At 62.8% G+C, this 227585-nt stretch carries 211 protein-coding genes, 3 tRNA genes and 1 riboswitch (2 of these 215 running past the window's edge); of the genes, 117 read left to right on the plus strand and 97 right to left on the minus strand.

The window, feature by feature from the left end; genetic code table 11:
* The 4 genes from tsaD to E0H22_RS01065 form a co-directional block, all read left to right on the plus strand.
* A protein-coding gene (gene tsaD / locus E0H22_RS01050) for a tRNA (adenosine(37)-N6)-threonylcarbamoyltransferase complex transferase subunit TsaD (protein WP_233026589.1) crosses the window boundary here: on the plus strand, positions 1 to 958 show its 3' portion. 116 nt of this gene lie to the left of the window's left edge; only the last 958 of its 1074 coding nucleotides appear in the window; the start codon falls outside the window, past its left edge; the stop codon is at positions 956 to 958.
* A 201-nt stretch (positions 959 to 1159) separates the two neighbouring features.
* Positions 1160 to 2140, plus strand: coding sequence for an NAD(P)H-dependent glycerol-3-phosphate dehydrogenase (locus E0H22_RS01055; RefSeq protein ID WP_233023934.1), 981 nt, complete (start codon positions 1160 to 1162; stop codon positions 2138 to 2140).
* Between the two features lie 3 nt (positions 2141 to 2143).
* Positions 2144 to 2560 (plus strand): EVE domain-containing protein, encoded by a 417-nt coding sequence (locus E0H22_RS01060; protein ID WP_233023935.1) that lies wholly within the window; start codon positions 2144 to 2146, stop codon positions 2558 to 2560.
* Positions 2527 to 3234 (plus strand): class I SAM-dependent methyltransferase, encoded by a 708-nt coding sequence (locus tag E0H22_RS01065; RefSeq protein WP_233023936.1) that lies wholly within the window; start codon positions 2527 to 2529, stop codon positions 3232 to 3234. The genes E0H22_RS01060 and E0H22_RS01065 overlap by 34 nt, the downstream gene beginning before the upstream one ends.
* 132 nt (positions 3235 to 3366) lie before the next feature.
* Here the strand turns inward: E0H22_RS01065 and E0H22_RS01070 are convergent, their stop codons facing one another.
* Positions 3367 to 4515: a DNA topoisomerase IB gene (locus E0H22_RS01070; RefSeq protein WP_233023937.1), complete on the minus strand. Its 1149-nt coding sequence runs from the start codon at positions 4513 to 4515 to the stop codon at positions 3367 to 3369.
* Positions 4516 to 4738: 223 nt separating this feature from the next.
* Here E0H22_RS01070 and acs point away from each other — a divergent pair, with 223 nt between their 5' ends.
* From acs to E0H22_RS01085, 3 genes are all read left to right on the plus strand, one after another.
* Positions 4739 to 6685 carry an acetate--CoA ligase gene (gene acs / locus E0H22_RS01075; RefSeq protein WP_233023938.1) on the plus strand — a complete coding sequence of 649 codons (1947 nt, stop codon included), beginning with the start codon at positions 4739 to 4741 and terminating at the stop codon, positions 6683 to 6685.
* Positions 6686 to 6841: 156 nt separating this feature from the next.
* Entirely contained in the window at positions 6842 to 7966 is a 1125-nt protein-coding gene (locus E0H22_RS01080; protein ID WP_233023939.1) for a Kelch repeat-containing protein, read from the plus strand.
* Between the two features lie 402 nt (positions 7967 to 8368).
* On the plus strand, positions 8369 to 8896 hold the full coding sequence (locus E0H22_RS01085) for a L,D-transpeptidase (protein WP_233023940.1): 528 nt from the start codon (positions 8369 to 8371) through the stop codon (positions 8894 to 8896).
* Between the two features lie 49 nt (positions 8897 to 8945).
* Here E0H22_RS01085 and E0H22_RS01090 read toward each other — a convergent pair whose 3' ends face one another.
* The gene (locus tag E0H22_RS01090) at positions 8946 to 9503 is read right to left on the minus strand and encodes a thermonuclease family protein (protein ID WP_233023941.1); all 558 of its coding nucleotides are present in this window, start codon (positions 9501 to 9503) and stop codon (positions 8946 to 8948) included.
* 84 nt (positions 9504 to 9587) lie between these two features.
* The gene (locus tag E0H22_RS01095) at positions 9588 to 9803 is read right to left on the minus strand and encodes a DUF1674 domain-containing protein (protein WP_233023942.1); all 216 of its coding nucleotides are present in this window, start codon (positions 9801 to 9803) and stop codon (positions 9588 to 9590) included.
* 243 nt (positions 9804 to 10046) lie between these two features.
* Between E0H22_RS01095 and E0H22_RS01100 the strand changes: the two genes are divergently transcribed.
* From E0H22_RS01100 to purH, 3 genes are all read left to right on the plus strand, one after another.
* Positions 10047 to 11387: an RsmB/NOP family class I SAM-dependent RNA methyltransferase gene (locus tag E0H22_RS01100; RefSeq protein ID WP_233023943.1), complete on the plus strand. Its 1341-nt coding sequence runs from the start codon at positions 10047 to 10049 to the stop codon at positions 11385 to 11387.
* Positions 11388 to 11530: 143 nt separating this feature from the next.
* On the plus strand, positions 11531 to 13282 hold the full coding sequence (locus E0H22_RS01105; protein WP_233023944.1) for a heparinase II/III family protein: 1752 nt from the start codon (positions 11531 to 11533) through the stop codon (positions 13280 to 13282).
* A 232-nt stretch (positions 13283 to 13514) separates the two neighbouring features.
* Positions 13515 to 15107 carry a bifunctional phosphoribosylaminoimidazolecarboxamide formyltransferase/IMP cyclohydrolase gene (gene purH, locus E0H22_RS01110; RefSeq protein WP_233023945.1) on the plus strand — a complete coding sequence of 531 codons (1593 nt, stop codon included), beginning with the start codon at positions 13515 to 13517 and terminating at the stop codon, positions 15105 to 15107.
* Positions 15108 to 15232: 125 nt separating this feature from the next.
* Here the strand turns inward: purH and E0H22_RS01115 are convergent, their stop codons facing one another.
* Positions 15233 to 16621 carry an MFS transporter gene (locus E0H22_RS01115; RefSeq protein ID WP_233023946.1) on the minus strand — a complete coding sequence of 463 codons (1389 nt, stop codon included), beginning with the start codon at positions 16619 to 16621 and terminating at the stop codon, positions 15233 to 15235.
* A 105-nt stretch (positions 16622 to 16726) separates the two neighbouring features.
* Between E0H22_RS01115 and ggt the strand changes: the two genes are divergently transcribed.
* Both ggt and E0H22_RS01125 read left to right on the plus strand, forming a co-directional pair.
* A complete protein-coding gene (gene ggt / locus E0H22_RS01120) occupies positions 16727 to 18472 on the plus strand; it encodes a gamma-glutamyltransferase (protein WP_233023947.1) in 1746 nt (581 codons plus the stop codon).
* A 203-nt stretch (positions 18473 to 18675) separates the two neighbouring features.
* Positions 18676 to 19836, plus strand: a complete 1161-nt coding sequence (locus E0H22_RS01125; protein WP_233026591.1) for an ABC transporter substrate-binding protein — start codon at positions 18676 to 18678, stop codon at positions 19834 to 19836.
* A gap of 151 nt (positions 19837 to 19987) precedes the next feature.
* Here E0H22_RS01125 and E0H22_RS01130 read toward each other — a convergent pair whose 3' ends face one another.
* A complete protein-coding gene (locus E0H22_RS01130; RefSeq protein WP_233023948.1) occupies positions 19988 to 20653 on the minus strand; it encodes a glutathione S-transferase family protein in 666 nt (221 codons plus the stop codon).
* Between the two features lie 122 nt (positions 20654 to 20775).
* On the opposite strand from E0H22_RS01130, the gene E0H22_RS01135 reads away from it, so the two are divergent.
* From E0H22_RS01135 to panE, 5 genes are all read left to right on the plus strand, one after another.
* Entirely contained in the window at positions 20776 to 21348 is a 573-nt protein-coding gene (locus E0H22_RS01135) for a DUF2239 family protein (protein WP_233023949.1), read from the plus strand.
* A gap of 59 nt (positions 21349 to 21407) precedes the next feature.
* Positions 21408 to 22757 (plus strand): MATE family efflux transporter, encoded by a 1350-nt coding sequence (locus E0H22_RS01140; protein WP_233023950.1) that lies wholly within the window; start codon positions 21408 to 21410, stop codon positions 22755 to 22757.
* A gap of 120 nt (positions 22758 to 22877) precedes the next feature.
* Complete coding sequence (locus E0H22_RS01145; protein WP_233023951.1) at positions 22878 to 23480, plus strand: 2-hydroxychromene-2-carboxylate isomerase; 603 nt, start codon at positions 22878 to 22880, stop codon at positions 23478 to 23480.
* On the plus strand, positions 23477 to 24214 hold the full coding sequence (locus E0H22_RS01150) for an SDR family oxidoreductase (protein WP_233023952.1): 738 nt from the start codon (positions 23477 to 23479) through the stop codon (positions 24212 to 24214). Before E0H22_RS01145 ends, E0H22_RS01150 begins: the two co-directional genes overlap by 4 nt.
* Before the next feature lie 130 nt (positions 24215 to 24344).
* Positions 24345 to 25265, plus strand: a complete 921-nt coding sequence (gene panE / locus E0H22_RS01155) for a 2-dehydropantoate 2-reductase (protein WP_233023953.1) — start codon at positions 24345 to 24347, stop codon at positions 25263 to 25265.
* A gap of 235 nt (positions 25266 to 25500) precedes the next feature.
* Here panE and E0H22_RS01160 read toward each other — a convergent pair whose 3' ends face one another.
* From E0H22_RS01160 to E0H22_RS01175, 4 genes are all read right to left on the minus strand, one after another.
* On the minus strand, positions 25501 to 26082 hold the full coding sequence (locus E0H22_RS01160; RefSeq protein ID WP_233023954.1) for a c-type cytochrome: 582 nt from the start codon (positions 26080 to 26082) through the stop codon (positions 25501 to 25503).
* 181 nt (positions 26083 to 26263) lie between these two features.
* Positions 26264 to 27535: a PQQ-dependent sugar dehydrogenase gene (locus E0H22_RS01165; protein ID WP_233023955.1), complete on the minus strand. Its 1272-nt coding sequence runs from the start codon at positions 27533 to 27535 to the stop codon at positions 26264 to 26266.
* Positions 27536 to 27886: 351 nt separating this feature from the next.
* Complete coding sequence (locus E0H22_RS01170; protein WP_233023956.1) at positions 27887 to 28342, minus strand: hypothetical protein; 456 nt, start codon at positions 28340 to 28342, stop codon at positions 27887 to 27889.
* 144 nt (positions 28343 to 28486) lie between these two features.
* Positions 28487 to 28561 (minus strand) — tRNA-Gly (locus E0H22_RS01175).
* Positions 28562 to 28856: 295 nt separating this feature from the next.
* On the opposite strand from E0H22_RS01175, the gene trxA (E0H22_RS01180) reads away from it, so the two are divergent.
* Genes trxA (E0H22_RS01180) through E0H22_RS01190 form a run of 3 tightly spaced genes read left to right on the plus strand, consistent with a single transcriptional unit; the run spans position 28857 to position 30707 of the window.
* The gene (trxA, locus tag E0H22_RS01180; RefSeq protein WP_430715198.1) at positions 28857 to 29795 is read left to right on the plus strand and encodes a thioredoxin; all 939 of its coding nucleotides are present in this window, start codon (positions 28857 to 28859) and stop codon (positions 29793 to 29795) included.
* A 29-nt stretch (positions 29796 to 29824) separates the two neighbouring features.
* Positions 29825 to 30499 (plus strand): LON peptidase substrate-binding domain-containing protein, encoded by a 675-nt coding sequence (locus tag E0H22_RS01185; protein WP_233023957.1) that lies wholly within the window; start codon positions 29825 to 29827, stop codon positions 30497 to 30499.
* A 13-nt stretch (positions 30500 to 30512) separates the two neighbouring features.
* The gene (locus tag E0H22_RS01190) at positions 30513 to 30707 is read left to right on the plus strand and encodes a Trm112 family protein (protein ID WP_233023958.1); all 195 of its coding nucleotides are present in this window, start codon (positions 30513 to 30515) and stop codon (positions 30705 to 30707) included.
* A gap of 396 nt (positions 30708 to 31103) precedes the next feature.
* Here E0H22_RS01190 and E0H22_RS01195 read toward each other — a convergent pair whose 3' ends face one another.
* On the minus strand, positions 31104 to 32324 hold the full coding sequence (locus E0H22_RS01195; protein WP_233023959.1) for a ubiquinone biosynthesis hydroxylase: 1221 nt from the start codon (positions 32322 to 32324) through the stop codon (positions 31104 to 31106).
* A gap of 151 nt (positions 32325 to 32475) precedes the next feature.
* On the opposite strand from E0H22_RS01195, the gene tesB reads away from it, so the two are divergent.
* The 9 genes from tesB to E0H22_RS01240 all read left to right on the plus strand — a co-directional run bounded on the left by tesB (position 32476) and on the right by E0H22_RS01240 (position 42807).
* Positions 32476 to 33351, plus strand: coding sequence for an acyl-CoA thioesterase II (gene tesB / locus E0H22_RS01200; protein WP_233023960.1), 876 nt, complete (start codon positions 32476 to 32478; stop codon positions 33349 to 33351).
* 99 nt (positions 33352 to 33450) lie between these two features.
* Complete coding sequence (locus E0H22_RS01205) at positions 33451 to 33747, plus strand: YciI family protein (protein WP_233023961.1); 297 nt, start codon at positions 33451 to 33453, stop codon at positions 33745 to 33747.
* Positions 33748 to 33931: 184 nt separating this feature from the next.
* A complete protein-coding gene (locus tag E0H22_RS01210) occupies positions 33932 to 34270 on the plus strand; it encodes a P-II family nitrogen regulator (protein WP_233023962.1) in 339 nt (112 codons plus the stop codon).
* A gap of 429 nt (positions 34271 to 34699) precedes the next feature.
* A complete protein-coding gene (locus tag E0H22_RS01215; RefSeq protein WP_233023963.1) occupies positions 34700 to 35038 on the plus strand; it encodes a P-II family nitrogen regulator in 339 nt (112 codons plus the stop codon).
* Positions 35039 to 35119: 81 nt separating this feature from the next.
* A complete protein-coding gene (locus tag E0H22_RS01220; RefSeq protein WP_233023964.1) occupies positions 35120 to 36559 on the plus strand; it encodes an ammonium transporter in 1440 nt (479 codons plus the stop codon).
* A 241-nt stretch (positions 36560 to 36800) separates the two neighbouring features.
* A complete protein-coding gene (locus tag E0H22_RS01225; protein WP_233023965.1) occupies positions 36801 to 38024 on the plus strand; it encodes an aminotransferase class I/II-fold pyridoxal phosphate-dependent enzyme in 1224 nt (407 codons plus the stop codon).
* 21 nt (positions 38025 to 38045) lie between these two features.
* Positions 38046 to 40520: a DNA translocase FtsK gene (locus tag E0H22_RS01230; RefSeq protein WP_233023966.1), complete on the plus strand. Its 2475-nt coding sequence runs from the start codon at positions 38046 to 38048 to the stop codon at positions 40518 to 40520.
* Positions 40521 to 40698: 178 nt separating this feature from the next.
* Positions 40699 to 41550 (plus strand): outer membrane lipoprotein carrier protein LolA, encoded by an 852-nt coding sequence (locus E0H22_RS01235; protein ID WP_430715199.1) that lies wholly within the window; start codon positions 40699 to 40701, stop codon positions 41548 to 41550.
* 441 nt (positions 41551 to 41991) lie between these two features.
* Positions 41992 to 42807, plus strand: a complete 816-nt coding sequence (locus E0H22_RS01240) for an exodeoxyribonuclease III (RefSeq protein ID WP_233023967.1) — start codon at positions 41992 to 41994, stop codon at positions 42805 to 42807.
* Between the two features lie 191 nt (positions 42808 to 42998).
* On the opposite strand, the gene E0H22_RS01245 is transcribed toward E0H22_RS01240, so the two are convergent.
* Positions 42999 to 43445, minus strand: a complete 447-nt coding sequence (locus E0H22_RS01245; RefSeq protein WP_233023968.1) for a cyclic nucleotide-binding domain-containing protein — start codon at positions 43443 to 43445, stop codon at positions 42999 to 43001.
* 75 nt (positions 43446 to 43520) lie between these two features.
* Entirely contained in the window at positions 43521 to 44207 is a 687-nt protein-coding gene (locus tag E0H22_RS01250) for a response regulator transcription factor (protein WP_233023969.1), read from the minus strand.
* A gap of 185 nt (positions 44208 to 44392) precedes the next feature.
* On the opposite strand from E0H22_RS01250, the gene E0H22_RS01255 reads away from it, so the two are divergent.
* Positions 44393 to 44962, plus strand: coding sequence for a L,D-transpeptidase family protein (locus tag E0H22_RS01255; RefSeq protein WP_233023970.1), 570 nt, complete (start codon positions 44393 to 44395; stop codon positions 44960 to 44962).
* Positions 44963 to 45116: 154 nt separating this feature from the next.
* On the opposite strand, the gene E0H22_RS01260 is transcribed toward E0H22_RS01255, so the two are convergent.
* Entirely contained in the window at positions 45117 to 45791 is a 675-nt protein-coding gene (locus tag E0H22_RS01260) for a YggS family pyridoxal phosphate-dependent enzyme (RefSeq protein ID WP_233026596.1), read from the minus strand.
* A gap of 130 nt (positions 45792 to 45921) precedes the next feature.
* Here E0H22_RS01260 and E0H22_RS01265 point away from each other — a divergent pair, with 130 nt between their 5' ends.
* From E0H22_RS01265 to holA, 4 genes are all read left to right on the plus strand, one after another.
* The gene (locus tag E0H22_RS01265; protein ID WP_233023971.1) at positions 45922 to 47619 is read left to right on the plus strand and encodes a diguanylate cyclase domain-containing protein; all 1698 of its coding nucleotides are present in this window, start codon (positions 45922 to 45924) and stop codon (positions 47617 to 47619) included.
* 113 nt (positions 47620 to 47732) lie between these two features.
* A complete protein-coding gene (gene leuS / locus E0H22_RS01270) occupies positions 47733 to 50342 on the plus strand; it encodes a leucine--tRNA ligase (protein ID WP_233023972.1) in 2610 nt (869 codons plus the stop codon).
* Positions 50329 to 50883, plus strand: coding sequence for an LPS assembly lipoprotein LptE (gene lptE / locus E0H22_RS01275; RefSeq protein ID WP_233023973.1), 555 nt, complete (start codon positions 50329 to 50331; stop codon positions 50881 to 50883). The genes leuS and lptE overlap by 14 nt, the downstream gene beginning before the upstream one ends.
* 161 nt (positions 50884 to 51044) lie before the next feature.
* Complete coding sequence (gene holA, locus E0H22_RS01280; protein WP_233026597.1) at positions 51045 to 52073, plus strand: DNA polymerase III subunit delta; 1029 nt, start codon at positions 51045 to 51047, stop codon at positions 52071 to 52073.
* A 144-nt stretch (positions 52074 to 52217) separates the two neighbouring features.
* On the opposite strand, the gene E0H22_RS01285 is transcribed toward holA, so the two are convergent.
* The 3 genes from E0H22_RS01285 to rsmG all read right to left on the minus strand — a co-directional run bounded on the left by E0H22_RS01285 (position 52218) and on the right by rsmG (position 54831).
* On the minus strand, positions 52218 to 53105 hold the full coding sequence (locus E0H22_RS01285; protein ID WP_233026598.1) for a ParB/RepB/Spo0J family partition protein: 888 nt from the start codon (positions 53103 to 53105) through the stop codon (positions 52218 to 52220).
* Positions 53106 to 53266: 161 nt separating this feature from the next.
* On the minus strand, positions 53267 to 54133 hold the full coding sequence (locus E0H22_RS01290; protein ID WP_233023974.1) for a ParA family protein: 867 nt from the start codon (positions 54131 to 54133) through the stop codon (positions 53267 to 53269).
* Positions 54130 to 54831, minus strand: coding sequence for a 16S rRNA (guanine(527)-N(7))-methyltransferase RsmG (gene rsmG, locus E0H22_RS01295; RefSeq protein WP_233023975.1), 702 nt, complete (start codon positions 54829 to 54831; stop codon positions 54130 to 54132). The genes E0H22_RS01290 and rsmG overlap by 4 nt, the downstream gene beginning before the upstream one ends.
* On the opposite strand from rsmG, the gene E0H22_RS01300 reads away from it, so the two are divergent.
* A complete protein-coding gene (locus tag E0H22_RS01300) occupies positions 54830 to 55468 on the plus strand; it encodes a DUF4269 domain-containing protein (protein WP_233023976.1) in 639 nt (212 codons plus the stop codon). The two genes, rsmG and E0H22_RS01300, sit on opposite strands and share 2 nt — an antisense overlap.
* Here E0H22_RS01300 and E0H22_RS01305 read toward each other — a convergent pair.
* The 5 genes from E0H22_RS01305 to hemJ all read right to left on the minus strand — a co-directional run bounded on the left by E0H22_RS01305 (position 55458) and on the right by hemJ (position 61797).
* A complete protein-coding gene (locus tag E0H22_RS01305) occupies positions 55458 to 55919 on the minus strand; it encodes a GNAT family N-acetyltransferase (protein ID WP_233023977.1) in 462 nt (153 codons plus the stop codon). The two genes, E0H22_RS01300 and E0H22_RS01305, sit on opposite strands and share 11 nt — an antisense overlap.
* Before the next feature lie 23 nt (positions 55920 to 55942).
* Complete coding sequence (gene mnmG / locus E0H22_RS01310) at positions 55943 to 57817, minus strand: tRNA uridine-5-carboxymethylaminomethyl(34) synthesis enzyme MnmG (RefSeq protein WP_233023978.1); 1875 nt, start codon at positions 57815 to 57817, stop codon at positions 55943 to 55945.
* 352 nt (positions 57818 to 58169) lie between these two features.
* On the minus strand, positions 58170 to 59495 hold the full coding sequence (gene mnmE / locus E0H22_RS01315) for a tRNA uridine-5-carboxymethylaminomethyl(34) synthesis GTPase MnmE (RefSeq protein ID WP_233023979.1): 1326 nt from the start codon (positions 59493 to 59495) through the stop codon (positions 58170 to 58172).
* Positions 59496 to 59752: 257 nt separating this feature from the next.
* Positions 59753 to 61018, minus strand: coding sequence for a transcription termination factor Rho (rho, locus tag E0H22_RS01320; RefSeq protein ID WP_233023980.1), 1266 nt, complete (start codon positions 61016 to 61018; stop codon positions 59753 to 59755).
* A 356-nt stretch (positions 61019 to 61374) separates the two neighbouring features.
* On the minus strand, positions 61375 to 61797 hold the full coding sequence (hemJ, locus tag E0H22_RS01325; RefSeq protein ID WP_233023981.1) for a protoporphyrinogen oxidase HemJ: 423 nt from the start codon (positions 61795 to 61797) through the stop codon (positions 61375 to 61377).
* Between the two features lie 467 nt (positions 61798 to 62264).
* On the opposite strand from hemJ, the gene E0H22_RS01330 reads away from it, so the two are divergent.
* The 4 genes from E0H22_RS01330 to dnaQ all read left to right on the plus strand — a co-directional run bounded on the left by E0H22_RS01330 (position 62265) and on the right by dnaQ (position 65140).
* Entirely contained in the window at positions 62265 to 63104 is an 840-nt protein-coding gene (locus tag E0H22_RS01330; RefSeq protein WP_233026599.1) for a pyruvate, water dikinase regulatory protein, read from the plus strand.
* Complete coding sequence (locus E0H22_RS01335) at positions 63101 to 63709, plus strand: Maf family protein (RefSeq protein WP_233023982.1); 609 nt, start codon at positions 63101 to 63103, stop codon at positions 63707 to 63709. Before E0H22_RS01330 ends, E0H22_RS01335 begins: the two co-directional genes overlap by 4 nt.
* An 82-nt stretch (positions 63710 to 63791) precedes the next feature.
* Positions 63792 to 64391, plus strand: a complete 600-nt coding sequence (coaE, locus tag E0H22_RS01340; protein ID WP_233023983.1) for a dephospho-CoA kinase — start codon at positions 63792 to 63794, stop codon at positions 64389 to 64391.
* Positions 64392 to 64426: 35 nt separating this feature from the next.
* Complete coding sequence (gene dnaQ / locus E0H22_RS01345) at positions 64427 to 65140, plus strand: DNA polymerase III subunit epsilon (protein ID WP_233023984.1); 714 nt, start codon at positions 64427 to 64429, stop codon at positions 65138 to 65140.
* Positions 65141 to 65249: 109 nt separating this feature from the next.
* On the opposite strand, the gene secB is transcribed toward dnaQ, so the two are convergent.
* Positions 65250 to 65726 (minus strand): protein-export chaperone SecB, encoded by a 477-nt coding sequence (gene secB, locus E0H22_RS01350; protein WP_233023985.1) that lies wholly within the window; start codon positions 65724 to 65726, stop codon positions 65250 to 65252.
* Positions 65727 to 66153: 427 nt separating this feature from the next.
* On the opposite strand from secB, the gene E0H22_RS01355 reads away from it, so the two are divergent.
* Genes E0H22_RS01355 through E0H22_RS01365 form a run of 3 tightly spaced genes read left to right on the plus strand, consistent with a single transcriptional unit; the run spans position 66154 to position 69105 of the window.
* Positions 66154 to 66849 (plus strand): Tim44/TimA family putative adaptor protein, encoded by a 696-nt coding sequence (locus E0H22_RS01355; protein ID WP_233023986.1) that lies wholly within the window; start codon positions 66154 to 66156, stop codon positions 66847 to 66849.
* 34 nt (positions 66850 to 66883) lie between these two features.
* Positions 66884 to 68518 (plus strand): murein transglycosylase A, encoded by a 1635-nt coding sequence (gene mltA / locus E0H22_RS01360; RefSeq protein ID WP_233023987.1) that lies wholly within the window; start codon positions 66884 to 66886, stop codon positions 68516 to 68518.
* A complete protein-coding gene (locus tag E0H22_RS01365; protein WP_233023988.1) occupies positions 68515 to 69105 on the plus strand; it encodes a Smr/MutS family protein in 591 nt (196 codons plus the stop codon). Before mltA ends, E0H22_RS01365 begins: the two co-directional genes overlap by 4 nt.
* Positions 69106 to 69216: 111 nt before the next feature.
* On the opposite strand, the gene hslU is transcribed toward E0H22_RS01365, so the two are convergent.
* Together hslU and hslV are read right to left on the minus strand one after the other, a co-directional pair.
* The gene (hslU, locus tag E0H22_RS01370) at positions 69217 to 70518 is read right to left on the minus strand and encodes an ATP-dependent protease ATPase subunit HslU (protein WP_233023989.1); all 1302 of its coding nucleotides are present in this window, start codon (positions 70516 to 70518) and stop codon (positions 69217 to 69219) included.
* The gene (gene hslV / locus E0H22_RS01375; protein WP_233023990.1) at positions 70515 to 71090 is read right to left on the minus strand and encodes an ATP-dependent protease subunit HslV; all 576 of its coding nucleotides are present in this window, start codon (positions 71088 to 71090) and stop codon (positions 70515 to 70517) included. Before hslV ends, hslU begins: the two co-directional genes overlap by 4 nt.
* A 204-nt stretch (positions 71091 to 71294) precedes the next feature.
* Here hslV and hisB point away from each other — a divergent pair, with 204 nt between their 5' ends.
* From hisB to coaA, 7 genes are read left to right on the plus strand one after another with little or no spacing between them, the layout of a single operon-like run.
* Positions 71295 to 71888, plus strand: coding sequence for an imidazoleglycerol-phosphate dehydratase HisB (gene hisB / locus E0H22_RS01380; protein WP_233023991.1), 594 nt, complete (start codon positions 71295 to 71297; stop codon positions 71886 to 71888).
* 41 nt (positions 71889 to 71929) lie between these two features.
* Positions 71930 to 72442: a DUF2628 domain-containing protein gene (locus tag E0H22_RS01385; RefSeq protein WP_233023992.1), complete on the plus strand. Its 513-nt coding sequence runs from the start codon at positions 71930 to 71932 to the stop codon at positions 72440 to 72442.
* Positions 72439 to 73089 (plus strand): imidazole glycerol phosphate synthase subunit HisH, encoded by a 651-nt coding sequence (gene hisH / locus E0H22_RS01390; RefSeq protein WP_233023993.1) that lies wholly within the window; start codon positions 72439 to 72441, stop codon positions 73087 to 73089. The genes E0H22_RS01385 and hisH overlap by 4 nt, the downstream gene beginning before the upstream one ends.
* Positions 73086 to 73817 carry a 1-(5-phosphoribosyl)-5-[(5-phosphoribosylamino)methylideneamino]imidazole-4-carboxamide isomerase gene (hisA, locus tag E0H22_RS01395; protein ID WP_233023994.1) on the plus strand — a complete coding sequence of 244 codons (732 nt, stop codon included), beginning with the start codon at positions 73086 to 73088 and terminating at the stop codon, positions 73815 to 73817. Before hisH ends, hisA begins: the two co-directional genes overlap by 4 nt.
* Before the next feature lie 10 nt (positions 73818 to 73827).
* Complete coding sequence (gene hisF / locus E0H22_RS01400) at positions 73828 to 74589, plus strand: imidazole glycerol phosphate synthase subunit HisF (protein ID WP_233023995.1); 762 nt, start codon at positions 73828 to 73830, stop codon at positions 74587 to 74589.
* A 12-nt stretch (positions 74590 to 74601) separates the two neighbouring features.
* Entirely contained in the window at positions 74602 to 74925 is a 324-nt protein-coding gene (locus E0H22_RS01405) for a phosphoribosyl-ATP diphosphatase (RefSeq protein ID WP_233023996.1), read from the plus strand.
* Between the two features lie 54 nt (positions 74926 to 74979).
* The gene (gene coaA / locus E0H22_RS01410) at positions 74980 to 75936 is read left to right on the plus strand and encodes a type I pantothenate kinase (protein ID WP_233023997.1); all 957 of its coding nucleotides are present in this window, start codon (positions 74980 to 74982) and stop codon (positions 75934 to 75936) included.
* A 139-nt stretch (positions 75937 to 76075) separates the two neighbouring features.
* Here the strand turns inward: coaA and olsB are convergent, their stop codons facing one another.
* The 7 genes from olsB to rsmI form a co-directional block, all read right to left on the minus strand.
* Entirely contained in the window at positions 76076 to 77035 is a 960-nt protein-coding gene (olsB, locus tag E0H22_RS01415; RefSeq protein WP_430715200.1) for a l-ornithine N(alpha)-acyltransferase, read from the minus strand.
* 272 nt (positions 77036 to 77307) lie between these two features.
* Complete coding sequence (locus tag E0H22_RS01420; protein WP_233026600.1) at positions 77308 to 79509, minus strand: PAS domain-containing hybrid sensor histidine kinase/response regulator; 2202 nt, start codon at positions 79507 to 79509, stop codon at positions 77308 to 77310.
* Positions 79510 to 79661: 152 nt separating this feature from the next.
* A complete protein-coding gene (locus E0H22_RS01425; protein WP_233026601.1) occupies positions 79662 to 80132 on the minus strand; it encodes a hypothetical protein in 471 nt (156 codons plus the stop codon).
* A 101-nt stretch (positions 80133 to 80233) separates the two neighbouring features.
* Entirely contained in the window at positions 80234 to 81769 is a 1536-nt protein-coding gene (locus E0H22_RS01430) for a YifB family Mg chelatase-like AAA ATPase (RefSeq protein ID WP_233023999.1), read from the minus strand.
* A 112-nt stretch (positions 81770 to 81881) separates the two neighbouring features.
* Positions 81882 to 82823 (minus strand): glutathione synthase, encoded by a 942-nt coding sequence (gene gshB, locus E0H22_RS01435; protein ID WP_233024000.1) that lies wholly within the window; start codon positions 82821 to 82823, stop codon positions 81882 to 81884.
* A 22-nt stretch (positions 82824 to 82845) separates the two neighbouring features.
* A complete protein-coding gene (locus E0H22_RS01440; protein ID WP_233024001.1) occupies positions 82846 to 83256 on the minus strand; it encodes a YraN family protein in 411 nt (136 codons plus the stop codon).
* Positions 83249 to 84175 carry a 16S rRNA (cytidine(1402)-2'-O)-methyltransferase gene (gene rsmI, locus E0H22_RS01445; RefSeq protein ID WP_233024002.1) on the minus strand — a complete coding sequence of 309 codons (927 nt, stop codon included), beginning with the start codon at positions 84173 to 84175 and terminating at the stop codon, positions 83249 to 83251. The genes E0H22_RS01440 and rsmI overlap by 8 nt, the downstream gene beginning before the upstream one ends.
* Before the next feature lie 199 nt (positions 84176 to 84374).
* On the opposite strand from rsmI, the gene E0H22_RS01450 reads away from it, so the two are divergent.
* The gene (locus E0H22_RS01450) at positions 84375 to 85595 is read left to right on the plus strand and encodes a penicillin-binding protein activator (RefSeq protein ID WP_233024003.1); all 1221 of its coding nucleotides are present in this window, start codon (positions 84375 to 84377) and stop codon (positions 85593 to 85595) included.
* Positions 85596 to 85598: 3 nt separating this feature from the next.
* Here the strand turns inward: E0H22_RS01450 and hemW are convergent, their stop codons facing one another.
* The 3 genes from hemW to rph form a co-directional block, all read right to left on the minus strand.
* A complete protein-coding gene (hemW, locus tag E0H22_RS01455; protein ID WP_233024004.1) occupies positions 85599 to 86759 on the minus strand; it encodes a radical SAM family heme chaperone HemW in 1161 nt (386 codons plus the stop codon).
* Positions 86746 to 87387: an RdgB/HAM1 family non-canonical purine NTP pyrophosphatase gene (rdgB, locus tag E0H22_RS01460; protein WP_233024005.1), complete on the minus strand. Its 642-nt coding sequence runs from the start codon at positions 87385 to 87387 to the stop codon at positions 86746 to 86748. Before rdgB ends, hemW begins: the two co-directional genes overlap by 14 nt.
* A 70-nt stretch (positions 87388 to 87457) precedes the next feature.
* Positions 87458 to 88183 carry a ribonuclease PH gene (gene rph / locus E0H22_RS01465; protein ID WP_233024006.1) on the minus strand — a complete coding sequence of 242 codons (726 nt, stop codon included), beginning with the start codon at positions 88181 to 88183 and terminating at the stop codon, positions 87458 to 87460.
* A 154-nt stretch (positions 88184 to 88337) separates the two neighbouring features.
* Between rph and hrcA the strand changes: the two genes are divergently transcribed.
* Positions 88338 to 89426 carry a heat-inducible transcriptional repressor HrcA gene (gene hrcA, locus E0H22_RS01470; RefSeq protein ID WP_233024007.1) on the plus strand — a complete coding sequence of 363 codons (1089 nt, stop codon included), beginning with the start codon at positions 88338 to 88340 and terminating at the stop codon, positions 89424 to 89426.
* A gap of 102 nt (positions 89427 to 89528) precedes the next feature.
* Entirely contained in the window at positions 89529 to 90140 is a 612-nt protein-coding gene (gene grpE / locus E0H22_RS01475) for a nucleotide exchange factor GrpE (protein ID WP_233024008.1), read from the plus strand.
* 193 nt (positions 90141 to 90333) lie between these two features.
* On the opposite strand, the gene E0H22_RS01480 is transcribed toward grpE, so the two are convergent.
* Both E0H22_RS01480 and E0H22_RS01485 read right to left on the minus strand, forming a co-directional pair.
* Positions 90334 to 91218, minus strand: coding sequence for a methylated-DNA--[protein]-cysteine S-methyltransferase (locus tag E0H22_RS01480; RefSeq protein WP_430715201.1), 885 nt, complete (start codon positions 91216 to 91218; stop codon positions 90334 to 90336).
* An 81-nt stretch (positions 91219 to 91299) separates the two neighbouring features.
* Entirely contained in the window at positions 91300 to 91836 is a 537-nt protein-coding gene (locus tag E0H22_RS01485; protein WP_233024010.1) for a DUF2244 domain-containing protein, read from the minus strand.
* A gap of 22 nt (positions 91837 to 91858) precedes the next feature.
* On the opposite strand from E0H22_RS01485, the gene nth reads away from it, so the two are divergent.
* Positions 91859 to 92659 (plus strand): endonuclease III, encoded by an 801-nt coding sequence (nth, locus tag E0H22_RS01490; RefSeq protein ID WP_233026602.1) that lies wholly within the window; start codon positions 91859 to 91861, stop codon positions 92657 to 92659.
* Positions 92660 to 92666: 7 nt separating this feature from the next.
* On the opposite strand, the gene E0H22_RS01495 is transcribed toward nth, so the two are convergent.
* Positions 92667 to 93416 carry a sulfate transporter family protein gene (locus tag E0H22_RS01495; RefSeq protein WP_233024011.1) on the minus strand — a complete coding sequence of 250 codons (750 nt, stop codon included), beginning with the start codon at positions 93414 to 93416 and terminating at the stop codon, positions 92667 to 92669.
* A gap of 140 nt (positions 93417 to 93556) precedes the next feature.
* On the opposite strand from E0H22_RS01495, the gene E0H22_RS01500 reads away from it, so the two are divergent.
* The 3 genes from E0H22_RS01500 to E0H22_RS01510 all read left to right on the plus strand — a co-directional run bounded on the left by E0H22_RS01500 (position 93557) and on the right by E0H22_RS01510 (position 96885).
* On the plus strand, positions 93557 to 94939 hold the full coding sequence (locus E0H22_RS01500; RefSeq protein WP_233024012.1) for an ABC transporter substrate-binding protein: 1383 nt from the start codon (positions 93557 to 93559) through the stop codon (positions 94937 to 94939).
* A 282-nt stretch (positions 94940 to 95221) separates the two neighbouring features.
* Positions 95222 to 96007 carry a carbohydrate ABC transporter permease gene (locus E0H22_RS01505; RefSeq protein WP_430715256.1) on the plus strand — a complete coding sequence of 262 codons (786 nt, stop codon included), beginning with the start codon at positions 95222 to 95224 and terminating at the stop codon, positions 96005 to 96007.
* 26 nt (positions 96008 to 96033) lie between these two features.
* Complete coding sequence (locus E0H22_RS01510) at positions 96034 to 96885, plus strand: carbohydrate ABC transporter permease (protein WP_233026604.1); 852 nt, start codon at positions 96034 to 96036, stop codon at positions 96883 to 96885.
* 6 nt (positions 96886 to 96891) lie between these two features.
* Here the strand turns inward: E0H22_RS01510 and E0H22_RS01515 are convergent, their stop codons facing one another.
* A complete protein-coding gene (locus tag E0H22_RS01515; RefSeq protein WP_233024014.1) occupies positions 96892 to 97800 on the minus strand; it encodes a YiiX/YebB-like N1pC/P60 family cysteine hydrolase in 909 nt (302 codons plus the stop codon).
* Positions 97801 to 97994: 194 nt separating this feature from the next.
* Between E0H22_RS01515 and E0H22_RS01520 the strand changes: the two genes are divergently transcribed.
* Positions 97995 to 99419 (plus strand): flavin monoamine oxidase family protein, encoded by a 1425-nt coding sequence (locus tag E0H22_RS01520; RefSeq protein WP_233024015.1) that lies wholly within the window; start codon positions 97995 to 97997, stop codon positions 99417 to 99419.
* A 31-nt stretch (positions 99420 to 99450) separates the two neighbouring features.
* On the opposite strand, the gene E0H22_RS01525 is transcribed toward E0H22_RS01520, so the two are convergent.
* The 5 genes from E0H22_RS01525 to rpmI all read right to left on the minus strand — a co-directional run bounded on the left by E0H22_RS01525 (position 99451) and on the right by rpmI (position 104507).
* Positions 99451 to 100218 (minus strand): sulfite exporter TauE/SafE family protein, encoded by a 768-nt coding sequence (locus E0H22_RS01525; protein WP_233024016.1) that lies wholly within the window; start codon positions 100216 to 100218, stop codon positions 99451 to 99453.
* Entirely contained in the window at positions 100215 to 102620 is a 2406-nt protein-coding gene (gene pheT, locus E0H22_RS01530) for a phenylalanine--tRNA ligase subunit beta (RefSeq protein ID WP_233024017.1), read from the minus strand. Before pheT ends, E0H22_RS01525 begins: the two co-directional genes overlap by 4 nt.
* Complete coding sequence (gene pheS, locus E0H22_RS01535) at positions 102617 to 103699, minus strand: phenylalanine--tRNA ligase subunit alpha (RefSeq protein WP_233024018.1); 1083 nt, start codon at positions 103697 to 103699, stop codon at positions 102617 to 102619. Before pheS ends, pheT begins: the two co-directional genes overlap by 4 nt.
* 179 nt (positions 103700 to 103878) lie before the next feature.
* Positions 103879 to 104238: a 50S ribosomal protein L20 gene (gene rplT, locus E0H22_RS01540; protein ID WP_211911125.1), complete on the minus strand. Its 360-nt coding sequence runs from the start codon at positions 104236 to 104238 to the stop codon at positions 103879 to 103881.
* A 68-nt stretch (positions 104239 to 104306) separates the two neighbouring features.
* Positions 104307 to 104507 carry a 50S ribosomal protein L35 gene (gene rpmI, locus E0H22_RS01545; protein WP_002717744.1) on the minus strand — a complete coding sequence of 67 codons (201 nt, stop codon included), beginning with the start codon at positions 104505 to 104507 and terminating at the stop codon, positions 104307 to 104309.
* Between the two features lie 297 nt (positions 104508 to 104804).
* On the opposite strand from rpmI, the gene E0H22_RS01550 reads away from it, so the two are divergent.
* Entirely contained in the window at positions 104805 to 104951 is a 147-nt protein-coding gene (locus E0H22_RS01550; protein ID WP_233024019.1) for a hypothetical protein, read from the plus strand.
* A gap of 173 nt (positions 104952 to 105124) precedes the next feature.
* On the opposite strand, the gene infC is transcribed toward E0H22_RS01550, so the two are convergent.
* On the minus strand, positions 105125 to 105664 hold the full coding sequence (gene infC, locus E0H22_RS01555; RefSeq protein ID WP_233026606.1) for a translation initiation factor IF-3: 540 nt from the start codon (positions 105662 to 105664) through the stop codon (positions 105125 to 105127).
* Between the two features lie 277 nt (positions 105665 to 105941).
* Here infC and E0H22_RS01560 point away from each other — a divergent pair, with 277 nt between their 5' ends.
* Positions 105942 to 106721 carry an alpha/beta hydrolase gene (locus E0H22_RS01560; RefSeq protein ID WP_233024020.1) on the plus strand — a complete coding sequence of 260 codons (780 nt, stop codon included), beginning with the start codon at positions 105942 to 105944 and terminating at the stop codon, positions 106719 to 106721.
* A gap of 38 nt (positions 106722 to 106759) precedes the next feature.
* Here the strand turns inward: E0H22_RS01560 and queG are convergent, their stop codons facing one another.
* Together queG and E0H22_RS01570 are read right to left on the minus strand one after the other, a co-directional pair.
* Complete coding sequence (gene queG, locus E0H22_RS01565; RefSeq protein WP_233024021.1) at positions 106760 to 107884, minus strand: tRNA epoxyqueuosine(34) reductase QueG; 1125 nt, start codon at positions 107882 to 107884, stop codon at positions 106760 to 106762.
* Between the two features lie 151 nt (positions 107885 to 108035).
* Positions 108036 to 108728, minus strand: coding sequence for a glutathione S-transferase family protein (locus E0H22_RS01570; protein WP_233024022.1), 693 nt, complete (start codon positions 108726 to 108728; stop codon positions 108036 to 108038).
* 196 nt (positions 108729 to 108924) lie between these two features.
* Between E0H22_RS01570 and E0H22_RS01575 the strand changes: the two genes are divergently transcribed.
* Both E0H22_RS01575 and E0H22_RS01580 read left to right on the plus strand, forming a co-directional pair.
* Positions 108925 to 109734, plus strand: a complete 810-nt coding sequence (locus E0H22_RS01575) for an undecaprenyl-diphosphate phosphatase (RefSeq protein WP_233024023.1) — start codon at positions 108925 to 108927, stop codon at positions 109732 to 109734.
* A 68-nt stretch (positions 109735 to 109802) separates the two neighbouring features.
* A complete protein-coding gene (locus tag E0H22_RS01580) occupies positions 109803 to 111314 on the plus strand; it encodes a hypothetical protein (protein ID WP_233024024.1) in 1512 nt (503 codons plus the stop codon).
* Here the strand turns inward: E0H22_RS01580 and pncA are convergent.
* Together pncA and E0H22_RS01590 are read right to left on the minus strand one after the other, a co-directional pair.
* On the minus strand, positions 111303 to 112019 hold the full coding sequence (gene pncA / locus E0H22_RS01585) for a bifunctional nicotinamidase/pyrazinamidase (RefSeq protein WP_430715202.1): 717 nt from the start codon (positions 112017 to 112019) through the stop codon (positions 111303 to 111305). The genes E0H22_RS01580 and pncA overlap by 12 nt on opposite strands.
* A 63-nt stretch (positions 112020 to 112082) precedes the next feature.
* Positions 112083 to 113021, minus strand: a complete 939-nt coding sequence (locus tag E0H22_RS01590; protein ID WP_233024025.1) for a hypothetical protein — start codon at positions 113019 to 113021, stop codon at positions 112083 to 112085.
* Between the two features lie 363 nt (positions 113022 to 113384).
* Here E0H22_RS01590 and dnaK point away from each other — a divergent pair, with 363 nt between their 5' ends.
* The 8 genes from dnaK (at position 113385) to E0H22_RS01630 (ending at position 120738) form a co-directional block, all read left to right on the plus strand.
* Positions 113385 to 115283, plus strand: coding sequence for a molecular chaperone DnaK (gene dnaK / locus E0H22_RS01595; RefSeq protein WP_233024026.1), 1899 nt, complete (start codon positions 113385 to 113387; stop codon positions 115281 to 115283).
* Positions 115284 to 115443: 160 nt separating this feature from the next.
* Positions 115444 to 116583 (plus strand): molecular chaperone DnaJ, encoded by a 1140-nt coding sequence (gene dnaJ, locus E0H22_RS01600; protein ID WP_233024027.1) that lies wholly within the window; start codon positions 115444 to 115446, stop codon positions 116581 to 116583.
* Between the two features lie 93 nt (positions 116584 to 116676).
* The gene (locus E0H22_RS01605) at positions 116677 to 117279 is read left to right on the plus strand and encodes a class I SAM-dependent methyltransferase (protein ID WP_233024028.1); all 603 of its coding nucleotides are present in this window, start codon (positions 116677 to 116679) and stop codon (positions 117277 to 117279) included.
* Positions 117280 to 117327: 48 nt separating this feature from the next.
* A complete protein-coding gene (locus E0H22_RS01610) occupies positions 117328 to 117906 on the plus strand; it encodes an NADPH-dependent FMN reductase (RefSeq protein WP_233024029.1) in 579 nt (192 codons plus the stop codon).
* 7 nt (positions 117907 to 117913) lie between these two features.
* Complete coding sequence (pyrF, locus tag E0H22_RS01615) at positions 117914 to 118627, plus strand: orotidine-5'-phosphate decarboxylase (RefSeq protein ID WP_233024030.1); 714 nt, start codon at positions 117914 to 117916, stop codon at positions 118625 to 118627.
* Between the two features lie 120 nt (positions 118628 to 118747).
* Entirely contained in the window at positions 118748 to 119056 is a 309-nt protein-coding gene (locus tag E0H22_RS01620) for a DUF1330 domain-containing protein (RefSeq protein ID WP_233024031.1), read from the plus strand.
* Between the two features lie 167 nt (positions 119057 to 119223).
* The gene (gene dapB, locus E0H22_RS01625) at positions 119224 to 120039 is read left to right on the plus strand and encodes a 4-hydroxy-tetrahydrodipicolinate reductase (RefSeq protein WP_233024032.1); all 816 of its coding nucleotides are present in this window, start codon (positions 119224 to 119226) and stop codon (positions 120037 to 120039) included.
* A 78-nt stretch (positions 120040 to 120117) separates the two neighbouring features.
* Positions 120118 to 120738 carry a 2,3-bisphosphoglycerate-dependent phosphoglycerate mutase gene (locus E0H22_RS01630; RefSeq protein ID WP_233024033.1) on the plus strand — a complete coding sequence of 207 codons (621 nt, stop codon included), beginning with the start codon at positions 120118 to 120120 and terminating at the stop codon, positions 120736 to 120738.
* A 110-nt stretch (positions 120739 to 120848) separates the two neighbouring features.
* Here the strand turns inward: E0H22_RS01630 and E0H22_RS01635 are convergent, their stop codons facing one another.
* Positions 120849 to 121817, minus strand: a complete 969-nt coding sequence (locus tag E0H22_RS01635; RefSeq protein WP_233024034.1) for a complex I NDUFA9 subunit family protein — start codon at positions 121815 to 121817, stop codon at positions 120849 to 120851.
* 162 nt (positions 121818 to 121979) lie between these two features.
* On the opposite strand from E0H22_RS01635, the gene E0H22_RS01640 reads away from it, so the two are divergent.
* The 7 genes from E0H22_RS01640 to E0H22_RS01670 all read left to right on the plus strand — a co-directional run bounded on the left by E0H22_RS01640 (position 121980) and on the right by E0H22_RS01670 (position 130477).
* Positions 121980 to 122066 (plus strand) — tRNA-Leu (locus tag E0H22_RS01640).
* 392 nt (positions 122067 to 122458) lie between these two features.
* Entirely contained in the window at positions 122459 to 122548 is a 90-nt protein-coding gene (locus E0H22_RS01645; RefSeq protein WP_233024035.1) for a K(+)-transporting ATPase subunit F, read from the plus strand.
* Between the two features lie 25 nt (positions 122549 to 122573).
* Positions 122574 to 124277: a potassium-transporting ATPase subunit KdpA gene (gene kdpA, locus E0H22_RS01650; protein WP_233024036.1), complete on the plus strand. Its 1704-nt coding sequence runs from the start codon at positions 122574 to 122576 to the stop codon at positions 124275 to 124277.
* A gap of 14 nt (positions 124278 to 124291) precedes the next feature.
* Entirely contained in the window at positions 124292 to 126412 is a 2121-nt protein-coding gene (gene kdpB, locus E0H22_RS01655) for a potassium-transporting ATPase subunit KdpB (protein ID WP_233024037.1), read from the plus strand.
* An 11-nt stretch (positions 126413 to 126423) separates the two neighbouring features.
* Positions 126424 to 127029: a K(+)-transporting ATPase subunit C gene (locus E0H22_RS01660; RefSeq protein WP_233024038.1), complete on the plus strand. Its 606-nt coding sequence runs from the start codon at positions 126424 to 126426 to the stop codon at positions 127027 to 127029.
* 41 nt (positions 127030 to 127070) lie between these two features.
* Entirely contained in the window at positions 127071 to 129791 is a 2721-nt protein-coding gene (locus tag E0H22_RS01665) for a sensor histidine kinase (protein WP_233024039.1), read from the plus strand.
* Positions 129788 to 130477: a response regulator transcription factor gene (locus E0H22_RS01670; protein WP_233024040.1), complete on the plus strand. Its 690-nt coding sequence runs from the start codon at positions 129788 to 129790 to the stop codon at positions 130475 to 130477. Before E0H22_RS01665 ends, E0H22_RS01670 begins: the two co-directional genes overlap by 4 nt.
* Positions 130478 to 130607: 130 nt before the next feature.
* Here E0H22_RS01670 and E0H22_RS01675 read toward each other — a convergent pair whose 3' ends face one another.
* A complete protein-coding gene (locus E0H22_RS01675; RefSeq protein ID WP_233024041.1) occupies positions 130608 to 131174 on the minus strand; it encodes a MarR family winged helix-turn-helix transcriptional regulator in 567 nt (188 codons plus the stop codon).
* Positions 131175 to 131334: 160 nt separating this feature from the next.
* On the opposite strand from E0H22_RS01675, the gene E0H22_RS01680 reads away from it, so the two are divergent.
* The 3 genes from E0H22_RS01680 to E0H22_RS01690 are packed head-to-tail and all read left to right on the plus strand — an operon-like array spanning position 131335 to position 133792.
* Entirely contained in the window at positions 131335 to 131865 is a 531-nt protein-coding gene (locus E0H22_RS01680) for a flavin reductase family protein (protein WP_233024042.1), read from the plus strand.
* A 23-nt stretch (positions 131866 to 131888) separates the two neighbouring features.
* Complete coding sequence (locus E0H22_RS01685; protein ID WP_233024043.1) at positions 131889 to 133388, plus strand: 4-hydroxyphenylacetate 3-hydroxylase family protein; 1500 nt, start codon at positions 131889 to 131891, stop codon at positions 133386 to 133388.
* 23 nt (positions 133389 to 133411) lie between these two features.
* Complete coding sequence (locus E0H22_RS01690; protein ID WP_233024044.1) at positions 133412 to 133792, plus strand: cupin; 381 nt, start codon at positions 133412 to 133414, stop codon at positions 133790 to 133792.
* A gap of 28 nt (positions 133793 to 133820) precedes the next feature.
* Here the strand turns inward: E0H22_RS01690 and E0H22_RS01695 are convergent, their stop codons facing one another.
* A complete protein-coding gene (locus E0H22_RS01695) occupies positions 133821 to 134678 on the minus strand; it encodes an NYN domain-containing protein (RefSeq protein WP_233024045.1) in 858 nt (285 codons plus the stop codon).
* Positions 134679 to 134796: 118 nt separating this feature from the next.
* On the opposite strand from E0H22_RS01695, the gene E0H22_RS01700 reads away from it, so the two are divergent.
* From E0H22_RS01700 to ptsN, 7 genes are all read left to right on the plus strand, one after another.
* Positions 134797 to 135411, plus strand: a complete 615-nt coding sequence (locus E0H22_RS01700; protein WP_233024046.1) for a ribonuclease D — start codon at positions 134797 to 134799, stop codon at positions 135409 to 135411.
* A 164-nt stretch (positions 135412 to 135575) separates the two neighbouring features.
* A complete protein-coding gene (lptC, locus tag E0H22_RS01705; RefSeq protein WP_233024047.1) occupies positions 135576 to 136331 on the plus strand; it encodes an LPS export ABC transporter periplasmic protein LptC in 756 nt (251 codons plus the stop codon).
* A gap of 8 nt (positions 136332 to 136339) precedes the next feature.
* Positions 136340 to 137014, plus strand: coding sequence for an LptA/OstA family protein (locus E0H22_RS01710; RefSeq protein ID WP_430715203.1), 675 nt, complete (start codon positions 136340 to 136342; stop codon positions 137012 to 137014).
* 125 nt (positions 137015 to 137139) lie between these two features.
* Positions 137140 to 138144, plus strand: coding sequence for an LPS export ABC transporter ATP-binding protein (lptB, locus tag E0H22_RS01715; protein WP_233024048.1), 1005 nt, complete (start codon positions 137140 to 137142; stop codon positions 138142 to 138144).
* Between the two features lie 171 nt (positions 138145 to 138315).
* Entirely contained in the window at positions 138316 to 139974 is a 1659-nt protein-coding gene (rpoN, locus tag E0H22_RS01720) for an RNA polymerase factor sigma-54 (RefSeq protein WP_233024049.1), read from the plus strand.
* A 61-nt stretch (positions 139975 to 140035) separates the two neighbouring features.
* Entirely contained in the window at positions 140036 to 140641 is a 606-nt protein-coding gene (gene hpf, locus E0H22_RS01725; RefSeq protein ID WP_233024050.1) for a ribosome hibernation-promoting factor, HPF/YfiA family, read from the plus strand.
* A 226-nt stretch (positions 140642 to 140867) separates the two neighbouring features.
* Positions 140868 to 141329 (plus strand): PTS IIA-like nitrogen regulatory protein PtsN, encoded by a 462-nt coding sequence (gene ptsN, locus E0H22_RS01730; protein WP_233024051.1) that lies wholly within the window; start codon positions 140868 to 140870, stop codon positions 141327 to 141329.
* A 158-nt stretch (positions 141330 to 141487) separates the two neighbouring features.
* On the opposite strand, the gene E0H22_RS01735 is transcribed toward ptsN, so the two are convergent.
* The 10 genes from E0H22_RS01735 to E0H22_RS01780 form a co-directional block, all read right to left on the minus strand.
* Positions 141488 to 141994: a hypothetical protein gene (locus E0H22_RS01735; RefSeq protein WP_233024052.1), complete on the minus strand. Its 507-nt coding sequence runs from the start codon at positions 141992 to 141994 to the stop codon at positions 141488 to 141490.
* A gap of 32 nt (positions 141995 to 142026) precedes the next feature.
* Positions 142027 to 142974, minus strand: a complete 948-nt coding sequence (locus tag E0H22_RS01740) for a hypothetical protein (RefSeq protein ID WP_233024053.1) — start codon at positions 142972 to 142974, stop codon at positions 142027 to 142029.
* 44 nt (positions 142975 to 143018) lie between these two features.
* A complete protein-coding gene (locus E0H22_RS01745; RefSeq protein WP_233024054.1) occupies positions 143019 to 143288 on the minus strand; it encodes a BQ00720 family protein in 270 nt (89 codons plus the stop codon).
* A 55-nt stretch (positions 143289 to 143343) separates the two neighbouring features.
* Complete coding sequence (locus E0H22_RS01750; protein ID WP_233024055.1) at positions 143344 to 143769, minus strand: Hsp20 family protein; 426 nt, start codon at positions 143767 to 143769, stop codon at positions 143344 to 143346.
* Between the two features lie 158 nt (positions 143770 to 143927).
* The gene (locus E0H22_RS01755; protein ID WP_233024056.1) at positions 143928 to 145007 is read right to left on the minus strand and encodes a sn-glycerol-3-phosphate import ATP-binding protein UgpC; all 1080 of its coding nucleotides are present in this window, start codon (positions 145005 to 145007) and stop codon (positions 143928 to 143930) included.
* Between the two features lie 3 nt (positions 145008 to 145010).
* Positions 145011 to 145859, minus strand: a complete 849-nt coding sequence (ugpE, locus tag E0H22_RS01760; protein ID WP_233024057.1) for a sn-glycerol-3-phosphate ABC transporter permease UgpE — start codon at positions 145857 to 145859, stop codon at positions 145011 to 145013.
* Positions 145859 to 146740, minus strand: a complete 882-nt coding sequence (gene ugpA, locus E0H22_RS01765) for a sn-glycerol-3-phosphate ABC transporter permease UgpA (protein WP_233024058.1) — start codon at positions 146738 to 146740, stop codon at positions 145859 to 145861. The genes ugpE and ugpA overlap by 1 nt, the downstream gene beginning before the upstream one ends.
* 73 nt (positions 146741 to 146813) lie before the next feature.
* Entirely contained in the window at positions 146814 to 148085 is a 1272-nt protein-coding gene (ugpB, locus tag E0H22_RS01770; protein WP_233026612.1) for a sn-glycerol-3-phosphate ABC transporter substrate-binding protein UgpB, read from the minus strand.
* Positions 148086 to 148399: 314 nt separating this feature from the next.
* A complete protein-coding gene (locus E0H22_RS01775) occupies positions 148400 to 149608 on the minus strand; it encodes a CaiB/BaiF CoA transferase family protein (protein ID WP_233024059.1) in 1209 nt (402 codons plus the stop codon).
* A 318-nt stretch (positions 149609 to 149926) separates the two neighbouring features.
* Positions 149927 to 150352: an organic hydroperoxide resistance protein gene (locus tag E0H22_RS01780; protein WP_233024060.1), complete on the minus strand. Its 426-nt coding sequence runs from the start codon at positions 150350 to 150352 to the stop codon at positions 149927 to 149929.
* Between the two features lie 182 nt (positions 150353 to 150534).
* Here E0H22_RS01780 and E0H22_RS01785 point away from each other — a divergent pair, with 182 nt between their 5' ends.
* Positions 150535 to 150993 (plus strand): MarR family winged helix-turn-helix transcriptional regulator, encoded by a 459-nt coding sequence (locus E0H22_RS01785; RefSeq protein WP_233024061.1) that lies wholly within the window; start codon positions 150535 to 150537, stop codon positions 150991 to 150993.
* A gap of 6 nt (positions 150994 to 150999) precedes the next feature.
* Here E0H22_RS01785 and E0H22_RS01790 read toward each other — a convergent pair whose 3' ends face one another.
* The 3 genes from E0H22_RS01790 to E0H22_RS01800 all read right to left on the minus strand — a co-directional run bounded on the left by E0H22_RS01790 (position 151000) and on the right by E0H22_RS01800 (position 151989).
* The gene (locus tag E0H22_RS01790) at positions 151000 to 151239 is read right to left on the minus strand and encodes a GIY-YIG nuclease family protein (protein WP_233024062.1); all 240 of its coding nucleotides are present in this window, start codon (positions 151237 to 151239) and stop codon (positions 151000 to 151002) included.
* A 160-nt stretch (positions 151240 to 151399) separates the two neighbouring features.
* Positions 151400 to 151475, minus strand: a tRNA-Ala gene (locus E0H22_RS01795).
* A 112-nt stretch (positions 151476 to 151587) separates the two neighbouring features.
* Positions 151588 to 151989 (minus strand): TIGR02300 family protein, encoded by a 402-nt coding sequence (locus E0H22_RS01800; RefSeq protein WP_233024063.1) that lies wholly within the window; start codon positions 151987 to 151989, stop codon positions 151588 to 151590.
* 149 nt (positions 151990 to 152138) lie between these two features.
* Between E0H22_RS01800 and aroA the strand changes: the two genes are divergently transcribed.
* The 12 genes from aroA to E0H22_RS01860 all read left to right on the plus strand — a co-directional run bounded on the left by aroA (position 152139) and on the right by E0H22_RS01860 (position 164569).
* Positions 152139 to 153488: a 3-phosphoshikimate 1-carboxyvinyltransferase gene (gene aroA / locus E0H22_RS01805; RefSeq protein ID WP_233024064.1), complete on the plus strand. Its 1350-nt coding sequence runs from the start codon at positions 152139 to 152141 to the stop codon at positions 153486 to 153488.
* Between the two features lie 33 nt (positions 153489 to 153521).
* Entirely contained in the window at positions 153522 to 154160 is a 639-nt protein-coding gene (gene cmk / locus E0H22_RS01810) for a (d)CMP kinase (RefSeq protein ID WP_233024065.1), read from the plus strand.
* Between the two features lie 264 nt (positions 154161 to 154424).
* Complete coding sequence (gene rpsA, locus E0H22_RS01815; RefSeq protein WP_233024066.1) at positions 154425 to 156125, plus strand: 30S ribosomal protein S1; 1701 nt, start codon at positions 154425 to 154427, stop codon at positions 156123 to 156125.
* Positions 156126 to 156434: 309 nt separating this feature from the next.
* A complete protein-coding gene (gene sppA, locus E0H22_RS01820) occupies positions 156435 to 157409 on the plus strand; it encodes a signal peptide peptidase SppA (RefSeq protein WP_233024067.1) in 975 nt (324 codons plus the stop codon).
* 185 nt (positions 157410 to 157594) lie between these two features.
* Positions 157595 to 157921 carry an integration host factor subunit beta gene (locus tag E0H22_RS01825; protein WP_233024068.1) on the plus strand — a complete coding sequence of 109 codons (327 nt, stop codon included), beginning with the start codon at positions 157595 to 157597 and terminating at the stop codon, positions 157919 to 157921.
* A 66-nt stretch (positions 157922 to 157987) separates the two neighbouring features.
* A complete protein-coding gene (locus E0H22_RS01830) occupies positions 157988 to 158374 on the plus strand; it encodes a lipopolysaccharide assembly protein LapA domain-containing protein (protein WP_233024069.1) in 387 nt (128 codons plus the stop codon).
* A 75-nt stretch (positions 158375 to 158449) separates the two neighbouring features.
* Complete coding sequence (locus tag E0H22_RS01835) at positions 158450 to 159103, plus strand: phosphoribosylanthranilate isomerase (protein WP_233024070.1); 654 nt, start codon at positions 158450 to 158452, stop codon at positions 159101 to 159103.
* Positions 159103 to 160320, plus strand: coding sequence for a tryptophan synthase subunit beta (gene trpB, locus E0H22_RS01840; RefSeq protein WP_233024071.1), 1218 nt, complete (start codon positions 159103 to 159105; stop codon positions 160318 to 160320). The genes E0H22_RS01835 and trpB overlap by 1 nt, the downstream gene beginning before the upstream one ends.
* Complete coding sequence (trpA, locus tag E0H22_RS01845; RefSeq protein ID WP_233024072.1) at positions 160317 to 161153, plus strand: tryptophan synthase subunit alpha; 837 nt, start codon at positions 160317 to 160319, stop codon at positions 161151 to 161153. The genes trpB and trpA overlap by 4 nt, the downstream gene beginning before the upstream one ends.
* A 105-nt stretch (positions 161154 to 161258) precedes the next feature.
* Positions 161259 to 162182, plus strand: coding sequence for an acetyl-CoA carboxylase, carboxyltransferase subunit beta (accD, locus tag E0H22_RS01850; protein WP_233024073.1), 924 nt, complete (start codon positions 161259 to 161261; stop codon positions 162180 to 162182).
* The gene (locus tag E0H22_RS01855) at positions 162179 to 163507 is read left to right on the plus strand and encodes a bifunctional folylpolyglutamate synthase/dihydrofolate synthase (protein ID WP_233024074.1); all 1329 of its coding nucleotides are present in this window, start codon (positions 162179 to 162181) and stop codon (positions 163505 to 163507) included. Before accD ends, E0H22_RS01855 begins: the two co-directional genes overlap by 4 nt.
* Before the next feature lie 321 nt (positions 163508 to 163828).
* Positions 163829 to 164569 (plus strand): metallophosphoesterase family protein, encoded by a 741-nt coding sequence (locus E0H22_RS01860; protein ID WP_233024075.1) that lies wholly within the window; start codon positions 163829 to 163831, stop codon positions 164567 to 164569.
* A gap of 181 nt (positions 164570 to 164750) precedes the next feature.
* On the opposite strand, the gene trxA (E0H22_RS01865) is transcribed toward E0H22_RS01860, so the two are convergent.
* From trxA (E0H22_RS01865) to ubiE, 11 genes are all read right to left on the minus strand, one after another.
* A complete protein-coding gene (gene trxA / locus E0H22_RS01865; protein ID WP_233024076.1) occupies positions 164751 to 165071 on the minus strand; it encodes a thioredoxin in 321 nt (106 codons plus the stop codon).
* Between the two features lie 100 nt (positions 165072 to 165171).
* Positions 165172 to 168663 (minus strand): double-strand break repair helicase AddA, encoded by a 3492-nt coding sequence (gene addA, locus E0H22_RS01870; protein WP_233024077.1) that lies wholly within the window; start codon positions 168661 to 168663, stop codon positions 165172 to 165174.
* Positions 168660 to 171851 (minus strand): double-strand break repair protein AddB, encoded by a 3192-nt coding sequence (addB, locus tag E0H22_RS01875; RefSeq protein WP_233024078.1) that lies wholly within the window; start codon positions 171849 to 171851, stop codon positions 168660 to 168662. The genes addA and addB overlap by 4 nt, the downstream gene beginning before the upstream one ends.
* Positions 171852 to 172052: 201 nt before the next feature.
* The gene (locus E0H22_RS01880; RefSeq protein WP_233024079.1) at positions 172053 to 172775 is read right to left on the minus strand and encodes a nucleotidyltransferase family protein; all 723 of its coding nucleotides are present in this window, start codon (positions 172773 to 172775) and stop codon (positions 172053 to 172055) included.
* Between the two features lie 133 nt (positions 172776 to 172908).
* Positions 172909 to 173232 carry a PilZ domain-containing protein gene (locus E0H22_RS01885; protein WP_233024080.1) on the minus strand — a complete coding sequence of 108 codons (324 nt, stop codon included), beginning with the start codon at positions 173230 to 173232 and terminating at the stop codon, positions 172909 to 172911.
* Between the two features lie 214 nt (positions 173233 to 173446).
* Positions 173447 to 174970, minus strand: a complete 1524-nt coding sequence (tsaE, locus tag E0H22_RS01890) for a tRNA (adenosine(37)-N6)-threonylcarbamoyltransferase complex ATPase subunit type 1 TsaE (protein ID WP_233024081.1) — start codon at positions 174968 to 174970, stop codon at positions 173447 to 173449.
* Positions 174967 to 177483, minus strand: coding sequence for a sensor histidine kinase (locus E0H22_RS01895; protein ID WP_233024082.1), 2517 nt, complete (start codon positions 177481 to 177483; stop codon positions 174967 to 174969). The genes tsaE and E0H22_RS01895 overlap by 4 nt, the downstream gene beginning before the upstream one ends.
* Positions 177484 to 177811: 328 nt before the next feature.
* The gene (gene dut / locus E0H22_RS01900; protein WP_233024083.1) at positions 177812 to 178270 is read right to left on the minus strand and encodes a dUTP diphosphatase; all 459 of its coding nucleotides are present in this window, start codon (positions 178268 to 178270) and stop codon (positions 177812 to 177814) included.
* Positions 178267 to 179721, minus strand: a complete 1455-nt coding sequence (gene coaBC / locus E0H22_RS01905) for a bifunctional phosphopantothenoylcysteine decarboxylase/phosphopantothenate--cysteine ligase CoaBC (RefSeq protein WP_233024084.1) — start codon at positions 179719 to 179721, stop codon at positions 178267 to 178269. The genes dut and coaBC overlap by 4 nt, the downstream gene beginning before the upstream one ends.
* Before the next feature lie 54 nt (positions 179722 to 179775).
* Positions 179776 to 181344, minus strand: a complete 1569-nt coding sequence (gene ubiB, locus E0H22_RS01910) for a 2-polyprenylphenol 6-hydroxylase (protein WP_233024085.1) — start codon at positions 181342 to 181344, stop codon at positions 179776 to 179778.
* Positions 181341 to 182102, minus strand: a complete 762-nt coding sequence (gene ubiE / locus E0H22_RS01915) for a bifunctional demethylmenaquinone methyltransferase/2-methoxy-6-polyprenyl-1,4-benzoquinol methylase UbiE (RefSeq protein WP_233026614.1) — start codon at positions 182100 to 182102, stop codon at positions 181341 to 181343. Before ubiE ends, ubiB begins: the two co-directional genes overlap by 4 nt.
* Before the next feature lie 96 nt (positions 182103 to 182198).
* On the opposite strand from ubiE, the gene mutM reads away from it, so the two are divergent.
* The 3 genes from mutM to E0H22_RS01930 all read left to right on the plus strand — a co-directional run bounded on the left by mutM (position 182199) and on the right by E0H22_RS01930 (position 184733).
* Positions 182199 to 183080, plus strand: coding sequence for a bifunctional DNA-formamidopyrimidine glycosylase/DNA-(apurinic or apyrimidinic site) lyase (gene mutM, locus E0H22_RS01920; protein WP_233024086.1), 882 nt, complete (start codon positions 182199 to 182201; stop codon positions 183078 to 183080).
* Positions 183081 to 183124: 44 nt separating this feature from the next.
* Positions 183125 to 183922 carry a class I SAM-dependent methyltransferase gene (locus E0H22_RS01925; protein ID WP_233024087.1) on the plus strand — a complete coding sequence of 266 codons (798 nt, stop codon included), beginning with the start codon at positions 183125 to 183127 and terminating at the stop codon, positions 183920 to 183922.
* Positions 183923 to 184058: 136 nt separating this feature from the next.
* Positions 184059 to 184733, plus strand: a complete 675-nt coding sequence (locus tag E0H22_RS01930) for a PilZ domain-containing protein (RefSeq protein WP_233024088.1) — start codon at positions 184059 to 184061, stop codon at positions 184731 to 184733.
* Positions 184734 to 184747: 14 nt separating this feature from the next.
* Here the strand turns inward: E0H22_RS01930 and E0H22_RS01935 are convergent, their stop codons facing one another.
* The gene (locus E0H22_RS01935; protein ID WP_233024089.1) at positions 184748 to 186100 is read right to left on the minus strand and encodes a serine protease; all 1353 of its coding nucleotides are present in this window, start codon (positions 186098 to 186100) and stop codon (positions 184748 to 184750) included.
* A 217-nt stretch (positions 186101 to 186317) separates the two neighbouring features.
* On the opposite strand from E0H22_RS01935, the gene E0H22_RS01940 reads away from it, so the two are divergent.
* Positions 186318 to 187118, plus strand: a complete 801-nt coding sequence (locus tag E0H22_RS01940; RefSeq protein ID WP_233026615.1) for a HesA/MoeB/ThiF family protein — start codon at positions 186318 to 186320, stop codon at positions 187116 to 187118.
* Between the two features lie 172 nt (positions 187119 to 187290).
* Here E0H22_RS01940 and E0H22_RS01945 read toward each other — a convergent pair whose 3' ends face one another.
* From E0H22_RS01945 to E0H22_RS01970, 6 genes are read right to left on the minus strand one after another with little or no spacing between them, the layout of a single operon-like run.
* Positions 187291 to 188247: a Bug family tripartite tricarboxylate transporter substrate binding protein gene (locus tag E0H22_RS01945; protein ID WP_233024090.1), complete on the minus strand. Its 957-nt coding sequence runs from the start codon at positions 188245 to 188247 to the stop codon at positions 187291 to 187293.
* A gap of 34 nt (positions 188248 to 188281) precedes the next feature.
* The gene (locus E0H22_RS01950; RefSeq protein WP_233024091.1) at positions 188282 to 188632 is read right to left on the minus strand and encodes a cupin domain-containing protein; all 351 of its coding nucleotides are present in this window, start codon (positions 188630 to 188632) and stop codon (positions 188282 to 188284) included.
* A gap of 5 nt (positions 188633 to 188637) precedes the next feature.
* A complete protein-coding gene (locus E0H22_RS01955) occupies positions 188638 to 189645 on the minus strand; it encodes a quinone oxidoreductase family protein (protein ID WP_233024092.1) in 1008 nt (335 codons plus the stop codon).
* Positions 189642 to 190535, minus strand: a complete 894-nt coding sequence (locus E0H22_RS01960) for a beta-keto acid cleavage family enzyme (protein WP_233026616.1) — start codon at positions 190533 to 190535, stop codon at positions 189642 to 189644. The genes E0H22_RS01955 and E0H22_RS01960 overlap by 4 nt, the downstream gene beginning before the upstream one ends.
* A gap of 19 nt (positions 190536 to 190554) precedes the next feature.
* Positions 190555 to 191301, minus strand: coding sequence for an SDR family NAD(P)-dependent oxidoreductase (locus E0H22_RS01965; protein ID WP_233024093.1), 747 nt, complete (start codon positions 191299 to 191301; stop codon positions 190555 to 190557).
* A gap of 7 nt (positions 191302 to 191308) precedes the next feature.
* Positions 191309 to 192199 carry a dioxygenase family protein gene (locus E0H22_RS01970; protein ID WP_233024094.1) on the minus strand — a complete coding sequence of 297 codons (891 nt, stop codon included), beginning with the start codon at positions 192197 to 192199 and terminating at the stop codon, positions 191309 to 191311.
* 128 nt (positions 192200 to 192327) lie between these two features.
* Here E0H22_RS01970 and E0H22_RS01975 point away from each other — a divergent pair, with 128 nt between their 5' ends.
* The gene (locus tag E0H22_RS01975) at positions 192328 to 193350 is read left to right on the plus strand and encodes a LacI family DNA-binding transcriptional regulator (protein WP_233024095.1); all 1023 of its coding nucleotides are present in this window, start codon (positions 192328 to 192330) and stop codon (positions 193348 to 193350) included.
* A gap of 432 nt (positions 193351 to 193782) precedes the next feature.
* Here the strand turns inward: E0H22_RS01975 and E0H22_RS01980 are convergent, their stop codons facing one another.
* The gene (locus E0H22_RS01980; RefSeq protein ID WP_233024096.1) at positions 193783 to 194880 is read right to left on the minus strand and encodes a DUF2336 domain-containing protein; all 1098 of its coding nucleotides are present in this window, start codon (positions 194878 to 194880) and stop codon (positions 193783 to 193785) included.
* A 290-nt stretch (positions 194881 to 195170) separates the two neighbouring features.
* Here E0H22_RS01980 and rimP point away from each other — a divergent pair, with 290 nt between their 5' ends.
* The 8 genes from rimP (at position 195171) to pnp (ending at position 205580) form a co-directional block, all read left to right on the plus strand.
* Entirely contained in the window at positions 195171 to 195953 is a 783-nt protein-coding gene (gene rimP, locus E0H22_RS01985) for a ribosome maturation factor RimP (protein WP_233024097.1), read from the plus strand.
* Between the two features lie 3 nt (positions 195954 to 195956).
* Entirely contained in the window at positions 195957 to 197564 is a 1608-nt protein-coding gene (gene nusA / locus E0H22_RS01990) for a transcription termination factor NusA (protein ID WP_233024098.1), read from the plus strand.
* A gap of 15 nt (positions 197565 to 197579) precedes the next feature.
* Complete coding sequence (locus tag E0H22_RS01995; protein WP_233024099.1) at positions 197580 to 198311, plus strand: RNA-binding protein; 732 nt, start codon at positions 197580 to 197582, stop codon at positions 198309 to 198311.
* Positions 198312 to 198368: 57 nt separating this feature from the next.
* Positions 198369 to 201161, plus strand: a complete 2793-nt coding sequence (infB, locus tag E0H22_RS02000; RefSeq protein ID WP_233024100.1) for a translation initiation factor IF-2 — start codon at positions 198369 to 198371, stop codon at positions 201159 to 201161.
* 143 nt (positions 201162 to 201304) lie between these two features.
* Positions 201305 to 201721 (plus strand): 30S ribosome-binding factor RbfA, encoded by a 417-nt coding sequence (gene rbfA / locus E0H22_RS02005; protein ID WP_233024101.1) that lies wholly within the window; start codon positions 201305 to 201307, stop codon positions 201719 to 201721.
* Positions 201718 to 202788, plus strand: coding sequence for a tRNA pseudouridine(55) synthase TruB (truB, locus tag E0H22_RS02010; protein WP_233024102.1), 1071 nt, complete (start codon positions 201718 to 201720; stop codon positions 202786 to 202788). Before rbfA ends, truB begins: the two co-directional genes overlap by 4 nt.
* A gap of 2 nt (positions 202789 to 202790) precedes the next feature.
* Positions 202791 to 203060 (plus strand): 30S ribosomal protein S15, encoded by a 270-nt coding sequence (rpsO, locus tag E0H22_RS02015; RefSeq protein ID WP_233024103.1) that lies wholly within the window; start codon positions 202791 to 202793, stop codon positions 203058 to 203060.
* Positions 203061 to 203429: 369 nt separating this feature from the next.
* Positions 203430 to 205580: a polyribonucleotide nucleotidyltransferase gene (pnp, locus tag E0H22_RS02020; RefSeq protein ID WP_233024104.1), complete on the plus strand. Its 2151-nt coding sequence runs from the start codon at positions 203430 to 203432 to the stop codon at positions 205578 to 205580.
* A 133-nt stretch (positions 205581 to 205713) separates the two neighbouring features.
* Here the strand turns inward: pnp and E0H22_RS02025 are convergent, their stop codons facing one another.
* From E0H22_RS02025 to E0H22_RS02055, 7 genes are all read right to left on the minus strand, one after another.
* Positions 205714 to 207471 carry an alkaline phosphatase gene (locus E0H22_RS02025; RefSeq protein WP_233024105.1) on the minus strand — a complete coding sequence of 586 codons (1758 nt, stop codon included), beginning with the start codon at positions 207469 to 207471 and terminating at the stop codon, positions 205714 to 205716.
* A 170-nt stretch (positions 207472 to 207641) separates the two neighbouring features.
* Positions 207642 to 208973 carry an argininosuccinate synthase gene (gene argG / locus E0H22_RS02030; protein WP_233024106.1) on the minus strand — a complete coding sequence of 444 codons (1332 nt, stop codon included), beginning with the start codon at positions 208971 to 208973 and terminating at the stop codon, positions 207642 to 207644.
* 70 nt (positions 208974 to 209043) lie between these two features.
* Positions 209044 to 209844 carry a phosphatase PAP2 family protein gene (locus tag E0H22_RS02035; protein WP_233024107.1) on the minus strand — a complete coding sequence of 267 codons (801 nt, stop codon included), beginning with the start codon at positions 209842 to 209844 and terminating at the stop codon, positions 209044 to 209046.
* Positions 209845 to 209889: 45 nt separating this feature from the next.
* Complete coding sequence (locus E0H22_RS02040; RefSeq protein WP_233024108.1) at positions 209890 to 210363, minus strand: hypothetical protein; 474 nt, start codon at positions 210361 to 210363, stop codon at positions 209890 to 209892.
* Between the two features lie 160 nt (positions 210364 to 210523).
* Positions 210524 to 211753, minus strand: coding sequence for a dual-specificity RNA methyltransferase RlmN (gene rlmN / locus E0H22_RS02045; protein ID WP_233024109.1), 1230 nt, complete (start codon positions 211751 to 211753; stop codon positions 210524 to 210526).
* 286 nt (positions 211754 to 212039) lie between these two features.
* Positions 212040 to 212630, minus strand: coding sequence for an invasion associated locus B family protein (locus E0H22_RS02050; RefSeq protein ID WP_233024110.1), 591 nt, complete (start codon positions 212628 to 212630; stop codon positions 212040 to 212042).
* A 225-nt stretch (positions 212631 to 212855) separates the two neighbouring features.
* Positions 212856 to 213695, minus strand: a complete 840-nt coding sequence (locus tag E0H22_RS02055; RefSeq protein WP_233024111.1) for an SDR family oxidoreductase — start codon at positions 213693 to 213695, stop codon at positions 212856 to 212858.
* Positions 213696 to 213818: 123 nt separating this feature from the next.
* Between E0H22_RS02055 and E0H22_RS02060 the strand changes: the two genes are divergently transcribed.
* Positions 213819 to 214793 carry an NADPH:quinone oxidoreductase family protein gene (locus E0H22_RS02060; RefSeq protein ID WP_233024112.1) on the plus strand — a complete coding sequence of 325 codons (975 nt, stop codon included), beginning with the start codon at positions 213819 to 213821 and terminating at the stop codon, positions 214791 to 214793.
* A gap of 137 nt (positions 214794 to 214930) precedes the next feature.
* Here the strand turns inward: E0H22_RS02060 and E0H22_RS02065 are convergent, their stop codons facing one another.
* The 3 genes from E0H22_RS02065 to E0H22_RS02075 form a co-directional block, all read right to left on the minus strand.
* Complete coding sequence (locus E0H22_RS02065) at positions 214931 to 215317, minus strand: YkvA family protein (RefSeq protein ID WP_233024113.1); 387 nt, start codon at positions 215315 to 215317, stop codon at positions 214931 to 214933.
* Between the two features lie 79 nt (positions 215318 to 215396).
* Positions 215397 to 215699: a 4a-hydroxytetrahydrobiopterin dehydratase gene (locus tag E0H22_RS02070; RefSeq protein ID WP_233026617.1), complete on the minus strand. Its 303-nt coding sequence runs from the start codon at positions 215697 to 215699 to the stop codon at positions 215397 to 215399.
* Positions 215700 to 215713: 14 nt separating this feature from the next.
* Positions 215714 to 216001, minus strand: a complete 288-nt coding sequence (locus tag E0H22_RS02075; protein WP_233026622.1) for a hypothetical protein — start codon at positions 215999 to 216001, stop codon at positions 215714 to 215716.
* On the opposite strand from E0H22_RS02075, the gene E0H22_RS02080 reads away from it, so the two are divergent.
* Positions 215910 to 217325 carry a TAXI family TRAP transporter solute-binding subunit gene (locus E0H22_RS02080; protein WP_430715204.1) on the plus strand — a complete coding sequence of 472 codons (1416 nt, stop codon included), beginning with the start codon at positions 215910 to 215912 and terminating at the stop codon, positions 217323 to 217325. The two genes, E0H22_RS02075 and E0H22_RS02080, sit on opposite strands and share 92 nt — an antisense overlap.
* Here E0H22_RS02080 and E0H22_RS02085 read toward each other — a convergent pair.
* Both E0H22_RS02085 and E0H22_RS02090 read right to left on the minus strand, forming a co-directional pair.
* A complete protein-coding gene (locus tag E0H22_RS02085; RefSeq protein WP_233024114.1) occupies positions 217322 to 218767 on the minus strand; it encodes a PepSY domain-containing protein in 1446 nt (481 codons plus the stop codon). The genes E0H22_RS02080 and E0H22_RS02085 overlap by 4 nt on opposite strands.
* 65 nt (positions 218768 to 218832) lie before the next feature.
* A complete protein-coding gene (locus E0H22_RS02090; protein ID WP_233024115.1) occupies positions 218833 to 221133 on the minus strand; it encodes a TonB-dependent receptor in 2301 nt (766 codons plus the stop codon).
* Positions 221134 to 221239: 106 nt separating this feature from the next.
* Positions 221240 to 221446, minus strand: a riboswitch (cobalamin riboswitch).
* Between the two features lie 128 nt (positions 221447 to 221574).
* Between E0H22_RS02090 and E0H22_RS02095 the strand changes: the two genes are divergently transcribed.
* The 3 genes from E0H22_RS02095 (at position 221575) to E0H22_RS02105 (ending at position 226856) form a co-directional block, all read left to right on the plus strand.
* Positions 221575 to 223125, plus strand: a complete 1551-nt coding sequence (locus E0H22_RS02095; protein WP_233024116.1) for an alkaline phosphatase D family protein — start codon at positions 221575 to 221577, stop codon at positions 223123 to 223125.
* 389 nt (positions 223126 to 223514) lie between these two features.
* Entirely contained in the window at positions 223515 to 225338 is a 1824-nt protein-coding gene (gene typA, locus E0H22_RS02100) for a translational GTPase TypA (protein WP_233024117.1), read from the plus strand.
* A gap of 264 nt (positions 225339 to 225602) precedes the next feature.
* The gene (locus tag E0H22_RS02105; protein ID WP_233024118.1) at positions 225603 to 226856 is read left to right on the plus strand and encodes a flavin monoamine oxidase family protein; all 1254 of its coding nucleotides are present in this window, start codon (positions 225603 to 225605) and stop codon (positions 226854 to 226856) included.
* A gap of 36 nt (positions 226857 to 226892) precedes the next feature.
* Here E0H22_RS02105 and E0H22_RS02110 read toward each other — a convergent pair whose 3' ends face one another.
* Positions 226893 to 227303, minus strand: a complete 411-nt coding sequence (locus E0H22_RS02110) for a thiol-disulfide oxidoreductase DCC family protein (RefSeq protein WP_233024119.1) — start codon at positions 227301 to 227303, stop codon at positions 226893 to 226895.
* On the minus strand, positions 227300 to 227585 hold the 3' portion of the coding sequence (locus tag E0H22_RS02115) for a DUF2269 family protein (protein WP_233024120.1). The gene runs 179 nt beyond the window's last position; 286 of the gene's 465 nt are visible here — the last part of the coding sequence; its start codon lies off the right edge, out of view; it ends in the stop codon at positions 227300 to 227302. The genes E0H22_RS02110 and E0H22_RS02115 overlap by 4 nt, the downstream gene beginning before the upstream one ends.

Consider the following 227585-nt stretch of genomic DNA (forward strand, 5'->3'; position numbering starts at 1 on the left):
CCACGCGCCTTATGGCGGCGTGGTGCCGGAAATCGCCGCGCGCGCCCATGTGGACCTGCTCGACGGGCTGATCGATCGCGCCATGACCGAGGCCGGCGTCGGCTACGCCGAACTCTCCGGTGTCGCGGCGGCGGCAGGGCCCGGCCTGATCGGCGGCGTGATCGTTGGCCTCACCACGGCGAAGGCCATCGCCATGGTGCATGACACGCCGCTGATCGCGGTGAACCATCTCGAAGCCCATGCGCTGACGCCGCGGCTGACCGAGCCGCTGCAATTTCCATATTGCCTGTTCCTCGTCTCCGGCGGCCATACCCAGATCGTCGCGGTGCTCGGCGTCGGCGACTATGTCCGACTCGGCACCACCGTCGACGACGCCATGGGCGAGGCCTTCGACAAGGTCGCAAAGATGCTCGGACTGCCCTATCCCGGCGGGCCGCAGGTGGAACGCGCGGCAGCGCAGGGCGATGCGACGCGCTTCGACTTTCCGCGGCCGATGGTCGGACGGCCCGAGCCGAATTTCTCGCTCTCCGGGCTCAAGACCGCCGTGCGCAACGAGGCATCGCGCCTGCTGCCGCTGGAGGAGCAGGACATCGCCGATCTCTGCGCGAGTTTTCAGGCGGCCGTGCTGGCCTCGACGGCGGATCGGCTGAAGGTGGGCTTGCGTATTTTCACCGAACGCTTCGGGCCGCCGCAGGCGCTGGTGGCTGCGGGCGGCGTGGCCTCCAACCAGGCCATTCGCGGCGCGCTGGAGGAGATCGCAAGAAAGGCCGGCACCGTGCTGCTGCTGCCGCCGCCGGCGCTGTGCACCGACAATGGCGCGATGATCGCCTGGGCCGGCGCCGAACGCCTCGCGCTCGGCATCTCCGACGGCATGGACGCGGCACCTCGCGCGCGCTGGCTGCTCGATGCCGATGCGAAAGCGCCGGCCGGACACAAGAACAGCCGTGCGGGATATTGAGATGATCACTGAAGGCGCGGTGCTCTCCTTAACCTCTCCCCGTTTGCGGGGAGAGGTCGACGTTCCCATGCGGAGCATGGGGGCGTCGGGTGAGGGGGGCTCTCCGCACACTCCGCAGCACATGGAGAGTCCCCCTCATCCGTCCACGCTGCGCTTCGCTTCGCGCGGCCACCTTCTCCCCGCAAGCGGGGAGAAGGCAGAATGAGCGCATTTCAATCCGTCGCGGTGATCGGCGCCGGGGCTTATGGCACGGCGCTCGCCGATGTGGCGGCGCGGGCGGGGCGTGAGGTCGTGCTCTATGCGCGCTCGGCGGCCGCGGCAGAGATGATGCAGACCTCGCGCAGCAATCCGCGGCTGCCGAGTGCAAGCATCGACGATGCTGTGTTCGTGACATCGGATCTCGCGCTGGCCGCGCGAGCCGACATCATTTTGCTCGCGGTGCCTTCGCAGCAATTGCGTGGGGCGCTGACGGCGACCGCACCGCTGCTGGCGGCAGGCAAGCCTGTCGTCGCCTGCGCCAAGGGCATCGAGCAGGGCTCCCACAAATTCATGACCGAGGTGATCGCCGAGGTCTCGCCGAATGTGCTGCCGGCCATCTTGTCCGGCCCGAACTTCGCCGACGATGTCGCGGCCGGTTTGCCGACTGCGGTGACGCTGGCTTCCGCCAATGAAGACGTCGCGATCAAGCTCGTGCAGGCGCTAGGCTCGGCGACGTTCCGGCCCTATCACTCCACCGATGTGCGCGGCGTCGAGATCGGCGGCGCGGCGAAGAATGTGCTGGCGATCGCAGCCGGCATTGTCGTCGGCCGCGAGCTCGGCGCATCGGCGCTGGCGGCGTTGACGACGCGCGGCTTCAGCGAATTGCTGCGCCTCGGCATCGCTTGCGGTGCGCGGGCCGAGACGATCTCGGGCCTCTCCGGCCTCGGCGATCTCATTCTCAGCTGCTCCAGTGCGCAGTCGCGAAACTTTTCGCTCGGTGTCGCACTCGGCCGCGGCGAGCCGCCGCCGGCGGGCAAGCTGGCAGAAGGCGCGTTCACCGCGCCGGTGCTGATCGAGCTGGCCGAGGCCAATCAGATCGATATGCCGGTGGCGAAAGCGGTGGCGATGATTCTCGATGGCAGCGCCAGTGTCGATCAGGTGATCGAAGGCCTGCTGACACGGCCGTTCAAGGCGGAAGGTTAGACAATGCAATACTGGCTGATCAAATCGGAGCCCGACGCCTGGTCGTGGGATGAACAGAAAAAGGCCGGTGCCAAAGGCACCGAATGGACCGGCATCCGCAATCACACCGCCAAGCTGAACATGATGAAGATGAAGAAGGGCGACCGCGCTTTCTTCTATCATTCGAATATCGGCAAGGAGATCGTGGGGATCGCCGAGATCATCAGGGAGCATCATCCCGATCCCACCGCCGAACCGGGGGCGCCGTGGGTCTGCGTCGACGTCAAGGCCGTGCAGGACCTGCCGAAGCCGGTATCGCTGGCAGCGATCAAGGCCGAACCGAAGCTCGCCGACGTTGCGATCCTGAGGCAGTCCCGCCTGTCGGTGCCGCCGATTACGGCCGAGGAATGGAAGCTACTCTGCAAGATGGGCGGGCTGTGAGCGCAGACAGCGCCGGCAAGCCTGCGATCATCGACCCCGCGGGATTCATCCGCGCCAATACGCGTCTGTTGCCGGTGCCGCTGGTGCCGGAGGTTTCGCTGCATATGGCTGATGAGGCCGTGCCGCTGTGGAGCAAGACGGAAGAAGAGCTCGGCGAAGCCGGCCTGCCGCCGCCGTTCTGGGCCTTTGCCTGGGCCGGTGGACAGGCGCTCGCACGTTATGTGCTCGACCATCCCCAGCATGTTGCGGGGTGCACGGTGCTCGATCTCGCTTCGGGCTCGGGACTGGTGGCGATTGCAGCTATCAAAGCGGGAGCGGCGAGCGTGATCGGTTACGATATCGATGCATTTGCGCGCGTCGCGATCGCAATCAATGCGGAAGGCAATGATGTTGCTGTCGAAGCGCGCGGCGACGACCTGCTCGGCGATACCGTGGCGCCGGAGGCCCAGACGATCCTTGCCGGCGACATCTTCTATGAGCGCGATACGGCTGAGCGGGCTTATGCATTTCTCTCGGCGCAGGCGGCGCGCGGCGCCACCGTGCTGATCGGCGATCCCGGACGAAGTTATCTGCCGAAGGACAAATTGCGGAAACTCGCTGAATACAAAGTGCCTGTGACACGCGATCTGGAAGACGCGGAGATCAAGAACACCGCGGTGTGGACGCTGGCATAGCTGATTTACGCCACATCGCAGGATGGGTAGAGCGCAGCGAAACCCATCATTTCGTCGTTGACGCAAGCTCGGCCGATGGGTGTCGCCCCGGCGCTTTACGCCTGCGCTCTACCCATCCTACGCGACGGAGTTCTACCCCGCCTCCGCCACCACCTGAGCCAGCAGTTGCTCGCGCTTCGATTGCGAACGATAGCCGCTTTGTTTCGCCGCGATCCGTGCCAGCGCGCCGTTCTCGAAGGCCGTCACGATCGTATCGTGCACATAGCTCTTGCGGCAGATCGTTGGCGTGTTCGACAGCTCATCCGCGGCCGAGCGCACCGCCTCGAGCACCTGCTTCTTGCGGCCGCGGGCGCTTTCGGCTGGCTCGATCTTCGCCAGCGTCTCCACCACCGTGGCCGAGGCCATCAGCGTGCGAAAATCCTTCAGCGAAATCCTGATGCCGGCGATGTCGCGCAGGAAGGCGTTGACCGCCGCAGTGTTGACCTTGTGGATGCGGCCGCGCCGGTCGCGATACTGGAACAGGCGGCGACCGGGTACGTCGTGCAAAATGCCGATGGCCCGCACTAGCTTGCTGGCGCCGCATTCCTTGCGCACCGCCTTGCCGCCCTTCGCCTTGAAGGACAGCACAATGCAGGTGCCGTCGAGCTGTACATTCGTTTTCATCAACGTGGTGGCGCCGCGGGTGCCGGACAGTTTCATATAACTTTCGTTGCCGGCGCGAATCGCGGTCTTCGCGACCAGTTCGATCACCGCCGCCAGCGCGAAATCGCGGGTCGGCTCGTCTCCGGCGAGAATCTGCGACACGCTGCGGCGGATTTTCGGCAGCGCCTTCACCAACCGCGCCAGACGATTCGCCTTGCGATGTTCGCGCACCTTCTCCCAATCGGCATGATAGCGATATTGCAATCGCCCCGCGGCATCGCGGCCGACTGCCTGCAGATGCGAATTGGGATCGGCGGCATAGCGCACGTCTGCATAAGCGGGTGGCACCGCCATCGCGTTCAACCGGCGGATGGTGCCGGCATGACGGATGCGTGTGCCGTTTGCGCGAATGAAGGAATAGGCCTTGCCGCTTTTACGGCGGCGGATGGTCAAATCCGACTGGTCGCCAAGCGTGAGACCGAGTTCGCCGGCCAGCGCTTCCACCGTACCCTTGTTGCGGAGTTTCGGCTGCCGCGCTTCCAGTTTACCGGCCAGCTGTTTTGCCGAAGAGAGCGCCGAACGGGCCGTCGGACGCTGGGCGGCGTTGCGGTTGGCCGCAAAATTCTGCTGCTCCATCATGGTTTTACGTACTTTCTCGTCCTCCCCTGCCGCCGCAATAATGCGAATCGGATGATTTTCGTTCCTGCGTTCTGGCTGCGACCCCGACGCCGCAACCGACGAAAGGGGGAGACGCGGTGACCTTGTTTGGCCCGCCCGCCCCGACGCATAATTGGGCCATCGAACGAGAAACGGCTTGCAGCGCAGGACGGTGTCTCAGGCTGCGAGACAAGTGGAGGGAACGATGTCCGACAAGATTTATGACGTGCCGAGCGAATGGACCTCGCGCGCCTATGTCGACGACGCGAAATACAAGGAGATGTATGCGCGCTCGATCAGCGACACCGAAGGCTTCTGGGCCGAGCAGGCCAAGCGGCTGGACTGGATCGAGGCGCCGACAAAGACCGAAAACACCTCCTATGCGCCGGGCAACATCTCGATCAAATGGTTCGAGGACGGCGTGCTCAACGCCGCCTATAACTGCATCGACCGCCATCTGCCCGATCGCGCCAACCAGACCGCAATCATCTGGGAAGGCGACGATCCGTCGCAATCCAAGCACATCACCTATCAGGAGCTGCATGACGAAGTGGCCAAGATGGCCAATGTGTTGCGCAACCGGAATGTCGGCAAAGGCGACCGCGTCACCATCTATCTGCCGATGATCCCCGAAGCCGCCTATGCGATGCTGGCCTGCGCACGCATCGGCGCGATCCACTCGGTGGTGTTCGCCGGCTTCTCGCCAGATTCGCTGGCGCAGCGCATCACCGACTGCAAATCGAAGATCATCATCACCGCCGATGAAGGCCTGCGCGGCGGCAAGAAAGTGCCGCTGAAGAAGAACGTCGACGCGGCCGTAGCCAAGGCCGGTGGCGTCGACTGGGTGGTGGTGGTGAAGCACACCGGCGCCGCTGTCGACATGGATCCGGCGCGCGACTTCTGGTACCGCGAAGCCGCCGAGATGGTCACCACCGAGTGTCCCTGCGAGGAAATGAATGCGGAAGATCCGCTGTTCATCCTTTACACGTCAGGCTCCACCGGCACACCGAAGGGTGTGCTGCATACCACCGGCGGCTACCTGCTGTTCGCGTCGATGACGCATCAATATGTGTTCGACTATCACGAGGGTGACGTCTACTGGTGTACCGCCGACGTGGGCTGGGTCACCGGCCACAGCTACATTCTGTACGGGCCGCTGGCGAATGGCGCGACCACGCTGATGTTCGAAGGCGTGCCGAACTATCCGGACAATTCGCGCTTCTGGCAGGTGATCGACAAGCACAAGGTCAACATCTTCTACACCGCGCCGACAGCGATCCGCGCGCTGATGCAGGCCGGCGACGAGCCGGTGAAGAAGACCTCGCGCAAGAGCCTGCGCCTGATGGGCTCGGTCGGCGAGCCGATCAATCCGGAAGCCTGGGAATGGTACTACCATGTCGTCGGCGACGGCCGCTGCCCGATCGTCGATACCTGGTGGCAGACCGAGACCGGCGGCATCCTGATCACGCCGCTGCCCGGCGCAACCAGATTGAAACCGGGTTCGGCGACGCGGCCATTCTTCGGCGTGGTGCCCGAGATCGTCGATGCCGACGGCAAGGTGCTGGACGGCGAGACATCGGGCAATCTGTGCATCGCCCGCTCCTGGCCGGGCCAGATGCGCACGGTCTATGGCGACCATGCGCGCTTCGAGCAGACCTATTTCTCCACCTACAAGAACAAGTATTTCACCGGCGACGGCTGCCGACGCGACGCCGACGGCTATTACTGGATCACCGGCCGCGTCGACGACGTGATCAACGTGTCCGGCCATCGCATGGGCACTGCGGAAGTGGAGTCATCACTGGTGGCGCATGACGCCGTATCGGAAGCCGCCGTCGTCGGTTATCCGCACGACATCAAGGGCCAGGGCATCTACGCCTATGTGACGCTGATGGCCGGCGTAGAGCCGACCGAGGACCTGCGCAAGGAGCTGGTCGCCTGGGTCCGTAAGGATATCGGCCCGATCGCCTCGCCGGACCTGATTCAGTTCGCGCCCGGCCTGCCAAAGACGCGCTCCGGCAAGATCATGCGCCGCATCCTGCGCAAGATCGCGGAGGACGAGCCGTCGGCGCTGGGCGATACGTCGACGCTGGCGGATCCCGCCGTCGTCGACGATCTCGTCGAGAAGCGGCAGAACAAGAAGAAAGCGTAGCGCGCGGCCGTAGGTCGGGTCAGGCGCAGCCGTAACCCGCCGCAGAGTTTCAACAGCGAACTCGGCCGGCGGATTACGCTTCGCTTATCCGCCCTACAGACGGGATCGCCCGCGTTCGCGGGCGATGACAAGCAGAGCGAGTGGGGAGAGACGACCATGGATCGCCGTTCCTTTGTTCTCGGCAGCGCCGCTGCCATTGCAGGCGCTGCCGCCGCACACGCCCAGCACGCCGGCCATCCTCCCGTGCTTCCCGCCGCACCGTCCTCCACCGAGCCGTACGCCAAACTGCAAGGCGGCGTGCCGCATCACATGACGCCGGAGCAGGAGGCGCAGCGCGTCACCGACAGTCCGGCACCGAAAGGTCCGCCGGGCAGATGGCAGCCTCGCGCGGCCTTGCCGCTGCCGCGCAGCGAAATGGCATGGGCCGCGGCCTGGGCCGACCGCATGCATATTGTCGGTGGTTATGGCGAAGGCCGTGTCGATCGGCCCTATCATCACGTCTACGACGCCGCGAAGGATCAGTGGTTCAACGCCGCGCCGCTGCCGCGCGGGGCCAATCACGTTTCGGTCGCGGCAGACAGCGGCCGTGTCTATTCGCTCGGCGGTTTCATGCAGCAGAATCGCGGCTCGGATCAGAACGCCTATGCCTATGATGTCGCCGCCGACCGCTGGGACACGATCGCACCGCTGCCGCGTCCGCGTGGCGCTGGAGCTGCGGTGGCGTTGAACGGCAAGATCCATCTGATCGGCGGCGCGTCCGAACCGGCCGCCGAGCGCGCCAGCGTGAGTTGGCACGAAGTTTATGATCCGAAAACCGACAAATGGGAGACGCGCAAGGCGCTGCCCGGCGCGCGCGATCACGTCGGCTGTGTCGCTCATGACGGCGTCATCCATGTCATCGGCGGTCGCTTCAACACTTTTGAGTACAACACCGACCTGCATCACATTTACCTGCCGGAGCGGGACACATGGGAGCTGCGCAAGCCGCTGCCGGTGGCGCGCTCCGGTCATGGCCTCGTCGTCTATCGCGACCGGCTGTTCGCGATGGGCGGCGAGTCCGGCGTCATCCGCGATGGCAGGATCACGCAGGAAAAGGTGTTCGGGCAGATGGAGAGCTACGATCCGAAGACCGATAGCTGGCAGAGCCATGCCCCGATGCTGACGCCGCGCCATGCGGTGGGGGCCGCCGCGATCGGCGACTGGATCTATGTGGCCGGCGGCGGCGCGGTGACCGGCGGCGCCGTGCAGTCGGCGATCCACGAGGCGTTTACGCTGGGATGAGGCGAGCCTCGGACTGTCATCACCCGCGAAAGCGGGTGGATCCAGCAAGCGGAGGCAGAGCGGCTTTATCACCACCGTTCGTGTTTACGGGATCGCCCGGTCGAGCTGGCAATGACAGACTGCGTAAGCACCGACGGGAAAATCACGCATCCCTCACGCAGTTGTCAGCCCCGCATTCACCCGCTGCCGTCCAATTTAGAGCGAGTGTTGTTTCCCGGACATTTACTTTGTTTCGCGGTTCCCCTCATTAAACGGCGCTCGCGGCACGGTTCCCGTGCCGATGGAGACCGGCTGTTTACGCGACCGGTTGAAGCTTCCTGATGTTGCAATTGTGTGCTCGCCCGCCAGGGGCGGGAACGACCTCGTCCGGCCGACACCGGCGAGTGGAATTTGGAGAGACCGATGTCTTCGAAGATTGCAGGCGCCGCTGCAGGTTTTCTTGCCGTAACCCTTGTCGCCGGCACCTTGGCCGCCACCTCCGCCCAGGCCGCCCCCAGCGTCGTCAATTTCCACGGTGAGTATGCCCCCGGCACCATCGTGGTGAAGACCGGCGAGCGCAAACTCTATCTGGTGGTCGAACCCGGCGTCGCCGTGCGCTATCCGGTCGGCGTGGGCAAACCCGGCAAGCAGTGGGCCGGCGTCACCAAGATCGACGGCAAATACCGCCAGCCCGCCTGGTCGCCCCCGGCCGATGTGAAGCGCGACAATCCGCGTATCCCGGACGTGATCCCCGGCGGCTCGCCCGCCAATCCAATGGGCGTCGCGGCCATGACGCTCGCCGGCGGCGAATACGCCATTCACGGCACCAATGTGCCGCGGTCGATCGGGGGCTACGTTTCCTACGGCTGCGTGCGGATGTATAACGAGGACATCACCGACCTGTTTTCGCGCGTATCGGTGGGCACGCCGGTTGTCGTGACCCAGCGCTGATCGCATTCAGCTAGCAGCTAGACCAGGCCGCGCCAGCAGCGCGGCTTTGTCATTTGTCGCACCAGCCATCACGATGGCCGCCATCGTAACGGCGCGCGAAGCCGCCGCTGAGCAATGCGGCAGAGACATTCGGCGTGCGCCGGGTGGCGACATCTGCGACCACGCGGCCGGGATATTTATCGGAACCGATATTGTAGATGGTGACACCACCTTCCTTGAGCAGCCGCTTCAGCGCCGCCGTGGCGTCTTCAGCGAGCCGTATCTCCGTGGTGCACCGGCCTTTCAATTCAGGCGCATCGATGCCGCGCAGACGGATATGCGCGGTAAGATCCTCACCGGGCGCGAGATGCACGCGTGCGCCGAACGTGTCGCCGTCGATGGTGTAAAGCACATCGACCGCGTGGCGATCATTGTGGCTGTCGCTTCGCTGCACGATCGCGTTCGCATCGCGCTCGGCCTGGGTCTCCCCGTGAAAGACCGTGGGCAACCAGCGCTGCAACGGCAATGCCGAGCCCACCGCCATGCCAAGCACGAAAATCCACGGCCACAGGCGCGACAGTCGCGCCCGCCATGGCGACGCGTGATGGATGCGCGGGCGTGGCGGCATGGCTGATCTATGACGAGGCGGAAAATAGCAATGACGCTGAATCACCTCGCCCCGGTCGGGAAAGGTAAAGCAAGATGTGCCGTCTCAAAAATCCGACGCGATGCCTTTGCGTTCCCAGTCGCCGAAGCGGGTCGGCTCCGGACCTTCAGGCCCCTGTAGTTCCCTGGCATGCGGCGTTGGCGCAGCCGCTGCGGCGCGGCGCTCTTCAGCCTCGGCCAGCGCCCGCTGCGCAGCAGGCGAAAGCACCTTCTTCGGCGCCTGCTCAGGCACGATGGAGTGATCTGCTGCTTTGTCGTTCATCTCGATGATCCTTGTGAACCGGCAAGGGCCCGCACGCATTACCAATTTCAAATCGCATACTATCGGACATGATCCTGACCGAAAACCGGCGACCGCTTTTCGATATCATGCCTTGTGTGCGACTATGCGCATATAAGGGCGATTCTTACATTTGGCATATTCGCGTGCGACAGAATCGGACCCGCCCGATGGCGCCGACCGAAATTCTCGCCATTCCCCCCTCCTTCACCGTGATGTTGCTGCATGCCGCAAGTGAAATACGCTCCGCCTCCCGAGGTCCCCGGCCTCGCTGCGCGACGCATCGCAGCCGACATTCTCGACGGCGTGCTGCAAAAGCACCGCACTCTGGATGACCAGCTCGAAGGCGCTGCCGCGCATCCCGGCCTGAAGACACTGTCGGACCGCGACCGCGCGCTGATGCGCCGCCTTGTCGCGACGATTTTGCGCCGCCTCGGCACGCTCGGGCAAATTCTGTCACGCCTGCTCGATCGGGGCATTCCTACCGACGCGCCGCGCGCGCAAAGCGCGCTGCTGATCGGCGCCGCACAGATTCTCTGGATGGACGTGCCTGATCATGCCGCCGTCGATCTATCCGTGCGCATGGTGCAATCCGACCGTCGCGCCGCGAAATATGCCGGGCTCGTCAATGCCGTGCTGCGCCGCTGCGCCCGTGAGGGCAAGGAGCTGGTGGAGGAAACCGCCGGCCAGAGCCTCGACATTCCACCGTGGCTGCTGGCACGCTGGTCCGCGCATTATGGCGAGGCCACCGCACGCGACATCGCCACCGCGCTGAGCCACGAACCATCGCTCGATCTCACCGTGAAATCCGACGCCGAGGCCTGGGCGACGCGCCTGCATGGCGAAGTCCTGCCCACCGGCACCGTGCGCACGCTGTTGCAGGGCTCGGTGACCATGTTGCCCGGCTTCAATGATGGCCAGTGGTGGGTACAGGACGCCGCTGCGGCCCTGCCGGCAAGGCTGTTTGGCGATCTCAAGGGCAAGCGCATCGTCGATCTCTGCGCCGCACCGGGCGGCAAGACCGCGCAGCTCGCCCATGGCGGCGCCGAGGTGGTGGCGGTGGATCGCTCGCCCAATCGCGTTGCGCGCTTGCGGGAGAATCTCGGGCGATTGTCGCTGCGGGCGGAGACGATCGTCTCCGACGGCACCGAATATCCCGGCGAAGGTTTTGACGGCGTTCTGCTGGACGCCCCGTGCTCCTCCACCGGCACCATCCGCCGTCACCCCGATGTCGCCTGGCTGAAACAGGAAGCCGATATCGCCATGCTGACGGCCCTGCAGCGCCGTCTGCTGGCCAAGGCGGTGACCATGCTGAAGCCCGGCGGGGTGCTGGTCTACTGCACCTGTTCGATGGAACCCGACGAAGGCGAGCATGCGATCGCCGATCTCCTGGCCCGTGACGGCAGCATGCGCCGCATGCCGGCCACCGCGGGCGAGGTCTCCGGCCTCGCCGAAATCGTTACCCCCGATGGCGATTTGCGTACGCTGCCGAGTCATTTGCCGCATGCGGATCCGCGACTTGGCGGGCTCGACGGCTTCTATGCAGCGCGTCTCGTTAAATCCTGATATTCACTGGGTTATTCCTTTGATTCGCGAGGCGTCCACAGGGCGCCTCCTGGTGCTGTGTGCGGCGGGCGTTTCCGGTTAAGAAGGATTCGCATCGGTCATTCTCTCACCCATCCCGATCTTGCTTCAGGACCAAGGCGCACGTGGTCGCTCATCGCAGACGTATTTCGAGGCTGATCCTCGGCCGCTTCGCGCGGAGTGCGCTGGCGCGTGCGTCGGGAAGCTCGGCGGCGATCTCGCGGCTGTGGCCGGGGCGCACGGATCGCCTGCTGATTGCACCGCACGACCTGCGCACGACCGACGCGACACGCGCGGCGGAAATCTATGCCGGCCGCTTCGTCTTCGCCGGCAAGATCGTCACCTGCCACGGCCGCTCGATCTTCGATCTCGAGCCGCCGTCGGAAGACTGGGAAATCTCCCTTCTTGGCTTCGGGTGGCTACGCCATCTGCGCGCGGCCGACACCGCCATCACCCGCGCCAATGCACGCTCGCTGATCGACGACTGGATGTCGAACACCTCGCGCAAGCGCCCGGTGGGACGCCGGCCGGAGGTGGTCGCGCGCCGCGTAATTTCGCTGCTGTCACAGGCGCCACTGGTTCTCGGCGACACCGACGGTAGATTCTATCGCCGCTATCTGCGCACGCTGGCGCGCGAAATCCGCGCGCTGCGCTATGCGCTGCCGGGCACCGCCGGCGGCCTGCCGAGAATGCAGGTGCTGATTGCGCTCTGCTACGCCTCGCTCTGTCTTGCCAATCAGGCCAACAATATTCGCGGTGTTGCCAAACGGCTGTCGGATGAATTGCAGAAGCAGATCCTGCCCGATGGCGGCCACGTCTCGCGCAATCCGAGCGCACTGATCGAGCTGCTGATCGATCTGTTGCCGCTGCGACAGACCTTTGCCGCGCGCAACATCGCGCCGCCACCGGCTTTGCTGAACGCCATCGATCGCATGATGCCGATGCTGCGTTTCTTCCGCCATGGCGACGGCAGTTTTGCGTTGTTCAACGGCATGAGTTCGACGCCATCGCATCTGGTCGCCACGCTGCTGGCCTATGACGACACCCATGGCGTGCCGATGGCGCATATGCCGCATACCGGATTCCAGCGTCTAGAAGCCGGCACCATGACCGTGGTCATCGATACGGGGCCGCCTCCGCCGCCTGATGTCAGCCACGAGGCGCATGCCGGCACGCTGGCGTTCGAGCTCTCCTCTGGCGCCAACCGCATCGTCGTCAATTGCGGCATGCCTTCAACGGCGCGCGAGAACTGGCGTGTCTTCGCGCGCTCGACGGCAGCCCATTCGACGGTGAGCTATCACAACACGTCATCGAGCCAGTTCGTCGAGGCCGGCGCGATGAAGAAGTTCTTGCGGGGCTCGCCAATCACCAGCGGCCCGCACAATGTCGAGAATTATCGCGAAGTGACGTCGGACGGCACCATGCTGACGACCGCCCATGACGGCTACAAGTCCCGTTTCGGTATCGAGCATCGCCGCATCCTGACCATCGCCGCCGATGGGAACCGGCTGGATGGCGAGGACATCGTCGCCCCCGCGCCGGGCGCGCGGCTGAAGGGCAATAGCACCGATTACGCCATCCGTTTCCATCTGCATCCATCGGTCAAGGCGAGCCGGCTGAGCGACGCTCGCGGCGTCATGCTGGTGCTGCCGAACCGTGACGTCTGGACGTTCGAGGCGCTGGACGACAAGGTCGATCTCGAGGACAGCGTGTTCCTGGCCGGCAATGACGGCCCACGCCGGACCGCCCAGATCGTGATCCACCAGGACGCCCGCCAGACCGGCAGCGTGCGCTGGAGTTTTGCCCGGTCGAACTCGTCGCCGTCGCAGACAAGCGCACGGCGGAACGCCCGCCGCGAGCCGGAATTACCGTTGTAATTCAACATACTCCCGCCCCTCATGGTGAGGAGGCGCGAAAGCGCCGTCTCGAACCATGAGCTGGCTTGGCGCATGAGTTTTACCACCATCCTTCGAGACGCCGCTGCGCGGCTCCTCAGGATGAGGGGCGGAGTTAGTAGCTCCCGCCAAATTTCTGGCATGCCACCCAGCCCGGTTTCGTGCCCCGCCAAACCGTGCTACGCGGCTGCCTTCTCCCACGGGATACACCATCATGACCGACCACCCGCGCAAGGTCACTCGCGCTCTCTTGTCCGTTTCCGATAAGTCCGGACTGATCGAATTCGCCCGCGCGCTGTCCGCGCATGGCGTCGATCTGGTCTCCACCGGCGGCACTGCCAAGGCGATCGCTGCGGCGGGCCTCAAGGTATCGGACGTCTCCGATCTCACCGGCTTTCCGGAAATGATGGATGGCCGCGTCAAGACGCTGCATCCGAAGGTGCACGGCGGCCTGCTGGCGATCCGCGACAATGCCGAGCACAAGAAAGCGATGGCCGATCACGGCATCGCGCAGATCGATCTGCTGGTGGTGAACCTCTATCCGTTCGAGGAAACCGTCGCGAAGAACGCATCGTGGGAAGACTGCATCGAGAATATCGATATCGGCGGTCCGGCGATGATCCGCGCGGCCTCGAAGAACCATGACGACGTCACCGTCGTGGTCGAACCCTCCGACTATCAATCGGTGCTCGACGAGCTTGCGACGAACAAGGGCGCGACCTCGCTGACGTTGCGCCGCCGCCTCGCGGCCAAGGCCTATGCGCGCACCGCTGCCTACGACGCCGCGATCTCCAACTGGTTCGCCGAGCAGCTCAAGACCCCCGCGCCGGACTTCCGTGCCGTCGGCGGCAAGCTGGTCGAAGCGCTGCGTTATGGCGAGAATCCGCATCAGACCGCAGCGTTCTATCGCACGCCCGAACTGCGCCCCGGCGTCGCCTCAGCGCGGCAGGTGCAGGGCAAGCAGCTCTCCTACAACAATATCAACGACACTGATGCCGCCTATGAAGCCATCGCCGAGTTCGATCCCAAGCGCACCGCGGCCTGTGTCATCGTCAAGCACGCCAATCCCTGCGGCGTGGCCGAAGGCAGCAATCTTGTCGAAGCCTATCGCAAGGCGCTGGCCTGCGACTCCACCTCGGCCTTCGGCGGCATCGTGGCGCTGAACCGCACACTGGACGCCGAGACGGCAAAGGTGATCACCGAAATCTTCACCGAAGTGATCGTGGCGCCGGATGCGACCGATGAAGCCATCGCCATCGTCGCGGCGAAGAAGAACCTCCGCCTGCTGCTGGCGGGCAGCCTGCCCGATCCCCGCGCGGCCGGCTTTACTGCGAAGACGGTGGCTGGTGGCCTGCTGGTGCAGAGCCGTGACAATGCGGTTGTCGACGACATGACCCTGAAGGTCGTGACCAAGCGTCAGCCGACCGAGGCCGAATTGCGCGATCTAAAGTTTGCTTTCCGCGTCGCCAAGCACATCAAGTCGAACACCATCGTCTATGCGAAGGACCTCGCCACCGTCGGCGTCGGCGCCGGCCAGATGAGCCGCATCGACAGTGCCCGCATCGCGGCCCGCAAGGCTCAGGATGCCGCGGCGGAAATGAAGCTCGCCGAACCGATGACCAAGGGTTCGGTGGTCGCCTCCGACGCGTTCTTCCCGTTCGCGGATGGCCTGTTGGTGGCGATCGAAGCCGGCGCCACGGCGGTGATCCAGCCGGGCGGTTCGGTGCGCGACGATGAGGTGATCAAGGCTGCGGACGATGCCGGCATCGCCATGGTGTTCACTGGCGTCAGGCACTTCAAGCACTAAGCATGGCACTCATACTGTCATCGCCCGGCTCGACCGGGCGATCCAGTAGACACTCCCATCAATGATCAAACGCAGGCGCCTGCGTTTACTGGGTCACCCGGTCAAACCGGGTGGCGACAGTGGAGTTACTCCTGTCGCACCCGTGCGAGCAGTGCCAATCCGACCACGAAAAATCCCACCAGCACCGCCATCCCCGCCTTCTGGCTCGCCGTCACCGCCGTGACGACGCCGATCAGCAGCGGGCCGATGAAGGATGTCACTTTCCCGGTCAGCGCAAACAGCCCGAAGAACTGCGCGATGCGTTCTTGCGGTGCAAGGCGGATCAGCAGCGTGCGCGAGGCCGCCTGCAGCGGGCCGCCGGCGATACCGATCAGACAGCCGAGCGCGAGATAAGCCTTCTCCGCAGGCGCTGCGAACAGCCCGCCGCCCGGCGTGGGCGGCGTGACTTTCATGAACAGGATCGTTTCGCGATCGATCAGCAGGATCGAGATGATCGACAGCAACAGCAGCAACATGCTGCCAGCGATCACCCGCTTTGGCCCCAGCGCATCGTCGAGCTTGCCGCCGATGAACGCGCCGAAGGTGCCGGCAACGGCGAGGATGATTCCGAAGGTGCCGATCTGAATCGTATTCCAGCCGAAGGTGCCGGCCGCATAGATGCCGCCAAAGGCAAACAGCGAGACGAGGCCGTCGGTATAGATCATGTTGGCGAGAAGGAACGCCATCATGGATTTGTGCTTCGGCAATTCGCGCAACGTGTGACCAAGGTCGGTCAGTCCCGCGCGCACGGCATTGCCTGCCGAGACCTTGGCAGGAAAATCCGGCGTGAATAAAAACATCGGCAGCACGAATGCGACGAACCAGATGCCAGATAACGGGCCCGAAATCCGATCACCTTCGAAAGTCGCGGGATCGAGACCGAGGATCGGCGTCAGCCCGAACAGCGTCTTGCCGCTCGATGGATCTGCCGCCATGAAACCGAGCACGACGATCAGGCTGAGAATACCGCCGACATAGCCAAGCGCCCAGCCGGAGCCCGAGAGCCGCCCGATCTTGTCCGGCGGCACCAGGGTCGGCATCATCGCATTGTTGAAGACGGTAGCAAACTCGACGCCGATGGTCGCGAAGCCATAGGCAATCAATAGCGGCAGAATTAGCCGGGGATCGCCGGGTTTCCCGATCCACATCAGGCAGGCGCCGATCACGAAGATGGCGCCGAAGCCCGCGATCCATGGCTTGCGGCGCCCGCTCGCATCGGCGATGGCGCCGAGCACCGGAGACATCAGCGCAATGATCAGGCCGGCGCATGCGGTGGCAAAGCCCCACAGCGATTGTCCCGTCGCGGGATCGGTCGCAACCCGCGTCGCGAAATAAGGCGCGAACACGAACGTGGTGATCAGGCTGAAATAGGGCTGTGCCGCCCAATCGAAGAACATCCAGCTGACCACGGCACGGCGTGGCGGATAGGTCGTCGGAATTGCCGCGACGTGAGAGGGTGCGGCGGCCACCGCCATGGACGTTTCTCCTCGACGAACCGCGTGTTGTGGATGGCGATTCTCAATCCATATAGCATGCGTGGCGGTTAAACGATCGTGTCCGCCGCTCAGCCGGAGCAATCGATGAGTCGTTTTACTTTCCTGCGTTGTGCATGCGTCGCAGCACTCGCAGTAATATTGATCTCGGCCGAGCCGACAAACGCGCAGCAATCGCGCGACAACTATACTCCCGCACCGTCAGATACACTCAGACCGGTTGCCGCGAAGCACGGCATGGTGGTCGCGCAAGAGCGGCTGTCCGCACAGGTCGGCGCCGATGTGCTGGCCCGTGGCGGCAATGCCGTGGATGCGGCTGTGGCCACCGGCTTCGCCATGGCCGTGACCTATCCCCGCGCCGGCAATATCGGGGGCGGCGGGTTCATGGTGATTCACACTGCCCAGGGACAGAGTATCGCTATCGACTATCGCGAAACGGCGCCGGGCAGGGCCACACGGGACATGTTTCTCGGTAACGATGGCAAACCTGACATCGCGAAATCGCGCGACAGCGCACTCGGCATCGGCGTGCCCGGCACGGTAGCCGGACTCGCACTGGCACTGGAAAAGTACGGCTCAGGGCGATTCACGCTGGCCAATCTGTTGCAGCCGGCCATCGCGCTGGCGCGTGACGGCTTCATATTGACGGATGACGGTGCCGACACGCTGCCCGACTGGCATCGTCGCCTCGCACGCTGGCCGTCGAGCAAACCGATCTTTTCTCGCGCCGATGGCACTTCGTTGCGCGACGGCGACAAACTCATCCAAACCGATCTCGCCGATACGCTGACGGTCATCGCGCAGCAGGGGCCGCGTGGTTTTTATGAGGGGCCTATTGCCGAAAAGTTGGTCGATGGCATCAACAAGGCTGGCGGCATCTTCACGCTCGACGATCTCAAGACCTATCAACCGCTGCTCCGTGAGCCCGTGCGCGGCAGCTATCGCGGCTACGACATCGTCTCGATGCCGCTGCCATCATCCGGCGGCACGGTGCTGCTGGAAACGTTGAATATTCTCGAAGGTTTTCCGATGAACGAAATGCAGCAGGGCACAGCGCCGTCGCTGCATCTGCTGATCGAAGCGATGAAGCGCGCCTATGCCGACCGTGCGCGATATCTCGGCGACCCCGCTTTTGTGAATGCGCCGATCACGACGCTGACTTCGAAGGACTACGCAGCCAAACAGCGCAGCACCATCGATCCCATGCGCGCAACCTCATGGAGCGATGCGCTGACACCGAAGCCACCGCGCGAAGGCCAGAACACGACTCATTATTCCGTGGTCGATAGCGCCGGTAATGCCGTGAGCAACACCACCACACTCAACTTCAGTTACGGCTTAGGCCTCGTCCCCGAGGGCACCGGCGTGCTGCTCAACAACGAACTCGATGACTTCACGGCTTCGCCGGGTGCGTCCAATGCCTATGGCCTCGTCGGCTATGAAGCCAATCTGCCAGGGCCCGGCAAGCGCCCGTTGTCCTCGATGACACCAACCATTGTACTGAAGGACGGCAAGCCGGTGTTGGTGACCGGATCGCCCGGCGGCAGCCGTATCATCTCGACGACCCTGCAGGTCATCGTGAACGTGATCGACTACAAGATGGACGTCATGTCCGCGGTAGCTGCGCCGCGGCTGCACCACCAATGGCTGCCGGACGAAGTGCGTATCGAAAACGGTTTTGCGGAGCCGGTGCTCGACGCGTTGCGCGCGATGGATCACCGCATCGTGAAGCCGATGGGCCAGACATCCGCGAACTCCATTGCGGTCGGCCCTGACGGATTGCTTGGCGCGCCGGACCCACGCACGCGTGGCGCCGCAGCCGTCGGCAACTAAAGGGCGATACAGCGCTCGCGGCCGCATGGCAGACGGGCGAACATAGGTAGCTCCGCGCATTGCCAAAATGTCGCACCCCCGGCAACTTGCCGGGCATCGGACGGCGCCGGACCGCGCCGCCAGCGGCCCCGCAAAAGGGGCGTGACAGGGAGGATTCCGTGACTTCGAATTTCGCGAAAGCCGTTGCAGCAAGTCTGCTGCTGATGTGTTCGACCGCCGCGGTGCGCGCCGAGGATAGCGCGCTGCGGGTCGGCATCATCACCGACATGAGCGGGCAATATGCTGACGGCAACGGCAAGGGATCGGTGATCGCGGCGCAGATGGCGGCCGAGGAGATCGGCGGCAGCGTCAATGGCCGCAAGATCGAGATCGTTTCGGGCGATCACCAGAACAAGCCGGATGTCGCCACTGCCATCGTGCGTGACTGGATCGACAACAAGAATATCGATGTGGTGGCCGAAGGCGTGAATTCCGCCGTGGCGCTGGCGGTGCAGAACCTGACCCGCGAGCGTAAGAAGATCTTTCTGATCTCCGGCGCCGGCTCATCGGACATTACGGGCAAGCAGTGCTCGCCGACATCGGTGCAGTGGACTTACGACACCTATGCAGCGTCGAACGGCACCGCCAAGGCGATCGTCAAGCGCGGCGGCGATTCGTGGTTCTTCCTGACGGCAGACTATGCGTTCGGACAGGCACTGGAGCGCGATGCATCGAAGGCCGTCACCGCCAGCGGCGGCAAAGTCGTCGGCTCGGTCCGGCATCCGTTCTCGACGGCGGACTTCTCGTCCTTCCTGCTACAGGCGCAATCGTCCGGCGCGAAGGTGCTTGGCCTCGCCAATGCGGGTGCTGACTTCTCCACTGCCGTTGCACAGGCTGCCGAGTTCAACATCCAGAGCAGCATGCAGGTCGTCGCATTGCAAGTGACGCTCACCGACGTGCACGCCATGGGCCTCGCCAATGCCCATGACCTGATGTTCACCGATTCGTTCTACTGGGATCGCACGCCTGAGACCCGCGCCTTCGCACAGGAATTCTTCAAGCGCCATGGCGCGATGCCGACCGCCTATCAGGCTGGCGTGAACTCATCGCTGCGCCACTATTTCAAGGCTGTGGCCGCGACCAAGTCCACGGACACCGAGACGGTGATGGCCTGGATGCGCGCCAATCCCGTCAACGATTTCTTCGCGCAGGGTGGCAGGGTCCGCGATGACGGCCGCATGGTGCACGACATGTATCTGATGCGCATCAAGAAGCCCACGGAATCGAAGCAGCCGTGGGATCTGTATGAGACGGTGGCGACGATTCCCGGCGATGACGCCTTCCGCCCGATGGCAGAAGGTGGCTGTCCCTATCTGACGCATTAGTCTTTGCATCATATTGCAGGTGGCTCTCCCATCTGTCGCCACCCGCGAAAGCGGGTGGCCCATTAAATACCAGCTTTCGCGATGAACCGTCGACGACAGTGTTGACTGGATCGCCCGGTCGAGGCGGGCGGTGACATCACGTGTTGTCGCGTTACTTCCCCACCTCATATGGCCCGCCGGCTTCCAGCGCACGCTGATAGGCGGGCCTTTCATGAATCTTCGCAAGCCACGCCATCGCTTTCGGATGACCGTTTTCGAGGCCGCCGCGCGCTGCGGCGGCTTCCAGTGCGAAACTCATCTGAATATCGGCCGCGGTAAAGTCGTTGCCCGCAAACCATTCGCTCTTTCCGAGTTCGCTTTCCCAGAACGCCATGTGTTGTCTAAGCTGCGGTGTCACCAGCGTCGCCAGCGCCTTCGTCGAAACCGCATTCACGATCGGCCGGACCAGGAACGGGGCGCGCTTCGGCAGCAGGCCGAAGATCAGCTTGAGCAACAACGGTGTCATCGCCGAACCCTCGGCGTAATGCAGCCAGTATGTGTAGCGCAATCTCTCGGGCGTATTGTCCTCCGGGATCAGCCGGCCGTTGCCATAGGTCTTCACGATATATTCGACGATGGCGCCGGACTCGGCGACCGTATTGGCATCGTCGGTGATGACGGGCGACTTGCCGAGCGGATGGATGGCCCGCAGCTCTTTCGGCGCCAGCATGTTCGGCTGCCGCTGATAACGCACGATCTCGTAGGGCACGCCCAGCTCCTCGAGCAGCCAGAGCACGCGCTGCGAGCGGGAATTGTTGAGGTGATGGACGACGAGCATGCAGTTCTTCCTGACGAGCAGCGCAATTATCGTCCGGGTAATATTGACAAGAATATTGCCCGGATATAATTAGCGCACAACTTGGACACCGAGACGGACGAATTCCCATGACGGATACAACGATGGTAGCACCCTATACCGCCTTTGCCGGCCCCAAACTGCTGGCATCCGGACCGTTGACCGAGGTGGCGGTCGCCGTGAAGATCGCAACCGGGGTCATGACCGGTCCCATTATTATTTTCGATAATGCGACCGGCCGCTCCATCGATCTCGACCTGCGCGGCAGCCATCGCGAGATCGTCGCCCGGCTTTCCCCGCCGGCCGCGGCGGAGCCGGCTTCGCCGGCAGAACCCCGCGGCCGCGGCCGGCCGAAGCTCGGCGTTGTCGCCCGCGAGGTGACGCTGCTGCCACGGCACTGGGACTGGCTCGCCGCCCAGCCCGGCGGCGCTTCGGTGGCTCTGCGAAAACTGGTGGAAGATGCCCGCCGCGCCAATGGCGACCGCGAACGTGCCCGCGCCGCCCGCGATGCGGCCTATTACTTCATGTCCACCATGGCTGGCGATCTGCCGGATTTCGAGGAAGCTTCACGCGCGCTGTTCGCCGCAGACCGCCGCAAGTTCGGCGAACTGATTGCCGGATGGCCCACCGATATCCGCGATCATGTGATCAGACTCGCTTTCGCCGATCGCACCTAGCGTCTCAATGCGGCGCGCGACAAGCGCGCCGCCGCATACTCCCATTCAGGACTTCTTCGATGCCCGCGGAAAAACCTCTGTGGCAGGCCTTTCTCATCTTCGTCGGCCCGATGATGGTGAGCAACATCCTGCAATCGCTGTTCGGCACCATCAATAATATCTATCTTGGCCAGCTGATCGGCGTGAACGCGCTGGCCGCGGCATCGGCCGCATTCCCGCTGATGTTCTTTTTCATCGCCTTCGTGATCGGTCTCGGCGCCGGCGCGGGCATCCTGATCGGTCAAGCCTGGGGGGCGGGGCAGCGTGACAAGGTGAAGGAGATCGCCGCCGCGGCGTTGCTTGCGACACTGGTGATCGGCCTCATCGTCTCGGTGTTCGGCGGCCTGTTTGCCCGTCCGCTGATGATCGCGCTGGCCACCCCGGCCAACATTCTCGACCAGGCCACGGACTATGCACGCATCATGATGCTGAGCATGCCGCTGACCTTCGTTTTCCTACTCTCGACATCGCTGCTGCGCGGCGTCGGCGATACGGTGACGCCGCTGCTCGGCCTCGCCATCTCAACCATGCTCGGCCTGATCCTCACGCCGGCATTGATCCTTGGCTGGACCGGGCTGCCGCCGCTGGGCGTCGTCAGCGCGGCGATCGCCTCGGCCCTCTCCACCGCCGTCGGCATGACGTGGTTCGTAATTCACCTGATCCGCCGCAACCATCCGCTGGCGCCGGACGCCGCCATGCTGCGGCACCTGCACGTGGATCTGTCGCTGCTCGGTCGCATCCTGCGGCTCGGCATTCCCACCGCGATCCAGATCGTCACCATGTCGCTGGCTGAACTGGCGTTGCTCGGCATCGTCAACGGCTTCGGCTCTGACGCCACCGCGGCTTACGGCGCCGTCAACCAGGTGATCGGCTACGCCCAGTTCCCGGCCATATCGATTGCGATATCGGCTTCGGTATTCGGCGCGCAGGCGATCGGACGCGGCGATGTCGCGCGGCTCGGCGCCATCGTGCGCACCGCGTTGTTGCTGAACTTCGTGCTGACCGGCGGGCTGGTGGCGCTGATCTATCTGTTCTCGCGCACAGTGATGGGATTCTTCATCACCGACACTGCCGTTCTCGACCTGTCGCAGCATCTCCTGCATATCGTGCTGTGGAGCAGCATCGTGTTCGGCATGGCCGGCATCTTCTCCGGCACCATGCGCGCATCGGGCACCGTCTTCGTGCCGACGCTGCTGTCGGTGCTGGCGATTGCGCTGATCGAGGTGCCGAGCGCCATCGTGCTGAGCCGGCATTTCGGCGTCACCGGTGTCTGGTACGCGTGGCCGATCACCTTCTGCGCCATGCTCCTGCTGCAGGCCAGCTATTACCGCTTCGTCTGGCGCAAGAAAACCATCACCCGCCTGATCTGATTGCACTTGCCTGATATCACGATATGATGACCATCATGAAAAGAGTGGACGCGCCCGCCGTGCCGCGTCACACTCGCTTGCAACGATGATCGGAAAGATCATGACATCCGGGAGGGCCAATTGGCGCAAACAGTTCAGTTCCTGTTCGACTTCGGAAGTCCCAACGCATTCCTGAGTCACGAGGCGATTCCCGCCATCGAGGCCCGGACCGGTGCAACATTCGAATATGTGCCCGTGCTGCTCGGCGGTATCTTCAAGGCCACCAATAATCGCTCTCCCGCCGAGACCTATGCCGGCGTAAAAAACAAGCGCGAATTCCATCAGCTCGAGACCGAACGATTCGTCAGGCGCTTCAAGGTGCAGCCCTATGCGTGGAATCCGCATTTCCCCGTCAATACGCTGAACCTGATGCGCACGGCGATCGCCGCACAGCTCGAGGGCGTGTTCGAACGATATGTCGAGGCAGCTTTCCATCACATGTGGGTGGAGCCGAAGAAGATGGACGATCTCGACATCGCCGCAGCGGCGCTCGATGCGTCCGGTCTCGACGGCGCAAAACTGCTGGCGCGCGGGCAGGAGGCGGACGTGAAAGCGAAATTGATCGCCAATACGCAGGACGCCGTGGAACGCGGCGCATTCGGTTCGCCAACTTTTTTCGTCGGCAAGGAAATGTTCTTCGGCAAGGAACAGCTGCGTGAAGTCGAGGAGATGATCGTCACATGACAAAACGCAACGCGAGCGTCGCCGTGATCGGCGCGGGCGATTTCATCGGTGCCGAGATCGCAAAGAAATTTGCCGCCGAGGGCTTCACCGTATTCGCCGGCCGACGCAATGGCGATAAACTGGCGCCGCTGGTGGCTGATATCGAGGCCAAAGGCGGCAGCATTCATGCGCGCTCGCTCGATGCGCGCAAGGAGGAGGAAATCACCGCCTTCCTGAACGACGCCGATGCCCATGCGCCGCTCGAGGTCTGCATTTTCAATGTCGGCGCCAATGTGAATTTCCCCATTCTCGACACCACCGAACGGGTGTTCCGCAAGGTGTGGGAGATGGCCTGCTATTCCGGCTTTCTGGCCGGCCGCGAAGCGGCACGGCTGATGCTGCCGCGCGGGCAGGGCAACATTTTTTTCACCGGCGCTACCGCCAGCCTCCGTGGCGGCTCCGGCTTTGCCGCTTTCGCTTCGGCGAAGTTCGGCTTGCGTGCGGTAGCCCAGGCCATGGCCCGCGAACTCGGCCCAAGAAATATCCATGTGGCGCATCTTATTATCGACAGCGGCGTCGACACCGAATGGGTGCGCCAGCGCCGGCTCGAATCGCTGGGACCGAATGCGCTGGACAATCCCGATCTGCTGATGCCGCCGGTCTCCGTGGCGGAGTCCTACTGGCAGCTCTACAGCCAGCCGCGCAGCGCCTGGACATTCGAGATGGAAATCCGGCCGTTCGGCGAAAAGTGGTAGACGCAGAGCTGCCCGTCTCTCCAAACGTCATGCCCGGGCTTGACCCGGGCATCCAGCTTTTGATGATGCAGGCGGAGATGGCTGGCCGGGACACTCCGGGCCGTAACAAAGAACATTAAGGACTCATCCCATGCGTATTCTCGTCGTCGGTGCCGGTGCCATCGGCGGGTACTTCGGTGGCAGGCTGTTGCAGGCCGGAAACGACATCACTTTCCTGGTTCGCCCCAAGCGCGCGAGCGAACTTGCCAACACAGGCCTTGTCATCAAGAGCCCGCATGGCGATGTGACACTGAAGAATCCTCCGACGGTGCAGGCCGACAAACTGAACGACACGTTCGATGTCGTGCTGCTGAGCTGCAAGGCCTTCGATCTCGACGACGCCATCAAATCGTTCGCGCCTGCCGTTGGTCCGAAAACTGCAATCATTCCGCTGCTCAACGGCATGAGGCATCTCGACGTGCTTGAGCAGACTTTCGGCGCCGGCGCCGTAATGGGCGGACAATGCCAAATCGCTGCAACGCTGAATGCCCAGCGCGAGGTGGTGCAGATGGCGCCGATGCAGGTGCTCTCTTTCGGTGAGCGAAAGGGCGGCAGTTCGGAGCGCACCGCCGAGATCGATGCGGTCATGAAATCCGGCAATTTCGGCGGCGCCGCCTCCGAGACCATCATGCAGGACATGTGGGAGAAGTGGGTATTCCTGGCGACGGCTGCCGGCGCGACCTCGTCCATGCGCGGCGCCATTGGCTACATCATAGCCGCGCCGGGCGGCCGCGATTTCGTTCTTGGCGTGCGCGACGAAGCCTCCGCCGTGGCAGCCGCCAATGGCTACGCGCCGCGCAAACCATTTATCGAGCGCACCGAAGTGATGCTCACGGACAAGGCTTCGCGAATGACCGCCTCGATGTATCGCGACATCCTTGCAGGTTCGGCAATCGAAGCCGACCAGATCATCGGCGATCTGGTGGCCCGCGCCGACGCAGCCAAGGTCGCCGTGCCGCGGCTACGGATGATCTACACGCATTTGAAGGCGTATGAAAATCAGAGGGTGTAAACTTCGCCCCTCATGGTGAGGAGGCGCGTAGCGCCGTCTCGAACCATGAATGGCCTGGCTCGGAGCCTTTTCGGCCATCCTTCGAGACGCCGCTGCGCGGCTCCTCAGGATGAGGGACGGAGAATCGAGATCCTGAGCTGAACGGGCATTGTTCCGAGCAAAAGCATTCGAAAACCACCTCGACCGCTTTATGAGTCAGGCTCTCAGGATGAGGACCGCGTCGACATGAAGTCCCTCACAAATGCGCGAGATAATGCGCCAGCGCCTCGATCTCCTCCTCGCTAAGCGAATAGGCGACCTCCGCCATCGCGGCCATGCCACCGCCGGCTCGCGCGCCGGATTTATAATCGCGCAACGCCTTCAACAGATAGTCCTCGCGCTGGCCGGCAATGCGCGACACCGCCTTGGTGCCGGCATAACTATCCAGATGACATGATGCACAGCGGCGACCGGCCGCAGCTTGCTTGCCCTTCGCCGACAGATCGGAATCGTCATCGGCCTTTTTCTCCGGTGGCTGCAGCGATGCGTAGTAAGCGCCGAGATTGCGGATGTCATTGTTGTCGAGTTGCTCGACGATCGGCTGCATCTGCTCATTCTTGCGCGTGCCGGCGCGGAAAAAGATAAGCTGCCACTGGATGAACTGGTCCGGCTGTGCGGCGAGGGAGGGCGTGTTCTCCATCTGCGATATGCCGTTCTCGCCATGGCAGCCGGTACAGAGCTCGGCTTTCTCCTTGCCGGCCGCAATGTCGGCGGCAGAGGCTTGAAGAGAACCAAGGGCAAACAGGCAAAGAGAAGTGAGAATGGATCGGGATTGCATTTCCGCATTCCGGTTTGCTCGTGTCTACACTCGTCATCGCGAGGAGCGAAGCGACGAAGCAATCCAGTTCTTGTTTGATTGGATTGCTTCGTCCGAACGAATTGCTGCGCAATTCGTCAGGGCTCGCAATGACGTGGAGAGACCGGTGTGCCCGGTCTCTCGCCACACCACTCGTGTTACGTCACTTCGCGTAAGAGATCCGGTAAACCGCACCGGCCCAGTCATCCGCGATCAGCAGCGAGCCATCCTTCGCCAACACCACATCGGCGGGACGGCCGAGATAACCCTGATCGCCCTCGATCCAGCCGGAGGCAAAAATCTCCTGCTTGGCATTCTTGCCATCGGGGTCAGCGATCACACGCTTGATCCGCGCACCCTGATATTTGTGCCGGTTCCAGGAGCCGTGCTCGGCGATGAAGATGTTGTTCTTGTACTCGGCGGGAAACATGTCGCCGGTGTAGAACTTCATGCCGAGCGGCGCCACGTGAGCGCCGAGATTGAGCACCGGTGGTGTGAATTCCGAACACTGGTGTCCCATGGCGAATTTCGGATCCGGCATGTCGCCCTGGTGACAATGCGGATAGCCGAAGTGCTCGCCGAGCCTGGTGATCATGTTGAGCTTGTCGCTCGGCAGGTCGTCGCTGATCCAGTCGCGCGCATTCTCCGTGAACCAGTATTTGCCGGTGCGCGGATCGACGTCGCCTCCGACACTGTTACGCACGCCGAGCGCCACGATCTCGGCATTGCCGGTCTTCGGATCGACACGGCGGATCTGCGACAGCGACGTCGGCGGGATGCCGATATTGAAGGGCGGCCCGAAAGGCACATAGAACCAGCCGTCCTTGTCGGGTGCGAGATATTTCCAGCCATGCGCGGCATAGGAGGGCATGTCGTCATAGACGACGGTCCCCTTGCCGAGATTGTCGAGATTGGCTTCCGCATTGTCGTAGCGGATCAGCTTGTCGATATCGATCACATAGAGCGCGCCGTTCTGGAATGCGATGCCGGTCGGCATCTTCATGCCCTTGAGGACCGTCTTGACTTCTTTCTTCCCGCCCTTGTCGGTGATCGCGTAGACATTGCCGATGCCGAACGACCCCACGAACAGCGTGCCGTTATCGCCCCATGCCATCTGCCGCGCGGCCAGCACGCCGGAGGCATAGACCTCGATCTTGAAGCCCGCCGGCAACTTGATCTTCGTCATCATGTCGGCGAGTTCTTTGTCCGAAGCACCGGTCGGTGGGCCAGACGGCGGCGCCAGGCCTTTCTGCGCCTCGGTCTCGTCGCCGAGGAACCAGTCATCGGGCGGATTGGTCCAAAAATCCTTGGTATCAGATTTGTAGCTCTTGAGCTTCTGCTGCGCGCTGACCTGGGCGATCCCAACAGTGGCGAGGATCACAGCGCATGCAAGAACGGATCGTGCAACAACGGATCGATTCAGTATCGACTTCATCGCGTTCACTCCCTGTGCAGCGAGTTGAGGCTGCTATGTTTTATGATCGTTCGAGACGAACTTTATTGGTCTGCTAATTGAAGTAGACGAGGGGATGCTAGCACAAATGTCGCAGGTGGAAAGTGCAACTATGCAGCAACACGCGTCTGACGCGCGCGCGTTTTGTTAGTTGCGATGCGAATGCGAGGTGCGATGCACGAGCCCTCATGGTGAGGAGGCCTAGCGGCGCAATTGCGCCGCTGACAGCGCCGTCTCGAACCATGAGATGGCTTGGCTCCGAGTGCATACCCATGCTCCGAGACGCGCGCTTTGCGCGCTCCTCAGGATGACGGCGGAGTCGAAAAGGAGACCCTACAGGCTGCCCTTGCTCAAATAGCGCCATGCAATCGCCAGCACCACGAGTCCGATGAAGATCAGCGCCACCGGCAGCTTCTTCTTTTCACGCGGCGGCGGCGTGTTGGGCTTGATGCGGCGGAAAGGCGTAACGTTGTCGCGATGGTTCTGATTGTTGTCGGACATGAGCTTCGATTTCGGAGAAGGCGCGATTACCGGCGCGGTGCCGGTGCCGCCCATGCGGGCGTAGTAATGGCGATAGACGGTCTGGATGGTCGCCTCTGCCGCTGCGGATTCGGACTGTCTGCCACGGGCAGCCATCGCAAGATAGCCGGCGAAGAAGGTCTGGGCTTCCTGGGGCAGGGCATCGACGCTGTTGAGTTTCGACATCATCAGCCAGGTCGCAAAATCGGCCCGCGCCTCGTCATTGGCACGCCTGGCGATCTCCAGATTGGAATCCGTAGTCGACGGCATTTTCGTCTCACACCCGTATACGGCAGATTGTCTGCGCAACCTCGCCTGAATTCAAGCAAGATGGATCAACGCGCGACAATACGGCCGCATGGCGGCATCTTTCAGAGAAAGAAGACGAACGAGAGGATTCCGGAGCGGAAATTCTGGAGCGGGCGAAGGGGCTCGAACCCTCGACCCCGACCTTGGCAAGGTCGTGCTCTACCACTGAGCTACACCCGCATCCGAGAAGCGGCAGCGCGTGCGCCGCCGACGCGCGGACATATGCCAAAAGCCGGCGGCGATTGCAACAGAAAGACGAAGGATTGCACCAAGTTCCGTTAATGGACTTTTCCGCCGGTTTTGACCCGTCAAACCTTCAAATCGCTGCAAGAATCGCCTGATAACGACCGACCGCGGCGTCCCGCGGCAATGCGGCCGTTTCGGCCCGATTGCAAATTACTGCCACGGACGCCATTTAATGCGCTTCGGGCGTGCTAGAAGCGCGCAGAAATTCCCGGCCACAGGTGAGGTTGACGTGACCATCATGGAACAGGGCGGCGCCAAGCCGCCGCAGGCAGAATCGTCGCCGCAGGCGGGGGGCGCCCTCATCAAGGACACCACCACCCGCACCTTCATGCAGGATGTGATCGAGGAATCGAAGCGTCAGCCGGTACTGATCGACTTCTGGGCGCCCTGGTGCGGCCCATGCCGGCAGCTGACGCCGATCATCGAGAAGGCCGTTACCGCCGCCAAGGGGCGGGTCAAACTGGTGAAGATGAATATCGACGAGAATCCAGAGATCCCCGGTCAGATGGGTATCCAGTCGATTCCGGCCGTGATCGCCTTTGTCGATGGCCGCCCGGCCGATGGCTTCATGGGCGCCGTGCCCGAGAGCCAGGTCAACGCCTTCATCGACAAACTCACCGCCGGTCGTCCCGGCGCCGAGCCGACCACCGCCGAACTGCTGGAGGAGGCCGCCGGGCTGCTCGCCGAAGGCGATCCGGCCACCGCGGCTACGATCTATGGCGAAATCATCGCCGGCGACGCCGGCAATATTGCCGCCATCGCCGGACTGGCGGATTGTTATGTCGCCACCGATGCCATCGAGCAGGCCAAGCAGACATTGGAGCTGGTTCCTGCTGCGAAGCGCGAAGATGCGGCGGTGAAGGCCGTGCAGGCCAAGATCGATTTGGTTGAACAGGCCAGCGCCCTCGGCCCGGTCACCGAGCTGGAAGCCAGGGTTGCCGCCGACCCGCTCGATCATCAGGCCCGTTTCGATCTGGCAGTGGCGCTGAACGGCGCCGGCCAGCGCGAGCCGGCGACCAGTCATCTGCTCGAAATCGTCAAGCGCGACCGGAAGTGGAACGACGACGGCGCCCGCAAACAGCTGCTGCAATTCTTCGAGGCCTGGGGCCCGACGGACGAGGCAACGGTTGACGGCCGCCGGCGGTTGTCGACTATCCTGTTCGCGTAACCGCCTCTATCGGCGAAGCGAGGCCGGACATGCCCATCAATGCCGACTATCGCGGCCCGGCCGAACTGCCGGAAGTGATCCCGGTCTTCCCGCTGCCCGGCGCGCTATTGCTGCCCCGCGGCCAGATGCCGCTCAATATTTTCGAGCAACGCTATCTCGCCATGGTGGACGACGCCTTCCGCGACGGCCACCGGCTGATCGGCATGATCCAGCCGGCTGCCGCCCACCCGCCCGAAGAGGCCAAGCCCGCGCTGTTCCGCGTCGGCTGCGTCGGCCGCATCACCCAGCTCGCGGAATCCGGCGACGGCCGCTATATCCTCGAACTCACCGGCGTGTCGCGCTTCGAAGTGATCGAGGAATTGTCAGTCTTGACACCGTATCGCCAGTGCAAGGTGGACTACTTCCCCTATGTCGACGATTTCACGGCCCGCAAGGGCGAGGAAAATGTCGACCGCGACACGCTGCTGGCGACGCTGAACGATTTCCTGAAAGTGAACAATCTCAAGGTCGACTGGGAAGGCATCCACAAGGCGCCGAACGAGGCGCTGGTGAATGCGCTGGCGATGATGTCGCCTTACGGCCCGCCGGAGAAACAGGCGATGCTCGAAGCGCCGGACCTGAAGACCCGCGCCGAGATCCTGATCGCCATCACCGAGATGGATCTCGCCAAGAAACGCACCACCGGCGATCCGCCGCTGCAATGATCCGGAGTTTCCGATGAACGCCCCGACTGAACGCCAGGACGGTACCGACCCCAAACTGCTGGAAATTCTGGTGTGCCCGGTAACCAAGGGACAGCTCGAATTCGACGTTGACCGTCAGGAGCTGATTTCGCGCCAGGCCAAGCTGGCCTATCCGATCCGCGACGGCATTCCGATCATGCTGCCGGAAGAGGCGCGGAAGATCGATTGAAACTCCATCCCTCATGGTGAGGAGGCGCGAAGCGCCGTCTCGAACCATGGGTTGGCTTGCCTCGAGTTCGGGGCCATCCTTCGAGACGCATGCCTGCAGCATTCTCCTCAGAGTCTGACTCATAAAGCGGTCTGGGGCGCTTTTCGACTGCTTTTGCTCGGGACAAAGCCGCGTTCAACTCAGTATCACGCTTCTCCGCCCCTCATCCTGAGGAGCCGCGTAGCGGCGTCTCGAAGGATGGCCGCACACTCCGAGCCAGGCGAGCTCATGGTTCGAGACGGCGCTGCGCGCCTCCTCACCATGAGGGACAGAGTCTGTTGGCTCCGTCTGGGCGACCAGCAGCGCCAAACTATTGACTGCATTTCCAGTCAGACACTCAGGATGAAAGGTGGAGAGCTAAATCGCCTCGCCCTTCAGCAGCCTTGGCACTTCTCCCGACAAACCCGCCGCCTGCTTGATGAAGGCCCCCTTCAGCGGCGGCAGGCGATCGACGATGCCGAGACCGATATCGCGAATGCTGCGCACGAAGGGCAGGTCGTTCGAGAACATGAAATTCAGCACATTGGTTGCGAGCCCCATGCTCATGGTGTCGAAGCGACGCCAGCGCTGATAGCGCTCCAGCACATCGGCCTGACCGAAATCCATCCCGAGCCGGGCGGCATCGACGATCGTTTCCGCCAGCGCGGCGACATCCTTCAGACCCATATTGAGCCCCTGTCCTGCGATGGGGTGGATCACATGGGCGGCGTCGCCGATCAGCGCAAGGCGTTCGCCGATGAAGGAGCGCGCGACGAAATAGCCGAGCGGGAAAGCGCGCGGTTTATCGAGCGCCTTCACCTCGCCGAGATGCAGGCCGAAACGGCGCTCCAGCTCCGTATGAAATTCGTCATCCGGCAGCGCGACGATGCGCTCCGCATCCCTGCGCTTCTCCGTCCATACCAACGACGAACGATTGCCCCTCAGCGGCAGGATCGCGAACGGACCCGCAGGCAAAAAGTGTTCTTCCGCGCGGCCTTCGTGATCACGCTCGTGGCCCACGGTCACGACGATGCCGGACTGGTCATAATCCCAGCCATGAGTCGCAATCCCTGCGCGCTCGCGCAGTTTCGATCGCGCACCATCGGCCGCCACCAGCAAGGCGGCCCCGATCACGCTGCCGTCGCCCAGCGTGACGCTGACGCCGTCCGGCCGCGTATCGAAGCTCGCGACGGCTGTCGCACGCAGATCGATGCCCGCCGCCTCGGTGTGCAGCACCAGCTCATCGATCAGCCGGCGATTTTCCACCATATGGGCGAACGGTTCGCCGGGCTCGACCTCGCCGGCAAAGGTCAGGAAGGTCGGCCGTGTGGCGTCATCGACCTTCGAATCCGTCACCACCATATCGAGGATCGGCTGTGACTCCGCGGCCACCGCGTCCCACACCCCGATCGCGCCGAACATCCGCCGGCAGGCCGCAACAATGGCCGAGGCGCGCGGATCGCGGCTCGGCCGCGTCGCCAGCGCGGGATCGGCGACCACCACCGGCACATCCGGTCCCAGCCCTTGGCGCAGCGCTAGCGCCAGCGCCAGACCCGCGAAGGCCCCGCCGCCGATGACAATGCCTTTTGGTGCCGCCATGATACCCGTTCCCGCTGTTGCCACGCGCTTATAGCTGGGCGAAACAGGAATGCGAAACAAGGCAGGAAAGCCGGAACATGGAGACCATGATCTGGATCGTCCGGCCTTGGTAAATCGACCGTCACGCAGCCGCCGCACGAAAGACGCCGCCATGTCCAGGAGCCTGATCGACCTGATCGACATTCTCGATCTCGAGACCCTCGAAGTGAACATGTTCCGCGGCCGCAGCCCGAAGACGCGCTGGCAGCGCGTGTTCGGCGGCCAGGTGATCGGCCAGGCGCTGGTGGCCTCGGTGCGCACTGTCGAAGGCCGTATGCCGCATTCGCTGCATTGCTATTTCATCCTGCCCGGCGATCCGCAGATCCCGATCATCTACGAGGTCGAGCGCCTGCGTGACGGCAAGAGCTATTCGACCCGCCGCGTCACCGCGATCCAGCACGGCCACGCCATCTTCTCCATGATGGTTTCGTTCCACGCCGAGGAAGAAGACAGCTTCCATCATTTCGATCCGATGCCGGACGTGCCGCCGCCCGACAAATTGTCTGCGGAAGAGCTGGCAAAGGACCCGATCATCGAAAAGATGCCGGATTACATCCGCCGCTATTACGAGAGCGATCGCCCGATCGAGCTGCGCCCGGTGGAATTCAAGCGCTATGCCGGCGAGAAGATTCCGGACGGCCGCATCAATTTCTGGATTCGCACCGCCGCCAAGCTGCCGGACGATCCGGCTTTGCATATGTGCGCGCTCGCTTATGCGTCGGATTTTTCGTTGCTCGATTCCATCATGTCTCGCTATGGCCGCACGCTGTTTGACGGTCAGGCCATGGCGGCGAGTCTCGACCATGCGATGTGGTTTCACCGTCCGTTCCGCGCCGACGAATGGCTGCTCTACAGCCAGGATTCGCCAAGCGCCCAGAACGGCCGCGGCCTTGCCCGCGGCATGATCTTCAAGCCCGACGGCACGCTGGTCGCATCCGTCGCGCAGGAAGGCTCGGTGCGGGAGCGCCGCGAAAAACCGAAGAGCTGAGACAGACGATCTCACGTCCCGGACGCGATACAGCGCGCAGCGTCCGGGACACAAGCCAATCACACGCAGATGATCGATAATCTTCGCGGAGAAGTACCTATGCCTTATGTGATCGAAACCTGGGACAAGCCCGGCAGCCAGGCCCTCCGCGCCGAGCATCGCCCGGCCCATTTGGCTTTCCTGGCCGAGCACGCGAAGAAGCTGCTTGCCTGCGGCGCCAAGCTGCACGACGACGGCAGCGATCTCGGCGGCGGCATCTATGTACTGGACACCGAGGATCGCGCCGAGGCCGAAGCCTTCATCGCCGCCGATCCTTTCACCAAGGCCGAGCTGTTTGAACGCGTCAGCATCGTGCGGCAGCGTCGGGCCTATGTGGGCGGCGTGTGCTTGTTGTGAAGAAACAGCGGACCCGCAGCCGCTGGATAGGTTGAGCGCAGCGATATTCTCGCGGGCTTCACCACGCCTCAACGATACAGCTCTGGGGCTCTCGCGCCTCTGTGACACATCCTGCGATGCCCTATGGCAATGCGTCGCATGATTGCGTAAGCATATTTTGCACTGGCCAAACAGGATGCCCGTCATGAAGCTCGTGGTCGCGATCATCAAACCCTTCAAGCTCGACGAGGTACGTCAGGCGCTGACCGCCATCGGCGTGCACGGCATGACGGTGACCGAGGTGAAAGGCTATGGCCGACAGAAGGGCCATACCGAGATGTATCGCGGTGCAGAATACATCGTGAATTTCCTGCCCAAGCTGCGCATCGAGATAGCGGTCGATTCCAGCCTCGCCGACAACACCGTCGAGGTGATCTCTTCCAGCGCCCGCACCGGCCAGATCGGCGACGGCAAGATCTTCGTGACCCCTATCGACCGCGCCCTTCGCATCCGCACCGGCGAGACCGATAGCGACGCGCTCTGACCGCACGAGCGCCCTTCCGATCGGAAGAACGCGCCGAAGAGCTCAACTGGTTGAACGCTTGCAGCCCTGCCCGCATGGGCTGAATGGGCCTCCAAATTAGACATTTCCAGGCTATCTGCCCGAAATCTGCGTGGCGGAATACCGCTCTCTTGCCTCGTGCCTGAGCATGATTTTGTCGATACTCTGTCATGCTTTCGTTTTAGGCAGCATTGATTAGACTTTAAGCGCGGCCGAATAGCGCACCTTGAGTCGGTCTGCCCATGTCGCGAAAAGCGGGGGATTCATAAAACGTTAGCGGTCTCGGCCCGGTTGGCACGGCATTTGATTCTACTGGCCTTGGCTGTGGCCGCGTTGTGAATTTCTCCGCGTGGTGAAACCTCAGTCGAGATCGCCCGGCCATTCAGTCGGGCCTAAGCGGGGATAGGACCCATGAAAATTGTTATGGCGATCATCAAGCCGTTCAAGCTTGAAGAAGTCCGCGATGCCCTGACCGCCATCGGCGTTCACGGTTTGACGGTGACGGAAGTCAAAGGTTACGGCCGTCAGAAAGGCCACACGGAAATCTATCGCGGCGCTGAATATGCGGTGAGCTTCCTGCCGAAGATCAAGATCGAAGTCGCAGTCGCCTCCGATCAAGTGGACAAGACGATCGACGCCATCTCGGCAGCCGCCAAGACCGGTCAGATCGGCGACGGCAAGATCTTCGTCATCAGCCTCGAACATGCCGTTCGTATCCGCACCGGCGAGGCCGATGCCGCGGCGCTCTAAGCGCCTGCATCCCGGCCAAGCAATTCAGACAAACTTCCTCTCAACGCTCACCTCTTTTTTCTTTACTCAGGAGTCAAACACATGACGTTCAAGCGTCCATCTGGCGCGGGATTGGCGGCACTCGCCGTCGGCCTGTTTGCCGCAACTGCGGCTCACGCCGACCCGGCGATCAATAAGGGCGATAACGCCTGGCTGATGACCTCGACGGTCCTCGTGCTGCTGATGACCATTCCCGGCCTCGCGCTGTTCTATGGCGGTCTCGTCCGTTCCAAGAACATGCTCTCGGTGCTGATGCAGATCCTCTACACCGTCTGCATCGTCATGGTGATCTGGGCCGTGTACGGCTACAGCATCACCTTCACCGGCGGCTCGCCCTATATCGGCGGCTTCTCGAAGGCCTTCATGGCCGGCATCACGCCGGACTCCATGGCCGGCACCTTCACTGCCGACGTCGCCGTGCAGGAAATGGTCTATTTCTGCTTCCAGATGACCTTCGCAGCGATCACGCCATCGCTGATCGTCGGCGCCTTCGCAGAACGCACCAAATTCGCAGCCGTCGCGCTGTTCGTGCCGCTCTGGGTCACGCTCATCTACTTCCCGATGGCGCACATGGTCTGGTACTGGGCCGGTCCGGATGCGGTCGTTGCGGCTGCCAAGGCCGTTGCCGCCGCCGCTCCCGATGCCAAGGCTGCTGCTCAGGCCAAGCTTGACGAAGTGATGGCCGATGGCGGCCAGATCTTCCTGTGGGGCGCACTCGACTTCGCCGGCGGCACCGTGGTGCACATCAATGCCGGTATCGCAGGTCTCGTGGGCTGCCTGATCATCGGCAAGCGCACCGGCTACGGCAAGGAGCTGATGGCTCCGCACTCGCTGACCATGACCATGATCGGCGCCTCGCTGCTGTGGGTCGGCTGGTTCGGCTTCAATGTCGGTTCGAATCTCGAAGCGTCGGGCGGCGCCGGCCTCGCCATGGTGAACACCTTCCTCGCCACCGCCGCGGCGGCCATGGCCTGGATGTTCGCGGAGTGGATGACCAAGGGTCACCCGTCACTGCTCGGCGCAGCTTCGGGCGCCGTTGCCGGTCTCGTCGCCGTCACCCCGGCCGCCGGCTTCTCGGGCCCGATGGGCGCCCTGGTGCTCGGCATCATCGCCGGCATCGTGTGCCTGTTCTTCTGCACCACCATCAAGAACTCGCTCGGCTATGACGACTCGCTCGATGTGTTCGGCGTGCACTGCATCGGCGGCATCATCGGCGCAATCGGCACCGGCATCCTGGTCAACCCGGCCCTCGGCGGCACCGGCGTGATGGACTACGTGGCTGGCAAGGTCGCCGACTACGACATGGTCACCCAGGTGCTGGCGCAGTGTAAGGGCGTGCTGCTGACGCTGGTGTTCTCCGGCGTCGGTTCGGCGATCCTCTACAAGGTGGTGGATGTGATCGTCGGCCTGCGCGTCACCGTCGAAGTCGAGCGCGAAGGCCTCGACGTCACCGAGCACACCGAACGCGCCTACAACATGTAAGCGCCGAAATATCGAGATCGGCTGGGGCAATACCCGGCAATGCCCGAGCCGTCGAAGGGCCCCAGCGCAAGTTGGGGCCCTTCACATTTGTGGGGCTCTAGCTTTCGAAAGACGCTACGAAAACGTACTGAAAATCCATGGTTAATCGGGCCTTAACCTCGCCGTATCTATGGTGGTCTGATCCCATTTCTGCCGATCTCATGGGGCGGTCGGCAGCGTTGAAAGTACGGGCGTTTTTCCGATGGCTTCCACGATTCCCGCGCAGCTGCATGGTGTTTCCCGGACCTCCGCGGGCCCCGATGGCGAACGCTCGCCATTTGCGCGGCTGACCGAGCTGCTGGCGCCCTATCAGCCGGGATTGCCGCTGATCACCCTGTCGCTGGGCGAGCCGCAGCATCCGGTGCCGGATTTTGTCGGGCCTGTTTTAGCCAAGCATATCAACGATTTCGGGCTTTATCCGATCGCCAAGGGAATCGCGCCGTTCCGCGAGGCCGCGGCAAAATGGATCACGAAGCGATTCAACCTGCCGCGCGCGGTCGATCCGGAAACCGAAGTGCTGGTGCTGAATGGCAGCCGCGAGGGACTGTTTTTCGCCGGCATTGCGGCGGCCCGTTATGTCGGGCCGCGCGAGGGTAAGCCCGCGATTTTACTACCGAATCCGTTCTATCCGGCCTATGGCGCCGGCGCGCGGGCCGCAGGGTGCGAGCCGGTTTTCCTGCCGACCACGGTCGAAAACGGATTTCTTCCTGACCTCACGAAGATGGATGAGGCGATCTTGCGGCGAACCGTGGCGATCTACATCGCCTCGCCAGCGAACCCGCAAGGTGCTGTCGCGACACCGGAATATTTCAGGCAGCTGCACGCGCTCAGCCTGAAGCACGGCTTCATCGTCCTCAGCGATGAATGCTATTCCGAGATCTATACCCGCGAAGCGCCCGGCAGCATGCTCGCCTGCGCCGGCCCGGACTTCCAGAACGTGGTGGCCTTCCAGTCGCTGTCGAAGCGTTCCAACCTGCCCGGCATGCGCGTCGGCTTCGTTGCCGGCGACAGGAAATTCCTCAGCGCTTTCCATGAGCTACGCAACGTCGCCGCGCCGCAGGTGCCGGTGCCGCTGCAGCAGGTGGCAATCGCCGCCTACAGCGACGAGAGCCACGTCGAGGACAACCGCCGGCTTTACGGACTGAAGTTCGATCTCGCGGACCAGATTCTGGGCTCGCGCTACGGCTACAAACGGCCCGCTGGTGGCTTCTGTTTGTGGCTCGATGTCTCGAAATGCGGTGGCGACGAAGAGGCGACAGTGCGGCTTTACAGAGACGGCGGTGTTCGCGTCGTCCCCGGCAGTTACCTCGCCCGGACGCAGCCCGACGGCAGCAATCCCGGCGCGGGTTACATCCGGATCGCCATGGTTCAGGACAGCGATACCACCGCCGAGGCGTTGCACCGGCTGGTCAAAATTCTCGGCTGATCGCAGGGGCGCGCAGCAAGCATGAGCACCACGATCGAACGTGTCATTCCCCTAGTCGGGCACCTGCCCGCCTCGCTGCGCGAGGCGCTGGGACGGCGGCTGCGCGAACTCGCCGGCTTCGGCCTAGTCGGCGTCGCCGGCGTGGCCGCGGCAGCCATGATGACATGGTCTGTCCAGGACCCGAGTCTGTCGCATGCGACCTCGCGCGCGATCCGGAATGTCGCCGGCTATCCCGGCGCGATCGGCGCGGACCTCCTGATGCAGATCCTCGGCCTTGGCGCGATCATGATGATCCTCACCGTCGCCGTCTGGGGCTGGCGGATGATGACGCATCGGCACTTCGACCGCGAAGCGCTGCGCCTCACCTGCTGGCTGCTCTGCACCGTGTTCGCCTCGGGCTTCGCCAGCTGCTGGCAGCATGGCGGATCGTGGCCGCTGCCGACCGGCGTCGGCGGCGTGGTTGGCGATGCGCTGTTCCGTACGCCAGCCGTCGTGTTCGGCCCCGTCGGCTTCATCTACCGCTTCGTGCTCGGCCTGATTTTCTGTTCGCTGATGACGGCGACGTTCGTCATCGCCTGCGGATATGGCGCCAAGCCGAAGGAAGAATTCCCCGAGATCGACGACATCGACGAAGAGCCGTTCGAAGAAGTCGACGAGGAGAACGACCGCCGATCCTTTTCGGTTTCACTCGGCTGGCTCGTGCACGGCCTGATGAGCACCAAGGCGCGCATCGGCCGCATCCTGTCGTTCCTGTACGGCAAATTCGTCACCTCCGGCGGCGAGCCCCGCGCCACCGCGTTCCAGCGTCAGGAGCCGAATCTCGGCGGCCGCCGCCCGAGCCCTTCGATCGCTCCGCATGACGACGCACACGAGGAAGAAGAGGAAGAGTACGAGGAGGAAGAAGAAGAGGTCGAGGAAGAGCCCGCCCCGAAGGCGCGCAAGAAATCGTCCGCGAAGGAGCCTGCCCGCAAGAACAACGGCAAGTTCGAGCTACCCTCCGTCGGCATGCTCACCGCACCGAAGGCGGCCGATCGCAAGCCGCTCAGCAAGGCCGAACTCGAAGCCAATTCGCGCGCGCTCGAAGGCGTATTGCAGGACTTCGGCGTGCGCGGCGAGATCGTCAAGGCCAATCCGGGGCCCGTCGTCACGCTGTACGAACTCGAACCCGCACCGGGCATCAAGTCATCGCGCGTGATCGGCCTCGCCGATGACATCGCGCGTTCCATGAGCGCCCTGTCCGCGCGTGTCGCCGTCGTCCCCGGCCGCAATGCCATCGGCATCGAACTGCCGAACCAGCACCGCGAAAACGTCTATCTGCGCGAACTGCTGCAGGTGCAGGACAGCAACGAAGGCATCAAGCTGCCGCTCTGCCTCGGCAAGAATATCGGCGGCGAAAGCATCATCATCGATCTCGCCCGCACGCCGCATATGCTGATCGCGGGCACCACCGGCTCGGGCAAGTCGGTGGCGATCAACACCATGATCCTCAGCCTGGTCTATCGGCTGCGGCCGGACCAGTGCCGCCTGATCATGGTCGATCCGAAGATGCTCGAACTCTCCGTTTATGACGGCATCCCGCATCTTCTCACGCCTGTCGTGACCGATCCGAAGAAGGCCGTCGTCGCGCTCAAATGGGCGGTGCGCGAAATGGAAGAGCGCTACAAGCGCATGGCCAAGCTCGGCGTGCGCAACATCGACGGCTACAATGCACGCCTGATCGAAGCGCAGAAGAAGGGCGAGGAACTCACCCGCACGGTCCACACCGGCTTCGACAAGGAAACCGGCAAGGCAATCTACGAGGAAGAGAAGCTCGATCTCTCGCCGCTGCCCTATATCGTCATCATCGTCGACGAAATGGCCGACCTGATGATGGTCGCCGGCAAGGACATCGAAGGCCTGGTGCAACGCCTGGCGCAGATGGCGCGCGCCGCCGGCCTGCATGTGGTGCTCGCCACGCAGCGCCCGTCGGTGGACGTCATCACCGGCACCATCAAGGCGAACTTCCCGACGCGCATTTCCTTCCAGGTCACGTCGAAGATCGACAGCCGCACTATCCTGGGCGAGATGGGCGCCGAACAACTGCTCGGCCGCGGCGACATGCTCTACATGGCTGGTGGCGGACGCATCTCGCGCGTCCACGGACCTTTCGTGTCTGACGAGGAAGTCGAAAAGGTCGTCAAACACCTCAAGACCCAGGGCGAGCCGGAATATCTCGAGGCGGTCACGGCGGAAGAGCCTGAAGAGGGCGAAGACGGCGCCGTGTTCGACAATACCGGCATGGGCAGCGATGGCGGCGGCGACCTCTATCAGCAGGCCGTGGCCATCGTGAAGCGCGATCGCAAGGCGTCGACCAGTTACATCCAGCGCCGGCTGCAGATCGGTTACAACCGCGCGGCATCGCTGATCGAGCGGATGGAGAACGAAGGTGTCGTGGGCCAGCCGAACCATGCCGGCAAGCGCGAGATCCTGATTGCCGAAGAAGAGAGCGGTTTCTGAGCGCGTGACGGTACCCTGGAACAAACCCGCATCCGGGTCGCGAAATCGCCACAGCGCGAGGCTACGGCCAACCTGTGTGGCGGACGTGACATCAGCCCGCGTTGAATCCCACGATTTCAAGCCATCGGATCATTCGCTAGAATGCGCCGCAGACATCGCCGAGCAGGACGACGTTTTGATGAAACGCGACACCCGATACGCCGCACACCCGGCTCTCCTGCGCACCAGTGCCGCCGGCCTCACTGCGGTTTTCGCTGTCGGCATCATGATGACATTGGCCCAGGCGCAAACCACACCGCTGCCACGACCCGCGCCGAAGGCGCGTAACACCGCATTCCAGGTCGCCGCGTCCGAGACGCAGCCGAACCGGCCGCCGGCCGCTGTCGTTCCGGCGCAGGCACCGCGGCAGACCAAGCCGCCGGAGCCGGTGATTCCAGACCCGCGCCGCAACGTGCCGGCGAGCATTTTCACTACCTTTGATGCTAATCAGAAGGCATCGGCTGCAAAGGTGAGCGCCTATCTGTCGAATCTCTCGACGCTGTCGGGCAATTTCGTGCAGGTCGGGCCCGACGGCAGCAAGACCACCGGTGACTTCTACATCCAGAAGCCTGGCAAGGTGCGCTTCGAATATGATGCGCCGACACCAATCGCGATGGTCTCCGACGGGCAGTCGCTGGCGGTGCGCGACACCAAACTGGCGACCCAGGATGTCTATCCGCTGTCGCAAACGCCGCTGCGCTTCCTGCTGTCCGACCGCATCGACCTGATGAAGGACACCAATGTCGTCGCCGTGTCCGCCGACGATCTCTACACGTCGGTCATCATCGAGGAGCGCAACGCCGTGGTCGGCACTTCGCGTCTGATGCTGATGGTCGGTACGAAGGACGGCCAGCTCAAGCAGTGGACCATCACCGATCCGCAGGGCTACGACACCACGGTGGCGATCTACAATCTGGACACCACGAGAAAGCCGGATCCGGGCCTGTTCAAGATCGACTTCGCCCGGTATCCGAGCGGCGGCGCGAATTAAGCTCCACCCCTCATGGTGAGGAGGCCTAGCGGCGCAATTACGCCGCTGAGAGCGCCGTCTCGAACCGAGAGATGCAGCGCTCCGTCGCCATCCTTCGAGACGCCGCTGCGCGGCTCCTCAGGATGAGGGACGGAGAATCGAGATCCTAAGCTGAACGGGCATTGTTCCGAGCAAAAGCTGTCGAAAACCACCTCGACCGCTTTACGGGTCAGACTCTCAGGATGAGGGTTTTGGTGGGGTCCTCCACTCGTCCACAACATCGCATCGGCCACAACCACAGCCCCTCATGGTGAGGAGCCGCCACTTGGCGCGCGTCTCGAACCATGAGATGGGAGGGGGCGACCATCCCAAGCGAATGGTGAGTGCCATTCGCCGGAGACGCGCGTGAGGAACGCGCTCTTCAGGATGAGGGTCGCGTCTGTGGCCCATCATCGGATTTCCATGCGTCTCACCCTCACCACCTGGAATATCAATTCCGTCCGCCTGCGTATCGAGCTCGTCGCCGACTTCCTGAAGAAGCACCGGCCCGACGTGCTGTGCCTGCAGGAGACCAAGTGCCCCGACGATGCGTTTCCGCTGAAGCGCTTCAAGCAGCTTGGCTACAACCACGTCGCGCTGAACGGACAGAAGGGCTATCACGGCGTCGCCATCGTCTCGAAACTGCCGTTCGAGACCACCGATATCCGCGTGTTCTGCGACAAGGTGGATTCGCGCCACATCTCCGTGGCGTTCGGTGCACAGGCCGGACTCAGCGCGCCGCTGATCCTGCATGATTTCTATGTGCCGGCCGGCGGCGATATTCCAGATCCCGAAGCCAATCCGAAATTCGCGCACAAACTATCGTTTCTCGACGAGATGCGCGCCTGCGAACCGCTGCATCCGCGCGGCGATGCCAGGCATATTCTCGTCGGCGATCTCAACGTGGCGCCGCACGAGAACGACGTGTGGTCGCACAAGCAGATGCTGAAGATCGTGTCACATACGCCGATCGAATGCGAAAAACTGCTGGCGGTGCAGAGCGAAGGCAACTGGATCGACGTAGCGCGCGAGCGCATTCCGCTCTCCGAGAAGATCTATACGTGGTGGAGCTACCGCGCCGCGGACTGGGCCGCATCGAATCGCGGGCGACGGCTGGATCATATCTGGGTATCGAATGCGCTGAGGGATTCGGTGCAGGACTTCAGCGTGCTCAGCCACGCGCGTGGATGGGAACGGCCATCGGATCATGTGCCGGTGACCGTCGTGATGGATGTGTAGTTGAACACGCGACCTTGAACTCTGTCCCTCATCCTGAGGAGCCGCGCAGCGGCGTCTCGAAGGATGGCCACGCGCTCAGAGCCAAGCCAACTCATGGTTCGAGACGGCGCTGTCAGCGGCGCAATTGCGCCGCTAGGCCTCCTCACCTCAGCCTGAACGCAACTGCGTTCAGGCGGGAGGGACGGAGTGTACTACCCCAGCTTCGCCCTTACCTGCACAAAATCGCTGGTCAGCTCGTTCACCCGCGCTGCCATATCGTTGCGCAGGCGCAGGGCTGCATCGGGATCGCTGTCGAGCACGCGCTGGAATAGGCTGCGCGTGATCCGGATCACGCTCGAATATTCGGTTGCCACCGCAGTCGAGCGGCGCGGCATCGAGATCAGCAGCGACAATTCGCCGATCAGCGCACCACGACCGGCCACCACTTCATGGCCGCTGCCGTCATCGACACTGATGCGGAACGCACCGGATTGCACCACATAGCCGCAATCGGCCGGCTCGTCCTCGCGAAACAGAAACGAGCCGCGGGCGAATTCCTGCTGCTCGGAGCCGATGGCGATCACGCGCAGAGCATCGCGCCCGAGCAAGCGTAATGTCGGGACACGCTCGAGCAATGAGACGTCATCATCAATCGACATGCGAAAAATCGAGTCGGAAAGCCGCGTGGACCGGACGCAACGACGAGCTACAGGCGAATCGGTCCACTATTCGTATCACGGCACCAACTTGTAGCCACCGGCTTCCGTCACCAGGATTTCCGGATTGGCGGCATCTTTCTCGATCTTCTGGCGCAGCCGGTAGATATGCGTTTCCAGCGTATGGGTCGTCACGCCGGAATTATAGCCCCAGACCTCCTGCAGCAGCGTCTCGCGCGACACCGCGGTCTGGCCGGCGCGATAGAGAAAGCGGAGGATTGCGGTCTCCTTCTCGGTGAGCCGCACCTTCTTGGCATTGGCCCCGGTGAGCATCTTCGAGCCCGGGCGGAAGCTGTAGGGACCGACGGTAAACACCGCATCCTCACTGGCTTCGTGCTGGCGCAACTGGGCGCGGATGCGCGCCAGCAGCACGGCGAAGCGGAACGGCTTGGCGACATAGTCGTTGGCGCCGGATTCCAGGCCGAGAATCGTGTCGCTGTCGGTGTCGTGGCCGGTGAGCATGATGATCGGCGCCTTGAAGCCGCCCTTGCGCAGGCTGCGCACGACTTCGCGGCCGTCGGTATCGGGCAGGCCGACATCCATCAGCACCAGATCGGGGGAATTGGTCTTGGCTGCTGTCGCGCCCTTGGCGCCGGTATCGACGGCAGAGGCTTCGAATTCCTCGTGCAGCGACAACTGCTCGACCAGCGCCTCGCGCAAATCAATGTCGTCATCCACGATCAAGATCTTGCGGGCATTCGGCATTGCGACAATCCTTTGGACGGCTGCTGCGGCTTCACGCTTGAGACGCGATGACGGGTGGAGATCATCACGGTTTCGAGATCGCCGCATAGTCTAGCGCAAAAAACCTAGCATTCTCAGCGAATGTGGCTTTGCAGCGCGAAATAGAACATTTGCGGTAAACGGCCAAGGTGAAGCGGCGGGATTAGATGGGAAACGTCGTTAATTCAGGTACTTATCGAACAAGCTTGCGTGATCGGCCGGTTAAGCGGGTGCTGGTGCGGCGCGCTGCGGGTAATCCGCAACGTGGCTGGCTGAGCTTCGATCACACATCCATACCCGTCGCGCTGGGTCGCGGCGGAATCAAGGCGAACAAACGCGAAGGCGACGGCGCAACGCCGCAGGGGGTGTTTCATCCGCTGCGCCTGTGGTGGCGTGGGGATCGCCATGCAAGGCCCCGCACGCATCTGCCAGTACGGGAGATCTCGCCCTTCGACGGCTGGTGCGAGGACCCGCGGGACCGGCGCTACAATCGGCCGGTGCGCCTCGACCGCGGCGCCAATGGCGACCGGCTGGCGCGCGAGGATCACCTCTACGATTTCATCATCGAGATCGACCAGAACACCAGGCCGCGAATCGCCGGCCGCGGCAGCGCGGTGTTCCTGCATCTGGCGCGGCAGAACTGGGGCCCGACGGCCGGCTGCGTAGCCATGCGCAAAGGTGCGATGCTGCGGCTGCTGGCGCGGCTGGGAACGGACACGGAGATCGTGATCGGGTGATTGTTGGATCAACTCCGCCCTCATCCCGAGGAGCCGCGTAGCGGCGTCTAAGGATGGCGGTACGCTCCGAGCCAGCCATTTCATGGTTCGAGACGCGCGCCACCATGGCGCGCTCCTCACCATGAGGGAAGAGTTTGCCGAATGAGGGACGGAGCTAGCGGTGCCCGAAGATCGCCGATCCCACCCGCACATGGGTGGCGCCAAACTGGATCGCCACGGCAAAATCGGCGCTCATGCCCATGGACAGCTGCGTCAGCCCGTTGCGCGCGGCGATCTTGGCGGTCAGCGCGAAATGCGGCGCAGGCGCCTCGTCCACCGGCGGGATGCACATCAGGCCGGAGATTCCGAGGCCCCAGTGATCGCGGCAGCGCGCCAGAAAATCATCCGCCTCGCCCGGCGCGATGCCAGCCTTTTGCGGCTCCTCGCCGGTGTTGATCTGCACGAACAATTGCGGGCGCTTCTGTTGCGCGGTGATCTCCTTGGCCAGCGCATCGCACAGCGAGGGACGATCGACGGAGTGAATCGCATCGAACAACGCCACCGCTTCCTTGGCCTTGTTGGATTGCAGCGGCCCGATCAGATGCAGCTCAATCCCGGGTTGCGCGGCGATCAGCGCCGGCCATTTGCCCCGCGCTTCCTGCACTCGATTCTCGCCAAATAAGCGCTGGCCCGCATCGATGACAGGCTGAATCGCATCGGCCTCGAAGGTCTTCGATACGGCGACGAGATTGACGGAAGTCCGCTCACGACGGGCTTCCCTGCACGCACGGCGGATTTCGGCCTCCACCGCGGCGAGGCCGCCGGTTGGTAAAGAACCCGTTAACGTCATGGAACCCTGCACTGAATTATTTTCAACCATGACGCGAGCTTTCGTGGGGACAACGGCAATTTGAGGGTTCCGCGAAAGGGTTTGTGAACGCTTTGAAGTACCTATGTCCGCGGGGCTCAGGGATCCGAAGATGTCACGCATCGGTATCAACCGCAATAAAGCCAGACTCAGGGGAGCCCTCGGCATTCGTGCCCGTCTGGTGCTGTTCGCGCTGATTCTGGTGGGACCATTGATGGCCGAGCGCATCCGCTCGCTGCATCATGCCCGCGCGCAACAAATCGCCGCCGCATCGCAGGAATTCGCCGGCATCGCGCGGCACAGCGCCGACGCGCAGCGCGAAGTCTTCGCGTCCATCGAGGCGGTGCTGAAATCATCGGCCTATATCTATTCGAGCGCAGCGCAGGTGAACCGGAGCTGCGCCATCATGCGGGCCAGCCTGCGCAGCAACATGCCCTGGCTGCGCAGCCTGACCGTCGCCGGCGTCGATGGCATCGCCCGCTGCTCAACCTGGCCGGAGGTCGTGGATACCCAGTTCAATTTCAGCGATCGCCCCTATTTCAAACAGGCGATCGCCACCGGCGAATTCACCGTCAGCGATTATGTCTTCAGCCGCCTTTCCAATCTGCCGACCATCATGGCCGCCTATCTCGCGCCGGGCGAAACCCGCGCTGACGACGCCGTGATCCTCGCTGCCGTCAATCTCGACTGGATGTCGAAGCTGATGAGCAATCTCGGCGAACGACCGGGCGTCACCGCACTGCTGGTCGATCACGCCGGCACGGTGCTGGCCGCGCCGCCGAACAACGCCGATGCGATCGGCCGGCCGATGGAAGACCTGTCGCTACTGCCGTTGATCGCAGCTGACTTGCGCAACTCGCAGCGGCAATCGGGCTCGCTGTCCTTCACGGCGGATGACGGCACCCCGCGCGCCGTATCCTTCGCGGCCATTCCCGGCACCAGCGCACAACTCATCGTCAGCATCGACGAATCGCGCGTCTCCGCGATTGCCGACCACGAGATCCGGAATGCCTATATCCAGCTCGCCATCGCCTGCCTGTTTGCGCTGCTCGGCGCGCTGGTGGTGGCGGAGCGCATGATCATCAACCCGATCCGCGCCATTTCCATCATGGCGAAACACTTCGGCCGCGGCGACTGGTCGGCACGCTTGCCGCGCAGTTCGCTGCCGGCCGAATTCGTCCCGCTGGCCCGCGCCTTCTATGGCATGGCGGCGCAGCTGCGCGGCCGCGAGCGGGAATTGCGCGCCAGCAACGAACAGCTCACGGTGCTGGCATCGGTCGACATGCTGTCCGGCCTCGCCAATCGCCGTGGTTTCCAGAGCCGGCTCGATTTCGAATGGCTGCGCGCCCAGCAGTCCGGCGACGATCTGGCGCTGCTGATGATCGATGTCGACTACTTCAAGATGTTCAATGACAGCTATGGCCATCCCGAGGGAGATGCCTGTCTCGCCCGCGTCGGCGAGACGCTCGCCCAGTTGGCCGATCGCGTGTCGGGCTTTGCAGGCCGCTACGGCGGCGAAGAGTTCTGCCTGCTGCTTCCGGCCACCGACACCGCGCGCGGCGTCCAGATCGGCGAGATGGTCCGCTCGGAAATCTGGAACCTGACCGTCCCGCATGCCACCAGCACCCATCAGCGCGTCACGGTCAGCGTCGGCGTCGCCGCCGCAGCTCCGGCCACGCTGGAAACCGTCCGCGACCTGCTGGAAGCTGCCGATGCCGCCCTCTACGCCGCCAAGCGGCGAGGCCGAAACGCGGTGGTCGAGCATGGCTTCGTGCGGAGCTATGACAGGGCGGTCTCGCTCAGCGCATAAGCCTGCTCCGGCTTGCCGCAGCACTGTCTTTTCACGCTTAAGCCGTTGACCCACCGTGGTCTTTTGTGGCCTAGTCCCGGCCTTCACAGGACCCGGAACAGACTGCCGAATCGATGACGAACGAACGCTACAACGCCCGCGAGACCGAACCGCGCTGGCAGCGCGTGTGGGACGAGAAGGCGATCTTCGCCACCAAGAATGATGACCCGCGGCCGAAATATTATGTGCTCGAGATGTTCCCCTATCCGTCCGGGCGCATCCATATGGGCCATGTCCGCAACTACACGATGGGGGACGTGCTGGCGCGGCTGAAGCGCGCCAAGGGTTTCAACGTCCTCCACCCCATGGGCTGGGATGCATTCGGCCTGCCGGCGGAGAACGCCGCCATCGAGCGCAAGGTGGCGCCGAAGGCCTGGACCTACGACAACATTGCATCGATGAAAAAGCAGCTGCAGACCATGGGTCTGTCACTGGACTGGGCACGCGAGTTCGCGACCTGCGACCCCAGCTACTACAAGCATCAGCAGAAGATGTTCACCGACTTCCTCGCCGCCGGCCTGGTCGAGCGGAAGAAGTCGAAGGTGAACTGGGATCCGGTGGATCACACCGTGCTCGCGAACGAGCAGGTGATCGACGGTCGCGGCTGGCGCTCGGGCGCCGTCGTCGAGCAGCGTGAGCTGACCCAGTGGTTCTTCAAGATCACCAAATATTCGCAGGACCTGCTCGACGCATTGGAGACGCTGGATCGCTGGCCGGACAAGGTCCGGCTGATGCAGCACAACTGGATCGGCCGCTCGGAAGGCCTGCATTTCGAATTCGGTCTGGTCGGCGCGCCCGCCGGCTTCGACAAGCTGCCAGTCTTCACCACGCGGCCGGATACGATGTACGGCCCGACCTTCGCGGCCATCTCCCCAGATCATCCGCTGGCGAAGAAACTGGCTGAGAGCGATCCGAAGATCGCGGCCTTCATCGACGAGTGCCACAAGCTCGGCACTTCACAGGCCGAGATCGACACGGCAGAGAAGCTCGGCTTCGACACCAGCATCAAGGCAACCCATCCGGCTGATTCGACGTGGGAGCTGCCGCTCTATATCGCGAATTTCGTGCTGATGGATTACGGCACCGGTGCCGTGATCGGCTGTCCCGCCCATGACCAGCGCGACCTCGATTTCGCGCGCAAGTATGACCTGCCGGTTCTGGACGTCTTCGTGCCGGTCGGCAGTGACGAACGCGTCGGCAACACCGCTTTCGTACCAGCCAAGACCGACACGGTGCAGTATATCCGCTGGGTGGGCGAGCCCGGCGTGATGACCTGCGAAGAAGCGATGAAGAAGTCGCTGGCGATCTTCGAGAACGACGGCTGGGGCAAGCGCGAAGTGAATTTCCGCCTGCGTGACTGGGGCATTTCACGCCAGCGCTATTGGGGCTGCCCGATTCCGATCATCCATTGCGAAAAGTGCGATGTGGTGCCGGTGCCGGAGAAGGATCTGCCCGTCGTGCTGCCGGAGGACGTGACCTTCGACAAACCGGGCAATGCGCTCGATCATCACCCGACATGGAAGCACGTCACCTGCCCGCAATGCGGCGGCAAGGCGCGGCGCGAGACCGACACGATGGACACGTTCGTGGACTCGTCGTGGTACTTCGCGCGCTTCACCGATCCGTGGAACACGGATGCGCCGACGACGCGCGCGGTGGCCGATCGCATGATGCCGGTCGATCAGTATATCGGCGGTGTCGAGCATGCGATCCTGCATCTGCTTTACAGCCGTTTCTTCACCCGCGCCATGAAGGCGACGGGACATGTGAGCCTGGACGAGCCCTTTGCCGGCATGTTCACGCAAGGCATGGTGGTTCACGAGACCTACAAGAAGCAGGACGGCACGTTTGCCTCCCCGGCGGAAATCAACATCACCGGCGACGGCACGACACGCTCGGCAACCCTTCTGACCGACGGTTCACCGGTCGAGATCGGCTCCATCGAGAAGATGTCGAAGTCGAAGCGCAATACGGTCGACCCCGACGACATCATCGGTACTTATGGCGCCGATACTGCCCGCTGGTTCATGCTGTCGGACTCGCCGCCGGATCGCGACGTGATCTGGAGCGAAGAGGGCGTCAAGGGTGCCTCTCGTTTCGTGCAGCGGCTGTGGCGCATGGTCAATGATGCCGCGGCGCACGGGAAAACCGCGCCAGCCGACAAGCCGGCAACTTTCGGCGCTGAGGCGCTGGCGGTCCGCAAGGCCGCCCACGGGGCGCTCGACAAGGTTTCGACCGGTGTCGAGCGGCTGCAGTTCAACGTCTGCCTCGCTTATATCCGGGAATTCGCCAACGCGCTCAGTGAGGCGCTGGCCAGGCCGGAAACGCCCGCACCGGACATGTGCTGGGCACTGAACGAGGCGGCCGTGATCCTGGTGCAGCTGTTCGCCCCGATGATGCCGCATCTGGCCGAAGAATGCTGGGTTGTGCTGGGCCAGCCCGGCCTGGTCTCCGAAGCCTCGTGGCCCCAGGTCGAGGCCGATCTGCTGGTCGAAGACAGCATCACCCTGCCGGTCCAGGTCAACGGCAAGAAGCGCGGAGAAGTCACAGTTCCGCGGGAAGCGCCGAGTTCCGAAATTGAGGCTGCCGCTCTGGCTCTCGATGTTGTAAAACAGGCGCTCGATGGCAAGCCCGTCAAGAAGATCATCGTGGTGCCGCAGAGGATCGTGAATGTTGTCGGCTAAGCTCCGTATTGCCGCCCGCCTGACGGCGATCGTCGCCCTCGGCGCGCTCACGGCCGGCTGCTTCCAGCCGATGTATGCGGCCAAGACGGCCGACGGCTCGCCGGCCCTGCGCGAAAAACTCGCCGCGGTCGAAGTGCCGCCGCTCGACTATCCCAACGCCTCGCCGCAGGCGCGCGTGGGCGTCGAGATCCGCAACGCGCTGATGTTCAAGATGTATGGCGCCGCCACCGGCACGGCGCCGCTCTACACGCTGAAGATCCGCTTCAATCCGAGCCGCACATCGCTGATCGTCGATCCGAATACCGCGCTGCCGACATCGGAGAATTACGGCATCGACGCGACCTATGGCCTGATCGAGATCGCCACCGGCAAACAGGTGCTGACGGGCTCGACCTTCGCCCGTGTCACCTACGATATCCCCGGCCAGCAGCAGCGCTTCGCCCGCACCCGCGCCGCGCGCGACGCAGAGAACCGTGCAGCGGGTGAGATCGCGGACAACATCAACACGCGTCTGGCGTCGTTCTTCTACAAGGAGTCGTAGTCTTCGCCCTCACCCTGAGGAGCCGCGAAGCGGCATTTCCTCGCGAATGGCAAGCCATTCGCTGGGGATGGCGGCAGGCACCGGTGCCAAGACAACTCATGGTTCGAGACGACGCTGCGCGTCTCCTCACCATGAGGGACTGAGTGAAAGCAGACATCGCCTTGGTCGCCCTTCGCGGAAAAGACATCGACATATTCCTAAGCCGGCCGGACTCCACCCGGCCGATCATCCTGCTCTACGGCCCTGATGCGGGCCTCGTGCGTGAGCGTGCCGAGGCGCTGGTGAAATCCGCGGTCGACGATCCCAACGATCCATTTTCGCTGGTGCGCATGGATGGCGACGATCTCGCGGCCGAGCCGTCGCGGCTGGTCGAGGAAGCGATGACGATCCCGATGTTCGGCGGACGCCGCGCCATTCGCGTGCGCGCCGGCTCGAAGAATTTTTCCAGCGGGGTCGATACGCTGAGCGAGATGTCGATCCGTGATTGCCGGATCGTCATCGAGGCCGGCGAACTCAGGCCGGAATCCCCGCTTCGCAAGGCGTGCGAGAAGGCGAAGACCGCCGTCGCCATCGCCTGCTATCCCGACACCGAGCGCGATCTGACCAAGCTGATCAACGACGAATTGCAGCTCGCGAATCTGCGCATGACGCCGGATGCACGCGCAACGCTGATGTCGCTGCTTGGCGGCGACCGCCAGGCCTCGCGCAACGAGCTGCGCAAGCTGATGCTCTATGCACATGGCACAGGCGAGGTGACGCTCGATGATGTGATGGCCTGCGTGGCCGACGCCTCCGAGCTGAAGATCGATCCGATCGTGGACGGCGCCTTCGCCGGCAACCCGGCGCTGGTGGAAACCGAATTCAACAAGGCAATGATCGCCGGTACTTATCCCGGCATGATCGTGATGGCCGCGCAGCGCCAGGCGGCGGCTCTTCACAAAGCGAGCCTGCTGGTGGAAGCCGGCACGCCGGCGTCGGCCGCGGCCGAGAGCGGATTTCCGCGATTGCATTTTTCACGCAAGGGCGCGGTGGAAGCGGCACTGCGCAATTTCACGGCGCGACGGCTGGCGAATGTGATGGACCAGCTCGCGGTGGCCGCGCTCGAGATACGCAAACAAAACGCCCTCGGCGCGGCGATCGCACAGAGGGCGTTAATGTCGATTGCCGTGAATGCAAGGCGCAGAGGGTAGAACCAATCTCTTCTTGTCATCGCCCGGCTTGACCGGGCGACCCAGTACACAGCGCATCTTGGCTCAACACTCCTGCCGTCATTTACTGCATCGCCCGCTTTTGCGGGCGATGACAGCGGAGAGTGTGAGAGCTCGAATGACGCCCTATTTATCCAGCCGCTTCAAAATCTCGTCGAGCTGATCGAGATCGCGATACTTGATCATCACGGCACCGCCGGGATCGCGGTGGTCGACGCTCACCTGCAGGCCGAGTGCATCGCTTAAACGCTTTTCCAGAGCGATGGTGTCGGCATCCTTGGCGGCCTTCGGCGCCGAGCCGGCGCGCGGCTTCTGCGGTGCACGCTCGGGCACGCCTTCCTCATGCGCGAGCGCTTCGGTCTGGCGCACGTTGAGGCCTTCGGCGACTACGCGCTTCGCGGCGGCGGACGGATCGGGCAGTGAAATCAGTGCACGGGCGTGACCATTGCTGAGCTGGTTCGATGCGATCAGCGCCTGAACGTCTTCCGGCAATTTGGTGAGACGCATCATGTTGGCGACATGGCTGCGGCTTTTGCCGACAATTTTCGCGATGTCGTCCTGGCTATGTTTGTAGGTCTCGGCGAGCGCGTGATAGCCCTGCGCCTCTTCCATCGGATTGAGGTCTTCGCGCTGCACGTTTTCGATGATGGCAATTTCCATCGCAGCGGCATCGGTGACATCGACCGGCACGATCGGCACTTCATGCAGACCGGCGAGCTGCGACGCGCGCCAGCGGCGCTCGCCGGCGATGATCTCGAAACGATCATGCGCACCCTTCACCGGACGCACCACGATCGGCTGGATCACGCCATGCTGCTTGATCGAGGCGGCGAGTTCATTCAGCTCCGCATCGGCAAAGGCGCGGCGCGGATTGCGGGGGTTCGGCTTGATGAACTCGATCGGCACCTTGCGCTGCGCGCGCGCCGGCCGCTCGGTCTGCGCGGCTTCGCCGCCGACATCGCCGATCAGACTTGCCAGACCGCGGCCCAACCGCGAACGCGCTTCATCGGCCATCGCCAATCCCCTCGAACTCATGGGTCACTCCAAAACTCAAACTCGATATTTGTAGGATGGGTAGAGCGGCGACGCGCAGCGTCGGAGCGAAACCCATCAGCAGTCGCGCGTTTGGTCGATGGGTTTTCGCTTCGCTCAACCCATCCTACGAACGTCGCGCGTTATGCCGCGTCGACCGGCGCCGCGCGGATGTCGCGCTCGCGCTGGATCACTTCGGTGGCGAGACGCAGATAGGCTTCCGAGCCGGCACATTTCAGGTCATAGACCAGCACCGGCTTGCCGTAAGACGGCGCTTCCGAAATGCGGACGTTGCGCGGAATCATGGTGTCGTAGACCTTGTTGCCCATGAACTCGCGGACATCGGCCACGACCTGGTTCGACAGGTTGTTGCGCGCATCGAACATGGTCATGACGATGCCGTGGATGGTCAGGTTCGGATTCAACGTCGAGCGCACCTGCTCCACTGTCTGCAGCAATTGCGACAGACCTTCGAGTGCGAAGAACTCACACTGCAGCGGAACGAGGATTGCGTCCGACGCAGCCATCGCATTGACGGTGAGCAGATTGAGCGACGGCGGGCAATCGATCAGCACGTAAGTGTAGTCGGAGCCCGGCGAGACATTGTTGTTGAGTTCGCCGATAGCGTCGCGCAGGCGGAAGGCGCGGTCGCGGGCCGAACCGATTTCCAGTTCGAGACCTGAGAGATCCATGGTCGAGGCAGCGATATGCAGACGCGGCACCGCGGTGACCACGACGGCATCGCGCAGCGGGGCATCGCCGGTCAGCACGTCATAGGTCGAACAGGCGCGATCGCGGCGATCGATGCCGAGGCCGGTGGAGGCGTTGCCCTGGGGATCGAGATCGACGATCAGCACGCGCTCGCCAATCGCGGCGAGTGCGGTTCCGAGATTGATCGCGGTGGTTGTCTTGCCGACGCCACCCTTCTGGTTGGCCAGCGCCAGGATGCGCGGATGGCCGGGCAGAGTTTTCGAGCTATCCTCTTGATATTCCTGATCAATGACGGTCATTTTGCGTGAGCCATGCGTGGGTTTGCGGACGGTTCGCGCCGCGCGATCGTATCCAGTTCAACAATCCAGCCTTGCCCACCGGTGAGGCTCGGATGCAGGCGTGGGCTTATATTCCAATATTTAGTAGCTTCGGTCAATTCCGCATCTACATCTTGACCCTTCAAAAACAGCGCCTTGGTGCCATTTTTCATCAGGGGAGCTGCGAAACCCAGAATGATTTCTAGCGATGCCACTGCTCGTGCGGTGATGCAATCGACGCGCTCAGGGAAACTATCCACACTATCCCCGATGTCAGCGAGATGTACCGACCCGGGGGCTTGCGTCACCCGCAGCGCTTCGCGCAGGAACGCCGCCTTCTTGGCGTTACGCTCGACCAGATGGACGTGGCCACCGACATCGCCCATGGCACAGGCCAGCACCACGCCAGGAAAACCACCGCCACTGCCGAAGTCGAGCCAGACACGCGCATCGGGCGCGAGCCTCAAAAGCTGTAGCGAATCCGAGATATGGCGCGTCCAGAGATTTGGAAGCGTGGCCGGCGAGATGAGATTGGTCTTGGCCTGCCATTGCAGCAACAGGGCGACATAGCGGTCGAGCCGCGCTTCCGTTTCATGTGAAACAGGCGTGAGCCGCAGCGCAGCGGCCTTGTCGCTGCCGAGAAGGGGAACAGGAGCGGATGGCTGGGAACGTTGCGCCATGGATTGGGTATCGATGCATCATGAAGGGAGTGATTATTCTTACCCTGAGTCCGAGACGGCGGCTATCGAAATGCCTGGGAGTCGGCCCATGAGTTGTCCATCCTACGAAGACGCTATCCATCGCACCGGCATTCTCGATCTGCTGGCACCGTTCGATCCGCACGTGGTCGGCACCCTGCCCCTCGGCATTGCTTTGCCCGCGAGCGACATCGATATCGTCTGCCACGCACCGGATCTCAACGAGATTGCCGACTTGATTTGGCAAACATTCAGATCGGCCAAAGGCTTTGTCATGTATCGATGGGTGGTCAAAGGCCGACCGCTCATTGCGCAGTTCGAGGCCGAAGGTTGGCCGTTCGAGATATTCGCGGCCGCCGATCCCGTCGAAGATCAGGCCGGGTGGCGACATTTCAAGGTCGAGCAACGGCTACTCGGCCTTGCAGGCTCCGTCCTTCACGATCGGATCATGATGTTCCGGATGCAAGGCTTGAAGACTGAACCAGCTTTCGCCGCCGCACTCGGATTGGCGGGTGGTCCCTATGAGTCGATGAACAAGCTCTGTGACGCAACCGATAAGGAGCTTGTTGAGGTACTCGCGACCCCCGCACCTCATCTTGCGACCGCCGTTAGGAAATAGGCCGCTGGGCCATCAGTCCCGCTCGTCCGGATTTGAACCCGCAGCTTGTGTAGAAGTCGGCCACATGCGGGTTCAAATGCATCCGGCCGGTCACCAGCAACACCCGCTGACATCCCCTCGCCCAGGCTTCTCCCAATCCGGCCTCGACAACTTCACGCCCATATCCGTGACGCCGATGGCCTACATGGGTCACCACATTCTCAAGGAACCCATGAGGCGTCGCTCCCCGCATCAGGTTTGGCGCGGTGATCAGGGTGGAGGACGCGACCAAGACGCCTTTATCCTCGACCACAAACACTGCGACATGCTCTGCCGAAAGGATTTCGAGCCAACGGTTCTTTGCCAGATCATCAGACAGCTCCGGCATATCGGGTGTCAGGTGCCGATAGAGCGCCAACAGCTCCTGTAGATCGCCTATTTCCGCTCGACGCGTAGTCGACATCGTATCCATCTCGGTGTTTCACGTGAAACAGATCAGGCCATGCTCGTTGCTGCCGTCTTGCGCGCTTCACGGCGCAAATAAGCTGTCAAGATCGCCAGCGACGCCGGTGTGACACCATCCAGACGACCAGCCTGCCCCATCGTCCGCGGCAAAGCAGCCTTCAGCTTGGCGCGGGCCTCGTTGGAAAGCCCGGGGACTGTATCGTAATCGACCTCGGTGAGCGACAGACCTTCATCGCGGCGGAAAGCTTCCACATCCGCGGTCTGACGCTTGAGATAGACGTCGTACTTGGCATCGATCTCGATATGGGTGCCGATCGCTGGGTCAATGGCCGATAATTCCGGCCAGATCCTGGTCACCGTGGCCCATTCGGTTTCGGGATAAGACAGGAGATCGAAGGCCGTACGGCGTTGACCATCGTGATTGAGGGCAAGCCCATGCTTTGCCGCCCCGTTTGGGGTGATCGACAATGCCTTCACCAACGCCTTGCCGGCGGCCAGCGCGTCCATCTTCACCGTATGCCGGGTAATACGATCACTGCCGACACAGCCGAGAGCGATACCCTTGTCAGTCAGACGCTGATCAGCATTATCGGCACGGAGAGTCAGGCGATACTCGGCCCGCGAGGTGAACATCCGATAGGGCTCGGAGATGCCGCGGGTGACCAGATCGTCGATCATCACGCCGAGATAGCCGTCGGCACGATCGAATACGGCCGGCGTCGAGCCGGATGCGGCGAGGGCAGCGTTCAGACCGGCCACCAGACCCTGAGCGGCAGCTTCCTCATAACCTGTGGTGCCATTGATCTGTCCAGCCAAGAATAGACCCGGCATCCGCTTCGCCTGCAGGGTCGGCTCAAGTTCGCGCGGGTCGACATGGTCATATTCGATGGCATAGCCCGGCCGGATCATTCTAACCCGCTCGAGACCGGGGATCGAAGCCAGTATCGCCGCCTGAACCTCCTCCGGCAGCGAGGTGGAGATGCCATTGGGATAAACGGTGTCGTCATCGAGACCTTCGGGCTCCAGAAAGATCTGGTGACCGTCGCGATCGCCGAAGCGGACGATCTTGTCCTCGATGGATGGGCAATAGCGCGGGCCGGAGCTTTTGATCTGGCCGGAATACATCGGCGAGCGATGCACATTGGCGCGGATCACCTCATGGGTAACTGGCGTGGTGCGGGTGATGCCGCACTGGATCTGGGGTGTAGTGATGCGATCAGTCATCACCGAAAACGGCTCGGGCGGGTCATCCGCCGACTGCATTTCGACAGCGGACCAATCGATGGTCTTGCCGTCAAGGCGCGGCGGGGTACCGGTCTTCAGGCGGCCGAGCGTAAAACCGATTCGTTCGAAAGCCTTGGACAAGCCAAGTGCCGGGGCTTCATCGATCCGGCCCGCCGGCCAGTTCTTCTCACCAAGATGGATCAGGCCACGCAAGAAGGTGCCAGTGGTGATGACCACGGCTCCGGCAACCAGCTCTCGGCCATCGGCCAGACGGATGCCAGTCACCCGACCGTTCGCCGTCAGAAGATCATCGGCCTCGCCTTCAATGACCCTGAGATTCTTGATAGCCGTGATCGCATCCTGCATCGCCGTTGCATAAAGCTTGCGGTCGGCCTGGGTGCGCGGACCACGCACGGCCGGACCTTTTTTGCGATTGAGCATGCGGAACTGGATGCCACCGACATCGGCGACACGGCCCATCAATCCGTCCAGCGCGTCGACCTCTCGGACCAGATGGCCCTTGCCGAGACCACCGATGGCGGGATTGCAGGACATCGCACCGATAGTCGCAAACTTGTGGGTGACCAGCGCGGTACGCGCGCCCATGCGCGCAGCCACAGCCGCAGCTTCACAGCCGGCGTGTCCACCACCGATGACGATGACATCAAACTTGTCTTGCATGGCAGCAGCTTCTAGCGCGCCTGTGGACAAGATTGAAGGGAAATCGAGAGGGGCGTTTCACGTGAAACGGAGAAGCTCGCCTAGGTTCCATTACATGGAACCTCATCCTGAGAGTCAGACTGGAAATGTGGTCCGTCGGTTGGCGATGCTAGTCGCCCAGGCGGAACGCAACGCACTCTGTCCCCTCGTGATGGGGAGCGCGCCAGGTGGCGCGCGTCTCGAACCATGAAATGGCTGGCTCGGAGCGTACCGCCATCCTTCGAGACGGCGCTTCGCGCCTCCTCACCATGAGGATAGAGCCTATGGCAAGGCGCTGCTCTTGTTTCACGTGAAACATCAATTATAGGAATTATTACTTTCCTATGCAAAAATCCCTAAATATGCTATCGAGCACATCTTCCACATCGACCTGCCCAAGCAACCGACCAAGTTGATATGCAGCGGCGCGCAGATCTTCTGCCACGAGTTCATCGCCTTGCTGCGCCGATGTTGCAGCGTGCCGCAGCAAATCTACCGTGCGACGAAGCAGGTCACGCTGGCGATCCCGTGTGATGAAGCCTGCCTCGCCCTGTCCGAAATACTGGGATGCAAATTCAACCAGCGCCGACATCAGTTCGCTCATGCCGTCGCCGCGTTCGGCCGAAATCGAAAACGTTGCGTCCTCCAAAGCCGCGGCAGGCACATCGGTTTTGGTTCTGACGATCCAGATCGGCGCATCGCTCTCAGTCAGCCAACCTTCTGGCCGTGCAGCATCCGCTGAGTCGACCAGCCACAGAACAAGGTCCGCTTCACCCGCCCGGGCACGCGCACGACGGACGCCCTCTTCTTCCACCGGGTCGATCGTCTCGCGAATACCGGCCGTATCGATCACGGTCACCGGATAACCGTCGAGATCAAGCTGCACTTCGAGCACATCGCGCGTCGTTCCCGCATGAGGCGAGACGATCGCGACATCACGGCGGGCGAGCTGATTCATCAGCGTGGACTTACCGACATTGGGTTGACCGGCAATCGCCACAACAAGCCCCTCGCGCAGGCGCTCGCCCCGGCCTTGCGCCGACAGCACCTCCTCGATCTCACGGCAAAGTGCTTCCGCCTTCTCCAATGCGGGTGCCATCAGTTCCGCGGAAACATCGCCCTCGTCGGAAAAATCGATGCCGACTTCCACCAGGGCCAATGCTTCGATGATCTGCTGGCGCCAGTTTCTCGCTTTGTCGCCGAGCAGACCCTTGAGCTGGCGCAGCGCCTGTTTGCGCTGACGGTCGGTATCAGCATGGATGAGATCGTCGAGACCTTCGGCTTCGGTCAGATCGAGCTTGCCGTTTTCGAAAGCACGACGCGTGAATTCGCCGGGTTCCGCCGGACGCAAACCGGGGATGGCAGCAAGTGCGTCGAACAATGCGACGAGAACCGCACGGCCTCCATGAATGTGAAATTCGGCAGTGTCCTCACCGGTGGCACTGGCGGGCGCGGGAAACCAAAGCACCATGGCATCGTCGATCGGGCCCAGTTTCTCGTCGGCGAGCAACACATGGGTGGCCGCGCGAGGTATCGGTCGCTTTTTTGCGAGGCGCTCAAGCGCAATGCCGGCGCGAGTGCCGGAGACCCGCACAATAGCAATCGCGGTCGGGGGCCGACCGGAGGATAATGCGTAGATAGTCTGGTCGCGCGGATGCATCGCCTATTTGACGACGGTGGGGGTGTGGCGCAACGGGATTCTCGCTCCGGCCCTCATCCTGCCGCTCCGCCCTCACCCTGAGGAGCGCGCATCGCGCGCGTCTCGAAGGGTGGCCACAGATTCAGAGCCAGGCCAGCTCATGGTTCGAGACGGCGCTTCGCGCCTCCTCGCCATGAGGAATGGAGTGTGTGGCATCACAACAAAAAAGGCGCCGCTGCAGAACAGCGGCGCCTTTCAATTTCAGAACCAAAAAAACCTTACGTATTCATCGAATCGAAGAACTCCGAATTACTCTTCGTGTTGCGGAGCTTGTCGAGCAGGAAGTCGATGGCGTCCATGGTGCCCATCGGATTGAGGATGCGGCGCAGAACATACATCTTCTTGAGCACCTGCGGATCGGTGATGAGCTCTTCCTTACGGGTGCCCGAACGCGAAATGTCGATGGCCGGGAAGGTCCGCTTGTCCGAGACCTTGCGGTCAAGGATGAGTTCGGAGTTACCGGTACCCTTGAACTCTTCGAAGATGACCTCGTCCATGCGGCTGCCGGTATCGACCAGCGCGGTGGCGATAATGGTGAGCGAGCCACCTTCTTCCACATTTCGCGCGGCGCCGAAGAAGCGCTTCGGACGCTGCAGCGCATTGGCATCGACACCGCCGGTCAGCACCTTGCCCGAAGACGGAACAACGGTGTTGTAGGCGCGACCGAGGCGGGTGATCGAATCCAGCAGGATCACCACGTCGCGGCCGTGTTCGACCAGGCGCTTAGCCTTCTCGATCACCATTTCAGCAACCTGGACGTGGCGGGTGGCCGGCTCGTCGAAAGTCGAGGACACGACCTCGCCCTTCACAGAGCGCTGCATGTCGGTGACTTCTTCCGGACGTTCGTCGATCAGAAGAACGATCAGATAGCACTCCGGGTGATTGGCCGTGATCGAATGCGCGATGTTCTGCATCAGCACGGTTTTGCCCGTGCGCGGCGGCGCGACGATCAAAGCACGCTGGCCCTTGCCGATCGGGGCAACAATATCGATGACGCGCGGCGACAGATCCTTGCGGGTCGGGTCTTCCAGTTCGAGACGGAAGCGCTCGTTCGGAAACAGCGGCGTCAGGTTGTCGAAATTGACCTTATGCTTTGACTTCTCGGGATCCTCGAAGTTCAGCGTGTTGACCTTGAGCAGCGCGAAATAGCGTTCGCCTTCCTTCGGGCTGCGGATATGGCCTTCGACGGTATCGCCGGTACGCAGGCCAAAACGGCGGATCTGCGAGGGCGAGACGTAAATGTCGTCCGGGCCGGGAAGGTAATTGGCGTCCGATGAACGGAGAAAACCGAAGCCGTCGGGCAAAACCTCAACGACGCCTTCGCCGATGATGTCGGTTTCCTGCAATGCCAGCTGCTTGAGGCAGGCGAACATCAGTTCCTGCTTGCGCATGGTGCTGGCATTTTCGACCCCAAGCTCTTCCGCAAACGAGACGAGCTCGGCTGGCGTCTTGGCCTTGAGGTCTTGAAGTTTCATTTCCCGCATTGGGGGTGGTCCTGTGGAGAATCGGTGGGGAGGTGCAAGCTGCTGGAGAGGTGCGGACGCTCAGAAGAGTCACGAAAGCCCGCAGGTCCCCGGCAACGAAGTCTTGAGCGATAAAGGTGCTGAAGAAGCTTCAAGCCTGATGCAGCGGCCGGCGGATTTCAAAAGCCGGGTCGAACCGCATCGCCTGCGTCGGGTGGGAGAGCCACGAACATATGGGACATCCGACCAACGCGCAAGATCGCCGGAAGTGCCAGGATGTCAGAAAATCTCCTCCTGGGCTCCGACCATGGCGTTCTGTACGGTCCCGGCTTTTTGAAGCAGCGCTTCGTGCCGCCCCGCCCCCGGGACACCGGGCCCTAAAACGGCTTCACCACCACCAGAATGACGATCAAGATCATCAAGACAGTCGGTATCTCATTGATAATTTTATAAAATTTAGCGCTACGTGTGTTACGGTCGAGGGCGAAATCGCGCACCCGGGCGGTCAGGAAGCCATGAACGCCGGACATTAGCAGCACCAGCAACAGTTTGGCGTGAAGCCAACCGGAATTGAACCAGCTACCGGACCACGCGAGGTAGAGACCGAGAAGCCAGGTTGCGATCATCGCCGGGTTGATGATCGCCTTGAGCAACCGGCGCTCCATCACCTTGAAGGTTTCGGACTGTTTTGAGCCGATCTCGGCGTCGCAGTGATAGACGAACAACCGAGGCAGGTAGAGCATCCCCGCCATCCAGGAAATGACGGCGATGATGTGTAAAGCCTTCGCCCATTCATACATTGCTAAGCCTTGCCATCTATCAGAGTGCTCGGTGTCTTGAGGGGAACATGTGCACGGGATTGCCGTTGTTTCGCAAGCGAGGTCCGTGCGGTGATCCCCGCTCTATCGGCATGGGCCCTCTTCCTCAAATCTACTATTAGATTCTTAAGGTTTGAGTCTGATTGGCCGTGGATTTAGCCGGCACAATCCTGTCCCCGCATTGTCCCGTACTTGTGCACATGGCGGTCGGAATTGTTCGCGAGCCTCTTGTCATCGGCAAAGACAAGCAATGCAGGAACTTGTCGTGCGTTCGGTCAGGATTCCGGAGAGACAAATTCACATAACCCCATTATCATGACGGACACCGCCAAACGGTATCCCCGCTGGCAGGCCTGTGAAAAAGAATCCGGGTTATCCCGGTCGTCGCGCCATCGCCGCGAAACGGGGCGAAGAGCTCCACAGGGATTCACAGAACACACAGGGTTATGGTGCATACCACCGGCAGCTTTTTTCATCTTCATCTGGTGTCCGACTCCACCGGCGAGACGCTGATTACCGTCGCCCGGGCGGTCGCCGCGCAATATTCCAATGTGACGCCCGTGGAGCACGTCTACCCCCTGGTTCGCAGCCAGAAGCAGCTTGACCGCGTGCTGACCGAGATCGAGGAAGCGCCCGGAATCGTATTGTTCACGCTGCTGGAAAAGGATCTGGTCGAACGACTGGAAGCGAAGTGCCAGGAAATCAATTCGCCCAGCCTGTCGATCATCGGCCCGGTGATGCAACTGTTCCAGAACTATCTCGGCGCTTCGACCTCCGGCAGGGTCGGAGCCCAGCACGTTTTGAACGCCGAATATTTCAAGCGTATCGATGCGCTGAATTATTCGATGATGCATGATGACGGTCAGCATACCGAAGGGCTGGAAGAGGCCGATGTCGTTCTGGTCGGCGTGTCCCGCACGTCGAAGACCCCGACCTCGATCTACCTGGCGAATCGCGGTGTCCGCACCGCCAATGTGCCGCTGGTGCCCGGTATCCCGATTCCTAGACAGCTCGAGACATTGAAAAATCCGTTGGTGGTCAGCCTGCACGCCACGCCGGAAAGACTGATCCAGATCCGGCAGAACCGATTGTTGTCGATCGGTGGCGATACGGCCAATGACGACTATATCGATCGTCAGGCGGTGACCGATGAGGTCACCTATGCACGCAAGTTGTCTGCCAGATATGGCTGGGCCTTGCTGGAAGTGACGCGGCGCTCCATTGAAGAGACCGCCGCAGCAATCATGAAATTGCTGGCGGACCGCCAGCGGCAACGGATGCAGGAATGACGATCTGGCGCGGCGAGGAGCCGCTGATTCTGGCGTCGCAGAGCGCGGCGCGACGCATGCTGCTCGCAAATGCCGGCATCCCGTTCGATGCAGCTCCGGCGGACATCGACGAGCGCGGCATCCAGCAGCGTTCCAATCTGACGGTACCTGGCGAGATCGCGGCTTTGCTCGCCGAGCAAAAAGCGGCCTTCGTCTCGCTCAGGCATCCGGGCCGTTATGTTGTTGGCGCCGACCAGACGCTGTCGGTCGGTGATCGGCTGTTCAACAAGCCCGCGGGCCGCGATCAAGCCGCGCAGCAATTGCGCGACCTTGTCGGCCGGACTCATGAGTTGCATTCGGCCATCGCGGTGGTTTGCGATGGCGCGACGATTTTCTCCCATGTTTCGGTCGCGCATATGACCATGCGTCAACTCGACGATGGCGCCATCGACGCTTATCTGGATGCTGCCGGCGACAGGGTGACGGCCAGCGTGGGCGCCTATCAGCTGGAAGGTCTCGGTGTGCACCTGTTCGAATTGATCGAGGGCGATCATTTCACGATCCTCGGTCTACCGCTGCTGCCGCTTCTGAAATTTCTACGCGGTGAGCGGATGATCGGGATTTGAACAAGAACAGCGTTCCGGACGCGATGCGGCACGAAGTGACGCTTCGCAGAACCGGGACAAGGAAAAGAGAGTGGGGAAGTGAATGCGCGTGTTGGGGCTGACCGGCTCTATCGGCATGGGGAAATCGACCACGGCTAAACTGTTCGTGGAGGCTGGCGTGCCTGTCTATGATGCCGATGCCACGGTGCATAAGGTCTATGAAAACGAAGCCGTGCCGCTGATCGAGGCGGCGTTCCCCGGGACCACCGCCAACGGCAAGGTGGATCGCACAAAACTGTCGCCGCTGGTCGTTCACGATGCCGAGGCGATGAAGAAGCTCGAAAGCATCGTTCATCCCCTGCTTGCGAAGCATCACAAGAAGTTCCTCGACGATGCGGAGGCCTCCGGGGCGCCGATCGCTGTGGTCGATGTTCCGTTGCTGTTTGAGACCGGCGGGGACAAGCGCGTCGATGGGATCGTGGTCGTCTCCACCGATGCGAAGACGCAACGCGAACGCATTCTCGCCCGCGAAGGCATGACGGAAGAAAAGCTCGACGCCATTCTCGCGCGGCAGCTGCCCGATGCCGAAAAACGCAAGAGGGCGGACTTCGTCGTGGATACCTCGCATGGTATCGAACCCGTGCGCGCCCGGATCGCTGAAATTCTGGCCGAAGCTGCTAAAATGCCACGACGAAGAATCTAAGATTCTTGCCCTGATTTGCCGAGCCGAGAACATCGATGCGTGAAATCGTGATGGATACTGAAACCACCGGCCTCGATCCGCTCCGCGGCGACAGGCTGGTGGAAATCGGCTGCCTCGAAATCTACAATCGGATGCCGACCGGCCAGACCTTTCACGTCTACTGCAATCCTGAGCGCGACATGCCGCAGGAGGCGTTCAATGTTCACGGTCTGTCGGCGGAGTTTCTCTCCACCAAGCCGCTGTTTCATGAAATCGCCGATGACTTCCTCGCCTTTATTGGCGATTCGCCACTGGTGATTCACAACGGTTCGTTCGATCTCGGTTTCATCAATATGGAACTCGACCGCATCAAGCGTCCGCCCGTACCGCGTGATCGTCTGGTCGATACCCTGCTCCTGGCGCGGCGAAAACATCCAGGCGTGTCGAACCGTCTCGACGATCTCTGCGCCCGCTATTCGATCGACAATTCCCGCCGCACCAAGCACGGGGCACTGCTCGACTCTGAACTGCTGGCTGAGGTCTATATCGATCTTGTCGGTGCGCGGCAGTCGTCGCTGATCCTGGCGGATGAAGCCCCGATCATGGTGCGCAGCGGCGTCAGCGATGCGCCGCGCCGTCAGCGCGAGATCGCATTGGCGCCGCGCGTGACGGAAGACGACCGCATCGCCCATCGCGCCTTTGTGGCAACGCTGGGTGACAAGCAGATCTGGTCGGAATTCTGGGGCGAGCCGGACAAGGCGGCTTCGTAACCCGCGGCCGTAGGGCGGATAAGCGAAGTGCAATCCGCCGGCCGAGTCCAAAGTTGAGACACCGCGGCGGATTATGGCTTCGCCTCATCCGCCCTACGGTACAGTTCAGTTAATTCGCCGGGCCGGCTTCGGCCTGCTGGCGTTCCAGGTTCTGGCGATACAGGCCGACGAAATCGACCGGATCGAGCATCAGCGGCGGAAAACCGCCGTCGCGCACGGCGGTAGCAACGATCTCGCGGGCGAACGGGAACAGCAGGCGCGGGCATTCGATCATGATCAGCGGGTGCAGATTTTCCTGCGGTACGTTGACGATGCGGAACACCCCGGCATAAGCCAGTTCGAATGAGAACAGCACCGAGCCGTTGGCATCGGCCTTACCTTCGATGGACAGTGTCACTTCATATTCGCTGTCCGAGAGATTGTTGGCGCCGACATTGATCTGGATGTTGATGTTTGGCTGCTGTTGCTGGGGAGCCAGCGAGGCTGGAGCATTCGGATTCTCGAAGGAGAGGTCCTTGGTATACTGAGCCAGCACGTTGAGCTGGGGCGGAGCCACCTCGGGAGCGTTGCCGTTGCCATTTGCCATGTCGAAAATCTCCTGAAGCGCCGCCGGGCGGCTTTGCCGATTCGCCGCGAAAAGCCGCGCCAAAGCGGCCCTTCCGTGCGGCGAGTGGCTATCATAGGCCCGCGGTATTCGACAAGGACGGCAGCGTCAGATTGCAGTCCGCCAATGGCCGAGAATTGCCTCAATTCGCCCGCCGATCGGTGCTAACCGGCTGATATGCCGCGGCTTCCATACCCGGCGCCCGTCGGCACGGGAGAAACTTGTCGCCCCGTTCGGCGTTACCGTCATCCCAAGCGGGGCCGCTTTGCCGCAGGCCCCCCGGAGCGCATGCCATTGGCTGGACCGGGTTTCATGTCTAGATGAGATTGTGCCGCCGATGATGTATCCTGTGTCGCGGCACCTTACTTCCCGGGTCCCAAGCCCGGTACCGATCAGAAAGCGACAAGACGTGGACATTTACACCATCATCTTCCTGGCACTGGCGGTCTTCATTTTCCTGCGCCTGCGCAGTGTGCTCGGACAGCGTACCGGGGAAGAGCGTCCGCCCTTCGACCGCGCCGCCCGTGAGGCGATGCCGCAGGAAGGCAATGTGGTGTCCATGCCGAGCAGCCCGATCGACCAGAGCCAGCCGGCTCCGGCCGCTGAGATTTCGCCGGCCGAGCGCTGGAAGGGGATCGCCGAGCCGGGCACACCGCTGGCTGCCGGTCTCGACGCCATGGTCGAGCAGGATTCGTCCTTCGACGCGCGCCATTTCGTCACCGGCGCCAAGAGCGCTTACGAGATGATCGTGCTCGCTTTCGCCAATGGCGATCGCCGCGCGCTGAAGGATCTGCTCTCCACGGAAGTGTTCGATAGCTTCGATGCCGCCATCAAGGATCGCGAAACCAAGGAGCTGAAGACCGAAACCCGCTTCGTCTCCATCGACAAGGCGGAGATCGTTGGCGCCGAGGTGCGTGACCGCACTGCGCAGCTGACCATTCGCTTCGTGTCGCAGATGATATCGGTGACCCGCGACAAGACCGGTCATGTGGTGGATGGCAGCGCCGACAGCGTGTCCGATATCACCGACGTCTGGACCTTCGCTCGCGATATCTCCTCGCGCGATCCGAACTGGAAGCTGGTTGGCACCGGCGCCGGTCAGTAAGGACGCGCGCCGCGCGGCGCTTGCTGCGTGTGTCATGGCATGCGCCGTCACTTTGGCGGCGTGTGCCGCCGATGCGCGTGGCCTCAATCACAAATACCGCAGCCGCGGACATTCCGAGGCCTATGTCCCGCGCTATAATCCGGTGCGCGAATTCCCGTTCGAATTTCCCGGCAGCCAATACATGCCGGTGGCGTGGTCGGAGATATCTGGCTGGAGCGAGGACGATCCCTTCGGTGCCTTCACGGCCTTTCGCGCCAGCTGCAGGCCGATTTCAGCACCGCGCCATCCTGTGCCAGAAGCCAAGGCCATCGGTAACTCGCTGCGCGATCCCTGTCAGGCTGCGAAATCGGCGGATGTGACTGACGGCGCCAAGGCGCGCGCCTTCTTCGAACAGAACTTCACGCCCATCCGCATCTCGCGACTTGGCGAGCCCGACGGCTTTGTGACCGGCTATTACGAGCCCATCGTCGACGGCTCGAAGACCAGGACCGACGTTTATACGGTCCCGGTCTATCGTCGGCCGTCGAACCTGTTCGTACGCGGATATAACCAGGCATCGCCGAGTCTGCCCAATGGCGGCGACGTCTTTCGCAAGATCGGCCGCCGCAAGCTGGTGCCTTATTACGATCGTGCGCAGATCGAGGATGGCGCCATCGCCGGCCGCGGGCTGGAAATCGCCTGGCTGAAGAGCCAGACGGATTTGCTGTTCTCGCAAATCCAGGGCTCCGCGCGCGTCCGCATGGAAGACGGCAGCATGATCCGTATCAACTACGATTCTCACAACGGTTATCGCTATACGCCGGTCGGCCGCGTGCTCATCGATCGCGGCATCATTCCGCGCGAGCAGATGTCGATGCAGCGCATCCGGCAATATTTCGAGGAGAATCCGGAAGCCGCGAATGAAGTGCGGCGGCAGAACAAGGCTTTCGTGTTCTTCCGCGAGGTGCAGCTCGCCGACAAGGATGAAGCGGTGGGCGCGCAGGGCGTGCCGCTGACGCCGGGGCGTTCGATTGCCGTCGACAAGGCATTGCATGTCTATGGCACGCCGTTCTTCATCGAGGGCGAACTGCCCATCGATACCGATACATCAAAGACGCCCTTCCGCCGTCTGATGGTGGCGCAGGATACAGGTTCGGCGATTGTCGGGCCCGCACGGGCCGATCTCTATTTCGGTGCTGGTGCCGAGATGGGCCGGGTTGCTGGCCGCATCCGCCATCCCGCGAAATTCGTCATGCTGGTGCCGAGAAGTCTCGATCCCTCGGCGCGCGGCCATAATATGCCCCTGCCCGACGCGAGGCCCGCGGCGAAGATTGCAAAACTGTTTCCGCAGACGCCGGTGAGCGAGCCGGCAAAGGCAGGCGCGGTGGCTCCCGAGAAGTCTGTTGTCACGAAAACGGAACCATCATCCGAGATCAAACTGAGCACGCCTGTTTCAACCGGCATACCACTACCGGCACCAAAGCCTGCCGAACCCGTGGCGCCGGCTATTGCTGCCGCAGCCGCCATTCCGATGCCGGAAGCGCGCCCGGCATCGGCGCCCCCGCTCGCGAAGAATGTCCCGCCAGAGGTGAAACAGGAAGCCAAGCCACGCCGCGCGAAGTATAAGCGTCGTGTCTATCGCCGCGCGCCGGCGCAATCGTCGTCGTCTTTCCGTTTCCCCTGGCAATGAAACGTTCGCGTCCACCGCAGATCGTTGACCCACCCCGCCGCCGTCATCGTCCTCTCAGTGAGGAGGAGCGCGCATTGTGGGATAGCGTCGCGAAACAGGTGAAACCGCTGCGCAAACGGACGCGCCGGGCGTCGCCCGATGCAAGCACTGTCGAGGCCGCGCTGGCGCCGCTGCCGCCGATGTCTCGCAAGGTGGTGGAGGCCCCGCCGGCCAAGCCGGTGAAACAGACCGCTCCGCCGGTGCCACCGCTGATGGCGCTTGGCCGCCGGGAACGTTCGCAGCTCTCACGTGGCCGCAAGGAGATCGACGCGAGACTCGATCTGCACGGCATGACCCAAGAACGCGCCCATCGCGCGCTCGCCACGTTTCTGCAGCGGGCGAGTTATGATGGCCTGTCTTTCGTACTGATCATCACGGGCAAGGGGCGCACCGGGAGCCTTGAATCCGAGCGCGGCATTCTGCGACGGCAGGTGCCGATCTGGCTTAGTTTGCCTGAGTTTCGCGCACTCGTCGTCGGTTTCGAGGAAGCCCATATCGGGCACGGCGGTGCCGGGGCGCTGTATGTGCGGGTGAGGCGGACGCGGTAGGCTTGCCGTAGGGCGGATCAGGCGAAGCCGTAATCCGCCGGCCGAGCTCATGGTTGAAGCTCCGCGGCGGATTACGCTTCGCTCATCCGCCCTACGTCTTACAGCCGCGCGTTACAGAATAAACCGGCTGAGATCCGTGTTCTTCGCCAGATCCCCCACATGCTTCTGCACATAGCCGGCATCGATGCGGATGGTCTCGCCGTGCTTGTCCGGCGCGGTGAACGAAATCTCGTCGAGCACCCGCTCCATCACTGTCTGCAAACGCCGCGCACCGATATTCTCGACGGTCGAGTTGACCGCGACGGCGACGTCGGCCAGCGCATCGATGGCGTCGTCCGAAAATTCCAGCGTCACGCCTTCGGTCTGCATCAGCGCGACATACTGCTTGATCAGCGATGCTTCGGGCTCGGTGAGGATTCGCCGCATGTTGTCGCGCGTCAGTGCATCCAGTTCGACGCGGATCGGCAGGCGGCCCTGCAATTCCGGCAGCAGGTCGCTCGGCTTGGCGATGTGGAATGCGCCGGAGGCGATGAACAGGATGTGCTCGGTCTTGACGGCTCCATGCTTGGTCGAAACCGTGGTGCCTTCGATCAGCGGCAACAGATCGCGCTGCACGCCCTCGCGCGAGACCTCGCCGCCGCTGCGACCGTCGCGCACGCAGATCTTGTCGATCTCGTCGAGAAACACGATGCCGTTGTTCTCGACGACCGAGATGGCTTCCTGCACCACCTGATCGTTATCGAGCAACTTGTCGGCTTCCTCGCTCACCAGCGGCTCATGAGCGTCGGCGACCTTGAGGCGCCGCGTCTTGGTGCCCTTGCCCATCTTGCCAAAGATATCGCCGAGCGAAATCGCGCCCATCTGTGCACCGGGCATGCCGGGAATCTCGAACATCGCCGGGCCCGACGATGACGCAACCTCGATCTCGATCTCCTTGTCGTTGAGCTCGCCATTGCGCAGCTTCCTGCGGAACGAATCCTTGGTGGCTGCGCTCGCGCCTGCGCCGACCAGCGCATCGACCACGCGATCTTCCGCGGCGAGCTGCGCCCGCGCCTGCACATCCTTGCGCTTCTTTTCGCGGGTCTGCGCGATCCCGACCTCAAGGAGATCGCGAATGATCTGCTCGACATCGCGGCCGACATAACCGACCTCGGTAAATTTGGTCGCTTCCACCTTGAGGAACGGCGCACCCGCTAGTTTGGCCAGCCGGCGTGCGATCTCGGTCTTGCCGACGCCGGTGGGGCCGATCATCAGAATGTTCTTCGGCAGCACTTCTTCGCGCAGCAGTCCGGTGAGTTGCAGTCGGCGCCAGCGATTGCGCAGCGCGATCGAGACGGCGCGTTTGGCGTCGCCTTGGCCGACAATGAAGCGGTCGAGCTCGGAGACAATTTCGCGGGGAGAGAAGTCGGTCATTCGCTCAGTGTCTCGATCGTCAGGTTGCGGTTGGTGTAGACGCAGATATCGGCGGCGATATCGAGCGATTTGCGGACGATGCTCTCGGCATCCTGGTCGGTGGTATCGGTCAATGCACGAGCTGCGGCCAGCGCATAATTGCCGCCGGAGCCGATCGCCATCACGCCACCTTCCGGCTCCAGCACGTCGCCGGTGCCGGTGAGAACCAGCGAGACCGATTTGTCGGCCACGATCATCATGGCTTCCAGCCGGCGCAAATAACGGTCGGTGCGCCAGTCCTTGGCGAGTTCGACAGCGGCACGGGTGAGCTGCCCAGGATACTGTTCCAGCTTGGCTTCCAGGCGCTCGAACAGGGTGAAAGCGTCGGCGGTGGCGCCGGCAAAGCCTCCGATCACGTCGCCTTTGCCCAGTTTACGGACCTTTCTGGCATTGGACTTGATCACGGTCTGGCCGATCGAGACCTGGCCGTCGCCGCCGACCACGACTTTTCCGTTCTTGCGGACAGTCAGAATGGTGGTGCCGTGCCAGATCACGGACGATGCGTCACCGGACGCGGAAGAATGGTTGCTCATGGGTATCCTCGTGAGGGTCTGATCTAGGCATGGGCGGGGTCGGATGCAAATGCGGCCGATGGCGGCGGAATTTAAAGGCGCTGTCGCTGTCTCCAGCCATGAATTTCCGCTCACCATAGCCGCCGAATCCCGCGTTCGAGCCGTAGCGTCCCTGTCATCCCCCTGTTAAAAGACCGCGGTTTCAGCCAGCGAAAGGCCCCTTCGATGCGCAAGGCGACGATCAAGCGCGCCACCAAGGAGACCCAGATCGAGGTTTCCGTGAATCTCGATGGCACCGGTGCGTCCAATTCGACCACCGGCATCGGATTCTTCGACCATATGCTTGATCTGCTCGCCCGCCATTCCCGCATCGACATCACCGTCAAAGCCGTCGGCGATCTCCATGTCGATTTCCATCACACCACAGAAGATGTCGGCATTGCTCTCGGCCAGGCGGTGAAACACGCGCTCGGCGACATGGCCGGCATCACCCGCTACGCCTCGCTCTATATGCCCATGGACGAGACCCTGACCCGGGTGGCGCTGGATATTTCCGGCCGCCCCTTCCTGGTGTTCAAGTCCACCTTTCCGACCCACAAGATTGGCGAATTCGACACCGAACTCGTGCGCGAATGGTTTACGGCCTTTGCCGTACAGGCGGGCGTGACTTTGCATGTCGAAACCCTATATGGCGAGAACAGCCATCACATTGCCGAATCCTGTTTCAAGGGTCTGGCACGGGCGTTGCGGACGGCAGTCGCCATCGATCCACGCAATGCCGGCGAAGTGCCGTCCACCAAGGGTCAGCTCGGCGGCTGATCCTCGTTTCGTGATCCCTGCTTTGTCGCGGCGGAGTTTGCATGCCGGTCTATACAGTTCATGCGCCCAAGAGCGCTGGCCTTGCGCCATCAGCGGCGACGGACAAGTTTGTCTTCGTGCGCGACGGCTTCCATTTCTGGGCCTTTGTGGCAGGGCCGTTCTGGTTGCTGTTTCACCGGCTATGGCTAGTACTGATCGGTTATCTTGTGCTGTCGTTCGTCGGCGAGATCGCGCTGTCGAAGCTTGGCGTCGGGGCCGGCCTGCGCGGTATCGTGATGTTCCTGGTCGCGCTGCTGATGGGCTTTGAAGCGTCCAGCCTGCGCCGCTGGTCGTTATCGTCGGGCAAATGGCGACAGCTCGATATGGTCGTTGCCGACAATACCGAAGCCGCCGAACGCCGCTTCTTCGATCATTGGGCCACCAGCCGGCGCGATGAATCCTATTCGACCGATCGTGGCGCGCCGCCGCCGACCCGCCGTGTTCCAGCCCAGCCATTCGCGCGCGGGCCGGAGGATGTGATCGGCCTGTTTCCGCAACCGGGAGTGACGCGGTGACCGTCGCCATTATCGATTACGGCTCCGGCAATCTGCACTCCGCTGCAAAAGCCTTCGAGCGCGCCACCCGAGGCATGGAAGTGCCTCCGAAGATCGTCGTGACCCGCGATCCCGATCAGGTATTTCGCGCCGATCGGATCGTCCTGCCCGGCGTCGGCGCTTTTGCCGATTGCCGCCGTGGTCTCAACGAACTCGACGGTATGGTCGATGCCATGACCGAAGCGGTGCGCGACAAAGCGCGGCCATTCTTCGGCATCTGCGTCGGCATGCAGCTGATGGCGACGCGCGGCAAGGAGCATGTCATCACCGATGGTCTCAACTGGATCGCCGGCGACGTCGAGAAGATCACGCCGCAGGATGAGTCGCTGAAGATCCCGCATATGGGCTGGAATACGCTCGAACTGTTGCGCGAACATCCGGTATTGCAAGGCCTGCCGCTCGGGCCGAAGGGCCGTCATGCCTATTTCGTGCACTCCTATCACCTCAATGCGGTGAACGAGGCCGAAGTGCTTGCGCGCGCCGATTACGGCGGGCCGGTCACCGCCATCGTCGGCCGCGACACCGCCATCGGCACGCAGTTTCATCCCGAAAAGAGCCAGCGATTTGGTTTGGCCCTGATCGCCAACTTTCTGAAGTGGAAGCCGTGATTCTCTTTCCCGCCATCGACCTGAAAAACGGCCAGTGCGTCCGCCTCGAACAAGGCGACATGACGCGCGCCACCGTGTTTAACCTCGATCCTGCCGCGCAGGCAAAATCGTTCGAGGATCAGGGGTTCGAGTATCTCCATGTCGTGGATCTCGACGGCGCCTTTGCCGGCAAGCCGGTAAATGCGCAGGCGGTCGAAGCGATGCTGACGCGCGTAAAATTTCCAGTGCAGCTCGGTGGCGGTATCCGCGATCTCGCGACGGTGGAAGCGTGGCTTTCGAAGGGCATCACCCGCGTCATCATCGGTACGGCGGCGGTGCGCGATCCCGCTCTCGTGAAGGAAGCCGCCAAGAAATTCCCCGGCCGCGTCGCCGTCGGCCTCGATGCGCGCGATGGCAAGGTCGCGGTGGAAGGTTGGGCGGACGTGTCCACCGTCACGGCGCTGGACATCGCACAGCGTTTTGAAGATGCCGGCGTCGCCGCGATTATCTTCACCGACATCGCCCGCGACGGCATGCTGAAGGGCATCAATTGGGACGCGACGATTGCGCTCGCCGATGCCATTTCGATCCCCGTCATCGCCTCCGGCGGCCTCGCCTCGATCGACGATATCAAGGCGATGCTGGGGCCGCGTGCGAAAAAGCTCGAAGGCGCCATTTCCGGCCGTGCGCTTTATGACGGCCGGATCGATCCGGCGGAAGCGCTCAAGCTGATCAAGCAGGCCGTATAGGAACACAGCCATGTTCAAGGTCCGCGTCATCCCCTGCCTCGACGTCAAGGACGGCCGCGTGGTTAAGGGCGTCAATTTCGTCGATCTGCGCGATGCCGGCGATCCGGTTGAGGCTGCGATTGCCTATGACGCCGCCGGTGCGGACGAGCTGACCTTTCTCGACATCAACGCCACGCACGAAAATCGCGGTACCATGATGGACGTGGTTCGCCGCACGGCGGAAGCCTGCTTCATGCCGCTGACCGTCGGCGGCGGTGTTCGTACCGTCGACGACATCAAGGCGCTGTTGCGCGCCGGCGCCGACAAGGTGTCGATCAACTCAGCCGCGGTGGCGCGTCGCGAATTCGTCAAGGAAGCCGCGGAAAAGTTCGGCGATCAGTGCATCGTCGTCGCCATCGACGCCAAGCGTGCCGGCTCGCGCTGGGAGATCTTTACCCATGGCGGCCGCAAGTCCACCGGGATCGACGCCATCGAATTCGCCCAGGAAGTGGTCTCGCTCGGCGCCGGTGAAATTCTGCTCACATCCATGGATCGCGACGGTACCCGCACCGGTTTCGATATCGAGCTGACCCGCGCCATCGCCGACAGTATTCCAGTGCCGGTGATCGCCTCGGGCGGCGTCGGCAATCTCGATCATCTGGTCGAAGGCATCAGGTCCGGCCATGCCACCGCCGTGCTGGCTGCCTCGATCTTTCACTTCGGTGAATTTACCATCCGACAGGCCAAGGACCACATGCAGCGGGCGGGTCTGCCGATGCGGCTTGATCCGTAGGAAAGGCTCTCGATGTCCTTCACACTTCATGATCTCGCTGACATCATCGACGCCCGCGCGGCTGCGGCCGATGGCGAGTCGTCTTATACGAAGAAGCTGCTCGACAAAGGCGCCGTGCATTGCGCCAAGAAATTCGGCGAGGAAGCGGTCGAAGCGGTCATCGCCGCGGTCGAGGCGGATCGCACCGATCTGATCAATGAAAGTGCCGATGTGCTGTTTCACCTTCTGGTGTTGCTAAAATCGCGCGGCATCACGATTCAGGATGTCGAGGCGGCGCTCGGCGCACGCACGAATCAATCCGGTTTGCAGGAAAAGGCGTCACGCGCGCGCGACTGATATTCCGAGGTCAAAAGTCATCAAGAGCTTCGGCCTTTCATTTGGGAAACACTGATGAATATGCGGGCCTCCGACCAGAAATACGATCCGTACCGCAACTACTCCCGCGAACAGTGGGCGAAACTGCGCGACGACATGCCGATGGCGCTGAATGCCGAGGAGATTGCGGCGCTGCGCTCGATGCATGATCGTCTGGATCTGCGCGAGGTCGAGGACATCTATCTGCCGCTGTCGCGTCTGCTGTCGATGTATGTCGCTGCACATCAGCGGCTCTATGTGGCGCAGCGCAAATTTCTCGGCATCGAAGATCGCAAGATGCCCTATATCATCGGTGTCGCCGGTTCGGTTGCCGTGGGCAAGTCCACGACCGCCCGCGTGCTGCAGGCCTTGCTCGCGCGCTGGTCGCCGAAACCGAAAGTCGATCTCGTCACCACCGACGGTTTCCTGTTTCCGAATGCGGTGCTCGAACGCAACGGCATCATGCAGAAAAAGGGTTTTCCGGAAAGCTACGATCTTCCGCTGCTTCTGCAGTTCCTCAGCGACATCAAGGCCGGCCGTCGCAATGTGCGTGCGCCCGTCTACTCGCATCTCACCTACGATATCGTTCCGGACAAGTTTATCGAGGTTGATCAGCCGGACATCCTGATTGTCGAGGGCGTCAATGTACTGCAGGCCGGCCGTCTGCCGCGCGATGGCAAGGCGGTGCCGGTCGTCTCCGACTTCTTCGACTTCTCGGTCTATATCGATGCCGACGAGCCGGTCCTGCGCGAATGGTACGTGAAGCGCTTCCTGGCGCTGCGCGACACCGCCTTCCACGACAAGCGGTCGTACTTCAATCGCTATGCGCTGCTGTCCGATGAAGAAGCGACGGCGACGGCGCTGGCGATCTGGGAACGCACCAACCTCGCCAATCTGGAAGACAATATTTTGCCGACGCGTCCGCGAGCGACGCTGATCTTGAAGAAGGGCGCGGATCACGTGATCGAGAACGTGGCGCTGCGGCGGCTGTAACTCGGTCTGCCGTCGCCCGGCTTGACCGGGCGACCCAGTACACACCGTCGTCGGTGTGTCATCATAGAAATCAGTGCTTACTGGATCGCCCGCTTTCGCGGGCGATGACAATTGGAGTGGCTGTTGAGAGAGACCGAACTTACGCCGCCTTCGCTTCTCCGCCAAAATGCTCGATATAGCGCGCGCCGATCGCCGACACCGGCATCACGATCAGCACGTCTGTCGTGCCGAACTGATGATCGATCACGGCGCCATCACCGATCATCGCGCCGATGCGCAGATAGCCCTTGATCAGCGGCGGCAGCGCGCGCAGTGCAGCCTTCTGATCGATGGCTTCCTTCGGCATCCGGTTCATCTCGACATAACGCGAGCCATGCGCGCGAGCACGCCATTCCTCTGGCGCGCGTGCGTGGTGATGCAGGAATGATAGCGGCAGCGCCAGCGTATCCGGATCGGTACCCTCAAAACTGGCGCAGCCGATCATCACATCGAAGCGATTCTGTTTCACATAACTCCAGATGCCCTGCCATAGCAGCTCGACCGTGCGCTTGGTACGATAGCGCTCAAGCACGCAGGAACGGCCGAGTTCGAGAAAACGCAGGCCGGGATGTTTGTTCAGGATGCTGTCGAGGTCAAACTCGTTCTGCGTATAAAAACCACCATTCCGGATCGCGCTTTCGTGACGCAGCAGGCGATAGGTACCGACCACCGGCTGCCGGCCGGACAGGGTCGGTTTGGCGGCATGATCGACCACCAAGAGATGGTCGCAAATTTTGTCGAAGGCATCCTTATCGCGCCGCGCCAGCATGGTGGCAGCATCGGCGATGGCAGTGCCGTTCTTGTAGAACACCTTGTAGCGCAGACGTTGCGCGCGTTTTACGTCGCGCTTGTCGTTGGCAAGGCGTACTTCCAGCGGGCCCATACGGCCGAGCGAAGGCGTGCCATTGGGATTAACGCTGACGGGATCGAAATGGAATGGCGGCTTGAACCAGGTGATTGCAGTCTGTGCCGCGAGGGCGACATTCTGCGGTCGCAACATATGCATGACACCTGGCTTGATAATGCCAGGCTTCGGTCGAACGAGCTCGTTGCCGTGCATAGCCAATCCCCGACTTTACCCCGGCCGCGGTTAGCCCCACGCGAATCGACGCGGCCTGACCGCATCAAACAACATGGGTGCTCAACAGTGGTGTGACGGGTGTATTGCGGGGGTGTGACAGGAGGTGTGGAGGAAGGTAGCCCGGTGAAACCTAGCTCAGTATGTCGTCACCCGGCTTGACCGGGTGACCCAGTACACAATGCAAGTACTGAGTTTACTGGATCGCCCGGTCGAGCCGGACGATGACAGCCAGATCGTGGAGACGCGAGTGTCTACGCCGCAATATGCCGGCCCGCGGCCAGATGCCTCAGTGCCTCCTCTAGCTTTTCGCGGTCCAGCGGTTTGAGCAGAAAGCCGTCCATGCCCGCCTCGAAACAGGCATAGCGATCTTCCACCAGCGTATTGGCGGTCAGCGCCAGGATCGGAGTGCGGCGCACGCGCTGGCCGGCTTCGAGGGCGCGGATACGCTTGGCGGCTGCGATACCGTCGAGTTTCGGCATCTGAACGTCCATCAGAACCAAATCGAATGGCGTGCCTGCCGCATTGGATGCGAGCCAGGATTCCAGCGCCTGCTCGCCATTGGTGGTCACGATGGTGCGGTGGCCGAGGCGTGTCAGCAGCGAGCGCATCAACAGCGCATTGATCTCGTTATCTTCAGCAACAAGGATCGAGAGGCCGTCGTCCGCCGTGTTTTTCTCTGAGGTTCGTTCCACCTTGTCGCTCGACGACATGCGATCAGGGGGCTGCATCCCCAGCAGCTTCGCCAGCGAGGTCGCGCGCAACGGTTTGATCAGATAGCCGGTCAGGTCCTCTGTCGCATGCGGCTGCACTTCGTGTCGTGTCGCTGGCGTGAACAGCCCAATGCGCTGGAGCGCATGCGGGTTGGATCTTTCGGCAAGCCGTTCGAGATCGCTCGCACCGAGTGCGCTGTCGATCAAGGCGGCATGCCATGATCGCTCCGGCAGCAAGGCCAGCGCGACATCGGGATCGGATATCATGCAGGTCTGGGCGCCCCAGCGTTCCAGCCGCCGCGCGATCAGCGAGGCTTCAATGCTCTGCGGCGCCACCAGCAACACCGATTGTCCAGTGAGATCTGGCGGGAGAAAAGCTTCGGCGCGGTTATTGGAAGCGGTCAGCGGAATCGATACTTCGAACGTCGAACCGACTCCCGGCTGGCTCTGCAGCGAGATACGCCCGTTCATGCGTTTGACGATACGCTCGCTGATGGAGAGTCCCAGACCGGTGCCACCGAAATGGCGTGCGGTGCGCTCGTCCGCCTGCTCAAACTCGCGGAAAATCCGTTGTTGCGCGTCCGGCGCGATGCCGATGCCGGTGTCGCGTACGATGAAGGTGACGTCATCAGGCTGGTTACCGGGCTCGGCGATGACAGCGACACCGCCGGTGGAAGTGAACTTGATGGCATTGCCGGCGAGATTGAGCAGCACCTGACGCAAACGTGCGGCATCGCCAATGACTTCGAGCGGCAGCCGTTCGTCGATATAGGCGGCAATTTCGAGATCGCGTGCCTGCGCTCGAGGCGCCAGCAATTCGACGATACCCTCGATCAACGACGACAGCACGAACGGGCGGTAGTCGAGATCGATCTTGCCGGCTTCGATCCTGGAATAATCGAGGAGTTCCTCAATCAGCGACAGCAGTGACTCGCCGGATGTCTTCACGGCGCGCGCATAAGTTGCCTGTTCCGGTGACAATCGGGTGTCGAGCAGCAGGCCACTCATGCCCAGGATGCCGTTCAGAGGCGTGCGGATTTCGTGCGATGCCATCGCGAGAAAGCGTGATTTGGCGCGGTTTGCGGCATTGGCATGGTCGCGCGCCTCGGAGAGTGCGCGCTCGGTTTCAGTGCGGTCGGTGACGTCGCGGCCGACGCTCTGCAATTCGGCCGGGCGATTGGCGTCGATCCGTACCATGCCCTGGCGCCAGCCGATCCAGCGCGGGCCGGCAGCAGTGGCAATGCATTGGTCGTGGATCGACGTGCCGTTCGGCTCGCGGACGCGGTCTCCCTGCTCCAGCACTTTCAGCTCGAAGCGGCTGCCCACCAGCGCCTCGCGCGGCTGTTCGGCCAGAGTGCAATAGGCGTCGTTGACGAAGGTGATGCGGCCGTCCTGGTCGCGGATGACGATCAGATCGTCCTGTGCCTCGAACAGATGCCGCGCGTGCTCCTCGGCCTCCTTCAGCTCCCAGTTGCGGTCCGCCAGGGCCTCGTTCTGCGCCGCGAGCTTCTGTATCCGCTTGTGCAGGAAGCGCATGCGAATGCTCATGGTCGCCAGTGCGACACAGGCCACGGCGAACAGGAAACTGGCGCCGATGGCGAAGGCATGGGGCTCGTAGCCGGAATCCTTCGAGGTGGCCGCCGAGATGAAGCCGTAGGCGCCGCCAAACGCCGCGGAGAACATCACGAAGGAGCGGATGGCAAAGTTGAGCCATGGAAAGCGGCGCGCAAAGCGCCGGAACATGATCTTGATCCGGAAAAGGACTCTGCTCACAACGCCACTCCGGCTGGATACGGGGATATGGCGATGATGGGTGGATCAGATTGCCAAGCGGTTGCACCCGCGGCGATGCGGCCGGAGCGGTGCGGCCATGGTTGACGAAGTATTAATATGGCTCAGAGGCTGGCCGCCGCCATCCGCGCTGGCGGCGCATTGTGCGCGCCGACAATCAGCGCTGCCGCATTGCGGGCGGTAAAACTCCGAGAGCGTACGAAAATGCGATAGTCGGCTTCGCCGCTATCCGACAGGTAGATGACCGGATCGGTGCTGGCGGGTGAGGTCGTGATGCCGACGAAACGTGTCGCGGCATTGGCTTTGCAGACACCAGGCTCGTTGCTGTCGTCGTCGTCGATGACGGTGAAGTCGGCGTTTTCCGCACTTTCGACGATCTGCACCCGCACGGTGGCGCTGGCAGGGTCGTCGGTGAAACTCACATGGCTCTGCGCCTGCCAGGGGAACGCAGCGATCTGCACCGGCCCATCGCCGGCGGCGATGCAGGGATGCGTCGATACAAAAAACTCCCCGCGCGCGAGGAAGGCGGCAATCGCCAGGGGAACCGTAGAAGCCAGAATCTTCAAACGCAGCATGATACGCACTCGCCCCTGCACCCCGTAATGCGGGGTATGGTGAGCGAAGCGTAAACGAGACTGGTTACCGTGGGGTTGACGACACGCATACGTTGCAGCGGTCATGCGGCGCTGCGCACCTCGTCGGCCAATGCACGATAGGACAGCGCCTCGGCCAGATGCAGCCGTCCGATCTTTTCTGCGCCGTCGAGATCGGCGAGCGTGCGGGCAACGCGCAATACGCGGTGATAGCCGCGGGCGCTCAGCCGCATGGTTTCGGCGGCGTCCTTCAGCAGGGCGAGACCCTGTTTGTCGGGCTGCGCCACGGTTTCGAGAATGGAGGCTGGCGTCGATGCATTGGTGTGGACGCCTGTCAGCCCCGCCGCCGCATAGCGCGCCGTCTGGATGTTGCGTGCCGCCGCGACGCGTACGGCGACCTCCGCCGAGCCTTCCGAAGGCGGCGGCAGGATAAGGTCAGCGGCTGTAACGGCCGGCACCTCGATCCGCAAGTCGATGCGATCCATCAGGGGGCCGGAGATTCGCGTCTGGTAATCCGACATACAGCGATCGATCCGGCCGCGCTTGCAGGTGAAACCGGGTTCGAAAGCATGGCCGCAGCGGCATGGATTCATCGCCGCCACCAGCATGAAGCGAGCGGGATAAGTCACACGATGATTGGCCCGCGATACCGACACCTCGCCATTCTCGAGTGGTGCGCGCAACGAATCCAGCACGCGCGGATCGAATTCGGGAAGCTCGTCGAGAAACAGCACGCCCTGATGCGCCAGCGAGATGTCGCCTGGTCGCGCCCGCAAGCCGCCGCCCGTGAGTGCCGCCATGCTGGCCGAATGATGTGGCGCACGGAATGGCCGCCGCGTCGTCAATGTCCCGTCACGAATCTCACCGGCGACCGAGGCGATCATCGAGATTTCCAGCAATTCGGCCGGGGACAGCGGCGGCAGGATGGACGGCAGCCGTGCGGCGAGCATGGATTTTCCGGAGCCGGGACTGCCCATCATCAGCAGATGATGGCCGCCGGCCGCGGCGATCTCGAGCGCGCGTTTGGCGCTCTCCTGCCCTTTGATGTCCCGGAGATCGAGCAGATTGTTTTCGCGAGTCCGCACCTGAGGCTGAGGCCGCGATAGCACCTGCGTTCCTTTGAAATGATTGGCGATCTGGATCAGTGACTGCGCGGCGATGATCTGGATGTCCGGGCTCGCCCATGCCGCCTCGGCGCCGCAAGCGGCGGGGCAGATCAACCCTTCCTCGCGCGCATTGGCACCGATCGCTGCCGGCAACACCCCCGCCACCGGTGCCAGCGAGCCGTCGAGTCCGAGTTCGCCGAGCACCGTGAAGCCCGCGAGGGCATCGTGCGGGATCGCGCCGATGGTCGCCATCAGGCCAAGTGCAATGGGCAAGTCGTAATGACTGCCTTCCTTCGGCAAATCGGCTGGCGCCAGATTGACGATGATCCGCCGCGCAGGCAGCGCGAGCCCGGATGCCGTGAGGGCTGCGCGGACCCGTTCACGCGCTTCCGATACCGCTTTGTCCGGCAGGCCGACGATGATGAAGTTGGGCAGGCCGGGTACCACCTGGACCTGCACGTCCACCGCGCGGGCCTCGATCCCCTCGAACGCGACCGTCGCGACATGCTGCATCGTGCAACCTCGATTAATCTATCTAAGGTAGCATCGACAGTCTGTAACGACAAGAACGCTAGGCGCAGTTGTTTCCGATGTAGGCTTGGCACCCGGGCGATCGAGGCCCGAACTACCTCCGCTTCGCCTCGATCACGTCCCAGATGCGCGCGGCAACATCGGGGCCGCCGAGCTTGGCGATGGCGCGGATGCCCGTGGGCGAGGTGACGTTGATCTCGGTGAGATTGCCGTCGATCACATCGATGCCGACAAAGAGCAGGCCACGCTCGCGCAGTGCCGGGCCGACGCGCTCGCAGATTTCGCGTTCGCGCGGGGAGAGTTCGGTGGATTTCGCGGCGCCGCCGCGCACCATGTTGGAGCGCAGATCGTCCTCCGCGGGAACACGGTTGACCGCGCCGGCAAATTCGCCGTCCACCAGGATGATGCGCTTGTCACCATGCTTCACTTCGGGAAGGAAGCGCTGGATCACCCACTGCTCCTTGAAGGTCACCGAGAACAGATCGTAAAGCGAGCCGAAATTCATGTCCTGCGGCAACACGCGAAACACCGCCGCGCCGCCATGGCCGTGCAGTGGCTTCATGACAACAGCGCCGTGCTCCGCGCGGAAGGCATTGATCTCGTCCTTGTCGCGCGAGATCAGCGTCGGCGGCATCAGGTCGTTGAAGCCCATGACGAAGATCTTTTCCGGTGCATTGCGCACTGACGCCGGGTCGTTCACCACCAGCGTCTTCGGATGGATGCGTTCGAGCAGATGCGTCGAGGTGATGTAGGCGAGATCGAACGGCGGGTCCTGCCGCAGCAGCACCACGTCGAAGCTCTCCATGTTCACGCGCTCGGGTTCGCCGAGGGTGAAGTAATCCCCCTCGACATCGCGCACCTCCAGGGGCTGCACCGGCGCCACCACATCATTGCCACGTAGGGAGAGCTTGTCGGGTGTATAATAAGAAATGCGGTGGCCGCGCTTCTGTGCTTCGAGCAGCATCGCGAAAGTGGAGTCGCCCTTGTGGTTGATGCGGGCGATGGGGTCCATCTGGACGGCGATGTTCAGGGTCATGGGATCATTCCGAAATAAAGCGTCAGCAGGCGGCGTCGAATGCCGCTAACAGATGGCGTGGCAGATGTTTCGGCGCAATCAGGATGACGTCGAAACGCATGTCGAATTCCGTATGTTCGGGATGCGCCATCAGCCAGCCTTGCGCGGCATTGCTGATCCGCGCCTGCTGCCGAGCGGTGACGGCATAGGCGGCCTCGTCGAGCGTATCGCGGGCCTTCACCTCGACGAAAGCGATTAGATTGCGCTTGCGCGCCACGATGTCGATCTCGCCATGCGGCGTGCGAAAACGGCGGGCGAGGATGCGATAACCCTTCGCCAGCAGCATGGCCGCCGCACGGCTCTCTGCGGAGAGGCCGGTGGCGAAGGCCGCGACCCGCTGCGGCGATGGGGCTTTGCGACGACCGGGAGTGGAAAGCTCCGTGGGTTTAACCATCGCCGGTTTCCCTCGCCAGTTCGAGCGCGCGGGCATAGACGGCGCGACGTGGCCTGCCGGATAGTTCGACAGCGTGAGCAACCGCGTCTTTCAAGCTGTCCCGTTGCAGCGACGTGCGCAGCAGCACGTCGAGATCGCTGTCGGTCATGGCCTCGCTATCGGCTGCAGGCGGTCCGAGTACGACGACGAATTCGCCGCGCGTCTCCAGCCCATCCGCGGCTTTCGCCAATTCGAGCACCGGGCCGCGATTGATCTCTTCATGCAGCTTGGTCAGTTCGCGGCAGATCGCAGCGTCGCGCTGGCCCATGATGTCGGCGAGGTCGCCAAGCATCTCCTGTACGCGGTTGCCGGATTCGAACATCACGATGGTCGCATCGATACGGGAGAGTTCTTCGAGCCGGTTGCGGCGTGCCACTTGCTTTGAAGGCAGAAAACCCTCGAAGAAAAACCGGTCCGTGGGCAGCGCCGAGACCGCGAGTGCCGTCAGCACCGAGGATGGTCCCGGCAGCGCAAAGACGTCGAAGCCGGCCTGCGTCACTTCGCGCACCAGTTTGAAGCCGGGATCGGAGATCAGTGGTGTGCCGGCATCCGACACCAGCGCGATCGATCCGCCTTCGGCCAGTTTGGCGAGAATCTTCGGCCGCGCCGCCTCGGCATTGTGCTCGTGATACTGTTTGAGGTCGGCTGATATGCCGTAACGCTCCATCAGGCGGCGGGTGATCCGTGTATCCTCGCAGGCCACCACATCCACCCCGGCGAGCACTTCCAGCGCGCGCAACGTGATGTCGCCGAGATTGCCGATCGGCGTTGCCACCAGATGCAGGCCCGGTGCGGCCTTTGGTGCGGTCAGCACATGGCCGGAGACCGTGAAGGTCCTGCCCGAGGCACTGGTTTCGGAGGAGATCAAGTTCGCACGCATGGGAGCAATCTAGAGGGAAACGCGTCAAAGAGGGACAGCCGTTTTTCAGCCGTCGTTCCCCGTTACCGCAGTGCCGTTGGCAGCGTTCCTAATATAAACCTTTTGTTTCGGTTAACTAATCCCGAACAATATGTCTGAATCCAGCCTCCCGTTGTAGACTGGGAGCGAGCCGGTTCGCTGGCCGAAAAGAAGAGAAGCGATGGCCGATCCGTTCGATCCGAAATCAGCAATTCCGGGAGCGACCCGGCGAACGGCTTTGGGCATCCTGCTCGGAGCGCCCTTGCTGTCGGCCTGTTCGGGTATTCAGCAGGCCTTGACCAACAATTACGGCACCAACAATCCCGGTGAACCGCCGCCGGCAGGGCCTGCCGGTCCGGCTCAGCAGTCGCAGGTGATCGGCACCGGCGGCATCAAGGTCGGCCTCATCCTGCCGCAAGCGGCCCCCGGCAATGCGGGCATCGCTGCGCAGTCCATGAAGAATGCGGCGGAGATGGCCTATACCGAATTCCAGAATCCGAACATCCAGTTGTTGGTGAAGGACGATGCCGGCAGTGCCGCCGGCGCGCAGCAGGCGGCCCAGCAAGTGCTCAGCGAAGGCGCCGAGATCATTCTTGGGCCGCTCTTCGCTGTGTCGGTACCGGCGGTGGCGCAACTCGCGCGTGCGCGCAACATTCCGGTGATCGCTTTCTCTACGGATTCGAGTGTTGCCGGCCGCGGTGTCTATCTGCTCAGCTTCCTGCCGGAATCCGACGTCAACCGCATCGTCGATTATGCATACAGCACCGGAAAGCGCTCCTTCGCGGCGATGTTGCCGGAGAACGCCTATGGCAATGTCGTCGAGGTCGCGTTCAAGCAGGCAGTCGCGCGCAAGGGTGCCCGCATGATCGCCTTCGAACGTTATGGTGCCGATCGCTCCGCTGCCGCGCGCAACATGGCGTCGCAACTGACCGGCGCCGATGCGCTGTTGCTGGCAGATGACGGCGATGCCGTGGTGGCGACCGCCGATGCCCTGACCACGGCCGGGGCCAATCTCCGCAATGTGCAGCTGCTCGGTACGGGTTTGTGGGACAATCCCCGCGTGTTCGGCAGCGCGTCCATGCTAGGCGGACTCTATGCTGCGCCCGATCCGGCAGGTTTCCGCGCTTTCTCGGGTCGCTATCGTGCAAAGTATGGTAACGATCCCGTCCGCACAGCGACACTCTCTTACGATGCGGTAGCCTTGGTGGCGGCATTGGCCCGCACGCAGGGCGGGCAGCGCTTCGCGCCCGAAGTCCTCACCAATCAATCCGGTTTCGCCGGGATTGACGGTCTGTTCCGCTTCCGCAATGACGGCGGTAATGATCGCGGTCTCGCGGTGATGAAGGTCGCCTCGGGTGGTGGCCAGCCGGTGGCCGGCTCGCCGAAGAGTTTCGGGACGTAGAGTTCACGCCGCCAGATCGGCCACGACGGCATCAAGCACCGGGAATCCCTCCTGCGTCACGCGCAGGCGACCGTTCTCGATGACGATGGCGCCTTCCTCGCAGAGGTTCTCGACGCGCTTCGGATCAAAGGCGCGGCCCGATAACGCCTCGTAGCGCGCAGGGTCGATGCCCTCGACCAGTCGCAATCCCATCAGAAGATACTCGTCGGCGCGTTCCTCGCTGTTGAGGTTTTCGTCCAGCGTGACGCCATGGCCATTGGCCTCGACACGCATCAGCCAGGCTTCGGGTCGTTTCTCGGTGGATGTTGCGTGCCTGACACCGTCGATATCGATGCGTCCATGCGCACCGGGGCCAATGCCGGCATATTCCTGGCCGCGCCAATAGACGAGATTGTGCCGGCACTCCGCGCCCGGCCGCGCGTGATTCGAGATTTCGTAGGACGGCAGGCCATGCTGCGCGCAGACCTCTTGCGTCACGTCGTAGAGGACGCGTGCGAGGCCTTCCTCCGGCGTCTTCAGTTTGCCTGCGGCATGCAGACCGAAGAACGGCGTGCCTTCCTCGATGGTGAGCTGGTACAGCGACAGATGTTCGGCTGCTTCGGAGATCGCGAGCTTGAGTTCGTCTGTCCACATCTCCGGTGTCTGGTCGGGGCGCGCGTAGATCAGATCGAACGAGTAGCGATCGAAGGCGCTGCGCGCGATCGCGACAGCATCAAGCGCCTCGCGCGCGCTGTGCAAGCGTCCCAGCGATTTCAGCGAGGCATCGTCGAGCGCCTGTACGCCGAGCGAGACGCGATTGACGCCGGCGGCGCGATAGCCGTGAAAGCGCGTTGCATCCACCGAGGTGGGGTTGGCTTCCATTGAAACTTCGACGGTCGAATCAACGGTCCAATATTTCGCGATCGAGTCGAGAATGGAGCCGACCGTCTGCGGTTGCATCAGCGACGGTGTGCCGCCGCCGAGAAAGATCGAGGTCACCGTGCGCCCCGGAATCCGTGCGGCGGTCGTTTCGATCTCGCGCGCAAAGGCGCTGGCGAAGCGCTCTTCATCGATTTGCTGATGCCGCACATGGCTGTTGAAGTCGCAGTACGGACACTTCGACAGGCAAAACGGCCAATGCACATAGACGCCGAAAGCGTCCTGTCGTGCGTCAGCGTTGCTCAAGGCAGATCTCCGCGAGTTTCACGAAAGCCTTGGCGCGATGCGACAGGCCCTGTCCCAGCGGTGGCAGGCCGTGCTTCTCCACTGCCGTCATCTCGCCATAGGTGCGCTCGTGACCGTCGGGCAGAAAGGCCGGATCGTAGCCGAATCCGGCCGTGCCCCGTGGCGGCCAGACCAGCGTGCCATGGGCATGGGCCTCGACCTCCTCGAGATGACCGTCGGGCCATGCCACGCACAATGCCGAGACGAAATGCGCCTTGCGTTTGTCGGGTGTCGTCGCGCCGCGCTCCTGCAGCAGGCGCTCGATGCGTGTCATCGCCGCGTTGAAATCCTTGGCTGCGCCGGCCCAGCGGGCCGAATAGATGCCGGGGGCGCCGTCGAGCGCATCAACCACGAGGCCGGAATCGTCGGCAAAAGCGGGAAGCTGCGCGACATTGGCCGCAGCGATCGCCTTGATTGCGGCATTGGCCTTGAAGGTGTCGCCTGTTTCATCGGGCTCGGCGAGGCCGAGTTCGCCCGCCGACACAGCCTCGATACCATAGGGCGCCAGCAGATCGCGCATTTCGGCAAGTTTGCCGGGGTTATGCGTGGCGATCACGAGCTTGCCGGTGATTCGACGATGTTGAGTCATGGAGAAGTATAACCGATTTCATGCCGTCGTTCCGGGTTCGCGCCTTGCGCGCCCCGGAACGACGCAGTTATTAGGCTACCGCCACCTTCTGCAGTTCCACCAGCCTGCCGACGCCTTTTTGCGCCAGCGCCATCAGCGCCAGCAGCTCGTCCTGCGTAAACGGCTCTTTCTCCGCGGTTCCCTGGATCTCGATGATGCGGCCGTCGCCCGTCATGACGAAATTCGCATCCGTATCCGCTTCGGAATCCTCGGCATAATCGAGATCGAGCACCGGCGTGCCCTGATAGATGCCGCAGGAGATCGCCGCGATGTTGGTGCGCAGTACCTTGTCCGCCACGTCCTTTTTGAACATGTTGCGGCTCTTCATCCAGCCAATGCAGTCGGCCAGCGCCACCCAGGCGCCGGTGATCGAAGCCGTGCGGGTGCCGCCGTCGGCCTGGATCACATCGCAATCGATGGTGATCTGGCGCTCGCCCAGCGCTTCAAGGTCGACCGCCGCGCGCAGCGAGCGGCCGATCAGGCGCTGGATCTCGACGGTGCGGCCGCCCTGTTTACCGCTGGCTGCTTCGCGGCGCGTGCGTTCCAGGGTGGCGCGCGGCAGCATGCCATACTCGGCGGTGACCCAGCCGCGGCCTTGCCCCTTCAGCCACGGCGGCAGGCGCTCTTCCAGCGTGGCGGTGACCAGCACATGGGTGTCGCCGAACTTCACCATGCACGAGCCTTCGGCATATTTGACGATGCCGCGCTCCAGCGAGACAGCGCGCAGTTCATCGGGCGCACGACGGCTTGGCCGCATGAGAAAAATCCTTCCGGGTGTTCTGATAATGTATATCGCGGCGCTTTTAGGCGGGCTGGGCTGCAGCGGCAAGGGTGCGCCGGTTCCGATGCCGGAAGGAGCTTGAATCCGGCCGTCTGTGACGACAAATTGAGTGCAATCAAGGAGTGCTTGAGTGGCGCATCACGATCCGATTGGCCTGATTTCGCCACGAGCCGGGCTCGCGCAGCTCAATGAGAGGTCGCGGGAGATTTTTAGACAAATCGTCGAAAGCTACCTTGCCACCGGCGAGCCGGTCGGCTCGCGCAACATTTCGCGCCTGATTACCGTGCCGCTGTCGCCGGCCTCGGTCCGCAATGTGATGTCGGATCTCGAACAGCTTGGCCTGATCTATGCGCCGCATACCTCGGCCGGCCGGTTGCCCACGGAACTCGGCCTTCGCTTTTTCGTCGATGCGCTGATGCAGGTCGGCGATATTACCGAGCCGGAACGGGCCTCGATCCAGCAGCAGCTTGCCTCCGTCGGCCGCTCGCAATCGGTGGAAGCCGCCATCGGCGAGGCGCTGACGCAGCTCTCCGGCCTCAGCCGCGCCGCCGCGGTGGTGCTCACGGCGAAATCCAATGTCCGTCTGAAACACATCGAATTCGTCCGTCTGGAGCCGGAAAAGGCGCTGGTGGTGCTGGTCGCGGAAGACGGACAGGTTGAAAATCGTGTGCTGACGCTGCAGCCAGGCGTTCCGTCCTCCGCCCTCATCGAGGCCTCCAATTTCCTCAATGCGCGCATTCGTGGCCGCACGCTGGCCGAGGCCCGGCTCGAGCTGGAAACTGCATTGAGTCAGAGCAAGGCCGAGCTCGATCAGCTCACGCAGAAGGTGATCGCAGCCGGCCTCGCCTCATGGTCGGGCGGCAATGGCGACGACCGTCAGCTCATCGTGCGCGGGCAAGCCAATCTGCTGGAAGACCTGCACGCACTCGAGGACCTCGAACGCGTGCGCCTGCTGTTCGAGGACCTCGAAACCAAACGCGAGGTGATCGATCTGCTCGGCCGTGCCGAAAATGCCGAGGGCGTGCGCATCTTCATCGGCTCGGAGAACAAGCTGTTCTCGCTGTCCGGTTCCTCCACCATCATCGCGCCCTATAGCGACGGCGCCGGCCATATCGTTGGCGTGCTGGGCGTGATTGGGCCTACTCGGCTCAATTATGCGCGGGTGATCCCCATGGTGGATTACGCGGCCCGCATCGTCAGCCGCATGCTGGGTGGCTGATCGGCCTCAAAACGGCCCGATCAGCTTGATTTTTGCGCGGCAAACCAACATATCCCGCCCAGCAATCCCATCAATTCGGCGTGTTTTCGAGAAGGCAGTGTCATGACTGAAGCTAACGGGCAGAACGACAACCCAGACAAGACGGCCGAGGCCGCCGAGCCGGTGGTCTCCAAGCCCCAGGTTTCCAAGCCTTATGTGATGCCGGACGATCCGGAGCCGAATTCGGTCGAGGCGTTGACCAAGGAAGTTGCGGATGCGCGCGACAAGATGCTGCGCACGCTGGCCGAGATGGAAAATCTCCGCAAGCGGACCCAGAAGGAAGTCGCTGACGCGCGCACCTATGGGGTATCCAAATTCGCCGGCGACATCGTCGATATCGCCGACAACCTGCAGCGCGCCATCGATGCGGTGCCGGCGGACGCCAAGGCGGCGGCCGATCCCGGCCTGAAGGCGCTGCTCGAAGGTGTCGAACTCACCGAGCGCTCGCTGCTCAACACGCTGGAAAAGCACGGCGTGAAAAAGATCGATCCGACTGGCGAGAAGTTCGATCCAAACTTCCATCAGGCGATGTACGAAGTGCCGGATGCGTCGGTGCCGGCGGGTACCGTGGTTCAGGTCGTGCAGGCCGGCTACACGATCGGCGAGCGCGTGCTGCGTCCGGCCCTGGTCGGTGTGTCGAAAGGCGGCGCCAAGGCCGCGCCGGCGAGCGAGTAAGTCTTAAAACTCGTAATGAGCCGGTACGCTCGAACACCTCTCCCATAGGGAGAGGTCGATCCGGCGAAGCCGGAGCGGGTGAGGGGTTAGGGACCTCTCATTCGGAGCAAGGCCCCTCACCCCTCACCCGTCGCGCGATGCGCGCCGACCTCTCCCCAGCGGGGAGAGGTGATCAGAGCGTCATTGCTCGCATTCAGCCATCCACGCCCACCTGCCCGGCTTCCCAGCCGATCATCGCCTGCTTCCGCGTGATGCCCCAGTGATAGCCCGTGAGCGCGCCGGACTTGCCCATGGCGCGGTGGCACGGCACCACGAAGGAGATCGGGTTGCGTCCCACGGCGCCGCCGACTGCGCGAGAGGCTTTCGGCTTCTCGATCCTGCAGGCGATGTCCGAGTAGCTGACAGCGCGGCCCATGGGAATTTTCAGCAGCGTTTCCCAAACGCGCACCTCGAAATCCGTGCCGATCAGCACCACGCGCAACGGCTGGTCCGGACGCCACAGTTTGGTGTCGAAGATGCGTCGTGCGAGTGGCGCTGTTGCTTCCATGTCCTCGATCAGCGTCGCCGCCGGCCAGCGGCGAGCCATATCGGCGAAGCCTGCTTTTTCCTCGCCGGGATCGGCGAAGGCCAGCCCCGCGAGTCCGCGAGCGCTGGCGATCACGATGGCGGTGCCGAAGGGTGAGGGATGGAAGCCGTAACGCAGCTCCATGCCGGCGCCGCCGGTCTTCCATTCCCCCGGCGACATCGCCTCATGGGTCACGAACAGATCGTGCAGCCGGCCGGGCCCCGACAGTCCTGAGTCGAGCGCCGCATCCAGCACGCTGGCGGAATCGCGCAGCAGCATTTTGGCGTGGTCCAGCGTCAGCGCCTGCATGAAAGCCTTTGGCGTGAGGCCGGCCCAGCGGCGGAACAGATGATGCAATTCGTCGGGCGTCACGCTGGCGGCATCGGCGACGTCCTCGATGCTCGGCTGATCCTTCCATTGTCCGTGCATGAAGCCGATGGCGCGGCGGACGCTGTCGTAGTCGCGCAGGGCCGCATCCCGCAGGCCCGGCTTGACGGAGCGATGATCATTCATCGCAATATCTCTGGCGAGGTTCATCATGCTGCCGGTCTAACTCCGGCAACCTCCCCGAACCACCCGATTCCGGATCAGCCATCACATCACCGGATTGTAGGTCGGGCCGCGTTTGGCTGCCTGCAGCGCTTCAAGCAAGGCACTGAGAAAGCTTGCCTTTTCCTCCGCCCCAAGGAAGCGCGCGATTGAGACTCGGCGACCGCGCGAGACCAGAAACAACTGCTCGATGCCGAATTCGGCATGTTCGACCCGGTCGATCTGCACCCAGAGCGGATTGAATGCCCATTCGACGACATCCCCGCGAGGACTCACCCGCCGCACGCGGATCTCGGAGGTCGTTACGGTGATTTCCTCGGAGGCCCGGGCGCGGCGGTCGTAAATCCTGAACGCAGCATAGATCGCCAGCGCATCGAGGCCGAAGAAGCCGAAGACCGGCCAGGCGCCCATCCAGAGAAACGCTATCCCGGCGCCGAACGAGATCACGCTGACGCAAGCCATCAGCACCAGAAAGCCCTTGCGGTTCAGCGCGCGGTGCGGACGCAGCAGCGCCGTGAACAGCCTGGGCTCGTCGGCGGGGCCGGGTTTGCTGGCATCGTCAAAATCGTTGCCCTGTGTCATGGCCTCCCACTATATCCCCCTGATGCCGAAAATCACCCGCCAGCCTCCCGCCCGCGCGAAGACCTCCATTGCAAAAGCCGCCGTGGCGAAGAAGACGTCAGCGAAGGTCAGGGTAGTCAAGAAGGCAGTCAAACCGAAGACCGCCAAGCCTAAGTCCTCCAAGCCCAAGCCCATCAAGTTTAAACCTTGGACGGCGGCCGAGATACACGAAGCGTTCTCGCGGTTCCGCAAGGCCAATCCCGAACCCAAGGGCGAGCTCGAACATCTCAATCCCTACACGCTGCTGGTCGCCGTGGTCCTATCCGCGCAGGCGACCGATGCCGGCGTCAACAAGGCGACGCGTGCGCTGTTTCCCATCGCCGATACGCCACAGAAGATGATCGATCTCGGCGAGGAGACGGTCCGCGACTATATCAAGACCATCGGCCTCTATCGGACCAAGGCGAAAAACGTCATCGCCCTGTCGGAAAAGCTGATCCGCGATTTTGGCGGTGTCGTGCCGCGCACCCGCGCGGAGATCGAATCGCTGCCCGGCGCTGGACGCAAGACGGCCAATGTCGTGCTCAACATGGCATTTGGCGAACATACGATGGCGGTGGACACCCATGTGTTCCGCGTCGGCAACCGCACGGGCCTTGCGCCGGGCAAGACCGTGCTCGATGTCGAGCTCGAACTCGAACGCGTGATCCCGTCCGAATTCATGCTGCACGCTCATCACTGGCTGATCCTGCACGGGCGCTACACCTGCCTCGCGCGAAAGCCGCGCTGCGAACTGTGCTTGATCAACGATCTTTGCCGCTGGCCGGAAAAGACGGTCGCGTAGTCGGGGATTACGTCACCGGCGCTTTCGTCTTTGCTGGCTCGATCAGCTCCGGACGCGGTCCGCTGAGTTTCTTGTGCATGTGAACCATGAAGGCCATGCCGAATAGCGGCGTAGCCAGATTCACGATCGGGATCGACACGAATGCCGCGATGAACAGCCCGGCCGTGAACACCGTCGCTGCATGCCGCCGGCGCATCTCCTTGGCTTCGGCTGGCGAACGGAAGCGCATCGCCGCGAGTTCGAAATATTCGCGCCCGAGCAGCCATGCGGTGGCGATGAAGAATACGATGAAGCCGATGCCGGCAAAAAATACGAAAGGCAGTGCGATCAGGTAGACGGCGATCGTCAGCAGCGCCGTCTTGCCGCCCTCCCACACCGCGAGCCCGAGCGGCAGCGCTGTGCCGGGGCGCTCGGCCGGATAGTGTTCGCGCTCGACGATATCGGCGACATCATCGACGAAGAAGCTCGCCACCAGCGAGGTGATCGCCGGCATCAGAAAGATCGCGCCCGCGACAACGCTGAGTCCCGCCGCGATGGACAGTATCCATGTCAGCACCGTGACCATGCTGTGATAGTCCGAGCCGACCATGCCCTCGGCCCAGACGCCGCCGGCCGTCGCCGCCCAGTTGAGGACGCGTTGCATGCCGACGGCCAGCACGACGATCATCACCAGCGCGAGGCTGATCGACTTCCACAGGATGCTGCGCATCGGTGGCGACAGAATTTGCGAGAGTGCCCTGGCAGCAGCGGCGAGCATGCATGTTTCTCCTTGCCATCATGAAGACGTAACCGCTGCAAAGTTGTCAGACAAGTGCAGCGCAACATCGACTTCTTCACTGGACGGATAAATAGAAAGGGGTAGTCTTCCGAAAAACAATCATCAGGGAGGACGATGTCTTGATCACCAAGGGTACACGTGCGCTTGTTTTCGCCACTGCTGCTTCCAGCCTGCTTCTAGGCGCGGTGCCTGCTTTTGCCCAACAAAGCATCACCGTCTGGTTCAGCAAGGGTTTCTACAAATCCGAGGATGAATCGCTGCTGGCGGCGATCAAGAAGTTCGAGGACAAGACCAAAATCAAGGTCGAGCTGTCGCAATACGCCATTCAGGACATGATTCCGAAGACGGTGGCTGCGCTGGATTCCGGCACGCCGCCCGACGTGGCTTATGCCGACACCTATGACGTGCAGGCCTCCGGCAAATGGGCTTATGAGGGCAAGCTTGAGGACATCACCGACATCCTCCAGCCGATGATGGACAAGTTCGCTCCCAATACGGTCGAGACCGCATTCTTGATGAACGGCCAGACCAAGAAGAAGGGCTATTACGGTTTTCCGCTGAAGCAGCAATCCATGCATGTGGAGATCTGGAGCGACATGCTCCAGCAGGCCGGCTTCAAGCTCGATGACATTCCCAAGGACTGGAAGGGCTATTGGTCGTTCTGGTGCGACAAGGTGCAGCCCGCCTATCGCAAGGCGACTGGCAGCCGTGCCTATGGTGTCGGCCAGCCGATGGGCGTGGAGTCAACGGACTCGCTGCAGTCGTTCTACACGTTCATCGATGCCTATAACGTCAAGCTGGTCGATGATGATGGCAAGCTGACGGTGGACGATCCGAAGGTGAAGGAAGGCTTGGTTGGCGCATTGCGCGACTATACCGACACCTACATCAAGGGCTGCACGCCGCCGTCGTCGACCACATGGAAGGACCCCGACAACAACGTCGCCTTCCATAATCGCAGCATCATCATGACTCATAATTTCACGATCTCGATCGCCGCCAAGTGGTTCGAGGATTCGCAGAACCAGACACTGACACCGGAGCAGCGCGCCGCGGGCAAGAAGGCCTATGAGGAAACGATCGTTACCGCTTCGTTCCCCAACAAGCCGGATGGTACGCCGATCAAGTATCGCTCGGACGTCAAGACCGGGATGATCTTCGCGCAGTCGAAGAACAAGGCGGGAGCGCGGGAATTCGTCAAGTTCCTGCTCGAGGAAGAGAACCTGCAGCCTTATGTCGAGGGTGCCCTCGGTCGCTGGTTCCCGGTCACCAAAGCGGGCCAGGCTTCGCCGTTCTGGCAGGCCGACAAGCACCGTAAGGCAGTCTACACGCAGTTCATGGGTGGCACGACGCCGTTCGATTTCACCAAGAACTACAAGTTCACCATTCTCAACAATGAGAATGTGTGGGCGAAGGCGATGAACCGGGTGGTCAGCGAGAAGGTGCCGGTGGAGAAGGCGGTGGACGAGCTGATCGCACGCATCAAGGAGATTGCGGGGTAACGCTGTCCCTAACCTCTCCCCGCTTGCGGGGAGAGGTCGACTGTAACGCGCGCAGCGTGTGGAAGTCGGGCGAGGGGGCTCTCCACACGCTCCGAGCTTGCGGAGGTTCCCCCTCACCCCGCCCTCTCCCCGCCAGCGGGGCGAGGGAGCGATAGGCCGGAGTTTTGCTCCGCCCCGGAATGACAGGCGAGTTCAATGACGGCGATCACCTACACCACTCCCAGCACGGCCTCCCGCCCCTTCTCCGCGCGATTCTCCACGCCGCAGGTCTGGGGCATCGTGATGCTTGCGCCCTATCTGCTCGTTTTCCTCGCTTTCGTCGTCTATCCCATCACTTACGGTCTCTGGCTCGCACGCCATCCGGCCAGTTATGTTGCGCTCTATAACGACCCCGTTTTCGCACGCGCCGTCGTCAACACGCTGATCTTCCTGATCGTCGGCATCAACGTGAAGATGCTGATCGCCCTGTTCCTGTCCGGTTTCTTCGTGCAGTCGCGCACCTGGATCCGCTGGTTGTCGGTGCTGTTCATCCTGCCCTGGGCGGTGCCGTCGATCCCGACCATTCTGTCCGTGCGCTTCATGTTCAATCCGGAATGGGGCGTGATCAACAATCTGATCTTCAAGTTCACGGCCGAGGACGGCCCGAATTGGCTCAACGATCCCGCCATCGGCCTGACGCTGGCCATTCTCGTCCATATCTGGAAGTCGCTGCCGTTCTGGACTCTGATCCTGATGACCGGACGCCTCGCCATCTCCAACGACATGTTCGAGGCGGCCGATGTGGACGGCGCCAGCTGGTGGCAGAAGTTCCGCTTCATCACCTGGCCGTCGATGCAGACGCTGTATCTCACCTGCACGTTGCTTTCGATGATCTGGACGCTGGGTGATTTCAACAGTGTCTATCTGCTCACCGGAGGCGGCCCGGCGGATCTCACCCATGTGCTGTCCACATTGGGCATCCGCTATCTCCGCCTCGATCAGCTCGATCTCGCCATGGCGTCGATCGTCTGCGCCATGCCGCTGGTGCTGCCGCTGGTCTATTTCATGATGAAGAGGCTGTCGCGATGAAGGCCGAAGCGATCAAAGCTTCCACCATGCGCATGCCGACGCTGCGCGAGATCGGCAACGAGGCGAAGCTGCTGCTGATCGGCATTCCCGTGCTGATCTGGACGCTGATCCCGATCTATCACATGTTCCTGTTCGCGATCTCGCCGAAGCAGGACGCTTTTGCCGGCAAGCTGTGGCCGGATCATCCGACGCTGCAGAATTTCCGCATCGTCTTCAATCAGCAGCACTACTTCCTACGCGACTTCTGGGTGCAGTTCGGCAATTCGGTGGTGATCGCGATCGCCGCTGGCGTGCTGACATTGATCATCGCGACCCTCGCCGCTTTCGCCATCTCACGCCTGCGCATCCGCGGCGGTCGCACGGTGATGAATCTCGCCCTCTTCACCTACTTCATTCCCGCAGCCTTCCTTGCGGTGCCGATGTATCGCACCATGGGCAATTACGGTCTGCTCAACAATCACTGGTCGCTCATTCTCGCGATGGTCACCATCGCCTCGCCCTATGCGATCTGGGTACTGAAGCAGGCGTCCGACAAATTGCCGCTGGAGCTCGATGAAGCCGCGATCATGGACGGCGCGACCCCGCTGCAGCTGTTTCGCATGGTCTATCTGCCGCTGATGCTGCCGTCGCTGGTTGCCGTCGGCACCTATGCGCTGCTGCTGGCATGGAACGAATATCTCTATGCCTTCCTGCTGCTGTCCAAGGATACCGAGATCACCCTTCCTGTCGCACTCGGCAATTTCCTCGCTGCCGACGACTCGCCGTGGGAGTTGCTGATGACCACCGGCTTCATCTACGCGCTGCCGCCCGCGGCGGTCTATTATGCTTTCCGTCGCTACATGGTCGGGGGCCTCACGGCCGGTGCGGTGAAATCATAGGAATGTCTACGCCACCGCCCTCATTCTTTTCCGATCCACCACCGCTTCCGCCCGAGCGGTTTCGGCGGCGTGAGGCGGCGTTGCGGGCGATCTGGAAACGATGATTTGTCCGCGGGCAACTGCAGGTCCTGGAAACGGATCCACTGTGCCCGCCACCTCCCGGAGCGGCTTCGGTTTGTCGGCCCAATGCAGTGCTGTGTAGTCGAAGCCAAGTTCGATGGTCGGCTTCACGACCTCGAAATAGGGCGAGATGTCGAAATCGCGCGGCATATACAGCGAGGAATGGCGAATATGCAGGATTTCGCGCCGCGCCTGCCGGCTGCCCGCGCGGGTGATCTTCGGCAGGATCGGATAGCGCACGGCTTCGAAAGCCTGTGCGATCAGTGCGGAGCAGATAATTTTCGTGGGATCGCCGGAGCCGATCGCGATCATGCGCCGCCGCCAGCGTTGCGGGATCGGCAGCGGAATCAAAAAGCGCATCAGGTCGACGATGTTCTTGGTATCGTAACCGAAACCGACGCGATTGATCGCATAGCGGCATACCGTAGTGCGATCCTCATAGGACAAGCCAACCGGCCGGCACACGCGCGTATGGAACGAATAATATTTCGACAGCGGCGCCGTGGTGACGCCCTCGCCGATATTGGCCTCGATCAGCACATGTGGTTCGCCAGTCGGTTCGACAGCGCCGTCGATCGGCCCGACATACAGTGCGGCATGCGACCAGGTCGATTGGGTGAGATACTTGATGATGCCGGAAACGCGATTGTTGCCCTCGACCAGCAGCACGTCGCCCTCGCGGATCACATCGTGCAGGCGCTCGGGATCGCTGGGCGTGAATGGCTCATAGCCCGGCACTTCCTTCTGCAGATATCCGGCAATCAATTTGCCGACGGTATCGAGCATGATGCCCATGACGCTGGCCCCGATTGCGGCTCGTAGCGACCGCTTTGTCCCTGCCTTCATCATGGACGCCAGCCATTGCAATTTGGTTCATGCACAGGCACCGGCGTTAACGCGCGATTTGCCATGAGGGTTGCTGCCGGCAGGCGAATACTGCAAGGTTCGCGGGACGTTCTCATGTTCAGCATCATTTCGGAAACCATGTGATGACTTTCTCGCGCCGCGCATTTTTTTCGGCGTCGGCCGGATTGACGCTTGCGCCATTCACATCTGCATCATGGCTCGGCGCAAGCGCGCGGGCTGCGACATTGCCGCGCGATGTCGATGTGGTGGTGATCGGTGCCGGTGCGGCCGGCGTTGCCGCAGCGCGACGCATTCAGGCTGCGGGACGCAGGGTCATCGTGCTCGAAGCCTCGGCGCAGATCGGCGGACGCTGCGCCACGGACAGTTCGACCTTCGATGTTCCGCTCGATCTCGGTGCGCGCTGGCTGCATACGCCAGAAACCAATGCGCTGGTGAAACTCGCGCGGGGCGCCGGTATCGAGGTCTCGCCCTCGCCGCCCAGCCAGAAACTGCGCATCGGGCGCCGCAACGCACGCGCTGCAGAGACCGAGGATCTGCTGGCTACTTTCGTACGCGCCACCCGCGCGATCGACGAGGCGGCGCGTCGCGGCGACAACTCTTGCGCGGCCGCCCTGCCGAAAGACCTTGGCGATTGGAACGCCACTGTCGATTTTGCCCTTGGCGCCTATGCCACCGGCAAGGACCTGAAAGATCTCTCGGCGCTCGATCAGTCGCGCGCCGAAGATCGCGCCATCTCGGTCGCCACGCGTCAGGGCCTTGGCGTCGTCATGGCAAAACTGGGCGAGAGCGTGCCTGTCGCGCTATCGACGCCGGCCACGCGGATTACATGGAGCGGCCGCGATATCGGCGTCGAGACAGCGTCAGGCCGCATTGCGGCACGGGCGGTTATCGTCACGGTGTCGAGCAATGTGCTGAATGCGGGTGCAATCAAATTCACACCGGAGCTGCCGAAGCGCCAGCTCGACGCTGCGGCGAAACTCACCCTCGGCAGTTATGATCGCATCGCGCTCGAACTGAAGGGCAATCCGCTCGGCCTCGGTCGCGACGAATTGATGATCGAGCAGAGCACGAGCGCGCGCACCGGCGCATTGTTCGCCAACATCGGCGGTTCGTCGCTATGCACGGTGGATGTCGCCGGCTCGTTCGGCCGCGGCCTTGCGGCGCAGGGCGAAGCCGCCATGGTTGATTTTGCGGCCGAATGGTTGACGAAACTGTTCGGCAGCGACGTCAAGAACGCTGTCCAGCGCAGCAAGGTGACGCGCTGGGATACGTCGCCCTTCATTCTCGGTGCGATGTCCGCAGCCTCGCCCGGCGGACAGTTTGCCCGCCGCGTGCTGGCCGAGCCGTTGGGCAATCTCTTCATCGCTGGTGAAGCGACTCATGAGACGTTGTGGGGGACCGTCGACGGCGCGTGGCAAACCGGCGAACGTGCGGCAAGCGCAGCTTTGAAGAAGATCGGTGCGGTAAAGGAGCCGGACGCAGAGCCGAAGCCGGCAAAGAAGCAGAAGCGCCGCGCGCCGCAATCGAGCAATGCATCGGGAGAATGAAGCCGTTGCTGTGTTCGACGCAGGAACGAATTTACCGGAACAGCCCGTCGAACAGCGGCAGGCCAATGACCGCCGAGACCGCGATCAGCGCGTAGCAGATTCGCCGAAACAGTTCGTCGCTCGCCTTGCCGAACAGTTTCGAACCGATCCAGAGGCCCAGCCCGAACAGCGGCCCCGTAATGACGGCGAGGCCTAGAATGGCGGTGCTCCACAACCCGCCGACCGAATAGCTGATGGTGATCAGAACGTCGGCAATTGCGAAATAGAGGATGATATTGGCGCGCACGACCGCAGCAACCGCGGCATCACGCAGCCAGTACAGCACGACCGGTGGCCCGCCGAGTTGCGCAAGGCCGCCGAAAAAGCCGGCCAGCGTGCCGACGCTGACGGTAACAGGGATGGTCGGCCGTCCCGGATAGCGCCAGCCCGAGGCAAGGAGCAACAACAGGAGAAGGATCAGTGCCGCGATGCCCCAGCGTACCGCCAGCGGATCGGCAAAGGCCAGCGCTGCGGTGCCAATGGGCACGCCAATCAGAGCGCCGAGCGAGATAATTCCGACATCGCGTTTGTCGGCATGGCGCACGGCATTCGGGATCAGGGGCAGCGACGTCGCGAAATCGATCAGCAACAGCAGCGGCGACGCCACTTTGGCGCCGACGATGCTCGACGCCAGCGGAATGAAGATCAGCGCGGAGCCGAAACCCGAGAATCCGCGCGCCAGGCCCGCGATAAAAGCTGCAACCGCAATGAAAACGAGCGACGTGGTCGAATAGGCGACCAGGCCGAGCGTCCCCATCATGCGCGCAACGTGCCGCCTGTTTTCTTCGTCACCTCGGCCACGATCTTGGCCGCCACCGCCTCGATTTCCTGATCGGTCAGCGTCTTTTCGCGCGGCTGGAGCGTCACGGCGATGGCCACCGACTTCTTGTCGTCGTCGACGCCCTTGCCTTCATAGACGTCGAACACGGTGACACCGGTCACCAGCTTCTTGTCCACGCCGGCAGCCGCCTTGACGATGTCGCCGGACTTCACCTTGCGGTCGACGATGAAGGCGAAATCGCGCGATACCGGCTGGAACGCGGAGAGTTCCAGCAACGGCTTGGCGCGTGTGGCCTTCTGCTTCGCATCCGGGATACGGTCGAGAAGCACTTCGAATGCCATCAGGGGACCGTCGGCGCCAAGCGTTTCCAGCGCGCGGGGATGCAGCTCGCCGAACATGCCGAGAATATTCTGCGGCCCGATCTGGATGGTGCCGGAACGGCCCGGATGCAGCCAGTCGGCCCCACCCGGAACGATCTGCAATGCCTGCATCGGTGCGCCCGCAGCCGCGAGTACAGCGAAAGCATCGGCCTTGGCATCGAGCGCCGTGGCGGCGCTGGCGCCCGTCCAGTGGCGGCCGATCCCGTCCGACGAAGCGAGACCGCGGCGGACGCCCGCGGCAGCCATGACCTGATCTTGCGGGCGATCGCCCTTGAAGATCTGGCCGACCTCGAACAGCGCGAGATCGGAGGAGCCGCGATGGGCATTGGCCTGTGCGACCGCGATGAGGCCCGGCAACAGGCTCGGCCGCATGTCGGAAAGATCCGATGCGATCGGGTTGGCCAGTGCCAGTTCAGGTTTGCCGCCGCCGAACACTTCGGCATGGGGCTTCGAGATGAACGACCATGTGACGGTCTCGACGAGGCCCCGCGCGGCCAGTCCGCGCTTGGCGCGGCGGGTGCGCTGCTGGATCGATGTCAGTACCGGCTTGCGCTGCGCATCGCCACGCGGGAACGGCGTCAGCGGCACCTTGTCAACGCCGACGATGCGCATGATCTCCTCGACGATGTCGGCCTTTCCCGTGATATCCATGCGCCACGACGGCACGGCAACCTTCACCACGGCACCGTTACCGGCGACCGAGAAGCCGAGCCGGTTGAGGATCATGCGCATTTCCGGGAACGGCACGTCGATGGCTGCGAGGCGCTTCACTTCCGCGATCGGGAAGTCGATCAGGCGATCGTCGCCATAGGTCTTGCCGACCACGATGGCCTCCGAAGGCGTACCGCCGCACAGCTCCATCACCAGCTGGGTGGCGAGTTCGAGGCCGGGCACCATGAAGGCCGGGTCGACGCCGCGCTCGAAGCGATAGCGCGCGTCCGAATTGATGCCGAGCTTGCGGCCGGTCTGCGCGATATTGATCTCGTTCCACAGCGCGGATTCGATCAGCACATCGGTGGTGTCGTCCGAACAGCCCGACGCTTCGCCACCCATGATGCCGGCGAGCGATTCGACACCGTGATCGTCGGCAATGACGCAGATCTTGTCGTCGAGCTTGTAGGTCTTGCCGTCGAGCGCGAGCAGCGTCTCGCCATCTTTCGCGCGGCGCACGACGAGGTCGCCCTTCACCTTGGCGGCGTCGAACACATGCAGCGGGCGGGCGCGATCGAATGTCAGGTAGTTGGTGATATCGACCAGCGCATTGATCGGGCGCAGGCCGATGGAGGTCAATTTCTTCTGCAGCCATTCCGGCGACGGGCCGTTCTTGACGCCGCGCACGAGGCGCAGCGCGAAGCCCGGACACAGCTTTGCGTCCTCGACCGTCACCTTTACTGGGCATGGAAATTCGCCCTTCACCGGACGGATGGCCGGATTCTTGAACACGCCCATATCGGCTGCGGCGAGATCGCGCGCGATGCCGGCGACGCCGGTGCAGTCCTGGCGGTTCGGCGTCAGGTTGATCTCGATGACGGGGTCGCCGAGCTTGGCCCAATCCGCATAAGCAGCGCCGACGGGAGCATCAGGCGGCAGCTCGATGATGCCATCGATGGCATCGGGCATGCCGAGTTCGCTCGCCGAGCACATCATGCCCTGGCTTTCGACACCGCGGATATTGCCGAGGCCGATGGTGAAGTCCTTGCCCGGAATATAGGTGCCCGGCCGTGCCAGCACGGTCTTGAGCCCTGCTCGCGCATTCGGTGCGCCGCAAACGATCTGCAGCGGCTTGTCGTCGCCGGCATCGACGGTGCAGACGCGCAGGCGATCGGCGTTCGGATGCTGCTCGGCGGTCACGATCTCGGCGATCGTGAACGGCGCCAAGAGCTTTGCCTTGTCCTCGATATGCTCGACCTCGAGCCCGATCATGGTGAGCTTGTCGCTCAGCTGATCCAATGTCGCGTCGGTGTCGAGATGGTCCTTCAGCCAGGAGAGGGAGAATTTCACGAGCTCAGTCCTCCGGCCAGCGTCGGTACTTCAAGCGGCTTGAAGCCATAGTGGTTCAGCCAGCGCACATCGCCTTCGAACAGCTGGCGCAGATCGGCCATGCCGTATTTCAGCATCGCGATACGGTCGATGCCCATGCCCCAGGCAAAGCCCTGATACACGTCGGGATCGATATCACAGGCGCGCAATACGTTCGGATGCACCATGCCGCAGCCGAGAATTTCCAGCCAATCCTCGCCTTCGCCGAAGCGGATCTCGTTCTTGTCGCGGCGGCACTGGATATCGACTTCCAGCGACGGCTCGGTGAACGGGAAGAAGGACGGGCGGAAACGCATATTGACGTGATCGACCTCGAAGAACGCCTTGCAGAATTCCTGCAGGATCCATTTGAGGTGGCCGAGATGCGAGGTCTTGTCGATGACGAGGCCTTCGACCTGATGGAACATCGGCGTGTGCGTCTGGTCGCTGTCGCTGCGATAGGTGCGGCCCGGACAGATCACGCGGATTGGCGGCTTCTGGCTCAGCATGGTGCGCACCTGCACCGGCGAGGTGTGGGTACGCAGCAGCAGGCGCGAACCGTCTTCCTTCGGATTGAAGTAGAAGGTGTCGTGCATCTCGCGGGCCGGATGGCCTTCGGGGAAATTCAGCTTGGTGAAGTTGTAGTCGTCGGTCTCGATATCGGGACCTTCGGCGACGGCAAAACCCATATCGGCGAAGATCGTCGTCAACTCGTCCCAGGTCTGGCTCAGCGGATGGATGCGGCCGAGTTCGGCCGGGCCGTCGCGCAGCGGCAGCGTCACGTCGATGGTCTCGGACGCAAGGCGGGCGTCGAGTGCAGCGGACTTCAGCACGTCGCGGCGCGCGGTCAGCGCCTGCGTCACCGCCTCCTTGGCGAGATTGATCGCCGCACCTTCGGTCTTACGCTCGTCCGGCGTCATCTTGCCGAGGGTGGCGAGCAGGGCGGAGATCGAGCCCTTCTTGCCGAGCGCGCCGACGCGCACGGCTTCGAGCGCGGCTTCATCAGCAGCACTGGCGATATCCGCCAAGATAGTTTGTTGAAGCGTCGTCAGGTCGGACATCGGCAACCTCGATCAAAGAGGCGGGCGCCTCTTGCTGTCGTCGTCCCCGAAGGAGTTCGGGTGCGCCGTTCTACAGCCGGTTTTGCAGGGGTTTAAGACGCCAATGGCCGGAACAGGAGCGCTCGGAAGCGCTACTGCCCGGCCATGACAATGTCGATAGATCCGCGAGAGCGGAAAGCTTAGGCCGCCAGCGCAGCCTTGGCCTTCTCAGCGATCGCGTTGAACGCCGCCGGCTCGTTGATCGCGAGATCAGACAGAACCTTGCGGTCGACAGTGATGCCGGACTTGGCAAGACCGTTGATAAACACGCTGTAGGTCATGCCGAGCGGACGGACGGCAGCGTTGAGACGCTGGATCCAGAGGGCGCGGAACGTACGCTTCTTGCGCTTGCGATCGCGGAACGCATATTGGCCGGCCTTGTCGACGGCGGCCTTGGCGGCGCGGATCGTGTTCTTGCGACGACCGCGGAAACCCTTGGCGGCCTTGTAGACTTTCTTGTGCTTGGCATGAGCCGTCACACCGCGTTTAACGCGAGCCATGACTGATCTCCTTCATCTGAATAGCAAAAAGGGGTGAGATGCACCGCGCAAGGCGCGGTCGCAGGCGATCAGGCGTTTGGCAGGAAGTACTGCTTGATATTGTCGCCGTCGGTCTTGAACAGCACGCGGGTGCCGCGGAGCTGGCGGATCTGCTTCTTGGTCCGCTTGATCATACCGTGGCGCTTACCGGCATGGGCCGACACAACTTTGCCGGTGCCGGTGACTTTGAAGCGCTTTTTAGCGCCCGACTTGGTCTTCAACTTGGGCATTTTGCTCTCCTCTCGCCACGCAGAAAACGCCCCGGAGGGCGCTGCGTCGGCTGAAAATGCTCGTTAGAGCGTTGATTGTGCTCAGTTATTTCCGAAATGAAATAAGCCTGCACGAACGTCGCCACGGCAGCCCTTAATCAGCCGGGCGGCGAAGGCTGGGCTTATGGCAGAGATGGGACGGCTTGGCAACGTTTAACGCGTCTCAACTTTTTGCCGAAAGGATGGCGCAGCTCTGGCCGACTCGGCTATGCATGCCTATCTGCTGCGAAGTATTCGATCATTGAAAGGACAACAAGAATGGTCCGCAATCGACGCGCCGCCGCCCGTGCGGTTGCCATCCAGCAAGAATCCGCCGCCCAGGCCGCCGCCGGCTGGCTGTTCGTAGCCGCAGGTCTTGCCGCCGTGACCGCTCTGGCCGGGGCGCTTTCGTTCGTTCTGGGTTGATGCCGTAGGACGGGTAGAGCGCAGCGAAACCCATCGACCTCACAGCCCAGACATTGATGGGTTTCGTTCCGGCGCCATGCGCCTGCGCTTTACCCGTCCTACAAATCCCGCGCCGCCAAAAGAAAAGGCCCGCCAAAATGACGGGCCGGAATTCTCGGTTGGTCTGATCGCGTTCAGCGCGGAGCCAGAACCATCACCACCTGGCGGCCTTCGAACTTCGCATCCTGCTCCACCTTGGCGAATTCGGCGACATCCGCCTTCACCTTGTCGAGCAGCTTGGTGCCGATTTCCTGGTGCGCCATTTCGCGGCCACGATAGCGCAAGGTAATCTTGACCTTGTCGCCTTCCTCGAAGAACCGCTGCATCGCCTTCATCTTCACGCCGTAGTCGTGATCGTCGATCATCGGGCGGAGCTTGATCTCCTTGATTTCGACGGTCTTCTGACGCTTGCGGGCCTCGGCGGCCTTCTTCTGAGCCGAATATTTGAACTTGCCGTAGTCCATGATCTTGCAGACCGGCGGGTTCACGTTCGGCGAAATCTCGACGAGATCCATGCCCGCTTCACCTGCCATACGAATGGCAACGATCGTCTCGACGGTGCCGTGATTGGTACCTTCCTGATCGATCAGCTGGATCTGGGCGTTGCGGATTTCATCGTTGGTGCGCGGCCCGTCTTTGGCTGCGGCGGGCGGGGCTCTGTTCGGACGGCGAATGGGGTATTCTCCACTGTTGTGAGGGGAAGGCGGCAGTTTGTCGGAATAAGGCGTGTCGAGCAAGCAAACTCACATCACACGGCATCAGGTCGCCTCAATCCGCGGCTTTTCCGCCACGCCAGACCCGACAATCGTCCGCCAACCGGACGCAGCCCACATAGAGCGCCGTGACGCGTTCCGCAAGCGTCTGTTCCGCTCGGCAACGTGCTGCGGGCGTTGACGTTCCAGCCCGGCTCCAGCAAACACCACCGCAGTTCCAGCAGGATGGAGATCGCTTATGAGCGTACCGGCGCCCGATCCGAGTTTCATCACGGTCGGCAGCGGCACCGATGGCCGGCAGATTGCCATGCGGGTTCGCGAAGGTGCAGCGCCGGGGCTGTTTTGGATGAGCGGTTTCAAATCCGACATGCAGGGCGGCAAGGCGGTGGCGCTGGATGAATGGGCGGCGCAGCATGGCCGCGCCTGCGTGCGGTTCGATTATTCCGGCCACGGCGAATCCGGCGGTAAGTTCGAAGACGGCACCATCGGTAGCTGGCTCGAGGACGGTCTCGCCGCCTTCGATGCGGCCTGCCAAGGGCCGCAGATCGTGGTCGGCTCCTCCATGGGGGGGTGGATGGCGCTACTCCTGGCGCGTGCGATCGCCCGTCGTGGCAGGGCTGGCCGGGCCTCGCTGCGCGCGCTGGTGCTGATCGCGCCGGCCCCGGATTTCACCGAAGAGCTGATGTGGAAAGAATTTTCGCCGGAAATCCGCGCGGAGATCGAGGCCACCGGGCAATGGCTGAGGCCGTCGGACTATGGCGATCCCTATCCGATCACCAGGCGATTGATCGAGGAGGGGCGCAATCACCTCCTGCTCGGTGGTTCCATCGATGTCGGCTGTCCCGTGCGCATTCTGCAGGGGCGGCAAGATCCCGACGTGCCGTGGCAGCACGCCTTCCGTCTCGCCGAGCGGCTGCCAAGCGAGGATGTGGTGCTGACCATGATTCAGGACGGCGATCACCGCCTGTCGCGCCCGCAGGATATCGGACGGCTCCTGGCGACGGTGGCGGAGTTCTGACGACGACGCAGGACGGGTCGAGCCGAGCGATACCCGTCCTAAAACACGAGCGGGTCTCGCCACTCGGCGCGCACCAGGTCGTCGCTTTCCGCGTCGATCATCGATGCGCTTAGCTCAGCAAACTCGTCGCCGGGCTGCAATTGAGCGAGCGCCCAAACCGCAGCGCCACGCACGAGGGAGCTTTCGTCGCTCACCAGCCGCTTCGCATCGTCGATCAGCGTTGCATCGCCGGAGTTGCCGATCGCGACCAGAACGTTCCGCAAAAACCGATTGCGGCCGATGCGTTTCACGGGGGACTTCGTGAACAGCGCGCGAAACGCTGCATCGTCGAGCTTCGATAGTTCAGCAAGCGACGGTGCGCGCAGTTCGTCTCTCGCGGCCAGCTTTGCCTCGCGGCCTTCCCGCGCGAACTTGTTCCACGGGCATGCCGCCAGGCAATCGTCGCAGCCATAGATGCGGTTGCCCATGGCTTTGCGGAATTCGTGCGGGATCGGGCCTTTGTGCTCGATGGTGAGGTAGGAAATGCAGCGCCGCGCATCCAAGCGATAAGGTGCGATGAAGGCCGATGTCGGACAGCTGTCGAGACACGCGCGGCAGGAGCCGCAGCGATCGGTCATCGGCTCGTCGCGCGGCAGCTCCAGCGTGGTGAAGATCGCGCCGAGAAACAGCCAGGAGCCGAACTCGCGCGACACCATATTGGTATGCTTGCCCTGCCAGCCCAGACCCGCAGCCGAGGCCAGCGGCTTCTCCATCACTGCGGCCGTATCGACGAAGACTTTTACCTCGCCGCCGGCTTCACCGATCAGCCAGCGAGCCAGTTGCTTGAGGCGCTTCTTGATGAGGTCGTGATAGTCGTCGCCGCGGGCATAGACCGAGATCGCGGCTCTGGACCGCTCAGCGAGGATCGTCATCGGGTTCTCGTCCGGTCCGTAATTCATACCGAGCATGATCACGGAGCGCACGTCTCGCCACATCACTTTGGGATCGGCGCGCCGGCCTGGATTGTCGGCGAGCCATTCCATCTCGCCATGAGCGCCTGCGTCCAGAAAGGCTTCCAGCTTCTCACGCGTGCCATCGATGGCTGCGGGATCGGTAATGCCGATGGAATCGAAGCCGAGGGTCTTCGCTTCGCGCGCAAGCTTGTCCTTCAGTGTCGTCGTCACGTTCGGCTCATTTGTCCCGGATGCGGTGCGGCATTCTTCATGCCGCTCCGCAGAGCCGGGACCGTATCAGACGCCGGAATTTGCAACGGCCCCGGTTCGGCGAAACGATACTGCGTATCGCATCGCGCCCAGGGCACGGAGTGAGTGCGGCTCAGAAATCGAGATCCACATAGGTCCGCGAAGCCGGCACGCCCGCCAGCCACTCGCTCAGCAGCGGTCGGAACGACGGACGCGATTTGATCCGTGCGTACCAAGCCTTCGCTGCGTCGTCCTCGCTCCATGGCACATCGCCCAGATAATCGATCGCCGACAGATGCGCTGCCGCGACCAGATCCGCATAGGTTAGCCGGTCGCCAGCCAGGAAGTTTCGCGTCCGCGCCAGCCAGCCGATATATGCCAGATGATAGCGCACATTGGCGTTGGCTGCGCGAATCACATCCATTGACGGTGCGCCGCCGCCGATATCTTCACTCATGAAGCGCTTGTAGATGCGTTCTGTGACGAGTGGGCCGGACGCTTCCTCGAAGAACTTCTCGTTGAACCAGGCCATCAGGCGTCGCACTTCGATACGTTCCGCCATGGAGGTCGGCAGCAACCGGCGATCTTTCGCCGCAAGCCCATGCACTTCGTCAATATATTCGGCGATGATACCGGCGCCGGGAACAGGCGGCATATCGTCGGAAACGAGAACGGGTGTGGTTCCAGCCGGATTGAGCTTCAGAAAATCCTCACGCCGATCCCACGGCCGCTCGTCCATCAGTGTCAAGTCCAGGCCATATTCGCCAAGAACAAGGCGAATGAAGCGCGAATGCGGACAGAAGGCGTGATGATAGAGCGTGTACATGCGGGCCTTGGTTAAGGAAGCGGCGTTAACAAAGCGTCTCGGTGGCAGCGGTATAAACGCTGTGCAGAGCGGGCCAAACTAACGAAGCGCGGATGAGAGGCAAGGCGCGATTGCACGCTTTTTGCGATTGCAGCATTGCAGCGAATAGGCGAGAAGAGCGCGGCTTTTTGAGGCCGCCAGTGAGGACGACAAGCAGATGATGTCTGATACGTTAAGGGCGGTAATTCTCGGTGTTGTCGAGGGCGCCACCGAGTTCCTGCCGGTCTCTTCCACGGGCCATCTCCTTCTCGTCGAGCGGATTCTCGGTATCGATGAAATCGGTCTCTGGAAGAGCTTCGCAATCCTCATTCAGCTTGGCGCGATCCTTGCCATTCTCTCGATCTATTTCGGCAAGCTGTGGCGAATCGCGCTCGATATGTTCAAGGGCGATGCCGCTGCTCGCCGTTTCGTGATCGGCGTGCTCGTCGCTTTTCTGCCGGCAGCGGTACTCGGCGCGGCCTTCGGTGGCTTCATCAAGGGCTATCTGTTCAATCCGTGGGTCGTGTGTTTCACGTTGATCGTCGGCGGCGCGGTCCTGCTCTGGGTCGATCAGCTCGATCTGCAGCCCGTGCATCACGATGCGACCGGATTTCCGCTGCTCACTTATTTCAAGATTGGCTGCTGCCAGTGTGTGGCGATGATTCCCGGCGTGTCGCGTTCGGGCGCCACCATCGTCGGAGCCATGCTGATGGGGGCCGACAAACGCGCGGCGGCCGAATTCTCTTTCTTTCTTGCGATCCCGACCATGGTCGGCGCCTTTGCCTACGATCTGTTCAAGAGCCGTAACGAGCTGACGACCGATGGCGCCGTGCTCATCGCCATCGGTTTTGCGGTGTCGTTCATCACAGCGCTTTTCGTCGTAAAGACCCTGCTGAATTATGTGACCCGCCACGGCTTCGCGCTGTTCGCCTGGTGGCGTGTGGTCGTCGGCACCCTCGGCCTGATCGCGCTGGCTCTTGGCGCGTAAACCCCCCGTCGGTAAACAGCTTGTTAAAGCCCGATCTCTAGGATCGCTGCGATCAGCGGACCATCGGAATGGCTATCAATCTCGACGCCGGCACGCCTGCGGTATCGGCTGCGCGGCGCTCCTTTAGTGCCTGGCTCGCACTGGCCTGCCTGTTTGCGATAGCGCTTCTGCTGCGCCATGTCCTGGCGGCCAATACGGATGTGAGCTGGTTGCTCACCGCCGGCGAGCGCGTGCTTGATGGCGGCAAACTCTATATCGACGTGCTCGAAACCAATCCGCCGATGTCGATATTGGCCTATTTGCCGGCTATCGCGATGTCGCGGATGATGGGTCTGGCTGCGGAAACCGTCGTCGATGCGCTGGTCTTCATTGCGATCTTTGCTTCGTTGACTTGTTGCGCAGTTCTGCTGCGGCAACGCGTGGGTCTTGTCGGCGCATATGGCTGGCCGCTCATGTTGCTCGCTTTCGCCATTCTCGCCATTCTGCCGATGCAGAGTTTCGGTCAGCGTGAGCATATCGCCCTGATCGCGTTGCTGCCTTTGCTGGCAGCGCTGATTTTGCGAATCACGGCCGTCGCGCCGCCGCAATCGCTGGCGATGGCAGCGGGCCTCGGCGCAGCGGTGACATTGACTTTCAAGCCGCATTTCGCATTGGCCGTGTATGTGCCGCTGGCGGTCGTGGGCGTCGTGACGCGTGTGTCATGGCGGGTGTTGCTCCTGCCCGAACATCTCACTGCCGCGGCGGGCGGTATCCTTTACGTGGCTGTCACTGCGATCGTCTGGCCGGAATTCTTCACCGAAATCCTGCCACTGCTCAGGGACGTCTATGTCCCGGTCAAACCGTCTCTGATGGCGTTGCTCGAAAAACCGGCTATTTCCCTGTGGGCCATTGCTCTGCTTGCCATCGTGACCCTGCAGCGCGGCCGGCGGCTTGCATCGACGCTGTTGCTGCTCATGGCGACATCCGCTGCGTTTGCCGCCGCTTTTCTGTTGCAAGGCAAAGGCTGGCCCTATCAATCCTACCCGGCAATCGCGCTGGCCTTGTTCGGTCTCGGTTTTGCGATGACACAGGACAACGGCGCCTCACGTTCATGGCGTTTCGGAATAGGTTTGTTACTGCTCGCGCTGTTTGTTCGCGCGATGCTATGGTTTGACGTGGCCTTTGACGCGCGGCCGCTGCAGGAGCGGGTGGCGCAACTCGGACAGAAGCATCCCGCCATCCTCGCGATCACGGCTGAGCCGGGGATCGGTCATCCGCTCACCCGTGCCGTCGGCGGCACCTGGGTCTCGCGCCAGCAAGGGCTCTGGATCGACACTTATCTCACCGTCATGCGCCGTAACGGCATGCTGGATGACGTGCGCGCCGCGGCTTTCGAGTCCTATGCGGAGCGGGAGCGCCAAAGATTAATCGCAGATATCCGCCGCACGCCGCCAACGATTCTGATCGTGGATGACTTGACCGGAAGCGCCAGCGACTGGCTGAAGGCGCATTCCGATGTCGCCAGCCTGCTGACGGACTTCCAGCAGGTCGATACCGTGAACAGGGTCGGCATTTTCACGCGGCGGCCGTCAGGCGGCTAGGTCACCGGACTGGATACGTTTCACCCCGGCTTTCTGCATGTCGCTCCACGCCTTGGCGAGCGAGCCCTGGGTGTCGATGCCACGGCAGGCGTCCTCGATCACGTAGGTCTCGAAGCCGGCCTTGCGCGCATCCAGCGCTGACCAGGCCACGCAGAAGTCGGTGGCAAGCCCGACCACGAAGATGCGCTGCAGTTTTCGCGCTTTCAGATAGCCCGCGAGACCGGTGGTGGTCTTGCCATCCGCTTCGGTGAAGGCGGAGTAGCTGTCGACGTCCTTGTTGTAGCCCTTGCGCAGGATCAGTTCGGCATTGGGAATCGTCAGATCCTTCGACAGCGCGGCGCCATCCGTCCCCATCACGCAGTGATCCGGCCACAGCACCTGCTTGCCATAAGCGACGTCGGTGGTTTCGAACGGCTTCTTGCCGCCATGGCTGGAGGCGAAGGAGATATGGCCCGGCGTGTGCCAGTCCTGGGTCATCACCACATGAGCGAATTTTTTGGCGAGGGCGTTGATGACGGGTACGACCTTGCCGCCATCCTTCACCGCAAGGCTGCCGCCGGGCAGGAAGCAGTTCTGCACGTCGATGACGAGCAGAACGGAGTTGCGGTCGGCGTTGATCTTGCCAGCGGCGGCAAGTGTGTCTGGCATCAGGCCGGTTGCCGTCATCGCACCAAATCCCATGAGAAGTTGACGTCGATCGAACATCGCAAAATCTCCCGCCCGAATTGCCTCAGCAAATCAGGTCGGGGACGGGACGTAAAGCGTGTGTCAGCGCGGCTCGATCCCATCGCGAACGGCGCGGAAACGCGGGAAGGCTTTCGACCAGTCGTCGCGCGGGGCACTGGCGATGATGCGCATGGCGGTCTTGCCGCTGCCGAAGCGCAGCCATTGCACCACGGTCACCGGCGTATTGCCTTTGCCGCTGATGGCATCGATGCGGGTCTCGTAGCCCGGCATGCCGTCGATCCGCTGCGGTTCGGACAGGGTGATGCGCGCCTCGCGCAGACCGGGGATCTGGGCTGCCGCCTGCTGGGCGAAGCGGCCGCGGTCATCGGCCCGATCCGGCGCCGAGCCGACGCTGCCGAGGATCATGAACGGGCTCGTTTCGACGGCGTTCTCGTCGACCGAATCTGCCAGCAGGATCGCAGCGCCGGGCGCCAGCATGCGGACGTTCTTGAAATCGCTGAGTTGCGAAATCTTGAAGGGCATCATGCCGAGCTGCTCGTCGAGCGGCACGTCCTTGCGGACGGTGACGCTGGCGAACATCTGGCGAACGGCGTCGTCGGTGTAGATTTTCTGCGCGTTTTCCGGAACTTGCACGGCCACATAACCGGAGAACGAGCCGCCATTGATGATCATCGAATAACGCCGCACCGGCGTGCCCGCAGCATCCTTGGCGCTCTCGACCGTATAGAAGGCCCGGCCGGCGCCGGTCTCGATGGTCTCCGGTTTCAGCGTCATCCCGGCCGGATTGGTCCTGAACGCGGTCTCGACCTCGGTGAAGGCCGCTGCCGGCAGTTCGGTCATCAGCATCTTCACGCCCTGATCGGAGGTCTGGAAACCGGTGAAGGTCCTGGACGGCTCCAGACCCACTGACGGGGTGATACCGATGCGGACCCCTGGCGGGTAAACGGGATCCGCCGCTTGGGCCGGGGTGAAGGCGGATAACAACACTGTCAGGGCGAACAGGGGCGCGAGATGTCTCATCAGGGTTTTACTTGGCTCGGTGTGGCGGCGGGTCGACGGGCGGAGCGGCGCGAACGGCCAGCCTGCCGAGAGGGGCTCAGGTTGCCCTGTTCCAGCAACAGATCAAGGCACAAATCCGTTCCCGCAAGGTCCCGCGCCGATCCGTCGCGTTGCACCCTTCGAACCGCGCGTTCAGGGTTAATTAATTTCCCGAATGCCCTATGATTTCCGCGTCTAAGGCCCTGTGGGATGCCTTGCGGCAACCTAGCCCCCTCCTATATGACGCTCAGCGTCGCAATATCGCGAGCATGTGATTGATTTGGGGGTTTGAGCGGGGCGCCCGTTGGGCCCGGCCAACCTGCCGCAGAAAAAGGAAGTAAGAGCATGGGAAAGGTCATCGGTATCGACCTCGGTACGACGAATTCCTGCGTCGCCGTGATGGATGGCAAAAATCCGAAGGTCATCGAGAACGCAGAAGGCATGCGGACGACCCCGTCCATCGTCGCCTTTACCGATGACGGCGAGCGCCTCGTCGGCCAGCCCGCCAAGCGCCAGGCGGTTACCAATCCCGAGCGCACGATTTTCGCGGTGAAGCGCCTGATCGGCCGCCGCTATGACGATCCGACCGTCGAGAAGGACAAGAAGCTCGTCCCCTACAAGATTGCCAAGGGCGGCAACGGCGATGCGTGGGTCGAGGTGGACGGCAAGTCCTACTCCCCGTCGCAGATCTCCGCCTTCACCCTGCAGAAGATGAAGGAAACGGCGGAAGCCCATCTCGGCCAGAAGGTCGAGCAGGCCGTCATCACCGTTCCCGCCTATTTCAACGACGCCCAGCGCCAGGCCACCAAGGATGCCGGTAAGATCGCCGGTCTCGAAGTGCTGCGCATCATCAACGAGCCGACCGCGGCTGCGCTGGCCTATGGTCTCGACAAGTCGAAGTCCGGCACCATTGCGGTGTACGACCTCGGCGGCGGCACCTTCGACGTCTCCATCCTCGAGATCGGCGATGGCGTGTTCGAGGTGAAGTCGACCAATGGCGACACGTTCCTCGGCGGTGAAGATTTCGACATGCGTCTGGTCGGCTACCTCGCCGATGAATTCAAGAAAGAGCAGGGCATCGACCTGCGCCAGGACAAGCTGGCTCTGCAGCGCCTGAAGGAAGCTGCCGAAAAGGCCAAGATCGAGCTGTCGTCCACGACACAGACCGAAATCAACCTGCCCTTCATCACGGCGGATGCCACCGGTCCGAAGCATCTGACCCTGAAGCTCACCCGCGCCAAGTTCGAGGCACTGGTGGACGACCTGATCCAGAAGACCATCGAGCCGTGCCGCAAGGCGCTGAAGGATGCCGGTCTCACCGCCGGTGAAGTCGGCGAAGTCGTTCTGGTCGGCGGCATGATCCGCATGCCGAAGATCCAGGAAGTCGTGAAGCAGTTCTTCGGCAAGGAGCCCCACAAGGGCGTCAATCCGGACGAAGTCGTGGCCATCGGCGCCGCCATTCAGGCCGGCGTTCTGCAGGGCGACGTCAAGGACGTGCTGCTGCTCGACGTCACCCCGCTGTCGCTGGGCATCGAGACGCTGGGCGGCGTGTTCACCCGCATCATCGATCGCAACACCACGATCCCGACCAAGAAGAGCCAGGTATTCTCGACCGCCGAAGACAATCAGAACGCGGTCACCATCCGGGTCTTCCAGGGCGAACGCGAAATGGCGGCGGACAACAAGCCGCTCGGGCAGTTCGACCTGATGGGCATTCCGCCGGCTCCGCGCGGCATGCCGCAGATCGAGGTGACCTTCGACATCGACGCCAACGGCATCGTCAACGTGTCGGCGAAGGACAAGGCGACCAACAAGGAACAGCAGATCCGCATTCAGGCATCTGGTGGTCTGTCGGAAGCCGACATCGAGAAGATGGTCAAGGACGCCGAAGCCAACGCCGCCGACGACAAGAAGCGTCGTGAGGCCGTGGACGCCAAGAACCATGGCGACGCGCTGGTGCATTCGACCGAGAAGGCCCTCACCGAACACGGTGACAAGGTCGCCGAGGGCGAGCGCAAGGCCATCGAGGACGCGATTGCCGATCTGAAGGAAGCGCTGAAGGGCGACGACGCAGAGGCGATCAAGACCAAGACCAACACGCTGGCCCAGGCTTCCATGAAGCTCGGCGAGGCGATGTACACCCAGCAGGCCGAAGCCGACGCCAAGCGCGACGCGGCCAAGGATGACATCGTCGACGCCGAATTCACGGAAGTCGACGACGACAAGCCGAAGAAGTCGGCCTGATAGCGAGCAGAACGATGACCCTCATCCAGAGCAGCACTCTGTGGCTGACGATGGATGGGGGTCATTTTTTGTGAAGTCGATGCAGCTAGCACGCGGATTGCATCGGCATATATCGCATCATGATGATGCGGCGACCTGGGATTTCGGGCGGATCTGACGAATGTCCACCAAGCAATGTTACTACGAAACGCTGGAAGTCGATCGCACGGCCAATGATGCGACTTTGAAGTCGTCGTTCCGCAAGCTTGCGATGAAGTGGCATCCGGACAAGAACCCCGGCGATGCCAGCGCCGAAATCAAGTTCAAGGAAATCGCCGAAGCTTACGACGTCCTCAAGGACAGCGACAAGCGCGCGGCCTATGATCGCTTCGGTCATGCCGCGTTCGAGCAGGGCCATGGCGGCGGTGGTGCCGGCTTCGGCTCCGGCTTTGCCTCATCTTTCTCCGATATTTTCGAAGACCTGTTCGGCATGGCCGGGCAGCGCGGCGGCCGTAGCAGCGGTGGCCGCGAGCGTGGCGCCGATCTGCGCTACAATATGGAAATCACGCTGGAGGAAGCTTTCTCCGGCAAGACCGCGCAGATCGAGATCCCGGTCGCGGTGACCTGCGAAGCCTGCTCCGGCACCGGCGCCAAGGCCGGCACCAAGCCGAAGAACTGCTCGACCTGCGGCGGAGCCGGCCGCGTGCGCCAAGCCCAGGGCTTCTTCACGCTGGAGCGTACCTGCCCGAGCTGTCATGGCCGCGGCCAGATGATCGAGGATCCGTGCCCGAGCTGCTCCGGCGCCGGCCGTGTCGAGCGCGAGCGTTCGCTGTCGGTGAACATTCCCGCCGGCGTCGAGGATGGCACCCGCATCCGTCTTGCCAATGAAGGCGAAGCCGGCACGCGTGGTGGTCCCGCAGGGGATCTCTATATCTTCCTGTCGCTCGCCGCGCATGACTTCTTCCAGCGCGATGGCGCCGACCTGCATTGCCGGGTGCCGATCTCCATGGTCACTGCAGCACTCGGCGGCGAATTCGAAGTGCCGACCATCGATGGCAACCGCAACAAGGTCAAAGTGCCGTCCGGCACCCAATCCGGGCGCCGCTTCCGCGTTAGCGGCAAGGGCATGCCTGTGCTGCGGTCGCGTCAGTCGGGCGACATGTATGTGCAGGTCGTGGTGGAAACGCCACAGAACCTGACCAAGAAACAGCAAGAACTTCTTGCGGAGTTCGAGAAGCTTTCTTCTGGTGCAACGCAACCAGAGGCAGCGGGATTCTTCACAAAGGTCAAGGACTTCTTCGGAACACGCAGCGCGTCCTGACGTTACAGTGCTTGACCGTTTCCGCGGTTGGCGATACCCCTTTATGACGAAAGTCTGACGTTCCGCACGTTACGCGGTCGGCCTGGAAGCACAATGCCTCTGCAATCGTCCGCGCGTACGTTGAAAAAGCCACTTCGCCTCGATGACGAAGTCCGCTTTATTCGCTCATGGATCGACAAGCCGCTGCATATGGGCGCGGTCATGCCTTCGGGCAAAGCGCTGGCCCGCACCATGGCGCAATATGTCGACCCGCAGGGGACCGGCCCGGTCATCGAACTCGGTCCCGGCACCGGCGCAATCACCACCGCCCTCGTTGCGCATGGGATCGACCAGAAGCGTCTGGTTCTCGTCGAATTCAATCCCACCTTCTGCGCCCTGCTGCGTGAGCGCTATCCGCAGGCGACCGTGGTGCAGGGCGATGCCTATACGCTTCGTGATACGCTCTGGGACGTGCTGAAGGAGCCGGCCTCCGCCGTCGTCTCCGGCCTGCCGCTCGTCACCAAACCAATGCTGACGCGTCTGAAGCTGATTCGCGATGCCTTCGCAGCGCTCGCGCCGCATGCACCCTTCGTGCAGTTCACCTATTCGGTGGCGCCGCCGATCCCGAAGTCGCTGCCCGGAGTGTCCACCGAGGCCTCCGAACGGATCTGGTTGAATCTTCCGCCCGCCCGCGTCTGGGTGTATCGCAAGGGCTGAGGCCGTTTGCGATCGCGCGGCGGCTCCGCCACCAAAGCGATCGGACATATGGCTGCACCGAAAATCCTCGTCATTCCTGGCTCACTGCGCACCGGATCGCTCAATGCGAAGCTGGCGGCTGCTGCCGTCGATGAACTCGTGCGCGCGGATGCTGAGGTCACGCGCATCTCGCTGGGGGATTTTCCATTGCCGATCTATGACGGCGACCTCGAAGCCTCATCCGGTGTGCCGAAACACGCGCTCAATCTGAAGCGCATGATGGCTGCACATGACGGCGTGTTGATCGTGACGCCCGAATACAATTCCTCCCTGCCGCCGCTCGTGAAGAACACGATCGATTGGGTTTCACGCGTCACCGACGGGCAGGAGGGCAGGGGCCACGTGTTTCGTGGCCGCGCCTTCGCCATCGCTGCCGCATCCAACGGACGTCTCGGGGGCACGCGCTGCCTCGAAGCGCTGCGGCTGGTGCTATCGGCCTGCCGCGCGCTGGTGATTCCGAGCCAGCTCGCGCTGTCGCATGCCGACGACGCCTATGACGAGACGGATCGTCTCAAACACCCCGCCGATATCGCGGCGATGCAATCCATGGTGCGGCAGTTGATCGACGTCGCCCAGCAGATGAAGTGAGCCTGACATGACCGCCATCGATCCCCGCGACCGCCTGATCGTTGCGCTTGACGTGCCCGACGTCGCGTCGGCCGAAGCGATGATCGAACGGCTCGGCGATAGCGTGACATTCTACAAGATCGGCTATCAGCTTGGTTATGCCGGCGGCCTGCCGCTGGTGCGCAAGCTTGCGGATGCCGGAAAGAAAGTGTTCGCCGATCTGAAGATGCACGACATCGGCAACACAGTTGCGCGCGGTGTCGAGAGCGTTGCGAGGCTCGGTGCGACCTTCCTCACGGTGCACGCCTATCCGCAAACCATGCAGGCTGCGGCCAATGCCAGCAAAGGCTCCGCTCTGCGCATCCTCGCGGTCACCGTGCTGACCTCCTACGACAATGAAGATCTCAAGGCCGCCGGCTATCAGCTCGGCGTCAGCGAGCTCGTCACCACGCGCGCCCAACAGGCGCAGGCGCTCGGTATCGACGGTCTCGTTTGTTCGCCGGAGGAAGCCGGCAACCTGCGCAAGCTGATCAAGCCGGAGATGGTGCTGGTGACGCCGGGCGTGCGCCCCGCAGGCGCCGAACTCGGCGACCAGAAACGCGTGATGACCCCGGCCAAGGCGATTGCCGCCGGTTCGGATTATCTCGTGGTCGGTCGTCCGATCATGGCGGCGGACGATCCGAAGGCGGCGGCGGAGGCGATCGTGGCCGAGATTACAGCTTCACTCCGCCCCTCATCCTGAGGAGCCGCGCAGCGGCGTCTCGAAGGATGGCCGCGGGCTCGGAGTTTCAATTATTCATGGTTCGAGACGGCGCTTCGCGCCTCCTCACCATGAGGACTGAGCTAAAAGGGAGAACGAAAAATGCCGAAGGCCTACTGGATCGCACGTGTCGATGTGCACAACATGGACGGCTACAAGCAATATGTCGCCGAAAACGGCCCTGTCTTCGCGAAATACGGCGCCAAGTTCATCGTTCGCGGTGGCCAGTTCGAGGCCAAGGAAGGCACCTCGCGCACACGCAATGTCGTGCTCGAATTCAAGGATTATGCGACAGCGCTCGCCTGCTACAACTCGCCCGAATACCAGCGCCTCGTCGAGATGCGCAAACCGCATGGTGAGAGCGATCTGGTGATCATCGAGGGCTATGACGGGCCGCAGCCGGCCCTTTGACCTCGTTATTGGGATAGACCGGCCCCGGGCATCAGGAGGGACGATCTCAGCAGCAGGCCTTAAGCATGTCCTTGATCCGATTGGTATCTGAGGATTTCGGAATGCGCGCGCGTGTTGCCGCCGCAGCACTGCGCCGCTATACCGCCTGAAATACGAAGGAACGTCAGATGTCCGATATGAGATTGATCGTTGCCGGCGCCGGCGGCCGCATGGGCCGCGCGCTGATCCGCACCATCGCTGAAACGCCCGGCGCCGTGCTTGCCGGTGCGCTGGAAGCGCCGACCTCGGAACTGCTCGGCCAGGATGCCGGCGTACTCGCCGGCCTGCCGGAAAACGGCATCAAGCTCTCGGCCGATCTGTGGACCCTGTCGAAAGAGGCGGATGGCATCCTCGATTTCACCGTACCGGCCGCGACCATCGCCAATGTCGCCATCGCCGCTCAGCGCGGCATCGTGCATGTGATCGGCACCACCGGTCTTTCGGCCTCCGACGATGCCGTGATCAAGAGCGTCACCAAGCAGGCGATCGTGGTGCAGTCCGGTAATATGAGTCTCGGTGTCAATTTGCTTGCGGCATTGGTGAAGCGTGTCGCGCAATCGCTCGACGACGGTTTCGACATCGAAGTGCTGGAAATGCATCACAAGGCGAAGATCGATGCGCCGTCGGGCACTGCTTTCATGCTCGGCCAGGCCGCTGCCGATGGTCGCAAGGTCTCGCTCGAAACGCATTCCGCACGCGGCCGTGATGGTATCACCGGCGCGCGCAAGGCCGGCGATATCGGCTTCGCGTCGCTGCGCGGCGGCACCGTTGCCGGTGAGCATACCGTGATCTTTGCTGGCCCGCATGAGCGCATCGAACTCACGCATAAGGCCGAGGATCGCATGATCTTCGCGCATGGCGCGCTGAAGGCGGCCATGTGGGCGCATGGTAAGTCGCCCGGACACTATTCGATGGCCGACGTGCTCGGTCTCGGTGAGAAGTAAGAACCTTCTTTTGAGCATGATCTCATCCGAAAATCGGCTGCCACGTTTCGAGACCATGCTCCAACAACGGAAACTGCGATGACCGACCGTCTTCTCGTGCTCGTCCGCCACGGCCAGAGCGACTGGAATCTGAAGAACCTGTTCACTGGCTGGAAAGACCCGGACCTCACCGAGAAGGGCGTCACCGAAGCCAGGGAAGCCGGCCGCAAGCTCAAGGCGCAGGGCCTGACCTTCGATGTCGCCTTCACCTCTGCGCTCACCCGCGCCCAGCACACGCTGCGTCTGGCGCTGGAGGAAATGGGCCAGACCGGCATTCCGGTGACAAAACATCTCGCGCTGAACGAGCGTGACTACGGCGATCTCTCCGGGCTCAACAAGGACGATGCGCGCGCCAAGTGGGGCGAGGAGCAGGTGCATATCTGGCGCCGGTCCTATGACGTGCCGCCGCCCGGCGGCGAGAGCCTGAAGGACACGCTGGCCCGTACGCTGCCGTACTACGTGCAGGAAATCCTGCCGGGCGTGCTCCGTGGCGAGCGCACGCTGGTGGCCGCGCACGGCAATTCACTGCGCGCGCTGATCATGGTGCTGGAAAAACTGTCGCCGGAAGGCATTCTGGCCCGCGAACTCGGCACCGGCGCACCGATCATCTATCGACTCAAGGCGGATGCAACCGTGGAATCGAAGCTCGATCTGGCGTGATTTCTTGCGTCATTGTTGCGGCAAATCTTGCGGCATCAGTGAGGCAGGTCCGTAACGAAAAATGCCCGCACCATTTGTTGCGGGCATTTTGTTGTTATTGGACGAAAGGCTCAGTTCGCGCCGTTATGCGCGAACTGGCCGGTGGCGCGGAAGCGCCAGAGATATTGCGGGGCGACTGCTTCCAGCGAATCCGGCGCGATGCCGAGACCTTCCAGCGTCAGGCCGGCGGTCTTGGCGGCTTCGGACACGACATTGTCCACCTTCAGCATCGCCACCTGATCCGGCGTCAGCTTGAAGTCGCCGGGCGCGAATTGCAGGACATAGGATTTCAGCTTGGCGATGCCCATCGGCACCGGCAGGATCATGCGTTCGCGCTCGATGGTCTTGAGCACGATGGCGACGATCTCCTGCATGGCCAGCACTTCCGGCCCGCCGAGTTCATAGACGGCGCCCGGCCTGGTCTTGCCGTCGGCCGCGGCGGCCACGGCCTGGGCGACATCGCCGACAAACACCGGCTGCATTTTCGTCTCGGCACCGAACACCGGCATGATCGGCACGACACGGGCCAGCGCGGCAAAGCGGTTGGTGAGGTTGTCTTCCGGGCCGAACACCAGCGACGGGCGCAGGATCGAGGCCGACGGCACGGCGGCGAGCACGTTCTGCTCGCCGGCCGCCTTGGCCCGGGAATAGGCCGATTCGGAATTGGCATCGGCGCCGATGGCGGAGACATGCACCAGGCGGGCGCCGATTTCGGCGGCGGCCTGCGCGATGGCGCCGGCACCTTCGGCCTGCACGGCGTCGAAGCTCTGCTTGCCGCCTTCGCTGAGGATGCCGACCAGGTTCACCACGATGGAAGCATCGCGCATGGCGGCCTTGATGGAGGCGGGGTTGCGGATATTGGCCTGCACGGCGTGGATCTGGCCGACGCGGCCGAGCGGCTGCAGATGGCCGGCAAGCTCCGGGCGGCGCACGGCGACGCGAATCCGGTAATCGCGCTTGGCCAGCGCGCGGACCACGTGCCGCCCCACGAAACCGGATCCGCCGAAAACCGTGACGAGTGTGTCGATGGGGGCAGCCATGGGGTCAGTTCCTTAGCGGGGGGCAGGCGTTGAAAAGGCGGCAGTTTAGACCGTTTCGCGATACGCCAAGCCGTGGGGCCTGTACAGCGGAAAGGAATTGCACAAAGCAATTTGACAAGTGCGTAACGGCCCCCTACACACCGCGCCACGTGCCTCGCACGTGCCCAGGTGGCGGAATTGGTAGACGCGCTGGCTTCAGGTGCCAGTGGCTTAACGGCCGTGAAGGTTCGAGTCCTTTCCTGGGCACCATCGTGCTCTTAAGTCTCTGATTGTCAGAGCATTTCAGTAACATCGACGGATTGGCCTGCGCGTTTGGCGCGGAAGCGGCTTGAACGCAGCCTGTTTGCCGGCCGGCGATTGCCGGGCCGTGGCCGCGGCGTCCTGTGCGGTCGGCTGCCATCCGGGCCTTTATGGCATTCCTATAAGTTCGCAGTCTCCCTCGTCTCGAAAACCTACGTCCTGAATGGCACCTGATCGACGTCGGGCGCGCTCTCCGCGCTCGGGCGCGTTCTTCGCGCCGTCGTCGCCAGTACTCAGGAGCGTTCCATGCTGGACATTCTCATGCTGGGCCTCGGGCTCGGCTTTTTCCTTCTCGCGCTGGGCTACGCCCATGCCTGCGAACGGCTGTGAGGAGGCGGATCATGATCTTCGACTACGTGCTCGCCGGCACGGTCTCGGCCGCTCTCCTCATTTATCTCACCTACGCGCTGCTCCGCCCCGAGCGGTTCTGAGCGCGCGTCAAAAAGGTCAAATACGATGACACTCATCGGCTGGATCCAGATCGCGCTGTTCTGTGCGGTGATCTTGGCGCTCACGAAGCCGCTCGGCGGCTACATGACGCGCGTGTTCAATGGCGAGCGCACATGGCTGTCGCCGGTGCTGCGGCCGGTCGAGGCCGGCATCTACCGGCTTGCCGGTGTCGACGAAAAGCGCGAGCAGCATTGGCTCACTTATACGGTCGGCATGCTGCTGTTCCATGTCGCCGGTTTCGTGATCCTCTACGCGCTGCTGCGGCTGCAGGATGTGCTGCCGTTCAATCCGCAGGGCCAGTCGGCGGTGGCGCCCGATCTCGCCTTCAACACCGCGGCCTCCTTCATCACCAATACCAACTGGCAGAACTACGGCGGCGAGAGCACGCTGTCTTATCTGTCCCAGATGCTCGGCCTCACGCATCAGAACTTCCTGTCGGCGGCGACGGGCATCGCGCTCGCCGTGGCGCTGATCCGCGGCTTCGCGCGGTCGTCGATGCGCACGCTCGGCAATTTCTGGGTCGATGTGACGCGCTGTACGCTGTATGTGCTGCTGCCGCTCTGCATCGTCTACACGCTTTTTCTGGTCTGGCAGGGGATGCCGCAGACACTCGGCGCCTATGTCGATGCCGCGACATTGGAAGGCGCCAAGCAGACGATCGCCGTCGGCCCGGTGGCGTCGCAGGTGGCGATCAAGATGCTGGGCACCAATGGCGGCGGTTTCTTCAATGCCAATGCCGCGCATCCGTTCGAGAATCCGACAGCGCTGTCGAACTTCGTGCAGATGATCTCGATCTTCGCCATCGGGGCGGCCATGACCAATATGTTCGGTCGCATGGTCGGCAATTCCCGGCAAGGCTGGGCGATCCTCGCGGTGATGGGCGTGCTGTTCGTCGTTGGTGTCGCCATCACCTACTGGGCGGAAGCATCGGGCACCAACGCCTTGCAAGCGCTCGGTCTGGCCGGCGGCAATATGGAAGGCAAGGAAGTTCGCTTCGGCATCGTGGCATCGTCCTTGTTCGCCGTGGTGACCACCGCGGCGTCCTGCGGCGCCGTCAATGCGATGCACGACTCCTTCACCGCGCTCGGCGGCATGATCCCGCTGATCAACATGCAGCTCGGCGAAATCATCGTCGGCGGCGTTGGTGCCGGCCTTTACGGCATGCTTCTGTTCGTCGTGCTGGCGATCTTCGTCGCCGGCCTGATGGTCGGCCGCACACCCGAATATGTCGGCAAGAAAATCGAGGCGCATGAGGTCAAGATGGCGATGCTCGCCATTCTCGTCCTGCCGCTGATGTATCTCGGCTGGACGGCGGTTGCGGTCGTGCTGCCGTCGGCGGTGGCGTCCATCGCCAATGCCGGACCGCATGGCTTCACCGAGGTGCTTTACGCCTTCACTTCGGCGACAGGCAACAATGGCTCGGCCTTCGGCGGTCTCACCGGCAACACGTTCTTCTACAATCTGACGCTCGCCTGTTCGATGCTGGTCGGCCGCTTCTTCATGATCGTGCCGGCGATGGCGATGGCGGGATCGCTGGTTGAGAAGAAATCCATTGCGGCCTCGTCAGGCACGCTGCCGACCACCGGCGGCCTGTTCATCGGTCTCGTCATCGGCGTCATCCTGATCATCGGTGGCCTCACTTTCTTTCCGGCCCTCGCGCTCGGCCCGATCGTCGAGCATCTCGCGATGACCGCCGGCAATCTGTTCTGATCGGAGCAATCTCCATGGAAACCCTCAAACTGCAAAAGCGTAGCTCCGGCACGGCGTTGCTCGATCCAGCAATCGTGCTGCCGGCCATCGCCTCGTCCTTCACCAAGCTCGATCCTCGGGTGATGGTGAAGAATCCGGTGATGTTCGTGGTGGAAATCGTGGCCGCGCTCACCACCGTCATCTTCATCAAGAACGTGATCACCGGCGGTGGAGATCTCGCTTTCACATTCCAGATCATCCTGTGGCTGTGGTTTACGGTGCTGTTTGCCAATTTCGCCGAAGCCGTCGCCGAAGGGCGCGGCAAGGCGCAGGCAGAGACGCTGAAGAAGACGCGGACCGAAAGCCAGGCCAAGCTGCTCACGGGCAACGATGCCCGCGACAGGAGCTACCGGATGGTTGCGGGAACGTCGCTGAAGGTCGGCGATATCGTGCTGGTCGAAGCCGGCGATCTCATTCCGTCCGATGGTGAAGTGATCGAGGGCGTCGCATCCGTCAACGAAGCCGCCATCACCGGCGAGTCGGCTCCGGTCATCCGCGAATCCGGCGGCGACCGTTCGGCGGTCACCGGCGGCACGCAGGTGCTGTCGGACTGGATACGCGTTCGCATCACTGCGGCGCAAGGCTCCACCTTCATCGATCGCATGATCAGGCTGGTGGAGGGTGCCGAGCGGCAGAAGACGCCGAACGAGATCGCGCTCAATATCCTGTTGCTCGGCCTGACCATCATCTTCGTCTTCGCGACGGTGACGATTCCGAGTTATGCCGCCTATGCCGGCGGCACCGTCTCGGTCGTCGTTCTGGTCGCGCTGTTCGTGACGCTGATCCCGACCACCATCGGCGCGTTGCTCTCTGCCATCGGCATCGCCGGCATGGATCGTTTGGTGCGCTTCAACGTGCTGGCGATGTCCGGCCGCGCCGTGGAAGCCGCCGGCGACGTCGATACGCTGCTGCTCGACAAGACCGGCACCATCACCCTCGGAAATCGCCAGGCAACCGCCTTCCGTCCGCTGCGCGGCGTCACCGAGCAGGAACTGGCGGACGCAGCGCAGCTCGCATCATTGGCCGACGAGACGCCGGAAGGCCGCTCCATCGTCGTGCTGGCGAAGGAGAAATACGGCATCCGCGGCCGCGACATGGCCGAGCTGTCGGCGACCTTCGTGCCCTTCACCGCGCAGACCCGCATGAGCGGCATCGATGCAGCAGGCGTGTCCGTGCGCAAAGGGGCGGTGGATTCGATCCTCGCTTATGTCGCCGGCAGCGACATGCCGATCGCGTCCGGCAATACGGCGCGGGCGATCGCGCCGGCCAACATGTCGCAAGCGGCCCGCGAGCTGCAAGCCATTGCCGATGAAGTGGCGAAGGCCGGCGGCACCCCGCTCGGCGTCGCGCGCGACGGCAAGCTGCTCGGCGTCATTTATCTGAAGGACATCGTCAAGGGTGGCATCCGCGAACGCTTTGCCGAACTGCGCCAGATGGGCATCCGCACCGTCATGATCACCGGCGACAATCCGATGACCGCCGCCGCCATCGCCGCGGAAGCCGGCGTCGACGATTTCCTTGCGCAGGCAACTCCCGAGGACAAGCTCAAGCTGATCCGCGACGAGCAGGCCAGGGGCAAGCTGGTGGCCATGTGCGGTGACGGCACCAATGACGCGCCCGCACTCGCGCAGGCCGATGTGGGTGTCGCCATGAACACCGGCACCCAGGCGGCGCGCGAGGCCGGCAACATGGTCGATCTCGACAGTAACCCGACCAAGCTGATCGAGGTGGTGGAAATCGGCAAGCAACTGCTGATGACGCGCGGCGCATTGACGACCTTCTCCATCGCCAATGACGTGGCGAAGTACTTCGCCATCATCCCGGCGCTGTTCATCGCTTTCTATCCACAGCTCGGCGCGCTCAATATCATGGGCCTCGCCAGCCCGCAGAGCGCCATCCTGTCGGCCATCATCTTCAACGCGATCATCATCGTCGCGCTGATCCCGCTGGCGCTGAAAGGCGTCGCTTACAAGCCGATTGGAGCCGGCGCGCTGCTTGGCCGTAACCTGCTGATCTACGGCGTCGGCGGCCTCATCGTCCCGTTCGTCGGTATCAAGATCATCGATCTCGCGGTGTCCGCGCTTGGTCTGGTCTGAGGAGAACCATCATGTTGAAAGAACTTCGACCCGCTATCACAGTGCTCGTGCTGCTCACCGCCATCACCGGGCTCGCCTATCCGCTGGCCATGACGGGTATCGCCGGTGTCCTGTTTCCCGCACAGGCGGAAGGCAGCCTGATCGAGCGGGACGGCAAGGTCATCGGGTCCGCGCTGATCGGCCAGGACTTCAAGGGCGACAACTACTTCCATGGCCGTCCATCGGCGACCACGGGGACCGATCCGCAGGATGCCGCCAAGACCGTGCCGCAGCCCTATAACGCCGCGAATTCGATGGGCTCCAATCTCGGCCCCACGAGCAAGGCGCTGAACGACCGCATCAGGGAAGATGTCGAGAAACTGAAGGCGGAGAACCCAGGGATGCCGGTGCCGGTCGATCTCGTCACCACATCGGGCAGCGGTCTCGATCCGAACATCTCGCCGGAAGGCGCGCTGTTTCAGGTGTCGCGTGTCGCCAAGGCGCGCAACATGCCGGAGGAGCGGGTGCGCGCATTGGTGAGTGAGAAGACCGAAGGTCGTCTACTGGGTTTGCTGGGCGAACCGCGCGTTAACGTCCTCGCGCTGAATCTGGCGCTGGATGCAGCTGTAGCCAAGTAAGCCGCTAGGCCGGCTAACCGGCGGGGGCTATATATAGCTTCATGGCACATCAGAGCCGCGACCCAGACCAACGCCCTTCGCCGGAGGCCTTGCTGGAGGCAGCAAGGCGCGAGGAGGGTACGGCCGGGCGGCTGAAGATTTTTGTCGGCGCCGCTCCCGGCGTCGGCAAGACCTATGAGATGCTGCAAAGTGCCCATGCGAAGCGCAGGGACGGGGTGGATGTGGTGGTGGGCGTGGTCGAAACCCACGGTCGCGCCGAAACCGAAGCGCTGCTGGCCGGGCTCGAGGTCATTCCCAGGCGGAGGATCGAGCACAAGGGCCAGACGCTCGACGAGATGGATCTCGACGCCATTCTCGCCCGCCGCCCGAGGATCGTGCTGGTCGACGAACTCGCGCATACCAACGCACCGGGGTCGCGTCACCCCAAGCGTTATCTCGATGTCGCCGAGCTGCTTGCCGCCGGTATCGATGTCTATACCGCCGTCAATATCCAGCACATCGAGAGCCTGAACGACGTCGTCGCCCAGATCACCCATGTCAGGGTGCGGGAGACAGTGCCGGATTCAGTCTTCGACGGCGCCGATGCGATCGAATTGATCGACCTTACGCCGGACGATCTGATCCAGCGCCTGAAGGACGGCAAGGTGTATGTGCCGAAGCAGGCCGAACGCGCGCTGGAGCACTATTTCTCGCCGGGCAATCTCACGGCGCTGCGCGAGCTGGCGCTGCGCCGCACCGCCGATCGCGTCGATGAACAGCTGCTGACGCATATGCAGGCCAATGCCATTGCCGGTCCATGGGCGGCGGGCGAGCGCATTCTGGTCTGTGTCAGCGAGGACCCGCGTGCGGCCGGTCTCGTTCGCTATACCAAGCGCCTGGCCGACCGCCTGCATGCGCCGTGGACGGCCGTGAGCATCGAGACGCGCCGCAGCCTCCAGTTTTCCGAAGACCAGCGCGACCGCCTCGCCGACACGCTGCGTCTTGCCGAAACGCTCGGGGCGGAAGCGCTGACCATCCCCGCAACGGCACGTCGTATCGCGGATGATCTGCTCGACTATGCCCGTGCCCACAATGTCACCCAGATCGTGATCGGCAAGGCGTCGCGCTCATGGTGGTTCGAGCTGCTGCGCGGCTCAGTGGTACATGATCTCGTCCGTCGCTCCGGCAATATCAGCGTGCATGTGATCGCCGGTGACGTGTTGCCCCCCGAGCCGGCCGCCCGGCGCACGCAGATGACCGACCGGGTCGAGCCGTTCGATCCGAAGCCTTATCTGTTCTCGCTGGGCATTGTCGCCGCGGCGCTCGGTGTCGCCTTGCTGCTGTATCCGATCTTCGGCGTCGAGAATGTCGATCTGGTGTTCATGACCGCGGTCGTCGGCATCGCCGTCCGTTTCGGACTGGGACCGTCGCTGCTGGCCAGCGTGATCGGATCACTCGCCTACAACTTCTTTTTCCTGCCGCCGGTCTACACCTTCACGATCACGGATCCGACCAATGTCGCGGCGTTCTTCTTCTTCATGCTGGTGGCGCTTCTGGTCTCGAATCTCGCTGCACGGGTCCGCAGCCAGGCAGTTTCGGCCTTCGGGCGCGTCCGCACCACGGAGTCGCTCTACGCCTTCAGCCGCAAGCTCGCCGGCACTGCGACACTGGACGACGTGTTGTGGGCATCCGCCTATCAGATCGCGCTGATGCTGCGGGTGCGCGTCGTTCTGCTGCTGCCGGATGACGGGATCATCACGGTGAAAGCCGGCTATCCGCCGGAAGATGAACTCGATCAGGCCGATCTTGCCGCCGCCAACTGGGCCTGGAGTAACGATCATCCCGCCGGCCGCGGCTCCGATACACTGCCGGGGGCGAAGCGCCTGTTCCTGCCGATGCGGACCGGGCGCGGGCCGATCGGCGTGATCGGCATCGATGACGATCGGACAGGGCCGCTGCTGACGCCCGACCAGCGTCGCCTGCTCGACGCGCTGGTGGATCAGAGCGCATTGGCTATCGAGCGCGTGCAACTCGTCGAAGACATGGACCGCACCCAGCGGAACGTCGAATCCGATCGCCTGCGCGCAGCGCTGCTGACCTCGATCTCGCATGATCTGAAGACGCCGCTGGCCTCCGTGCTCGGCGCCGCCTCGACATTGCGCGAGCTGTCGCCGAAGTTGAGCGAGGCCGAACGCACAGATCTGCTTGCCACGGTGATCGACGAATCCGAACGGCTCAATCGTTTCATTGCCAATCTGCTCGATATGACCAAGCTGGAGTCCGGAGCCGTGGTGCCGAATGCGGCGCTGCTCGATCCCGGCGAGATCGTCGGAAGCGCGTTGCGCCGCGCCGGCAAGATTCTGGACCGTCATCGCGTGGTGCTCGATCTGGCGCCTCAGCTCCCGATGCTGAAGCTCGACGCCGTGCTGTTCGAGCAGGTGCTGTTCAACCTGCTCGACAATGCCGCCAAATACGCCCCGCCGGATACGACGATCACCATCCGCGCGAAACGCGAAGACGACGCGGTGGTCCTGCAGGTCATGGATGAGGGCGCAGGAATCCCGGCCGCGGATCTCGAACAGGTGTTCGACAAGTTCTATCGCGCCAACAAGGGGGACCATGTCCGCGCCGGCACCGGCCTCGGCCTCGCCATCTCGCGTGGTTTCGTTGAGGCCATGCAGGGTACCATCAGCGCGGCCAATCGCGTCGATCGTCCGGGCGCCGTGCTGACCATCAGGCTCCCGATCCCGCCCGCTCCCGAAGCTCTGGACACCGCCGCATGACTGCTTCCGCCATCAAGGTCCTGGTGATCGACGACGAGCCGCCGATCCGGAAATTGCTCCGGATGGGCTTGAGCACGCAGGGCTACGACATCGTCGAGGCCAGTAACGGCAAGCTTGCGCTGGAAAAACTGGCCGAGGACCCGGCATTGATCATCCTCGATCTCGGTTTGCCGGATATCCAGGGCCACGATCTGCTGCAGATGATCCGCGCCCGCAACGATGGCGTGCCGATCGTCGTGCTGTCGAGCCGCGGCGATGAAGCCGGCAAAGTACGGGCACTCGACCTTGGTGCGGACGACTATCTGACCAAACCGTTCGGCATGGATGAGTTGCTGGCCCGGTTGCGCGCCGCGCTGCGGCATCAGTTGCAGGTGCATGGCGAGCGGCCGGTGTTCAGGACCGGCGATCTGTCCGTCGATCTCGTCCGTCGCATCGTCAAGGTCGGCGAGCGCGAGGTGAAACTGTCTCCGAAGGAATATGACCTGCTGCGTGTGCTGGTGCAGCACGCGGGAAAGGTCCTGACCCACCGTTTTCTGCTGAAGGAGTTGTGGGACGAATTGACGGATGCGCAGTATCTGCGCGTCTACGTCCGCCAGCTCCGCCAGAAGATCGAGCCCGACCCGGAGCGGCCTCACTTCGTGCTGACCGAGACCGGCATCGGCTATCGGCTCCGGGCGGGGGATTGACGATCTCCGCCCTCATGGGGAGGAGCGGGCCACTTGGCGCGCGTCTCGAACCATGAATGGAGTGCGCTGCCATCCTTCGAGACGCCGCTGCGCGGCTCCTCAGGATGAGGGTAGAGTTTGTGGAGGCGGCCTATTTGCCAGCTTTCCCCGCTCCCTTCGGGGCGTTGTAGTCCAGTAACCGGATCGCTTCGTCCGCCGCATCGACCATATCGGCCATCAATCGCCGCGTACGCTCGAAATCCGCCCCCGACATGGCGCGGAACAGCATGTCGTTCACCGGGCGCTGCACGGGGGCCAGATCATTGAGCAAGGTGCGGGCTTTGGGCGTGATGGTGAGGATGACCCTGCGGCGATCCTCCGGGTCGGTTTCCTTCTCGACCAGGCCAGCCGCAACGAGCTTGTTGATCTCGATGGTGATGAAGGCACCGCTGAAGTGCAGATGTTCGGCGACCTGGTTGACGCCGATCTTCTCATCCGTGCTGCTCAAATGAGAAATGGCGATCACCACCGTATATTGCGTGCCGGACAGGCCGATCACGGCGCCAAGCTGGCCGCGTACGGCTTGCAGTCGCGCTGAAAACGCCAATGTATCGTGCAGGAATTGTCGAAACGCGCGATCCGACCCATCGACCATCAGTTGTGGCCGTGAAACGGTCAGTTCTGTCCGAATTTTCTTCGATTTGCTTTTCGTCGCCATCAGGCCCCCGCACACCTATGAGTCGTATAGCGGCCAGCTTACTAGCAAACAAGTTCGCATCGGCGTTTTGGTAGCAGCCCTGCCATGCTTGACAGGGCCTCATTGCTCGATAATATAGCTTTGTATCAAAGCTAATAGCCCTCGTTCAGGAGAATGGCTCATGAGCGCCACCGCGGACGTGGATCCCCGCGCCTTCCGCCAGGCGCTCGGACAATTCGCCACCGGCGTTGCGGTCATCACCGCCGAAGGCGCCGGCGGGAAACCGATCGGGTTGACCATGAGTTCCTTCAACTCGGTCTCGATCGATCCGCCGCTGATCCTGTTTTCGATCGATCGCAAGGCGTTCAGCCTGCAAGCGATGACCGAAGCCAGGGGGTACGCGGTGAATATCCTGGGGCGCGACCAGGAGCATTTGTCGAACAAATTCGCGAAAGCGTTGGGCGACAAATGGGAGGCCGTCGAGCATACGCTCGGGCACGAGGCTGCGCCGCTGCTCGCGGACGCGCTCGCGCATTTCGAATGCGCGCCCTATGCGCAATATGATGGCGGGGATCACGTCATCTTCGTCGGCCGTGTGGTCAGGTTTTCAGCCTACCCGGCTAACGAACCACTGGTTTTCTTTCGCGGGGCCTATCGCAGCCTCAAGGATACCGAGCGCAGCCCGGAATGGCCGCTGCCAATGCATTACTGAAATTGGAAGTGTCGAGGAACAACATGATCAAGACCGGCGAACAGCATATTGCCAGCCTGCGCGACGGCCGCGAGGTTTATCTCGACGGCGAACGGATCGCGGATGTCACCAGCCACCCCGCCTATCGCGGCGCGGTCGCCTCGGTCGGCAAGATGTTCGATTTTCACAGCGCGCCGGAAAATCGCGATCTGATGACCTTCGAGACCGAAACCGGCACCCGCGCCAACCGCATCTGGGAGCTGCCGGGCAGCTATGACGCGCTGGTCAAGCGCCGCAAGGGCCTCGAAGCCTGGACCGAGCTGCATGCCGGCTTCATGGGCCGCGCGCCGGATCACGTCGCGTCCTGCATCGCCGGCATGTTCATGGGCCTCGATGTATTCGAAGGCTACAATGCCGACCGCGCCAAGGCGCTGGCCGATTACTATCGCTATGCCCGCGACAACGATCTCTATCTCACTTACGTCATCATCAATCCGCAAGCCGATCGCTCCAAGAGCGCGGCGCAGCAGGCCGATCCCTATCTGTCGGCCGGCGTCGTCTCGCGCGATGCCGATGGTCTGGTGATCCGCGGCGCCAAGATGCTCGCCACCGGCGGCATCATGGCCAATGAGGTCTTCGTCACCTGCATCCAGCCGTTGCAGCCCGGCGACGAGAAATACGCGGTGTCCTTCGCCATCCCGATGAACACCAAAGGTCTGAAGATCCTGTCGCGCAAGTCTTACGAGGCTTCGGCGACCTCGGTGTTCGACAATCCGCTTGCCAGCCGCTTCGACGAGAACGACGCCGTTCTCTATTTCGATGACGTGAAAGTGCCGTGGGATCGCGTGTTCATCGATCAGGACATCGCCATGTGCCAGAAGCAGTTCCACGCGACGCCGGCGCATTCCTATCAGAACTATCAGGCGATGATCCGTCTGTCGGTGAAGCTGCGCTTCCTGATCGGCATCGCGCACCGCACCGCCGAGACCAACGGCGTCATCGGCTTCCCGCAGGTGAAGGAAATGCTCGGTCAGCTGGCGGCCGAAGTCTCCATGGTCGAAGCCTTCGTGCTCGGGATGGAAGCCAAGGGCGCCCAGCACGGTCAGTATTTTGTGCCGGATCGCGGCCTGCTTTACGGCGCACAGGTGCTGACCCAGCAGCTTTACGCCAAGGTCATCAACACCCTGCGCGAGCTCGCCGGTGGCGGCATGATCATGCTGCCGTCTTCGGTGAAGGACTTCGCGAATCCGGAACTGGCGGCGCTGATCGGCAAGACCCAGCAGTCACCGGCCGCCAGCGCGGTCGACAAGGTGAAGTTCTACAAGCTCGCCTGGGACGCGGTCGGCTCCGAATTCGCCTCGCGTCACTCGCAATACGAAATGTTCTTCGCCGGCGCGACCTTCGTGACCAAGGGCCATGCGTTCCGCACATATGACTGGGCGCAGGCTACGGCGTTGCTCGACAAGATGCTGGCGAGCTATGACCTTGCCGACGAACTCACCACCGGCGGCAAGCCCGTCACCTCGCCCCGCGCCGTTGCTTAATCTGCGAAGTCAGGACAACCATCATGGCCGTCAACAAGATTCACGATGAATTCCGCGCTGTCGATATGTCGTCGGGCTGGGAAACCCCGCCCGGCTATCCCGCCGGCATCCAGCAGAAGATTCTGTCGGGCGCGCTCGACGAGCCGAACAAGAAGGGCAGCCGTACCCGCCTGCTGCGCTTCGATCCCGGCGTCTACACCACCGAGCCCTTCGTGCACGAATACTGGGAAGAAGTGTTCCTGTTCTCGGGCGATCTGATTGTCGGCAACGACAAGCAGGGCAATGGCGGCGAGTCGTTCCAGCCGAACACCTATGCCGTCCGTCCGCCGGGCGTCTTCCACGGCCCGTTCAAATCGGTCGGCGGCTGTGTGCTGATGGAAATCCACTATTTCGATCCGGCCTGAGCTCACAGGCCGGTCCCAGGGGAAGCCGTCACTTCTTGCTGGCGGCTTCCTCCTTCGCTTCGCTGGCTTTCGCTCTCCGCCGCGTTGCATTCCTCTGTCGCTGCGTTTCCTTCTTCCCCGCCGCGTCTGATTTGGGTGCCGCTGCCTTTGCCGACCGCGCCGCTGGCTTGACTCGAACCCGCAACCGGCCTGCTTCCGTCTTTTCGATCTCGAATGTTTCCGTCTTGCGCACGAGGTCGCTCAACTTCCTAAAACCATAGGTTCGCGTGTCGAAGTCGGAGACGAAGTTGGGTAGTTGCTCGCCTAACCGATCCAGATTGACCCAGCCTTCTTCGCTGCCGAGCTGGGCGATCACGCGTTCCAGAATCGGGATTGCGGCAGCGGGATTCCTCGAGGCGGCGGCGACAGGCGGTTGCTCGGTCGCGGCCGCGGCGCGCTCGGGCATCAGATTTTCCGGATAGATGAAGCGTCGGCAGGCCTGCCGAAAACTTTCGGGCGTCTTGCGCGTTCCGAAGCCGTAGACATCGGCGCCCTGCTCGCGCAGCCGGGAGGCCAGGCGGGTGAAGTCGCTGTCGGAGGACACCAGGCAAAAACCGTCGAACCGTTCGCTGTGCAGCAGGTCCATCGCGTCGATGACGAGTGCGATGTCCGATGCGTTCTTTCCCTTCGTGTAGGCAAACTGCTGATAGGGGTCGATCGCATGCTTTTGCAGGATGTCGGCCCAGGAGCGGAGCTGTGAGCTCGAAAAGTCGCCATAAATGCGCCGCACGCTGGCTTCGCCGAACTTCGATATTTCTTCGAACAGACCTCCGGCGATTTGCGGAGAGGTGTTGTCGGCATCGATCAGAACCGCGAAACGAGGCAAGCGCTGCTGTGCGACGTTCATCTGCAACCTCTGCATGTTCGGCTGGCGGATCAATGACGGGTTTCAGTCTGGCAGGTTTCCGCGATAAAGTCGCCCGCAGCCCTCGAATCGGGGGCGTTGACCAGAGGCCTTCCAGACCATGACCATCCGCCTGCATCGCGGCGACCTGCCGGATTTGAGCCGCTACACCTCGTCGGTGGCGATCGACACGGAGACCATGGGGCTCAATCCGCATCGCGACCGGCTCTGCGTGGTGCAGCTCTCGCCGGGCGATGGCAGTGCCGATGTGGTGCAGATCCCGATGGGCCATACCGATGCGCCGAATCTGAAGAAGCTGCTCGGTGATGCCGGTATCACCAAGATCTTCCATTTCGCCCGCTTCGATCTCGCGGCGCTCACCAATGCGTTCGGAGTAATGCCGTCGCCGGTCTATTGCACCAAGATCGCCTCGCGGCTGTGCCGTACCTATACGGACCGCCACGGCCTCAAGGATCTCGTGCGCGAGGTCCTGGGTGTTGATCTGTCGAAGCAACAGCAGTCGAGCGACTGGGGCAGCGATACGCTGAGCGAGGCGCAACTGGCCTATGCCGCGTCGGACGTGCTGCATCTCCATGCCTTGCGCGAAAAGCTCGATGTGATGCTGGCGCGGGAAGGCCGGTCTGCACTGGCGCAGGCCTGCTTCGAGTTCCTTCCCAGCCGCGCCCGGCTCGATCTGTCGGGCTGGGAGGAAGAGGACATCTTCGCCCATTCCTGAGACCCCTGCGGCACTGTGACACCGGCCGGCCTGTGACCGATCGCGCTGCCGTGTTTCGGCCAAACTCCTCGTTCTGGGTGCGCGGGGCTGCAAAACGGCGCAATTCAGCGTAGAATACCGGCTGATACCGGGTGGTCTGATAGTACTGGCCCGTTGGAGCGGCGGTGAGTTCAATCCAGGCTGATCGTTATGAAGCGACCATGGAGGCGCGGTTCAGAGCCGCAGCACGCCATAGCCGCTTCGTGCGTGTGCTGCGGATCGCGGTCCCGGCCATCGTGTTGCTGTCGATGGCGGTCATCGTCGGCATTTCGATCTTCAATCCGTTCCGTATCCTGACCAAGCTGCCGGTCGATATCGGCAATCTCGTCGTGTCCGGCACCAAGATCACCATGGAAACGCCGCATCTGGCCGGTTTCTCGCCGGACGGTCGGCCTTATGAATTATGGGCCAAGGCAGCGACCCAGGATCTCACGGATCCCGACAATCTCGAACTGTCCATCCTGCGCGCCAAGGTCGTCATGGAAGACAAATCGACGCTGAGCCTCGATGCGCGTAGCGGCCATTTTAACTCCAAGACGCAGTTGCTGCATCTCACCAAGGACATCTTCCTGCAGACCACGACCGGTTACGAAGCGCGCTTGACCGATGCCGTCGTCGATATCGCCAAGGGCACAGTGGATTCCAACCAGCCGGTGGATGTGAAGCTGCTCAACGGCACTTTGCTCGGCCAGCGGATGCGTATTACGGACAATGGCGAAGTGGTGCGATTCGAAGGCGGCGTGTCGATGAATCTGGTGATGGACCAGCCGTCGTCGAACGGTGCGGAGCAGCCGGAGACGGCACCCCAACCCGATATGCAGGCGCCTGCGGAGACCGAAAAGCCGCGCGTCAGCGGCGGCAAGCGCGCCCAGGCGAAATGAATGTGACCATGATTTTGAAACGTCTTTTTCCACGCCATCGCTGGATGGGGGCAGGCCTGTCGGTGGTGGCCCTGTTGGCGATCGGCGAAGCGGTGGCGCAAAGCGCCGTGTCCGGCGTCCCCAATGCCATGCAGGGATTCTCGCAAAATCGCGACCAGCCGATCCAGATCGAAGCCGCCTCGCTGGAGGTGCGCGACAAGCAGAAGGAAGCCACCTTTACCGGTGACGTCAAAGTGGTGCAGGGCGACACCACCATGAAGTCGAAATCGCTGGTGGTGTTCTATGACGGCGGCAAGGCGGCGGAACAGCCAGCCAACGCTGCTCCCGCCAAGGGCGCCCAGAAGGGGCAGATCAAGGCAGCGCAGCCCGGTCCGGGCGGATCGTCATCAATTCGACGGCTGGAGGCGCGCGGCAGCGTGGTCGTGACGCAGAAGGATCAGGTCGTGACCGGCGAGACGGCGGTGTTCGATACCCGCACCAATCTCGTCACCATGTTGGGCGGCTCGGGTGGCGTTGTGCTGACCCAGGGCAAAAATGTGCTGAAGGGCGACAAGCTGATCGTCGACATGACGACAGGCACGTCCCGCGTCGAATCCAGTTCGGGCCGTGTCCAGGGCCTGTTCCAGTCGTCCGGGTCGGGTCAGGGCGGGCCGACATCCATCATTCCGGGATCGAAGAAATAGGACCGGTGGTCGGTAGGGTGCTGCGGCGCGCTGCCGTTGAAACCTGCTCGTTAACCCGTTATCGCCATTGTTTGATCGGACACTCGGACGTCACAGACGGTCGTCAAAGGTAAATCGTAGCGCGAATGGTTGATCTCCTCGGCATGTTCCGTCGGCGCGCTCCGAAACGCGGCCCGCAAGGTTTTGCGCGGCAGCCGGTCGATATTACCGCTCTGCAGGACGATATGGGCGGCCTCGTCGGCCAGCCGATGCGCGACGCGCCGCCGATGGCGCGCGCGGCGCCGGCCGAACCGCAACAGGCGGCACGGCCGCAGCCTGTCCAGCAGGCCCGCCGCCCCCAGGTGCCGCCCTCGCAGCCGCCGCGCCAGCGCAGCAACGGCGCCGCCGCGCCGCGTCAGGCGCCGCGCTCCGGCTATCTCGCCGTTCACGGCGTGAAAAAAACCTACGGTTCGCGCCAGGTCGTGCGCGGTGTCAGCATCTATGTCCGTCGCGGCGAGGCGGTCGGTCTGCTCGGCCCCAACGGCGCCGGCAAGACCACGGTGTTCTACATGATCACCGGCCTGGTCGGGGCCGATAGCGGCGCCATCGAGCTGGACGGCCACGACGTCACGAAACTGCCGATGTATCAGCGCGCGCGCCTCGGGATCGGCTATCTGCCGCAGGAAGCCTCGATTTTTCGCGGCCTCACGGTGGAGCAGAACATTCGCGCCGTGCTCGAAGTCATTGAGCCGAGCCGCAAGAAGCGCGAATACGAACTCGACGCGCTCCTCGAGGAATTCAACGTCACCAGGCTGCGCAAGTCGCCGTCGATCGCGCTGTCGGGCGGCGAGCGTCGCCGCGTCGAAATCGCGCGCGCATTGGCGACGCGCCCGAACTACATGTTGCTCGACGAGCCTTTCGCGGGCATCGATCCGATTGCCGTCGGCGACATTCAGGATCTCGTGCGCCATCTCACCAATCGCGGCATCGGCGTGCTCATCACCGACCACAATGTGCGTGAAACGCTGGGCCTGACGGACCGCGCCTATATCGTCTATGCCGGTGAAATCCTCACGGAAGGAACGCCGGAGCAGATCGTCGCCGATCCCGACGTGCGCCGTCTTTACCTTGGCGAAGAATTCCGCCTGTAAGCGTTTGCCAAACGAGGTGGCGACCGGTTCGCGTCAAGAAACCGCGTCAACCAAAAGGCCCCTTAGCCCAAATTTCCCATCCGTCAAGACGTGTACATCAGGCCGGGAAAGGTCTAAGCAAGAAACGGACCAATTTTCAGGCCCTCTCTTCTTGGATCGGTTTTTGCCGCGATGGCGCTGACGCAGAGACTCGAATTTCGGCAGACCCAGTCGCTGGTGATGACGCCGCAGCTGATGCAGGCGATCAAGCTGCTGCAGCTGTCGAATCTGGATCTTTCGACCTTCGTCGAGGAAGAGCTCGAGCGCAATCCGCTGCTGGAACGCGCCAGCGACGGACCGGAGCCGCCGGTGGCGGGCGAGCCGAGCGCCGAGCGTTCCGATTACGAAGGTTCGGACGATTACGGTTCCGCGCCGGACGGCGGTGGCGAGAGCCGTTTCGATGCGCCCGCTCCCGAAGACTGGATCAACAACGATCTCGGGTCGCGCAGCGAGATCGAGCAGACATTCGATACCGGTCTCGACAATGTGTTTTCCGAAGAGCCGGCCGAAGCGGCGGCGCGCAATGCGCAGGATGCGGCACCCACCGCCTATACCGAATGGGGCGGCGGCGCGTCGAACGACGACGACTACAATCTCGAAGCCTTCGTCGCAGCGGAAGTGACGCTTGGCGATCATCTCGCCGAACAGCTTGCGGTGGCTTTCACCTCGCAGGCGCAGCGTATGATCGGGCAGTATCTGATCGACCTCGTCGATGAAGCCGGCTATCTGCCCGCCGATCTCGGCGATGTCGGCGACAAGCTTGGCGCGTCGGCAGAGGATGTCGCACGCGTGCTTGCCACATTGCAGACATTCGATCCGCCCGGTGTCTGCGCGCGCAATCTCAGCGAATGTCTCGCCATTCAATTGCGCGAGCAGAACCGTTACGATCCCGCGATGCAGGCGCTGATCGAGAACCTCGATCTGCTTGCCAAGCGGGACGTTGCATCGTTGCGCAAACTTTGCGGCGTCGATGACGAAGATCTCACCGACATGATCGGCGAGATTCGCAGGCTCGATCCGAAGCCCGGACATAAATTCGGCGGGTCGCGGGCGCAGACGGTCGTGCCCGACGTCTATGTGCGTCCGGGGCCGGACGGCGGGTGGCTGGTCGAGCTGAACAGCGACACCCTGCCCCGCGTGCTGGTCAATCAGAGCTACTATTCCGAATTGTCGAAGACCATCCGCAAGGATGGCGACAAGTCATATTTTTCCGATTGCATGCAGAATGCGACATGGCTCGTTCGCGCGCTGGATCAACGCGCGCGCACCATTCTCAAGGTCGCAACAGAAATCGTTCGCCAGCAGGACGGCTTCTTCACTCAGGGCGTCGCGCATCTGCGTCCCCTGAATCTGAAGGCGGTGGCCGACGCGATCCAGATGCATGAATCGACCGTGTCGCGTGTCACTGCAAACAAATACATGGCGACCAATCGCGGCATCTTCGAATTGAAATATTTCTTTACTGCGTCGATCGCTTCGGCTGACGGCGGTGAAGCGCACTCGGCCGAAGCTGTGCGTCATCACATCAAACAATTGATCGATGGTGAAAGCCCGTCAGCCATCCTGTCCGATGACACGATCGTGGAACGCTTGCGTGCAACCGGCATTGATATTGCGCGTCGGACCGTCGCGAAATACCGCGAAGCCATGCGGATTCCATCGTCGGTGCAACGCCGCCGTGACAAGCAGAGCATGCTCGGCAATGCTCTGAAGGCGACCGCCAGCACGCCGTCCGAACGGACGTTTACCGAAAAGTCAGAAGACCGGTCCCGCGACACTGCATCAGCTTGATTGCGCTCTTGTGGAAACGAGATACTGTTGGTTCTACTCAGATCGAATCGAGGTATCAGTCATGACCCTTCGCATCTCGGGAAAAAGCATCAGCATTGGAGACGCTCTGCGCGGCCGTGTGTCCGAGCGCACGGATGAAGTGCTACGCAAATATTTTGACGGCAATTATTCGGGTCACATTACGTTGAGCAAGGATGGTTTCGGTTTCCGCACCGACTGTTCTCTGCATCTCGATTCCGGGGTCACGCTCGAAGCCGAATCCAATGCGCAGGATGCCTATGCGAGCGCCGATCAGGCGCTGCTGCAGATCGAGAAGCGCCTGCGTCGCTACAAGAGCCGGTTGAAGGATCGCTCCGCGCGCAAGGCGCATGCGGAAGCCGAAGCGCTTGCCGAACTCACTGCGCCCACCCTGGACGCACCGAGCTACATCATCGAGGCACCCGATCACGAAGATGAAGTCGTTAACGGCTACGAGCCTGTCATCATCGCTGAAGCGACCAAATCGCTGAAGCGCCTGTCGGTCAGCCAGGCGGTGCAGGAACTCGATTTCACCGGCGCCGCAGTGGTGGTATTCCAGCATGGCAGTACAGGGCGGGTAAACATCGTATATCGCCGAACCGACGGGAACGTCGGCTGGGTCGACCCTCCGGTGATTAAACCATCCTGACGCCATTGACGCTGCGGCGGGCCATGCATATGGTCCGCCGCCTTTGACGGGTTATACCGGTCGATGGATTTCGTATGGGGGTTTCCGGTGCTAGAATACGTCCCGGGCAACGACAGCCTGGCGCGTGATCCGTCACCGGGAACGATGTCCACTTCCAGTTTTTCTTGACGCTGCCGGTCTTGGTCCAAACTCACCGCGGACGGTCAATTTTTCCTCGGAACGGTCAATGACAATTACCGATCTGGTAGCGCCCGAGGCGATCCTCCCGGCGTTGAAAGTTAATAGCAAGAAGCAGGCGCTGCAGGAGCTGGCGGCGCGTGCGGCTGCGTTGACTGGACAAAACGAGCGCACGATCTTCGAAGTATTGCTGCAGCGTGAGAAGCTGGGCACCACAGCCGTGGGCTACGGGGTCGCGATCCCGCATGGCAAACTGCCGAAGCTGGACAAGCTGTTCGGCCTGTTTGCGCGTCTCGAGCGTCCGATCGATTTCGAGGCGATGGACGGTCAGCCGATCGACCTCGTCTTTCTGCTGCTGGCACCGGAAGGTGCGGGCGCCGATCATCTCAAGGCGCTGGCGCGGATCGCCCGTTTGCTGCGCGATCAGGATGTCGCCAAGAAGCTGCGCGCCTCGCGCGATGCGCAGGCGATCTATTCGGTCCTGGCGCTGCCGCCGGCAACGGCGGCTTAATAAACAAAGCCTGCGTGCTTTTCCATTGTCGTCGCCCGTCCGTGCGCGCAATTGCGCGCTAGGACCAGGCGATCCAGTAAACTCGGTCTGCTCGGCGTGTACTGGGTCACCCGGAAAAGCCGGCTGACGACAGACAGAGTACATCATCGACTCAAGGCTTAAGCCGCAAATTCCTTCGACTCGCCACGGGCGGCCTGACGGCCGCCGGCAAGCGGTACGAGTTCGGTGACCATTTCCGGATTGCCGTCCACCTGCTGCTCCGCGCGCAGCGCTTCGGCCTCTTCGGCCGCAGCCACGGCACGCGATGAAGCGGCCATACGCAGCGCGGTCTGGATTTCGTTTGCGTCGGCGCCGTTCTTCAACAGCATCAGCGTGATCAGCGCCTTGATATCCGAATTCATCGCCTCGGCGTTTTGCCTCATACGGCGCACGGAGGCAGAAGTCTCGGGCACGTTGTTGGCGTTCGGACGCAGCTTGGCGACATTGCTGGCGGTTGCGTCGGCCTGGTTGCGCGACGGGTTTGCATGTTCTTCCGCCATCATCACGCGAGACGCGGCTGCGAGCTGCAGCGCGTGATGGATTTCCGGCGACGTGGTGCCGGTCTTGAGGGCGAGAAGCGTGAGGAGGGCTTTGATATCCGAGTTCATCGCTGCGGTGTTCTGCATGTTCATGCTCGCTTGTTTGGATGGTGGCGGAGTTAGTTCTGACGCGTCCCGAAGAGTTTCTCTAAAAAATTCGGTTCTGGTAGTTCGGGCATTGGCGTGGCTTCAGCGACATGGATGGGCGGCGCGCGCCGTGCATGTCGTTTGGGGCGGGGCATTGCGGGGGTAGGGTCCGGCTCGATGGCGGCTGCCGCCTCGGCAACGGGCGTCTCATGTGACGCTGCGTCGGTGAAGGTCGTGATGGTGCCGTCTTCGAGACAGCCGCGGATCGCCATGGGTTGAAGAAAATCTGCATCTTCAGCGACGGTCGCATTGGCTGCGCGCAGCTCCTGTTGCGCTTCGAGCCGGGTGCTCGCCTCCGAGCTCCATTGATCGAGCGGCAATCGATCGGATTTTACGACGGCAGGCGCATCGTTGTGAGCCATAACCAGCGGCGGTAAGGTGCCGTCGCTGCGCAGCAGAAACGCCGCTGCCGCGGCGCAACCTGGCGCAAAGACGAAGAAAGCAAGACAGGCGGCGACCACGGGCCTACGATCCAAGCGGCGGCGTGATGCGACATTATCGTTGGCATGCGCCGTGCTGAAGCTATGCAGCAGGCTTTCGATCTGAACGATTTGCGCCTGGGATGATCCAACCACCGATTCAGTCATGGCGACCTCGAATCTTGTTATGACCAGACTTTCACCAGTCATGGTGAATGGGTGGTCACCATTCGCTTCGTTCGGGGGCGCAGCGCGATCAGCCACGATGAAGACATCGCAACAGATGCTCAGATTGAATGTGATGGGGGGATCAGTTTTGTGGATGCCGTCTATGCATGCGAACCGAATCGACCAGCACAGGATACGGTAGTGGCATCGACGACGGGTTAAAGATACCCACCGCATCGTCGCTGCGAAGCCGGGAAAGCCGGTTGGTTTTTCCCTTAACGTGATGATGCCTGGTTTTCCGGATTGCTTCGCCCAAACGAATTGCTGGTGCAATCCGTCAGGGCTCGCAATGACGGTGTTAGCTTGGGCGCTTCACCTCAGTGAACGCTGACAGCCTGCAATTCCTGGCTCCATGCATTCGCGATCGCCGTTTCGCGGCTGTCGGTGAGCATGATCGGGGTGCCATCGGCGGCGTGCAGCGCGAACAGCTGCAGACCCGGCGCAATCTGCGGCGCCTGCGGAAACAGGCCGGGCACGTCTTCGGACCGCACAGGCTTTACATAGGCGATCAAACCTTCGCCCAGATGCGCCAGCGCTTCGGTCGTGATGGCGGCATTCTTCACGGCAGCAATTTCAACTTCAGTCATCGTCTCGACTCCTCAACTGATTCAAGCGGTCGAGTCCGCTACTCGTTCCATACAATTAGTCGTGCTCATTGATGGCGATTGTCTTAATGACCCGTTCAGGCTCCGGCCTTGCGAGGTCGATCGACAGCAACCCGTTCTTCAGGTCCGCACCCAGCACCAGCATCCCCTCCGCCAGCACGAAGGTGCGCTGGAAGTGGCGCGCGGCAATGCCGCGATGGATGAACTGCCGGGTCTTGTCGTCCTGCTGGCGGCCGCGGATGACGAGCTGGTTCTCCTCGGTGGTGACATCGAGTTGTTCGCGGGTGAAGCCGGCGACAGCCAGCGTAATCCGCAGCTTTTCGGGCTGGCCGTTTTCACGGTCGCACCGCTCGATATTGTAAGGAGGATAACCGTCGGCACCTTTGACGACGCGGTCGAGCGCACGCTCGATCTCGTCGAATCCCAAAAGGAACGGACTGGACAACGAAGGAACACGAGACATCGGTACAAAGCCCTCTCGAAGCGACTTTGAGGGGCCCTTACGGCACCCCTGGCCGATCGGCACTGTGCCAACCGGTCTGTCAAAGATATGGGGATCGCCGGGTCCGGTTCAAGCACCCGGCGATTGCAGGGTAAACAGTGTCAACAGCTTGAAAAGGATCACTTTTCGATCCGGTTTCGGCCATCCGCCGAGAACAGGTGCAGCTTGACGCGCGGCGCCACCGCGCGGATATGGGCACCGATGGCGGGGGCATCCAGGCCGGGGATGCGGACGATCATCTCACCCTCCGGCAATTCGCCCGGCGTGGCGCTGATGGCCGTCTCGCGGCCTGCGCGACGGCCATAGACATAGGTCTCGGCGCCGACCCGCTCGATCGTGTCCACGGTGAGATCCAGCGCGATGCCGCCCTCCGGCGCGGTATCAGCAAGCACGAGGTCTTCGGGTCTGATGCCGAGAATGCCGGCGCCGGTGCCGGCGACGCTGGTGCTGACCGCATCGTCGCGCAGGCGGATCAGGTTCATCGGCGGAGCGCCGATGAAGGACGCGACGAAGGTGGTCTTCGGCTTGCTGTAGATGTCGAGCGGGCTGCCGATCTGCTCGACCACGCCGCCATTCATGACAACGAGAATATCAGCCAGCGTCATCGCCTCGAGCTGGTCATGGGTCACATAGATCGAGGTCGTCTTCAGCCGTCGTTGCAGCTTTCGGATTTCGACGCGCATGGCGACGCGGAGCTTTGCATCGAGATTGGACAGCGGCTCGTCGAACAGGAACACTTTTGGCTGCCGCACGATGGCGCGGCCCATGGCGACGCGCTGGCGCTGGCCGCCGGAGAGCTGGCGCGGCTTGCGATCCAGCATGGTGGAAAGTTCGAGCGTCTGCGCGGCCTCGCGCACGCGCGTATCGATCTCATCCCTCGCCATGCCGCGATTGCGCAGCCCGTAGGCCATGTTGTTGTAGACGGTCATATGCGGATAGAGCGCATAGTTCTGGAACACCATCGCGATGTCGCGATCCGCGGGCTCCACCTGGTTGACCACGCGGCCGCCAATATCGACCTCGCCGGATGTCACCGTCTCCAGCCCCGCCACCATGCGCAGCAGCGTGGACTTGCCGCAGCCGGAGGGGCCGACCAGCACACAGAACTGGCCATCGGCAATCGCGAAATCGATTCCCTTGATAGCTTCGAAGCCGCCGGCATAGGTCTTGTGTAGATTCCGCAGCGTCACGCCGGCCATCGCTTACTTCTCCGTCTCGACCAAACCGCGCACGAACAGTCGCTGCATGAAGATCACCACCGCCACCGGCGGCAACATCGCCAGAACGGCGGTTGCCATTGCGAGCTGCCATTCCGCCAGTTCGTCCGTCGTGGTCAGCATTTTCTTGATGCCGGTGACGATCGTCTGCATCGAATCCTGTGTGGTGATCAGCAGCGGCCACAGATACTGGTTCCAGCCATAGATGAACTGGATCACGAACAATGCCGCCATGGTGGTCACCGACAGCGGCAGCAGCGTATCCTTGAAGAAGCGATAAGGTCCCGCGCCGTCGATCCGTGAGGCTTCCAGCAGTTCATCGGGAACGGTCATGAAGAACTGCCGGAACAGCAGCGTGCCCGTGGCGGAGGCGATCAGCGGCAGGATCAGGCCACCGTAAGAATCGAGCATCTTTAGATCGGCGATGACCTTGTAGGTCGGATAGATGCGCACCTCGACGGGCAGCATCAGCGTGATGAAGATGATCCAGAACGCCGTCATGCGGAACGGGAAACGGAAGTAGACGACGGCATAGGCCGACAGGATCGAGATGAAGATTTTTCCGAGCGCAATTCCCATCGCCATGATGAAGGAATTGATCAGCATATGCCCGACCGGCTCGCGGCTCGCGCGCGATCCGCCGACGAAGATGGCGCGATAGTAGTTCTCCAGCATGTGGCCGCCCGGCAGCATCGGCATATTGCCGTTCACCACTGTGGCCGCGTCATGGGTTGAGGCGATGAAGGCGATATAGACGGGGAAGACGACCAGCAGCACGCCGAGCGTCAGGATCAGATAAGCAACGATATCGTTCCAGCGGCGGTGCTCGACCATCAGTACTGCACCTTGCGTTCAACATAGCGGAACTGAATCGCGGTGAGCGCGATGACGATCGCCATCAGCACCACGGATTGCGCCGCGGAGCCGCCAAGATCGCCGCCGAGGCGGCCGTCGGCATAGACCTTGTAGACCATGGTGGTGGTCGATCCCGCCGGGCCGCCCGATGTCACCGCATCGATAATGCCGAATGTGTCGAAGAAGACGTAAACGACATTGACGACGAGCAGGAAGAAGGTCGTCGGCGACAGCAGCGGGAAGGTGATGGTCCAGAACCGGCGCAGCGGCCCGGCGCCATCGATGGCGCCGGCTTCGAGCACGCTGCGCGGGATCGATTGCAGGCCGGCGAGGAAGAACAGGAAATTATAGGCGATCTGCTTCCACACCGCGGCCATCACGATCAGCGCCATCGCGTGGTTGCCGTCGAGCAGCGGATTCCAGTTGAAGCCGATGATGCGCATCGGCCGCGCCAGCGTGCCGAGGGTCGGGTGAAACATGAACAGCCACAGCACGCCGGCCACCGCGGGGGCCACGGCATAAGGCCAGATCATCATCACCTTGAACACGGGAGCGGCCTTGAGCTGCTTGTCCGCCTGTGTGGCAAACAGCAGGGCGATGGCAAGCGAGAGGCCTGCTACCAGTGACGAGAACACCAGCGTCGTCGCCATTGCCTTGTAGTATTCCGGCTGCGCGAACAGCGCCTGGTAGTTCTCCAGCCCGACGAAATCGGAATTCAGCCCGAACGCGTCCTCGCGCAGGAAGCTCTGCCACACGGCTTGGCTTGCCGGCCAATAGAAGAACACCAGCGTGATGACGAGCTGCGGCAGCAGCAGCGCATAGGGCAGCGCCTTGTTGCCGAAGATGGCGGATTTTTCCATGCGGTGTCGTGTCCCGGAAGTCGCCTCGTTCTCTGATGCCATCACCCGGTCAAGCCGGGTGACGACAATCGTATTACTTCACCGCCTTCTCGAACGTCCGCAACATCGCATTGCCGCGCGAGACCGCGGCATCCAGCGCCTGCTGCGCCGTCTTCTGTCCGCCGAGTGCCGCCTCGATCTCCTCCGACCAGATATCGCGCAGCTGCACCATATTGCCGAAGCGGAGCCCGCGCGAATTCTCGGTGGGCTCCTTGTTGGTCAGCTCTTTCAACGGCGTTTCCAGCGTCGGGTTCTTGTCATAGAAGCCCGACGCCTTTGTCTTTTCATAAGCTGCCTTGGTGATCGGCAGATAACCGGACTCCTGATGCAGCTTTGCCTGCCGGTCGGTGTCCGAGAGGAAGGCGAAGAACTTTGCGACACCCTTGTACTCATCGGGCTTCTTGCCACCCATCACCCAGAGCGAGGCGCCGCCGATGATCGAATTCTGTGGTGCGCCCTTGGCTTCCGGGTAATAGGGCATGGGCGCCGAGGTGAAGGCGAATTTCGCCGTGCTCTTGGCCGTCGCATAATAGCCCGACGAGGTCAGAAACAACGGGCATTCGCCGGAACCGAACCGCGCCTCGCTGGCATTCCCGCGGCCGGAATAGTCGTAGGTCTTGTCTTTCACCAGCCCCGTCAGCGTCTGCAGGTGCTTCACATGCAGCGGTGTGTTGAACTGCAGCACGGTGTCGAAACCGTCGAGGCCGTTCGCCCTGCTGCCGATCGGCACGTTATGCCAGGCGGAGAATTGTTCGATATTGGCCCAGGTTGCCCAGGCATTGGAAAAGCCGCAGGTGGTGTAGCCAGCCGCCCTGAGTTTCTTTGCGCTGTCGAACACTTCGGGCCAGGTCTTCGGGATTTCCGCGATGTTGGCTTTCTTCAGCGCGTCGAGATTGACCCACATCACCATGGATGAGGAATTGAAGGGGAACGACAGCATCTCGCCCTTCGAGGTCGAATAGTAACCGGTGATCGCCGGCAGATAGGCATTCGGATCGAATGGCTCGCCGGCGTCCTTCATCAATTGATAGACCGGCTTGATGGCCCCCTTGGCGCTCATCATGGTCGCGGTACCGACTTCGAACACTTGCAAAATATGCGGCGCGGTGCCGGCGCGAAACGCAGCGATGCCGGCATTCATCGTGTCGGGATAGGCGCCCTTGTAGGTAGGCACCACTTTATAGTCGCTCTGCGATGCGTTGAATTCGGCGGCGAGCTTGTTGACGATGTCGTTGTTGCCGCCGCTCATCGCATGCCACCATTGGATTTCGGTCACCGCCTGCGCAGGCGCGGCGAAGGCCACCATGGAGGCGAACAGAGCGGCGAATGCGAGATGTGGACGGTTCATTCAGCGCCTCCCGTTAGCTGTCATCTTTCCGGCAGCCGGGCGGCCGCCGATGACATGCGCGCGATTTTGTCGCAGATGCTAGGCGGGAAATGGCTTCCTTGGGAAGCCGCAAAAAGTCTGAGACGGTTTGTGTCGTGTGGCCTGTTCCGTACTCATTCTGTCACCCCGCGAAAGCGGGAATCCAGCACGCGCCGGCTTTGCGGCTCTGTCGCAGCCATCCGTGTTGACTGGGCCGCCCGGTCAAGCCGGGCGGCGACAGCTATGGTTTGGCCTTAGCGCTTCCGCTCGGCGCCACTCACAGTTCCCTTGGCAACGAGGTCTGCGATCTCATCGGCCGAATAGCCGAATTCGGTGAGGATCTCGTTGAAGTGCTCGTTGAACTTCGGCGGCACGCGGCGCAGGCTCGCTTTGGTGCGGTCGAAACGGACTGGCGAGGCGACGCCCTTGTACCAGTCCTTCTCGATGACATCGCCGCGATGCCGGGTGTGCGCGTTGGCGAGCGCCTTGTCGATCGACTGCACGGGACCGGCCGGCAGGCCGGCGCCGAGCAGGCGCTCGCAGAGCGGCGCCGAGTCGTACTGGGCGAGGATCGTTTCCAGTTCGGCCCTGAGCGCATCGCGATTCACCACACGGTCGCGATTGCGCGCAAAGCGCTCATCGGTGCCGAGATCCGGCTTGCCGAGTTCGCGGCACAGCTTGCGGAAGGTGGCGTCGTTGCCGACCCCCATGAAGATATTGCCGTCGCGCGCCTTGAACACGGCATAGGGCACCAGGTTCGGATGCTCGTTGCCGGTGAGGGCCGGCGGCTTGCCGCCATTGTAGAAGTAGTTCGAGGTGTGCGGGTGCATGATCGCGAGACCGGTCTCATACAATGTCGCTTCCACGAACTGGCCGAGGCCCGATTTCGCACGCTCGGCAAGCGCCATCAGGATGCCGACGCAAGCATAGAGGCCGGTTGCCATATCGACGAGCGCAACGCCGATGCGGGTCGGGCCTGATTCCTGCGAACCGGTGGAAGCCATCAGACCGACCATCGACTGGATGATGGCGTCATAGCCGGGATGGCCGCCATGCGGACCGTCGGCGCCGAAGCCGGAGATGCGGCAATGGATCAGCTGCGGAAATTTTTCGCGCAGAAAGTCATTGCCGATGCCCCATTTATCGAGCGTTCCCGGCTTGAAGTTCTCGATCATGACGTCGGCGTCTTCCAGCATCCGCATCAGCACCTTGCGTCCGCCCTCGGAGGCGAGGTCGAGGCCGATGGAGCGCTTATTGCGATTGGCGCCGACGAAATAGGCTGCGTCATCGTCATGGAACGGGGGGCCCCAATCGCGGGTCTCGTCGCCGGCGGGCGGCTCGACCTTGACGATGTCAGCGCCGTGGTCGCCCAGAATCTGCGTGCAGTAGGGGCCACCGAGCACACGCGACAGATCGATCACGCGCAGGCCGGCAATGGCGCCGGGGGCTACGGGTAAACTCATTCAATCAGCCTTCTCTTGAGTGTCGTTGTTATTATGCCGGAGAATATCGTGAAGGCTGTCAGAGCTAGCGGGCTTCGGCGCAAGCGGCAATGGCGTTATCCGGGTAGCCGATATGAGCGCGGGGCGAACGCAAAAGGTCCGACGGGTGCCGGGCCTTTTTGTGGGGTGATCTCTTTTACTCCGCCCTCATCCTGAGGAGCCGCGCAGCGGCGTCTCGAAGGATGGCCGAAAAGGCTTCGAGCCAAGCCGGTTCATGGTTCGAGACGGCGCCTGAAAGGCGCCTCCTCACCATGAGCGACGGAGACTGGTTGGACCGTCTCACAGAATGACCGACCGCACCTCGATATTCCCGCGCGTGGCATTCGAATACGGGCAGACTTGGTGTGCCTTCTCGACCAGTGCTTCTGCGTCAGCGCGATCGAGGCCCGGTAGCGCGATGGCGAGTTCGACATCGAGGCCGAATCCGCCAGCCGAACGAGGGCCAATGCCGACGGTTGCGGTCACCGAGACGTCAGCCGGCACCTTCAGTCCGCCCTGCGACGATACGAACTTCATGGCGCCGATGAAGCAGGCGGCGTAGCCGGCCGCGAACAGTTGCTCGGGATTGTTGCCTTCGCCGCCGGCGCCGCCGAGTTCCTTCGGCGTGACGAGCTTGACGTCGAGCGCGCCATCGGTGGTGGCGGCGCGGCCGTCACGGCCGCCGGTGGCCTTGGCGCTGGTCTTGTAGAGAACGTTCACGGACATGGTGGGTCTCCTTCAGGCTGTGACGCTTGCGCGTCGTTGATTGGTGTCTGCATAATTGCGCACAATTAGATTGTGTGCAATATAAAAAGGATGATTGCGCGATTAAATTGTGCTCAATAGATCGTGAAGAGGCCTTGGCGGCGACGGCGACCCGTGACCAGATGGTGAGCGTGGAGAAGACGATGGCGAAGAAAACGGCCCCCGCGGGCCTGCTGCAGCTCGATAACCAAATCTGCTTTGCGATCTATTCCGCAAGCCACGCGTTCAACCGCGTCTACAAGCAGCTGCTCGACAAGCTCGGGCTGACTTATCCGCAATATCTGGTGATGCTGGTGCTCTGGGAGCGCGATCGGGTGCCCGTGAAAGAGATCGGCGAAAAGCTGTTTCTCGATTCGGGTACGCTGACGCCGCTGCTGAAGCGGCTGGAGGCGGCCGGCCTCGTCAAGCGCACCCGCGGCGCGGAGGACGAGCGGACGGTGATCGTGACGCTGACGGCGCAGGGGCAGGCCATGCGGGAAAAGGCGAAGTCGGTGCCGCAGGGAATTCTGGATGCCTCGGCCTGCACCGCGGACGAGCTGGTGGCGATGAAAAACGAGATCGTCGCGCTGCGGGATCGGTTGAACAGGGCGCTGGATGAGTAGCGCAGGCTAGAGGCGCTTCTTCGCGAAGGCGCGGCCGGAATGTGATTTCAGGTATTTCTCGAATGCCAGCGCGCGATGTTTGTCGGGAAATGCGCAATACCAGACAGGCTGCCAGGGCATGAACTTCGCCGTGTGCGTGGATCGGCCGGCATTGTGCTCTGCGATTCGCTTTCTCAGATCGGCAGTTGCGCCGATGTATTCCTGGTCAGGAAGCGGAATGCTCCGGAGAATGTAGACGTACCACATGACGGCGTTCGCCTGGGATCGTCGGACGGGAGCGGATAGGGCATGCCAGAAAAATCAGAGCAAAGCTTCAGTCCGTCTTCGCCCTGCGGGCTTCGCCGGACACCACGCTTCGCCAATCGGCTCTGCGCGGCTGCGCCACGCGTAGCCAACTGGCGAAGCGTGGTGGAGCCAGGCGGGATCGAACCGCCGACCTCTTGCATGCCATGCAAGCGCTCTCCCAGCTGAGCTATGGCCCCGAAACCTGCGACGAACTGGGTCGTCGTCGCGCGGCAAACCCAAACCACATGTTCGGGCAGATCACAAGTCCCAAGTCGATATCAAGTCGGGATCTTGTCAGGTTCTTGTCACTTAACCTTCTTCATCGTTCGAATGATCGCCGATGATGTCGGTGACGTCGTCATCACCTTCCTCTTCGTCGGCGATGAAGGTTGAATCGTCGTCGTCATCGTCGATCGTATCGTCGACCTCGATGTCATCCTCGGATTCCAGCACGGCAGCCTTCTTGCCGGTGTTCTCCTCGGCATCGGCTTCCTCGAGGGACACCATCTCCTCGTTGTCCAGCGTCTCGTTTTCGTCGGTCGCGTTGGCGGCCGCGGCGCGGTCGGCGGTGCGGCCGCGGGTCGGCGCAACGGGAGCGATCGGCACCACCTCACCGGTATAGGGCGAAATCACCGGGGTTTTGTTGAGGTCGTAGAACTTCTTGCCCGTGGTCGGGCAAATGCGTTTGGTTCCGAGGTCGGATTTGGCCACGTGCAGGTGTCCTGGGGATTTCTTGAAAAACGGTGCTTCACTTGGCTAGTTGAGACGCGCATGTCAATAGCGGTTTCCACGAGAATGACGGGCGGGTGACGCGCCGTGGCCCATATGCTACGAGCCCGCCTGCGCAAGGGAACACCATTTTGAGCCATCCAGACACACCTGCCACCCCGCCGACGCCCCTGACCGCGCGCAAAAGCGGCGCCTTGCGGGGGGCGGCGCGCGTGCCGGGCGACAAATCGATCTCGCATCGGGCTCTCATTCTCGGCGCGCTGGCGGTCGGCGAGACCCGAATCAGCGGTCTTCTCGAAGGCGAGGATGTTCTGAATACCGCCAAATCCATGCAGGCGCTCGGTGCCAAAGTCGAGCGGACCGGTGATTTCGCGTGGAAAGTCAATGGGGTGGGCGTTGCCGGCTTTGCGCAGCCGCTGGCGCCGCTGGATTTCGGTAATGCCGGTACCGGTTCGCGGCTGGTGATGGGCGCCGTCGCCGGCTGTCCGATTACCGTGACCTTCGATGGCGATGCCTCGCTGCGCAGCCGTCCGATGCGTCGCATCGTCGATCCCCTGGAGCTGATGGGCGCCAAGGTCGTTGCCAGCCAGGAAGGCGGCCGGCTGCCGCTGACCCTGCAGGGGGCCCGCGATCCCCTGCCGATCGTCTACAAGACGCCGGTGGCCTCCGCGCAGATCAAGTCCGCCGTGTTGCTCGCGGGCCTGTCGGCCCCCGGCGCCACGACGGTGATCGAAGCCGAGGCCAGCCGCGATCATACCGAGCTGATGCTCAGGCATTTCGGCGCCGACATCGTCTCCGAGAAGGAAGGTCCCCACGGCCGCAGGATCACCCTGCAGGGCCAGCCCGAGCTGAAGGGCGCAGATGTTGTCGTGCCCGCCGATCCCTCTTCGGCCGCCTTCCCGATGGTGGCGGCGCTGATCACGCCCGGCTCGGAGATCGAGCTGACGGATGTGATGACCAATCCGCTGCGCACGGGCCTGTTCACGACGCTGCGCGAGATGGGCGCCGCTATCGAGGAAACCGATGTTCGCGGCGATGCCGGCGAGCCGATGGCCAAATTCCGCATCAAGGCGTCGAAGCTGCGTGGCGTCGAAGTGCCGCCCGAGCGCGCACCATCGATGATCGACGAATATCTGGTGCTGGCAGTGGCGGCGAGCTTCGCCGAAGGCACAACGATCATGCGCGGATTGCAGGAGCTGCGCGTCAAGGAATCCGACCGTCTGGAAGCCACCGCTGCGATGATCCGCGTCAATGGCGTGAAGGTCGAGATCGTCGGCGACGATCTGATCGTTCACGGCGCCGGCCGGGTCCCAGGTGGCGGCACGGTCGCCACCCATATGGATCACCGCATCGCCATGTCGGCTCTCGTGATGGGCTGCGCTTCGGACGCGCCGGTCACCATCGACGACACCACCTTCATCGCCACCAGCTTCCCCGACTTCATTCCGATGATGCGCCGTCTGGGCGCTGATTTTGCTTAAGCGTCACGCAATTTCTCAGGTACTGACACGCGTATGATCATCGCCATCGACGGACCCGCCGCATCTGGAAAAGGCACGCTCGGCAAGCGGCTGGCGAAGCACTATGGGTATCGTCATCTTGATACCGGTGTGCTCTATCGCGCGGTGGGCTTTGCGCTGATCGAACGCGGGATCGATCTCAATAACGAGATCGAGGCCGTCCACGCCGCCGAAAGCCTCGATCCCGAGCATTTCGGGAACCCGGCCCTCAAGACCCAGCAGGCCGGCGACGCGGCTTCGATCGTTTCGGCTTTTCCGCGGGTTCGCGAGGTGCTGCTCAACTTCCAGCGTCATTTTGCGGAGGAACCGCCCGGCGCCGTGCTCGATGGCCGCGACATTGGAACCGTGATCTGCCCGAATGCGGATGTGAAGATCTTTGTGGTGGCCGATCCCGCCGTCCGTGCCCGCCGTCGCACGCTGGAGGCCAAAGCGCGCGGCGAGGACGCCGACGAGGCGCTGGTGCTGGCCGATATCCTCAAGCGCGACGAGCGTGATCAGAACCGCCCGGTCGCGCCTTTAAAACCGGCCAAAGATGCATACTTGCTGGATAATTCCAATTTGGATATAGAAGGCGGCGTCCGGGCCGCCATCGACATTGTCGAGGCCGTCCGAGCGGGCCGGCAGCGGGTCTGATCGATCTCTCCCATCGGAGGGGCATCAAGGCGAAACCGCAGCCGTCATTGGAGGAGCGCCCGCTCCCGGTCTCGAGCTGCGATACGCTCTTTTCTGGTTCCGGACATTCAAGCTGAACATACGCATCATTTGCGAAGGCATCCTGCCGGCCCGTTATTGCACCTCCATGCAAGGCGGTCGTCAGAGGTTGCGGACCTTTGACCCTTCGCAAGCGCTGCGCCCCTTAACCCGAACGGCCGGCAAGATACCGCATCTGGAGAACAAATGGCTTCTGTTGATTCCTACAATCCCTCGCGTGACGATTTCGCCGCGATGCTCGATGAGTCCTTCTCGGGCGGCAACCTTCAGGAAAGCTCGGTCATCAAGGGCCGCGTGGTTGCGATTGAAAAGGACATGGCCGTCATCGACGTCGGCCTGAAGACCGAAGGCCGCGTGGCGCTGCGCGAATTCGCCGGCCCGGGCCGTGAAAGCGATTTGAAGGTGGGCGACGAAGTCGAGGTGTTCCTCGACCGGATCGAGAACGCGCTCGGCGAAGCCGTGCTGTCGCGTGACAAGGCCCGCCGTGAAGAAAGCTGGGGCAAGCTCGAGAAGGCGTTCAACGCCAACGAGAAGGTCAACGGCGTCATCTTCAACCAGGTCAAGGGTGGCTTCACCGTCGATCTCGACGGCGCCGTGGCCTTCCTGCCGCGCTCGCAGGTGGATATCCGTCCGATCCGCGACGTCGCTCCGCTGATGAACAACTCGCAGCCGTTCCAGATCCTCAAGATGGATCGTCGCCGCGGCAACATCGTCGTGTCGCGCCGCACCGTTCTCGAAGAGACCCGCGCCGAACAGCGTCAGGAACTCGTCCAGAACCTCGAAGAGGGGCAGGTCATTGACGGCGTCGTCAAGAACATCACCGATTACGGTGCGTTCGTTGACCTCGGCGGCATCGACGGCCTGCTGCATGTCACCGACATCGCGTGGCGCCGCGTCAACCATCCGACCGAAGTGCTCACCATCGGTCAGACGGTCAAGGTCAAGATCATCAAGATCAACCACGAGACCCACCGTATCTCGCTCGGCATGAAGCAGCTGCTCGACGATCCGTGGCAGGGCATCGAGGCGAAGTACCCGCTGAACGCGCGCTTCTCGGGTCGCGTCACCAACATCACCGACTACGGCGCATTCGTCGAACTGGAGCCGGGCATCGAAGGCCTGATCCACGTCTCGGAGATGTCGTGGACCAAGAAGAACATGCACCCCGGCAAGATCGTTTCGACCTCGCAGGAAGTCGAAGTGCAGGTGCTTGAGGTCGACAGCGTCAAGCGTCGTATTTCGCTCGGTCTCAAGCAGACCATGCGCAATCCGTGGGAAGTGTTCGTCGAGAAGTTCCCGGTCGGCGCCACCGTCGAAGGCGAAGTCAAGAACAAGACCGAGTTCGGTCTGTTCCTGGGTCTCGATGGCGACGTGGACGGCATGGTCCATCTCTCGGATCTCGACTGGAAGCAGCCGGGTGAACAGGTCATCGACAACTTCAAGAAGGGCGACATGGTCAAGGCCATCGTCCTCGATGTGGATGTCGAGAAGGAGCGCATCTCGCTCGGCGTCAAGCAGCTCGAAGGCGACCCCTTCGCAGAGCCGGGCGACGTCAAGAAGGGCGCTGTCGTGACCTGCGAAGTGCTCGATGTGAAGGACTCGGGTATCGACGTCCAGATCGCCGGCACCGACTTCACGACCTTCATCAAGCGCTCGGAACTCGCGCGTGACCGCAACGATCAGCGCGCCGAGCGTTTCGCCGTCGGCGAGAAGGTTGATGCCCGCGTGATCCAGTTCGACAAGAAGGCCCGCAAGGTCCAGGTGTCGATCAAGGCGCTCGAAGTGGCCGAAGAGAAGGAAGCAATCGCACAGTACGGTTCGTCCGATTCGGGCGCGACCCTGGGCGACATTCTCGGCAAGGCGCTCAAGCAGAGCGGCGACAAGTAAGTCCCTGCTTACCTGTGGTGACAAATCGGGGCTCCGGCATTGCCGGGGCCCTTTTTGTTTCTATTCCACTCTCATCCTGAGGAGCGGCCAACGGCCGCGTCTCGAAGGATGGCGGCGCACTCCCGGGGTCAGGCCATCTCATGGTTCGAGACGGCGCTTCGCGCCTCCTCACCATGAGGGACGGAGAATGTGCGACACCCCCGTCACCTTGTTTTCTTCATATTGCCTCGCAATTGAGGTATTCCAGAAACCTCACCGAAAGGCTGCGCAGACGATGGATGCAGCCCCGCCGCTGTTCAGGAGCCCCTCATGTCGCTTGAATCGGATGTGATCGTCGATCGTCGCAGACTCCGTCGCAAGCTGACGTTCTGGCGAACCATTGCAGTCCTCGTGGCGGCGGTGGCGATTGTCGGCGGCGGCCTCTATGTGACGCGCTTTTCGAAGCAGGTCTCATCCGGCGCCATTGCACGCATCAAGATCGAAGGGCTTATCCAGAGCAACAACGAACGCATCGAGGCGCTGGAGCGGCTGGAGAAGTCGTCGGCTGCCGCGGTCGTCGTGCATATCAATTCACCCGGCGGCACCGTTGCCGGTTCCGAGCAGCTCTATGACGCGCTGAGCCGGCTGAAGGCCAAGAAGCCCATGGTGGTGGTGGTCGAAGGCGTGGCTGCGTCCGGCGCCTATATCGCGGCGCTCGCCTCGGATCAGATCGTGGCGCAGCAGACGTCGATGGTCGGTTCCATCGGCGTGCTGGTGCAGTTTCCCGTTCTCAGCGGCCTGATGAAGACGATCGGCGTGCAGCTCGACGAAGTAAAATCGTCGCCGCTGAAAGCATCGCCGAACGGTGTCGATGCGCCCTCGCCGGAGGCGCGCGCTGCGCTGGAAGCGCTGGTGAAGGATAACTACGCCTGGTTCCGGGGCCTCGTGCAGAATCGCCGGGCGATGGACGATACGCAGATCGAGAAAGTTGCCGATGGCCGCGTTTTCACCGGTCGTCAGGCGATCGGACTCAAGCTGATCGATCAGATCGGCGACGAAAAGACTGCCGTTGCGTGGCTTGTGGCTGAAAAGAAGATCAAGAGCGATCTGCCCGTTCGCGACTACAAGCTGTCGCCGAAGTTCGGAGATCTGAGTTTCCTGCGTGCGGCCACGTCGATTGCGCTGGATGCGGTGGGTCTGTCATCCATCGCGCGTCAGGTGGAGCAGGGCGGCTTTGCGCAAGCCATGGATGGTATGGGTCTCGACGGGATGCTGGCGCTGTGGCGGCCGGTATCGTTGAACTGAGCTTGAATCCTGAAGATGTCGCCCGGTTGGGCCGCAACCCGCCTTTCTGTGCCGGAAGTTGGAGGCCAAGCTTCTTTTCAGGCGTTTGTCACGCGTTTTCCGGGCCGCTCTCAGTCATTTAGCGTCTTGACAGCTCAACGCTTTTTCACGGAAATGCATCTCCCAATCCAAAGTCCAACGTCTCGATGATCAAATCCGAACTCGTCCAACGCATCGCTGAACACAACCCGCACCTCTATCAGCGGGATGTGGAGAACATCGTGAATGCGATCCTCGACGAAATCGTCGCGGCGCTGGCGCGGGGCGATCGCGTCGAGCTGCGCGGCTTCGGCGCCTTTTCGGTCAAGCATCGTCCGGCGCGCGCGGGTCGCAATCCGCGCACTGGCGAGCATGTTCCGGTCGATCAGAAGAGCGTGCCTTTCTTCAAGACCGGCAAGGAAATGCGCGAGCGCCTGAACCGCGATCCGTCCGCGCCGGAGCCGGACCGGGCATCGGAAGCCAGCGCTTCCTGAGCGGTTCTGCTCAACGCGATCGCTAGGCGGCTTCGTTTCTGCTTCGCTGTTACGTGAGAGATGTCGATGCGCAAATTCCTCACGGCTCTGGTCGTTGTTCCCGTTGCGATCCTCTTCATCGTGTTCGCCGTGGCCAATCGCCATCCGGTGACGATCTCGTTCGATCCCTTCAACAGCAGCGATCCCGCCATCGGTGCGACATTGCCGCTTTTCGTGGTGTTGATCGTCGTCGCCATTCTCGGCGTTATCGCCGGCGGTATTGCCACCTGGATCGGGCAGCGCCACTGGCGTCGCGCGGCTCGCCGGCACGAGGCGGATGTGCGCCGCGCCCGCAGCGAACTGGCCGATCTGCGGGCCGAGATGGCGACAGCCACAGCCACCCAGCGGCCAGTGCCAGGCCTGCCGGCCCCCTATGTGGCCGGCGAGCGAGACAAGGCCGGCGCGACGTTGTAGAACCCGCCCGGCTGTGTGCCAGTCGGCGCCTGCTTTACCGTTCATCCCGTTCCATTGCCTGCGGCCACTTTGAGCATGCCCCTGATCGTTAAAATATGCGGCCTGTCCACACCGGAGACGCTCGATGCGGCTCTGATGGCCGGTGCCGATATGGTCGGCTTCGTGTTCTTCCCGCCATCGCCGCGGCACGTCTCGCTGGATGTTGCCGAAAAGCTTGGCCGTCAGGCGAAGAAGGCGGTGAAAGTCGCGCTGTCGGTGGATGCCGACGATGCGTTGCTCGCCAACAGCATCGAGGCGCTGCGTCCGCAGATCCTGCAGCTGCACGGCAAGGAAAGCGTCGCGCGCATTCGCGATATCAAACAGAAGTTCGGCCTGCCGGTCATGAAGGCCATCGCTGTCGAGACCAAGGCCGACCTCGCTGCGCTGTCCGGCTATGCCGCTGTCTGCGATCGCATCCTGTTCGATGCCAAGCCGCCGAAGGACGCGACGCGCCCCGGCGGTCTCGGTGCGGCCTTCGACTGGCATCTGCTCGAAGGGCTCGATCTCAAGCTGCCCTTCATGGTGTCGGGTGGATTGAACGCAGAGAACGTCGCCGATGCCGTGCGGATCACGCGCGCAGGCGGTGTCGATATTTCGTCCGGCGTGGAAAGCGCGCCGGGCATCAAGGATCCCGATATGATCCGCGCCTTCATCCGCGCCGCGCGCGCAACGGAAGAACTGACGACCTGATGACAAAAGCCATTCCCAATTCCTACCGGTCCGGTCCCGACGAAACCGGCCATTTCGGCATCTTCGGCGGTCGCTTCGTCGCGGAAACCTTGATGCCGCTGATCCTTGAACTGGAAAAGGCCTACGCGGAAGCCAAGGCCGATCCTGCCTTCAAGAAGGAGATGGACGGTTACCTGAAAGCCTATGTCGGCCGTCCGTCGCCGCTCTATTTCGCCGAGCGGCTGACCGAACATCTTGGCGGCGCGAAAATCTATCTGAAGCGCGAGGAGCTGAATCACACCGGCTCGCACAAGGTGAACAACGTGCTCGGCCAGATCATGGTCGCGCGCCGCATGGGCAAGAAGCGCATCATCGCCGAGACCGGCGCCGGCCAGCATGGCGTGGCCACGGCAACGCTCTGCGCCCGCTTCGGCCTCGAATGCATCGTCTATATGGGCGCGGTGGACGTCGCCCGTCAGCAGCCGAACGTGATCCGCATGGAAATGCTCGGCGCGAAAGTCGTGCCCGTGCAGGTCGGCGCGCGCACGCTGAAAGATGCGATGAACGAGGCGCTGCGTGACTGGGTCACCAATGTGCACAACACGTTCTACTGCATCGGCACCGTCGCCGGCCCGCATCCGTATCCGATGATGGTGCGCGACTTCCAGTCGATCATCGGCGACGAGACCCGCGCGCAGATGCACGAGATCGAAGGTCGCCTGCCGGATTCGCTGATCGCCTGTATCGGCGGTGGCTCGAATGCGATGGGCCTGTTCCATCCGTTCCTCGACGATCCCTCCGTCGATATCTACGGCGTCGAAGCCGCCGGCCACGGCCTCACCGATCTGCATGCGGCGTCGATCGCCGGCGGCCGCCCCGGCGTGCTGCATGGCAACCGCACCTATCTGCTGATGGATGAGGACGGCCAGATCCAGGAAGGCCATTCGATCTCGGCCGGCCTCGATTACCCCGGCATCGGCCCGGAGCATTCGTGGCTGCATTCCATCGGCCGCGTGAAGTATCTCTCCGCGACCGACGAGGAAGCGCTGGCGGCGTTCCAGCTGCTGTCGAAGCTCGAAGGCATAATCCCGGCGCTCGAGCCGGCGCATGCGCTCGCCAAGGTGAGCGAACTCGCACCGATCTTGCCAAAAGATCACCTGATGGTCGTCAACCTCTCCGGCCGCGGCGACAAGGACGTCCCGCAGGTCGGCGATATTCTGAAGGGCCGCCAGTCGTGACCACCCGCATCGATACCCGTTTCGCTGAACTCGCCGCCGAAGGCCGCTCCGCTTTTGTCACCTTCGTGATGGCCGGCGATCCCGATCTTGCCACCTCGCTCGAGATCGTGAAGGCGCTGCCCAAGGCTGGCGCTGACATCATCGAACTCGGCATGCCCTTCACCGATCCGATGGCCGATGGTCCGTCGATCCAGGCGGCGGGGCTGCGCGCGCTCAATGTCGGCATGACCCTGCGCAAGACGCTGCAGCTCGTGCGCGACTTCCGCAAGACCGACGACAAGACCCCCATCGTGCTGATGGGCTACTACAATCCGATCTATATCTACGGCGTCGACAAGTTTTTGCCCGACGCCAAGGAAGCCGGCGTCGATGGCCTGATCATCGTCGACCTGCCGCCGGAGGAAGACAACGAGCTCTGCATTCCCGCCATGAAGGCTGGCCTCAACTTCATCCGTCTCGCGACGCCCACCACCGACGACAAGCGTTTGCCGGCGGTGCTCGCGAACACCTCGGGCTTTGTTTATTACGTCTCGATCACCGGCATCACCGGAGCCGCCAGCGCTGATACGTCCGCCGTGAGTGCGGCCGTCGCGCGCATCAAGCGTCACACCGAACTGCCGGTCTGCGTCGGATTCGGCATTCGGACGCCGGAGGCTGCGCAGGCGATCGCCAGCCACGCCAATGGCGCGGTGGTCGGCACGGCACTGGTCGATGCGCTCAAGAATTCGCTCGATGCCGACGGCAAGGCTACGGCCCGGACGGTAACGGCGGTTGCGGATCTCACTGCGGCGCTTGCTGCGGGAGTCCGTGGGGCAAAACAGGCCGCAGAATAAGCCCAATTAGGCCCTAACCGGCCGGAACCACGGTTGCCGGTCCCCACCCGGACCGCCATATGTATCGGAACAGCGACGCCCGACCAACGCGACGCGGAGACTGAAATGAACTGGCTCACCAATGTCGTCCGTCCCAAGATCCGTAACATCTTGCGACGGGAGACGCCGGAGAATCTCTGGATCAAATGTCCGGATACCGGCCAGCTCGTGTTCTACAAGGACGTCGAGAGCAATCAGTTCGTCATTCCCGGATCGAACTATCATATGCGCATGGGCGCCACCGCGCGCCTGAAGTCGATCTTCGATCACGAAACCTGGTACGACGTCGCGCTGCCCGAAGTGATTGCCGATCCGCTCAAGTTTCGCGACGAGCGCAAATATGTCGACCGCATCAAGGATGCCCGCACCAAGACGGGCATGCAGGATTCCGTGAAGGTCGGTTACGGCAAGATGGAAGGCATGGGCACCGTGGTGGCCGTGCAGGATTTCGATTTCATGGGCGGTTCGCTCGGCATGGCGGCCGGGGAAGCGCTGGTCCGCGGTCTCGAGCTCGCTGTCGAGAAGAAGTCGCCTTTCATCGTCTTCGCGGCTTCAGGTGGCGCGCGCATGCAGGAAGGCATTTTGTCGCTGATGCAGTTGCCGCGCACCACGGTGGGCGTGCAGATGCTGCGCGAAGCCAAGCTTCCCTACATCGTCGTGCTCACCAATCCGACCACCGGCGGCGTCACCGCGTCCTATGCGATGCTGGGCGACATTCATATCGCCGAGCCCGGTGCGTTGATCGGCTTCGCCGGCGCCCGCGTGATCGAGCAGACCATTCGCGAAAAGCTCCCCGAAGGCTTCCAGCGCGCCGAATATCTGCGCGATCACGGCATGGTGGACATGGTGGTGCATCGCCACGACCTGAAGCCGACGCTGGCACGCCTGTGCCGCCTGCTCACCAAATCGCCGGCTGTCGAAACCGCACCGCGCGTGGCCCCCGAGCAGATCGCCGTGGCTCCGGATGCGGTTTCGGCCCCGCAAGCGTGAGCGAGACCGCGCCGACATCATCGCCGCTCGGCGAGATTCTGGCGCGAATCTCGTCGCTGCATCCGAGCACGATCGATCTGTCGCTGGAGCGCATGCAGCGACTGATGGCGCAGCTTGGCCATCCCGAGCGCAGGCTGCCTGACACCATTCATGTCGCCGGGACCAACGGCAAGGGTTCGACCATCGCCTATCTGCGCGCGATCCTCGAAGCCGCCGGCCTCAGCGTCCACGTTTACACCTCGCCGCATCTCGTGCGTATGAACGAGAGCATCCGCCTTGGCGGCATGCTGGTGAGCGACGACGATCTGCGCGATGCCTTCGCTCATGTCGAAGCCGTCAATGCCGGGGCGCCGATCACGCTGTTCGAGGCGGAGACGGCGGTTGCCTTCCATATCTTCGCCAATCATCCAGCCGACGTGCTGCTGCTCGAAGTCGGCCTCGGCGGCCGGCTCGATGCAACCAATGTCATCGAGAAGCCGATGGCCAGCGTCTTCACGCCGATCGCGATCGATCACACGGATTTCCTCGGCGATAGCGGCGAAAAGATCGCGATGGAAAAGGCTGGTATCATCAAGCGCCGCGTGCCCGTCATCAGTGCCGGGCAATCGCCCGACGTTGCTGCCGTCCTGGAACGTGCGGCGCGCAGGGCGCATGCACCGGTTCACAGCGCCGGGGAGCAATGGCACATCAGCGTCGAGCGCGGCCGGCTCGTCTATCAGGATGATCGTGGCCTGATGGATCTCGCCGCACCGCGGCTGTTCGGCCGTCACCAGTTCGGCAATGCCGGCCTTGCCATCGCGGCGCTGCGCGCGCTGCCGCAGTTCAGGTTCGATCCGTCGATCTACGAACGCGGCGTTGCCGGCGCCGAATGGCCTGCCCGCATGCAGCGGCTGACCTCCGGCAAACTGCTCGCGCTCGCGCCGGACGATTCCGAACTCTGGCTCGATGGCGGCCACAATGTCGAAGGCGGCCGTGTCATCGCCGAAGCGCTCGGCGATCTCGAGGAGCGCGTGCCGCGACCTCTCGTGGTCATTGTCGGCATGATGGCGAACAAGGACGCGAGCGGCTTCCTCGCCAATTTCGCGGGACTTACGCGCCACATCATCGCCGTGCCGATTCCCGATCGCGCTGGCGTCATGCCGGTGGAGACGCTGGCCGACGCGGGGCGCGCGCTCGGCATGCGCGTGGAGACGGCGGACAGCGCCGGTGCTGCGCTGCAGTCATTGCGCCGGCTTGCTTACGAGGTGCCGCCGCGGGTGCTGATCTGCGGCTCGCTCTATCTGGCGGGCCATGTTCTTGCGGAAAACGGCACGCTGCCGACATAACCTCCGCCCGTCATCCTAAGGAGCCGCGTAGCGGCGTCTCCCAGCGAATGGCGTAGCCATTCGCAAGGGATGGCCGAAGAGCGCCGGGCCAAGCCATCTCATGGTTCGAGACGGCGCTGCGCGCCTCCTCACCATGAGGGGCGGTGTGTCGCGCTCCGTCTGGGCGACCAGCAGCGCCAAACGACGGACTGCATTTCCAGTCAGACTCTCAGGATAAGGGGGCGGAGTTTTGTACTTTGTGAAAACGGCACGCTACCTGCATAAAAACACATCGATATCAGTCATCTCTGATTGATTCCTGCTTGATTCTGGGGAGGTTCGATGCGCTTCGCTGCTATTGCCGACGTTCACGGCAATCATTTTGCCCTTGAGGCTGTTGTCGCCGATATCCGTGCGCAAGGCATCGCCGACATCGTCAATCTTGGCGACATGGCCAGCGGTGCGCTCGATGCGCGCCGTGCGGTCGAGGTCATGATGGGCCTCAATGCCGCCAATGTCCGCGGCAATCATGATCGTTACATCACCGACTACAAGCTTGATGACATGTGGCCGTCCGATCGGCTGGCACACAGCCAGCTCGAACCGGCGCAGATGGAATGGCTGCGTGCGCTACCCTTCAGCGCGATCTATCGCGATGAGGTCTATCTCTGTCACGCGTCGCCGGATGACGACAACGCTTACTGGACGGAAGCGGTGACGCCTGAAGGCGTGGTCCATATGGCTTCGATCGAATCCATCGAGGAGAAGGCCAAGGGCATCACGCAATCGCTCATCCTGTGCGCGCACACCCATATCGCCCGCTCGGTGCGGCTCCGCGATGGCCGCATGATCGTCAATCCCGGCAGCGTCGGCGGCCCCGGCTATCGCGATGTCGCGCCTTATCCGCACACGCTCGAAGTCGGCACGCCCGATGCGTGCTACGCAATTCTGGATTCCACCTCAGGACGCTGGGACGTGACATTCCGTCAGGTGCCCTATGACCACGAAGCGATGGCTGCACTGGCGCGGCAGAACGGGCGGCCCGAATGGGCGAGCGCGCTGGCAACAGGATGGATCAGATAACTCTGCCCCTCATGGTGAGGAGCGCGCCCTTGCGCGCGTCTCGAACCATGAGTTGACCGAACTCCGTCACCATCCTTCGAGACGCGGCCTGCGGCCGCTCCTCAGGATGAGGGGGAGCAGCAAACAAAAACGGCCGGCGAGATACTCACCGGCCGTCCTTCAAACTCACATCGTCCGCAGCTTATACCGCCGACGAAATCCACTGCTGCAGTTTCGCCTTCGGCGCAGCGCCGACCTGACGGGAGGCCATTTCGCCGCCCTTGAAGATCATCAGCGTCGGGATCGACATCACGCCGTATTTCGAGGCGGTCTTCGGGTTCTCGTCCACATTCAGCTTCACGATGGTGACTTTCTCGCCCATCGCGGCCGAAATCTCGTCGAGGGCCGGGGCGATCATGCGGCAGGGGCCGCACCATTCGGCCCAGAAATCGACGACCACCGGGCCCGGCGCGCCGAGCACCGCGGTTTCGAAATCGGCGTCTGAAACCTTGCCAACACCCATGATCTTGTCCTCGTTCTCGTCAATGAAGGCGCCTCGGGAATCGTGCGCCAGAAATGATGCATCCAACCTATGAATGCCCCCTTGCCGGGTCAAGGCATGGTCACGCAGCGATGATGGCGGCCAGCTCCGCGTCCAGCGCGGCGCTGGAAATCTCCATCATCTCAATGGTTTCCGTCCAGAGCAGGGCGGCGCGCACGGGCCGGTCGGGATACAGTTTCGCCAGCACCCCGCGATACAGGGCGAGCTGCCGGATATAGGCTTTTGGCGCGGCCACGAGCTTGCGGGGCGGATTGTGGTTGGTCTTGTAATCGACGATTCGCACTTCTGTGGATTTCGCCACCAGCCGATCAATCTGCCCCGACACGAGAAAGGTCGAGCCGTCGAGGCGCTTGAGGCGGCCGGCCACCGCGACCTCCGCCCGGCTGCCCGGTGCGAACAGCGCAGCGAGACCTGGCTCGGCCAGCAACGTGAGCACCTGCCGGGCCAGGGTGCCGCGCTCGATTTCGGTCCAGTTGCTGGCGTTACGGGCGAGAAACGCCATCGCCGTGTCCTGTCGCTTGTCCGCGGCGATGTCGGGCAGCGATTGCAGCAGCCGATGCACCAGATTGCCGCGCTGCCGGGCCATCTTCCGTTGCCGTTCCGTGTCGTCGCCGCGCGGTGCGAAGCGGTCGTCATCCTCCGCGTCCGAAGGCCGCAGCAGGCTTTCGCGCCGCGGCTGATCGCCGGCCGTTCCGCGTAGCCAAGCCGGCTGTTCGATCGGCGCAGCCGCCGTTACGGTCGCCGCGGTGCTCCGCGCCGGCGCGGTGTCGCCCGGCTTGGTATAGCGCTTCACCACGCCGTCCGGCGCGCGCACCTCTTGCAGATGCAGGCCGGATGTTTCCAGTCCCTTCTGGATCAGGTCATACCAGGAATGCTCGCGCACGGCGTTGCGGTTGCCCGGCATGCAGCCGCCGACAATCAGCCGGTCTGCCGCACGCGTCATTGCCACATAGAGCAGCCGCCGATATTCGTCCTCGGTGTCCTTGATCATCGCGGCGCGGGCCGTCGCGACCGCTTCCGGATCATCGCTCTTCTTGCCGGCCCAAACCACGACGCCGGCCGCGCCTGGCGCGGCATTGCCTGTCGGTAGCTGGATCAGGTTCATCCGCTGCGAGTCAGATGGGGACGAGGTCGTGTCCACCATGAACACAACCGGTGCTTCCAGACCTTTCGCACCATGCACGGTCATCACCCGCACCTCGTCGCGCGTGATCTCCATGTCGCGTTTCACTTCAGTATCCGCCGCGCGCAGCCAGGTGACGAACCCTTGCAGTGACGCTGGCGCCTTGCGCTCGTAACCGAGCGCAAGTTCGAGGAATTCGTCGAGCGCATCATTGGCCTCATGGCCGAGCCGCCGCAGGATGCGCGCCCGCCCCCCATCGCCGCCGAGCAGCCACGCATAGAAGGCGAACGGCGTCTCGCTGGCGAAGTGTCGTTCGCAGGCGATCAATCGTGCCAGCGCGCCATTCAGCTTGGCATCGCCGGCCGCCTTTTCGCCGAGCGAGGCGCGCAGCGACAGTCCATTCCGGTCCCACGCGATCTTGAACAGGTCGTCGTCGTCGAGTCCGAACAGCGGGCTTTTCAGCGCCGTGGCGAGCGCGAGGTCGTCCTGTGGCAGCAGCAGCGCATCGGCGAGGTTCATCAGATCGATGATGGCAATGTGCTCGGTCAGTTTCAGCCGGTCGGCGCCGGCCACGGGAATATCGGCATGTTTCAGCGCCTGGATGATCGCATCGAACGCCGCACCGCGCCGCCGCACCAGGATCAGGATGTCGCCATAAGACAGCCGGCGCCGCTTGCCGAGCGGTCCTGTCTCTGTTCTTGCCGCGAGCAGCGCCTTGATCTCCGCCTGAACGCGCCGCGCCAGCTTCACCTCAGGGCTGGTCTCGGAACGCTTGTCGAACGGCGCGTCCCAGCCCTCGATGCTCGGTCGCTCGTCGGGCTGTTCCAGTTCCCACAGGTCGATCAGGCTCGGTCCGGCATCCTCCAGCGATTCATGGCCGGGCGGCGCGCTGTCATTGTGAATGCTGCGATAGATCGCTTCATCGCGAAACACGTGATCGACCGACTGCAGGATCGCTGCGCCGGTACGAAACGAATAGGTGAAGGCGACCGGATCGAATCTCAGTCCGGCATTGGTGAAGCGTGTCTGCAGCGCGCGCCGGCGTTCGTCGAACTCGCGCGGTGCCGCGCCCTGGAACGAGAAGATCGACTGCTTCTCGTCGCCGACGGCGAAGATCGTCCGCTTGACGCCGTCGCGCGCGCCTTCGCCGGAGGTGAATTCCGCGATCAGATGCGTGAGAATATCCCATTGCCGCGGGCTCGTATCCTGTGCCTCGTCGATCAGCACGTGATCGACACCGCGATCGAGCTTGTAATGTACCCAGCCTGCGGCGCCGCTATCGAGCAGCGCCAGCGTCCGGTCGATCAGGTCGTCATAATCGAGCAGCCCGCGTTCGATCTTCTCGCGGCGATAATTTTCCGCCACCTGGCTTGCGATCGCCAGCAGAGCCTCCGTGCGTTCGCGCGTGGCGACGCCGCGGCGGCGGTCCAGCAGCGGGATGATGCGCTCGCCCTCGCGCTGCAGAGTGGCCAGCACATCGGGGCGGTCATCCGAAATCTTCTTGGTCGCCAGCGATTTTCGCAGGCTCTGCTCCTTGGTCAGGAACAGTTCGAGATACTTTTCGACCTGCTCGGTGCCGAAGAGAACGAGCGCGTCGCGCAGCCGCGTTGCCTGATCGCCATCGGTCTTGCTGCCGGTCGCAAGAATGTCGGCGGTGGCGATCCAGTCCCTGCGCGGCAAATGCGGGCCATCGACGATCTCAAGCTCGATCGCCTCGCGTGTATCGGTCGCGGACACGCCGAGCGTCGCGCAAAGCTGCGCCATCGCGATCTCGGTCGAGCCGGCATGAGCGATCCACGCCAGAAACTTATCGCGGCTCAGGCTCGCTTCGCGCACGACTTCGCGGAAGGTGACATCGGCGGCCGAAGTCATAGCGACAGTCAACGCCCTGCCTTCGGCGCTATCGGGCGCAGCTGCGGCTTGCAGCAGCACCTTGAGCGACGCGCGCTCCATCATCTCGTTCTGGTCGCGATCGTCGAGCACGCTGAAGCGGGCCGGCACGTTCGACTCGAACGGAAATTGCTGCAGCAGCCGTGTGCAGAGGGCGTGGATGGTCTGCACCTTGAGTCCGCCCGGCGTCTCCAGCGCGCTTGCGAACAGTTCGCGGGCTCGTGCGCGCATCCGCGCATTCGGCGTGGCTACGCCCGCATTGCGAATTTCTGTATCGAGCGCGGCGTCATCCAGCGTGACCCAATGCCCGAGCCGCGAAAATACGCGTTCCGCCATATTCGCTGCGGCGGCCTTGGTGAAGGTCACGCACAGAATTTTCTCCGGCGGCACGCCGTCGAGCAGCAGACGGATCACGCGGTTGACCAGCACATAGGTTTTGCCAGAGCCGGCATTGGCCGAAACGAATACCGAGGATGACGGGTCCGAAGCCAGCTTCTGCCTTGCCGTCGCGGCGTCGGGAATGTTGCGTGGGCCGCTCATGCCTCGGCTCCCCCGGAGGTGCCGCCATTGGCGGACCACTCCTTGATGCGAGCGAGATCGTCATAGGTGCCGTAGCGGTTCGACCACATGGACAGCGCGAGGGATGTGTAGCCCTGCGTTTCGTCCTCGAATTTTCGAATGAGGCCTTCGAGACGTGCGCGCGCCTCGATCGCGGCATCGTCGGGATGCTGCGGCTCGTCCTTGCGCTCGATACGCAGCTCGATGGGACGTTCCTCACCTGGTGGGTTGTTGCCGCTGAGGCGAACATAAGTGAGTTCGCTCACCGAGCTGCCTGCGGCAATGCCCGGGAAGCCGCCTTCGCGCAGGATCGCGGCTTCCAGCGTGAGCTGCGGCGACAGCCCCATCCTCACCTGTTTGCCCGTTGGCGGATTGCCGGTTTTGTAGTCGAGCAGCGCGAAGGTGCGGTCCGTGCGATGCTCGATACGGTCGGCGCGCGCTGTCAGCGTAAAGATCCGGCCTTGATCGAGCGGAATCCTGATTTCGCCTCCCACTTCCGCATCGATGCTGGCAACATTGATACGCCGTTCGATCTCCCAGTTCGCAAACCAGGATGCGATGCGCAGGAACCGCGGCCACCACAGCGCTTGCGCCTCCGGGCGGTTCATCAGTGGAGCGAAATGCGCTTTGCCGATGTTGCGAAGCGCCGCAGCAGGGTCGGGCGGCAGCGCCTTGCTGAACTCCAGCGTGAAATCGCCGATCGCATTGTGGATCGCCGAGCCGCGATCGGCGGCGGACAGCGGCATGTCCACGGGATCGAGCGGCGCGAGACCGAGAATGTATTTCGCATAGATCGAATAGGGATCGCGCAGCCAGTCCTCGATGGCAGTGACCGAGAGGCGCAGCGGCCGCGCGATCAGTGGCGGCTTCGGCTCCGGCTGCGTGATCGGCGTGACCTTGTCGGGCTGGTCCAGCGTTTCAGCATAGCGCACATAGGTCTCGCCGGCCTTGACCGCGGCTGCCCAGCGGTCCTCGCCCGCCACCGCTTCCAGGCGATGCAGGAACCGCGAGGCGACCGCCGGCGCACCGCCGACCTTTGCGGCATGGCTGAGGATCACTTCGTCATGGCCGAGCAACTGCACGAAGTCGTGGGCGGTGAGGCCGATGCGGCGCTCCGGCAGGTCGAGGCCGAGCTGGTTACGCATCGGCCGGCTCAGCCACGGGTCGATTCGTGGCGACGGCGGCCAGACACCCTCGACAAGGCCGCCGAGAATGACGCGATCGGATTGTGTGAGACGTGCCTCGAGCTGACCAAAGATGCGGAGCTTGGCATCGGCGACCTCCGGCCGTCGCACGATGCGATCGCCGAAGGCGGTCTGAAACACTTCCGGGTAGTCGCGCAGTTGCAGCGTAAGCCCGGAGAGGCGCAGCCGGTCCGCGCCGCCATCCTCCGGCGTCTCCATGACGCAGAGATCTTCGAACGCGTTCGCTAGCGCATTGCCACCTGTCCGGCCGGCCAGCGCAATGGCGCCGCCTTTGTCGTCGCGCGACAATCGCTCGATCGCCTCGCGGTGTCGCCTTGCGACCTCGGCGAAATCGATGGGGCGGGTCGGATGGATGCTCTCCAGCGGCGCCAGCGCCGTCTGCAGTTCCGCGATCAGATCTTCGGTACGGTCGAGCCTCTCGCCAGCGAGCTTCGCCCTCGGCTCTGCCGCGTGCAACATCGAGGCCTCACGGCGATGCAGCTTGCCGAGTTCGTCGCGGAAACGCGCGAAATCCTGTTTGAGTCCCGCAGTGCCCGGCGCCGGTCGCGTGCCGCGCAGCAATGCCAGCTCCAGCGTTTCGATAGCGTCCTTCCAGCCGTATGCCTGCTTGCCGAGCCGAAACAACGGATGTTTCAGCAGCGCGAGCAGCGTTGCCGGCTCGAACTGTTCGGCCGCAGCCTCGGCAACGAGTCGCGTGAAAATGCCTGCAGATGTTTCGGTCAGCGAATCGCCGCCGGAATCGTCGAACAACAGGTTCCAGCGTCCCAATGCCGCCATCACGCGCCGCGCCAGCGCGCGATCCGGCGTCACCAGCGCGGCGGATTTGTTCTGCTCATGGGCCTCGCGCATCGCGATCGCTATGCTGAGCGCTTCCATTTCCGGATTGGCGGCGGCAATGACAGAGAGTTTCGTCATGCCCGCAGCGATCTTCTGCTGAACGACGGGCTCGGCAAGGCGCTGATGCCATTGCGCCGTCGCATTGGACGGCCGCATCGCCTCCGAAGCCAGCAATTCGCGCCCATGTGGCGAAGGCGTGCCGAGGACGGTCACATCGCTGCGCTTGATATCGAAACGTTCCAGCAGCGCATGCAGCGCATATTGCGGATGGTTCGATGCAGAGGATTCGACGAAGCCCAGCACGTCCCTGCTGCCGCCGATCAGCTGCCACGAGGCCTCGTCCAGATCGGTGTCGAGGCCCGGTAGCACCACGGCGCCGTGCGGAAGCTGCGCCACTGCGTGCAAAAACTTCGCCGTGGTCGGCATCGAGCCGGTGGAGCCTGCGGCGATAATCGGCCCGCCTTTGTGCGCCTTCAGCCGCGCCGCTTCTGCATCGATCAGGAGGTCGCGCCGCACCGCCGGCTCGATGGCGTCGTGCGCCGTCATGATGTTCGGCCACACCTCCCTGGCGATGGAAAGGAATTGCAGCGTCAGTTGCCAGTAGCGGTCGAGCGCATCGGGCACGAGGCCGTCGAGCGCGCTCCACTTGACCTGGCGTGTCGCCATGTCATCCATCAGCCGCCCCAGATCGTCGGCCAGCGCGAGTGTAGAGGCGGGGCCGCCCACCACCAGCGGTGCCTGTGCGGGATCGCCGGGCGCGAGCCGCTTGGCCCAGGCGCCGATCAGTTGCGCCAGCAGCAGGCGGCGCTGCAGGCCATCGAGCGCGCGTGGCATGTCGGGGAGGTCCAGCGTCTCGGGCGCCGCCGCGTGCGCGAAAACGAGTTCTTCTTCATCCACATCGCCGAGCGGTACGATGCGTGGCAACAGCACGGCATCGCCGCCAAGCACGTCGAGAAACGCTTCCTGCGCCATGCGTCCCGCGCGCCGCGTCGGCAGGTACAGCGTGACGGTGGCGAGCTTTTCGCGATCATCGCGCGCCGAGAAGCCATCGATCAGCGTGCCATCCACCAGCGCCGCGACCAGCGTGCGCAGAAACGGCGCGGAAGGTGGAATGGTGAAAACGCGCATGATCGGCCCGATTCGGAGAACCGGTGCATCATGGCATGGGCGGCGCCGCTAAGGGAGTCGCGTGCTCCGAACCTCATGGTGAGGAGCGCGCCCTTTGCGCGCGTCTCGAACCATAAGCTGGCCGGTTCGGAGCGTAGCAACCATCCTTCGAGACGCCGCTACGCGACTCCTCAGGATGAGGGTGGAACTCAGGGCTGCTCGCTAAGCCACGCTTGCCAGGAACGCATCTTCCGCGGCGCGCACCGCGTCCGGCGTGCCGACATGCATCCACACACCGTCCAAACGCAGGCCGTAAAGACGCTCGGCTTCATTGGCGCGGTCGAACAGCTTTGTCAGCGCAAACTCACCGGAGGGCGCATCGGCAAAAATCGCAGGCGAAAGAATCGCGACGCCGGCATAGACGAACGGCACCACCTGATTCTCTTTCCGGCGGCGCAGCGTGCCATCGGCACGCATCTCGTAATCGCCCTTGCCGCTATAGCCGATGCTGTTCGCGGTCGGTGCCATCAGCAGCAGGATATCCATCTTCGCCGGATCGAAATTCTCTGCGAGGCGCACGAGATTGGAGCGCGCGCCGTCGATCCACAGGGTGTCGGCATTGAGATGATAGAACGGCGCGTCGCCCAGCAGCGGCAGCGCCTTCTTGACGCCGCCACCGGTGCCGAGCACCTGGTCGCGTTCGTCGGAGATGATGATCTTCGGCGCGGTGCGCGACTTGACGTGATCGATAATCTGATCCGGCAGGTAATGTACATTGACCACGGCCTCGCCAATATCGGCGGCAGCGAGCTTGTCGAGCACGTGATCGAGCAGCGGCTGGCCGGCGACGGCAACGAGTGGTTTCGGCATGGTCTCGGTGAGCGGGCGCATGCGCAGCCCGAGGCCGGCAGCGAGAACCATGGCTTTGGTGGGCTTCACGGACATGACGATGCGTCTTTGGGTTCGACTCGGATGACGATTGGAGTGTAGCACGCCGTGCGGTATCGCGCATAAATTGATCGAGCAATAAGCGGACGATGTGACGACGATGCGACACCGTAACGCGCGTCAACAGCGCTTAGGCGTTCGCTGCTTCGCTCTCCTGCGGTCTGGAATTTTTCTTCTTCTTGTCGCCGGGTTTGAGGAAATTCACGCCGATCTGGTCGCCATTCACCCAGCCGAGTTCGCAGCGTCGATAAGCCAGGCCGGTGGATGACAGCAGCAGGAAGAATTCTTTCAGGTTAAGTCCTTCGACCGAGCTTCCGACGGTCAGCTTCGCACCGGTTTCGGATACGTCTTCGAGAACGCAGGCGCGGCGCCAAGTGCCGTCGATGCCCATCATCTGCGCGGGAAAGCCGCGCTCGAATACGACCCGATGATCCGTTCGTCGTTCCGTCGTCATGCTGACCGATCCTTACGCAACACCGCATGCCCATCACGCGAGGCATGGCCGATCCAGACGACAAGAGTAAGGCGATCGTGGCTAAGATTGCGTTAAGGATTGGGGGATGGGTGCACGTGACTGTTGCCGCCCGGCTTCTGCGATTAGACTGCACAGACGTCGTTTACTGGATCTCCGCTTTTGCGGGGATCGCATGCGGGGCAGACGGATCGTGCTATCCCCCCGGCGCCGGTACATACCGCTCATACCATGCGCGAAATTCAGCCAGCCGCGGATGCGCCAGCGAACGGGTGAGATAGGTCCAGATGCGCGGCTGGTGTTTCAGATAGTGTGGCTTGCCGTCGCGGCGGTTCAAACGTGCGAACGTTCCCAGCAGCCGTGTGTTCCGCTGCGCGGACATGATCGCATAGAGCTCCGCAAAGCCGGCGGCGTCGAAATCCGGCGCCGCTGTGCGCCGTGCCTTGATGTAGCGCGACAGCAGGGCGAGCTCGGTGGCCTCGGGCACGTCGATGCGCGCATCCTGTAGCAGCGAGACGACATCATAGGCCGGCGGACCCAGCACCGTATCCTGGAAGTCGATGACACCGATCCGGTTGATCCCGTCGCGCTCCGGCAGCCAGATCATGTTCGGCGAATGGAAGTCGCGCAGCACCCAGGTGCGCACCGTGACTTCGATCGAGGTGAGAAGATCGCGCCAGAGCGCGATGAACTCCGCCTGCAGTACCTCACTCGGCGCTGCACCGCGATCCGGCAGATACCATTCCGGCATCAGACCCACTTCGATCAGCAGCGCTTCAGTGTCGAAGACTGGGATCGCATAATCTCGATGCGGCAACAGCGGCAGCGTGTCCGGTAACGTCTTGCTGTGCAGCATGGCAAGCATGTCCGTCGCCGCCTGATAGCGCTCGACCATTGGCGCGGGAGGCGATCCCGCGATCACGCCTTCCGTACCGAAGTCCTCGGTGATCAGAAAGCCTGTATCGAGGTCGGCATGATGGATGACGGGTGCGGAGATGCCTTGCGCGCGCAACCCATTGGCGATGGCGACAAACGGCTTCACGTCTTCGGCCAGATGCACCGCGGCACTATACGACTTGCCGGCATAGATGGGCGCGCCGTCCGGCCGCTTCGGCGCATTCATCAGGATGAAAACGCCGTCATCCCTGATCAGCCGCGCATAGGAGCGTGTCGACGCGTCGCCCGCCATGCGTCTGCGGTTGGCCTCGAGATAGCCCGCCTGTTCGAGAAATTCCCGCAGCGCCTGCAGCCGCTGCACGATCGTTGCGGCCTTGCCATAACCGGTAATCTCTGCGGCGCGCGCCAGCGAGCCGAGCGCCGGGCGATGCGTCAATGCAATGTCGATGCGGTCGGCGGGCAGATCGCCCGCGGCGCGCTCCGGCCATTCGATCAGCGCGACGGTGCCGTCGGGCAACGGGGAGAGGCCGATCTCCTCCATCTCGGCGGGATCGGTAATGCGATAGAGATCCGCATGCACCAGCGGGAACGATGGCAGGTCGTAGCTCTGCGCCAGCGTGAAGGTCGGGCTCGGCACTTCCAGTTCGTCGTCGTCCGCGAGATAGCGGATCATCGCCCGTGCCGCAGAGGTCTTGCCGGCGCCAAGATCGCCGGACAGCGTGATCACATCGCCGGCGCCGATCAGCAGCGCGAGATCGGCCATCAATGCTGCTGTGGCCACTTCATTGGGCAATGCGAGCGAAAAGGTAAAAGGCGTGCTCATTCGGCCGCGTTGCGGTGCGCGGACTGGTCGAGTGGGAAGTCGCAGCTCACCGTGGTGCCGCGTCCCACCACGGAGTCGATCCGTACCTTGCCGCCATGCAGTTCGACGAAGGAACGCACCAGCGAAAGGCCGAGGCCGGCGCCGCGATGGCGCGATCCGTTGGCGTGGCTCTCGAACCAGTCGAACACCTTGTCCTGCTTGTCCGGGGGGATGCCGGGGCCGCGGTCGGTCACCGAGAAGGTGATCATGTGTTCGCTGCGGGCAGCCTTCAGGGTTACCGCAGAATCATGTGGTGCGAAGCCGACCGCATTGGCGAGCAGATTGTACAGCACCTGCACCACGCGGCTCTCGTCGCCGATGAAGCTGCCGATATCGGCACCGACATCCACCTGCAGCGCGATGCGGTCGCGCGCGAGGCGGTCCTGCACGCCTTCGGCCGCGGCATCGATGGTCTTGCGGATGTCGATCGGGCCGAGATTGAGCGACATGGCGCCGGCGTCGATGGTGGCGAGATCGAGAATGTTATTGATGATCGCCAGAAGCGCCGAGGTAGAGGTGGTGATGTAGTCGAGATATTCGGCCTGCTTGGCCAGCAGCGGGCCGGTCGAGGAATCGCTGAGCAGGTGTGCGAAGCCGATGATGGTGGTGAGCGGCGAGCGCAGCTCGTAGGAGACGTGGTGGACGAAATCCACCTTCATCTGGTCGGCTGCCTCCAGCGCCTCGTTGCGCTCGCGCAGAGCACGTTCGACATTCTCGGCATCGGAAATATCCTGGAATGTGAGCATAGTGGCGCCGTCGGGAAGCGGCATGCACATGCAGGCCAGCACGCTGCCGTCCTTGCGTTCCATCTTCAGCGGCACCGGCGCGCGATTGTCGATGGAGGTGATGGCGCCGCGGATCGTCTGCCACACCAGAGGTTCGTCGAACAGCGGCTTGCACCATGTCTCGACCATCTCAATATGCGGCTGCTGTTCCAGCGCCTCGTTCGACAGCCGCCACATCCGGCCGAACGCGGGGTTGAACAGTTGTGCGCGGCCGTTGCTGCCGAACACGGCGACGGCCTCGCCGAGCGCATCGAGCGTTTCGCGCTGAACGCGGATCAGGCCGTCAAAGCGGCGGGCGAGATCGAGCCGTTCGGTGACATCGTCGAACAGATAGGTGACGCCGCCTTCGGGATTCGGCGTGGTGACGATGGAGAGCGCGCGGCCATCCGGCAGATACCAGATATCCTTGTGCGCTTCGTTGGCGTGATAGGCTTCGTGCAGCTTCGTCTTCCAAGTGCGGAAATTCGGCTGCTCCGGCAGTTTTCGTGCAGCACGGAGGCGGTCCAGCACGCTGGAATCGTCGGGATTGCTGTCCAGAAAGACCCGATCGAGATCCCATAGTCGTCGATAGGCGTCGTTATAGAAGGCGAGGCGGCGCTGGGCGTCGAACACGGCGACGCCGGACGAGAGCTGATCCAGCGTGCGGCGATGGGCCTCCGCCATGCGGATCAGCGCCGTCTTCAGCGTGGCGGCTTCCGAAGCGTCGATCGCCATGCCCGCGCTGCCGCTGCCGATGCGTGCGGCGTGCACGTCAAAGATCTTGCGCTCGCCGGAGATCACGATCGGCACGCGCGCGGTGAACGGCTGGTTGTCGTTGAGGGCACGCGCGAGACTGGCACGATGGTCGCTGTCGAGCAGTTCCAGATTGCGGGCGATGGCGTCCGCGGTATCGGCCGCCTCGGTGGCACGCACATAGGCGGCATTGGCGAAAGCCAGCTTGCCGTCGGCGTGGCGGGCCCAGATTGGAGATGGCGCCGCGTTGGCGAAACCGCGCAGCGTGTCGCTCTCTTCCACCAGTTCCCGGTAACGCAGCGTCATTTCGGCGAGCTCGCGACGCAGGCCAGAAAGCTCGCGGATGCGCAGGATGGCCTGTCCGCCGATGGCACGGCCCATCGCTTCGATGGCGCGGCCGGTCGTGGTGGTGAGATTGAGGACGAAGCCTTCGCCGGCGTCGAGCAGCGCATCGATGGCGTGATCCATGCGCAGCGCCGGCTCCGGCGGCAGCCAGGTGCCGAACGCGAGAATGCGCTGCGGCTGATGCGCCTGCGGATCCTGCGACATCATGATCGCGGTGTCGCCGGAAATTTCGGGGCGGGTTTCACCGGCGGCCCAGGAGATCAGCACCTGCGGTTCCGTGAACAGCAGCGCGCGATAGCGGTCGGTTTCGGTCTGCAGCGCGTGCAGTTCGTTGCGCAGCCTGGTCTCGGTGCGCGCGGCGCGCTGGCGATTGCGCATCAGCAGGATCGCGCAGACCACGGAAAAGCCGAGTACCGCGCCGCCGGTGGTGAGCGCCGCGATCTCCTGACGGTCGAGGTCGAGCAGCCCGGCCACCGTCAACGGCACGTCTTCAGTGGCGAGTGCACGGGTGGTGGCGAGTATTGCGGACGCACCGACGCCGACGAGCCCGTCACGCACCATGGCAGTGCATGAGAGCAAGGTCCGACGCATCGCCGCGATCACGCCTGACATCCTTCGCCCCAAAACTGCACGACTCCCCAGGCGGTTCCTGCGCACCGCCGCAACGAATCGGAGGAGAATATCTGCTTCGGGAGTCGCCGGGTAAGAGTCCAGACCGTGAACGTGAATCAAGGGGTTAAGAAAAGGGCCGGTGTTTGAATCGAATTGCGGAGAGTGTGGCGAAAAGACTCTGCACTACTCCTTCCTCATCCGGAACTTCGCCCTCATCCTGAGGAGCGGCGTCTTCGCCGCGTCTCGAAGGATGGCCGCAAGCTCAGAGCCCGGCCATCTCATGGTTCGAGACGCGCGCAAGTGCGCTCCTCACCATGAGGGATGGAGATTACCTGCCTGTCGACCCAAACCCGCCGCTACCGCGCTCTGTCTCGCCCAGAGCCTGTACCACCATGAGTTCCGCCTGGCTCACCGGTGCGATCACCATCTGCGCGATTCTTTCTCCGCGCCGGATCGTGAAGGCTGCGCTGCCGTGATTGATCAGCAGCACCGAGATCTCGCCGCGATAATCCGCATCGATCGTGCCAGGCGAATTCAGCACCGTGACGCCGTGCTTCGCCGCCAGCCCCGACCGCGGACGCACCTGCGCCTCATAGCCATCAGGCAGCGCAATGCTCAGGGCTGTCGGTACCATCGCGTACTGGCCGGGTTCGAGGGTCACAGGCGCGGAATCCGGTACTGCCGCCAGCAGGTCCATGCCGGCGGCATGCGCGGTCTGATAGGCCGGCAGCGGCAGGCCCGCGCCATGGGGCAATTGCTGGACATCGACGGTGATGGCGGCGGTCATGCAGTGTCCCTCGTCACGGCGGAAGCGATGCGCGCGACCAGGGTCGCGGCGACATCCTCCTTGCTCATCGGCGCCCATGAATCAACGGCGATCTCGCCCGTTGCCTTGTCGCGCGTGAGCAGGTTCACGGTATTGCTGTCGCCACCCATGATACCGGTGGCCGGCGAGACGTCGTTGGCGACGATCCAGTCGCAGCCCTTGCGCTTGATCTTGGCTGTCGCGTTGTCGATCAGGTGTTCGGTCTCGGCGGCGAAGCCGATCACCAGCGGCGGACGATTGGTGTCGAGCTTCGAGATCGTCGCGAGGATGTCCGGGTTCTCGGTGAGCTGCAGCGGCGCCATCGTCTCGCCGGCTTTCTTCTTCAGCTTCTGCGCGCCTTCATTGACGACGCGCCAATCCGCGACAGCTGCAGCGAAGATCGCGATATCGACCGGTAACGTCGCTTCGACGGCGCTCAGCATGTCACGCGCAGATTCAACGTGCCTCACATTCACGCCGCGTGGTTCATCGAGCTCGACCGGCCCCGAAACCAGAATCACTTCAGCTCCCGCAGCACGCGCGGCATCGGCGATCGCGTAGCCCTGCTTGCCCGACGAACGATTGGCGATATAGCGGACCGGATCGATCGGCTCATGGGTCGGTCCGGCGGTGATCAGCACGCGCTTGCCCTTCAGCGGCTGCGGCCGCTGCGGTCGCAGCAGCACGTTGGCGGCGTCCGAGATTTCCGTCGGCTCCGCCATCCGTCCGACGCCGGCTTCGTTCCGCTCCGCCATCTCGCCGGCATTCGGCCCGATCATTCGGACGCCATCGTGCAGGAGCTGCGCGACATTGCGTTTCGTTGCGGCATTGCTCCACATCAGCGGATTCATCGCCGGCGCGATCAAAATCGGTTTGTTCGATGCGAGCAGGATCGCGGACGCAAGATCGTCCGCATGGCCGTTTGCCATCTTGGCCATCAGGTCCGCGGTGGCCGGCGCGACGACGATGAGATCGCACTCGCGCGCGAGGCGGATATGCCCGGCATCGAACTCGCTCTGCGGATCGAACAGGTCGGTATAGGCGCGTTCGTTGGAAAGCGCCGAGGCGGCGAGCGCGGTGACGAATTTCTGCGCCGCCTGGGTCAGGACGACGCGGACATGGATGCCGCGTTCCTTGATCCGGCGGATCAGGTCGAGCGATTTATAGGCGGCGATACCGCCGCCGATGATCAGCGTGACCTTCGGCTGGCTGCCACTGTGTTGCCGCAAGATTTCACGTGCATGCGGGGCTGCCGAGGCAGTTTCGGCGGCCGGCTCTGGGGGAAAACCAGAGGCAGACATGTGGCCGCCTTGCGATGCCTCACGCAAGATGACCCGGACCTCGTCCTCCACCGACCGCCCGTTGCGGGCCGCCCGGAGCCGCAATTCGTCGCGGATGGCATCGTCGAGCTTGCGGATGGTGAGATTGGCCATGGGCGCCTCGCGCTATTCTGATTGCAATGCTAGCATGATATGCTGGCATTGCAATCATCGCACGGTGAGCAAAATCCCGATGAATGTGAGCGCGATCACCCAGATGCCGATGGTCCGCCAGCGCGTCTGCCTTGCGCGGATTCTCCCAATGGCGGCAATGGTTTCATTGTCGAGCCGGACGCCGTTCCGGGTCATGGTTTCGAGCTGTTCGAGCACGGCGAGCGCCCGTGTCGCCAGCGCCGGCAGACCGGACGCCGCCTTGCCGAGCTCGCCGGCACCCGCGAGGGCGCCCTGGATCTTGCCCAGCGGCCCCAGATTACGCTCGATCCACTCGCGGACCACGGGATCGGCGACCTTCCAGATGTCCAGCTTCGGATCGAAAGTGCGCGCGACGCCTTCGACCACGACCATGGTTTTCTGCAACAGAATCAATTCCGGCCGTGTCTGCATGTCGAACAGGCCGGTGACTTCCAGCAGCAAGGTCAACAGCTTGGCCATGGAGATTTCCTCGGCCGTGCGATTGTGAATCGGCTCGCCGATGGCACGGATGGCCTGCGCGAAATTCTCCACCGAGTGATGGCCGGGCACATAGCCGGCCTCGAAATGCACTTCCGCGACCCGGCGATAATTGCGTGTGATGAAGCCGAGCAGGATTTCCGCGAGGAATCTCCGCTCCTTGAGCCCCAGCCGGCCCATGATGCCGAAGTCGACGGCCACCAGCCGACCGTCATCGCCGAGGAACAGGTTTCCCGGATGCATGTCGGCATGGAAGAAGCCGTCGCGCAGCGCATGGCGCAGAAAGCTCTGGATCACCTTGCGGCCGAGATCGGGCAGGTCGACATTGGCCGCCGCCAGTTTGGCGTGGTCGTTCAGCGCGATGCCGTCGATCCACTCCATCGTCAGCACATTGTGCGAGGTACGGTCCCAATCGACCGCGGGGACGCGGAAATCCGGATCGTTCTTCGTATTCTCCGCCATCTCGGAGAGTGCGGCAGCTTCAAGCCGGAGATCCATCTCCATCGCCACCGAGCGCGACATCACGGTGATGATTTCGACGAGCCGCAGGCGGCGCGCTTCGGTCGAATAGTGCTCGGCATTGCGTGCGACGAAGAAGAAGTCGCCGAGGTCGCGACGGAATTGCGCGGATACGTTCGGCCGCAGCACCTTCACGGCAACCATCTTGCGGACGCCGTCCTTGATCACTTCGGCGCGATGCACCTGCGCGATCGAGGCTGCAGCCACCGGCGGGGAAAAGCTCGCATAGAGCTGTGCCATCGGCCGCTCCAGCGAGGCCGCAACCACATGCTCGGCTTCGGTCAGCGAGAATGGGGGAAGGCGGTCCTGCAGATTCTCCAGATCGCGCGCCATGGCTATGCCGACGACGTCGGGGCGCGTGGCGAGAAATTGGCCGAGCTTCAGATAGGCCGGTCCCAAGCGTGTCAACGCGCGTGAGAGCTTCGGGCCGGTCTGCGCATTCTTGCGCTCGATCAGCCGCGCGATCTTCACGGCCAGCAGCGCCGGCGGCGGAATCAGCGCGGGATCGACGGCGCCGAACACCCCCTCGCGTGCGAACACGATGCCGGCGCGGGCCAGCCGCGTCATATGCGAAAGTGCGGAGATCACAAACGCCAGCCCGAATGCAGCGCGACAATGCCGCCGGAGAGCAGTTCGTATTTCATCCGCGCAAATCCGGCGTCGCGGATCATGTCGGCGAATGCATTCGGCTTCGGAAACTTGCGGATGGATTCGACGAGATACTGATAGGACTCGGAATCACCGGTCACCGCCTTGCCCATCGGCGGGATCACCTTGAACGAGAACAGGTCATAGATCTTGTCGAGGCCGGGCACGTCCACCGTCGAGAATTCGAGGCAGAGGAAACGGCTGCCGGGTTTCAGCACGCGATAGGCTTCCCTCAGCGCACGATCGATCCGCGGCACGTTACGGATACCGAACGCGATCGTATAGGCGTCAAAACTCTTGTCCGCGAAAGGCAATTCTTCGGCATTGCCCTCGATGAACGACACCTGATGTTCGAGATGCTGCTTGATGGCGCGCTCGCGGCCGACTTCCAGCATGCCGGTATTGATGTCGCAGACCGTGGCCGCGAAGCCGAGCCCACTCGCCTTGGCGGCGCGAAAGGAGATGTCGCCGGTGCCGCCGGCCACGTCGAGCAGCGCGAAGGGGGCGTCGGAGCGCGGCGGGTTGAGGGTGTTGATCATCACGTCCTTCCAGACGCGATGCATGCCGCCGGACATCAGGTCGTTCATCAGGTCGTAGCGTCGCGCCACGCTGTGGAACACCTCGTTCACCAGCGTCTGCTTGTCATCGACCGGAACGTCCCGGAAGCCGAAATGCGTGGTTTCGCCGGGCTGATCCATGCTGTTCATCTCAAAAAACCTCGAATGCGGCGGACCATAGCGCGCCGGCGGCAAAGGGGCTATCACGTCAGCCTCTCAAGGTGAATGACCCATCTCATGCCTGAACTCCCCGAAGTCGAAACCGTTCGGCGCGGCCTACAGCCGGCCATGGAAGGTGCCCGGATCGACCGGCTGGAGCTCCGCCGCGGCGACCTCAGATTTCCGTTCCAGGGCGATTTTGCAGAGCGTCTGCAGGGGCGCGTCATTACCAGCCTCGGCCGCCGGGCCAAATATCTGCTCGCCGATCTCGATTCCGGCGACGTTCTGCTGATGCATCTCGGCATGTCCGGCTCGTTCCGGGTCGTCTCCGATGAAGCGAATGTGATGCCTGGCGCATTCCATCATCCGCGCGGCGACGAACGCGCGCACGATCATGTGGTCTTCCACATGTCGTCGGGCCCCTCGGTGATCTACAACGATCCCCGCCGCTTCGGCTTCATGAAGATCTTTGCCCGCAGCGAGGCGGATCAGGAGCCTTTCATCAAGGACATCGGCCCGGAGCCGCTCGGCAACGAATTCGATGCGACGATGCTGGCGGCCGCCTGTCGCAACAAGAAGACGAGCCTGAAAGCGGCGTTGCTCGATCAGACCGTGGTCGCCGGTCTCGGCAATATCTATGTCTGCGAAGCGCTGTTCCGCTCGCATCTGTCGCCACGCCGCCTCGCCGCGACGCTCTCGACCAAGAAGGGAGAGCCGACCGAGCGCGCGGCGTTGCTCGTCGACGCCATCCACGACGTGCTCAATCTCGCCATCAAGGCCGGCGGCTCGTCGCTGCGTGACCATCGCCAGACGTCTGGAGAGCTCGGCTATTTCCAGCACTCGTTTCAGGTCTATGACCGCGAGGGTGAGCCCTGCAGAACCGATGGCTGCTCGGGAATCGTCAAGCGCTTCGTGCAGAACGGGCGATCGACCTTCTGGTGCCCGAAGTGTCAGAAGTGAGCGGTGGGCCTGTGCTCGCAATGACGGCGTAAGGAGTTCTCGCCATGACCGATGCTTCCATTCCTTCCGTCCGCTTCAACGATGGTGCTGCCTATGAGCGTATGATGGGCGTGTGGAGCAGGCTTGCCGGGGAGGTGTTTCTCGACTGGCTTGGGCCGACGCAGAATCTCGCCTGGGCCGATGTCGGCTGCGGCAATGGCGCGTTCACCGAGCTGATCGTGCAGCGCTGCGCGCCGCGGGCGGTGGATGGTGTCGATCCGTCCGAAGGCCAGCTCGATTATGCGCGCAAGCGGCAGGGCACGCAGACCGCTATCTATCATCAGGGTGACGCGATGGCTTTGCCATTCGGCGATGACACCTTCGATGTTGCCGTGATGGCGCTTGTCATCTTCTTCGTGCCGGAGCCGCCGCGCGGCGTCGCTGAAATGGCGCGGGTGGTGAAACCGGGCGGTCTGGTCGCGGCCTATGCCTGGGACATGGATGGCGGCGGCTTTCCGCTGCAGCCGGTGATGCGCGAGTTGCGGGCGATGGGTTTTGTGCCGCAGCCGCCGCCCCATCCGGATGCGTCCCGGACCGAGAACCTTGTCGCGCTGTGGCAGGGCGCCGGGCTCGTCGATATCGCAACGCGCCGGATCGATGTGACCCGCCGTTTCGAGAGTTTCGAGGATTTCTGGGTGGCCTCGACATCGGGCTCCACGGTGAGGCCAGCGGTGGCCGCAATGGCGCCTGAGGTCTTGGCCGAGTTGCAGCACCGCGTGCGGGCGCATCTCACGGAGCTGCCCGGTGGGGCGGTCAGCTACGACGCGTTTGCCAATGCCGTCAAAGGACGGGTGCCGGCCTGAAATTTACGACAAATGCGCGGTAATATTATCTCAACTAGGGCGGGTGTATAAATACCAGAGATAACCACGGCGCGCGCAAATGCTCGCCTGGCGACCATTTCTATGCTGGTTGCGAGGTCCCGCAGGAGCCCTATTCGTGTCCGTCGAGAAATTCCTCAGGCAGCGCGCCGTCAATGTCGTGGTCGGTGGCCAATATACGTTGTCGAACTGGCTCGACCCCGAGGGGAAGCCGCGCAGCTTTGCCTGCCGCACCAGCCGGGTGTCGCCATTCCGGATGATTGTGGACGTGCCTGTCGTGGGCCGGGTCGGCGATCGCATCGCTACCTACTTCGGCGATTTCGGCAAGCTGGAGGGCGAGATCAGCGACACGGTATCGGGCAGCTTCCTGCTCGAACTGATGCTGACGCGACCGATGCGGCAGAAGATGTCGGATCAGCTGACCTGGCTGGAAAAGAAGCAGAAGGATCCGACCCTCAAGGACGGACGCAGGCAGGCCCGTATCGTGCCCGCGAACCCGCATTCGATGCTCACCTTCGCCGATGGATCGATGAAGAGCTGCTTCGTGATCGACATGTCGTCCTCCGGCGCTGCGGTATCTTCCGACGTGCAGCCGGAGATCGGCACGCCGTTGGCCGTCGGGGCGTGCGTCGGTCGTGTGGTGCGTCATCTCGATGGTGGTTTCGCCATCAAATTCATCGAAGAGCAGGGACGCGACGTGCTGGAGCGCCGCGTCATCCGTCCGATGCAGGCGTCTCGCGTTCCGCGCAAGGTGACGCTGGATCAGCGTATGGATCGAATGGAAGACGCGTAGGCAAACGTCCCGGTTTATTTGCGTACGCAGATCAGACGAAGCATCGATGTCTTCGCATCGCCGGCTTTGCCGACGTCGATCATCACGCCCTTTGCCTTAACGAAGTCGCGCACAGTATCCACCGGGGCCATCGCGGCCTGCGTGACTCCAGGCGCGGGGCCGGCGACGAGCACCGGCTTCAATTGAACGAGTCCGGCGAAGATGCCCTCGTTATCGAAGGCCGCGGCGCCGGCAAAGCCGATGCCGGGAGTGGGCGACAACAAGATTTCGCCGTTTGCGCCTGCGGTCGTCGATGCCTTGACACTGCTGATGGCCGCACCGCCGTCCTGGTTCTGCGGATCGGCGATGCCGACAAGCGTGAGATCAGGTTTCGCCGTGTTTGCACCGAGCGGAAGCGGCTTGAGATCGCGCGCGCCATAGATCCGCAGCAATGCGAGATCGTGTGTCCTGTCCTCCGCGATCTTGTCGGCATTGCCATAGCCGGCCACGGTGATGGACTGGCAGCCGTCAACGGCCTGGCGGTCGGTCACGATGGCGCCGTCGGTGCTGATCACGATGCCCGAGGCATATTCGACTTTCTTGCGCGGCGGGGGCCCCATCGCCAGTGTTCCTGCGGGGAATGCATCGAAGGCCGACGACATGGCGATCACCACCGGCGCCATGGTGCCTTCGGTGGCCTGATCGTAGAGAACGGTGAGGACACGAGCCTCGTCGCCCTTGAGCTGGCCGCGGACATAGAACTTCTTCTGGTTCTGCAGGCCGGACAGCACGAAGAAATCCGGCTTCACGGCGCTGTAGTCCAGCTTGCGGCCTGCCTGCTTGCGTTCGGCCTCGGCGAGTTTCGCAGAGGACAGCGCGTCTTCCTTGCGGCGCGTCAGCGCGATCTGGATGGTGCCGGTGGAGGACTGCCATTTGCTGCCGCCTGCATCCGAAGTGTGCTGCGGCACCAGTTTGCCGGGAATCCCAAGCTTCGTACCCGTCATCATGTCGGTAACGATCTTCCAGCCGACATTGTCGCGTGGCTTCTTTGCAGCTGCGGCGAGAAGGCTGCGTTCCTGGGGATTCAGAACACCGGTCTCTTTGCCGCCATTGTTTTTCTGGAACGCCTTGATGCTTGCCACCATGCGATCGGAGACCTCGCCATTGATGGCGCCGTTATAGTGCCCGGTCCAGGCGAGATCGGATTGGATCGATAGGCGCTCGGCCTGGGTCATGCTCTTGGCGGTGTCGGCCGGCGTTTGCAGTGCGGGGCGCACCGGCACGGTGGTGACGGGTTTTGGCTTCACCGGCGTGTTCGATGCGGGGGCCTGCGCGTGAGCCGCGGAGGCCAGCAGGATTATCGCGGTTGCCGACAGCATCGATCTCATGACATGTCCTGATGGTGGACCCGACAATTGATTTTGTTGCAACTAAGCACATCTGCTGGGTCGGTGACAGCGATCTGCGGGTTCAACACCGGCTTCATGGTGAGGAGCACGCCAGGGGCGTGCATCTCGAACCATGGATGCGTAGCTCTCGTGGTTCGAGACGCGCGCAAGAGCGCGCTCCTCACCATGAGGGGAGAGTTTGGAGCGAGAAATGACCCTGCTGAGCGGCGATGAACTCGAGCGCTATGCGCGCCACATCGTGTTGCGCGAGATCGGTGGCCCCGGCCAGGCGAAGCTGCGCGCGGCAAAAGTGCTGGTGATCGGCGCCGGCGGGCTCGGTGCGCCGGCGCTGATGTATCTGGCAGCGGCGGGTGTCGGCACGCTGGGTGTGGTGGATGACGACGAGGTGTCGCTGTCGAATCTGCAACGCCAGATCATTCATGCGACGCCGGATATCGGCGCGCTGAAAGTGGATAGCGCGGCAGCGAAGATTCACGCGCTCAATCCGTATGTGAGCTTCGTCGGCCATGGCGAACGGCTGACGGCGAACAATGCGATGGCGATGATATCGGCGTATGATCTGGTGCTCGACGGCTCGGATAATTTCACCACGCGCTATCTGGTGTCGGATGCCTGTTATCTTGCGGGCAAGCCGCTGATATCAGCCGCGCTCGGCACATTCGATGCCTCGCTGACGACGCTGCGCCCGCATGAGCGCAACGACAAGGGCGCGCTTAATCCGACCTATCGCTGTCTGTTCCCTGAAGCACCGCCGCCGGGCACGGTGCCGAGCTGTCAGGAAGCCGGCGTGATGGGCGCGCTGGCCGGCATGGTCGGTTCGATGATGGCGCTGGAGGCGATCCGCGAGATCGTCGGCTTCGGCGAGGGGCTGGTCGGGCGCCTCTTGATGATCGACGCCCGTGCGATGCGCTTCGAGACGTTGCGTTATGCGCGCGATCCCGCCAATCCGCTCAACGGCGATGCGCCGACGATTACGGATCTCAGCGGGCATCGCTGAGGGCGCTTGGCGTTTATCCGTTTGTATCCCAGGCGCGCTGCAGCGTGTAACGCTGCCGCGCAGAACCGGGACCGTAACGAACTCTGTCACCTGATACGGTGCCGGCTCTGCGAAGCGGCATAAGAATGCCGTGTCGTGTCCGGGACACAATTCCAACGTTATGAACCGGACTCTAGCCGCTCGCGGCTGCGACGAGCTTGCCGTAGCGCTCCGCATCGCTGCGCAGTTCTGCTCCGAAGGCTTCGGGCGCCGAACTGGTGATGGTGACGCCCTGCGCTTGATATTGCTGGATCAAAGCGGGGTCGGTCAGCGTCTCGGCAAGGTCGCGCGCAATCTGGCTCACGATTGGCTTCGGCGTGGCACCGGCGGCGAGCATGCCAAACCAGCTGTCATAGGCGAAGTCCGGCAATCCGGCCTCGGCGAAAGTCGGTACGTCCGGCAGTTGCGGCAGGCGTGTCTTGCCGGTGACTGCGAGTGCGCGCAGCTTGCCGGACTGGATCAGATCGCCACCGACATTGAAGAATGTGAAGGCCATGCTGGTATCGCCGCGCATGACGCTCACCTGCGATTCCGGCTGCCCGCGATGCGGTACCAGCACCATCTTCGTTCCGGTGAGGTGCTTGAACAATTCGGCGGCGATGCCGGTCGAGCTGCCGACGCCGGCGGAACTGTAGCTCAAGCCGTCCGGTTTGGCCTTCGCGGCGGAGATGAACTCAGCCAGCGTCTTGAACGGCGCGTCGGGAGGCACGATCAGGATCACTGCGGTGGTCGCGACACGGCTGATGGCGACGAAATCCTTCACCGGATCGAAGCCGAGATTCTTGTTCACCACGCCGACCACGCTGTGGCCGTTCGACGTCAGCATGATCTGCGATCCGTCCGCGGGGCCCTTCGCGATGCTGCTGACCCCGGCGATGCCTGGCCGGTTCTCGACGATGACCTGCTGCTTCCATTTCGCGCTAAGCTTCTCGGCCACCGTGCGCGCGAGAATGTCGGTCATGCTGCCGCCCGAGAAGGGCACGACGATGCGGACGAGCTGGGTCGGGTAGGTCTGTGCGGCAGCCTGGCTGCCGACCATCGCTGCCGTCGCAGCGAGGCCGGAGCCGATCATGAATTGTCGGCGATCCATTGGTTTCCTCCGTGTGAACGCAAGTGCCGGGCTTTCAGCCTCTGGCGGTGTCAGGCAGTGGCATTGCGAGCAGCACCACGGCCGGTTTCTTCGTCTCGTTGCGCAGCGCGCGAATCTCGTTCGGCGCGATGCGGCAGGAATCCCAGGTGCTGAGCGTGGCGATGCCGTCCGGCGTCTCGAACGTCACCTCGCCTTCGAGCACCACATAGAACTTCTCTTCCGGCGAAGCGGATGGCGTGATGCCGCCGCCGGGCAGGATCTGGCTCATGCCGAGCCACATCACGTCGCTGGGGCCGGCATCGCGGCCCTGCAGGCGAAACATCCGCATGTCGGTGTGGCCGGGCGCCTCGTAGCGCGGTGCGTCATTCAGGCGGACGACATGCATGGCGGCTATCCGTTGGGTTTGAAGACAAGACGATCGCGCGACGAGCCCAGCACCGCGACATAGGCCTCTGCGGCCCGCTCGAGCGGATAGATGGCGTTCGGTTCAATTGGATAAGGCTTCAAGGCGCCGCTGGCGAAACCCGGCACCAGATCGCGAAGGATCTCGGCGGCTTCCGGTGATGACAGCGACAGCGAGTCTACGCCGAAAAACGTATGCTTGCCGCGATAGAAGGCGAAGATATCGAACGGCACTGTCGCTTTGGTCGAGGCGATGAATATCTGGCGGCCGAGATGCGCCAATGATTTCGTGCCAGCCTCGTAATAGGGCTCGCCGACCGTGTTGTAGACGATGTCAGCGCCCTTGCCGCCGGTAAGATCGCGCACAGCAGCAGCGACGTCATCGCGGCTGGAGTTGATCACCGTCACGTTTCCATGTGCGTAGCCGGCATAGGACTCGTCCTTGCGCACGACGCCAATCACGCGTGCACCCTGCCAGGATGCGATCTGGGTGGCGGCCTGCCCGACCTTCCCGTTAAGGCCCAGAATCAGCACGGTCTCGCCCGATCTCGGCATGCCGCTGCGGCGAAAGCCTTCCTGCGCCGTAACGAACGGCACGCCGATGCCGGCCGCTTCCGCAAGGCTGATATTGGCGGGCTTCTCGACCAGCGCCGAAGCCTCGACCACCAAATGCGTGGCGTGGGTGCCGTCGCGCCTGATGCCGAGCTCGCCCGACGAGCCGAACACCTCCTTGCCGACCAGTTCGGCCGGGCCGTCGATCACGACGCCCGCAAAATCGCGGCCGGGCGTGCGCGGAAAGACCGCATGCGGCATAAGGCCGAGCGTCGCCTTGGCATCGGACGGATTGATCGCTGCGGCCCGGATCTCGACCAGCGCGTCGCCCGGACCAGTGCAGGCCAGCGACCGACGCTCCGTCGCGAGCGCGACGTCCTCGATCCGCGCGACCTTCGTGGTGACCCGCAGGCAAGTTGCGGTGACAGTGACAGCGGGGCTCATGCGGTGGCTCCGATGCTCGGCAGGCCAAATAGGGCGCGGGCTTCGGCAGGCTTGGCGATCTGCGCGCCGATTTCCTCGATGATGCGCCGGGCCTTCTCGACCATGGCGGCGTTGGATGGCGCCAGCACGCCGCGTTCCAGATAGACGCCGTCCTCGATGCCGGTGCGGGCATGTCCGCCAGCCAGCACGGACTGCGCCACCATCGGGAAGGTGGAGCGGCCGATCCCGATGGCGGTGAAATGAGCGCCGGGCGGCAACAGGCCGCGCGCATAGAGCACCGTCTCGGGCGATGGTTGGAAACCGTATTTCACGCCCATTACGAAGGAGGTCAGCGCCGGGCCACCAAGCGTGCCATCGGCGAGCAGATCGTGCAGCAACGCGATGTCGCCGGAGTCGAACAGTTCGATCTCGGGCTTCACGCCGGCTTCGCGGATCACCTTTGCCATGCGGCGCACATTGCCCGGCGTGTTGATCACGACCTGTGCGCCGGAATTCATCGTGTTGAGATCGAGTGTGCAGATGTCCGGCTTCAGCGCCGTGATATGCGCGACACGCTCTTCCGGGTTCATCAGGGTGGTGCCGGCATCGGCGATCTTGGGGTCGTCCTTTGACGGGACGAAACGTCCGCCCGGACCCGTCGTGATGTTCAGGATCAGGTCGCGGTTGCGGGCGCGGATACGTGCGACGACGTCCTGATAATATTCGAGCTTCATCGACGGCGCACCCGAGCCGGGCTCGCGCACATGGATGTGGGCGATTGCCGCGCCGGCCTCTGCGGCGCCGAGGCATGCGTCCGCGATCTCTTCCGGCGTGATCGGCAGATGCGGCGTCGCATCCGGCCGCGTCAGATTGCCTGTCACGGCGCAGGTGATGACGACCTTGTCGAGCATCGGACGCATTGTGGTCTCCTTACAAAGCCCGGCCGCCGTCGACGACGATCAGCGATCCCGTGGAGTAGGTGAGGTGAGTGGCGCAGGCCGCGATGGCGCGGCCGACATCGTCGGCGGTGGCGACACGCTTGAGCGGAATGGTGGGTGCCACCTTGTCGAGCGCGGCGGCATCGCGGCCCGGCACGAAATCGGTGGCGACCACGCCGGGCGAAACCGACATCACACGCACGCTTGGCGCCAGCGCGCGGGCCAGCGATTTGGTCATGGTGTCGATACCCGCCTTGATGGCTGCATAAGCGAGGTTCGAGCCGACGCCGTTCAGGCCGGCGATCGAGGATACGTTGACGATCAGCCCGTCTCCGGACGCCTTGAGCATGGGGGCGAAAGCACGGATGGCGGCGAACTGCCCCCGCCAGTTCACCTTGAACATATCGTCGATGAAATCGTCGGTGAGTGCGTCGAGGTCGGCAATGGGAATCGGCTTAGTGTAGCCGGCCGTGTTAACGAGGATATCGCAGCGGTCGAAGGCACGCTGGACGTCGGCTGCGAGATCAATGAGCGTCGCAGTGTCCTCGATCACGGCACGACGGGCGATATGACCGCTGCCGGGAAGCTTTGCGAGCAGCGCATTCGCGTGTGCTTCACCGGAGCGCCACGTCACGACAACCGTTGCGCCCTCGGTTGCGAGCATCTGCGCCGCGGCCGCGCCGATGCCGCCCGAGCCGCCGATGACGACGGCGATCTTGCCTGCGAGAATCTGTGTCATAAGTGACTCACTTGATGGGGGGCTGCGGGAGCACGGCTTCGCCGGGCTCCATCACGAATGTGTAGTTGAGGCTGAACCATTCGCCGCTGACGTCCGGCGCAGGCGGCGATCCCTCGCCTTTGCGAAAATCGCCGATCAACGCACGGGTCACGCCGAACACGACATCGCTCTCCAGATGTTCGTCGTCATCGACGAAGATCTGGGTGATCAATGTCTTGAAGCCGGGTTTGTAAGCGAGGACATGCAGATGCGCCGGCCGGTAGGGATGACGGCGCTGCGCGGCCAGCAACTCGCCGGTCGGGCCATGGGTCGGCACCGGATAGCCCGCCGGCTTCACCGAGCGAAAACCGAAGCGGCCGTCCGCGTCGGTCTCGAACACGCCGCGCAGGTTCATGTCGGCCTGTCCGGCATCCTGGTTCTCGTACATGCCTGACGGGGACGCCTGCCAGACATCGACGCGGACGCCTGGGATCGGGGCGCCCCGACCATCGCGAATACGGCAATCGACAAAAAGCGGCGCTCCTGGAGTGGGCGAGCGCACGATAGATGCGCCGTTCGCCGTATGCGGCGCGTTGGCGCGCCAGAACGGGCCGAGCAGCGCTGCGGCGGTCTCGCTGGCGCCGTCCTGCCCGTTGTTCAGCAGGCACACCAGCGTGGACAGGCCGACGGCATCGCTGAACAGCACGCCCTCGTTGTGGGTGTCGTTGGTCGCCTGGCCGATCCGGTTGAGGAAATCGATGGCGAATTCGAACTCGGTTTCGGTCAGCCGGACTTCGCGGGCGAATTCATGGAGATGGCGCACGAAGGCCGCCATGACCGTGCGCAGCCGGTCGTCCGGCGCACGACTCATGGCGTCGAGAACGACGTCGGTAACGTCCTGCTGACGTGTGATGATCATGGGGGCCTCCCGGTCGATCAAGCTGTTGCGTCTTGTCGCGCATGGGGACGGCGCGTTGTGCGCAATCGATTGCATTGACGTTAATGCAAACGTTTGCGCACGTCAAGGGGAGCGTTTAGGATGCCGGCATGGCAGCTGTTGTGACGATCAAGGACGTGGCACGGGAGGTGGGGGTTCATCCATCCACGGTATCGCGCGCGCTAGATCCGGCACGCCGCGACCGGCTCGGCGAGCCCGTGGTTCGCCGGGTGCTGGAAGCGGCGGAGCGGCTCGGCTACCGGCCAGACGTGGTCGCCGCGAGCTTGCGCAGCGGCCGGTCCCGGCTCATCGGCATCGTCGTTCCTGACATCGCCAATCCCGTGTTTTCGCCGATCATCAGCGGGCTCGAGCGCGCACTGGCGGCGCGGGGGTATGCCTTGATCGTGGCCGACCAGCGGCCGGACCTCGCTGGCGGAAACGATCTCGTCCAGATGCTGATCGCCCGCCGGGTCGACGGGCTGGTGCTTGCCAATGTCGCCTTGAAGGACGACGCCGTGGAGCGCTGCCTGCGCGCGCAGATTCCGGTGGTGCTGGTCAACCGCGCCGAGGGGCAGACGCGGGTGCCGTCCGTGGTGTCGGACGATTTAGCCGGCATTACGCTGGCGGTGGATCATCTGATCGCGTCTGGGCACCGACGCATCGTTCATGTGGCGGGTCCGCAGTCCCTATCCACGGGCATGCTCCGCCGTCGCGGATTTGTTACCGCGATGCGGGCTGCCGGCCTCGATCCCGACGAAGACGATATCGAGGAAGCCGCGGCCTTCACGCGGGAGGCCGGGTTGCCCGCAGCGCGGGCCCTGCTGGCGCGGCGGCCGGACGCCACGGCTGTCGTCGCTGCCAACGATCTGCTCGCGCTCGGCGTCTATGAGGCGCTGCGCGAACAGGGGCGGCGTTGCCCGGAGGATGTGTCGGTGATCGGCCACAACGACATGCCGCTGGTCGATCTCGTCAATCCGCCACTTTCCACTGTGCGCATCAGCCACCACGAAATGGGCGAACGGACCGGGGAACTGCTGCTCGATCTGATCGCTGGCACCCATCAGGGCGCGCTGCAGATCGTCACCTCGCCGGTGCTTGTCGCCCGCGCATCGACGCGACCGTTGGAAAACTGAAGTCGCTCAAGGAAGGTGCCATGACCCGTGCTGCGATGCACAAAAGCGTGTGAGCCTACGTAGGAAATTGCTGCGCACAAAATCGTCGAATCTTGCTCGTCCGGTTATGCTGCGTCGCAACATGAGGTGCTGATCCCGCGCATTCTCGCCTTCGCCCGGCGCTGATGGCGATCGCGTCCGGACCAGCATCGAGCTTTCCTATTGAAATCATTGCAGTAATGATCCCCGTCAAGCCGGCGCTATTCCAAACATATTCCGTCTGCGGTCGCCATTGACCGGCGGTTTGTTGTGCTGCGGGTTGTCCAGGTGCCGCATGTTGCGCAGCATCCGCGCCTAAGAGGCGGATGATTTGCTGCAGCATTGCTGCAGCAAACGGGCGGCCCTGATCCGCCGCCAGCGCCGGCAGCCTGTTCTGCCGTGGGAGTGGCGAGGCTAGCTTGGGATGTCTGCGGTCGGTTCCCGGGTCTGCCAGAACGTCAGGACGCGTTGTGCTGTTGCGGGCACCAGCCGTTCGAAATTCTGTCGGGCTTCTTCGACGTCATGCGGCGCCGGCGAGCGGCCGGGGCCGACCCGGAGCGCGATCAATGCACGGACCGTGGCCCAGGAAATGCCGATCGATTTGCCGAGAATCAGCATCGGATCGTCGCGGTCGCCCTTCAAAAGCTGGTCGATGGTGGCGATGCGAACGCCGGACATGGCGGCCAATGCGGCAGCCGTTTCCTCATATTGATGGGCGCGGGCGAAGCGCAACAGCGCCCCCTCATTGAGTTCGTCGCTCTGTTGCAGCTTGCGCACGCTGCGCTCGGCGCTGGCGAAATCGCGCGTCAGCGCAAGATGCTGTTGTGCACCGGAGATGTCCTGCATGGCGCGTTTGATGGCTGCACGCAGCTCCGGCGCGGCAGCGTCAAACAGCCGGCGTCGAACGACCTCGACGGATTGCGCGAGCAGGAACTTGAGCTGTTCGGTGGAGAGGTCGTCGCGCTGGCCCACGGCGACGGCGAGCGCGCCGTCGTCTCCAGCGCGGCGGATCAGGCCGTGATAACCGAGTTGCGAAAAGGCCGCTCCGGCATTGGCGGCGATACGGCGGATCACCTCGCGGTCGCCGCGGCGGATGATGACGTCGGTGATGCGGGGGCTCAGCGTCGGCCGGTCCGAGATGGCCAGAAGATGTAGCTGGCCCTTGGCCTTCGCGATATCCACCAGGGTCGTCTCGTCGATCTGCGGCGAACGGCGCAGCAGCGGACCGGCGATGACGATTTCGTCGTCGCGCACCAGCATCGAGATCAACTGCGGGGGCGCGTTGACCAGCTCTGCCAGCAGTTCGGCCAGCGCGCGACGCGTCTCGACCTCGGTCTGCGGGACCAGGCTGGTCAGGATGCTGTCGAACAGGTCCACATGGGACGGCTGGAACCGGGATGCGCCCTGCAGGAAAAGGTCGGTGATCTTCCGGGCTGCCTCGCCCCGGCGCGCCGGATCTCCGTTGCGGACGATTTCCTCAAGCCCCGGAATGAGGGATCTGGCCTCTGCCATCAAGAATACTCAACTACGCCAAACACAAAGGCTTGCGCAGCCTAAAGGGGCTTTGTGAAGGAAGGGTTAGTCCGGAAGGCATAGATATCAGAGGTTACAGTGACTTAACGCGGAGTGGCAGCCGGTGCGGGCGTCATCGCCCCGAATCCCGCCCTTGCCGTGGCGCCGAAAAAGGGCTATATCGGCCGCAACTTACAGTTCTCATACGATCCGTTTGAGAGTGGGGCCCCCGGGGACCCGCTCTTTTTTATTACCTGAATCGACCCCGAATCCGGACTGCTGCGCGCCATATGACAGACCCGATCGAGCCCACCATGGATGATGCCGAGCTGCTCGCTGAGCCGCGTCTGGTCGTCGAGCCCGGTGCCGGCGCGCGCGTGGCGGCTATCGCGACGCCGGTGCTGGAAGCCATGGGCTATCGGCTGGTGCGCATCAAGATTTCGGCCGAGGCCGGCTGCACCGTGCAGATCATGGCCGAGCGGCCCGACGGCTCGATGAATGTCGAGGACTGCGAGGCGATCTCGCATGCGCTGTCGCCGGTGCTCGACATCGAGGATCCGATCCAGCGCGCCTATCGGCTGGAGATTTCATCGCCGGGTATCGATCGTCCGCTGGTGCGTCGCTCGGACTTTCAGCGCTATCAGGGCCATCTCGTGAAGGTCGAGATGGCTGTCGCAGTCGGCGGCCGGAAGCGTTTCCGCGGCTGGATCAGCGCCATCGAGGGCGGCGAAGTTCTGATCGATCGCGAAGGCGCGCGCGACGGCGAAGACCCGATCACGCGTCTGCCGATGGAAGATATCGGCAGCGCTAATCTCGTGCTGACCGACGAGCTGGTCGCCGAGTCGATGCGCCGTGGCAAGCACGCCGAGGAAGATCTCAAGCGCGAGCTTGGTCTCGCGCCGCCACCGGCGCCGCATGCCAAGCGCAGCGATCCCAAGAAGAGTTTTGCGCCGAAGCCGAAGGGCAAGGCTGCGAAGACTGCCAAGAAGCCGCCGCCGAAGAACACCAAGGCCCACCGCCTCGCCGCCGAAGCTGCGCGCCGCGGCGATATCGATCCCACCGAAGGAGACTGAGCCATGGCCGCTGTCAGCGCCAACCGACTCGAACTGCTGCAGATCGCCGACGCTGTCGCGCGCGAGAAAACGATCGACCGCGGCATCGTCATCTCGGCGATGGAGGAGGCGATCGCCAAGGCGGCGCGCGCCCGCTACGGCTCCGAAACCGACGTTCACGCTGAAATCCATCCGAAGACCGGCCAACTCTCGCTGACCCGCCACATGCTGGTGGTCGAGGAGGTCGAGAACGCAGCGAACCAGATTTCGCTCAACGATGCGCAGCGCGCCAATCCGGGTGCCCAGGTCGGCGACACCATCGCCGACACGCTGCCGCCGCTCGAATATGGCCGCATCGCCGCGCAATCGGCCAAGCAGGTGATCGTCCAGAAGGTGCGCGAGGCCGAGCGCGATCGTCAGTACCAGGAGTTCAAGGATCGCATCGGCGAGATCGTCAACGGCGTCGTCAAGCGCGTCGAATACGGCTCGGTGATCGTCGATCTCGGCCGCGGCGAAGCCATCGTCCGCCGCGACGAAATGCTGCCGCGCGAAGTATTCCGCAACGGCGATCGTGTCCGGGCCTATGTGTTCGACGTGCGCCGTGAGACCAGAGGGCCGCAGATTTTCCTGTCGCGCACGCATCCGCAATTCATGGCGAAGCTGTTCGCGCAGGAAGTGCCGGAAATCTATGACGGCATCGTCGAGATCAAGGCGGTGGCGCGCGATCCCGGTTCGCGTGCCAAGATCGGCGTGATCTCGCGCGATTCATCGGTGGACCCTGTCGGCGCCTGCGTCGGCATGCGCGGCTCGCGCGTGCAGGCGGTGGTGAACGAGCTGCAGGGCGAGAAGATCGACATCATCCCGTGGTCACCCGATATCGCGACCTTCGTGGTGAATGCGCTGGCGCCGGCGGAAGTCTCCAAGGTCGTCATCGACGAGGATCGCGAGCGCATCGAAGTCGTGGTGCCGGATACGAACAATCAACTCTCGCTGGCGATTGGCCGTCGTGGACAGAACGTGCGTCTGGCCTCGCAGCTCACCGGCTGGGATATCGACATTCTTACCGAGCAGGAGGAATCCGAGCGTCGCCAGGCCGACTTCGAGAATGCGACCCGCGTGTTCATGGAAGCGTTGAATGTCGACGAGGTCGTCGGTCAGCTGCTGGCATCGGAAGGCTTTACGACGGTGGACGAGCTGGCGCTGGTGGATGCCAAGGAACTCGCCAGCATCGAGGGCTTCGACGACGAGACCGCTGAAGAGCTGCAGAGCCGTGCGCGTGAATATCTCGAGCAGCTCGAGGCCGAACTCGAGGGCAAGTGCAAGGAACTCGGCGTCGATCCGGCGCTGAAGGAAGTGCCCGGCGTCACCCTGCAGATGATGGTCAAATTCGGCGAAAACGACGTCAAGACGGTGGAAGACCTCGCCGGTTGCGCCACCGATGACATCGTCGGCTGGACCGAGCGCAAGGAAGGCGGCGAGCCCGTCAAGCATGCCGGCTTCCTCGATGCCAACGAGATGTCGCGTGAGGATGCCGAGCGCATGATCATGGAGGCCCGCGTGGTGGCTGGCTGGATCAGCCGCGAAGAACTCGATGCGGGTGCCGAGTCCGCAACCGAAGAAGCCGAAGCGTAAGGATATGCGCAGCGCATGCTCGCCATTGCTGACCCCGCAGATCTTGATCGCGGCCCCCGAGACACCAAATCGGGGACTGAGCGGATGTGCGTGGTCACGCGGCGTGTGCGTCCGACCGATGAGCTGATCCGTTTCGTCCTGTCGCCCGCGGGCGAGCCTGTTCCCGATCTCAAGCGCAAGCTGCCGGGCCGGGGTTTGTGGGTTTCGGCGTCACATGACGCCGTCGCCGAGGCGGTGAAGCGGAATTTGTTCGCCCGGGGGTTCAAGAAGAACGTCAAGCCGTCGGCCGATCTCGCCGACGAAACCGATAAACTGATACTGCGCGGCGTGATCGAGGCGCTGGCCATGGTGGCCAAGGCCGGTCAGGTCGTCTCCGGATTCGCCAAGGTCGAGGACGCCTTGCGGCGCAATACGGCCGGAATTCTGTTGCATGCTACCAATGGAGCCGCCGACGGCATCCGCAAGCTGGACGGCCTCGCCCGCCAAAACGCAGCATTCGGCGACGAAACCGATCTGTTGCCCATCATATCGTTGCTCAGCAGCGACGAATTGGATTTGGCATTGGGGCGGTCAAATGTGATACATGCTGCCGTGCTGACAGGCCCGGCGGGCAAAACGTTCCTGTCGCGCAGCCAGAACCTGGTCCGATACCGGATGGCTGACGCTGACATCAACGCAAGAGCCAAACCTTCGCTGACCCATGCGTCGCCGGACACGGCGCCGCCTGACGGTGATTTCGCCGATTGAATTCGAACGATGACGAATGTGCGACCGCGCACACCCGAAAAGGACTAGGACTGCTGAATGGTTGATACGAAAACGCCTGGCGACAAGACTCTGAGCGTTCCCAGCAAGACCTTGACGCTGAAGCCGCGCGTCGAGCAGAGCACCGTGCGTCAGAGCTTCAGCCAGGGCCGTAGCAAGCAGGTGGTGGTCGAGAAACGCGGCAAGCGCCGCATTCCCGGCGAGAGCAGCACCGAAGCCGCGGCGCCGGCGCCCGCTCCGGCGGCCCCTGTTGCCGTCGCGCCAGCGCCTGCTGCGCCCAAGGCCGCTCCGGCTCCTGTCGCTGCAGCCCCGGCGCCCGCGCCGGCAGCACCGGTGCGCCCCGCGGCGCCTGCCGCTCCTGCTGCTCCGGTCCGCACCTCGTCATCCGGCGCTCCGGCGCGCAGTTCGGCGCCGGTTGCTCCCTCGCGTTCGGCTTCGCCGCCGCCGCGTGGTGGTTCGTCGCGTCCGCAGCCGCCGCAGCGCAGTGGCTCCGGTGTCGTGCTGCGTACGTTGACCGAGGATGAGCGCGCCGCCCGCGCCAGCGCGCTCGCTGACGCGCGTGCCCGCGAAGTCGAAGAGCGCCGTCTCGCCGAGGAAGAAGCGGCCCGGCGCAATACCAAGGAATACAAGGAGCAGATGGAGCGCGAAGCTGCCGAGGCCCGTCGCAAGGCCGAGGAAGAGCGCCACCGTCAGGAAGAAGAAGCCAAGCGCAAGGCGGAAGCCGAAGCCAAGCGCCGCGAGGCCGAGGCTGAAGCAAAGGCCAAGGCCGCTGCCCGCACCGTCACCACAGCGCGCGCGCCGATCGCGACGACGTCTGGCCGTCCGGCCGTTGCTGCCGATGGCAGCGACGAGGACGAGGCGCCGCGTGTCATCCGCCGCCCGGGCAGCCCGGCACGTCCGGTGATTGCGCCGAAGCCTGCTGCCAAGCCCGGTCCACAGAAGCAGCGCGGTCGCCTCACCGTCGTCACCGCGCTGTCGGCTGACGATGTGCGTGAGCGCTCGGTCGCGTCGTTCCGTCGCCGTACCCAGCGTCTCAAGGGTCATCAATCGAACGAGCCGAAGGAAAAGCTCGTCCGCGAAGTGACGATCCCGGAAGCGATCACCATTCAGGAACTCGCGAACCGCATGGCGGAGCGTGCGGTGGACATCATCCGCATGCTGATGAAGCAGGGCGCGATGCACAAGATCACCGACGTGATCGATGCCGATACGGCGCAGCTCATCGCTGAAGAACTCGGCCACACCGTCAAGCGCGTCGCCGCGTCGGACGTCGAGGAAGGTCTGTTCGATGTCGTGGACGATTCCACCGATACCGAGCCGCGTTCGCCGGTGGTCACCGTCATGGGCCATGTCGACCATGGCAAGACGTCGCTGCTCGACGCGCTGCGTCAGGCGAATGTTGTGTCGGGTGAAGCCGGTGGCATCACCCAGCATATCGGCGCCTATCAGGTCACTTCGCCGCTCGGTGGCAAGATCACCTTCATCGATACGCCCGGCCACGCCGCGTTCACCGCGATGCGCGCCCGCGGCGCCAAGGTCACCGACATCGTCATCCTCGTGGTGGCGGCCGATGACGGCGTGATGCCGCAGACCATCGAAGCCATCAACCACGCGAAGGCGGCGGGCGTGCCGATGATTGTGGCGATCAACAAGATCGACAAGCCCGATGCCAAGCCGGAACGCGTGCGTACCGAACTGCTGCAGCATGACGTGCAGGTTGAATCGTTCGGCGGCGACGTCGTCGACGTGGAAGTGTCGGCGAAGAACAAGACCAATCTCGACAAACTGCTCGAGATGATCTCGCTGCAGGCGGAAATCCTCGATCTGAAGACCAATTCGGAGCGTCCGGCCGAAGGTACCGTCATCGAAGCGAAGCTCGATCGCGGCCGTGGTCCGGTGGCTACCGTGCTGGTTCAGCGCGGCACCCTGCGCGTGGGCGACATCATCGTCGCCGGCGCCGAAATGGGCCGTGTCCGCGCGCTGATCTCCGATCAGGGCGATACGCTGCAGGAAGCCGGTCCCTCGGTGCCGGTGGAAGTGCTCGGCTTCAATGGTCCGCCGGAAGCCGGTGATCGTATGGCCGTGGTCGAGAACGAGGCCCGCGCCCGCCAGATCACCGATTACCGCACCCATCAGAAGCGCGAGAAGCTGGCCGCATCCGCCTCCGGCATGCGCGGCTCGCTCGAGCAGATGATGAGCCAGCTCAAGACATCGGGCCGCAAGGACTTCCCGCTGGTCGTCAAGGCCGACGTGCAGGGCTCGCTCGAAGCGATCCTCGGTTCGCTGGAGAAGCTTGGCACGGACGAAGTTGCCGCGCGCATCCTGCATGCGGGTGTCGGCGGTATCTCGGAATCGGACGTCACGCTGGCGGAAGGTTTCAACGCCGCGATCATCGGCTTCTCGGTTCGAGCGAACAAGGAAGCTGCGGCGCTCGCCAAGCGCAACGGCATCGAGATCCGCTACTACAACATCATCTACGATCTCGTGGATGACGTGAAAAAGGCCATGTCCGGCTTGCTCGCGCCGACGCTGCGCGAAACCATGCTGGGCAATGCGCAGATCCTCGAAGTGTTCAACATTTCGAAGGTCGGCAAGGTCGCGGGTTGCCGCGTCACCGACGGCACCGTGGAACGCGGCGCCAATGTGCGCCTGATCCGCGACAACGTCGTCGTACACGAAGGCAAGCTGTCGACGTTGAAGCGCTTCAAGGACGAAGTGAAGGAAGTGGCGTCAGGCCAGGAATGCGGCATGGCGTTCGAGAACTATTCCGACATGCGTGTCGGCGACGTGATCGAGTGTTATCGCATCGAGACCATCCAGCGCTCGCTGTAAGTCCAAGTCTTACAGAGAGCCGGATTTGAGTGAGGCGTCATGCCCGGCAAGTGCCGGGCATCCACGTCTTTGATTTTTCACAGAACAGGCGTGGATGGCCGGGATAACCCGGCCATGGCGTCGTTTATTGTTGGCTAGGAAAGATGCCCAAGCATCACAAGAAGACGGCGACGCCGGGCGGCTCGCAGCGTCAGTTGCGTGTCGGCGAACTGATGCGCCACGCGATCGCCGATATCCTTGCGCAGGGTGGGGTCTACGATCCCGTCCTGCAGAGCAACATCGTCACCGTGCCGGAGGTGCGGATGTCCCCGGATCTCAAGCTCGCCACCGTCTATGTCATGCCGCTCGGCGGCAAGAACACCGAGCCGGTGCTGAAAGCTCTGGCGGCGAACAAGACGTTTCTGCGCACCGAAGCGGCGCATCGCGTGAACCTGAAATACGCGCCCGATCTGCGCTTCCGCATTGATGAGCGTTTCGACGAAGCCGAACGCATCGACAAACTCCTGCGCACCCCCGCGGTAGCGCGTGACCTCAAACAAGACTCGGATAACGAAGAATGACTGTGACGACGACCAAGACCGAACATGGCCTTGAGGTAAGCCCGCTTCCGCAGGCGCCGCGCGGCAATAACGATCCGCGCCACCAGCAGGGCCGTCAGCGCCAGGGTCAGGTGCGTCGCGACAAGCGCGACGTCCATGGCTGGGTCATTCTCGACAAGCCCATCGGCATGACCTCGACCCAGGCGGTCGCTGTCGCCAAGCGGCTGTTTCAGGCCAAGCGCGCCGGTCATGCCGGCACCCTCGATCCGCTCGCCTCCGGCGGCCTGCCGATCGCGCTAGGCGAGGCCACAAAGACGGTTCCCTTCGTGATGGACGGCCGCAAGCGCTATCGCTTCACCGTCGCATGGGGCGCCGAACGCGATACCGACGACACCGAAGGTCGCGTCACCCAGACCTCCGACGCTCGGCCAACGGCCGACCAGATCCGGGCCCTGCTGCCGCAATTTACCGGCGAGATCGAACAGATCCCTCCGCAATATTCGGCCATCAAGATCCAGGGCGAGCGTGCCTATGACCTTGCGCGCGACGGCGAGGTTGTCCCGCTGGTGCCGCGTCCCGTCGTGATTCATGAATTAGTGCTGACAGAACAACCAGATAACGACCATGCCGTGTTCGAGGCCGAATGCGGCAAGGGCACCTATGTACGCGCGCTCGCCCGTGACATCGGCCGTCTGCTCGGCTGCTACGGCCATATCAGTGCGCTGCGTCGGACCCTGGTCGGTCCCTTCGCCGAGCCTGACATGATTCCACTGGCAGAATTGGAGGCTTTGTGCGATAGAGCCGCGTCTGGCGAGGGAAGCCTCGCCGACGCGCTACTGCCCGTTGAGACCGCGCTGGACGACATCCCGGCGCTGGCCGTCACACGGTCAGATGCGGCCAGGCTCCATCGGGGTCAGGCCGTCTTGTTGCGCGGACGGGATGCGCCTCATTGCAATGGCACGGTTTATGTCACGGTGTCGGGCCGGTTGCTGGCCCTCGCCGAACTCAGTAATGGCGAGCTCATCCCCAAGCGCGTGTTCAACCTTTCCGGATTGACTGCCAATCCGGTGCAAAAAGAAAGTCATTGACGATGTCGATTGCCGCAGAACGCAAAGCGGAAGTCATCAAGAACAGCGCCCTCAAGGCCGGCGATACCGGTTCGCCCGAGGTTCAGGTTGCCATCCTCTCGGAGCGCATCGCGAATCTCACCGAACACTTCAAGACCCACACCAAGGACAACCATTCCCGTCGTGGTCTGCTGAAGCTGGTGTCGACCCGTCGTTCGCTTCTCGATTACATCAAGAAGAAGGACGAGGCCCGCTACAAGGCCCTGCTCGAAAAGCACGGTATTCGCCGCTAAGCGAACCGACGCGCGCAGCTTCTGCGCGCGTTTTCGCATGGACGGTTTCACATAACCAAACCATGCCATCACGTAGTGCAGGCCACAGTGGCCCGCACGATAGCGTCCAGCGGCAATCCGGCGGCTGGGCGATGACGGGCAAGGAGCCCGTCGCGCGGTGCGAAGCCAGAAGCTTCGCCTGCGACCATCGGAAGGATGGACGTCATTCGAATTCCAGAGGCCAGAACTCCAGAAGGTTTGGCAGGATCGCCGGACGCTGACTTCGCGGTTGCGCGAGCAGCTTCTTGCCGTCTTGCGCAATCCTTCCGGATGTCTGGCCTTTGTTTTTTCGGCGCCGCGCCTTCCGTGAACCCATGAAAGATATCCAAGATGTTTAATCCTCATTCCGTCGAGATCGATTGGGGCGGCCGTCCGCTCAAGCTGGAAACCGGCAAGATCGCCCGCCAGGCTGATGGCGCGGTCATGGCCACCTATGGCGAGACCGTCGTGCTCGCCACCGTCGTGGCCGCGAAGGCGCCGCGCGATGGCGTCGACTTCCTGCCGCTCACTGTCGACTATCAGGAGAAGGCCTACGCAGCCGGTCGCATTCCCGGCGGTTACTTCAAGCGCGAAGGCCGTCCGACCGAGAAGGAAACGCTGGTTTCCCGCCTGATCGACCGCCCGATCCGCCCGTTGTTCGCCGAAGGCTGGCGCAACGAGACCCAGGTGATCGTCACCGTGCTCTCGCACGACATGGAGAACGATCCCGACGTGTTGTCGATGGTCGCTGCTTCCGCTGCCTTGACCCTGTCGGGCGCTCCGTTCAAAGGCCCGATCGGCGCCGCCCGCGTCGCCTTCCAGAACGACGAATACATCCTCAATCCGACCCTCGACGAGATGGCCGACACCCAGCTTGAGCTGGTCGTCGCCGGCACCGCCGATGCCGTGTTGATGGTGGAATCGGAAGCCAAGGAGCTTTCGGAAGAAATCATGCTCGGCGCCGTGATGTTCGGTCACCGCCACTTCCAGCCGGTGATCAAGGCGATCATCGAGCTCGCCGAAAAAGCCGCCAAGGAGCCGCGCGAAGTCGCCGTCGTCGATGACAGCGCGCTCGAAAAGGAAATGCTCGGTCTCGTCGAGCAGGAGCTGCGCAAGGCTTATGCCATCCCGGTGAAGCAGGACCGTTACGCTGCGGTCGGCGCCGTGAAGGAAAAGGTGATGGCACACTACTTCCCGGAAGGGAAGGAGCCCGCTTACGACAAGCTGCGCGTCGCCGGCGTGTTCAAGGAACTCGAATCCAAGATCGTGCGCTGGAACATCCTCGATACCGGCAAGCGCATCGACGGCCGCGATTCCAAGACCGTCCGCAGCATTCTCGCCGAAGTCGGCGTGCTGCCGCGTGCGCATGGTTCGGCGCTGTTCACCCGCGGTGAAACCCAGGCGATGGTCGTCACCACGCTCGGCACCGGCGAAGACGAACAGTATATCGACTCGCTGTCGGGAACGTACAAAGAGACGTTCCTGCTGCACTACAACTTCCCTCCCTATTCGGTCGGTGAGACCGGCCGCCTCGGCGGCACCAAGCGCCGCGAAATCGGCCACGGCAAACTCGCCTGGCGCGCGATCCATCCGGTGCTGCCGGGTCATCACGAATTCCCCTACACCATCCGCGTGGTGTCGGAGATCACCGAGTCGAATGGTTCGTCCTCGATGGCCTCGGTCTGCGGCGCTTCGCTGGCGCTGATGGATGCCGGCGTGCCCTTGAAGCGCCCGACGGCGGGTATCGCCATGGGCCTGATCCTGGAAGGTTCGCGCTACGCGGTCCTGTCGGACATCCTGGGTGACGAAGATCACCTCGGCGACATGGACTTCAAGGTGGCCGGCACCGAAGCGGGCATCACTTCGCTGCAGATGGACATCAAGATTGCGGGGATCACCGAGGAGATCATGAAGGTCGCCCTCGCACAGGCGAAGGATGGTCGTATCCACATCCTCGGCGAAATGGCGAAGGCGCTCACCAATGCCCGCGCCGAACTCGGCGAATACGCCCCGCGCATCGAAACCTTCAAGATCGCCACCGACAAGATCCGTGAAGTGATCGGCACCGGTGGCAAGGTGATCCGTGAGATCGTCGAAAAGACTGGTGCCAAGGTCAACATTGAAGATGACGGCACCGTGAAGGTGGCATCGTCGGACGGCGAAGCCATGAAGGCGGCGATCAAGTGGATCAAGTCGATCGCTTCCGATCCGGAAGTCGGCCAGATCTATGAAGGCACCGTCGTCAAGGTGATGGAGTTCGGTGCATTCGTGAACTTCTTCGGCGCCAAGGACGGTCTGGTTCACATCAGCCAGCTCGCCGCCGGCCGCGTGCAGAAGACCGGCGATGTCGTCAAGGAAGGCGATAAGGTCAAGGTCAAGCTGCTCGGCTTCGACGATCGCGGCAAGACGCGTCTGTCGATGAAGGTCGTCGACCAGGAGACCGGCGAAGACCTCGAAGCCAAGCAGAAGGCCGAAGGCGAAGCTGCTCCGGCTGCTGAGTAAGCTCGTCAGAGCGAGATGAGAAAAGGGCGGCCGAGAGGCCGCCCTTTTTGTTTGATGAATGTAGTTCGCGAAGCCGATGGTCTCCCTCCCCGCTGCGCGTGGCTACGCCACGCTTGGGGGAGGGAGAATCGCGCTACTTCACGCTTCCCAATCCCAGCGCGTCCACCATCACGCGAAACACTTCCGTATTGTCCATCTGGCCCTTCACGCGATCGCTGCCGGGGCCCGTCGCGGTCAGAATCACGTCCTCGCCGGAATGCACGCTGGCATTCATCATCGCCGGCAGATTGCCGAGACGCAGCATCGCACCCGGCGCATTCTTGTACTTCTCATTCGCCGTGAAGGTATTCGGCGCCTCGCTCTTCTGCGTCGGCTCGAATGGGCCATCCAGCTTTGGCCGCAGCGTTTCATAATGATCGGGCAGGCTTGCTGACATGATCGCCAGTCGCCGGCTCACATCCACGCGTTCCGGATAGCCTTCGGCATCCGGCGCCGGATAGTTCGGGAAGCCGGCCTTGTCATAGACGCCGATGCGCTCGCGCAGCGGCAGGTTCGACTCCGTGCTCATGTCGTCATTCACGGTGCCGATCAGGCTGTTCGGATGGCTGTGGTCGGACACGACCAGAATGAGCGTATCGTCGCTGCGCTTGGTCGCCCATTCCTTGGCGAGCTTCACTGCGTTGTCGAGCATGATCACGTCATAAATGGCGCGATCGAAATCCAGCATATGCGCATATTTGTCGATCATGCCGGACTCCACCATCAGGACGAAGCCATTGTCGTTGCGCGACAGCACGTCGAGCGCGGCTTGCACCTGTTCCGTCAAATCCGGCTGCTCCGGATATCTCTTCACACCGCCGCCCTTGAGGAACTTGCGGTCGAGCACGCCGTCCATATTGCCGGGCGTGAACAGGCCAAGCAGCTTCGTCGTCTCCGCCTTGTCGGCTGCTGCCTTCAGTTCGCCCGCGGTCTTCACGAGAGGATAGCCGGCATCCCTGAATTTCGCGATATAGTCCACATCGTCGCGGCGCTTCGAGGTCTCCGCGGCCTGCGGCAAGAAGTTCGCTGCGCCGCCGCCGAGGATGACGTCTGGCTTCGCCGCGAACATTTGTGCGACGATCTCGTCATAAGCGGCGCGTCGCCGCGTATGCGCGACCATGGACGCCGGCGTGGCGTCCTGGATCTCGGTGTTGGTCACGATGCCGACGGCGAGACCGAGCTTGCGTTTCACGAGCGAGGTGATGGTCTCGACCTTCGGATCGTCGAAGACATCGCGCGTACGGTCGGCATAGACGCCAAGCGCATTGGTCGCCGACTTGTGGCCGGTCGTATAGGCACTCGCCGAATTTGCGGAGTCGGTGATGATCGAATCCGTGCCGGCGGTACCGACCAGCGCCATATGCGGCATGTCGTCGATGGCAAGCTTGCCGTTGCTCTTGCCTTCCTTGATTCCCTTGGAAAGGATGCGTGCTGCGACGCGATGCGACAGTGACATGCCGTCGCCGACGAACAGGATGACATTCTTCGCCTTGCGCGCGCCCGTGTCATAGACGTTCCATGTCACCGATTTGATGAGACCGCCGGCTATCACGTCGATCTTGTAGGCGCCGGGCTTGTCGAGAGTGACATCGCGCAACAGTAGTGCCGACTGGTCCTTGTTGTCCTCGCGCTCGATATAGTCGGCGCTCTTGCCGAAGGCCGCGCTCTGCTCGGCACCGTTGATCGTCACCTTGATATCGGAGGCAGCGATCTTCTCGGGCAGCTCCATTTTGAAATCGAACTTGGAACCAGCGAGGATTTCGGCGCGATCGAGCGGATAAATGGTCTGCGCGATGGCCGAGGTGGTCATGAAAAAGGCCGCACATGCGGCCAGCGAAACGGTCTTGATCATGGAAATCCTCCCTTGTCGGCAGTCTCCATCAATAAGACGGCCGGATGTCGGGTCAATGACATCCGGCCGTTCAATGGCAGGGCGGATTAACACAGCGCAATCTGCCGCGGAGTCTTCATCATGAACTCGGCCGGCGGATTACGGCTTTGCCTCATCCGCTGAGGCTCGGCTTACTCCTTGCCGAGCTTCGGAATCGTCGTGCCTTCGCCGGCGTTGAGCAGACCGGTCTTCGAATACAGATCGAGCTTGGCGCGTGTATCCGTGATATCGAGGTTGCGCATGGTGAGCTGGCCGATGCGGTCTGCCGGCGTGAACGCGGCGTCCTCGACCTTCTCCATGCTCAACCGTTCCGGCGCATAAGTGAGGTTTGGGCTCGCGGTATTGATGATCGAGTAATCGTTGCCGCGACGCAGCTCCAGCGTTACTTCGCCTGTGATGGCGCGGGCCACCCAGCGCTGCGCCGTCTCGCGCAGCATCAGAGCCTGCGAATCGAACCAGCGGCCCTGATAGAGCAGGCGGCCGAGCTTCATGCCGTTGATGCGGTACTGCTCGATCGTGTCCTCGTTATGAATGCCGGTGACGAGGCGCTCATAGGCGATGTGCAGCAGCGCCATGCCGGGGGCCTCATAGATGCCGCGGCTCTTGGCCTCGATAATGCGATTCTCGATCTGGTCGCTCATGCCAAGGCCGTGGCGGCCGCCGATCGCGTTCGCTTCCAGGAACAGCGCGACGGGATCGGTGAAGGTCTGGCCGTTCAGTGCGACCGGCTGGCCTTCGGCGAAGCGCACGGTGACGCGCTCAGCCTTGACCGCGCAGTCGTCCTTCCAGAACGGCACGCCCATGATCGGGTTGACGATGGTGATGCCGCTGTCGAGATGCTCGAGATCCTTGGCCTCGTGGGTCGCGCCGAGCAGGTTGCTGTCGGTGGAATAGGCCTTCTCCGCGCTCATCTTGTAGGCGAAGCCGTGCGCAGTCATGAAGGCCGACATTTCGGCGCGGCCGCCGAGCTCGTCGATGAACTGCTGGTCGAGCCAGGGCTTGTAGATCTGCAGGTCCGGATTGGTCAGCAGGCCGTAGCGGTAGAAGCGCTCGATGTCATTGCCTTTGTAAGTCGAGCCATCGCCCCAGATATGAACGCCGTCTTCCTTCATGGCCGAGACCAGCATGGTGCCGGTCACTGCCCGGCCAAGCGGCGTGGTGTTGAAATAGGTAATACCGCCGGTCGAGACATGGAACGCGCTGGCCTGGATGGCGGCGATACCCTCATGGACGAGCTGGGCGCGGCAATCGACCAGGCGGGCCTTTTCGGCGCCGAATTCCATCGCCTTGCGCGGAATCTCGTCGTAATCGGCCTCGTCGGGTTGGCCGAGATTGGCGGTGTAGGCGAAGACCTTTGCGCCCTTCTGCTTCATCCACAGCAGCGCCGCCGACGTGTCGAGACCGCCGGAGAAAGCGATACCGACATTTTTGCCGGTGGGGAGGCTCTTCAAGATCGTGGTCATGGGGCGTCCAATCGAGGCTATTTTTCGCGGTCAGCGATAGCGCGCCGGAGCAAAGGGCGTCAACGCGGCTTCAATCGTGCTGGTGTTCGGTAATCCGGTTCACGAAGCTCGGTTTCGGCTCCCGCCCGATCATGCGCAGTCGCCAGCGATAGCCGGGCCAGGCGATTTTGGTCAGCCAGCGATCGACGTCATCGTCTGTCATCCGGGTCCGAGGCCAGCGGTAAATCCAGCCGTGAACGAGCCAGATGACCAGGAAGGAGGCGAGGCCGGCGATGGTCACGTCGGTAAAGAAATGGCCGCCGAAGGCCATCCGCCAGCCGGAGGTGGCAAGGCCGAACACCGTTGCCGCCGCATAGGCCGCGGGCCGCAGGCTGGGTGGCGCGAGCGCGGCGGGGGCATAGGTCCAGAACGCCGTGGCGCCTTCGCCGGAGAAGAACGAGCAGTTGCGCACGCATTGCCCGGTCGGGTCCCACCAGGCCTTAAACTGCCAGGGACCGCCGAATTCGGTGACGGCTACTGGCCGCGGTCGGCCCCAGAAGGTTTTGAAGGTGAAATTGGTGAGGAAGCCTGCCGACATCACCATGGTGATGATCAGAAAGGCCATGGTGCGACCCTTCACCAGCAACGGTCGGTTTGGCCAGATCAGCTTGACGATCAGCGCCAGGATCGAGGGGGCCACGAAAGCCCAGGCGATCCACATCGCCGCATTGCGGGCGAATTGCGCGTAAGGCAGTCCCGAATAGGTGAAATCGCGGGTTTCCGGATGGAAGAACAGCGCCGCAAGCTTGAGATCGAGTTCGGGCCAGACGCCGAAAATCACGAGAATTGCCGCAAGCAGCACGAGCGCAATGAGGAGGCCAGTCCGGTTCATGGCGGGCGGTTTATCCGAGGCGCAGGGGGAAGGAAAGTTAAAGCGCTATAACTTTCCAGCGGCATCCGGCTGCGGCAGGCGCCGCGACTGCTTCCATGCCCCGGCATTGCGGCCTGCGATCACCCAGTAGATCAGCCCGGCAATGATGCCGGCTCCGGTCACGACTTCGAGGTGCCGGCGCACGATGCCGTCGAATGTCATGGTGGTGGTGTCATAGGGGATCAGGCCGAGATAGCAGGCGAGGCCCACCACGCCGCCGCCGAGCGCATAAGCCAGCACGCTGCGGATGTCGAAGCTCTCGGTGATCACGACGACGATCAAAGCGGGGATGAGCGCGAAGCCCGAGAAGAAGATGAAGCCGAAACCGATCAGAATGTTGATGGCATCGGGATTCACGATCCCGGTGTCCATTGCGCTCAGCTCGGGAAAGAGGATCGCGAAGGTCACGATCGTGCCACCAGCGAGGCATGCGGCGCAGAACGCAAAGAGAATGACGATGATGCGGCCGATCAGGGACATGATGGCTCAGCCTTTCGTCCGCTCGTGCCCAACGCGCCGCCCTTCTCCTGAGGAGCGGCCGAAGGCCGCGTCTCGAAGGAGGTACCACGCTGCGCATGGTCCGAGACGGACGCCTGCGGCGTGTTCCTCACCATGAGGGTGGAGTAGGAAGTGCCGCGCATCAATCCGTCATCGCCATCGCGCGCAGGGCCTGGCGCTCGCGGGCCGAAAGCTTCTCCGTTTCCGACTTCAGCTGCCCGCAGGCTGCGAGAATGTCGCGGCCGCGCGGCGTGCGCACCGGCGAAGAATAGCCGGCATTGAAGATGTATTCGGAGAATTTCTCGATCTGCGCCCAGTCCGAGCACTCGTAGCGCGTGCCCGGCCACGGATTGAACGGGATCAGGTTGATCTTGGCGTGGATGCCCTTGAGCATCTTCACCAGCAGCTTGGCGTCGTCGAGCGAGTCGTTGACGCCCTTCAGCATCACATATTCGAAGGTGATGCGGCGCGCGTTGGAGGCGCCGGGATAATCGCGGCACGCCTGCAGCAGTTCTTTCAACGGATATTTCTTGTTGAGTGGCACCAGCTCGTTGCGCAGCTCGTCGCGCACCGCATGCAGCGAGATCGCCAGCATCACGCCGATCTCATCGCCCGTGCGTGCGATGTTCGGCACCACGCCCGAGGTCGACAGCGTGATGCGCCGGCGCGAAATGCCGATGCCTTCATTGTCCGAGACGATCAGCAACGCGTCGCGCACGGCCTCGAAATTGTAGAGCGGTTCGCCCATGCCCATCATCACGATATTGGTGATGCGGCGGTTGGTACCGGGCTGGTCGCGGTCGGCCCAGTCGTTCAGCCGGTCGCGTGCCACCATGATCTGGCCGACGATCTCGCCCGGCGTCAGGTTGCGTACCAGACGCTGGGTTCCCGTATGGCAGAACGAGCAGTTCAGCGTGCAGCCGACCTGCGAGGAGACGCAGAGCGTGCCGCGGTCGGTCTCGGGGATATAGACGCACTCGACCTCATGGGCGCGCTCGCCATGGGTGCCGGAGGGCAGCTTCAGCAGCCATTTGCGGGTGCCGTCATTGGAAATCTGCTCGACGGCCACTTCCGGCCGGTCGACCGTGAAATGCTGTTCCAGTTCCGTGCGCATGTCTTTGGAAATACTGGACATTTCCGCAAAGCTCTGAGCTCCGCGATAATACAGCCAGTGCCAGATCTGCTGGCTGCGCATCTTCTGCTGGGCCGGCTTCACGCCGATGGAACCAAGCTTCTCGGCGATCTGGGCCCGGGACAGGCCGATCAGCGACGGCTTTGCCAGCGGCACGTAGGTTTCCGTCGCCACTTTCTCCAAGGGGAGCGAGCGGGCAGTCTCAACGGCAGCGGCAGCCTCGGCAGAAGCGGGGGTCATGGTGTTCGATCTACGACTAGAAGCGGTGATTTAGACTGTGTCCCTCATCCTGAGGAGCGACCGCAGGTCGCGTCTCGAAGGATGGCCACACACGCAATCTCATGGTTCGAGACGGCGCCAAAGGCGCCTCCTCGCCACGAGGGATTGAGATAGGCTTTTCACGCCCAAATGGAAAGGCGCCAAATGCGGCAATATTAACGGAGGTATCGGCCCATAGGCGCGTGAGCCGAAGGCGTCATCCGCCGCGGAGTTTCAGCATTGACCTCCGTCCTACGGCGGCCTCACCTTACCTCCGGCACTCCTGCGCGACCTTGTCGAGCGCTTGGGCGAGGCCCTTCAGCGAGAACACGTCCGTGGTTTCCGTGCCCTTGGCCGAAAGGCCCTTCACGGTCACGTCGCCGGCCTTGCGCAGCGCCTCGACCAGACGTTCTTCTTCCGCAGCGTTCTTGATCCAGAGCCCGTCGCCCTGGGTGTACATCGCAAACTTCGCGCCGCCGACATCGAGCGTCGACTCATAGCCGGGCTTCAATTGATAGCCGATCATGACCGAGACTTCGTTGGTCACCTTCTCGGCGGGGCGCGTCGAGATGAACGCATAAGCGGGGTCACGAGGGCGGTTGGCCGGATTGGTTCTGGACGATGACGGCTTGGCGAGCGCGAAGCAGACCTTCTTGCCGCCGGGGGCTGCGGTGTAGGCGCCCCATGAACCGAACTGGCCGAGCAGTGTCGGTTCGGCGCTTCCTGCAGCGGCCGGTGCCGGCGTCTGCTTGGCCGGTGCAGCCTTGCCCTTGGCAGCCGTCTGCGCCTGCGCAAGATCGGTAACGCCGATCATCGCCATGCTCAAGGATACAACTGTCAGGATTCGCCGCACGGACATCAGGTGTCGATCCTCTATCTTTGTGACTGGAAGATGGCCTGGAATCACACGCGCCAACTGACTTGCAGATAAACACATCGATCTTGTTTGAAAAGGCGGAGGCATCGCGTCGAAAGATAGCAGGGCGCGGTGGACTACGCGTGGGGCGTGAATTGAAACGCTAAGGTTCATAGTTCACCGCGACCCTCGAACGCCTCCCCCGGTGGGGAGAGATGTAGCGAGTCCTCAGTTTTTCATACGCGCGGCGCGCTGCGCCGCCCATTGCGCATCGGTCCAGTGCAACAGGTCCTCGGCCCCCGATGAGCGCAAATGCGCGCCGCCATCCTGCACCACCATCTCGCCATTGATGTAACCGGCCTGATCGGAAATCAGGAAGCTGGCGAGGTTGGCGAGTTCGCTGTGTTCGCCGACGCGACCGAGCGGATTGCGTGCCGCAGGCCCGGAGTTACGACCTTCGGGCTGCAGCTGTCCGATCGCGCCCGGGGTGGGAAAGGGACCTGGTGCAATCGCCACGAGACGAACGTCCTTCGGTCCCCATTCGACGGCGAGCGATTTGGTCATCGCCAGCAGGCCGGACTTTGCCATGGCCGATGGCATGGTGAAAGCGCGGCCGGTGATGGTCGATGTGGAGAGAATGCTGAGCACCACACCTCGATGATGGGACACGATCCAGCGTCGTCCTGCTTCGAGCGTGCAGTACATCGCGCCGTGCAGCGTCGGTGCGAGGATCGCGTCGGCAGCGCGCGCGGAGAGATGCTCGCTCTGCGCGATGAAAGTCGCGGCTGCATTGTTGACGAGGATATCGAGTGGGCCGTCCTGCCAGATCGCAGTCATCATGTCTGCGACGGCATCGGCGTTACGGATGTCGCAGGTGAAAATATCGACCTTCGCTCCGCACTCGGTACGGAGTTGCGCGGCGGCTTCGTCCAGCACGGCGCTGCGCCGTCCGCAAATGACGAGTTCTCCGCCGAGCTCGGCAAAGCGGCGGCTCATGGCCGCTCCAAGCCCGGAACCTCCCCCTGTCACGAGAATGCGCTTGCCGGCGAGGAGTGTTTTTTCAAACATTGTTCGTTTCCTCTTTTTGTTCGCGCGATGGAATGCGTTTGTGGCGTCGAAACACATTGCTCCCCGGAGCTAAATCCTTCATGAATTCCTCAACTGTCTCAAGCCGAAGGCCAGGTTGATCAGATGAAAGCCATTCTCTGCTCGCAATACTGCGAACCCGACGATCTCGTTTTTGCCGACGTGGAGGATCCCGTTGCCGGTGAGGGGCAGGTGGTCATCGCCATCAAATCGGCGGCGCTGAATTTCTTCGACATCCTGATGATTCAGGGCAAGTATCAGATCAAGCCTCCCTTCCCGTTCTCGCCGGCGGCGGAAGTCGCAGGCGTGATCGAGAGCGTCGGTGCTGGTGTCACCTCGCTGAAGCCGGGTGATCGCGTCGTTGCTTCGATCGGTCACAACGGGGCCCGGCAGAAAGTCGCCGTGGCGGCTTCCTCTGTGATCAAGATTCCCGACAACCTCGATTTCGACCGCGCTGCCGGCGTCATCGTGATCTACGGCACTGCGCTGCATGCTCTGGAAGATCGCGCTTCGCCGAAGCCGGGTGAAACGCTGGCTGTGCTCGGCGCCGCCGGCGGCACCGGCCTCGCCGCTTGCGAGCTGGGCAAGCTGCTCGGCTTGAAAGTCATCGCCTGCGCATCGTCGGACGAGAAGCTCGAATTCGCCAAGAAGCATGGTGCCGAGATCGGCTTCAACTACGCGAAGGAAGATCTCAAGGAAGGCTTGAAGAAGCTCACCGGCGGCAAGGGTGTCGACATCATCTTCGATCCGGTCGGCGGGAAATACGCGGAAGCGGCTCTGCGTGCCATCGCCTGGGAAGGCCGCTTCATGGTGATCGGTTTTGCAGCCGGTGATATTCCGAAGATGCCGCTCAATCTTGCGCTGCTGAAGGGCTGCGACATCCGCGGCGTGTTCTGGGGTGCCTGGGTGCGGCAGAACCACGACAAATACCGCGCGAGCATCGAGAAGCTGCTGAAGTGGGCGGCCGAGGGCAAGATCTCGGCCCACGTGGATCGTACTTTCCCGCTGGAGAAGACCGCGGAAGCGATGAAGGTGCTCGCAGGCCGTCAAGCCATGGGCAAGGTGATTTTGCACCCGTAACTCGACGACCTCATTCCGAGCAGCCGTGCGATGCGCGGAGTCTCGAAGGATGGCAGCGAAGCTCCAGAGCCCACCTATCTCATGGTTCGAGACGGCGCTCCGCGCCTCCTCACCATGAGGAGCGGAGGGGAAGCGGCTTATGTAGCTTCCACCTCGTCGTCTTCCAGGCCGCGCGCCATTGCACGTCGTGCGGCCTCGCGATGATCCTCATTGATATGCGTTGCCACCATGCGAAGCGCTGTCGCGAGGATCGCCGCATCGTCGCCGAAGCCGAGGATCGGCAACATATCCGGCACGAAATCAAACGGCAGGATGAAATAAGCGAGCGCGCCCAGCAGCGCCGCCTGCACATGGCGTGGCGTCTGACGGTCGAAGGCACAGTAATAGGCGGCGAGCAGATCCTCCATGAAGGGCAGCTTCACGGCGAGCCGCTTCAGCTTGCGCCAGAATTGCTTGCGAACGCTTTCGCGATCCTGCGCCAGCCGGTCGGCCGGTTCGAAGCCCACGCTGTGTTCGGTAGCCATCGGGAAAGTTCCTCGGTGCCAAGATCGGGCATAGTCCAGATGGTGTCGGAGACGACGCTTCGCAACGAAGGGGCTGCGTTCAGGCGCCGAGTTGTTTGGCGACTGCATTCATCGCCTTTGCCAGATCGACGTCCTTCTGCGTCACTCCGTCGGCGTCATGGGTGGAGAGCACGACCTCCACGGTCTTGTAGACGTTGCGCCATTCCGGGTGGTGGTCGTGTTTTTCGGCGACCAGCGCCACCCGCGCCATGAAGCCGAAGGCCTCGTTGAAATCCTTGAAGGTAAATGTGCGCGCAAGGGCGTCCCGGCCGCTGACGCCGCTCCAGCCGGGCAACCCGTCCAGCGCTGCCTTGCGCCCCTCCGCTGATAGCCGTTGCACCATGGCAACCTCCTGCTTCACCTGAACTTTATCCCAACGCACCATGACACGATCGGGATCCATGCCACAATTAAGGCGGCAATATCGATCAATTGGATAACCACGCGCCGGTTTTGTTCGAGGCGGAACGGACGGGCGCTCTGGAACTTTGCTAGACTTTGGCTCCAACCCGCTTTGGTGACAATGGACTTGAAGCGCCTGTTCTCGAGATCGATGACGGATGGACCCGAGGTCATCGGACCGGCCGGGCCACCGTCGCCACGTTCGGTCCGGCGCAAAATGACGTTGATCACGCTGGCAGGCACGCTGGCGATCGTCGCGGCGGTGGCCGGCGCCTACTATTTCGCGATGAAACCGGTACCGCTGCGTATCGCCGTCGGCCCGCCGAACAGCGAAGACCTGAAGGTCGTGCAGGCATTGGTTCAGGCCTTCTCGCGCGATCATCGCTCGGTGCGCTTGCGCCCGCAGATCACCGATGGCGCCACGACAAGCGCGCAGGCCCTGGCCGATGGCAAGGTTGATCTCGCCGTTATCCGTGGCGATCTTCCGGTTCCGAAGAATGCGCGTGCGGTGGCCGTGCTGCGCAAGAATGTCGTCGTCATGTGGGTGCCCCCGCCGACCAGGACCACTGCACGCGGCAAGAAGGCCGCGGCGAAGATCACCAAGATTCCCGATCTGGCCGGCAAGCGGATTGGCGTGATCGGCAAGACCCAGGCCAACGTGAATCTGCTCAATATCATCCTGCGCCAATATGGCGTCGATCCTGCCAAGGTAGCGGTGACGCAGTTCTCCGTGGCGGATGTCGGCGACGCCATCAAGGATCAGAAGGTCGATGCATTCATTGCTGCAGGCCCCGTGAACAGCAAGATCACCGGCGATGCGATCCAGTCCTCGGCGCGCGACGGCGGTACGCCAGCCTTTCTCGCAATCGATTCCGCGGACGCCATCGCGCAGAACTACCCGGTCTATGAATCGTCGGAAATCCCGGCCGGCACCTTCGGCGGTGCGCCGGCGCGGCCGGATGATGATGTGAAGACGATCAGCTTCTCGCACTACATCGTGGCGCGGCAGGGTTTGTCCGACGTCACGGTTGCAGCGCTGACACGGCAACTGTTTGCGATCCGCCAGCAGATCATCAATGACTTCCCGCTCGCGGCAAAGATCGAGACGCCCGATACCGACAAGGATGCCGTGATTCCCGTGCATCCTGGCGCCGCGGCCTATGTCGATGGTGAAGAAAAGACCTTCCTCGATCGCTATAGCGATTACATCTGGTGGAGCCTGATGGGTCTCTCCGCCATGGGTTCGATCGGCGCATGGTTCGCGAGCTATCTGCGCAAGGACGAGCGCAACGTGAACGTTTCGCAGCGGGATCGCCTGCTGGATATGATCGCGCTCGCGCGCAAGAGCGATTCATTGGAAGAACTCGACAGCATGCAGGCTGAAGCCGACGGCATCCTGCGTGACACGCTCACATGCTACGAACACGGCGCGATTCAGGAAGGCACGCTGACGGCCTTCAACATCGCACTTGAACAATTTCACAACGCCGTCGCCGATCGCAAGGCGCTCATCAGCATGGTGGCGCCGGAGCCGGCGCGGCAGTTGTCGCGGCCGCTGGCGGTTTAACGTTTCAGGTAGCGCCATCCCACCACGACGCCGCTGACCGAGACGATGGCGCCGAGGATCGAGAGCAGGATCACCACGATGTCCCAGGCCGGGCGATATTTCAGCAGCAGCTGGAAATCGAAACTGTGCAGGGCATTGAACAGCCAGCGATAGCCGCGACGACTCGCATCCATCTGACCGAGGATGTCGCCGGTGACCGGGCTGATGTGAATCCAGGTTTGCGCATCGTCGCTGAAGATCGCGCGCAGCACCGGCAATTCCCGCTCGCGGTGGTGTGCGTACCAGTAGGAATCGTAATCTTTCAGCTCGATTTTCGCAGTGATTTGCGCTGACGGGAGCAGTCTTGCTGCGGCATTCCAGAGGCGGTCTTGCGGCAACACGGTGGCAGCGCCGGTGGACGCGTCGTGCACACTTTGCGCGCCACTACGAGATTTCGTGATCATCAGCGGGCTACCATCGAGCCAGACGAAGCGCGCCTCGACCGCTCCGGGTTGCGCGATAGGCAACTTTGCTGCGATCGTTGCTGCATCATGGCCGCCGTAACGCTGCAGCATGTCGCGCGCGGTGTTGCGGTCGGCGAAGTATTGGCCGGGATTAACCGACAGCCAGCCGGAGAACATCCAGGTCAGGATGAATGCGCCGCCGATCAGGCCGGCGATGTGATGCCAAGCCATCCAGCCGCGATAGGGCGTTATATTTCCATCCGCATAGCGTCGCTTCAGGCGCACGCGCAAAATGCCGATCCAGATTCCGGTGATGCCGACGACGAGGCAGATGCCGGATGACCACAGGATCACCTGCCGCCACAGTGCGCCGTCCTTGCGGAGCACGGTCGGATAGATCCAGTGCGGGATCGAGCCGAGCCAGTTCCAGATGCGTTCCGTGCGGTTGGTGTCGAGCGCGATCTCGCCGGAGCGGGAGGAGACGTAGAGTTTGGTGCCGGCATCGTCGCCGAGATCGATGAGATAGAACGGCCGCAAAGGATCGTAGCGCGCGACGACGCTCCACTGATCACGGTGGATGATCTCCTCGAGGCGTGGGGATTTGCTTGCGGGATGATGAGAAGCAATCGCGAGCGCTTGCCGTTCGGAGATATCGGCGATCGCGCGTCCGTCGATAGCGGAGATCGTCTGTCGCTTGCCGTCCCAATCGCTCAGCCGATAGACCGGCTCGCTATCGAGCATCATCAGGCGCAGCTCGCGCGGATAGCGCGTGCTGCCGGCGGCTTTCATCGCATCGTCGGGAGAAAGCCTTGCTGTCTCCCACGCGATCTCCGGCAGCGCCGCCAGCCTCTCCTGGTCGGAGAGGCCAGGGAACGCGACATACATCATCACCACGCCTGAGATGAACCACATGGCGAAGAACAGGCAGGTGACGATGCCGATCCAGCGGTGGGCGAGATACAGCCACTGCCGGAGTTTTCGTTTGAGCCGGAATGCCATCGAAAGCAGGATCTCTTTTCTTTCCCTCCCCCGTAAAAACGGGGGAGGGAAAACGCCGGCCGGGATTAGAACTTCACATTGACCGCAAACTGCGCTGTGCGCGGCATGCCGAGCGTCCACACATTCGCATTTCCGGAGGTCGCATAGACCGTATCGAACAGGTTGTAGACGCGCAGCGATACCGTGGTGTTGGGGTCGGGCTTCCACTGCACGCCGGCATTGACGACATTGTAGGACGGCATCTCCGCCGCGGTCGTATTGGCATTGTCGCCATAGCGCTTGCCGACGATCTGGATGCCGGCATTGGCCGACCAGTTCGGCGCGAAGGCCCATGTCGCCCAGATGTTCGAAACCGTCTGTGGCACGTTGAACGGGACGTTCCCGGCGAAATTGACCGATCCGGTGCCGATCGTCGCCGGCTGCACGAAGTCGTCATACTTCGCGCGCAGGAAAGTGGTGTTGGCATCGATGCGCCAGCCGTGATCGAGCGCGAGACCGACCGATGCCTCGATGCCGCGTGACGATTGCTGACCCACCTGGGTGACGATCAGCGGATTGATCGGATCACGCGCGAGCAGATTGTTCTTGACGATCTCGTAGCCCGCGAGTGTCCATTCGCCGCGTCCGCCCCAGAACGATTGCTTCACGCCGACTTCGATCTGCCTGCCGGTCGCCAGCGTGAAATCCTTGTTGGCGCTCGACAGCGAGACCAGGCCACCCACCGGATCGACTGCAGTGGAATACTGACCGTAGAAGGCGAGGTTCTTGATCGGTTCGTAGACTGCGCCGGCGCGCCAGGTGGTGTTGGAGAAGGACTTTTCGAAACTGTTGCCAGGCGTGATGTAATCGGTACGCGTAATCGTCGGCTCATCCTGGCGGATGCCGGTGACCAGCGAGAGTTGATCCGTCACGGACAGCCGGTTCTCGGCGAAGATCGCGAATTGATTGGCGACGGAGCCGTAAGTAGAAACTGTCGGAATCGTGCTGAAATAAGAGCCCGGGAAGAAGTTGTAGGGATCGACCGACGATCTCGCGCCGTTGGAAAGGCCACCGAACGAGTTGATCCGATAGGGCGCGAAGTTCACGCGGCTGACATCGAAACCGGCAAGAAACTCGTTCTTCATGCCGAAGATATGGCCCTTGACGGTCACATCCATACGGTCGCCGAGCTGCTGCTCGTTATGGAAGATTTCGAGATAGCTGCTGCGATCGATCAGGCCGGTCGCCGGATTGTAGCGAAAGTTCTCGGCATTCATCCAGTGACGCTTCATATCGAAGTAATACAGCGTGTTGCGGATGGCGATGGCGTCGGTGACCTGCCATTCGGTCTTCACCTGGCTGAAACTGTCCTGATAGCGAATGCTGCTGTCGCCGACATTGTAGTTCTTGAAACGCATAGCATCGACGATGCCGCCATTGACCAATGGCGTACCATAATAACGCGTCGGGCTGCGATCGCCGTAATCCGTCGATAGCGTCCAGGTAATGTCCTCGTTCTGCTTGATCTGAATCGCGGCATGCAGCGCCACATTTGAGTTGTTGTCGCGATCGACCCAGCCGTCGGACATGTTGCCGGTGGCGGTGATGCGATATGCGACATCCTTGTTCACGGGGCCACCGCTATCCACGGCAATACGGCGGGTCATGTTGCTGTCGAGCGACATTTCAGCCTGGTTGAACGGCACCCAGGTCGGCAGCTTCGACACTACATTGATCGCGCCGCCGACGGCACCCGCGCCATACATCACCGATGCCGGACCGCGCAGCACCTCGATGCGCTCGGCGGACCAGGTATCGAACGGGAAGGTGACGGTGCCGGCGCCGATGGCGAGTTGAGTGCCGTCATACAGGGTCATCACCGACGAACCGCCGGTGAAGCCGCGGGTGCTGAAGGACACGCCGCCATTGCCGGGCGATGGCGCGGCGGTGAAACCGACGGCGTTCTGCGTCACGGCATCGAGGAAATTCTGTTGTCCACGTTCGGCGATGGTTTCGGCCGAGATCACGTCTACGCTGGCGGGCGTTTGCAGACGCGTGAGGCCGAGGCGGCTGCCGGCCGTGCTGGCGCCGGTGAGATTGAGCGTCGGCGCGGCGAAGGCCGGGCCGGCCGGTGTGGCGACCGGTGGCGCGGCGGTCGCAGCGACATTGCGTTGCGGACGTGCGCGGGCGGCGCGGGTCGGGTTGCCGCTCGCGGCGCGGCGCGCGCCTTGCGGCTGGGCGGCCGGCTGCACGACGATGGGATCGAGCAGATGGTTCGACTGTGCGGGCTGCATCGCACCTTCGACAGGCAGAAGCAGGCACGACAGGGCGGCAGAGGCCAGAAAAGGTTTGCGTCGCCTGGATACGGAAGAGACGGCGGTGGTCATCAAAGGGACTCGCGATAACGTGGCACGTCACCGCAAACCAAGCCGTTCTGCATTCTTCACGAACGCAACCCGACTTCCACCAGGACACCCCGCCCAATGTGCTCGCGTGTGACCACGACTGACGGCAGGTCTCCTGGCTCGCGGGTCGGTGCCTGTCACCGCCTTCCCAGGCCGGGGGCCCAGTGGCGTATGGCGAAGGCTCGCCGCTTACAGTTGCGGGGGCAGCCGCGGAATCGGTTCGCGCAACAGACGCTGCGCGGGCCTCACCGCATTCCCTTTTGGTCCGGTAGGAACCGTCGGCGTCACGTTTCGGGGAAATGACAGGACGAGTCAATGTCGCGGTTCTGCCACAGTGCGGGCGCTGCGGCAGACTGTCACAGCCTCGTCGCGAGAGACGCTTACAGCCTAGGCATCTTCATCGCCGATCCCCGGGAGAGCAGAATGGCTATCCGCGTCACTCGCCGCCGCTTTATGACCACCGCCGCCGCTGGTGCAGGCATGTTGGCGATGCCTTATCTCAGCCGCGCGGCGGACCGGCCTGTGGTGAGCCATGGCGTGCAGTCCGGCGATATCGGTTTCGACAGCGGCATGATCTGGTCGCGTGCGGATCGTCCGGCCCAGATGATGGTGGAAGTCGCCACCACCGAGAGCTTCAAGGAAGCCCGCGCGCTGCCGCCGGTGAACGTGCTGCCGGAAAGCGATTTCACCGCAAAACTGCTGCTGGAAAACCTGCCTTCGGGGCAGGACATCTTCTATCGCGTGCGGTTTCGCGATCTGTCGCATTACGAGATCGTCGGCGAGCCGGTGGTTGGCCGCTTTCGTACGGCGCCGGCCGATCGGCGCGATGTCACTTTCGTCTGGGGCGGCGATGTGGCGGGGCAAGGCTATGGCATCAATGCCGATGACGGCGGCATGGTCACCTTCGCCACGATGCGCAAGCACAATCCGGATTTCCTGATCCATTCCGGCGACACCATCTATGCCGACGGCCCGATCGTGGCGGAGACCAAGTTACCAGACGGATCGGTGTGGAAGAACACCACGCTGGTGCCGGAAAAGGCGAAAGTCGCGGAGACGCTCGACGAATTCCGCGCCGCGCATAAATACAATCTGCTCGATGACAATGTTCGCGCCTTCAATGCGCAGGTTCCCATCTTCGGCCAGTGGGACGATCACGAGGTCACCAACAACTGGTCGCTCTCCAAGCAGTTGCCGGCGGCCTACAAGGAGCGCGACATCACGCTGCTGGCCGCGCGTGGCGCCCGCGCCTTCCACGAGATGTATCCGGTGCGGCCGAACATTGCCGAGCCCGGCCGGGTCTATCGCGTGCTCAATTACGGTCCGCATCTCGACGTGTTCATGCTGGACGAGCGCAGCTATCGCGGCCCGAACGGGCCGAACCTGCAGGAGGCCTATGGTCCCGAAGCCCAGTTCATCGGGCCGGAGCAGCTGGCCTGGCTGAAGCGCGCGCTGCTGGAATCGCGGGCGACCTGGAAGGTGATCGCCTCGGACATGCCGATCGGCATCATCGTCGAGGACGATGCGGTCAATCACAAGGGTTCTGAAGCCATTGCCCAGGGCGACGGCCCGCCGCGCGGCCGCGAGCTGGAAATCGCGGATCTGCTCCGCTTCATCAAGACCGCGGGCATTCGCAACACCGTCTGGTTCACCGCCGACGTGCATTACACGGCAGCGCACTACTACAATCCGGACAAGGCGCAGTTCCAGGACTTCGAGCCGTTCTGGGAATTCGTCTCGGGCCCGTTCCATGCCGGCACCTTCGGGCCGGGGGCGATGGATAATACCTTCGGACCGGAGGTCCGCTATGTGAAGGCACCGGGACCGGACAGGCAGAACCTGCCGCCGTCGGCCGGTATGCAGTTCTTCGGTCACGTGAAGATCGAGGGCGCGACCGGCCGGATGACCGTGACTTTGCGAGATAGGGCCGATGTGGCCCTTTGGAGCACGGTTCTGGACCCGAAACTGGGGTGAAACCGTGTCCCGGACGCGGTGCAGCGCTCTTGCGCTGTCCGCAGAGCCGGGGCCGTACCAAACGCCGGAGTTCCTGGCGGTCCCGGCTCTGCGAAGCGGCACTTCGCGCGGCACCGCGTCCGGGACAGGGGTTTTACGAGGGTGCAGACACACCGAAATCGGGGGCAGATTCACATTGTTTTTGGACGATTCCTGACTATATTGCGCCGCAACGCGCCCGAGTACCCGGCTTTTTCTTCAAGGCCGGGTTTGCTTTTGCAGGGATTGGCCCAGCGCGTTCTCAGACAAGACGGGATTGATCGCGCATGGAGCGCAGCATCGGTCCTTGGAAAACAGACGTCTTGTAGAAGCCGCGCCTAGCACCTGTTCGTCGAACCAGAAGAAGACATATGAAACTGCGCAACATCGCCATCATCGCACACGTCGACCACGGCAAGACCACCCTCGTCGACAAGCTCCTGCAGCAGTCGGGCACCTTCCGCGACAACCAGCGCGTCCAGGAACGCGCGATGGATTCGAACGATCTCGAAAAAGAACGCGGCATCACCATTCTCGCCAAGTGTACCTCGGTGCTGTGGGAAGACACCCAGATCAACATCGTTGACACCCCCGGCCACGCCGACTTCGGCGGTGAGGTCGAGCGCATCCTGTCGATGGTCGATGGCGTGATCGTTCTCGTCGACGCCGCCGAAGGTCCGATGCCGCAGACCAAGTTCGTGGTCGGCAAGGCGCTCAAGCTCGGCCTTCGCCCGATCGTCGCCATCAACAAGGTGGACCGCCAGGACGCCCGCATCGACGAAGTCGTCAACGAGGTGTTCGACCTGTTCGCCGCGCTGGACGCCACCGACGAGCAACTCGACTTCCCGATCCTCTACGGGTCAGGCCGTAATGGCTGGATGGCCAACAGCCCGGATGCGTCGCACGATGTCGGCATGAAGCCGCTGTTCGAGCTGGTGCTCAAGCATGTGCCGCCGCCGACCGTCGAGGAAGGTCCGTTCCGCCTGCTCGGCACCATTCTCGAAGCCAACAACTTCCTGGGCCGCATCATCACCGGCCGCATTACCTCGGGCTCGGTGAAGCCGAACCAGACGGTGAAGGTTCTGTCGCGCGACGGCAAGACCGTCGAGACCGGCCGCATCTCCAAGATCCTTGCCTTCCGCGGCCTCGAGCGCCAGCCGGTGGACTTCGCCGAAGCCGGCGACATCGTCGCCATCGCGGGCCTGACCAAGGGCACCGTGGCCGACACCTTCTGCGATCCCACGGTGGATACGCCGCTGCAGGCGCAGCCGATCGATCCGCCGACGGTGTCGATGTCCTTCATCGTCAACAACTCGCCGCTCGCCGGCACCGAAGGCGACAAGGTGACGAGCCGCCTGATCCGCGACCGTCTGCTGCGCGAAGCCGAAGGCAATGTCGCGCTGCGCGTGGTCGAATCCGCCGACAAGGATGCGATGGAAGTCTCGGGCCGCGGCGAATTGCAGCTCGCGATCCTGATCGAGAACATGCGCCGCGAAGGTTTCGAGCTGTCGGTGTCGCGTCCGCGCGTGGTGTTCGAGAAGAACGAAGCGGGCCAGACGCTGGAGCCGGTGGAAGAAGTGGTCATCGACGTCGATGACGAATTCTCCGGCGTGGTCGTGCAGAAGATGAGCGAGCGCAAGGCCGAGATGATGGAAATGCGTCCGTCGGGCGGCAATCGTCTGCGTCTTGTGTTCCACGCCCCGACCCGCGGCCTGATCGGCTATCAGGGCGAGCTGATGACCGACACCAAGGGCACGGCGATCATGAACCGCCTGTTCCACGCCTACCTGCCCTACAAGGGCGAGATCGCCGGCCGCCGCAACGGCGTGCTGATCTCGAACGATCAGGGCGAAGCGGTGGCCTACGCCATGTTCAAGCTGGAAGACCGCGGCCCGATGATGATCGAGCCGGGCTGGAAGGTCTATCGCGGCATGATCATCGGCGAGCACACCCGCGAGAACGATCTCGAACTCAACGTTCTCAAGGGCAAGCAGCTCACCAACATCCGCACCACGTCGAAGGACGAAGCGGTGCGCCTGACCCCGCCGATCCGCATGACGCTGGAAAAGGCGCTGGCCTATATCGAGGACGACGAACTGGTGGAAATCACCCCGAAGTCGATCCGCCTGCGCAAGAAGCATCTCGATCCCAACGATCGCAAGCGTGCGGAAAAGGCGAAGGAAGCGGTGGCGTAAAGCCAGGCTTCATTTACAGGAGTGTTGCGAAGTGCCCGGCGACAGCCGGGCATTTTGTTTTGGTGGGATGGTTCCTTCACACTCTTGTCATCACCCGCGCAGGCGGGTGATCCAGTAAACGCCGGCCGTGCGTGCGATCTCCGTCAGCGTTTACTGGGTTGCCCGGTCGAGCCGGGCAACGACAGATCGTGATTGGGTTGGCTTGAATAATTCGCTTAACCGACTATTCCCGTTATCGCGGACCTCGAGCACAGAAGCTTTGCGATGAGCACAGAACTCCCCTCCGAAGTCGACGTCGCCATTATCGGCGCCGGCGCCGCCGGTCTCGGCGCGGCGCGCGCGCTGGAGGGGGCCGGCCTCTCGGTCATCGTGCTGGAAGCCCGCGACCGCATTGGTGGCCGCGCCCATACGATCATGGCGGCGCCGGGCATTCCGTTCGATCTCGGCTGCGAATGGCTGCATTCGGCGGACAGGAACGATTTCGTCGGCATTGCAAAGCAGCTCGGCTTCAAGGTCGACACCAAACGCCCGCCGTGGCGCGAACAGACCTATGATGCGACCTTCTCGAAGGCGCAGCGCGCGGAATTCTTCGCCGCGATGGACGCCTTCTATGATCGCGCGGAAGCAGCCGCAGAGAATGAGGAGGACGCGCCGGCGGCGACATGCCTCGAGCCGGGCAATCCGTGGAATCCCATGATCGATGCGGTGTCCACCTACATCAACGGGTTCGAACTCAAGGACGTGTCGCTGCACGACATGGATGCCTATGAGGACACCGAGGTGAACTGGCGGCTGCCCGACGGCTATGGCGCGCTGATCGCAGCCTATGGCGCGCGATGTCCGGTGGCGCTGAACACGGAAGTGACTGTCATCGATCACTCCGGATCGCGCGTGAAGATCGAGACCTCGCGCGGCACGCTGACCGCTGCGAACGTGGTTATCTGCGTGCCGACCAATCTTCTCGCCAACGAGAACATTCGCTTTCATCCGCCGTTGCCTGAGAAGGTCGAGGCCGCCGCCGGCCTGCCGCTCGGCGCCGACAACAAGGTGATGCTGGCGCTCGCCGATGCCGAAAAGTGGCCCGAAGATGTCGGCCTGCGTGGCGCCTATATGCGCGTCGGCATCGGCAGTTTTCACCTGCGCCCCTCCGGCCGCCCCTGCATCGCCGGCTTCTATGGCGGCAGCTTCGCGCGCGAACTTGAACAGGCAGGCGAAGGCGCGCTCGCGGCACAGAGCATCGACGAGATCGTCAAGCTGCTGGGCTCGGACATCCGCAACAAACTCACACCGCTGGCGGAATCCCGCTGGTGCCACGATCGCTTTGCGCAGGGGGCCTATTCGGCAGCGAAGCCCGGCCATGCCGAGGCGCGTGCCGTGCTTGCTGCGCCCGTGGATGGTCGGCTGTTCTTCGCCGGCGAAGCGACGTCGCCGAATTTCTTCTCCACGGCACACGGTGCGCGCGAGAGCGGTGAACGCGCGGCGAAGGAAGTGATGGCGAAGAATCACAGGATGGGGTGAGCGCCGGAGCCCATCCTGCCGCTGCGCGCTTCGTTGCTACTCAATCACCCGCTCGCGCAGCGACGCATCCGGTACCAAGCACGCATCGCTTCGCCCGAAGATGCGATAGCGATTCCGTGCGACGAGATCGTAGACGGGATTGCGCAGCGCTGCCGGCACGGCAAATAGCGCGCGCACCCAGCGCCATCCCGGCAGTTGCGACAGCACCGTCAGGGCGGCATTCGATTTGAAATGGGCCACGCCGCCATGGATCACGGCGTTGGTGTCGGGATCGTTCGGATCGATGCCGAAATGTTTTGCGAGCCGGCTGCCGTAGTCCGACTGGATCGGCGTAAAGCGAAAGCGCTTCGCCACATCGCGCTTCGCCACGAAGCGTACCCAGCGCGAGCAGAAGACGCAGACGCCGTCATAGAGGATGATGTCGTCATCGGGCCAGGGCGCGGTCATGGCTTGGCGATCATCAGCCAGAGCGTGATCAGCATCGCGCCAAAGACCAGCGTGCCGAGTACGAGCGAGCGGCGGAACAGGATGTGATAGCGCAGCGGCAGGGGTGCGCGATCAGCCATAGCCGTCCGGGTGAGCGTGCGAATTTCGATTTGCATGAACAGCACCGGCAGCCAGAGCAGGCTGGCCAGCGCGTAAAGGATCAGTGACGCGATCATCCAGGGCTCTGTGGCAGAGGTTGATGACATCTCCATCAGCAGTCCGCCCGTGAAAGGCTGCAGCACC

Source organism: Rhodopseudomonas boonkerdii, assembly GCF_021184025.1.
Taxonomy (GTDB): Bacteria; Pseudomonadota; Alphaproteobacteria; order Rhizobiales; family Xanthobacteraceae; genus Tardiphaga; species Tardiphaga boonkerdii.

Bases quoted from the DNA above. Each gene is read 5' to 3' on its own strand.
- E0H22_RS01055 (WP_233023934.1), top strand. From the start codon at position 1,160: ATGAGCGCATTTCAATCCGTCGCGGTGATCGGCGCCGGGGCTTATGGC.
- E0H22_RS01060 (WP_233023935.1), top strand. From the start codon at position 2,144: ATGCAATACTGGCTGATCAAATCGGAGCCCGACGCCTGGTCGTGGGAT.
- E0H22_RS01065 (WP_233023936.1), top strand. From the start codon at position 2,527: ATGGAAGCTACTCTGCAAGATGGGCGGGCTGTGAGCGCAGACAGCGCC.
- E0H22_RS01070 (WP_233023937.1), bottom strand. From the start codon at position 4,515: ATGATGGAGCAGCAGAATTTTGCGGCCAACCGCAACGCCGCCCAGCGT.
- acs (WP_233023938.1), top strand. From the start codon at position 4,739: ATGTCCGACAAGATTTATGACGTGCCGAGCGAATGGACCTCGCGCGCC.
- E0H22_RS01080 (WP_233023939.1), top strand. From the start codon at position 6,842: ATGGATCGCCGTTCCTTTGTTCTCGGCAGCGCCGCTGCCATTGCAGGC.
- E0H22_RS01085 (WP_233023940.1), top strand. From the start codon at position 8,369: ATGTCTTCGAAGATTGCAGGCGCCGCTGCAGGTTTTCTTGCCGTAACC.
- E0H22_RS01090 (WP_233023941.1), bottom strand. From the start codon at position 9,503: ATGCCGCCACGCCCGCGCATCCATCACGCGTCGCCATGGCGGGCGCGA.
- E0H22_RS01095 (WP_233023942.1), bottom strand. From the start codon at position 9,803: ATGAACGACAAAGCAGCAGATCACTCCATCGTGCCTGAGCAGGCGCCG.
- E0H22_RS01100 (WP_233023943.1), top strand. From the start codon at position 10,047: ATGCCGCAAGTGAAATACGCTCCGCCTCCCGAGGTCCCCGGCCTCGCT.
- purH (WP_233023945.1), top strand. From the start codon at position 13,515: ATGACCGACCACCCGCGCAAGGTCACTCGCGCTCTCTTGTCCGTTTCC.
- E0H22_RS01115 (WP_233023946.1), bottom strand. From the start codon at position 16,621: ATGGCGGTGGCCGCCGCACCCTCTCACGTCGCGGCAATTCCGACGACC.
- ggt (WP_233023947.1), top strand. From the start codon at position 16,727: ATGAGTCGTTTTACTTTCCTGCGTTGTGCATGCGTCGCAGCACTCGCA.
- E0H22_RS01125 (WP_233026591.1), top strand. From the start codon at position 18,676: ATGTGTTCGACCGCCGCGGTGCGCGCCGAGGATAGCGCGCTGCGGGTC.
- E0H22_RS01130 (WP_233023948.1), bottom strand. From the start codon at position 20,653: ATGCTCGTCGTCCATCACCTCAACAATTCCCGCTCGCAGCGCGTGCTC.
- E0H22_RS01135 (WP_233023949.1), top strand. From the start codon at position 20,776: ATGGTAGCACCCTATACCGCCTTTGCCGGCCCCAAACTGCTGGCATCC.
- E0H22_RS01140 (WP_233023950.1), top strand. From the start codon at position 21,408: ATGCCCGCGGAAAAACCTCTGTGGCAGGCCTTTCTCATCTTCGTCGGC.
- E0H22_RS01150 (WP_233023952.1), top strand. From the start codon at position 23,477: ATGACAAAACGCAACGCGAGCGTCGCCGTGATCGGCGCGGGCGATTTC.
- panE (WP_233023953.1), top strand. From the start codon at position 24,345: ATGCGTATTCTCGTCGTCGGTGCCGGTGCCATCGGCGGGTACTTCGGT.
- E0H22_RS01160 (WP_233023954.1), bottom strand. From the start codon at position 26,082: ATGCAATCCCGATCCATTCTCACTTCTCTTTGCCTGTTTGCCCTTGGT.
- E0H22_RS01165 (WP_233023955.1), bottom strand. From the start codon at position 27,535: ATGAAGTCGATACTGAATCGATCCGTTGTTGCACGATCCGTTCTTGCA.
- E0H22_RS01170 (WP_233023956.1), bottom strand. From the start codon at position 28,342: ATGCCGTCGACTACGGATTCCAATCTGGAGATCGCCAGGCGTGCCAAT.
- E0H22_RS01185 (WP_233023957.1), top strand. From the start codon at position 29,825: ATGCCCATCAATGCCGACTATCGCGGCCCGGCCGAACTGCCGGAAGTG.
- E0H22_RS01190 (WP_233023958.1), top strand. From the start codon at position 30,513: ATGAACGCCCCGACTGAACGCCAGGACGGTACCGACCCCAAACTGCTG.
- E0H22_RS01195 (WP_233023959.1), bottom strand. From the start codon at position 32,324: ATGGCGGCACCAAAAGGCATTGTCATCGGCGGCGGGGCCTTCGCGGGT.
- tesB (WP_233023960.1), top strand. From the start codon at position 32,476: ATGTCCAGGAGCCTGATCGACCTGATCGACATTCTCGATCTCGAGACC.
- E0H22_RS01205 (WP_233023961.1), top strand. From the start codon at position 33,451: ATGCCTTATGTGATCGAAACCTGGGACAAGCCCGGCAGCCAGGCCCTC.
- E0H22_RS01210 (WP_233023962.1), top strand. From the start codon at position 33,932: ATGAAGCTCGTGGTCGCGATCATCAAACCCTTCAAGCTCGACGAGGTA.
- E0H22_RS01215 (WP_233023963.1), top strand. From the start codon at position 34,700: ATGAAAATTGTTATGGCGATCATCAAGCCGTTCAAGCTTGAAGAAGTC.
- E0H22_RS01220 (WP_233023964.1), top strand. From the start codon at position 35,120: ATGACGTTCAAGCGTCCATCTGGCGCGGGATTGGCGGCACTCGCCGTC.
- E0H22_RS01225 (WP_233023965.1), top strand. From the start codon at position 36,801: ATGGCTTCCACGATTCCCGCGCAGCTGCATGGTGTTTCCCGGACCTCC.
- E0H22_RS01230 (WP_233023966.1), top strand. From the start codon at position 38,046: ATGAGCACCACGATCGAACGTGTCATTCCCCTAGTCGGGCACCTGCCC.
- E0H22_RS01235 (WP_430715199.1), top strand. From the start codon at position 40,699: ATGAAACGCGACACCCGATACGCCGCACACCCGGCTCTCCTGCGCACC.
- E0H22_RS01240 (WP_233023967.1), top strand. From the start codon at position 41,992: ATGCGTCTCACCCTCACCACCTGGAATATCAATTCCGTCCGCCTGCGT.
- E0H22_RS01245 (WP_233023968.1), bottom strand. From the start codon at position 43,445: ATGTCGATTGATGATGACGTCTCATTGCTCGAGCGTGTCCCGACATTA.
- E0H22_RS01250 (WP_233023969.1), bottom strand. From the start codon at position 44,207: ATGCCGAATGCCCGCAAGATCTTGATCGTGGATGACGACATTGATTTG.
- E0H22_RS01255 (WP_233023970.1), top strand. From the start codon at position 44,393: ATGGGAAACGTCGTTAATTCAGGTACTTATCGAACAAGCTTGCGTGAT.
- E0H22_RS01260 (WP_233026596.1), bottom strand. From the start codon at position 45,791: ATGACGTTAACGGGTTCTTTACCAACCGGCGGCCTCGCCGCGGTGGAG.
- E0H22_RS01265 (WP_233023971.1), top strand. From the start codon at position 45,922: ATGTCACGCATCGGTATCAACCGCAATAAAGCCAGACTCAGGGGAGCC.
- leuS (WP_233023972.1), top strand. From the start codon at position 47,733: ATGACGAACGAACGCTACAACGCCCGCGAGACCGAACCGCGCTGGCAG.
- lptE (WP_233023973.1), top strand. From the start codon at position 50,329: ATGTTGTCGGCTAAGCTCCGTATTGCCGCCCGCCTGACGGCGATCGTC.
- E0H22_RS01285 (WP_233026598.1), bottom strand. From the start codon at position 53,105: ATGGCCGATGAAGCGCGTTCGCGGTTGGGCCGCGGTCTGGCAAGTCTG.
- E0H22_RS01290 (WP_233023974.1), bottom strand. From the start codon at position 54,133: ATGACCGTCATTGATCAGGAATATCAAGAGGATAGCTCGAAAACTCTG.
- E0H22_RS01300 (WP_233023976.1), top strand. From the start codon at position 54,830: ATGGATTGGGTATCGATGCATCATGAAGGGAGTGATTATTCTTACCCT.
- rsmG (WP_233023975.1), bottom strand. From the start codon at position 54,831: ATGGCGCAACGTTCCCAGCCATCCGCTCCTGTTCCCCTTCTCGGCAGC.
- E0H22_RS01305 (WP_233023977.1), bottom strand. From the start codon at position 55,919: ATGGATACGATGTCGACTACGCGTCGAGCGGAAATAGGCGATCTACAG.
- mnmG (WP_233023978.1), bottom strand. From the start codon at position 57,817: ATGCAAGACAAGTTTGATGTCATCGTCATCGGTGGTGGACACGCCGGC.
- mnmE (WP_233023979.1), bottom strand. From the start codon at position 59,495: ATGCATCCGCGCGACCAGACTATCTACGCATTATCCTCCGGTCGGCCC.
- rho (WP_233023980.1), bottom strand. From the start codon at position 61,018: ATGCGGGAAATGAAACTTCAAGACCTCAAGGCCAAGACGCCAGCCGAG.
- hemJ (WP_233023981.1), bottom strand. From the start codon at position 61,797: ATGTATGAATGGGCGAAGGCTTTACACATCATCGCCGTCATTTCCTGG.
- E0H22_RS01335 (WP_233023982.1), top strand. From the start codon at position 63,101: ATGACGATCTGGCGCGGCGAGGAGCCGCTGATTCTGGCGTCGCAGAGC.
- coaE (WP_233023983.1), top strand. From the start codon at position 63,792: ATGCGCGTGTTGGGGCTGACCGGCTCTATCGGCATGGGGAAATCGACC.
- dnaQ (WP_233023984.1), top strand. From the start codon at position 64,427: ATGCGTGAAATCGTGATGGATACTGAAACCACCGGCCTCGATCCGCTC.
- secB (WP_233023985.1), bottom strand. From the start codon at position 65,726: ATGGCAAATGGCAACGGCAACGCTCCCGAGGTGGCTCCGCCCCAGCTC.
- mltA (WP_233023987.1), top strand. From the start codon at position 66,884: ATGGCATGCGCCGTCACTTTGGCGGCGTGTGCCGCCGATGCGCGTGGC.
- E0H22_RS01365 (WP_233023988.1), top strand. From the start codon at position 68,515: ATGAAACGTTCGCGTCCACCGCAGATCGTTGACCCACCCCGCCGCCGT.
- hslU (WP_233023989.1), bottom strand. From the start codon at position 70,518: ATGACCGACTTCTCTCCCCGCGAAATTGTCTCCGAGCTCGACCGCTTC.
- hslV (WP_233023990.1), bottom strand. From the start codon at position 71,090: ATGAGCAACCATTCTTCCGCGTCCGGTGACGCATCGTCCGTGATCTGG.
- hisB (WP_233023991.1), top strand. From the start codon at position 71,295: ATGCGCAAGGCGACGATCAAGCGCGCCACCAAGGAGACCCAGATCGAG.
- E0H22_RS01385 (WP_233023992.1), top strand. From the start codon at position 71,930: ATGCCGGTCTATACAGTTCATGCGCCCAAGAGCGCTGGCCTTGCGCCA.
- hisF (WP_233023995.1), top strand. From the start codon at position 73,828: ATGTTCAAGGTCCGCGTCATCCCCTGCCTCGACGTCAAGGACGGCCGC.
- E0H22_RS01405 (WP_233023996.1), top strand. From the start codon at position 74,602: ATGTCCTTCACACTTCATGATCTCGCTGACATCATCGACGCCCGCGCG.
- coaA (WP_233023997.1), top strand. From the start codon at position 74,980: ATGAATATGCGGGCCTCCGACCAGAAATACGATCCGTACCGCAACTAC.
- olsB (WP_430715200.1), bottom strand. From the start codon at position 77,035: ATGCACGGCAACGAGCTCGTTCGACCGAAGCCTGGCATTATCAAGCCA.
- E0H22_RS01420 (WP_233026600.1), bottom strand. From the start codon at position 79,509: ATGTTCCGGCGCTTTGCGCGCCGCTTTCCATGGCTCAACTTTGCCATC.
- E0H22_RS01425 (WP_233026601.1), bottom strand. From the start codon at position 80,132: ATGCTGCGTTTGAAGATTCTGGCTTCTACGGTTCCCCTGGCGATTGCC.
- E0H22_RS01430 (WP_233023999.1), bottom strand. From the start codon at position 81,769: ATGCAGCATGTCGCGACGGTCGCGTTCGAGGGGATCGAGGCCCGCGCG.
- gshB (WP_233024000.1), bottom strand. From the start codon at position 82,823: ATGACCCTGAACATCGCCGTCCAGATGGACCCCATCGCCCGCATCAAC.
- E0H22_RS01440 (WP_233024001.1), bottom strand. From the start codon at position 83,256: ATGGTTAAACCCACGGAGCTTTCCACTCCCGGTCGTCGCAAAGCCCCA.
- rsmI (WP_233024002.1), bottom strand. From the start codon at position 84,175: ATGCGTGCGAACTTGATCTCCTCCGAAACCAGTGCCTCGGGCAGGACC.
- E0H22_RS01450 (WP_233024003.1), top strand. From the start codon at position 84,375: ATGGCCGATCCGTTCGATCCGAAATCAGCAATTCCGGGAGCGACCCGG.
- rdgB (WP_233024005.1), bottom strand. From the start codon at position 87,387: ATGACTCAACATCGTCGAATCACCGGCAAGCTCGTGATCGCCACGCAT.
- rph (WP_233024006.1), bottom strand. From the start codon at position 88,183: ATGCGGCCAAGCCGTCGTGCGCCCGATGAACTGCGCGCTGTCTCGCTG.
- grpE (WP_233024008.1), top strand. From the start codon at position 89,529: ATGACTGAAGCTAACGGGCAGAACGACAACCCAGACAAGACGGCCGAG.
- E0H22_RS01480 (WP_430715201.1), bottom strand. From the start codon at position 91,218: ATGAATGATCATCGCTCCGTCAAGCCGGGCCTGCGGGATGCGGCCCTG.
- E0H22_RS01485 (WP_233024010.1), bottom strand. From the start codon at position 91,836: ATGACACAGGGCAACGATTTTGACGATGCCAGCAAACCCGGCCCCGCC.
- nth (WP_233026602.1), top strand. From the start codon at position 91,859: ATGCCGAAAATCACCCGCCAGCCTCCCGCCCGCGCGAAGACCTCCATT.
- E0H22_RS01495 (WP_233024011.1), bottom strand. From the start codon at position 93,416: ATGCTCGCCGCTGCTGCCAGGGCACTCTCGCAAATTCTGTCGCCACCG.
- E0H22_RS01505 (WP_430715256.1), top strand. From the start codon at position 95,222: ATGCTTGCGCCCTATCTGCTCGTTTTCCTCGCTTTCGTCGTCTATCCC.
- E0H22_RS01510 (WP_233026604.1), top strand. From the start codon at position 96,034: ATGCGCATGCCGACGCTGCGCGAGATCGGCAACGAGGCGAAGCTGCTG.
- E0H22_RS01515 (WP_233024014.1), bottom strand. From the start codon at position 97,800: ATGGGCATCATGCTCGATACCGTCGGCAAATTGATTGCCGGATATCTG.
- E0H22_RS01520 (WP_233024015.1), top strand. From the start codon at position 97,995: ATGACTTTCTCGCGCCGCGCATTTTTTTCGGCGTCGGCCGGATTGACG.
- E0H22_RS01525 (WP_233024016.1), bottom strand. From the start codon at position 100,218: ATGATGGGGACGCTCGGCCTGGTCGCCTATTCGACCACGTCGCTCGTT.
- pheS (WP_233024018.1), bottom strand. From the start codon at position 103,699: ATGTCCGACCTGACGACGCTTCAACAAACTATCTTGGCGGATATCGCC.
- rplT (WP_211911125.1), bottom strand. From the start codon at position 104,238: ATGGCTCGCGTTAAACGCGGTGTGACGGCTCATGCCAAGCACAAGAAA.
- rpmI (WP_002717744.1), bottom strand. From the start codon at position 104,507: ATGCCCAAGTTGAAGACCAAGTCGGGCGCTAAAAAGCGCTTCAAAGTC.
- E0H22_RS01550 (WP_233024019.1), top strand. From the start codon at position 104,805: ATGGTCCGCAATCGACGCGCCGCCGCCCGTGCGGTTGCCATCCAGCAA.
- E0H22_RS01560 (WP_233024020.1), top strand. From the start codon at position 105,942: ATGAGCGTACCGGCGCCCGATCCGAGTTTCATCACGGTCGGCAGCGGC.
- E0H22_RS01570 (WP_233024022.1), bottom strand. From the start codon at position 108,728: ATGTACACGCTCTATCATCACGCCTTCTGTCCGCATTCGCGCTTCATT.
- E0H22_RS01575 (WP_233024023.1), top strand. From the start codon at position 108,925: ATGATGTCTGATACGTTAAGGGCGGTAATTCTCGGTGTTGTCGAGGGC.
- E0H22_RS01580 (WP_233024024.1), top strand. From the start codon at position 109,803: ATGGCTATCAATCTCGACGCCGGCACGCCTGCGGTATCGGCTGCGCGG.
- pncA (WP_430715202.1), bottom strand. From the start codon at position 112,019: ATGTTCGATCGACGTCAACTTCTCATGGGATTTGGTGCGATGACGGCA.
- E0H22_RS01590 (WP_233024025.1), bottom strand. From the start codon at position 113,021: ATGAGACATCTCGCGCCCCTGTTCGCCCTGACAGTGTTGTTATCCGCC.
- dnaK (WP_233024026.1), top strand. From the start codon at position 113,385: ATGGGAAAGGTCATCGGTATCGACCTCGGTACGACGAATTCCTGCGTC.
- dnaJ (WP_233024027.1), top strand. From the start codon at position 115,444: ATGTCCACCAAGCAATGTTACTACGAAACGCTGGAAGTCGATCGCACG.
- E0H22_RS01605 (WP_233024028.1), top strand. From the start codon at position 116,677: ATGCCTCTGCAATCGTCCGCGCGTACGTTGAAAAAGCCACTTCGCCTC.
- E0H22_RS01610 (WP_233024029.1), top strand. From the start codon at position 117,328: ATGGCTGCACCGAAAATCCTCGTCATTCCTGGCTCACTGCGCACCGGA.
- pyrF (WP_233024030.1), top strand. From the start codon at position 117,914: ATGACCGCCATCGATCCCCGCGACCGCCTGATCGTTGCGCTTGACGTG.
- E0H22_RS01620 (WP_233024031.1), top strand. From the start codon at position 118,748: ATGCCGAAGGCCTACTGGATCGCACGTGTCGATGTGCACAACATGGAC.
- dapB (WP_233024032.1), top strand. From the start codon at position 119,224: ATGTCCGATATGAGATTGATCGTTGCCGGCGCCGGCGGCCGCATGGGC.
- E0H22_RS01630 (WP_233024033.1), top strand. From the start codon at position 120,118: ATGACCGACCGTCTTCTCGTGCTCGTCCGCCACGGCCAGAGCGACTGG.
- E0H22_RS01635 (WP_233024034.1), bottom strand. From the start codon at position 121,817: ATGGCTGCCCCCATCGACACACTCGTCACGGTTTTCGGCGGATCCGGT.
- E0H22_RS01645 (WP_233024035.1), top strand. From the start codon at position 122,459: ATGATCTTCGACTACGTGCTCGCCGGCACGGTCTCGGCCGCTCTCCTC.
- kdpA (WP_233024036.1), top strand. From the start codon at position 122,574: ATGACACTCATCGGCTGGATCCAGATCGCGCTGTTCTGTGCGGTGATC.
- kdpB (WP_233024037.1), top strand. From the start codon at position 124,292: ATGGAAACCCTCAAACTGCAAAAGCGTAGCTCCGGCACGGCGTTGCTC.
- E0H22_RS01660 (WP_233024038.1), top strand. From the start codon at position 126,424: ATGTTGAAAGAACTTCGACCCGCTATCACAGTGCTCGTGCTGCTCACC.
- E0H22_RS01665 (WP_233024039.1), top strand. From the start codon at position 127,071: ATGGCACATCAGAGCCGCGACCCAGACCAACGCCCTTCGCCGGAGGCC.
- E0H22_RS01670 (WP_233024040.1), top strand. From the start codon at position 129,788: ATGACTGCTTCCGCCATCAAGGTCCTGGTGATCGACGACGAGCCGCCG.
- E0H22_RS01675 (WP_233024041.1), bottom strand. From the start codon at position 131,174: ATGGCGACGAAAAGCAAATCGAAGAAAATTCGGACAGAACTGACCGTT.
- E0H22_RS01680 (WP_233024042.1), top strand. From the start codon at position 131,335: ATGAGCGCCACCGCGGACGTGGATCCCCGCGCCTTCCGCCAGGCGCTC.
- E0H22_RS01685 (WP_233024043.1), top strand. From the start codon at position 131,889: ATGATCAAGACCGGCGAACAGCATATTGCCAGCCTGCGCGACGGCCGC.
- E0H22_RS01690 (WP_233024044.1), top strand. From the start codon at position 133,412: ATGGCCGTCAACAAGATTCACGATGAATTCCGCGCTGTCGATATGTCG.
- E0H22_RS01695 (WP_233024045.1), bottom strand. From the start codon at position 134,678: ATGAACGTCGCACAGCAGCGCTTGCCTCGTTTCGCGGTTCTGATCGAT.
- E0H22_RS01700 (WP_233024046.1), top strand. From the start codon at position 134,797: ATGACCATCCGCCTGCATCGCGGCGACCTGCCGGATTTGAGCCGCTAC.
- E0H22_RS01710 (WP_430715203.1), top strand. From the start codon at position 136,340: ATGATTTTGAAACGTCTTTTTCCACGCCATCGCTGGATGGGGGCAGGC.
- lptB (WP_233024048.1), top strand. From the start codon at position 137,140: ATGGTTGATCTCCTCGGCATGTTCCGTCGGCGCGCTCCGAAACGCGGC.
- rpoN (WP_233024049.1), top strand. From the start codon at position 138,316: ATGGCGCTGACGCAGAGACTCGAATTTCGGCAGACCCAGTCGCTGGTG.
- hpf (WP_233024050.1), top strand. From the start codon at position 140,036: ATGACCCTTCGCATCTCGGGAAAAAGCATCAGCATTGGAGACGCTCTG.
- ptsN (WP_233024051.1), top strand. From the start codon at position 140,868: ATGACAATTACCGATCTGGTAGCGCCCGAGGCGATCCTCCCGGCGTTG.
- E0H22_RS01735 (WP_233024052.1), bottom strand. From the start codon at position 141,994: ATGCAGAACACCGCAGCGATGAACTCGGATATCAAAGCCCTCCTCACG.
- E0H22_RS01745 (WP_233024054.1), bottom strand. From the start codon at position 143,288: ATGACTGAAGTTGAAATTGCTGCCGTGAAGAATGCCGCCATCACGACC.
- E0H22_RS01750 (WP_233024055.1), bottom strand. From the start codon at position 143,769: ATGTCTCGTGTTCCTTCGTTGTCCAGTCCGTTCCTTTTGGGATTCGAC.
- E0H22_RS01755 (WP_233024056.1), bottom strand. From the start codon at position 145,007: ATGGCCGGCGTGACGCTGCGGAATCTACACAAGACCTATGCCGGCGGC.
- ugpE (WP_233024057.1), bottom strand. From the start codon at position 145,859: ATGGTCGAGCACCGCCGCTGGAACGATATCGTTGCTTATCTGATCCTG.
- ugpA (WP_233024058.1), bottom strand. From the start codon at position 146,740: ATGGAAAAATCCGCCATCTTCGGCAACAAGGCGCTGCCCTATGCGCTG.
- ugpB (WP_233026612.1), bottom strand. From the start codon at position 148,085: ATGGTGGCCTTCGCCGCGCCTGCGCAGGCGGTGACCGAAATCCAATGG.
- E0H22_RS01775 (WP_233024059.1), bottom strand. From the start codon at position 149,608: ATGAGTTTACCCGTAGCCCCCGGCGCCATTGCCGGCCTGCGCGTGATC.
- E0H22_RS01780 (WP_233024060.1), bottom strand. From the start codon at position 150,352: ATGTCCGTGAACGTTCTCTACAAGACCAGCGCCAAGGCCACCGGCGGC.
- E0H22_RS01785 (WP_233024061.1), top strand. From the start codon at position 150,535: ATGGCGAAGAAAACGGCCCCCGCGGGCCTGCTGCAGCTCGATAACCAA.
- E0H22_RS01790 (WP_233024062.1), bottom strand. From the start codon at position 151,239: ATGTGGTACGTCTACATTCTCCGGAGCATTCCGCTTCCTGACCAGGAA.
- cmk (WP_233024065.1), top strand. From the start codon at position 153,522: ATGATCATCGCCATCGACGGACCCGCCGCATCTGGAAAAGGCACGCTC.
- rpsA (WP_233024066.1), top strand. From the start codon at position 154,425: ATGGCTTCTGTTGATTCCTACAATCCCTCGCGTGACGATTTCGCCGCG.
- sppA (WP_233024067.1), top strand. From the start codon at position 156,435: ATGTCGCTTGAATCGGATGTGATCGTCGATCGTCGCAGACTCCGTCGC.
- E0H22_RS01825 (WP_233024068.1), top strand. From the start codon at position 157,595: ATGATCAAATCCGAACTCGTCCAACGCATCGCTGAACACAACCCGCAC.
- E0H22_RS01830 (WP_233024069.1), top strand. From the start codon at position 157,988: ATGCGCAAATTCCTCACGGCTCTGGTCGTTGTTCCCGTTGCGATCCTC.
- E0H22_RS01835 (WP_233024070.1), top strand. From the start codon at position 158,450: ATGCCCCTGATCGTTAAAATATGCGGCCTGTCCACACCGGAGACGCTC.
- trpB (WP_233024071.1), top strand. From the start codon at position 159,103: ATGACAAAAGCCATTCCCAATTCCTACCGGTCCGGTCCCGACGAAACC.
- accD (WP_233024073.1), top strand. From the start codon at position 161,259: ATGAACTGGCTCACCAATGTCGTCCGTCCCAAGATCCGTAACATCTTG.
- E0H22_RS01860 (WP_233024075.1), top strand. From the start codon at position 163,829: ATGCGCTTCGCTGCTATTGCCGACGTTCACGGCAATCATTTTGCCCTT.
- trxA (WP_233024076.1), bottom strand. From the start codon at position 165,071: ATGGGTGTTGGCAAGGTTTCAGACGCCGATTTCGAAACCGCGGTGCTC.
- addA (WP_233024077.1), bottom strand. From the start codon at position 168,663: ATGAGCGGCCCACGCAACATTCCCGACGCCGCGACGGCAAGGCAGAAG.
- addB (WP_233024078.1), bottom strand. From the start codon at position 171,851: ATGCGCGTTTTCACCATTCCACCTTCCGCGCCGTTTCTGCGCACGCTG.
- E0H22_RS01880 (WP_233024079.1), bottom strand. From the start codon at position 172,775: ATGTCCGTGAAGCCCACCAAAGCCATGGTTCTCGCTGCCGGCCTCGGG.
- E0H22_RS01885 (WP_233024080.1), bottom strand. From the start codon at position 173,232: ATGACGACGGAACGACGAACGGATCATCGGGTCGTATTCGAGCGCGGC.
- tsaE (WP_233024081.1), bottom strand. From the start codon at position 174,970: ATGAGCACGCCTTTTACCTTTTCGCTCGCATTGCCCAATGAAGTGGCC.
- E0H22_RS01895 (WP_233024082.1), bottom strand. From the start codon at position 177,483: ATGTCAGGCGTGATCGCGGCGATGCGTCGGACCTTGCTCTCATGCACT.
- dut (WP_233024083.1), bottom strand. From the start codon at position 178,270: ATGACCGCCGCCATCACCGTCGATGTCCAGCAATTGCCCCATGGCGCG.
- coaBC (WP_233024084.1), bottom strand. From the start codon at position 179,721: ATGGCCAATCTCACCATCCGCAAGCTCGACGATGCCATCCGCGACGAA.
- ubiE (WP_233026614.1), bottom strand. From the start codon at position 182,102: ATGGATCAGCCCGGCGAAACCACGCATTTCGGCTTCCGGGACGTTCCG.
- mutM (WP_233024086.1), top strand. From the start codon at position 182,199: ATGCCTGAACTCCCCGAAGTCGAAACCGTTCGGCGCGGCCTACAGCCG.
- E0H22_RS01925 (WP_233024087.1), top strand. From the start codon at position 183,125: ATGACCGATGCTTCCATTCCTTCCGTCCGCTTCAACGATGGTGCTGCC.
- E0H22_RS01935 (WP_233024089.1), bottom strand. From the start codon at position 186,100: ATGAGATCGATGCTGTCGGCAACCGCGATAATCCTGCTGGCCTCCGCG.
- E0H22_RS01945 (WP_233024090.1), bottom strand. From the start codon at position 188,247: ATGGATCGCCGACAATTCATGATCGGCTCCGGCCTCGCTGCGACGGCA.
- E0H22_RS01950 (WP_233024091.1), bottom strand. From the start codon at position 188,632: ATGCATGTCGTCCGCCTGAATGACGCACCGCGCTACGAGGCGCCCGGC.
- E0H22_RS01955 (WP_233024092.1), bottom strand. From the start codon at position 189,645: ATGAGCCCCGCTGTCACTGTCACCGCAACTTGCCTGCGGGTCACCACG.
- E0H22_RS01960 (WP_233026616.1), bottom strand. From the start codon at position 190,535: ATGCTCGACAAGGTCGTCATCACCTGCGCCGTGACAGGCAATCTGACG.
- E0H22_RS01965 (WP_233024093.1), bottom strand. From the start codon at position 191,301: ATGACACAGATTCTCGCAGGCAAGATCGCCGTCGTCATCGGCGGCTCG.
- E0H22_RS01970 (WP_233024094.1), bottom strand. From the start codon at position 192,199: ATGATCATCACACGTCAGCAGGACGTTACCGACGTCGTTCTCGACGCC.
- E0H22_RS01975 (WP_233024095.1), top strand. From the start codon at position 192,328: ATGGCAGCTGTTGTGACGATCAAGGACGTGGCACGGGAGGTGGGGGTT.
- E0H22_RS01980 (WP_233024096.1), bottom strand. From the start codon at position 194,880: ATGGCAGAGGCCAGATCCCTCATTCCGGGGCTTGAGGAAATCGTCCGC.
- rimP (WP_233024097.1), top strand. From the start codon at position 195,171: ATGACAGACCCGATCGAGCCCACCATGGATGATGCCGAGCTGCTCGCT.
- nusA (WP_233024098.1), top strand. From the start codon at position 195,957: ATGGCCGCTGTCAGCGCCAACCGACTCGAACTGCTGCAGATCGCCGAC.
- E0H22_RS01995 (WP_233024099.1), top strand. From the start codon at position 197,580: ATGCTCGCCATTGCTGACCCCGCAGATCTTGATCGCGGCCCCCGAGAC.
- infB (WP_233024100.1), top strand. From the start codon at position 198,369: ATGGTTGATACGAAAACGCCTGGCGACAAGACTCTGAGCGTTCCCAGC.
- rbfA (WP_233024101.1), top strand. From the start codon at position 201,305: ATGCCCAAGCATCACAAGAAGACGGCGACGCCGGGCGGCTCGCAGCGT.
- truB (WP_233024102.1), top strand. From the start codon at position 201,718: ATGACTGTGACGACGACCAAGACCGAACATGGCCTTGAGGTAAGCCCG.
- rpsO (WP_233024103.1), top strand. From the start codon at position 202,791: ATGTCGATTGCCGCAGAACGCAAAGCGGAAGTCATCAAGAACAGCGCC.
- pnp (WP_233024104.1), top strand. From the start codon at position 203,430: ATGTTTAATCCTCATTCCGTCGAGATCGATTGGGGCGGCCGTCCGCTC.
- E0H22_RS02025 (WP_233024105.1), bottom strand. From the start codon at position 207,471: ATGATCAAGACCGTTTCGCTGGCCGCATGTGCGGCCTTTTTCATGACC.
- argG (WP_233024106.1), bottom strand. From the start codon at position 208,973: ATGACCACGATCTTGAAGAGCCTCCCCACCGGCAAAAATGTCGGTATC.
- E0H22_RS02035 (WP_233024107.1), bottom strand. From the start codon at position 209,844: ATGAACCGGACTGGCCTCCTCATTGCGCTCGTGCTGCTTGCGGCAATT.
- E0H22_RS02040 (WP_233024108.1), bottom strand. From the start codon at position 210,363: ATGTCCCTGATCGGCCGCATCATCGTCATTCTCTTTGCGTTCTGCGCC.
- rlmN (WP_233024109.1), bottom strand. From the start codon at position 211,753: ATGACCCCCGCTTCTGCCGAGGCTGCCGCTGCCGTTGAGACTGCCCGC.
- E0H22_RS02050 (WP_233024110.1), bottom strand. From the start codon at position 212,630: ATGTCCGTGCGGCGAATCCTGACAGTTGTATCCTTGAGCATGGCGATG.
- E0H22_RS02055 (WP_233024111.1), bottom strand. From the start codon at position 213,695: ATGTTTGAAAAAACACTCCTCGCCGGCAAGCGCATTCTCGTGACAGGG.
- E0H22_RS02060 (WP_233024112.1), top strand. From the start codon at position 213,819: ATGAAAGCCATTCTCTGCTCGCAATACTGCGAACCCGACGATCTCGTT.
- E0H22_RS02065 (WP_233024113.1), bottom strand. From the start codon at position 215,317: ATGGCTACCGAACACAGCGTGGGCTTCGAACCGGCCGACCGGCTGGCG.
- E0H22_RS02070 (WP_233026617.1), bottom strand. From the start codon at position 215,699: ATGGTGCAACGGCTATCAGCGGAGGGGCGCAAGGCAGCGCTGGACGGG.
- E0H22_RS02080 (WP_430715204.1), top strand. From the start codon at position 215,910: ATGACGGATGGACCCGAGGTCATCGGACCGGCCGGGCCACCGTCGCCA.
- E0H22_RS02085 (WP_233024114.1), bottom strand. From the start codon at position 218,767: ATGGCATTCCGGCTCAAACGAAAACTCCGGCAGTGGCTGTATCTCGCC.
- E0H22_RS02090 (WP_233024115.1), bottom strand. From the start codon at position 221,133: ATGACCACCGCCGTCTCTTCCGTATCCAGGCGACGCAAACCTTTTCTG.
- E0H22_RS02095 (WP_233024116.1), top strand. From the start codon at position 221,575: ATGGCTATCCGCGTCACTCGCCGCCGCTTTATGACCACCGCCGCCGCT.
- typA (WP_233024117.1), top strand. From the start codon at position 223,515: ATGAAACTGCGCAACATCGCCATCATCGCACACGTCGACCACGGCAAG.
- E0H22_RS02105 (WP_233024118.1), top strand. From the start codon at position 225,603: ATGAGCACAGAACTCCCCTCCGAAGTCGACGTCGCCATTATCGGCGCC.
- E0H22_RS02110 (WP_233024119.1), bottom strand. From the start codon at position 227,303: ATGACCGCGCCCTGGCCCGATGACGACATCATCCTCTATGACGGCGTC.